A 223,821-nucleotide genomic window follows, 5' to 3' on the forward strand; every position below is an offset into this window, starting at 1 on the left:
CGCGTCGGCGCGGACCCAGACCGGGACCACCCGGGTGCCGCGCAGGGCCGGCGGGGCGCCGCCCGCCACCAGGGACGCGAAGGCGCCGCCCGTGCGCACGGCGTCCAGGGCGGCCGCGCCGAGGACGGCGCCGTCCAGGGCGCCCGCCACGCCGCCCGGGACCAGGGCGCGGACGGCCTCGCCGAGGCGGGGCGCGTCGGCCGGGACGAAGAGCGCGGCGCCCAGGTCCCGTACCAGCGGCTCGTCGGCCGGGCGGGCCGTCGCCACCACCCGCAGCCCGCGCGCCGCGGCGAGCTGCACCGCGTACCCGCCGACCGCCCCGGCCGCGCCCGTGACCAGCAGCGTCTCCCCGTCCGGCAGGGCGAGCGCGTCCAGGGCCTGGAGGGCGGTGAGCCCGGCGAGCGGGAGGGTCGCGGCGGCGGCCGGGGCGAGTCCGGCGGGGGCCGGCGCCACCGCGTGGGCGTCCAGGACGACCTGCTCGGCCTGGGTGCCGAGGGGCACGTCGAGGCGGTCGTTCATGCCGATGACCCGGTCCCCGGGCCGGACGGCGGTGACGCCGGGCCCGGTCTCCTCGACGACGCCGGCGACGTCCCAGCCGAGGCCGGTGCGCTCGCGCGGCGGCACGAGGCCGGCCTCGGCGAGCACTCCGGCGCGGGTGGCGAGGTCCACCGGGTGGACGGTGGCGGCCTCGACCCGGATCCGGACCTGCCCGGGGCCGGTGGCGGGGACGGGGACCTCGGCGATCCGCAGGACCTCGGGGCCGCCGGGGGAGTCGATGACGAGCGCGCGCATGGCCGGGCCTTCCTGGGGGAACGAAGGGGGGACCCCACGAACCTAGGGAGAGGTACTCTCCGTCAGGAAGTACGTACCCGAGAGTGCGTACCGCACCGGAAGGAGCGCACCCGTGCCGACCCGGACCGCCGCCGAGCGCCGCGCGGAGGCGCGCCGCGCCTATGACGCGTATCTCGCCGAGTGCCCCGCCCGGCAGCTCCTGGACCGGCTCTCCGACAAGTGGGTCACGCTGCTCCTGAACGCCCTCGCGGACGGCCCGCTCCGCTATGCCGAGCTGGGGCGCAAGGTCGCCGGGGTCAGCCAGAAGATGCTCACCCAGACCCTGCGGGGCCTGGAGCGGGACGGCCTGGTCAGCCGTACGGTGACGCCCTCCGTGCCGGTCCGGGTGGAGTACCGGCTGACCGCGCTGGGGGCCTCGCTGCTGCCGGTGGTGCGGGCCGTGAAGGAGTGGGCGGACGGACACATCGAGGAGGTCGCCGCGGCCCGCGAGGCCTACGACCGGGGCGCCGACGCGTTTTGACCCGCCCGGGGGAGCCCGGGTACGCTTCTGCTTTGTTATGCGTATTGGCTTCGTCGTTCTCACGCGACAGTGCCGCTGCGCAAGTTCCCTGGAGCAGTTACCAGTGGCTCGCATACGGGCGGAGTTCCCGGCAGTGTGTGCCCCAGCTGCATGATCGCTTCAGGTGTGTCTTGGACTCCATCCACTGAAGAAGCGAAGGCTACGAAGTGCGTACGTACAGCCCCAAGCCCGGCGATGTCACTCGCCAGTGGCACATCATCGACGCGCAGGACATCGTCCTGGGTCGTCTGGCGACCACGGCCGCGAACCTCCTGCGAGGCAAGCACAAGCCGGTGTACGCCCCCCACATGGACATGGGCGACTTCGTCATCATCATCAACGCCGACAAGGTCCACCTGTCCGGCAACAAGAAGACCCAGAAGATGGCCTACCGCCACTCCGGCTACCCGGGTGGTCTCCGCTCCGTCCGTTACGACGAGCTGCTGGAGAAGAACCCCGAGAAGGCCGTCGAGAAGGCCATCAAGGGCATGATCCCCAAGAACTCCCTGGGCCGTCAGATGCTCTCGAAGCTGAAGGTCTACGCGGGCGAGAACCACCCGCACGCTGCCCAGCAGCCGGTCCCGTTCGAGATCACCCAGGTCGCGCAGTAGTTCCGGCCACCCCCTAAGAACGAAAGAAATCTGAGGAGCATCGTGGCCGAGACCACCCCCGAGACCCCCGTCGACGAGTTCGAGGGCGTCGAGGAGTACACCACCGAGACCGAGATCGTCGAGGGTGACTACACCTCCGAGTCCCTCGCGTCCCGCTTCGGCGACCCGCAGCCGGCCGCCGGCCTGGGCCGTCGCAAGAACGCCATCGCCCGCGTCCGGATCGTCCCGGGCACCGGCAAGTGGAAGATCAACGGGCGCACGCTCGAGGACTACTTCCCGAACAAGGTTCACCAGCAGGAAGTCAACGAGCCCTTCAAGGTGCTCGAGCTGGACAACCGCTACGACGTCATCGCCCGCATCGCGGGTGGCGGCGTGTCCGGCCAGGCCGGCGCCCTGCGCCTCGGCGTGGCCCGCGCCCTCAACGAGGCGGACGTGGAGAACAACCGCGGCCCGCTGAAGAAGGCCGGCTTCCTCTCCCGCGACGACCGTGCGGTCGAGCGCAAGAAGGCCGGTCTCAAGAAGGCCCGCAAGGCCCCGCAGTACAGCAAGCGCTAATCGCCTGCCCTGTCTGCTTGGCCCGGACGCCCCGGTGGCACTGCCCGTGCTGCCGGGGCGTCCGGCATTTTCGGCGCCATGTTTACATCACCGCATTCATAGTCTTGGGCACAAACCCGGGCACAAACCCGGGCACTCCCTGACCGAAACGGGCACGGACCCGGATGGTTTCCGGCCACGAGCGGGCACCAGCCGGTCAGGGGATCGCATTCTCGGAGCACTTTCGGAGGACAGCTGTGGGACGACTCTTCGGCACGGACGGGGTACGCGGCGTGGCCAACGCCGACCTGACGGCAGAGCTGGCGCTCGGCCTGTCGGTGGCGGCCGCGCACGTGCTCGCCGAGACGGGCACCTTTGAGGGCCACCGGCCGACCGCCGTGGTGGGGCGCGACCCGCGCGCCTCGGGAGAGTTCCTGGAGGCCGCCGTCGTGGCCGGCCTGGCCAGCGCCGGCGTCGACGTGCTGCGCGTCGGCGTGCTGCCCACCCCGGCCGTGGCGTACCTCACCGGCGCGCTCGGCGCCGACCTCGGCGTGATGCTGTCCGCCTCGCACAACGCCATGCCCGACAACGGCATCAAGTTCTTCGCCCGCGGCGGCCACAAGCTCGCCGACGAGCTGGAGGACCGCATCGAGTCCGTCTACGAGGAGCACCGCACCGGCGCCCCCTGGAACCGTCCCACCGGCGCCGGCGTCGGCCGGGTCCGCGACTACGACGAGGGCTTCGACAAGTACGTCGCCCACCTCGTGGCCGTCCTGCCCAACCGCCTCGACGGCCTGAAGATCGTCCTCGACGAGGCCCACGGCGCCGCCGCCCGCGTCTCGCCCGAGGCCTTCTCCCGGGCCGGCGCCACCGTCGTCACCATCGGCGCCGAGCCCGACGGCCTCAACATCAACGACGGCTGCGGCTCCACCCACCTCGACCTGCTCAAGGCCGCCGTGGTCGAGCACAAGGCCGACTTCGGCATCGCCCACGACGGCGACGCCGACCGCTGCCTGGCCGTGGACCACACCGGCGCCGAGGTCGACGGCGACCAGATCCTCGCGATCCTCGCCCTCGCCATGCGCGAGGCCGGCACCCTGCGCGGCGACACCGTCGTCGGCACCGTCATGTCCAACCTCGGCTTCAAACTGGCGATGGAGCGCGAGGGCCTGTCCCTCGTGCAGACCGCGGTCGGCGACCGCTACGTCCTGGAGTCGATGAAGGAGCACGGCTACGCCCTCGGCGGCGAGCAGTCCGGCCACGTCATCGTCCTCGACCACGCCACCACCGGCGACGGCACCCTCACCGGTCTGATGCTGGCGGCCCGGGTCGCCGCCACCGGGCGCTCGCTCGCCGAGCTGGCCGGCGTCATGGAGCGCCTCCCGCAGGTCCTCGTCAACGTCCCGAACGTCGACAAGAGCCGGGTGCAGAGCTCCGCCGAGCTCGCCCACGCCGTCACCGAGGCCGAGCGCGAGCTGGGCACCACCGGCCGCGTGCTGCTCCGCCCCTCCGGCACCGAGCCGCTGGTGCGGGTCATGGTCGAGGCCGCCGACATCGAGCAGGCCCGCTCGGTGGCCGGCCGCCTCGCGGACGTGGTGAAGTCCGCGCTCGGCTAGTCCGTACGGCTCCGGGAGGAGCAGTCCGTACGGCTCCACGAGGAGTGGTCCGTACGGCTCCACGAGCAGGGCCCCGTTGCACCCGAGGTGCGGCGGGGCCCTTCCCGTACCGCACCGGACTCAGCCCCTGCGCAGCCGCCGCTTCAGCTTGCCGCGCGCGGTCCGCCACAGCGTCTTCTGCAGCTGGAGGGTCGCCGTTCCGGCCAGCACGAGGCCCAGCAGGTTGAGCAGCAGCTGCACGACCGACCCCCAGGCCTGGCCGACCTCCCCGTAGCTGAGGGCCACCGCCGCGTTGGCCGCCGCCGGCACCGTCGTCACCGAGATCGCCACGCCCACCAGGGCGCCCGCCTTGGACGAGGTCAGCGACAGGGTGCCGGCCGCGCCCGCGAGCAGCGCCACCACGAAGGAGAACATGTCCGGCTTCCAGATGAAGCTGGTCTGCGGCCGGGCGGCGTCGAGCCGCTCCCTGGTGAACAGCCCGAGCAGGTCCATGACCAGGCTGAAGAGGGACGTCGCCAGCATCGCCGCCAGGAAGCCGACGAGCAGGGCCATCAGCGCCCGGACCGCGAGCCGTGGCGCACGCTGCACGATCGCCGTGCACAACCCGGCGATCGGGCCGAACTCCGGGCCGACGGCCATCGCACCCACGATCAGGATCGCGTTGTCCAGGACCACACCGCAGGCCGCGATCATCGTCGCCAGGAGCATGAAGGCGAGATACGTGAAGGAGAGCGTCGAGTCCTTGTGGGTCTCGTCGGCCAACTGCTCCCAGATCACCGCGTCCGCGCCCTCGCCGGGAGCGTCGGCCTCGGCCCGGTCGGCCCGCTCCGACAACGACAGGTCGATGCTCTCGACCGCGATCGACCCGTCGTGATCGACGTTCATCAACCGCAGCCCGTGCAGGAGTTCGTCCCCCGCCTCGCGGGCCACGTCGCACATCACGAGGTCCCCGGCCGGGTCGCGGGCGGCGCCCGGCAGCACCACCAGGTGGGTGGCGCCGACGGTGCGCTCGATGAGCGAGACGGCCGCGTCCGTGCGGTCGGGAGGAACGATCAGGCGCAGGTGCAGCATCCCGCGAGTGTACGGAGCGTCAGAGCTTGCGCAGGCTCAGTCGCTGCACCTTGTGGTCCGCGCCCTTGCGCAGCACGAGGGTGGCCCGGCCGCGCGTCGGGGCCACGTTCTCCAGGAGGTTGACCTTGTTGACGGTCCGCCACATCGTGCGCGCGTACTCCAGGGCCTCCTCCTCGGAGACCTGGGTCCAGCGCCGGAAGTACGAGGACGGGTCCTGGAAGGCGGTCTCGCGCAGCTTGCGGAAGCGGTTGAGGTACCAGCCCTCGATGTCCTCGGCGCGCGCGTCCACGTACACCGAGAAGTCGAAGTAGTCGGCGAGGCCCACCCGGGTCCGCCCGTCCTTGCCGGGCAGGGCCGGCTGGAGGACGTTGAGCCCCTCGACGATGAGGATGTCGGGGCGGCGCACCACGAGCCGCTCGTCCGGCACCCGGTCGTAGATGAGGTGCGAGTAGACGGGCGCGGTGACCTCCTCCTTGCCCGCCTTGACGTCGGCGACGAAGCGGGTCAGGGCCCGCCGGTCGTACGACTCGGGGAAGCCCTTGCGGGACATCAGCCCGCGCGCCTTCAGCTCCTCCATCGGGTAGAGGAAGCCGTCGGTGGTGATCCGCTCCACGCGCGGGTGCTCGGGCCAGCGCGCCAGCAGCGCCTGGAGGAGCCGGGCCACGGTCGACTTCCCGACCGCCACGGATCCGGCGACCCCTATGACGAAGGGCGTGCCGCGCTGCTCGGCCTTCTCCCCGAGGAAGGTGTTGAGCGCCCCGCGCAGCCCGCTGGTGGCCTGCACGTACAGGTTGAGCAGCCGGGACAGCGGCAGGTAGACGTCCCGCACCTCGTCCAGGTCGATGACGTCACCGAGGCCCTGCAGCCGCTCGACCTCCTCGGCGGTGAGGGGCAGCGGCGTCTTGTCGCGCAGTGCGCTCCACTCGGCCCGCGTGAGGTCGACGTACGGCGTCGGCTCGGCGACCCGACGGGACCCGGCACCGTTGCCGTGGGGGCCGTGGGGGCCGTGGGGGTTCCCGCTGGGGTTTCCGCTGGAGCTTCGTGGCGGCGAAGTGATCACCGTGCCATTGTCGTGGCTCGGGGCCGGTCGTGGGCGACCGGGAGCCGTGGGGTGGGTCACGTGACGGACGACCCGATATGGGGGTGCGCGGGCCTGATCTTCGTACATAGGCTGCACGGGCTTCGCCGCGCACCGCCGCGCGGCATCCCGCGGAACCCGAGGAGAGAGTTCGCCCCATGAGAGCACGCAGCCTTCGTCACGCCGGTGCCGTCGCCGCGGTCACCACCCTCGCGCTCGCGCTCACCGCCTGCGCCGGCGAGGAGAAGAAGACGGAGGACACCGGCAAGGCGGACGCCTCCGCGTCCGCGTCCGCCGCGGCGACGCCCGACGTGAAGGCGCTGCCGGCGGCGGAGCTGGAGAAGCTGCTGGTCACGCAGGCGGACCTCAAGGGGTACCAGGTGCAGCCGGCCAAGCCGGGCGAGCGCGTCAACGCCGGGGACGTCAGCGCCGACAAGGCGGCGTGCGAGACGCTCGCCGAGGCCCTGTCCTGGGCGGCGCCCGGCACGCCCGGCGCCAGCGCGACCGTGAAGACGATCCAGGTCCCGGAGAAGAAGAAGGAGTCCTTCGAGGGCGCCATCGGCGCCCTGGTCGCGCCCGTCACCTCCGTGACCCTCGGCTCCTACGCCGGCGAGGGCGCCCAGGAGGCCTTCGCCTCCCTGAAGACGGCGGGCACCGAGTGCGCCGGCGGCTTCACCGTCCACGGCGGCGGCGTGACCACCAAGGTCCACAAGGTGGCCCCGGACACGGTCACCGCCGGCGACGAGGCCCTGGCCTGGACGGTCACCCGCGACATGGGCGGCGAGCCCTTCGTCACCAAGCTCGTCGTCCTCCGCAAGGGCAACACCCTGGCCGGCTTCTCGACCCTCAGCGTCAGCGGCGAGGTCAAGGAGCAGCCGAAGACCGTGATCGACGCGCAGGCGGCGAAGCTGGGCTGAGCCGGGGGGCGGGGGCCGCTCGGCTCCGGCCACTCGGGGCCCGCGGCGCGGCCCTTCGCGCGTGCCCCGGTGCTTCACCGGGGTTCCGGCGTAGCCTGCGTGCATGTGCGGAATCGTGGGGTACGTCGGCGGGCAGTCGGCGCTCGAAGTGGTGATCGCAGGGCTCAAGCGGCTCGAATACCGCGGCTACGACTCGGCCGGAGTGGCCGTGCTCTCCGACGGGGGGCTCGCCGCCGCCAAGAAGGCCGGGAAGCTCGTCAACCTGGAGAAGGAGCTGGTGGACCGGCCGCTGTCGAGCGGGTCCACCGGCATCGGGCACACCCGGTGGGCCACCCACGGCGGGCCCACCGACGCCAACGCGCACCCGCACCTCGACAACGCGGGCCGGGTCGCCGTCGTCCACAACGGCATCATCGAGAACTTCGCCGCGCTCCGCGCCGAGCTGGCGGACCGGGGCCACGACCTGGCGTCCGAGACGGACACCGAGGTCGTGTCCCATCTGCTGGCCGAGGAGTTCTCCTCCGTCGGCGACCTCGCCGAGGCCATGCGCCTGGTGTGCAAGCGGCTCGACGGCGCCTTCACCCTCGTCGCCGTGCACGCCGACCAGCCCGACGTGGTCGTCGGCGCCCGCCGCAACTCCCCGCTCGTCGTCGGCGTCGGCGAGGGCGAGAACTTCCTCGCCTCCGACGTCTCCGCCTTCATCGCCCACACCCGCTCCGCGATCGAACTCGGCCAGGACCAGGTCGTGGAGCTCACCCGCGAGGGCGTCACCGTCACCGACTTCGACGGCGCCCCCGCCGACGTCCGCGCCTTCCACGTCGACTGGGACGCCTCCGCCGCCGAGAAGGGCGGCTACGCCTCCTTCATGCTCAAGGAGATCGCCGAGCAGCCCCGGGCGGTCGCCGACACCCTCATCGGCCGCATCGGCGCCGACGGACGCCTCCGCCTCGACGAGGTGCGCATCCCCGACGCCGTCCTGCGCCAGGCCGACAAGATCGTCATCGTCGCCTGCGGCACCGCCTTCCACGCCGGACTCATCGCGAAGTACGCCATCGAACACTGGACCCGCATCCCCTGCGAGGTCGAGCTGGCCAGCGAGTTCCGCTACCGCGACCCCATCCTCGGACAGCGCACCCTGGTCATCGCCATCTCCCAGTCCGGCGAGACCATGGACACCCTGATGGCGCTGCGGCACGCCCGTGAGCAGGGCGCCAAGGTGCTCGCCGTCTGCAACACCAACGGCTCGACCATCCCGCGCGAGTCCGACGCCGTCCTCTACACCCACGCCGGGCCCGAGGTCGCCGTCGCCTCCACCAAGGCCTTCCTCACCCAGCTCGTCGCCTGCTACCTCCTCGCCCTCTACCTCGGACAGGTCCGCGGCACCAAGTGGGGCGACGAGATCCACGCCGTCGTCCGCGAACTGGCCCGGATCGCCGAGGAGGTCGAGCGGGTCCTGGAGACCATGGAGCCGGTGCGCGCCCTGGCCCGCTCGCTCGCCGGCCACGACACCGTCCTCTTCCTCGGCCGGCACGTCGGCTACCCGGTGGCCCTGGAGGGCGCGCTGAAGCTCAAGGAGCTCGCGTACATGCACGCCGAGGGCTTCGCCGCCGGCGAGCTCAAGCACGGCCCGATCGCCCTCGTCGAGGAGGGCCTCCCGGTCGTCGTGGTCGTCCCCTCGCCGCGCGGCCGGTCCGTCCTGCACGACAAGATCGTCTCCAACATCCAGGAGATCCGGGCCCGCGGAGCCCGCACGATCGTCATCGCCGAGGAGGGCGACGAGGCCGTCGTCCCGTACGCCGACCACCTCGTCCGGATCCCCGCGACGCCTACGCTGCTCCAGCCGCTGGTCGCGACCGTGCCGCTGCAGGTCTTCGCCTGCGAACTGGCCACGGCGCGGGGCAACGAGGTCGACCAGCCGCGCAACCTGGCCAAGTCCGTGACCGTGGAGTGAGTGAGGAACAGGGCAGATGATCATCGGGGTGGGGATCGACGTCGCGGAGATCGACCGGTTCGCCGCGTCGCTCGCGCGCACACCGGGGCTGCTCGGGCGCCTCTTCGTCGAGGGCGAGCTGCTGCTGCCGAGCGGGGAGCGGCGCGGCCCGGCCTCGCTGGCCGTGCGGTTCGCGGCGAAGGAGGCCCTCGCGAAGGCGCTCGGCGCGCCGGGGAACCTGCACTGGACGGACGCCGAGGTGTACGTCGAGGACAGCGGGCAGCCCCGGCTGCGGGTGCGCGGCACCGTCGCCGCGCGGGCGGCCGAGCTCGGCGTCCGGAACTGGCACGTCTCGCTCAGCCACGACGCGGGAGTGGCGTCGGCCGTGGTGATCGCGGAGGGTTGAGCCATGCGCACCGCTCACCGTGTGGAGACCGTACGGGCCGCCGAGGCCGCCCTGATGGCCCGGCTGCCGGAGGGCGCCCTGATGCAGCGGGCCGCGGCCGGACTCGCCGCCGCCTGCTGCTCGTTGCTGGGCAGGGGGCGGGTGTACGGGGCGAGGGTCGTGCTGCTCGTCGGCAGCGGCGACAACGGCGGCGACGCGCTGTACGCGGGCGCGCGGCTGGCCCGGCGCGGGGCCGGCGTGACCGCGGTGCTGCTCGGCGCGCGGGCGCACGAGGCCGGGCTCGCCGCGCTGCGGGCGGCCGGCGGCCGGGTGACCGGCCCGCACGACGACCCGTACGAGGCGCTGGCCGGCGCGGACCTGGTCCTGGACGGCATCACGGGGATCGGCGGCCGGGGCGGGCTGCGGCCGGACGCCGTGCCCGTGGCCCGCGCCGCCCGCGGCTCCGACGCGGTCGTGGTGGCCGTCGACCTGCCGAGCGGCGTCGACGCCGACACCGGCGAGGTCGCGGGGGAGGCGCTGCGCGCCGACGCGACGATCACCTTCGGCACGTACAAGCCGGGGCTCCTCGTCGACCCCGCGCGGGAGTACGCGGGCGCGCTGCGGCTCGTCGACATCGGCCTGGGCGCCACCCTGCCGTCGGTGCCCGACCTGGAGGCGCTCCAGCACGAGGACGTGGCCCGGCTGCTGCCGGTGCCGGCCGCGGAGTCGGACAAGTACCGGCGCGGGGTCGTCGGCCTGGTCGCCGGCTCCGCCCGCTACCCCGGCGCCGCCGTGCTCGCCGTCTCCGGCGCGCTGCGCGGCGGGGCGGGCGCCGTGCGGTACGTCGGGCCGGCCGGCGAGGCGGTGATCGCGGCGCACCCCGAGACGCTGGTCCACGCCGGGCCGCCGGACAAGGCGGGCCGCGTCCAGGCGTGGGTCGCCGGGCCCGGCCTGGGGGAGGGCCCGGGCGTCTCCCTGGCCCTCGACCAGCTCCTCGCCACCGACGTCCCGGTCCTGGTCGACGCGGACGGGCTGCGCGGCCTCACCCCGCAGGCGGTACGGGGCCGGTCGGCGCCCACCCTCCTCACCCCGCACGCGGGGGAGGCGGCGGCGCTGCTGGGCGTGGCCCGCGAGGAGGTCGAGGCGGGCCGCCTCGCCGCGGTCCGCGAGCTTGCCGCCCGGTACGGCGCGACGGTCCTCCTCAAGGGCTCCACCACCCTGATCTGCGCCCCCGACCCCGGAAGCCCGGTCCGGGTCAACCCCACCGGCACCTCCTGGCTCGCCACCGCCGGCACCGGCGACGTCCTCTCAGGCCTCGCCGGCTCCCTCCTCGCCGCCGGCCTCCCCCCTCTCGACGCCCTCTCCGCCGCCGCCTACCTCCACGGCCTGTCCGCCCGCCGCGCCTCGCAGGGCACCGCCCCGATCTCGGCCGCGGACGTGGCAGCGGGCCTGCCGGCCGCCTGGCGGGACGTGATGGGCTGAGGACGCGCGGGACTGTAGGGCCTGCGCGGCCCGTGGTGGCCCCGCGTGCGGCACGTGCCGCGCACCGGCGCGCGGTCCCGGGCCGTCGGCCCACCGCCCGGCGGCGGCTTCCCGCCGCGCGCGGGGCGCGGCCGGGCCGGGCCGGCGGCCCCCGGCCTCGCCCACCGGTCCTGCCCTCGGTGGCCCACCGGCCGGTGGCAGTCCGGCCCGCGCGCGGGCGCGGCGGGCGCGAGCAGCGGTGTCTGCGGCCGGCGGCCCACCGCCCGGCGGCGGCTTCCCGCCGCGCGCGAGGCCCGGCCGCGGCGGGCCGACGGTGCCCGGGCCCGCCCAGCCGCGGCACCCCCCGCACGCGCCGTGACGCGCGACGCGGCAGGGGAGCGTGGTCGTGGTGGGCGCACCTGAGAGACTGGGCGGGATGACTCAGACAGCAACGCCCCGCCGAGCCCGCGCCGAGATCGACCTCGGGGCGCTGCGTGCGAACGTCCGCACGCTGCGCGCCCGCGTCGCGCCCCACGTCCAGGTGATGGGCGTGGTCAAGGCGGACGCGTACGGGCACGGGGCCGTGCGGTGTGCGCGGGCCGCGCTGGAGGCGGGGGCGACCTGGCTGGGGACGGCCACTCCGCAGGAGGCGCTCGCGCTGCGGGCCGCGGGGATCGCCGAGGCGCGGATCATGTGCTGGCTGTGGACCCCGGGCGACCCGTGGGACCGGGGCATCGAGGCCGGTCTCGACATGTCCGTCAGCGGGATGTGGGCCCTGCGGGAGGTCACCCGGGCCGCCGAGGCCGTCGGGCGCCCCGCGCGGATCCAGCTCAAGGCCGACACCGGGCTCGGCCGCAACGGCTGCCAGCCCGCCGACTGGCCCGAGCTCGTCGGCGAGGCGCTCAAGGCCGAGGCGCAGGGCCTGGTGCGGATCACCGGGCTCTGGTCGCACTTCGCGTGCGCCGACGAGCCCGGCCACCCCTCGATCCCGGCCCAGCTGGACGTCTTCCGGTCGATGCTCGACTTCGCCGAGAAGGCCGGCGTCGAGCCCGAGGTGCGGCACATCGCCAACTCGCCCGCCACCCTCACGCTCCCCGAGGCGCACTTCGACCTGGTCCGCCCCGGCATCGCCATGTACGGCGTGTCGCCGGACCCGGCCGTCGGCACCTCCGCCGAGCTCGGTCTGCGCCCGGTGATGACCCTGAAGGCGAGCGTCGCCCTGGTGAAGCGGGTGCCGGGCGGGCACGGCGTCTCGTACGGGCACCACTACGTCACCCCCGGCGAGACCACCCTCGGCCTGATCCCGCTCGGTTACGCGGACGGCGTCCCCCGGCACGCCTCCGGGCGCGGCCCGGTCCTGGTCGGCGACCGGGTGCGGACGGTGGCCGGGCGGGTCGCCATGGACCAGTTCGTGGTCGACCTCGGGGGCGACGCGCCCGAGCCGGGCACGGAGGCCGTGCTGTTCGGCCCCGGCGACCGGGGCGAGCCGACGGCCCAGGACTGGGCGGAAGCCGCGGACACCATCGCGTACGAGATCGTCACCCGGATCGGCGCCCGCGTCCCGCGCGTCTACCTGGGCGCGTAGACGCGGGCCGGCGGACCCGTACGGGCAGAGCGGGCGAGCGGACCGTACGAACAGAGCGGACGAGGAGGCGCGCGCGTGGGCGACGACACCTGGCGGAGGGCCGGCTGGGCCGGGGCCGCGATAGGCGTGCTCGCCGCCGGCGCGGCGGCCGGGGTGGCGATCGAGCGGCTCACCGTGGGGCGTTCGGTACGGCAGAAGGCGCGGCTCGCGCTGGACGCCGAGGGCCCGTACGGCGCCCTGCGCGGCACCCCCGGCAAGGCCGCCGCCGACGACGGCACCGCGCTCTACTACGAGGTCGACGAGGCCGAACCGGACCCCTCCGCGCCCCGCCGGCGCCGGCTCTTCGGGCGCCGGGCCCCGGCCCCGGTCACCGTCGTCTTCAGCCACGGCTACTGCCTCAACCAGGACTCCTGGCACTTCCAGCGGGCCGCCCTGCGCGGCCTGGTCCGCACCGTCCACTGGGACCAGCGCAGCCACGGGCGCTCCGGGGCCGGTCTCGCCCAGCAGGGCCCGGACCGCGTGCCGGTCTCCATGGCGCAGCTGGGCCGTGACCTGAAGGCGGTGATCGACGCCGCCGCGCCGGAGGGCCCGCTGGTGCTCATCGGGCACTCGATGGGCGGCATGACGATCATGGAGCTCGCCGCGCAGTACCCGGAGCTGGTGCGCGACCGGGTGGTCGGCGTCGGCTTCGTCGGCACCTCGTCGGGGCGCCTCGACGAGGTCAGCTACGGCCTGCCGGTCGCCGGGGTCAACGCGGTGCGCCGGGTGCTGCCGGGCGTGCTGCGGGCGCTCGGCTCGCAGGCCGAGCTGGTGGAACGGGGCCGCCGGGCCACGGCCGACCTGTTCGCCGGGCTGATCAAGAAGTACTCGTTCTCCTCGAAGGACGTGGACCCGTCGGTGGCCCGGTTCGCCGAGCGGATGATCGAGTCGACCCCGATCGACGTCGTCGCCGCCTTCTACCCGGCCTTCGCCGAGCACGACGGGACGGCGGCGCTGGCCGCCTTCCGCGGGATTCCGGTGCTCGCCCTGGCGGGCGACCACGACCTCGTCACCCCCAGCGCGCACACCGAGGTCATCGCCGACCTGCTGCCGGACGCCGAGCTGGTGATCGTGCCCGACGCCGGGCACCTGGTGATGCTGGAGCACCCCGAGGCGGTCACCGACCGGATCGCCGACCTGCTGGCGCGGGCCGGAGCCGTCCCCGTACCGGGACACCCCTCCCCGGCCGCGTCTCCCGGCCCGACCACGTCTCCCTCCCCGACCACGTCCCGGGACGGCGACGGGGCTCGATAAGTTGGCGGGTATGGATACCCCGCACAACCAGGCCGCCCACCAGGGCCCGCTCAACCGGGCCGTCGTCGAGGTCGACTCGCCCGAGCGCATGCAGGAGCTCGGCCGCCGCCTCGCCAAGCTGCTGCGCCCCGGCGACCTCGTCATGCTCACCGGCGAGCTGGGCGCCGGCAAGACCACCCTGACCCGCGGGCTCGGCGAGGGCCTGGGGGTGCGCGGGGCGGTCACCTCGCCGACCTTCGTGATCGCCCGGGTCCACCCCTCGCTCGTGGACGGCCCGCCGCTGGTGCACGTCGACGCGTACCGGCTGGGCGGAGGGCTGGAGGAGATGGAGGACCTGGACCTCGACGTCTCGCTGCCCGACTCGGTCGTGGTGGTCGAGTGGGGCGACGGCAAGGTCGAGGAGCTGACGGACGACCGGCTGCACGTGCTGATCCACCGGGTGGTCGGCGACACCGACGACGACCGGCGGACCGTCGTCCTGCACGGGATCGGCACCCGTTGGGCCGACGAGGACCTGGCCCTGGCCTGAACGTACGCGTCCGAACGTACGTAGGTTCCGACAACGTGTCGGGAAAATGTTGCGCCGGTGCGCGCGGGCGTGGTCACATGGATGCACGAACTGGTTAGGTGTACCTAACCTACGGGAGGCAGGCATGGCGAGGCCCGAGCGCGAGGACCGCACCGCGGACACCGTCCCGGAGTCCGTCCCGATGAGAGAGCTGCTGGCGTCCTGCGCCGCGGCCAGCGCCGTCTCGACCCCGCCGCGCCGCCCCGCAGCACCGGAGCACGAGGAGCCCGCGCCGTCGGCGCCGCCCGTCGTCGACGACCGGGCCGCCTGAACCGGTACGGACAGACCGACCCCGAGCCGTACGGACAGGCAGGCCCTGAACCGTACGGGCCGACAGGCCCCGAGCCGTACGACAGACCGACCCCGAGCCGTACGGACGGGCAGGCGCTAGGAGACGACCACGACCTTCGCGCCGATCGACGCGAAGGTCCACATCGCGTCGCCGTCCGCGCGCTTCATGCGGATGCCGCCGGTCTTCTTCGACGGGTCGGGGCTCGGCGTCGAGCCGTCCACCGCCGCGCTGAAGCCGATCGACACGTCCTGCACCGTCGCGAACCGCACCACGTGCTCGATCTGCACCCCGTCCGAGCCGCGCACCGCGCCGGACCGGGAGGTCACCGCGTAGGTCCCGGGCGGCGGCGAGACCGTGCTCGGCATCACGGAGAAGGTCTGCGTCACCTGGTTCCGCGCGTCCACCAGCCACACCCGGTGGGCCTTCAGCCCGTACACCACGCGCTCGCCCGTGCCCGAGCCGGCCGGCAGCGCCAGCGGGTCCCGGGCCGGCCTCGGCTTGCCGCTCGCCGTGGCGGACGGCGCCGTGCTCGGCGTGCGGGGCTTCGCCGCGAGCTCGGCGGGCGACGGCGCGGAGGCCGAGGCCTGATAGGCGAGGAAGCCGACCACGGCGAGGGCCGCCGCCGTGAGCCCGGCCACGAATCCCGAGCTGCTCCGTGCCACCGTGCGCCCACCTTCTGTCGTACGTACGTATCGGTGTCTGATCGCCCCGACCGTAGCACCGCCCTCCCCCGACGGGCGGGGCACCATGTCCGGCGCTCCGGCGCCGTAGGCTGTTCGCGTGCTCTTGCTCGCCATGGATACCGCCACACCCGCCGTCACCGTCGCCCTGCACGACGGCGAGACCGTCGTCGCCCAGTCCTCGCAGGTGGACGCCCGCCGGCACGGGGAGCTGCTGCTGCCCGCCGTCGACCGGGTCCTGCACGAGGCCGGGCTGAAGCTCGACGCGGTGACCGGACTCGTGGTCGGCGTCGGCCCCGGCCCGTACACGGGACTGCGCGTCGGCCTGGTCACCGCCGCCGCCTTCGCCTCCGCGCTCGGCGTGCCGGTGCACGGACTGTGCACCCTCGACGGGCTCGCGTACGCCGCCGGGACCGAGGGCCTCGAAGGGCCCTTCGCCGTCGCCACGGACGCGCGGCGCAAGGAGGTCTACTGGGCGCGGTACGCGGACGCCCGCACGCGCGTGACGGAGCCGTCCGTCGACCGCCCCGCCGACATCGCCGAGCAGCTCGCCGGGCTGCCCGTGGTCGGCGCCGGCGCCCGCCTCTACCCCGAGGCCTTCCCGGACGCCCGCGAGCCCGAGCACCAGTCGGCCGCCGCGCTCGCCGCCCTCGCGGCCGAGCGGCTCGCGGCGGGCGACGAGGACGGCTTCCTGGAGCCGCTGCCGATGTACCTGCGCCGGCCCGACGCCCAGGTGCCGAAGAACTACAAGGTGGTCACCCCCCAGTGAGCGCCCAGGCGAACACCGTGCTCCGCGAGATGCGCTGGTGGGACCTGGAGCCCGTGCTCGCGCTGGAGGCCGAACTCTTCCCCGAGGACGCCTGGTCGGCGGGGATGTTCTGGTCGGAGCTCGCCCACGCCCGCGGGCCGCGCGCGACCCGGCACTACGTGGTGGCCGAGGACGCCGCCGGCCGGCTCGTCGGCTACGCCGGGCTCGCCGCGGCGGGCGGCCTCGGCGACGTCCAGACCATCGCGGTCGCCCGCGACCAGTGGGGCACCGGGCTCGGCGCCCGGCTCCTCACCGACCTCCTCCAGGCCGCCACCGCCTTCGAGTGCGAGGAGGTCCTCCTCGAAGTGCGGGTGGACAACACCCGGGCCCAGAAGCTGTACGAGCGCTTCGGCTTCGAGCCCATCGGCTTCCGCCGCGGCTACTACCAGCCCGGCAACGTGGACGCGCTCGTGATGCGACACACCGTTCAAGGAACAGAGACTGATTCAGATGGCTGCTGACGAACCGCTCGTACTCGGCATCGAGACCTCCTGCGACGAGACCGGAGTCGGCATCGTCCACGGCACGACCCTCCTCGCCGACGCCGTCGCCTCCAGCGTGGACACCCACGCCCGCTTCGGCGGCGTCGTGCCCGAGATCGCCTCCCGCGCGCACCTGGAGGCCATGGTCCCGACGATCGAGCGCGCCCTGAAGCAGGCCGGGGTGTCGCCGAAGGACCTCGACGGCATCGCCGTCACCGCCGGCCCGGGCCTCGCGGGCGCCCTGCTGGTCGGCGTGTCGGCCGCCAAGGCGTACGCGTACGCGCTCGGCAAGCCGCTCTACGGCGTCAACCACCTCGCCTCGCACATCTGCGTCGACCAGCTGGAGCACGGCCGGCTGCCCGAGCCGACCATGGCGCTCCTGGTCTCCGGCGGCCACTCCTCGCTGCTGCTGTCCTCGGACATCACCTCCGACGTGCGGCCCATGGGCGCCACCATCGACGACGCCGCCGGCGAGGCCTTCGACAAGATCGCCCGCGTCCTCGACCTCGGCTTCCCCGGCGGCCCGGTGATCGACCGGCTCGCCAAGGAGGGCGACCCGGCCGCGATCGCCTTCCCGCGCGGTCTGACCGGCGCCAAGGACCCGGCGTACGACTTCTCCTTCTCCGGTCTGAAGACCGCCGTGGCCCGCTGGATCGAGGCCAAGCGGAACGCGGGCGAGGAGGTGCCCGTACGGGACGTCGCCGCGTCCTTCCAGGAGGCGGTCGTCGACGTGCTCACCCGCAAGGCCGTCCGGGCCTGCAAGGACGAGGGCGTCGACCACCTGATGATCGGCGGCGGCGTGGCCGCCAACTCGCGGCTGCGCGCCCTCGCCGAGGAGCGCTGCGAGCGGGCCGGCATCCGGCTGCGGGTGCCGCGCCCGGGCCTGTGCACCGACAACGGCGCCATGGTGGCGGCGCTCGGCGCCGAGATGGTCGCGCGCGGCCGGGCGGCCTCGGACCTGGAGCTGTCGGCGGACTCCTCGCTGCCGGTGACCGAGTCGCACGTGCCGGGCAACCACGCCCACGGTCACGGCCACGTGCACGACCACGACCACGTGCACGAGGTCAGCAAGGAGAACCTGTACTCGTGACGGCCGCGACGACGGTGACCCTGATGTGGGAGGCGCGGGCGGCCGAGGGCCGGGGCGAGGAACTCCTCGCCTGGGCCCGCGCCCAGGAGCTCGCGGCCGAGCCGCTGCGCCGTGAGACCTTCCGCGCCCCGCGGGACCGCGTCCTGGTCCTCACCTGGTGGGAGACGGCGGACGGGCTCGACGCCGCACTGCCCGAGCTGCCGGAGCCGGACGGGGAGCTGATCACCCGTCCGGTGCACCGTTGGCGCTTCGAGTCAGTCGGATAGTCGTATCTAAGGCAACCTTTCGCCGGTTTCGGGCATCCCACAGCGCGTGAAGAAGACGATCGCGCTGTGGGCGGCGCTGACCGCCATCGCCCTGTTCGCGGCGACCGGCTGCACCACCGCGGACGCCGACGCCCCCGACCCGGCGGCGAGCACGGCGACCCCCGCGGCCGGCGACAAGGCCCCCGGGACCGCGCCGAAGGACCCGAACGCCCCGAAGGACCCGAACGCCGGGGCCCCCGATGCGGCGGCCGCGGTGGCCGCCGCGTACCGCAAGTGGGGCCTGAAGCCGCTGCCCGCGCCACCCGCCCCGCCCGCGAAGAAGCCGACCACGCGGGCCGCCGGCGGGCCCGTCCCCGTCATCAGCGACATCGAGACCGACCAGAAGGTCGTCTTCCTCACCATCGACGACGGGGCCGAGAAGGACCCGCGGTTCGTCGAGATGATGAAGGACCTCAAGGTGCCGGTGACGATGTTCCTCACCGACGCCGCCATCCGCGCGGACTACGGCTACTTCGAACCGCTGCTCTCCCAGGGCCACGGCCTCGCCAACCACACCCTCACCCACCCCAACCTGCGCACCCTCTCCGCGGACGCCCAGCGCCGGGAGATCTGCGGCCAGCAGGAGAGGCTGGCGAAGCGGTACGGCATCCGGCCCCGGCTCTTCCGCCCGCCGTACGGCAACTGGAACGAGGCCACCCGCGCCGCCGCCGGGCAGTGCGGCATCGACGCGATCGTGCTGTGGCGCGAGTCGATGCAGATCCAGAACATGCAGTACCAGCGCGGCGACAAGAAGCTGCATCCCGGCGACATCATCCTGGCCCACTTCCGCGGCCCGTCCGAGCTCAAGGGCCGCACGATGACCGAGATGACGGCCAACCTGCTGCGCCACATCGAGGAGCAGGGCTTCACGGTCGCGCGCCTGGAGGACTACGTCTAGGAGAAGTCCCCGGCGGAAAAAATCCCGCGCGGGGTGTCGATGCGGCCGGTTCCCGTTCGACGTATGAGTGGAAGGCGGGGAACGGCCCCGCCCCAGCGCACCCGAGGAGTCACCATGCCCCGCTACCTCTCCCTCGTCCGCATCGAGGAGAACACCATCGACATGGCGTCGGCGGACCCCGGCTTCGAGGAGCGCATGGGGGCGCTCTTCGAGGAGATCACCAAGGCGGGCGCCATGGTCGACACCGCCGGCCTGAAGCCCACCGCCGAGGCCACCCGGATCACCTGGGAGGACGGCAAGCTCTCCTACACCGACGGCCCCTTCACCGAGACCAAGGAGGTCGTCGGCGGCTACGCGATGCTCCAGTGCAAGGACATGGCCGAGGCCGTCGAGTGGGGGAAGCGCTTCCTGGAGGTCCACCCGCCGCACTGGAAGGTCGGCCTGGAGGTCCGCGAGGTCGAGGAGATGCCGGAGGGCTGAGCCGCCGCGCCGGGAGGCCGGTTGTGCTCTCATGTGACCCGTGACGGTGGAGAGCACGCTGGAGACGGTCTTCCGGATGGAGTCGGCGCGGATCATCGCCACGGTGACGCGGATCGTCCGGGACGTCGGCATCGCCGAGGAGCTCGCGCAGGACGCCCTGGTCGCGGCCCTGGAACAGTGGCCGCGGGAGGGCGTCCCGGACCGGCCGGGCGCCTGGCTCACGGCCGCCGCCCGGCACCGCGCCGTCGACCTCGTCCGGCGGCGCGAGACCTACGCCCGGAAGCTGGCCGAGGTCGGCCGGACGCTCACGGAGGAGTCGTACGACCCCGAGCCGTCCGGGCCCGGCGACATCGACGACGACGTGCTGCGGCTGGTCTTCACCACCTGCCACCCGGTGCTCTCCGCGGAGGCCCGGGCCGCGCTCACCCTGCGGCTCGTCGGCGGACTGCGCACCGACGAGATCGCCCGGGCCTTCCTCGTGCCCGAGCCGACCGTGGCGGCGCGGATCACCCGCGCCAAGCGGGCCCTGGCGAAGGCGGGCGTCGAGTTCGAGGTGCCGTACGGGGCGGACCGGGCGGCCCGCCTCGGCTCGGTCCTGGAGGTCATCTACCTGATCTTCAACGAGGGGTACGCGGCCACCGCGGGCGACGACCTGGTGCGGCCGGCGCTGTGCGAGGACGCGCTGCGGCTCGCCCGCGGCCTCGCCGTGCTGATGCCGGCGGAGAGCGAGGTGCACGGCCTGGCCGCGCTCCTGGAGATCCAGGCGTCCCGCACCGCCGCCCGCACCGGTCCGGACGGGGCGCCGGTGCTGCTCGCCGACCAGAACCGCCGGCGCTGGAACCGGCTGCTGATCCGGCGCGGCTACGCGGCCCTGGAGCGCGCCGTCGCGACGGGCGGCGCCCACGGCCCGTACGCCCTGCAGGCCGCCATCGCCGCCTGCCACGCCCGGGCGGCGGCCTACGAGGACACCGACTGGGCCACCATCGCCGCACTGTACGAGAGGCTCGCCGCCGTCGCGCCCTCCCCGGTCGTCGAGCTCAACCGGGCCGTCGCGGTGTCCATGGCCGAGGGCCCCGAGGCGGGCCTCGCCCTCGTCGACGCCCTCGCCACCGCCCCCGGCCTGGACCGCTACCACCTGCTGCCCAGCGTCCGCGGCGACCTCCTGGCCCGCCTCGGCCGCACGGCGGAGGCCCGCGCCGAATTCGCCCGCGCGGCGGACCTCACCCGCAACGAGCGGGAGCGCGAACTGCTGCGGGCCCGGGCGCGGGAGGTTCAGTAGCGCAGGATCTGCCCGGCCACGGTGCCGACGAGGACCGTGCCGTCGGGGGCCGCGTGCAGGGAGAGCTTCCCGTACGGGGGCAGGGGGCGCCGCTCCAGGACGGTGCCGTCGGCCGCGTCGCAGCTGACGAGGGTGTCGTCCTCGCACAGGGCGTGCACGACGCCGTCGCGCGCGTCGAGGGCGGCGACCACGGCGTCCAGCGGCCGGCGCCAGACCACCTCCCCGGCCGGGAAGGTCCGCCGGACGAGCCCGCCGCCGGTGTGCACGAGGCCGGGACCGGCGGCGTCGGAGACGTACACCGCCCGGTACAGCGCCTCGTCGGCCGTGAAGAGCCGCCGCTCGGCGCCGGAGCGGGGGTCGAGCGCGACGACGTCCCGGTGCCGCCGCCGGGTGAACAGCAGCTCGGGGCAGTGGCGGGCGTCGAGCGGGACGAGTTCGCCGAGGGCGGGTGCGTGCGCCGTGGCGAGCGGGGTGCCGTCGGGGGCGAAGATCCGGGTGCCGGGGGCGGGGGGCTCCTTGTCGTACGTGCGGTCGGCGCTGTCCCCGGCCGCCCACACCCCGTCCGCGCGCACCGACAGGGCGGCCGGGAAGGGCACCGAGCAGGTCTCCAGGACGGTGCCGTCGGCGAGGTCGACGAGCGGGAAATCGGTCCGGTCGCCGCGCCCGGGGCCGGGGACGGCGACCCGTGCGGTGCGTTCGCCGGCGGCGACCACGATCCGGGTGCCGGGCGACGGGGAGGGCGCGGGCACGCTCCACAGCAGCTCCCCGTCCGGGCTCCAGCACTCCAGCGCGGTGTCACGGCGGGTGGCGAGCACCCGCCCGTCCCGCAGCCCGGCCACGTCCCGCACCCCGCCCCGGCCGTCGTAGCGGCGGCCGACCCGCTCGGCGAGCGCCCGCAGGACGACCGGCGCGGGCTCGCGGTCGGGGTGGGGGAGCGGGGCGTCCGGGTCGAGCAGCGGCACGTCGACGGAGGGCAGGGCGAGCGCGTCGGGGGCGAGGCCGAGCCAGTCCTCGCGGACCAGGTCGACCGAGGCGCGCTCGATGGTGGAGCCGTCGTACATGGCGCAGAGGGTGAGTTCGAGGGTCCGGGGGTCCGTCCAGCGGAGCAGCTCGACTCCCCAGTCGGGGCTGGGCACGTCGACGCGGCGCCCGCTTCCGGGTTCGAGCAGGACGAGGCTGCCCTCGCGCATGTAGCCGTCGCCGTTGTCGAAGCCGACGGCGAGCAGCGGCAGGGTGGGGTGGAAGGCCATGGTGTCGGTCTCCATGGCGACGGTCGCGACCTGCGCGCAGGAGAGGTCGGCGGTGCGGTAGACCACGACCCGGCTCAGCTCGTGGAGGACCGAACTGACCGCGAGCCAGCGCCCGTCGGCACTGACGACCGCGTCGGTGGCGTTCCCGAACACCTCGGGGAACGGGTCGTCGTGGAAGGGCTTCTTGGGCTCGGTCATGCTGCTCCAGGAGGTGGCCGGTCTCGACTCCGGTGAGAACCCTAGGCCGTTAGGGTCGTGGACATGTCTGGTCGTACCGCTCCGTCCTCGTTGCCGCCGCCTCCGCCGCCCGTCGAGCTGCGGAGTTGGCCCGACCGGGAGGCGATGCTGGCCGACCGTGCGCTGGCGTCGGGGGTCCTCGTGCGGCGGTTGCTCGGGGGTGGGCGGCTCGCGGGGTTCCTGGCCTGGACGGCGCTGCTGGAGCTCGGGTGGGGGATGGTCGGGGTGCTGCTCATCGCGTTGAGCGAGGAGGCGGGCGATCCCCTCACGGTGTTCGTGGACCTGCTGGTCGCCTGCCTCGGCGCCGGCGTGCTCGTCCCCGCGGTCTGGCTCACCGCGCGCGGGGTGCGCCGGGACCGGGTGGTGCGCGAGCGGCTCGTGGCGTGGGCGGTGCTCGACCGGCACGGGCCGACGGACGCGCGGCTGCGGGCGCCGGGGCTCAGCGTGTGCTGGATGCTGCTGTCCGCCGTGCTGTGCGGCCTCGGCCTGGTGATCAGCTTCGCCGTCCCGGCCGGCACGACACGGGAGGACGGCGGCTACGGCTTCGTCGCGTACGGGATGGGGGCCGGGCTGATCCTCTGGATCAACGGCCTGATCGGCCTGCGCAAGGCCGTCACCCACTACCGCCTCGCGGTCCGGCTCCGCACCCCCGTCGCCGCCGCCGTCACCGCCCCGCCGGCCGCCCGATCAGCATCGTCGGCGCCCCCGCGACCCGAGTGAGCAGCACCGTCGCCGAGTTGGGGCCCTTCGGCTTCACCCTGCGGCGGATCTCCTCGGGTTCGACGGCCGAGCCGCGCTTCTTCACGGTCAGCGTGCCGACCTCGCGCTCGCGCAGCAGGGCCTTCAACTTCTTGAGGTTGAAGGGGAGTTCGTCGGTGATCTCGTAGGCGGCGGCGTACGGGGTGGGGCGCAGCTCGTCCGCCGTGACGTAGGCGATGGTCTCGTCGATCAGTCCCCCGCCGAGCCGCTCGGCCACCTCGGCCACCAGGTGCGCGCGGATCACGGCGCCGTCCGGCTCGTACAGATAGCGCCCGACCGGCCGGACCGCCGGGTCGGGCAGCCGGCCTCCCCCATGGCCCTCGGCACGGGAGGTACCCCCGGTGAGGGTGGCGCCGCCGGGCAGCAGGGTGGCGCGGCGGGCGCCGGGCTCGGTGCCGAACCAGAGCACCGCCTCCTTCACGTCCCCGCCGTCCGAGATCCACTCCGCCTCGGCCTCCTCGGGCACCGCCTCGTGCGGGACGCCGGGCGCGATCTTCAGGGCCGCGTGCGGGGCCTTGCGGGCGGCCTCGACCGCCCAGGACAGCGGCGGCGAGTAGGCCTCGGGGTCGAAGATCCTGCCCCGGCCGCCGCGCCGCGCCGGGTCGACGAACACGGCGTCGTACGGGCTCGTGTCGATCTCCGTCACGTCCGCGCAGCGCACCTCGATCAGGTCCGCGAGGCCGAGCGCCGCCGCGTTGGCACGGGCGGCCTCGGCGGTGAGCGGGTCGCGGTCGACGGCCAGGACGGAGATCCCGGCGCGGGCCAGCGCGATCGCGTCGCCGCCGATGCCGGAGCACAGGTCGGCGATGGAGCGGACGCCGAGGGCCTTCAGACGGGCCGCACGGTAGGCCCCGACCGTCGCCCGGGTGGACTGCTCGACGCCGTTCGGCGTGAAGTACATCCGGTACGCGTCCTCGGCGCCGAACTTCGCGACCGCCCGCTGCCGCAGCCGGGCCTGCCCGAGCGCGGCCGAGATCAGCTCGGCGGGGTGGTCACGGCGCAGCCGCGAGGCGACCGCCAGCTCCTGGGCGGGGTCGTGGTCGCGCAGGGCGGCGAGCAGGTCCTGGCCCTCGGGCGAGAGCAGGGCGGCGAAGGCGGCGAGGTCGGTCACCCCTCCCATTCTGCTAGGCCGCACCGCGTGCAGTGGGCCGCCCGGGGGACGGTGCGGGTCCGTCGGTGGTGTCGGGGGCCCGGAGGGGCGCGGCGCTGACAGGATGCGGCGCCATGCAGCTAGTACGACAAACGGAACAGAAGCGTGGATTCCGCCCCGTTCGGGCGGTCGGGGCCGCCCTCCTCGTCGCCGCCCTGGGCTCCGCCTGCGCCGCGCCCGCCGCCGAGGAGAAGCCCGCACCGGCCAAGCCGGCCGCCGGCCAGCAGCCCCGCGTCGAGGGCGCGGCCGGCGCGCTCAACGCCTACGTCGAGAGGGTCCGCAAGGCCCGCGCCGCCCGGGTCGCCGCCGCGAAGAAGTGGGGGCTCGCCCAGCCCCCGCTGGAGGCGCCCGAGCCGCCCGAGGTGAAGCCGAGGATCACCACCCGCAAGGGCTTCGAGACCGACGGGACGGGGCTGCCGCCGGTCTTCACCACGGTGCCGACCAAGGAGAAGGTCGTCTTCCTGACCATCGACGACGGCGCCGAGAAGGACCCCGCGCTGCTGCGCATGATGAGCGAGCTGAAGATCCCGTACAGCGCCTTCCTCAGCGACTACCTGGTGAAGAGCGACTACGGCTACTTCAAGAAGATGCAGTCCGAGGGCGTCTCCCTGCACAACCACACCCTCACCCACCCCTATCTGCCCGGCCTCGACTACGCCGACCAGAAGCGGCAGATCTGCGGGATGCAGGACGTCATCGAGAAGCGCTTCGGCAAACGGCCCCCGCTGTTCCGGCCGCCGTACGGCAACTACAACGAGGACACCCTGCGCGCCGCCAAGTCCTGCGGGGTCAAGGCGGTCCCGCTGTGGGCCTCGGAGGCCTTCCCCGACCACATGGAGTGGCGCGAGTGGGACCGGGACCTGCACCCCGGCGACATCATCCTCACCCACTTCCGGGGCCGGGAGGACTGGAAGGGCTCCATGCCGGACATGATCCGCCGGGTGATGAAGACGGTCACGGCCAAGGGGTACGCGGTGGCGAAGCTCGAGGACTACGTATGAGCCGGGCGCGCCGGCCCGTCGCCGTCCTCGTCCTCGCCGGCGCGCTGCTCGCCGCGCTCCCGGCCTGCGCCCCCTCGGTCGACCCCTTCGAGCGGCTGGGCCGCAAGGCGGCGGAGCGGGTGGGCCCGGGCCGCCACCACGCGGTCCGTCCCGAGGCGCCGGCGCCTCGGGAGGCACCGCACGCGGCGCCGCGACCGGGGCCGCGGGAAGGGGCGCGTCACGCCACGGGGTCGTGAATTGGCACTCCGCTTGACCGAGTGCTAATCGCGGTCATAGTCTCGGCTCTGGCACTCCCCGCAGGAGAGTGCCAACACAGCGACGGGCAGGTCCGGCACCCGCGACGACGGATCCACCTGGTCGCCACCTCAGACAGTCAACCCCGTGAGATCACCGAAGGGGGAGGTCGGATCGTGACGACCGCCAGCTCCAAGGTTGCCATCAAGCCGCTTGAGGACCGCATCGTGGTCCAGCCGCTCGACGCCGAGCAGACCACGGCCTCTGGCCTGGTCATCCCGGACACCGCGAAGGAGAAGCCCCAGGAGGGCGCCGTCCTCGCCGTGGGCCCGGGCCGCTTCGAGAACGGCGAGCGCCTGCCGCTCGACGTGAAGGTCGGCGACGTCGTGCTCTACAGCAAGTACGGCGGCACCGAGGTGAAGTACAACGGCGACGAGTACCTCGTCCTCTCGGCTCGCGACGTGCTCGCGATCATCGAGAAGTAAGTCACCAAGGCACCTGAGCCAGATGCTTTGAGCTGCGCCCCTGACCCCCTGGTTTCCCCGCGGGCGTCCAGGGGCGCAGTTTTCGTTCAACGATTTCCGAGAGGGCTGAACCGCTCCCATGGCGAAGATCCTGAAGTTCGACGAGGACGCCCGTCGCGCCCTTGAGCGCGGCGTCAACAAGCTGGCCGACACGGTGAAGGTGACGATCGGCCCCAAGGGCCGCAACGTCGTCATCGACAAGAAGTTCGGTGCGCCCACCATCACCAACGACGGTGTCACGATCGCCCGCGAGGTCGAGATCGAGGACCCGTACGAGAACCTCGGCGCCCAGCTCGTCAAGGAGGTGGCGACCAAGACCAACGACATCGCGGGTGACGGCACCACCACCGCCACCGTGCTCGCCCAGGCCCTGGTCCGCGAGGGTCTGCGCAACGTCGCCGCCGGCGCCTCCCCGTCCGCCCTGAAGAAGGGCATCGACGCCGCCGTCAAGGCCGTCTCGGACGAGCTGCTCGCCACCGCGCGCCCGATCGACGACAAGTCCGACATCGCCGCCGTCGCCGCGCTCTCCGCGCAGGACCAGCAGGTCGGCGAGCTCATCGCCGAGGCGATGGACAAGGTCGGCAAGGACGGTGTCATCACCGTCGAGGAGTCCAACACCTTCGGCCTGGAGCTCGACTTCACCGAGGGCATGGCCTTCGACAAGGGCTACCTGTCCCCGTACATGGTGTCCGACCAGGAGCGCATGGAGGCCGTCCTCGACGACCCGTACATCCTGATCAACCAGGGCAAGATCTCCTCCATCCAGGACCTCCTGCCGCTGCTCGAGAAGGTCATCCAGGCCGGTGGCTCCAAGCCGCTGCTGATCATCGCCGAGGACGTCGAGGGCGAGGCCCTCTCCACCCTCGTCGTCAACAAGATCCGCGGCACCTTCAACGCCGTCGCCGTCAAGGCGCCCGGCTTCGGTGACCGCCGCAAGGCGATGCTCCAGGACATGGCCACCCTCACCGGTGCCACCGTCATCTCCGAGGAGGTCGGCCTCAAGCTCGACCAGGCCGGTCTGGACGTGCTGGGCACCGCCCGCCGCGTGACCGTCACCAAGGACGACACCACGATCGTGGACGGCGCCGGCTCCTCCGAGGACGTCCTCGGCCGCGTCAACCAGATCAAGGCCGAGATCGAGGCCACGGACTCCGACTGGGACCGCGAGAAGCTCCAGGAGCGCCTCGCCAAGCTGGCCGGCGGCGTGTGCGTGATCAAGGTCGGCGCCGCCACCGAGGTGGAGCTGAAGGAGAAGAAGCACCGTCTGGAGGACGCCATCTCCGCGACCCGCGCCGCGGTCGAGGAGGGCATCGTCTCCGGTGGTGGCTCCGCGCTGGTCCACGCCGTCAAGGTGCTCGAGGGCAACCTCGGCAAGGACGGCGACGAGGCCACCGGTGTCGCCGTGGTCCGCCGCGCCGCCGTCGAGCCGCTGCGCTGGATCGCCGAGAACGCCGGCCTGGAGGGCTACGTCATCACCTCCAAGGTCGCCGAGCTCGACAAGGGCCAGGGCTTCAACGCCGCCACCGGCGAGTACGGCGACCTGGTCAAGGCCGGCGTCATCGACCCGGTGAAGGTCACCCGCTCCGCCCTGGAGAACGCCGCGTCCATCGCCTCCCTGCTCCTCACCACCGAGACCCTCGTGGTGGAGAAGAAGGAGGAGGAGCCGGCCGACGCCGGTCACGGCCACGGTCACGGCCACTCCCACTGAGGCCCGTTGGCCGGCGGTCGCCGGCTGACGGCTGAACACACTGAGGCCCGGTGCCCCCGTCGCGGGGGCACCGGGCCTCAGCGCGTGCGGCCGGGAAGCGGCTAGGCCTCGACGGCGCCGAGCTGTCCCATCAGGCCGAGCAGGTCGTACTGCCACCAGCCCTCGACGATCTTGCCGTCGTCCCGGCAGCGGTGGATGACGGTGCCGGTCATCGTCACCTCCATGCCGGTGGGCTGGAGGCCCATGAAGTCGCCGGTGTGGGTGCCCTGCCAGGTCCAGCGGGTGCAGACCCGGTCACCCTCGGCGATCTGGTCGTCGACGGTGAAGGAGAAGTCGAAGCCGCCCCGCCACATCTCCACCTCGCGCCGGACGGCGTCCATCCCGATGACGTCCTGCTCGTTGGTCGGATCGTGGTCGTGGTAGCCCTCGGCCAGCACCTCGTCGAGCAGCGCCAGCTCGGGTTCCTCGGCCAGCATGGCGAGCAGCCGCCGGGCGTTCGCCTTGTAGAGCGCCTCGTCGCGCACCACGTCGAGGTCGGTGAAGGTCGGCATCTCGTCGCAGAGCGCCACCATCTCCCGGAAGATCCGGTCGGTCTCCGGGAGCTGGGAGTTGCGCATGGCCACGTCGTACGAGGGGAATTCGACGATCTCCACCACGTGGGAGGCGTCGGAGCGGTCCTTGCCCACGATGCTGTGCGTCGCGGTGCGCCGGCCCTTGGTCTGCTCGACCCACTCGTCCATGAGCCGGTTGAGGTCGTCGATCCGGCTGGTCTTGCAGTCGATGATTTGTACGAAACTCATGACGCCTCCCGGAGACGTCGGCGGACCCGGTAGAGGACCCCTCCAGTCTAGGTCCGCCCCTCCGGGTCGGCCCCCTACGCCGAGCGCGTCAGGTCCGCGGCCCGCACCTCCTCGGCGAAGGGCTCGCCGGCGGCGTAGCGGGCCACCTCCGCGAGGGCGTGGTCGGCCATGCGGTGCAGCTCGTTGCCGAGGGAGCCGGCGACGTGCGGGGTGAGCAGGACGTTGGGGAGGCTGTAGAGCGGGGAGTCCGGCGGCGGGAGCTCGGGGTCGGTGACGTCGAGGACCGCGTGCAGCCGGCCCGACAGGAGGTGGGGCAGCAGCGCCTCCTCGTCGACCAGCGAGCCGCGGGCGGTGTTGATCAGGGTGGCGCCGTCGGGCATGGCGGCGAGCTGGCGGGCGCCGATCATGCGGTACGTGGCGGGGAGTTGGGGCGCGTGCACGGAGACGACCGTGGCGCGGGCGCACAGTTCGTCGAGGCCGACGAGTTCGGTGCCGGGCGGCGCCTCGGTGACGTACGGGTCGTGCAGCAGCACGTCGAGGTCGAAGGGGCGCAGCAGGTCGAGCACCCGGCGGCCGATGCGGGAGGCGCCGACGATGCCGACGGTCCTGCGGTAGTTGCCCCAGCCGGCGGACTCGGCGAGCCAGGCCTGGCCGGTGCGCAGCTCGGCGTACTGCTGGGCGGAGCGCAGCACCCGCTTCCCGGCGAAGAGGATGGCGGCGAGGGTGTACTCGGCGACCGGCAGGGCGTTGGCGGCGGCGGCCGAGCTGACCGTGATGCCGCGCTGCCAGCAGGCCTCGGTGATGTGGTGCTTGACCGAGCCCGCCGCGTGGACGACGGCCCGCAGGCGCGGGGCGCGGGCGAGCACCTCGGGGGTGAGCGGGGTGGCGCCCCAGCAGGTGAGGAGGAGTTCGGCCTCGGCGAGGGCCTCGGTGACCGGTCCCTCCGGTGCGGTGAGGTCGTGGGCGACGAGGCGCGGGTCGGTGCGGGTGAGCGCGGCGAGCCGGGTGCGGTGCTCCTCGGTGAGGAGGCGTTCGGCGGTGCCCGGGCCCATCGCGAGGAGGAGGGAGGGGCGGTTGTCGGTGGTCGGGTGCATCCTGGGACCTGTGCTCCTCAGAGGGCCTGTGGTGCTCGTCATTTGACGCTGCCCGCGGTCAGGCCCGCCTTCCAGTGGCGCTGCAGGGAGACGAAGGCGACCACGAGGGGGACGACGGCGAGCAGGGATCCGGTGACGACGAGGGGGTAGTAGTCGGGTTCGGCGTGGGCGTTGCTGTTCCACGCGTAGAGGCCGAGGCTCAGCGGGAAGAGCTTCTGGTCGGAGAGCATCACCAGGGGGAGGAAGAAGTTGTTCCAGATCGCGGTGAACTGGAAGAGGAAGACGGTCACGAAGCCGGGCATGACCATGCGCAGTCCGATCGACCAGAAGGTGCGCAGTTCGCCGGCCCCGTCGATACGGGCGGCTTCGAGGGCCTCGTTGGGGATGTAGCCGGCGCTGAACACCCGGGCGAGGTAGACGCCGAAGGGGTTCACGAGGACCGGGATCAGCACCGCCCAGCGGGTGTTGACGATGCCGACCTCGCTGGCCAGCAGGTACATGGGCAGGGCGAGCGCGGTGGTGGGGACGAGCACGCCGAGCAGGACGACGCCGAACAGCTTCTCCTTGCCCGCGAAGTCGTACTTGTCGAAGGCGTAGCCGGCGGCGACGCTGATCAGCGAGCAGGCGAGGGCGCCGACGCCCGCGTAGAGCAGGCTGTTGAGGTACCAGTGGAAGTAGACGCCGTCGTTGTAGGCGGCGAGCCGGCTGAGGTTGCCGCCGAGGTCGAAGCCCTCGAAGGAGAGGGCGTCGCCGGCGAGCAGTCCGCCGGTGTCCTTGGTGGCGGCGGTGAGCAGCCAGACCAGCGGGAAGAGCATGTAGCCGGCGGCGAGCAGCAGGGCGCCGTTGACGGCGGTCCTGGACAGCCAGACGGAGGGCCGGCGGCCGGTGGCGGTGCGGCTCATGCGCGCTTCCCCTTCCGTCCGGTCAGGCGGGTCACGGCGAAGGAGAGCAGGGCCGCGGTGAGGGCGAGCAGGACGGAGGCGGCCGCGGCGAGCCCGTAGTCGTTGCGGTCGAAGGCCGCGGTGTACGCGTACATGTTGGGCGTCCAGGTGGAGGTGACGGCGGAGCCGGTGCCCTTGTTGAGGATGAGCGGCTCGGTGAAGAGCTGGAGCGAGCCGATGACGGTGAACAGGGCCACCATGACCACGGAGGCCCGGATCAGCGGGAGTTTGATGGCGAGGGCGGTGCGCCAGGCGCCGGCGCCGTCGACGGTTGCGGCCTCCAGGACGGAGCGGTCGATGGCCTGGAGGGCCGCGTAGAAGATCACCACGTTGTAGCCGAGCCACTCCCACAGCGCGATGTTGACGACGGAGGGGAGGGTGCCCGCGGGGGAGAAGAAGTCGAAGCCGACGCCGCCGGCCTCCATGGCGCGGACGACCGGGCTGAGCTGGGGCGTGTAGAGGTAGACCCAGATCAGCGCGGCGATGATGCCGGGGACGGCGTGCGGCAGGAACAGCGCGAGCTGGAAGAAGCGGCGGGCGCGGGCCAGCGCGGAGTCGAGCAGCAGGGCGAGGCCGACGGCGCCGGCGAGCAGCAGCGGGATGTAGAAGAGGCAGTAGCCGAGCAGGACGCCGAAGCCCTCGCGGAAGGCCCGGTCACCCAGCGCCGCGGTGTAGTTGTCGAGTCCGCCGAAGACGGTCTCGGCGCCGCCGAAGCCGAGTCCCGACTGCTTCTCGGTGAAGAGGCTGAGCCAGAGCGCGTAGCCGATCGGCACCACCATCACCGCGGTGAAGAGCAGGAAGAACGGGGTCAGCAGGGTCGCCGCGGCGCGGGTGCGGGCCTTCACCGGATCAGCCCTCGACCTTCAGCCCGCGCTTGGTGAGCTCGGTGACGGTGGCGTCGTGGCCGGCCTTGACCGCGTCGGCGATGCTCGGGCCGCCGGGGGCGAGCTTGCCGAAGTGGTCCTTGATGGTGGTGTTGGTGGTGCCGGTGGTCGGCCCCCAGGCCCACGTGCCGGCGATGGAGGCGCCGGCCTCCTCGAAGAGGGCGTAGATGTCCTGGCCGCCGTAGTAGCCGGCGTCGAAGACGGACTTGGCGACCGGGCGCAGCGCGGTGGCGGCGGGGAAGGCGCTGGAGGTGCCGGAGGCGATGCGGGCCTTCACGCCCTGCTCGGTGGTGGACATCCACTCGGCGAACTCGACGGCCGCGGCCTTCTTCCCGCTGTCCTTGGTGACGGCGAAGGAGGTGCCGCCGAGCATGCCGCTGGCGGGGGTGCCCCAGTGCGGCATGGGGGCGACGGCCCACTTGCCGCTCTGCTCGGGCAGGGTGCCCTTGAGGACGCCGGCGCCCCAGGAGGCGCCGAGGTAGCCGATGGTGGTGCCGTTCTTGAGGGAGCCGGTCCACTCGGGGCTGAAGGAGGCGTCCTTGTGGACGAGGTCGGCGTCGAGCAGGCCCTGCCAGTAGTTCGCGACCTTGGTGGTGGCGGGGTCGGTGGTGTCGATCTTCCAGGTGTCGTTCTCGGCCTTGAACCACTGGGCGCCGGCCTGCCAGGCCATGGCCTCGAAGGTGGTCGGGTCGTCGGGGAAGAAGGTGGCGATCCGGGCCTTGGCGTCGGCCTTCTTGACCTTCTCGGCGGCGGCCTTGAACTCGTCCCAGGTCTTCGGCACCGTGACGCCGTACTTCGCGAAGAGGTCCTTGCGGTAGTAGAAGGCCTGTGGGGCGGCGTCGAAGGGCACCGCCCAGCTCTTGCCGCCGAGGGTGGTGAGCTCCACGGCCTGCGGCAGCAGCTTGCCGCGGTCCTGCTCGGTGAACTGGTCGCCGATGTCCTGGAGGGCGCCGGAGGAGACGAACTCGGGGAGCGAGGCGTACTCGATGGAGACGAGGTCGGGGGCGTTGCCGGCCTTCACGGCGTTGGAGATCTTGGCGTAGCCGCCGGCGGTGCCGGAGGGTATCTCCTCGAAGACCACCCGGATGTTCTTGTGGGAGGCGTTGAAGGCGTCGACCACGTCCTTGGAGCCCTTGGCCCAGCCCCAGAAGGTGATGCTGACGGGCTTGTCCGCGGTGCCCTTGCCCGCGTCGGCCCCGTCGGCGCCGCCCCCGCCGCAGGCGGTGAGCACGGCCAGGGCGGTGGCGGTACCGGCGATGACACGGGTGGTTCTGTTCCGACTGCTCCAAATGCGGCTCACGGCACGGCTCCTGACACGGCGGTGGGACGGGGTTGGCCGTGATCCTGGGACCGTTCCTGAGCGAAGTCAAGAGCGAAAGATTGATTGATCGAAAAAAGATCAGATCTTCTCGATCGGCCGCGCCCCGCACGAGGCCCGCACCCGCAGTCGCGGCAGCAGGCTCAGATGCCGCCGCACCGGCTCCTCCGCCGCGCCCGCGGCGGCCCCGGCGAGCCGCTCCACGAGCAGCTCCGCCGCGTGCCGGCCCACCTCGCGCTTGGGCGGGGCGACCGCGGTCAGCGGGGTGTCGGCGAGCGCGGCGACCTCGTCGTCGTACGCGATCAGGGCCAGGTCCTCCGGGACCCGCACCCCGAGCTCGGCGAGCCGCTGCACGATCTGGATCGCGTCCACGTCGTTGTGCACCAGTGCCGCGCTCGCCCGCCCCGAGGCCACCGCCGCGTGCAGCGCCCGCACCGCCTCCTCGAAGCCCGCCGGGTCGGTCTCGGCCGGTACGGAGTCGATCACCGGGTGCGGCGCGGCCAGGCCCAGGGCGGCCAGCGCCTCGGCGTACCCGGCGCGCACCGCGAGCGCCGTCGGGCTGTCCCCGCGGGCCACCAGGAGCGGGGTCGCGTGCCCGAGGCCGAGCAGGTGGCGCAGGGCGAGCAGCACCCCGTGGGCGTGGTCCGAGGACACCCGGTCCAGGCCGTCGAGCGCGGTGCCGGGCGCGGCCCGGCGCTCCAGGAGCACGGCCGGCACCGGCAGTTCGGCCGGCCAGTCGCCGTGCGCGAGCCGGTCCTCGGGCCCGCGCCAGCCCGGCGCGACCAGCAGGCCCTCGGCGCCCGCCGCGATCAGGCCCTCGGCGCGCGCCCGGTCCTCCTCGGGCCGGTAGTCGGAGATCCGCAGCACCAGGCGCGCCCCGGCCCGCGCGGCGGCCTCGTGCGCGCCCCGGATGACCTCGGCGAAGTAGTAGCCGGCGGACGGCGCGAGCAGCCCGAGCACCGGGCCGCCGGCCGCCGCGGGGCCGGCCGGGCCCTGCGCGGCGGGCCAGGACACCTGCCCGTGCACCCGGTCGAGCAGGCCCTTGCCGGCCAGCGCCTCGACGTCCCGGCGGGCGGTCACGGGGGAGACCCCGAGCAGCCCGGCCAGGTCGGAGACCCGGGCGGTGCCGCGCTCGCGCACCAGGGCCAGCAGTCGGTCGTGTCGTTCGGCAGCACTCTCGCGCACGGTGCGGTTCCCCCTTGCGGTGGTGGTGGTCACCCGACCTTAGACCAGGCCGAAGCAAAATGATCGAACGGAAGGAGTTTCGATCATTCGCTCCATCCCCCCTTGACGTTCGATCGAAGCGTCCTCAGGATTCCGGGCGACGCCGACGTCCCCAGCGAGTTCCAGGGAGCATCATGCCCACGCCGCCCGAGAACCGTGAGCCCGAGGACCGGGTGGTGCCCGAGGACCGTGAGCCCCGGCACCCGGTGGTGCCCGAGGACCGCGCACCGTCGGGTCCCCTGCCGGAGGACCGGGCGCTCAGCCCGTACACCGGCTGGACCCGCGCCCACTGGGAGGACGCCGCCGACCGGCTGCTGCGCGCCGTCCGCCCGCACGCCTCGCCGCGCGGCGCGTTGATCGCCCTGCCCGGCCCCCGCCCCAGCTGGTCCGGAGCACGCTCCGACGGACTGGAGGGCTACGCCCGCACCTTCCTGCTCGCCGCCCTCCTCGGCGACCCCGGCCACCTCGACCGCTACGCCGAGGGACTCGCCGCCGGCACCGAGCAGCCCGGCGGCGACGGCCCCGAGTCCTGGCCGCTCATGGCCGGCATCCGGCAGGCGGTCGTCGAGTCCGCCTCCGTCGCCCTCGCCCTGCGCCTCACCCGCACCCGGCTCTGGGACCGGCTCGACGCCCCCGTCCGCGAACGAGTCGTCGAATGGCTGCTGCCCGCCCTCGACCCCTCCCCGGTCGACAACAACTGGTGGCTCTTCGGCCTCACCGTCGCCGGCTTCCTCCAGGACGCCGGCATCGAGACCACCCGCGCCGCCGCCACCATCGACCGCTCCCTCGACCGGATCGAGCAGTGGTGGCTCGGCGACGGCTGGTACAGCGACGGCGCCAACCGCGCCTTCGACCACTACAACCCCTGGGCCCTGCACTTCTACCCGGTGCTGCACGCCCACCTGGCCGGCGACCGGGCCCTCCTCGACCGCTACGGCCCCCGGCTGCGCGCCCAGCTCGACGACCACGTCCACCTCTTCGACACGAGCGGTGCCCCCGTCCCGTACGGGCGGTCCCTGATCTACCGCTTCGCCGCCGCCGCGGCCCCCTGGCTCGGCGCCCTCACCGGCCACACCCCGCTCACCCCCGGCGCCACCCGCCGGCTCGCCTCCGGCTGCGTGCGCCACTTCCTCGACCGGGGCGCCACCGACGCCGAAGGACGGCTCACCCTCGGCTGGTACGGCCCCTACGCTCCCCTCGTCCAGTCCTACTCGGGCCCCGGCTCCCCCTACTGGGCGTCCAAGGGCTTCCTCGGCCTCCTCGCCCCCGCCGACCACCCGCTGTGGACCGCCCCCGAGGAACCGCTGCCCGCCGAACGCGCCGACACCGTCCGTCCCTTCGGCCCCACCGGGCTGCTCGTCCAGACCACCGCCGCCGACGGCCTGGTCCGCCTGCACAACCACGGCAGCAACCACGTCGGCAGCACCGAGTGGGGCACCGACGACGAGCCCGGCTACGCCCGCTTCGCCCACTCGACCCGTACGGGTCCCACCACCCGCCCCGACCCGGCCGACAACCACTTCGCGCTGCTCCGCCCCGACGGCACCGCCACCACCCGGGGCCCCGCCCACCCGCTCGGCAGCGGCCCCGACCGGGCCGTCTCCCTGCACCGCCCGCTGCCCGGCGTCCGCGTCGTGTCCGCCACCCTCGCCCACGGGCGCGCCGAACTCCGCGCCCACCTCGTCCTCGGCGCCCCGGAAGGGACCCCCGTACGGCAGACCGGCTGGAGCGTGCACCCCGACGGGCCCGTCTCCCAGCTCCACCCGGTGCACGGCTACGCCCCCGGCGTCGCCGAACTCCCCACCGGCGCCACCCTCCAGGGCCCCGGGCCCACCCGTACCCCCGCCCTCACCGGCACCACGAGCGGCCCCGAGTCCCTCTTCGTGGCCCTCGCCTCCCTCACGGGAGAACCCGGGCCGGCCCCCGTGGCCACCCTCGCAGACGTCCGGGTCACCGGCCCCCGCACGCTCACCGTGACCTGGCAACACGGCACCACCGCACAGCTCGCCCTCGACGTCCCCGACCCGGAGGACCAGTGATCCGACGCCGTACGTACGCCGCCCTCGCCGCCCTCGCACTGCCGCTGCTCGCCGGCGCCCCACCCGCCCAGGCCGCCGCCCCGCCCGGCGACCGCCACTACGTGGACTGCTCCCTCACCACCCCCGGGGACGGCACCGCCGCACACCCCTGGACGACCCTGGCCGAGGCCAACGCCCACCCCTACGGGCCCGGCGACCAGCTCCTGTTCCAGCGCGGCACCACCTGCACCGGCACCCTCCAGCCGCGCGGCGCCGGCTCCGCCGCCCACCCCTTCACCATCGCCGACTACGGCAGCGCCGCCGGCCGCGCGGTCATCGACGGAAACGGCGCCCACGACGCCGTGCTCCTCGCCGACACCTCCTACGTCCGCCTCACGCGCCTGGAGATCACCAACGCCGCCGCCCCCGGCAGCGAGCGCAACGGCGTCCGCCTCCGGCTCGCCGACCACGGCGCCGCCCGCGGCATCACCCTCGACCACCTCGCCATCCACGACGTGCGCGGCGGCGACCACAAGACCCTCACCGGCTCCAGCGCCATCCACGTCGCCGTCGAGGGCACCACCGTCCCCAGCTGGTACGAGGACCTGGAGATCCACCACAACGACATCAGGGATGTCGACCGCGAGGGCGTCTACTTCAAGTCCCGCTTCTCCAAGCGCGACCTGGTCGGCAACCAGCAGGACCCCAACGCCTACCCCGGACCCTGGACCCCGAGCCTCGGCGTCCGGATCCACCACAACACCCTGACCTCGATCGCCGGTGACGGCATCAAGCTCGACACCACCCGCGGCGCCCGCGTCGACCACAACCGCCTCGACGGCTTCCAGCTGCGCTCCCAGGCCGCCAACGCCGGCATCTGGACCTTCAACACCGACGACACGACCATCGAGCACAACGAGGTCTCGGGCGGCGGCAACACCAGGGACGGCATGTCCTTCGACGCCGACGGCGCCTCCCGGGGCACCGTCTTCCAGTACAACCTCAGCCACCACAACAAGGGCGGCTTCCTGCTGATCTGCCCGTACAGCGGTGCCCGGACCCTCGACACCGTCGTCCGCTACAACATCAGCGTGGACGACGGCGCGCGCCTGGTGCAGAACTGCTGGGGCCCCATCCTCAACACCCGCATCTACAACAACACCTTCGTCAACCGGACCACCGTCCCCGGCTACCTGGTCCAGGACGACGCGGGCAGCCCCGCCACCACCCGGCACGAACTCGCCTTCCGGAACAACCTCTTCGTCAACGAGGGCGCCCCGGGCGGCTACGCCTTCAAGAACCCGACCCCCGGGCTCTCCTTCGACCACAACCTCTTCCACGGGATCACGATGACCCGCCCCGACCCCGGCGGCCTCACCGCCGACCCGCTGCTCCGCCCCGACCTCAGGCTCGGCACCGGCTCCCCGGCCCTCTCCGCCGGCGTCCCGATCGAGGACAACGGCGGAAGGGACTGGTTCGGAAACCCCGTACCGGCGACGGCGGCCCCCAACATCGGGGCCTACGAGGGCCCGGGCACGGACTGACCCGTAGGGGACCCGAAGGCCCCTAGGGGCCCTGAGTCACCGGGGCCCGTACTTGCGGCCCGCCTTCGAGGACACCCCGCCGAGCAGCCCGCGCGGGGCCAGCTTCACCACGCCCATCAGCGCCTTGTACCGGGGATCGGGGACGGACAGCGTCCGTCCCCGGGCCAGGTCGGCCAGGGCCGCCGCCACCAGCTTGTCGGCGTCCAGCCACATCCAGCCCGGGATGTTGTCCGTCCCCATCCCCGCCCGCTGGTGGAACTCCGTCCGCACGAACCCGGGGCACAGCGCCATCAACCGCACCCCGCTGCCCGCGAGGTCGCGCGCCGCGCCCTGGGTGAACTGCACGACCCACGACTTCGACGCCCCGTAGGTGCCGCGCGGCACGAACGCGGCGACGGAGGCGACGTTGACGATCCCGCCCCGGCCCCGGGAGCGCATCGAGGCGGCCGCCGCGGACGTCAGCCGCAGCACCGCCTCGCAGTGCACCTTCAGCATGGTCAGCTCGTCCGCCATGGACACCTCCAGGAAGCGCCCCTTGTTGCCGAACCCCGCGTTGTTCACGAGGAGGTCGACCGGGCGCTTGGTGTCCGAGAGCCGCGCCTCGACCGCCGCGATCCCGTCCTCCGCGGACAGGTCGGCCGCGAGCACCTCGGCCTCGATCCCGTGCCGGTCGTGCAGTTCGGTCGCCTGCTCGCGCAGTCGCTTCACATCGCGCGCCACGAGAACCACGTCATGGCCGTCCGCGGCGAGCCGCCGCGCGAAGGCGGCGCCGATGCCGGCGGTGGCCCCCGTAATGAGTGCAGTCGTCATGTGCGGCACGTTAACCCGCGCCGTGTGAACGCCGTGTGCGGGAACGCGGCAGGTCCGGCCCGGGCGCGCGCCTCACGCCCGGGCGAGCGCCTCACCTCCGGGCGCCGCTCACCGCTCCGTCCCGCCGCCCGTCTCCCGCGCGGCGTACTTCTCCGTGTACGTACGGGCGAGTTCGAGCAGCCCCGACTCCATCCACTCGGCCGCCACCAGCGTCTCCGGCAGCAGCGAGCGGTCGCGGACCGCCGCGTGGTGCAGCCGGGCGACGGTGACGCCGTGCGCCGGCCGGTGCACGACCTCCATCGCGTCGCCGGCCCTGATCTCGCCCGGGACCAGCACCCGCAGCAGCGCCCCGGGTCCGGCCGCGGAGGCGTTGAAGCGGCGCACCCAGCCGGACTCCTCCAGGAAGCCGGCGAACGTACGGCACGGGATGCGGCCGCCGGTCACCTCCACCACCACCGTGTCGCCGATCCGCCAGCGCTCCCCGATCAGGGCCTCGTTGACGTCCAGGCCGCGGGTGGTGAGGTTCTCGCCGAACGAACCCGGCGCGAAGGTCCGGCCGAGCTCCCGCTCCCAGGCGTCCAGGTCCTCCCGCGCGAAGGCGTAGAGCGCCCGGTCGGGCCCGCCGTGGAAGCGCACGTCGCACACGTCGTCCCCGGCGACCCCGCTGGCCCCGCCCGGCTGCGGTGCCTCGACCCGTACGGGTCCGGCCACCGGCCGCTTGTCGATCCCCGACGTCCCGGAAGGGGCGTTGGTGTAGTCCACGGCCTTGGCCCGTCCCGCGTTCACGCTCAGCAGCTCCATGGGGCGAGCCTACGAGGGAGTGGTCCAGACCTCAAAGGAGTTTCTTGTGATTCGTGGTCCAGTCCAAGATTCGCTTATGCTCGACCCATGATCGAGGCCCGCCACCTCCGCGTCCTGCGCGCCGTCGCCGCCACCGGATCCTTCTCCGCCGCCGCGCGCGAACTCGGCTGCACCCAGCCCGCGGTGAGCCAGCAGATGAAGGCGCTCGAAGCCTCCGCCGGCACCCCGCTGCTCGTGCGCACCGGCCGCGAGATGCGGCTCACCCAGGCAGGCGAGGCGCTGGTCCGGCACGCCTCCGGGATCCTCGCCGGCCTGACCGCCGCCGAGGAGGAGGTCGCCGCGATCGCCGGGCTGCGGGCCGGCCGGGTGCGGCTGGTCTCCTTCCCCAGCGGCAGCTCCGCCCTGGTCCCCACCGCGCTCGCCGCGCTGCGCGCCGCCCACCCCGGCACCCGGGTCTCCCTGGTGGAGGCCGAGCCGCCGCGCTCGGTCGAGATGCTGCGCGAGGGCGACTGCGACGTGGCGCTGGCCTTCCGCTACGGGACCGGCGCGGTGAACGGCGCGGACGCCTGGGACGACCTGGTGGTCCGCCCGCTGCTCGCCGACCGCCTGGTCGGCCTGGTCCCCGAGGCGCACCGGCTGGCCGGGGCCGGCTCCGTCCCGATCGGCGACCTCGCCGAGGACCCCTGGATCGCGGGCTGCCCGCGCTGCCGCCGCCAACTGGTCGACGTGTGCGAGAGCGCCGGCTTCACCCCGCGGATCGATTTCGCCACCGACGACTACCCGGCCGTGGTGGGCCTGGTGGGCGCGGGCCTGGGCGTGGCGGTGCTGCCGGAGCTCGCGCTCGACTCCGTACGGCCGAGGGGCGCCGTCACCGTCACCGTGGAGCCGCCCGTCGAACGGGAGATCGTGGCCCTCACCCTTCCGGACCTGGCCCAGGTCCCGGCGGTCGCCGCCACGCTCGACGAGCTCACCCGCGCCGCGGCCCGCCTCGGGGCCGTCCCGGAGCCCGCCCGGGCGTGACCGTCCCGGGGCCGTTCGGGTGACGCCCGGGTGCGTCCGTACGGGTGGACCTGATCCCCGCCGTACGGGTGACGCACCCCGCTGCACCGGCCGAGCGCGAAGCCCCGTACGGGAGTGCGCCCCTGGCCCGTACGGGTGAGGGGTGCGGGCCGTACGGGTGGCCGGCCCGCGGCCGTCCGGGTGAGGGCCGTGGGGCCGCCCGGGGCATGAGGCCGCGACGGGTCGCCGCCGTCCGGGGCGCCCGGGTCGGGCCGTCCGGGTGACGGTCCGCGCCGCTCGGGCCCGTCCGGCGGGGCCGCTCGTCGCGCCGGGCGTCACACCGCCGTGAAAAAACGTTCCTTCAGAGCTGCGTCGTCAGACCGGCGGGACCGGCCGCCGGAGCACGGGCCGCCGCCGTCGCCGGCGTGGCCGCCGTGGTGACCAGGCGATTGCGCGCCCGGCCCATGAGTTCCTCGCGTTCGTCCTCGGTGAGGCCGCCCCAGACGCCGTAGGGCTCGCGTACGGCGAGCGCGTGTGCCGCGCACTCCGCGCGCACCGGGCACCGCATGCAGACCTCTTTCGCCGAGTTCTCGCGCGCACTCCGTGCCGCGCCGCGCTCTCCCTCGGGGTGGAAGAACAGGGAGCTGTCGACCCCGCGGCAGGCCGCGAGGAGCTGCCAGTCCCACAGATCGGCGTTGGGTCCGGGAAGGCGGGAGAAATCTGCCATTGCGCTTGTCCCCTTGAAACCGTTGAAACCGTTTCGAACGGATAGGTGGGCGGGTGGATGGCTGATCGAACGGGGGCCCTTCGCCCCCGCGTGGGTCTCGGGTACCCGCTCTCGCGGGTTCGATCCGACCGTACAACTACTGACTGAGTAGATGTAAATATGACTCATTGCGAATCTAGCCACAGACACCGCAAAAAGGGAAGAAAACCCGCTAAATGGGGCATAGCTTCCGGCGAAGGACGGATGACCTGCGACGCTCTCCTCCGCACACGGGCCCTCACGTAGAGTGCCGAAGGCGGCCGTCCGACCCGTAACTCTTTCGAGTGACCATCGTTGAGAGTGCGGAGGCGGTTGAAGGAACAGGCGCTCGGGCAGGTGTCCGAGGGCGTCAACCGCACAGGTGACCCGACGTACCAGCCCTGGAGGCTCAAGGTGACGCGCATCAGCTGCGAGAGCCGCGGAGGTCAGTCATGACATCCGTCCTCGTCTGCGACGACTCCCCGCTTGCCCGAGAGGCGCTTCGCCGCGCGGTCGCGACCGTGCCCGGCGTCGAGCGCGTGACCACCGCGGCCAACGGCGAGGAAGTCCTCCGCCGCTGGGGCGCGGACCGCTCGGACCTCATCCTGATGGACGTGCGCATGCCCGGCCTGGGCGGCGTGGAGACCGTCCGCCGGCTGCTGTCCGCGGACCCCGGCGCCCGCATCATCATGCTGACCGTCGCCGAGGACCTGGACGGCGTCGCCCTCGCGGTCGCCGCCGGTGCCCGTGGCTATCTGCACAAGGACGCCTCGCGCGCCGAGCTGCGGGCCACCGTCACCCAGGCGCTCGCCGACCCGACCTGGCGGCTCGCCCCGCGCCGGCTCCGCTCGGCCGAGATGGGCGCCGCGCCCACCCTCACCGCCCGCGAGATCCAGGTCCTGGAGGGCATGAGCCACGGCCGGTCCAACGCGGAGATCGGGCGCGAGCTCTTCCTCTCCGAGGACACGGTCAAGACCCACGCCCGGCGCCTCTTCAAGAAGCTGGGCGCCTCCGACCGGGCGCACGCCGTCGCGCTCGGATTCCGCTGGGGCCTGGTCCGCTGACCTGCGGCCACCGGCCGAGTCCCCGTCCGCATCCCCGTACGTCGAGGGGCGGACGGGGTGGGCTTGTGTCACTTCCCCGCGGAATGCCGCATCCTTGAAGACGTGGAGTTCCTCGGGGACGAGACGAACGAGCCGGTGGAGATCGAGCGGAAGGGGAGGGCGCAGGAGATGAGTCCCGGCGCACCTGCTCATAACGCTTCGGTGCACAACTACGGACGCGGTGCCACGAACCAGCGGGCGTCGGGGCACCATGGAGCGATGCGCGACGACGAGACCGTGGGTTCACCCGCGCCTGCCGGGCAGGGTGAGATCGGTGCACTGGTGCACCGGGCGGTCGACGGTGACGAGCAGGCCACCCATGACCTCCTCGCCCGCGTGCACCCGCTCGCCCTGCGCTACTGCCGCACCCGGCTCAACCGCCTGCCGGGTGACGCCCGGCACTTCGTCGAGGACCTCGCCCAGGAGGTCTGCGTCGCCGTCCTCATGGCCCTGCCGCGCTACAAGGACACCGGCAGGCCCTTCGAGGCCTTCGTCTTCGCCATCGCCGGCCACAAGGTCGCCGACCTCCAGCGGGCCGCCATGCGGCACCCCGGATCGACGGCCGTGCCCTCCGACGAGATGCCCGAGCGGCCCGACGACTCGCTCGGCCCCGAGGAGCGCGCGCTGCTCAGCGACGACGCCGAATGGGCCAAGAAGCTGCTCGCCAACCTCCCGGAGAACCAGCGCGAGCTGCTCGTGCTGCGGGTGGCCGTCGGGCTGACCGCCGAGGAGACCGGACAGATGCTCGGGATGTCCCCGGGCGCGGTCCGGGTCGCCCAGCACCGGGCGCTGAGCCGGCTGCGGGCACTCGCCGAGCAGTAGGGCTTCCCCCCGCCCGGTGTCCCTTTCGTACACGTAGGAACGTCCAAAGCTCCCAGGTGATCTTGATCGTGGAATGAGACACGGTCGTGGGCCGTTAGCATGGACATCCGCACCGATCAAGGCCATTGGGGAAGGTGTCATGACCAACGTCGACGGAGTGCCCGAAAAATTCGCGACACTCGGGCTGACCTACGACGATGTGCTGCTGCTGCCCGGAGCCTCCGACATGGCTCCGGACCAGATCGACACCTCCTCGTACATCTCGAAGAACGTGCGGGTGAACATCCCGCTGCTGTCCGCCGCGATGGACAAGGTCACCGAGTCCCGGATGGCCATCGCCATGGCCCGCCAGGGCGGCGTCGGCGTCCTGCACCGCAACCTGTCGATCGCCGACCAGGCCAACCAGGTCGACCTGGTCAAGCGCTCCGAGTCCGGCATGGTCACGGACCCGATCACCGTGCACCCCGAGGCCACCCTCGCCGAGGCCGACGCGATCTGTGCCAAGTTCCGCATCAGCGGCGTCCCGGTCACCGACCCGGCGGGCAAGCTCCTCGGCATCGTCACCAACCGCGACATGGCCTTCGAGTCGGACCGCAGCCGCCAGGTGCGCGAGGTCATGACCCCGATGCCGCTGGTCACGGGCCAGGTCGGCATCTCCGGCGTGGACGCCATGGAGCTGCTGCGCCGCCACAAGATCGAGAAGCTGCCGCTCGTCGACGACGCCGGCGTGCTCAAGGGCCTCATCACCGTCAAGGACTTCGTCAAGGCGGAGAAGTACCCGAACGCGGCGAAGGACGCCAACGGCCGGCTGCTCGTCGGCGCCGCCGTCGGCGTCGCCGGTGACGCCTTCGAGCGCGCCCAGGCGCTGATCGAGGCCGGCGTCGACTTCATCGTCGTCGACACCGCGCACGGGCACTCCCGGCTGGTCGGCGACATGATCGCCAAGATCAAGTCGAACTCCTCCGGCGTCGACGTCATCGGCGGCAACGTCGCCACCCGCGACGGCGCCCAGGCGCTCGTCGACGCCGGTGCCGACGGCATCAAGGTCGGCGTCGGCCCCGGCTCCATCTGCACCACCCGCGTCGTCGCGGGCGTCGGCGTCCCGCAGGTCACCGCCATCTACGAGGCCTCCCTCGCCGCCCGCGCGGCCGGCGTCCCGGTCATCGGCGACGGCGGCCTGCAGTACTCCGGCGACATCGCCAAGGCGCTCGTCGCGGGCGCCGACACGGTGATGCTGGGCTCGCTGCTCGCCGGCTGCGAGGAGTCCCCGGGCGAGCTGCTCTTCATCAACGGCAAGCAGTTCAAGTCGTACCGCGGCATGGGCTCGCTCGGCGCCATGCAGACCCGCGGCGACCGCAAGTCCTTCTCCAAGGACCGCTACTTCCAGGAGGGCGTCGCCTCCGACGAGCAGCTGATCCCCGAGGGCATCGAGGGCCAGGTGCCCTACCGCGGCCCGCTCGGCTCGGTCGTGCACCAGCTGGTCGGCGGTCTGCGCCAGTCGATGTTCTACGTCGGCGGCCGCACGGTCCCCGAGCTCCAGGAGAACGGGCGCTTCGTCCGGATCACCTCGGCGGGCCTCAAGGAGAGCCACCCGCACGACATCCAGATGACGGTCGAGGCGCCGAACTACAGCCGGAAGTAGCTCCGGTCACACAGCGCGACGGGAAGGGGCGGTTCCGGCATGTGGCCGGAGCCGCCCCTTCGGCGCGGGTCGGGGATACTGGTAGGCGCAGACACAGAGGGAAAGGCCACACAACGTGACTGAGATCGAGATCGGGCGCGGCAAGCGCGGCCGCAGGGCGTACGCGTTCGACGACATCGCCGTCGTACCGAGCCGGCGCACCCGGGACCCGAAGGAGGTCTCGATCGCCTGGCAGATCGACGCCTACCGCTTCGAGCTGCCCTTCCTGGCCGCCCCCATGGACTCCGTGGTCTCGCCGCAGACCGCCATCCGGATCGGCGAGCTCGGCGGCCTCGGCGTGCTGAACCTCGAGGGCCTGTGGACCCGCTACGAGGACCCGCAGCCGCTGCTCGACGAGATCGCCGAGCTCGACGAGGCCACCGCGACCCGCCGTCTGCAGGAGATCTACGCCGCCCCGATCAAGGAGGAGCTGATCGGGCAGCGCATCAAGGAGGTGCGCGACTCGGGTGTGGTCACCGCCGCCGCGCTCTCCCCGCAGCGCACCGCGCAGTTCTCCAAGGCCGTGGTCGACGCCGGCGTGGACATCTTCGTCATCCGCGGCACCACCGTCTCCGCCGAGCATGTCTCCGGCGCCGCCGAGCCGCTGAACCTCAAGCAGTTCATCTACGAGCTCGACGTCCCCGTGATCGTCGGCGGCTGCGCCACCTACACCGCCGCCCTGCACCTGATGCGCACCGGCGCCGCGGGCGTCCTGGTCGGCTTCGGCGGCGGCGCCGCGCACACCACGCGCAACGTGCTCGGCATCCAGGTCCCGATGGCCACCGCCGTCGCGGACGTGGCCGCGGCCCGCCGCGACTACATGGACGAGTCCGGCGGCCGCTACGTGCACGTCATCGCCGACGGCGGCGTGGGCTGGTCCGGCGACCTCCCGAAGGCGATCGCCTGCGGCGCCGACGCGGTCATGATGGGCTCCCCGCTGGCCCGCGCCACGGACGCGCCCGGCAAGGGCCACCACTGGGGCATGGAGGCCGTCCACGAGGACGTGCCGCGCGGCAAGCTGGTCGACCTCGGCATGGTCGGCACCACCGAGGAGATCCTCTCGGGCCCGTCGCACACCCCGGACGGCTCGATGAACATCTTCGGCGCCCTGCGCCGCGCGATGGCCACCACCGGCTACAGCGAGCTGAAGGAGTTCCAGCGCGTCGAGGTGACGGTCGCGGAGTCCGAGCACAAGCGCTGACCCGCCGTCGTCCGTACGGACGGAAGAGGGCCCCGCACCGGCCGGTGCGGGGCCCTCTTGCGTCCGTACGCGGGGTCCGGGCCCGGTCTCAGAGGCGGTGGGCCGCGCCCGCGGGGGTGGCGCCGCGGGTGTCGAGGAGGAGCTGGGCCTTCACCGCGAGGCCCTGGAGGTCGTAGGTGCGGTGGTGCTGGAGGAGGATCGTCAGGTCGGCGTGGGCGGCCGCCTCGTAGAGCGAGTCGGCGCGCGGCACCGGAAGCTCGCGGACGCGCCAGTCCGGGACGTACGGGTCGTGGTAGCTGACCGCCGCGCCGAGGTCCATCAGCCGGCGGGCGATCTCGTCGGCGGGGGAGCCCTCGCGGTCGGCCAGGTCGGGCTTGTAGGTGACGCCGAGGAGCAGGATCCGGGCGCCGCGGGCGGACTTGCCGTGCTCGTTGAGGAGCGTGGCGCTGCGCTGGACGACGTACTGCGGCATGCGCTCGTTGATCCGGCCGGCCAGCTCGACCAGCCGCAGCGGGCGGTGGCCGGCGACGGTGTCGAGCGGGACGCCGTGGCCGCCGACGCCGGGGCCGGGGCGGAAGGCCTGGAAGCCGTAGGGCTTGGTCTCGGCGCAGCGGATGACGTCCCAGAGGTCGATGCCGAGCTCGTGGCAGAGCACCGCCATCTCGTTGACGAGGGCGATGTTGACGTGCCGGAAGTTGGTCTCCAGGAGCTTGACCGTCTCCGCCTCGCGCGGGCCGCGGGCCCGCACCACCTTGTCGGTGAGGCGCCCGTAGAAGGCGGCGGCGGACTCGGTGCAGGCGGGGGTGAGGCCGCCGATCACCTTGGGCGCGGCGGCCGGGCCGCGGGCGGCGCCGTGCGCCCGGCCGCCGGGGTCGATCCGGCCGGGGGAGTAGGCGAGGTGGAAGTCGCGGCCGGCCCGCAGCCCCGAGCCGGTCTCCAGGAGCTCGCGCAGCGGGCCCTCGGTGGTGCCGGGCGGCACCGGGGACTCCACGAGCACGGTGGTGTGCGGGCGGAGTCGGGCGGCGAGCACGCGGGCGGCGGCGGTGACGGCGCCGAGGTCGAGCGTGCCGTCCGGGCCGGGCGGGGTGGGGGCGCAGATGACGGCGGTGCGGACCCGGCCGAGTTCGGCGGGGTCGGTGACGGGCCGGAAGCCGGCGGACAGCATCCGGCGGATCTCGGCGGCGGTGAGGGAGCCGTCCACGGGGGGACGTCCGGCGGCGAGTTCGGCGACGGCGTGCGGATCGGTGTCGTGGCCGAGGGTGTCGATGCCGGCCGAGGTGGCCGCCCGGGCGAGCGGGAGTCCGTGGTGGCCGAGGCCGATGACGGCGAGATCAGCGGGCATGGGGGTGGGCCGTCCTTCCCAGTAGCCGGAGGGGACGCGGTGCGCAAGCCCTGTGGACCGAAGGGGACGAACGCAATGTCAGACTAAGAGTAAATATGACCGATTTGTTGGATTGTGTGGCCGAAGGTCGCCGAGTGTTATCCACAGGGTGGCGCGGGGGCGGTGGCTGAAGTCGGAGGGCCGGGACAGAATCGGGACTGTGAGCCGGGCCACAGCGGCCCGGTCCGCGTGCCGGGAGCCGGGCACGTCCGGCAAGTCGGGGACGACGGGAGGCAGCCACCGTGAGGACAGCGACACTGGGACCCGCCGAGCGCACCGAGGCGCTCGCGGCGATGGCCGAGCGCGAACTGGACGTCCTGGTCGTGGGCGCCGGAGTGGTCGGCGCCGGCACCGCCCTGGACGCCGCCACCAGAGGCCTCGCCACCGGCCTCGTCGAGGCCCGCGACTGGGCCTCGGGCACCTCCAGCCGGTCGAGCAAGCTGATCCACGGCGGCCTGCGCTATCTGGAGATGCTCGACTTCGCCCTGGTCCGCGAGGCCCTCAAGGAGCGAGGCCTGCTGCTCGAACGGCTCGCACCCCATCTCGTGAAACCCGTCCCCTTCCTCTACCCCCTCCAGCACAAGGGCTGGGAGCGGCTGTACGCGGGCTCGGGCGTCGCGCTGTACGACGCGATGTCCCTCTCCTCCGGCCACGGCCGCGGCCTCCCCGTCCACCGCCACCTCAGCCGCCGCCACGCCCTGCGCGTCGCCCCCTGCCTGCGCAAGGACGCCCTGGTCGGCGCCCTGCAGTACTACGACGCCCAGATGGACGACGCCCGCTTCGTCACCACCCTGGTCCGCACCGCTGCGAGTTACGGGGCGAAGGTGGCCGGCCGGGCCCGGGTCGTCGGCTTCCTGCGGGAGGGCGAGCGGGTGGTCGGCGCCCGCGTGCGGGACGTCGAGACCGGCGGGGAGTACGAGATCAGGGCCCGTCAGATCGTCAACGCCACCGGGGTGTGGACCGACGACACCCAGGCCCTGATCGGTGAGCGCGGCCAGTTCCACGTGCGCGCCTCCAAGGGCATCCACCTCGTCGTGCCCAAGGACCGCATCCACTCCACCACCGGACTCATCCTGCGCACCGAGAAGTCCGTGCTCTTCGTCATCCCCTGGGGCCGGCACTGGATCATCGGCACCACCGACACCGACTGGGACCTCGACAAGGCCCACCCCGCCGCCTCCAGCGCCGACATCGACTACCTCCTGGAACACGTCAACGGCGTGCTCGCCACCCCGCTCACCCGCGACGACGTCCAGGGGGTGTACGCGGGCCTGCGGCCCCTGCTGGCCGGCGAGTCCGACGCCACCAGCAAGCTCTCCCGCGAACACACCGTCGCCCACCCGGTGCCCGGCCTGGTCGTGGTCGCCGGCGGCAAGTACACGACCTACCGGGTGATGGCCGAGGACGCCGTCGACGAGGCCGTCCACGGCCTCGACAAGCGGGTCGCCGCCTGCGTCACCGAGGACACCCCGCTGCTCGGCGCCGAGGGCTACCGCGCCCTGTGGAACGCGCGGGCGGGCATCGCCGCCCGCTCCGGACTCCACGTCGCCCGGGTCGAGCACCTGCTGGGCCGCTACGGCTCCCTGACGGAGGAGATCCTCGACCTGATCGCCGCCGACCCGGCGCTCGGTGCCCCGCTGCCCGCCGCCGAGGACTATCTGAAGGCCGAGATCGTCTACGCCGCCTCGCACGAGGGCGCCCGCCACCTCGACGACGTCCTCACCCGGCGCACCCGCATCTCCATCGAGACCTTCGACCGGGGCACCCGCAGCGCCCGCGAGTGCGCCGAACTCATGGCACCCGTCCTCGGCTGGGACGCCGGACAGATCGACAAGGAGGTCGAGCACTACGAGAAGCGGGTCGAGGCCGAGCGCGAGTCCCAGCGTCAGCCCGACGACCTGACGGCCGACGCGGCGCGCCTCGGGGCACCGGACATCGTGCCCATCTGACCCGATAGTGGCACTTCCCGGGGGTGGCGGGCGTTCTCGGAGTGCGGACCCGGGGGAGTCACCGGTCCCGGAGTGAGGGACAATGAGCTCTCTTCCAGGGCGGGTTGCCGCATCGCGCGGGAGCGCCGGACGCGGGCGAGAAACAGGGATCGCAGAGGGGACGCATGTCGGAGGCGGAGCAGTCGCGGGACACGGGGCAGGACCCCCGGCGGGACTCCGCCGCGGGCGCCGCCACCGACGGCGACCGGGGCGCGGTGCCGGCCGCGCGCAGGGCGGAGCGGGACGAGGACGCCACGGCGTCGAAGGACACCGGCGGCGCGGCGGACGGCGGGGCCGCGAGCGGCGGCGAGAACGCTGCCGCGAGCACCGCGGCCGCGGCGGGTACGGAGGCTGACGGCCCGACGGACGCGAAGCCGGCTACACCGGTCGGCCTGGCCAAGGCGGAGGACAAGCCCCGCGCCGAGGCGAAGGCGGCCGCGCCGGTCGGCCTGACGAAGGCCGGTGACAAGCCCCTCGCCGGGGCCGGTGCGTCCGCGGGCCCCCGGGCCGGCAGCGGGTCGACCGACGGGGTCGCCCCGGTGGCCGGCTTCGGCGCCGACGCGACCGGAACCGGCGCGCGGGCCGGGCGCGCTGACGCCGCGTCCGCCGAGGGACGCCTGCTCGCCGGGCGCTACCGGCTCGGCGTGGTCCTCGGCCGCGGCGGCATGGGCACGGTGTGGCGGGCGGTCGACGAGACCCTCGGCCGGACCGTCGCCGTCAAGGAACTGCGCTTCCCCAACAGCATCGACGAGGACGAGAAGCGCCGCCTCATCACCCGCACCCTGCGCGAGGCCAAGGCCATCGCCCGGATCCGCAACAACGGCGCCGTGACCGTCTACGACGTGGTCGACGAGGACGACCGCCCGTGGATCGTCATGGAGCTCATCGAGGGCAAGTCGCTGGCCGACGCGGTCCGCGAGGACGGCACGCTCACCCCGCGCCGCGCCGCCGAGGTCGGCCTCGCCATCCTCGACGTGCTGCGCTCCGCCCACCGCGAGGGCATCCTGCACCGGGACGTGAAGCCGTCCAACGTGCTGATCGCCGAGGACGGCCGGGTCGTCCTCACCGACTTCGGCATCGCCCAGGTCGAGGGCGACCCCTCGATCACCTCCACCGGCATGCTCGTCGGCGCCCCCTCGTACATCTCGCCCGAGCGGGCCCGCGGCCACAAGCCCGGCCCCGCCGCCGACCTCTGGTCGCTCGGCGGTCTGATCTACGCGGCCGTGGAAGGCAGCCCGCCCTACGACAAGGGCTCCGCCATCGCCACCCTCACCGCCGTGATGACCGAGCCGGTCGACCCGCCGAAGAACGCGGGACCCGAGCTCGAGAAGGTCATCTACGGACTGCTCGCCAAGGACCCCGATCAGCGGCTCGACGACGCCGGCGCGCGCGCCCTGCTGCGCGCCGTCCTCGACGCGCCCGAGGCACCGCCGAAGCCCTCGTCCGAGGCGACCCGCGTGGTGCCGCTGCCCCCGCTCCCGGAGCAGCCGCCGGCCGCCCCGGGGACGAAGCCGGCCGACGCGGTCTCCGACCGGATGCGCGGCGCCCTCGCGTCCGTGCGCAACGCCGCCGCGTCGAGCCGCACCGAGCCGCAGCGCCCGGCCACCGGCCCCGGCGCCCCGGACCGGCCCGCGGCCGCGCCCGCCCGGGCCTCGCTCACCGACGTCGTACCCCGCCGCACCCTGGTGATCATCGCCGCGGTCGTCGTCGCCGCACTGCTGGGCACGATCCTGTACGTCGCCCTCGGCGGCGGCAGCGAGGGCGCCGACCAGGGCAAGGGCGGCACCACCGGCGGCACCACCGCCTCGGCCGGGAGCACCTCGGCCGGCACCGACGGGCAGAACACGGACACCACGCCGAGCGACCCGAGCCAGCAGGGCAGCGGCGGCAAGCCGGCCGGCAGCGGTGGCGGCCAGAGCGGCACCACGCCCTCCGGGCAGCCCGGCGGTGGCCAGGACGGCGCCACCGGCGGCGGCAACGCGGCCAAGCTGCCCCCCGGCTACGTCATGGTCGCCAACGACCGCTTCCACTTCTCCATGGCGATGCCCGCCTCGTTCCGCATGACCGCCATAGCCGGCGAGAACTCCGGCGGCATCTTCAACGCCTCCAAGGGCTCCTTCCCGCGCGTCCAGGTCGACTTCAACGACAGCCCGAAGGACGACGCGGCCGCCGCCTGGCGCGCCGCGATGGCCGGCGTCGCCGCCAGCAGCAACGGCTACAAGCACATCGGCATAGGGCCGGTCTCCTACAAGGGCTATCCGACCGTCGCGGACTGGGAGTTCGAGCGCACCCAGGGCGGGCAGCGGATCCACGTCCTCAACCGCGGCTTCAAGGTCGACGCCGACCACGGCTACTCGATCATGATCAGCTGCCTCGCGGACGCCTGGAACCAGCCGGAGTGCACGACCCTGCGGGAGACCGCGTTCGCCACGTTCAGCCCCAAGGACTGAACGGCGCACGTATCGTGAGAGGCCCCGCCCGACACCGGGAGGGCGGGGCACGGGGGACAGCAGGCGCGTGGGGAGGCGTCGTGGACGACTACGCCGGAAGGGTGCTGGCGGACCGCTATCGCCTGCCCCTGCCACCGCCGGACGCGTACGAGCCCGCCGAGACCCGTGCCTTCGACACCTACAGCGGGCAGGAAGTGCGCATCCGTCAGGTGCCGCTGCCCGAGGTCGTCGACGCCGAACTCCTCGACGACCAGCCCTGGGCGGACCCCGGCCGGGCCACCCGCCGCCCCGCCGACCCGACCGTCCGGCGCGCCGTCGAGGCGGCCCAGGCCGCCGCCCGGATCCCCGACCACCCGCGCCTCGACCAGGTCTTCGACGTGTTCGCCGAGGCCGGTTCGCTGTGGATAGTGAGCGAGTTCGTCGCCGCCACCCCGCTCTCCGAACTCCTCGCCGAGGGACCGCTCGGCCCCTACCGCGCCGCCGAGATCGGCGCCGACCTGCTCACCGCCCTGCGCGCCCTGCACGCCCACGGCTGGACCCATCGCAACGTCACCGCGCGCACCGTCCTGGTCTGCGACGACGGCCGGGTCGTCCTCACCGGCCTCGCCGCCGGCGCCGCCGAGGAGGCCCTCTGCGGCTACGCCCCGGTGCCGGACGAGGCCGAGCCGGAGGCCTTCCCGGTCTACCCGGAGCCGTACGCGGACCACGCCGACACGGCGCTTCCCGACCCGGACGGCACGGACGGCCCCGAGGTGTACGAGACGGAGCCGTACGAGGCGGAGGCGTACGAGACGACGGAGGCGTACGAGACGGAGACGTACGGGCCCGAGGCGTACGAAGCCGACTCCCACGAGCCCGCGTCGTACGCGACCGAGGCCTACGAGGAGTACGAGGAGACCGGGGGCAGCGTCCTGCCCCCGGCCCGGCGGCCGGACGAGGCCCACGCCGGCGAGCCCTACCCCGACGAGACCTATCTCGCCGGCACCGCGCCCGACGAGGCCTACCTCGACCCGCCGGTCCCCACGGATTCCCAGGACCCCGACGACGAGGACCCCCAGGCCGAGGGCCCGGTCGGTCCCGGTCCGGCCGGCGCCCCCGGCTACGGCCCGCACGGCGGCACCCCGTACGGCACCGGGCGCACCGCCCGGCCCGAGCTGCCCGCTGCCTCCGTCGTGCCCGCGCCCGCCGTGCCGCCCGCGAGCGACCTGCGCCAGGCGCGGGCCGGGGCCATCGCCGCGTACCGCGCGGGAGCCCGCGCCGCCGCCCGGACCGGCGAGAACGCCGCACTCCCGGCCCAGCGCCCCGCCGAGCCTGCCGGACCGGCCGAGCCCCCGCCGTCCGGGCCGCCCGCGCCGCAGTGGTGGACCCGGCTCGGCGAGGACGACGACGATGACGGGGACGACGAGGAGACGGGCGGCACCTACGGGAGCACGCCGCCGCCCCGCGCGTATCTGAAGGGCAACTGGACCGACGGTCCGCACGCCTCCCGCGACGGCGGGGGCCCCGTCCCCGCCGGGGGAACCGGTGGCGGGCCGGCGCTGCCCGCGCTCCCCGCCGGGTACCGGGCGGCCACGCCCGAGCCCGTCGCCGTGCCCGCCGGGGCGCCGGAGCCGGGGCCCGCGGCCGACGCGTACCGCGGCCCGGTCACCCGGCTCGCCGCCGAGCGGGCCCGGCAGACCCGGATGGCCGTGGTCGGCGCCGTCACCGAGCGCTGGGCGCCCGAGCAGGCGGGCCCGGTCCACGAGCACTGGCGGCTCGCCCCGCCCATCGGCCCCGCCACCGACCTGTGGGCGCTGGGCGCCCTGCTCTACCGGGCCGTCCAGGGCCACGCCCCGTACCCCGAGGACAGCGCCGCCGAGCTGGTCCAGCTCGTGTGCGCCGAGCCGCCCGCCTTCGCCGAGGAATGCGGCCCGCTGCGGCCTGTCGTCGAGTCGCTGCTGCGCCAGGACCCCACCGAGCGGCCGGACGTCGAGGAGTTGAGCGGCTGGCTGCGCTCCCTGGTGCGTTCGGCCCCCGAGCCGGAGGCCGGCCTCGGCGTCGTCCCGCTGCCCCCGACCGGCGCCCCCCGGCTGCCGATCATCCGCCGCCGCGGCGAGCTGGTGCGCCGCCGGCGCGGCGGGACGGTGGGCGGGCGGCACCGCCACCGGCAGGCCAAGGGGCGCGCCGGGCGCGAAGCGGCGTACGAGAGCAGCCCGGCGTACGCCCCGCACCCTCCGTACGAGGAGACGGCGCACGCCGACCACGCGGTGCACGAGGAGATCCCCCAGCGCGCCGCCCGGGCCCCGCGCGACCCAGGGCGCCCCTCCGGCTCCCCGCGCGCCCTCGGCCGGACGCTGCTGCTCCTGATCCTGCTGCTGCTCGCCGGTGCCGTGGCCTACGCGGTGTGGTTCCTGCCCGGGGCGGGGGAGTCCGAGAAGGGTTCGGGCCGGCCCCCGGCGGCCTCCGGCGCCCCTTCGGGTCCCTCAGAGCCGTCCACCGGCACCGGCGCGCGACCCAGCGGCGGCGCCACCACCGCGCCCGCCCCGACGAAACCGGCCACCCGCACCCCGCCCGCCGTCGACCCCTCCGCGCCCTCCCTGCTCGCCGGTTACGAGCTGCGGAAGGACCCCGAGGGCTTCCAGGTCGGCGTGCCGCGCGGCTGGCGCCGCAGCCCGGTCAACGACGCCGGACAAGTGCGCTTCGGCAACGGGGACTTCACGCTGATCGTGGTGCCCGGCCGGGACTCCGTCGCGGCCAACGGCGCCGATCCGCTGGCGTACCAGCGGACCAGGGAGCGGGAGCTCCAGCCCTGGCGGGACTCGTCCTGGTCCAGCGCCGCCAATCTGCGCCGGGTCGACATCGGCCGCCAGTCCATGGCGGTCGGCCAGTTCACCTGGCAGGACAGCACCGGGCGCGAGGTGTTCGTGCGCAACCTCGCGCTGATCGAGGGCGGGAGCTATCACATCGTGCAGGTCATCGGCCCGGAGAACGAGCGGGACAAGGTCTCCGAGATCTACGACCAGGCGGTGAAGGCCTATCGCGCGACCCGCTGAGCGCGGTCGCCGCATGGCTTGAAACCGCCGCTGGTCACAGCTTGTTCCCAAAGCCAGCCCCGAGGTTCCGCGCGCCGTCCTCCCCTCCGTAATCTTGTGTCCGAAGCGACCAAGCGGGGGCACGTGGAACACTCTGAGAGCGCCGGCACCGGGCTGTTGCTGGCCGGGCGCTACCGGCTGGCCGAGTCCATCGGACGCGGCGGCATGGGCAAGGTCTGGCGCGCCCACGACGAGGTGCTGCACCGGGTCGTGGCCGTCAAGGAGTTGACGGCGGGCCGGTTCGTGGCCGAGGCCGACCGGCTGGTCCTGCACGCCCGCACCCAGAAGGAGGCCAGGGCGGCCGCCCGGATCACCCACCCGGGCGTCGTCACCGTGCACGACGTCCTGGAGCACGACGACCGCCCGTGGATCGTCATGCAGTACGTGGACGGCCCCTCGCTCGCCGACGCGACGAAGGAGTCCGGGCCGATCGTGCCGCGCGAGGCGGCCCGGATCGGTCTGCACGTCCTCGGCGCGCTGCGCGCCGCGCACGCCGCCGGGGTGCTGCACCGCGACGTGAAGCCGGGCAACGTGCTGCTCGCGCGCGACGGCCGGGTGCTCATCACCGACTTCGGCATCGCCGCCATCGAGGGCGACTCCTCGATCACCCGCACCGGCGAACTCGTGGGCTCCATCGACTACCTGGCGCCCGAGCGGGTGCGCGGCGGCGACCCGGGACCGGCCTCCGACCTGTGGTCGTTGGGCGCCACCCTGTACGCGGCGGTCGAGGGCAACTCGCCCTTCCGGCGCGGCTCGCCGATCAGCACCATGCAGGCCGTGGTGACGGAGGAGGCGCCGTTCCCGGAGCGGGCCGGCGCGCTCGCCCCGGTGATCGTCGCGCTGCTCCGCAAGGACCCCGCCGAGCGTCCGCGGGCCGACGAGGCCGAGCGGATGCTGCTCGACGCCATGGAGGGCCGCGCGCCGCAGTCCGCGCAGGCGTACGTGCCGACCCAGCGGATGGGGGCCGAGGAGCTCGCCGCGGCGGCGCCCGCGACGACGACCGCGCTGCCCGCCCCGTACGAGGAGCGCTCCGTCCCGTACGAGGAGCGCTCCGCCCCTGCCCCCGGCCACGCGGGCCCCGCCGGGTCCCCGGCGGCCGTCCCGGCGCCGCACCCCGCCCCGGCCGTCGTGCCGCCCGGCGCGACCGTCCCCGGCGGCGTGCCGGGGGTTGCCGGCCGCCCGGCCTCCGACGGAGGCCGCGGGCGCTGGCGCACCGCCGTGCTCGCCGCCACCCTCGCGAGCCTGCTCGCGGGCGGCGCCGTCTTCTTCGCCATGACGCGGCTCGGCGACAAGGGCGACCCGACCGGGCGGCACGCCACGCAGGACCCGACCGGGAACGCCTCGAAGGACCCCTTTGGCGACCCGACGGCGGGCAGCGTCCCGGCCGGCTGGCACCGGGTCCGCGACCCGAAGGGCTTCAGCCTGGTCGTCCCGGACGGCTGGAAGCGACAGACCGACGGCGACCAGGTCGACTACACCCCGGACAACGGCAAGCACCGCATCCGGATCAGCATCGACCCGTCGCCGGACTTCGAGAACCCCTACATGCACGTGCTCGACCTGGAGAAGACGCTCAAGAAGCGCCTCGACTACCAGCGCATCCGGCTGAACCAGAACACCTACCGCGACCAGGTCAAGTCGGCCCGGTGGGAGTTCAGCTGGACCGAGCGGCAGGAGTTCCCCGGCCCGCGGCACGCGATCGACCAGATCTACTACGGGGACGACGGCACCGAGTACGCCCTCTACATGGCCTCGCCGGAGGAGAGCTGGGAGACCACCCGGGAGCAGTTCGACGTCGTCACCCAGCACTGGCGGGCGCCGGGCGAGCAATCGGGCTGAGCGGACCGAAAATCGTCCGTCAGACCGAACAAGCCGCTGATCAGGGCTTATGTGCCAGCAATCGCTGGCGCGATGTGCGCAGTCGGTGAAAACGCGTTACCGACGGGTACCCAAAGCCCGGAATGCCGCCTACTCTCCCCCTCATGACGGAGACGCAGGCACCCAGCAGCACGGCCGCGGCCACCCCGGCCCAGGCGACCCCGGCGGTCCACGGCACCAACCCGGTCGCCCCGGCGCCGGCCGGCGCGCGCACCGCCGCCGACGTGGTCACGCCCGAACTGGTCGCCCGGCTCGTCCGCGGGGTCGCGGGATCCGGCCGCACCGCCAACCACACCCCCTTCACCGGGGCCAAGCTGGCCGACCTGCCCGAGGCGAGCCCCGAGGACGTCGCCGAGGCCTTCCGCCGGGCCCGGGCCGCCCAGTCCGCCTGGGCCGCGACCCCGGTCAAGGCCCGCGCCGCCGTCCTGCTGCGCTTCCACGACCTGATCCTCCAGCGCCAGTCCGAGGTCCTCGACCTCATCCAGCTGGAGACCGGCAAGGCCCGGCTGCACGCCCACGAGGAGATCCAGGCGGTGGCCGTCGCCGCCCGCCACTACGGCCGCAAGGCCCCCTCGTACCTGCGCCCCAAGCACCACACCGGCGTGGTGCCCACCCTCACCAAGGTCACCGAGCTGCGCCAGCCGCGCGGGGTCGTCGGCCAGATCGCGCCCTGGAACTACCCCCTGGAGCTGTCGGTCGGCGACGCCCTGCCCGCCTTCGTCTCCGGCAACGCCGTGGTCATGAAGCCGGACACCGAGACCGCGCTCACCGCCTTGTGGGCCCGTGACCTGCTGATCGAGGCCGGTCTCCCGGCCGAGGTCTTCCAGGTCGTGCTCGGCGAGGGCCCGGTCGTCGGCCCCGAGGTCGTCCGGCACGCCGACTACGTCTCCTTCACGGGCTCCACCCGCACCGGCCGCGAGGTCGCCCAGGGCGCCGCCGCCCGCCTGGTCGGCGTCAGCCTGGAGCTCGGCGGCAAGAACGCGATGCTCGTCCTCAAGGACGCCGACGTCGAGAAGGCGGCCGCCGGCGCCGTCCGCGCCTGCTTCTCCTCGGCCGGCCAGCTGTGCATCTCCATCGAGCGCCTGTACGTCCACGAGTCGATCGCCGACGACTTCGTCGCCCGCTTCGCCGCCCGCACCAAGGCCATGCGGCTCGGCACCTCCCTCGCGTACGGCGCAGAGATGGGCTCCCTCGTCGGCGAGCGGCAGCTGGAGACCGTCACCCGGCACGTCGAGGAGGCCGTCGCCAAGGGCGCCACCGTCGTCGCCGGCGGCGTCGCCCGGCCCGACATCGGCCCGTACTTCTTCGAGCCGACCATCCTCGACGGCGTCGACGCGCCGATGGCCGTCTGCGCCGAGGAGACCTTCGGCCCGGTCGTCTCGATCTACCGCTTCCGCGACGAGGACGAGGTGATCGAGCTCGCCAACGCCACCCCGTACGGCCTCAACTCCTCCGTCTGGACCACCGACTCCCGCCGCGGCCACGCGGTGGCGGCCCGGCTGCGCACCGGCACCGTCAACATCAACGAGGGCTACGCGCCGGCGTACGGCAGCGTGCAGTCCCCGATGGGCGGCATGAAGGACTCCGGCCTCGGCCGGCGGCACGGCTCCGAGGGCATCCTCAAGTACACCGAGGCCCAGACGGTGGCCCAGCAGCGGCTGCTCCCGCTCGCGCCGTCCTTCGGGATGGACGACGAGAAGTACGCGGCCTTCATGAGCACCTCCCTGAAGGTCATGAAGGCCCTGCGCCTGCGCTGAGGCCGGGCCCGGCACCGACTCCGTCCCCGTTTCGCCGTCCCCTTTCGCACGAGGAGAGCCATGACCGCGGTACCCCCTGCCCGGAACCAGGATCGGGATCCCGACGATGCGCGCGATGCGTACGACTACGACGTCGTGGTCGTCGGCTCCGGCTTCGGCGGCTCGGTCACCGCCCTCCGGCTCACCGAGAAGGGCTACCGCGTCGGCGTCCTGGAGGCCGGCCGCCGCTACACCCGCGAGAGCCTGCCGAAGAACTCCTGGGACCTGAAGAACTTCCTCTGGGCCCCCGCCCTCGGCCTCTACGGCATCCAGCGCATCCACCTGCTCGGCAACGTCATGGTGCTCGCGGGCGCCGGCGTCGGCGGCGGCTCGCTCAACTACGCCAACACCCTCTACGAGCCGCTCGCGCCGTTCTTCGACGACCCGCAGTGGAAGGACATCACCGACTGGCGCGAGGAGCTCGCCCCGTACTACGACCAGGCCAAGCGGATGCTCGGCGTCCGGCTCAACCCGACGATGACGCCGTCCGACGTGCACCTCAAGGCCACCGCCCAGGCCATGGGCATCGGCGACACCTTCCACATGGCCCCCGTCGGCGTCTTCTTCGGCGACGGCTCCGACGCGGACGGCACCGCCAAGGCGCGGCCCGGCGGCGAGGTCGCCGACCCGTACTTCGGCGGCGCGGGCCCCGCCCGCAAGGCCTGCACCGAGTGCGGCGAGTGCATGACCGGCTGCCGGCACGGCGCCAAGAACACCCTCAACGAGAACTACCTCTACCTCGCCGAGAAGGCCGGCGCGGTCGTCCACCCCATGACCACCGTCGTCGCGCTCACCGAGGACTCCCGAGGCGGCTACGCGGTCCGGACGCTGCCCACCGACAACCGCAAGAAGGGCGCGGGCCGCACCTTCACCGCCCGCCACGTGGTCGTCGCGGCCGGCACCTACGGCACCCAGACCCTGCTGCACCGGATGAAGGACACCGGGCTGCTCCCGCACATCTCCGGCCGGCTCGGCGAACTCACCCGCACCAACTCCGAGGCCCTCGTCGGCTCGCAGACCACCGACCGCCGCTACCGCAAGCGGCACGGCAAGGAGCGCGCCGACTTCACCCGGGGCGTCGCGATCACCTCGTCCATCCACCCCGACGAGAACACCCACATCGAGCCGGTCCGCTACGGCAAGGGCTCCAACTCCATGGGCGGCCTCACCGTCCTCCAGGTGCCCTACGGGGCGCACCGGGTCCGCAGATGGTTCCTGGAGGTGCTCAAGCACCCGGCGCTCGCGGTGCGCTCGCTGTCCAACCGCCGCTGGTCGGAGCGCACCATCATCGGCCTGGTCATGCAGTCCCTGGACAACTCGCTGACCACCTACCGCAAGCCCGGCGGCCTCGGCAAGGGACTGCTCACCGCCCGCCAGGGCCACGGTGCGCCCAATCCGACCCAGATCGAGGCCGCGACCCGGGCCGCCACCCTGATGGCCGAGGAGATCAACGGCTTCGCCGGCTCCAACATCGGCGAGCTGATGGGCACCCCGCTCACCGCCCACTTCCTGGGCGGCTGCCCGATCGGCGCGGACGCCGAGTCCGGCGTCATCGACCCGTACCACCGGCTCTACGGCCACCCGGGCATCTCGGTGGTCGACGGCGCGGCCGTCTCCGCCAACCTGGGCGTCAACCCCTCGCTGACGATCACGGCGCAGGCCGAGCGGGCCATGTCCTTCTGGCCCAACAAGGGCGAGGCCGACCCGAGGCCGCGACAGGGCGAGGCGTACGTGCGCGTGGCGGCGGTCGAGCCCAAGGCGCCGGCCGTCCCGGCCGAGGCCTTCGGCGCGCTGAAGCTCCCGTTCCTGGGCATCCCGGCGGTCCCGCCGAAGGAGAGCTGACCGGAAGCAGATCGGAGCCCGACCGGAGTCCGAGCGAAAGCCGGCCGACGGTCCGAGCGGAAGCCGACCCGAAGCCGGCCGGTGTCCCCGGGGATTCCGGAAAAGTGAAAGGGCGCTGCACCCCCCTCCGAGTGCAGCGCCCTTTCAGCTTTTGTGTGGTGCTGCATAGATGACCGGTGACCTGGGGGATTGGTTGTAGCCACCGGACGGGTTCTTCGTGTGACACGCGTCACGTGGATCGGGGGCGCGGCGGGCCGGACAGCGCAGGGGCCCCGCGGCGCGATTCCGGTCGCGCACGCGGGGCCCCTGGAACGGCACCGGCGTCAGGGCTGCGGCGGTGCCCGGGACACGGCGCCGGGGGGTGGAGCGCCGTGGTGGTGTCGGGTGTGGGGGAGACGTGGTGTGGGGAGACGGGACGGGGTGTCGGATCGGGTTCGGCCGGTTGCGGCCGGCCCCGGGCGTCCCCGGGACCGACCGCCCTTTCTGGGTGACCGGGCTGCTGTCCCCTGCCGTCCGGTCACGCGCGCTGGAGCGAGGTCCCACGACGCACCAGAGGTACGTCACACGCTCCAGCGAAGCCACGCGTGGTCTTTTTCGGGCCCGCCCCTGGCTGGCACGGACACCACGCCCAACGAAGCGGCGCCGGGCACGGTCACGCGCCGTACGGGTGAGAGCGGCACCGAACTCGGGTGCGGAGGCGCACCCCCGCGGCCCGGGGCCCGGGGTTCCGGGCTCGCCGGGTTCCCGGGTTCGCTGGGTTCCCCGGTCCCTTCGGCTCCTGGGGCTCCTTCGGCTCCTTCGGCTCCTGGGCTCAGATCCGGCCGCGGCACAGCTCCAGCATCGTCATGGCGAGCGCCGTGCCCGGCTTGCCCAGGGCGTCGCGGTAGTGGCCGAGCACCTCCATCTCGCGGGCGAGGTTCACCCGGCGGCCGCCGGAGGAGATCCGGGCCTCCTGGATGACGGCCGAGACGGCCATCCGTTCCTGGATCAGGCCGATGATCCGGTCGTCCAGCGCGTCGATGCGCTCGCGGGCGTCGCCGATCAGGGTCGCGGCCTCGTCGGTGCGGGCGCCGGTGCGCTCGGTGACGGTCTGGGTGCTCATGGCGGGTCTCCTCGTGGTGTCGGATGCGGAGCCCCGGGGCGGCACGGCCCGGAAACGGCGAGGCGCCCCGGGCCTTGTCGGCCCGGGGCGCCTCGGAAGTCGCTTGTCAGTTGCTCAAGCAGCACGACCATGGCAGCCGGTGGGCCGGTTGCCATAGGTAAAGACGAAGGTCGTGAGCTTGCGCATGGCGACAGTATGGACCCGGCCCGGTCATCGGGGGCAAGTCGGGCCCGGATCGTGAGACGAAGGCCACCCCGCCTCGGATGGTGAGACGAAATCCGGCCGCGCCGCGCCGGTAGAATCGACAAATAGCCCCCCTTCGGGGGAACCCCTCCTACCGCCGGAAGGCCGCCGTAGTGTCATCAGCGCCCCCCGCTGCCGCGCCCGACGTCACCAACCCGGACGTAGTCCTCGTTGTCGACTTCGGCGCCCAGTACGCCCAGCTCATCGCCCGTCGCGTCCGAGAGGCGCGGGTCTACAGCGAGATCGTCCCGTCCACCATGCCGGTGGCCGAGATGCTGGCCAAGAACCCGAAGGCGATCATCCTTTCCGGCGGTCCGTCCTCCGTGTACGCCGAGGGCGCCCCGCGCCTGGACCGCGAGATCTTCGAGGCCGGAGTCCCCGTCTTCGGCATGTGCTACGGCTTCCAGCTGATGGCCACCACGCTCGGCGGCACCGTCGACAACACCGGTGCCCGTGAGTACGGCCGCACGCCGCTGCACGTCACCAAGGCCGGCTCGACCCTCTTCGAGGGCACCCCGGTCGAGCAGTCCGTGTGGATGTCGCACGGCGACGCCTGCTCCGCCGCCCCCGAGGGCTTCACCGTCACCGCGTCCACCGACGTCGTGCCGGTCGCCGCCTTCGAGAACGACGAGAAGAAGCTGTACGGCGTCCAGTACCACCCCGAGGTGCTGCACTCCACGCACGGACAGCAGATCCTGGAGCACTTCCTCTACCGCGGCGCCGGCATCGAGCCCACCTGGACCACCGGCAACGTCATCGAGGAGCAGGTCGCGGCCATCCGCGCCCAGGTCGGCACCAAGCGCGCCATCTGCGGCCTGTCCGGCGGCGTCGACTCCGCCGTGGCCGCCGCGCTCGTGCAGAAGGCCATCGGCTCGCAGCTCACCTGCGTCTACGTCGACCACGGCCTGATGCGCAAGGGCGAGACCGAGCAGGTCGAGAAGGACTTCGTGGCCGCCACCGGCGTCCAGCTGAAGGTCGTCGACGCCCAGGAGCGCTTCCTCACCGCCCTCGCCGGCGTCTCCGACCCGGAGACCAAGCGCAAGATCATCGGCCGCGAGTTCATCCGCGTCTTCGAGCAGGCGCAGGCCGAGATCATCGCCGAGGGCGCCGCCGACGGCGAGGAGGTCGCCTTCCTCGTCCAGGGCACCCTGTACCCGGACATCGTCGAGTCCGGCGGCGGCACCGGCACCGCCAACATCAAGTCCCACCACAACGTGGGCGGCCTCCCCGAGGACCTGGAGTTCGAGCTCGTCGAGCCGCTGCGCCAGCTCTTCAAGGACGAGGTCCGCATGGTCGGCCAGGAGCTCGGCCTGCCGGAGGAGATCGTCCAGCGCCAGCCGTTCCCCGGCCCCGGCCTCGGCATCCGCATCGTCGGCGAGGTCACCAAGGAGCGCCTGGACCTGCTGCGCGAGGCCGACGCCATCGCCCGCGAGGAGCTGACCGCCGCCGGTCTCGACCGCGAGATCTGGCAGTGCCCGGTCGTGCTGCTCGCCGACGTGCGCTCCGTCGGCGTCCAGGGCGACGGCCGCACCTACGGTCACCCGATCGTGCTGCGCCCGGTGTCCTCCGAGGACGCCATGACCGCCGACTGGTCGCGCCTGCCCTACGAGGTGCTCGCCCGCATCTCGACCCGGATCACCAACGAGGTCGCCGACGTCAACCGCGTCGTCCTCGACGTGACCAGCAAGCCGCCGGGCACCATCGAGTGGGAGTGACCCCTCCCGTTCCCGAGCGAAGCCGCCGCCCCCGTCCCGCACGGGGGACGGCGGCTTCGCCGTTCCGCGGCCCGGTTCACGGGCCGTTCCCCGGCTCTTGCGCACGGACTCTGGTGGGTTGACCTTCCGGGCGTTACCTTCCCGCGCATGACCGAGATACCGGTGCCCGCTCCGGCCCCCGTTCCCGTCGACCGGCTCCACTTCGCCATGCCGCCCGTCCACGCGACGGCCGGCGAGGAGCGCGCGCACCGCAAGCAGCGGCTGGCCGCCGCGCTGCGGACCTTCGGACACCTCGGCTACGAGGAGGGCGTCTCCGGGCACATCACCGCCCGCGACCCCGAGCACCCCGACTGCTACTGGGTGAACCCCTTCGGCGCCCCCTTCGCCGACCTCACCGCGAGTGACCTGATCCTGGTCAACGGCGACGGGCAGGTCGTGTACGGCGCCCACCACGTCAACCAGGCCGCCTTCACCGTGCACGCCGAGGTGCACCGGGCCCGGCCCGACGTCGTCGCGGTCGCCCACACCCACTCCCCGCACGGCCGTGCACTCGCCGCCCTCGGCGAACTCCTCGACCCGATCACCCAGGAGTCCTGCGCCTTCTACCAGGACCACGCCCTCTACGACGCCTACACCGGCGTCACCGTCGACCCCGAGGAGGGCCGCCGGATCGCCGTCGCGCTCGGCACCCTCAAGGGCATCGTGCTGCGCAACCACGGCCTGCTCACCGTCGGCTCCTCGGTGGACGCGGCGGCCTGGTGGTTCATCGCCATGGAACGCTGCGCCCAGGTCCAGCTGACCGCCCGCGCCGCCGGCAAGCCGGTCCTCATCGACCACCGCGACGCCGTCGCCACCCGCGAGCAACTGGGCAACGACCTGGTGGCCTGGATCAACTACCAGCCGCTGTGGCGGCGGATCAGCCGCGCGGAGCCCGAACTCCTGTCGTAGGACACTCCTTTCCGTCAATGTGATGACTCTTCAATCACTCCCGCGCGAAGGGTGCCGGGCCGCGTGAACGGGCAGCGGGTGCGGCACAATTCCCAGGAATCAACAGCCAGTTGACCGACCGGGAAGGGGGCGGCGCCGTGGCGGTGCAGGAGGCGAGACAGGACGGGGCGTGCCTCGCGGAGGGCGGCGGCTGCCCGCACTGCGAGGACTCCGGTCACCGGCGGGCGGTGGCCGCCTTCCTCGCCCGGCGCGACGAGCTCGCCACCGGCCACGGCGTGCCCGCCGCCCTCGCCCACTCACCGGTCGCCTCCCGCCAGTGGGTCTCCGACGAACTCGCCCAGTCGGCCCGTACGGTCGCGGCCCACGGCCCCGCCGCGAGCCCCGCCCGGTCCGCCCGGGTCCACCGCGGCACCCTCGTCGCCGTGTGGGGCGCCGTCCTCGCCCTGCTGCTCGGACAGGCGCTCACCGCGCTCGGCACCGGCTGGACCGCCCCGCGCACCGCCACCCTCGGCGCCGCCGCACTGCTCGCCGCCGGCCTCACCGCGGCGGCCCGGCTCCACCGCGACCGGGGCGGTGTCCTCGCCCCGCTGATCGGCGAGGACAACCGGCTCTCCACCTCCCGCACCGTCGCCGCCTGCTGGCTCCTCCTCTCCGTCCTCGTCCTGCTCCAGCTCGCCCTGCTGCTCGCCGCCGGCACCCCCGCCGTGGACCTGGGCCTGCGCCGCGGCGCCGGACTACTCGCCGTGCTCGCCCTCACCGGCTGGACCGTGGTGACCTCCCGGCTCGTGGTCTCCCTCCGGGTCGCCGCCCGCCGCCTCCAGAAGGTCCGCGCCGACCGGCCCCGGCCCGCCGACCTGCTGTGCGACGACGACGGCCGGGCCGACCTCGCCGACGTGCAGTACGTCCTCGTCTCCACCTCCGTCCTCGCCGTCACCGCCGTCCGCCTCTGCCAGGCCCCCACCCGGCTGCCCGACCTCCCCTGGGCCCTGGTGCTCCTCCTCGCCGTCTCCGTGACCTGCTACCTGGCCGCCAAGTGCGCCCAGGGCGGCCGGCCGAAGATCTTCTCCGTGGTCCGCTCCCGCGAGGCGGGCGACCTCGACGCCCCGATCCGCACCGGGGACGACATCGAGATCCGCGGCAGCGGCTTCGTCCCGGCCGGCGCCGCCGCCCCCGAGCCGCTCACCCGCCTGGTCGTCCGGATCGGCCCCGTCCACGCCCACGTCCCGCTGGTCCCCGTCCCCGGCGGCTTCGCCAACCCGACCGACACCGTCCTCACCGTCCCCCTCCCGGCCGACGTGGAGCCGGGCCGGGTCGAGGTCTCGGTGGTCACCGCGGCCGGCGTCGAGACCAACCGGGTCACCATCGACGTCCTCGACTGACCCCCGCCGGCCACTCCCCGGACCCCGGCCGTGGCCCCGGCCGGCCCCGGGAATGCCCCCGCGCGGGGAAAGCGGCGAGAATCGTTCCCTGAACACAGGTGCGGGGCGGAGAGGTGGCCGGAGACATGGCGGGACGGACGGACCGAACGAACGAGGGCCCGGATTCCGGCGACCGGTCCGGAGGCTCCGCCCTCCTCACCGGCACGGGCGGCACCACCGGCTGGAGGACGCTCGCCACCCGCTACGCCCTCGTCCCCCTGCGGATCTTCCTCGGCATCACCTTCCTCTACGCCGGGCTCGACAAGCTGACCGATCCCTCCTTCCTCGCCGAGACCGGCCCCGAGTCCATCGGCGAGGTCATGCGGGGCGTCCGGGACACCTCCGCCCTGCCCGCCCTCGTCGACCTGGCCCTCAAGAGCCCCGTCGGCTTCGGCTATGCCATCGCCCTCGGCGAGCTCGCCGTCGGCATCGGCACCCTCTTCGGGCTCTTCGCCCGGGTCGCGGCCCTCGGCGGGGCGCTGATCTCGCTGAGCCTGTGGCTGACCGTCAGCTGGCAGGTGAACCCCTACTACCTCGGCAACGACCTCGCCTACCTCATGTCCTGGCTGCCCCTGCTGCTCGCCGGCGCCCCGGTGCTCTCGCTCGACGCGCTCCTCGCCGACCGCCGGCGTATGCGATAGGCCGTCCAGGACGTGAGGGCCGCGAGCCCGAGGCCCCCGCACAGCACCGGGATCACCACGTACCAGCCGACGGACCAGGAGTCCGTGGCGTCCCCCAGGAACAGCGCGGCGAGCGCGAGCGCCGCCAGCCCCAGGACCAGCCGCCCCGGCCGGAACTCATGAAGCAGCACGGGTGACCTCCACCTGTCCGAGGGCGACCTCCAGGAAGAGGTCGATCGTGCCGCCCGGGGCCACCCCCGGCGGCGGGACGAGGGTCCGGGTCTCGTCCAGGTCCGGCGCGATGTCGATGTCGTCCGCCGACGGCCGGGCCGCCTCGGCCGGTGCCGTCGGCGCGACCGGCGGCACCGGCGCCGGTATCGCGCTCGGCGACACCGACGGCCGCCCGGAGCCCGCCGGGGCCGACGGGGCGACGGGCGCGACCGGCGCGGCCGGGCGGCTCGGCTGGTCCGGCGGCAGCCGCAGATCGCCCAGGCCCACCTGGGCGCGCAGCGTCACCGTCGCGTTCCGCGGCACGATCACCTTCAGCTTGCCCGCGCCGACCTCCACCCGCGTCGACACCTTCGCCCCCGCCGGGACCGCGAGCCGTGACAGGTCGAGCGTGCCCACCCCGGTGCCCAGCTCGTACTGCGGCTGCACCCCGGCGACCGCGGCCGGGCGCCAGGTCTCCCGGGCCCACACGGTCGAGATCTCCTTCGGCAGCGCCGAGGCCACCGCGAGCAGACCGGCCGTCAGCACCATCAGGCACAGCGTCCCGAAGCCGGTGCGGCCGAGGAAGCTGCTGACCAGCAGCCCGAGGCCGATCACCCCGAGCGCCGCCGCCAGACCGATCTGCAGACTGGTGCCGAGCGGATGGCCCTCCCACGACAGACCGGTGCCCAGGCCGCCGGCCATCAGCGCCAGCAGGAACACCAGGCCGCCGATCGACAGCTGCTCGCCCTCGGCACGGGCCGAGGCCACCGGCCGGCCCGGCAGCGGTGTGCCCCACTGCCCGCCGGGCGTCGGCACCTCGCCGTTGACCTTGCCGTCCTTGTCGACGATCCCGTGCGGCCCCCAGAGATAACCGATGGCGACCTTGCCGGTCGACCCGTCCTTGACGATGGGGTCCCGCCACCAGGACGGGAACTCCACCAGCGGCGGTGCCTTCGTCTCCGGCGGCGCCTCGGCGACCGCGAGCGCGGCGGCCGGGTCTATCCGCCCGCCCTCCTCGGCGGTCGCGGCGACCGCGGGCCGCCGCTGCGACCACACCGCGGCCCCGCTCACCGCGAGCGAGAGGATCAGGGCGAAGGCCAGCGTCCCCCCGTTCCGCAGCATCGACAGGAAGACGCCGCAGCCCACGAGGGCCATCAGCACCGCGGTCAGCGAGGAGCCCGACACCCGGCCGGTCAGCAGTCGGCGGCCCTCGCTCTCCTCTTCTCCCGCGAGCGGGAGAAGCAGCCACGCGAAGCCGTAGAAGATCAGTCCGACCCCGCCGGTCACCGCGAGCACGCCCAGCGCGACGCGGAAGATCACCGGGTCCAGGTCGAAGTGCCGGCCGAGACCGCCGCACACGCCGGCCACGACCTTCTGCCCGCGCGACCGCCGCAACGGCGGCGCGGGCGGGGCCTCCGCCGGCGGCGGGGCCTCGTGGTGCGAAGGCATCGAACTCGTCATGCGTCCATGGTGACCGCCCGTGACCTTTGGCGGCACCGGGACCGACCCTGCCTTGACCCTGATCTTCCCGGCGGCCCGCACCCCGAGACGGTTCCGGGGCCGATATCCGGGCCGACCCTGATGTCCGAGGGGCGCCGAACGTGTGACGATCGGTGCATGTCCGCAACCGCTCGTGTCACCGAACTCGACGAACCGCCCGTGCGCAAGCTCTACCGCAGCGCCGACGGCCGGTGGCTCGGTGGTGTCGCGCGCGGTCTCGCCGGGCACCTCGGCCTGCCGGTGATCTGGGTGCGCGCGTTCTTCGTGGCCCTCATGCTCGCCGACGGCCTCGGCGCACTGCTCTACGCGGTGTTCTGGATCGTCGTCCCGCTCGGCGTCGGCGGGCGCTCCGCGCCCCGCCCGATGTTCGAGACCACCCCGGACGGCCGCAAACGGCTCCGCAAGCCCGACCGCGGCCAGGTCTTCGCGCTGATGGCGCTCGCCCTCGGCATCTCCGCCTTCGTCGGCAACCTCGACGTGGACCGGCAGGCCGGCCGCTACATCTGGCCCTCCCTGCTGATCGGCGTCGGCGTCGTCCTCGTCTGGCGGCAGGCCGACAACGCCCGCCGAGCCAGCTGGACCGATCCCGGCCGGCGCCGCCGGGCCTTCCAGCTCGCGCGCGGCCTCGTCGGCGTCGGCCTGGTCGGCACCGGCCTCGCCGTCTTCGTGGTGGTCCGCGGCTCCGCCGCCCAGCTCGGCACCGCCCTGACCGCCGCCGTCGCCGTGCTGACCGGCATAGCCCTGCTCGCCGGCCCCTGGCTGGTGCGCATGTCGCAGGACCTCAGCGAGGAGCGCACCCTGCGCATCCGCGCCCAGGAGCGGGCCGAGGTCGCCGCCCACGTCCACGACTCGGTGCTGCACACCCTCACCCTGATCCAGCGCAACGCCGAGGACCCGGGCGAGGTACGCCGGCTCGCCCGCGCCCAGGAGCGGGAGCTGCGGAACTGGCTGTACAAGCCGGAGGGCACCGGCAAGGACAAGGACGAGGGGCCCACGACCCTCGCCGAGGCGGTCAAGCGCGCGGCGGCCGAGGTGGAGGACAAGCACGGCGTGCCGCTGGAGGTCGTGGTCGTCGGCGACTGCCCGCTCGACGAGAAACTGGGCGCGCAGATGCAGGCCGCGCGCGAGGCGATGGTCAACGCCGCCAAGTACGGTGGCGAGGGCGGAGCGGTGCAGGTCTACGCGGAGGTGGAGGGCCGGACGGTCTTCGTCTCCGTGCGGGACCGCGGCCCCGGGTTCGACCTGGACGCGGTGCCGGACGACCGGATGGGCGTACGAGAATCGATCATCGGCCGGATGCAGCGCAACGGCGGATCGGCACGGCTGAGATCCGTGCCGGGCGGGGGCACCGAAGTGGAGCTGGAGATGGAGAGGGCGGACGGATGAGCGACGACGAGACCGTGACCGGGAACGGGGCGGCGGACGCGGGGCGCCGGGTGCGGGTCGTGCTCGTCGACGACCACCGGATGTTCCGCACCGGAGTGCAGGCCGAGATCGGCCGCACCGACGTGACGGGCGTCGAGGTGGTCGGCGAGGCCGCCGACGTCGACCAGGCGGTCACCGTGATCACCGCCACCCGTCCGGAGGTCGTCCTGCTCGACGTGCACCTGCCGGGCGGCGGCGGGGTCGAGGTGCTGCGCCGCTGCGCCGGCCTGATGGCGGCGGCCGAGGACCCGGTGCGCTTCCTCGCCCTGTCGGTGTCCGACGCGGCCGAGGACGTCATCGGGGTGATCCGGGGCGGCGCCCGCGGCTATGTCACCAAGACGATCACCGGCACCGACCTGGTCGACTCGATCTTCCGGGTGCAGGAGGGCGACGCGGTGTTCTCGCCGCGCCTCGCGGGATTCGTCCTGGACGCCTTCGCGTCGACCGACGCCCCGCCGGTGGACGAGGACCTCGACCGGCTCACCCAGCGGGAGCGCGAGGTGCTGCGTCTGATCGCCCGCGGCTATGCCTACAAGGAGATCGCCAAGCAGCTGTTCATCTCGGTGAAGACGGTCGAGTCCCACGTCTCGGCGGTGCTGCGCAAGCTCCAGCTGTCCAACCGCCACGAGCTGACCCGCTGGGCCACCGCCCGCCGGCTGGTCTGACCCGGCGGCGGGCGCCGGGCCGGGCCGGGATCAGCCCACGCGGGTCGCGCCGGCGAAGGGCATCTCGTCGATCGGGGCGATCCGCACCGGGGCGCCAGGGCGCGGGGCGTGGATCATCTGGCCGCCGCCGATGTAGAGGCCGACATGGCTGATGCCGGAGTAGAAGAACACCAGGTCGCCGGGGGCGAGCTCGGAGCGGGAGACCCGGCGGCCGGCGTTGATCTGGGTGTAGGTGGTGCGCGGCAGCGACACCCCGGCCGCCCGCCAGGCGGCCTGGGTCAGGCCCGAGCAATCGTAGGCGGACGGCCCGGTCGCGCCCCACACGTAGGGCTTGCCGAGCTGCGCCCGGGCGAAGGCGATCGCCTCCGCGGCACGGCCGGTCGGGGCGGTGATCGGTCCGCGCACGGTGCCCGCCCGGTCGGCGCGGTCCGCGGCGGCCGGGCCGGCGGAGGAGGCGCCCGCCGCGTCGTGGCTGCCGGCGGCGACGGCGGCCTCGTAGCGGGCGCGTTCCTCGGCGGTGAGCCGGGCGAGCAGGGTCCGGGCGGCGTCCAGCTTGCTCTGCACGGCCGCCTTCTGCCGCCGCAGCTCGGCCTCGTGGGCCTTCAGGTCCTTCAGCCGGTCCTCGGACCGGGCCCGCAGCTGGCGGACGGCGGTGAGCTCGCGCCGTACGGCCGTGATGGCGGCGGCCTGCCGGTCCCCGGCCTTCTCGGCGAGCGCGGCCCGCTCCAGGTACTGGTCCGGGTCGGAGGTCAGCGCGAGCTGGATCGCCGGGTCGAGCCCGCCGGAGCGGTACTGGGCGGCGGCGACGGCGCCGAGGGCGTCGCGGGAGCGGTTGAGCCGCTCGGTGCGGCGGGCGGCCTCGTCGCGCAGCCGGTCGAAGGCGGTCCGTGCCGCGTCGGCCTGCTCCTTGGCGCCGTTGTACTTCTCGGTCGCGGCCTCCGCCTCCTCGTAGAGCCGGTCGACCTCGGCCTTGACCTGGGCGGGGGTGGGGCGGGGGGCGGCCTGCCCGGAGCCCTCGAAGAGGGTCGCGCCGGCCGCCGAGGCCAGGGCCAGGGTGGCGGCGGTGCGGACGGCCGGGCCGCCGAACGGGGACTGCCGGGGCTTGCGGTGTGCTGCCACGAGGGCGGGTCACATCCTTTCCCTGTGGGGGACGCTGCCCGCCGGGGCCGGCGGCGGCCCGCACAGGGGAACGCGCCGCCGCCGGTTTTCTCGGCGGGGGCGGCCGGCAGCCGCCGGGTGCGGCGGTGGTGGGGAGCCGGCCACCTGGGGGAGGACGCTAAACCTGGCGCCGGCCCGAGGGCCCGGCGTTGACCGCTATTGGCGCGGGATGACGTTTCGGGACCGTTCCCGTCCGCCGGGGGTGATGCTCGGACGGCCCTTCCGGCAGCCCCCTGACCGATGCGCGGGACAAGGTGGACCCGCCCCGGAGCCGCTGCTAAGGCCCCGGTTAGGCTCCGCCCCATGGACGTCCTCATTCATGTCTTCGTCGCCCTGCACATCATCGGAATCGGCGCGCTGCTCGGCGGATTCCTCACCCAGATGAAGGCGATGGGCGCCGGCACGGCCCGCTTCACCCCGGCCATGCTGCACGGCGCGCTGACCATGCTCGTCACCGGCATCGCCCTGGTCGGCATACACCAGGCCGAGGACCACACGGTCAACAACATCAAGATCGGCGTGAAGCTCGCCATCCTGGTCGTCATCCTCGGCCTGGTCTACGTCAAGCGCGACGAGGAGAAGGTCGACAAGGTCCTCTTCGGCGCGGTCGGCGGCCTGACCATGGCGAACATCTTCATCGCCACCCTCTGGGTCTGACCCCGCTCGCGCTCAGGCCGGGCGCACGCTGCCGTAGATCGGCATGTAGTAGATCGACTCCTCGCGCACGTAGGCGCCCGGCTTCGGGGCGTGGATCATCTTGCCGTCGCCGATGTAGATGCCGACGTGGCTGATGTCGTCGTAGAAGAAGACGAGGTCGCCGGGGAGCAGGTCGGCGGTGGCGACCCGGGTGCCGACCTCCACCTGGTCCCAGGTGGTCCGGGGCAGGTCGACGCCGGCCGCGCGCCAGGCGGCCTGGGTGAGGCCGGAGCAGTCGTACGACTCGGGCCCGGTCGCGCCCCACACGTACGGCTTGCCGATCTGGGCCCGGGCGAAGGCCAGCGCCTCGGCGGCCTTGGCGGCGTACGTGGATCCGCCGGTCGACGGCGTCGTGGGCGTCGGCTCCGGGGCCGGGGTCGGGGTGGGAGTGGCCTCCTTGCGCGCCGCCTCCTCGGCCGCCGCCCGCGCGGCCGCCTCCGCACGGGCTTTGTCCTCGGCCTTGCGGCGCGCCTCGGCCTCCCGCCGGCGCTCCAGTTCCGCGAGCCGCGCCTTCTCCTCCGCGGTCAGCCTCGCGAGCAGCGTGCGCGCCTCGGCGAGCTTGCCCTGCACGGTCTGCTTGGTGCGCCGCAGCTTGTTCTGCGAGGCGGTGAGGGCGGCCAGGCTCCGGGTGGCCTCCTGCCGCTGCTTCGCGGCGGCGGCGCGCTGGGACTCGTACGTCCGGACGGCCTGGTGCTGCTGCTGCGACAGGCGGTCCATCAGGTGGGTCTGGTCGAAATAGTCCTGCGGGCTGTCCGCGAAGATCAGGGTGGCGGTCGGGCCCACCGCCCCGCCCCGGTACTGGGCCGCCGCGTACGCGCCGAGCTCGCGCCGCGAGGTGTTGATCTCCTCGGTGCGCCGGGCCACGTCGTCGAGCAGCCGGCCCAGCTCGCGCCGCTGCCGGTCGGTGGCCTCCTTGGCGCGGTCGTACTCCTGGGTGGCCACGCCGGCCTCCCGGTACAGCCGGTCGACCTTCTCCCGGACCTCCTCGACCGTGGGCTTCGGCGCGGGCGCCGCCGGAGCGGCGGGCGCCGCGGGCGCGGCCTGGGCGCTCTGCCCGGACAGCAGGGTCACCGAGGCGAGCGCGGCCGTCGTGACGCCGACGGCGGGGGAGTGGGGACGGGTGGTGCGCGGCTTGCGATGGGTCGCCAAGGCCGGCATCTCCTTCCGTGGACGCCGGCCCGCGACGGCCCGAGTGGCGTGGGGGAGGGCCGGGTACGGCGTGGGCCGCCCGCTCGGCGTGGTTCGCCGACGGTGGAGTGCGGTAGGGGACGGGCTGCTTGGGCGTGCACGCTAGCGAGCCGTGGGACGGGTGGGAAGCCCGGTGCGCCTTATGTCCGATACATTTTCGTGACCTGAACCGGACCGTCGCCCTCCGTGAGATCGCGGTCACGTTGGCGACCCCGTTCGAGGGACGGGGACCGGCTGTCAGTCCGGCGCCCTAGACTCGATAGGCGATGAGCAACAGCCTCTTTGACGACAGCTTCCTGGCGAGCCTCCAGAACCACGCGGAGGAGCCCCCGCCCCTGCCCGAGGACCACGGCGGCTACGACGAGCACGGCGCCCCCGCCGCGGAGGAGGTCCCGCACGACCTCTTCGGGGAGCACTTCGACGCGCCTCCGGCCCCCCGCGACGCCTACTACCGCGACGGCGCCCCCCGCCCCGTCGTGGACCCCGCCGCGCTCCTGGAGGGGCTCAACGAGCAGCAGGCGGCCGCCGTCGTCCACACCGGCTCGCCGCTGCTCATCGTCGCGGGCGCGGGCTCCGGCAAGACCCGCGTGCTCACCCACCGCATCGCCCACCTCCTGGGCACCCGGCACGTCCACCCGGGGCAGATACTCGCCATCACCTTCACCAACAAGGCCGCCGGCGAGATGAAGGAGCGCGTCGAGCAGCTCGTCGGCCCGCGGGCCAACGCGATGTGGGTCTCCACCTTCCACAGCGCGTGCGTGCGCATCCTGCGCCGGGAGAGCAAGAGGCTCGGCTTCACGTCCTCCTTCTCGATCTACGACGCCGCCGACTCCAAGCGCCTGATGGCCCTGGTCTGCCGCGACCTAGACCTCGACCCCAAGCGCTTCCCGCCGAAGTCCTTCAGCGCCAAGATCTCCAACCTCAAGAACGAGCTCATCGACGAGGAGACCTTCGCCGACCAGGCCGCCGACGGCTTCGAGAAGACCCTCGCCGAGGCCTACCGGATGTACCAGGCGCGGCTGCGCGAGGCCAACGCGCTGGACTTCGACGACATCATCATGACGACGGTCCACCTGCTCCAGGCGTTTCCGGACGTCGCCGAGCACTACCGCCGCCGCTTCCGCCACGTCCTCGTCGACGAGTACCAGGACACCAACCACGCCCAGTACACCCTCGTACGGGAGCTCGTCGGCACCGGCTACGAGGACCTCGGCCCGGCCGAGCTGTGCGTGGTCGGCGACGCCGACCAGTCGATCTACGCCTTCCGCGGCGCGACCATCCGCAACATCCTCCAGTTCGAGGAGGACTACCCGGACGCGACCACGATCCTCCTGGAGCAGAACTACCGCTCCACGCAGACGATCCTGTCCGCCGCCAACGCCGTCATCGAGCGCAACGAGTCCCGCCGCCCCAAGAACCTGTGGACCAACGCGGGCGCCGGCGCGCAGATCACCGGATACGTCGCCGACACCGAGCACGACGAGGCCCAGTTCGTCGCCGACGAGATCGACCGGCTCACCGACGCGGGCGAGGCGAAGGCCGGCGACGTCGCCGTCTTCTACCGCACCAACGCCCAGTCCCGCGTCTTCGAGGAGATCTTCATCCGCGTCGGCCTGCCCTACAAGGTCGTCGGCGGCGTGCGCTTCTACGAGCGCAAGGAGGTCCGCGACGTCCTCGCCTACCTGCGCGTCCTCGCCAACCCCGAGGACAACGTGCCGCTGCGCCGCATCCTCAACGTGCCCAAGCGCGGCATCGGCGAGCGCGCCGAGGCGATGATCGACGCCCTGGCGCTGCGCGAGAAGATCACCTTCCCGCAGGCCCTCAAGCGGGTCGACGAGGCCTACGGCATGGCGGCCCGCTCCGCCAACGCCGTCAAGCGCTTCAACACCCTCATGGAGGAACTGCGCACCATCGTCGACTCGGGCGCCGGACCGGCCGTGGTCCTGGAAGCCGTGCTCGAACGGACCGGTTATCTGGCCGAGTTGCAGGCGTCGACCGACCCGCAGGACGAGACCCGCATCGAGAACCTGCAAGAACTCGCGGCCGTGGCCCTGGAGTTCGAGCAGGAGCGGGGCGAGGAGGGCGGCTCGCTCGCCGAGTTCCTGGAGCAGGTCGCGCTCGTCGCCGACTCCGACCAGATCCCCGACGAGGACGAGGAGGGCTCGGGCGTCATCACCCTGATGACCCTGCACACCGCCAAGGGCCTCGAATTCCCGGTGGTCTTCCTCACCGGCATGGAGGACGGCGTCTTCCCGCACATGCGGGCCCTCGGCCAGACCAAGGAGCTGGAGGAGGAGCGCCGCCTGGCGTACGTGGGCATCACCCGCGCCCGCGAGCGCCTCTACCTGACCCGCTCCGCGATGCGCAGCGCGTGGGGCCAGCCCTCGTACAACCCGGCCTCGCGCTTCCTGGAGGAGATCCCGGCGGCGTATCTGGAGTGGAAGCGGACCGGCCCGATGGCCAAGCCCGCCGGTCCCACCTCCGGTATCACGTCCTCGCTGTCCTCCTCGCGCTCCCGCTCCGGCCCGTCCGGCTTCGCCACCCGTCGCACCAGCGACAAGCCGGTGATCACGCTCCAGGTCGGCGACCGGGTCACCCACGACCAGTTCGGCCTCGGCACGGTCATGGCCGTCCAGGGCGCGGGCGCCGACGCGCAGGCGACCATCGACTTCGGCGGCGAGAAGCCGAAGCGGCTGCTGCTGCGGTACGCGCCGGTCGAGAAGCTGTAGCGACGACCGCTCGCCCATGAGGAAGGGCCCCGCCGGTGATCGGCGGGGCCCTTCCTCATGACGGTGTCTACGGTGGGGCGCTCAGCTGGTCGGGTCGAGACCGTGCCGGAGCAGCCAGGGCAGCGGGTCGATCGCGGCGCCGCCGCCGGGTCGGACCTCGAAGTGGAGGTGCGGGCCGGTGGAGTTGCCGGAGTTGCCGGAGTACGCGATGACCTCGCCGGCCTTGACCTTGCCGGAGCGGATCTTGGTGCTGCTGAGGTGGCAGTACCAGGTCTCGGTGCCGTCCGGGGAGGTCACGATCGCCATGTTGCCGTAGGCGCTGTTCCACTGGGTGCGGACGGTGCCGTCGGTCGCGGCCATCACGGGCGTGCCGTACTGGACCGGGAAGTCGATGCCGGTGTGCAGCGACATCCAGTTGACGCCGGCCTGGCCGAAGCGGGCGCTGAGCTGGTGCAGCTTCACCGGGAGCATGAACTTCGGGCGCAGGGCCTCGCGGCGGGCGGCCTCCTCCTCGCGCTTCTTCTTCTCCGCCTCCTGGCGCAGCTTCAGGTCGATGCGCTCCTGGGTGCGGCTGGCGCGGTCGCCGAAGTCGCGGGCGTCGGCGCTGAGCGCGGCGAGCTGGGTGTCCAGCTTGCTGTTGGCGGCGACCTGCTGCACCGAGGCCGGGTCGGCGGCGGCGAGGGCGGTCGTGTCGTCCTTCTGGTCGGCGCCGGAGTCGGTGAGTCCGCTGACCGAGGCGGCGGCGATGCCGGCGACGCCCATCACGCAGGCGGAGGGGACGGCGACGGTGAGGAGCGCGGAACGCTTGGCGGGCGTACGGCGCCGGCCACGGCTGCCGCCGCCGGCGCGGCGCACCGGGCGGGCCGGCAGCTCGGCACCGGCCGCACCGGCCGCGGCCTGGGCGCCGGCGAGCTCGGCGGCGTCGATCTCCAGGGCGATCATGGTCTCGGCGTCGTGGAAGGCGTCGGCGGCGCCGCCGTCGGGGCCGGCACCCGGCTCGTCGTGCTCCCGCGCGGCCTCCGCCTCGGCCCCGCCCTCGTGGGCCGCCGGCGCGTAGTCCGCGTGCTCGGCCTGCTGCGCGCCGGTGTACTCGGCGTATTCGCTGTATTCGGTGTACGCGCCGTGCTCGGAGTGGACGGCGGTCTGCTCGGAGTACGCGGCGTAGCCGTAGCCCGAGTCGTACGCGGCGCCGTACTCGGGGGACGCGTACTCGGAGGTCGCGTACTCGGCGGCGGGAAATTCGGTGGCGGAGAACTCCGCGGTGTGATCGGGTGTGTACTGCTGGGGGACGACCGGCTCGGCCGCGACCTGGTTCCAGGCGGTGGCGTCGTAGGCGCCGGTCTCGTAGCCCGGGGTCGTCCACTGACCCGTGGTGTCGTACGAGGCGAAGGCGGCGGCCTCGTACGGGGCGGCCTGCTGGGCCTCGGTCCAGGCGGAGGCGTCCCACTGGCCGGTGGCCGGGTACGAGGCGTGGCCGCCGGTGTCCCACTGCCCGCTGTGGTCGGGGTGCGCGGCGTAGTCGGCGTAGCCGCTCTGCCCCGCCTCGTAGCCGTAGTCGTAGGCGTACTCGGTGCCGGTGGCACCGGTGCCGAAGAGGGGGTCGACGGCGAAGCTGCCCGTGGTCTGGGTGGCGTCCGTGACGTACCCGGCGTGGGGGTGCTGGTCGTTCACCAACTTCTCTCTCGCCTCGGCAGCAGGGGGTCAAGCAAGGGTCACGCAAGGGGTCAAGCAGTGGCGTGACTGTACCCGGCGGTACGCGCGGCGGACAATCTTCGAGGTGTTTCGAGCCGCCCGGAACCGGGCAATCGGCCGCCTTTCGGTGGGTAGTGGGGAGAGCTTTGGCTCTGTGTTCGAAGAACGTTCGAAGAACGGACATGTTCTGACGGGTCGTCAGCCGGATGCTGATCCTCCGGTCGACCGGCTCCGGGGGTGGGCGGCGGCGGCCGGCGGGGGTGGCCGCGGCCGTCAGGCCACCGAGGACGCTCCCGTCGCACCGTCCCGCGCGCCGGCCGCCGGGCCCTCCTCGTCCAGCGCGCGCAGGATCCCGCCCGCGACGGCCGGATGGACCGGCAGCGCCAGGTGTCCGATCCCGCTCACCCGCACGTTCTCCACGATCAGGTCCGGGTGGTCGAGCCGCGCCGTCTCCACCGGCACCATCACCTGGTCCAGATCGCTCCAGAAGCTCACGAATCGGGTGCGGCAGCCCGGCGCCGGGCCCGCGAGCTCGCGCAGCACCTCCGAACCCGGCCGCATCTGGCGCACCAGCGGATGCGCGTCCGCCACCGCCAGCGGCACGAACGTGGTGCCGGAGTGCGGGGTGCCCAGCATGACCAGGGTGCGCACCCGGGCGTCACCGCCCAGGCGCTGTACGTAATAACGGGCGATCAGTCCGCCCAGGCTGTGGCCCACCAGATCGACCTCGGTGTGCCCGGTGCGGGCCAGCAGTTCGGTCACCCGCCGGTCGAGCAGCTCGGCGGCGGCGCGCAGGTCGCAGGTGAGCGGGGAGTAGTTGAGTGACTCGACCCGGTCACGGCCGTGCCGGGCGAGGGCGCGGCGCAGCAGGACGAACACCGAACGGTTGTCGACGAAGCCGTGCAGCAGCACCACCGGACGGGAGGCCGGACCGGTCCTCGCGGGCGGGTCCGCGTCCGCGCCGGGGTCGGGGTCCGGGGCCGCGCGGCGTTCGCCGACGAGTCCCGAGGGGTAGAGGACCAGATGTCCCGCGAGGACGGCGAGCTCCAGGGCGGTGGCCTTCATCCGGTCGGCGAGCGCGGTGGGGAACAGCTCCATCGCCGACCTCCGTCCCGTACGGCGGTGCGCCGTACACCCGTGCCGTGCGGCCGACGGCACGGGTGTACGGCGACCCCGCTGCGGCTCCTCCGGGGAGCGATCCATGTCCCACGTGTGATTTCCCCCTCGCTGTCCACCGCGAAACGGGCGCGTGCGGGATGCTGGCGATAACGTTCGTTCACCTCCCCGGCAAAGAAGCGCGGGGGTCGCATGTGGAGGCAGTGATGGGTGTGACCGGTCCGATCCGCGTGGTGGTTGCCAAGCCGGGTCTCGACGGCCACGATCGCGGGGCCAAGGTGATCGCGCGGGCGCTGCGCGACGCCGGTATGGAGGTCATCTACACGGGCCTCCACCAGACGCCCGAGCAGATCGTCGACACCGCCATCCAGGAGGACGCCGACGCGATCGGCCTGTCCATCCTCTCGGGCGCGCACAACACGCTCTTCGTGAAGGTCCTGGAGCTGCTGAAGGAGCGCGACGCCGAGGACATCAAGGTCTTCGGCGGCGGCATCATCCCGGACGACGACATCGCGCCGCTCAAGGAGAAGGGCGTCGCCGAGATCTTCACCCCGGGCGCCACCACCGCCGCGATCGTGGAGTGGGTCAACGCCAACGTGCGCGTGGCCACCGCCTGACGGCCCGCCCGTCCCCCCGTCATGCCCGGGGTCCCCGGACCCCGGGCCGTGCCGCCCTCTCCTCCCGCGTCGGTTCGCCGGGGAGGGGCCCGGCCAGTTCGGCGTGCATCGCCGCCCGGAGCTCCAGGGTGGACACCAGCCGCTGGAAGGCCTCCGACCAGTAGCCCGCGGCGCCCGGTGAGGCGTCCTCCGGCTCCGCGGACAGGGCGGTGAGCGCCGCGAGCTGCGGCACCGTGTCCGGCGACAGGCACCGCTCGGCCAGCCCCATTACCCCGCTGAAGCTCCACGGATAGCTGCCGGCGTCCCGGGCGATGTCCAGGGCGTCCACGACCGCCCGGCCGAGCGGCGCCGCCCACGGCACCGTGCACACCCCGAGCAACTGGAACGCCTCCGACAGGCCGTGCGCCGCGATGAACGAGGCCACCCACTCGGCCCGTTCCGGCGCGGCCAGCGTCGACAGCAGCTGCGCCCGCTCCGCCAGCGAGGACGTGCCGGGCCCGGTGGCCTGCGGGGCCGCCGGGGAACCGAGCAGCGCCCGCGACCAGGCCGCGTCCCGCTGCCGGACGGCGGCCCGGCACCAGGCCGCGTGCAGCTCGGTCTGCCAGTCGTCCGCGACCGGCAGCGCCACGATCTCCTCCGGCGACCGCCCGCCGAACCGGGCCGGCCAGCAGTCCAGCGGCGCCGCCTCCACCAGCTGGCCCAGCCACCAGGAGCGCTCGCCCCGCCCGGTGGGCGGCGTCGGCACCACCCCGTCGTGCCGCATGCCCGCGTCGCACTCGTGCGGCGCCTCCACCACGATCGTCTCCGCGCCCCGCGTCCGGTCCAGGGACACGCACGACACGGCGCGCCCCGCCATCCGGCGGGCCAGCGCGGACGCGGGCAGTGCGGACAGCAGCTCGGCGGCCGTCGCCCGTACGTTACGGCTGCGGTCGGACAGGGCCGCCTCCAGGAACTTCTCGTCCGCCGGGCCGAGCCCCGCCCGCAGCGAGTCCAGGAACATCAGCCGGTCCTCGGCCCGCTCCGCCGCCCAGGTCGAGGCCAGCAACTCCCGGCCCCGCGCCGGGTCGTGGGCCCGCACGGCGGCAAGCAGCGCCACCCGCTCCGCGAACAGGCCCTCCTCCCACAGCGCGAGCACCGCCGCCCGGTCGGCCGGATCGGGCAGCGCCCCCGCGCCGGCCCCCGGCGTGCCGCGCAGCGCGAACTTCCACTCCGGGTTCAACCGGGCCAGCCACAGGCCCCGGGGCCCGGCGAACGCCAGCGCCTGGGGCCGCAGATCGGTCCGGGCCCGGGCCGCGTCCAGCAGCGCGGGCAGCGCGGCGGCCGGCGCGCGACAGCCCCGCTCGTTCGCCGCGGCCAGCCACTGCGGCAGCAGCTCGGCCAGGTCCGGTGCCGCCCCGCGCCGCCCCCCGGCCGGCGCGGGCGCGGCCCGGCCCGCGAGCAACTGCCCCAATCGCCGCCGGGCCGCAGCCGGCAGCGTCGGCCGGTCGTCCTCGGGCGCCGCCTCCAGCGGCGGCGCCGCCGGCCCGGGCCGCAGCCCCGCCCTGCGCCGTACGGTGTGCACCGCGGCGGCGTCGAGCAGCGCGACCGGCGCGGCGTCCCCGCCGCCCCCGCGCGCGAGCGGCTTCCGGTCGGTGCCCAGCAGCGCCGACGTGACGAGGTCTTCCCAGGCGTCCATGAACTCCTCCAGGGGTGGTCGGGGCGGGTGCGGTAGGCCAGGCCCGTGCCACGGCCCGGCCGGCGCGGGCGGCCTTCGCTACACCAGGGGCACCGTCTCCCCGGGGGCCTCCGGCGACCAGGCCGACAGGGGGGTGAAGCCCTGGTGGCCGATCTCGCCGAAGACGCGGACCGGGGCGCCGCCCGAGAGGGCGAGCAGGCGCCAGAGGCCGGGCTGCCGCTGGGCGGCGCGGGTCAGCGGTATCGCCTCGCGCTCCGGGGCCTCGCCCGAGGCCTCGCCCGGTGCCGGGCCGGGCGGCTCCGCGTCGGCGAGCTGCCAGCCGTACTCCGCGCGGGCCGGGACCACGGAGGCCAGGGTGACCGGCCAGGAGTCCAGCCAGGGGTCCTCGCCCAACGCGCGTCCGTACGCGTCGAGGGCGGCGCCCACCGGGGTGCCCTCCGGCGGCGGGCCGGTCGGGACGGGCGGGCCGAACCGCTCCACCAGCTCGGCGCGCACACCGCCGCCCGAGCCGTACGGGCGCAGCCCGGCGTCCAGGACGGCGCCGACCGGCAGGGCCAGCTCGGGCGCGCGGCCCGCAGCGCCGAACGAGAGCAGCAGGGCCGTGCGCCCGCTGTCGCGGCCGTGCAGCCAGATGCGACGGGTCGTCAGACGCCCGTCCGCCGTGTCGTACTGGGCGAGCACCAGCCAGTGGTCCCGCAGCGGCGGACCCTGGGGCGGGGCGGTCAGACCGACGCGGCTGCGGACCGTCGCGGCCAGTGGCGCGGGCAGCCGGTCCGCCGACAGCCAGGCCCGGTCGAGGAGATGGGTCAGCGCGCACTCCTCCAGGAGCCGCACCGGCCAGCCCGGTCCCGAGCCCGGTATCGCCCCCAACTCCCGGACACGCGCCGCGAGTCCGGGCGCCTGCGCGTCCACCATGCGCGCCGCGGTCTCCTCCCACGGCCCGTAGCCCGCCCGCTCCGCCGAGGCCAGCCCGCCGCGCAGCAGATCGGCGAGCCGCTGCTCCAACTCCTGGGCGCCCCCCGTGATCCGGGCCGCCCGGCGCTCCGCCCGGCGGCGCGCGGCCTCCGGGTCGGCGGGGCCCGCAGCCGGTCCGGTCCGGGCCGCCTCCGCACGCTCCCGCCGGGCCGCGAGCCAGCCCTCCGCCCAGTCCGGCACGCCGCCGGCCGCCGGGACCGCCGCCCCCTCGACGTCCCCCGCCCACAGCAGCAGCAGTCCCAGCGCGTGCTTGCACGGGAACTTGCGGCTCGGGCAACTGCACGAGGACGCCGGCCCTTCGGTGTCCACCACCGTGCGGTACGGCGTGCTCCCGCTGCCCCGGCACAGGCCCCAGACCGCCCGCCCGTCGCAGCCCGCACCGGACCACGGCCCCGGCGTGCCCAGCTTGCTTCCCGCCGTGCGCGACGCGGCGTCAGGAGCCAGTGCCAGCACCTGGTCCGCCGTCCAGCGCACCCCCTGCTCAGTCATGCGAACGACCGTACGGGCCACCACTGACAATCGCCCCCGCGCGCCTCCCACCTGCGGTTTCCCCCGGCCCGGGCCGATTGTCAGTGGCATGGTGCACCGTGGATTCCACAGCAGGTCGAACGATCTGGAGGGGGACCCATGACCCTGCCCGAAACCATCCCGACCACCACGGCCGAACGCGGCGGCGACAGCGCGAAGGACCGCGCGCTGCGCCCGCACGCCGAGGACGCCTTCGCCCACGAACTGGCCGCGCTCGCCGCCGCCGACGACCGACCGAGGCCCGCCCGCTGGAAGCTCTCGCCCTGGGCCGTCGCCACCTACCTCCTCGGCGGCACCCTCCCCGACGGCACGGTCGTCACGCCGAAGTACGTCGGCCCGCGCCGCATCGTCGAGGTCGCCGTCACCACGCTCGCCACCGACCGCGCCCTGCTCCTGCTCGGCGTCCCCGGCACCGCCAAGACCTGGGTCTCCGAGCACCTGGCCGCCGCCGTCAGCGGCGACTCCACCCTCCTCGTCCAGGGCACCGCCGGCACCCCCGAGGAAGCCGTCCGCTACGGCTGGAACTACGCACAGCTGCTCGCCCACGGCCCCAGCCGCGACGCCCTCGTGCCCAGCCCCGTCATGCGCGCCATGGAACGCGGCATGACCGCCCGCGTCGAGGAGCTCACCCGCATCCCGGCCGACGTGCAGGACAGCCTCATCACCATCCTCTCCGAGAAGACCCTGCCCGTCCCGGAACTCGGCGAGGAGGTGCAGGCCGTCGGCGGCTTCAACCTCATCGCCACCGCCAACGACCGCGACCGCGGGGTCAACGAGCTGTCCAGCGCGCTGCGCCGCCGCTTCAACACCGTCGTCCTGCCGCTGCCCGCCACCCCGGACGCCGAGGTGGACATCGTGTCCCGCCGGGTCGACCAGATCGGCCGCTCCCTCGACCTGCCGGCCGTGCCGGACGGCGCGGCCGAGATCCGCCGGGTCGTCACCGTCTTCCGCGAACTGCGCGACGGCGTCACCACCGACGGGCGCACCAAGGTCAAGTCGCCCTCCGGCACGCTCTCCACGGCCGAGGCGATCTCCGTCGTCACCGGCGGCCTCGCCCTCGCCGCCCACTTCGGCGACGGAGTGCTCCGCTCCGCCGACGTCGCCGCCGGAATCCTCGGCGCGGTCGTCCGCGACCCGGCCGCCGACCGGGTCGTCTGGCAGGAGTACCTGGAGACGGTGGTCCGCGAGAGAGACGGATGGAAGGACTTCTACCGCGCCTGCCGCGAGGTGAGCGCATGACCCGCCGCACCGGCGGCGCCCCCGCCGCCCCGCCCACCGCCCCCGCCGCGGGCCCCCTGGTCCTCGGCGTCCGGCACCACGGACCCGGCTCCGCACGGGCCGTGCTCGCCGCACTCGACGCCGGCCGGCCCAAGGCGGTCCTCGTCGAGGGCCCGCCCGAGGCCGACGCGCTGGTCGCGCTCGCCGCCGACGAGACCATGCGTCCCCCGGTCGCGCTGCTCGCCCACGCCGTGGACGACCCCGGCCGGGCCGCGTTCTGGCCCATGGCCGAGTTCTCGCCCGAGTGGGCCGCGATCCGCTGGGCCCTCGCGCACGGCGCCGAGGTCCGCTTCGTCGACCTGCCCGCCGCCCACACCCTCGCCGCCGCCGACCCCACCTGGGACGACAGCGAGGAGTACGCCCCCGGGCCGGACGGCCCCGACGAGGCCGGGGCCGCCGCGCGCGCCGCCCCCGGGCCCCGGCTGCGCGTCGACCCGCTCGCCGAACTCGCCCGCACCGCCGGATACGACGACCCGGAGCGCTGGTGGGAGGACGCCGTCGAACTGCGCGGCGCCACCGACCCGTTCGCCCCCTTCGAGGCCCTCGCCGAGGCCATGGGCGCGCTGCGCGAGGCGTACGGGCACGGCGGGCACCCCCGCGACCTGGTGCGCGAGGCCCACATGCGGATCCGGCTGCGGGCCGCGCAGAAGGAGTTCGGCGACGACGTCGCCGTCGTCTGCGGCGCCTGGCACGTGCCCGCGCTGCGCCGCCGCACCACCGTCACCGCCGACCGCGCCCTCCTTAAGGGCCTGCCCAAGGTGAAGACCGAGCTGACCTGGGTGCCCTGGACCCACCGGCGGCTCGCCCGCCGCTCCGGATACGGGGCCGGCATCGACGCCCCCGGCTGGTACGCGCACCTGTTCACCGCCCCCGACCGGCCCGTCGAGCGCTGGATGACCAAGGTCGCGGGCCTGCTCAGGGCCGAGGACCTGCCCGTCTCCTCCGCCCACGTCATCGAGGCCGTACGGCTCGCGGACACCCTCGCCGTGCTGCGCGGGCGGCCGCACCCCGGGCTCGGCGAGACCACCGACGCCATCCGCGCCGTCATGGGCGACGGCTCCGACACCGCCCTCGACCTGGTCCGCGACCGGCTGGTGGTCGGCGACGTCCTCGGCACCGTCCCGGCCGGCGCGCCCGCCGTCCCGCTCCAGCGCGACCTCGAACGGCTCCAGCGCACCCTGCGGCTCAAACCGGAGGCGCAGGAGCGGGAGCTCGACCTCGACCTGCGCAAGGAGACCGACGCCGCCCGCAGCCGGCTGCTGCACCGGCTCCGGCTGCTCGGCGTCGACTGGGGCAGCCCCGTCGCGGGCCGCGGCTCCACCGGCACCTTCCGGGAGAGCTGGCGGCTGCGCTGGGAGCCCGAGCTGCACGTCCAGGTCGCCGAGGCGGGCGTCTGGGGCACCACCGTCGAGTCCGCCGCGACCGCCCGGGCCGAGGCCCGGGCGGCCGCCGCCCGCGAGCTCGCCGCCATCACCGCGCTCGCCGAGCACTGCCTGCTCGCCGGCCTCACCGACGCCCTGCCCGCCGTGCTCCACGCGCTCGCCGACCGCGCCGCCCTCGACGCCGACGTCGCCCACCTCGCCCAGGCCCTCCCGGCCCTGGCCCGCTCCCTGCGCTACGGCGACGTCCGCGCCACCGACACCACCGCCCTCGGAGAGGTCGCCGCCGGCCTCGCCGCCCGCATCTGCGTGGGCCTCCCGCCCGCCTGCGCGGCGCTCGACGCGGACGCCGCCGCCGACATGCGCGAACGCCTCGACGGCGTCCACACGGCGATCGCCCTCCTGACGGACCGGGCAGCGGACCGCCCGGCCCCCGGCCCCGCTGCCCCCGACCCCACCGGCTCCACCGACGCCCCGCTCGCCGAGCGCTGGGCCGCGGTGCTGCGGAAGCTGGTCGGCCGCGACCGGGTGCCCGGGCTGCTGCGGGGAAGAGCCACGCGGCTGCTGCTGGACGAGGGACGCCTGGCCGTCGAGGAGGCCGCCCGGCTGATGGGGCTCGCCCTGTCCCGGGCCACGGCACCCGCCGAGGCCGCCGCCTGGATCGAGGGCTTCGTCGGCGGCACCTCCGGCGGCGGTCTGCTGCTCGTGCACGACGAGCGGCTGCTCGGCCTGGTCGACGACTGGCTCGGAGGGGTGAGCGCCGAGGCGTTCACCGACGTGCTGCCGCTGCTGCGGCGCACCTTCGCCGGTTATGAGCCGGGCGTCCGGCGCACCCTCGGCGAGCTGGTCGCCCGCGGCCCGGCCGGCCCCGGCGGCCCCACCGCGGCGGCGGTCGCCGTGCCCGGCTTCGGCCCCGCGCCCGACGAGCGCCGGGCCGACGCCGTACTGCCGCTGCTCCAGCTGATCCTCGGGACGGAGGCCGTCGCATGACCACCACCAGCACCACCAGCACCACCAGCACGCCTGCCACCAGCACACCTGCCACGGGCATCCCCGCCCCGGGGACGCCGGACGACGAGCGGCTGCGCCGCTGGCGGCTGGTGCTCGGCGGGGGAGAGGCGGACGGCACCGGGCGGGCGCTCGGCGGGGCCGACGCCGCGATGGACGGGACCCTCGGCGCGCTCTACGAGAAGGGCGCGCGCGGCGGGCTCGGGGGGTCCGCGCCCTCGGTGGCGCGGTGGCTCGGCGACATCCGGACGTACTTCCCCAGCTCCGTCGTGCAGGTCATGCAGCGCGACGCCATCGACCGGCTCGGGCTCGCCACGCTGCTCCTGGAGCCGGAGATGCTGGCCGCGGTCGAGCCGGACGTGCACCTGGTCGGCACCCTGCTGTCGCTCGGCAAGGCGATGCCCGAGACGACCCGGGAATCGGCCCGCGCCGTCGTCCGCACGGTCGTCGAAGAGCTGGAGAAGCGGCTCGCCACCCGCACCCGGGCCACCCTCACCGGGGCGCTCGACCGCTCGGCCCGGATCAGCCGGCCGCGCCACCGGGACATCGACTGGGACCGGACCGTCCGCGCCAACCTGAAGAACTACCTGCCCGATCACCGGACGGTCGTCCCCGAGCGCCTGATCGGCCACGGCCGGGCCTCCCGGGCGGTGCGGAAGGAGGTGGTGCTGTGCATCGACCAGTCCGGCTCCATGGCCGCCTCCGTCGTCTACGCCTCCGTCTTCGGTGCCGTCCTCGCCTCGATGCGCTCCCTCGCCACCCGGCTGGTCGTCTTCGACACCTCCGTCGTCGACCTCACCGAGCAGCTCGACGACCCGGTGGACGTGCTCTTCGGCACGCAGCTCGGCGGGGGCACCGACATCAACCGGGCGCTGGCCTACTGCCAGTCGCGGATCACCCGTCCCGCCGACACCGTCGTCGTCCTCGTCAGCGATCTCTACGAGGGCGGCATCCGCGACGAGATGCTCAAGCGGGTCGCCGCCATGAAGGCCTCCGGCGTGCAGTTCGTGACCCTGCTCGCGCTCTCCGACGAGGGCGCCCCCGCCTACGACCGGGAGCACGCCGCGGCCCTCGCCGCGCTCGGCGCCCCGGCCTTCGCCTGCACCCCCGACCTCTTCCCCGAGGTGATGGCCGCCGCCCTGGAGAAGCGCCCGCTGCCGATACCCGAAGGGTGACGGGAGCCGCCCGGACCGGAGGGTGACGAGGCGTGGGGGAAGGGTGGGGAAGGTGGGGGGAAGGGTGCGGAATCCGTCGCCCGGCGGCCACCCGGACGGGTGCCGCCGGCGGCACTGAGGTCCATATCACACGGGCGCCGCACCCGCCCTCACCCCGCGGGCCGGCGTGCCGTGAGCCGGCCAATCCCCGCTCCCCGCCTGCCACAAGGCCCCGCGGGCCCCCGACCGGGGCCGTTCCGGACCGCCCCCTCGCGCCTACGTTCTGTGACCCGTATCACCGCTCTCTTGTGATCTGCGATTTAGGGACCCACGGCCCACGGGGATAACCTGCGAGACGGACATGCCGCGTCCACGGACACCGTGTACGCCTCCCTTGTGACAGCGCAGTCACGTTGCCCTCCGCGGCACGCCCACGCAGACAACGAACCGCGATCATCTAGAAAAGGGACGCGCGTGGACCTGTTCGAGTACCAGGCGAGGGACCTCTTCGCCAAGCACGGTGTACCGGTGCTGGCCGGTGAAGTCATCGACACGCCTGAGGCGGCGCGCGAGGCCACCGAGCGGCTTGGCGGCAAGTCGGTCGTCAAGGCGCAGGTGAAGGTCGGCGGCCGCGGCAAGGCCGGCGGCGTCAAGCTGGCCGCCACCCCGGACGAGGCCGTCGCCCGCGCGACGGACATCCTGGGCATGGACATCAAGGGCCACACGGTCCACAAGGTGATGATCGCGGAGACCGCTCCGGAGATCGTCGAGGAGTACTACGTCTCGTACCTCCTCGACCGCACCAACCGCACCTTCCTCGCCATCGCCTCCGTCGCCGGCGGCATGGACATCGAGCAGGTCGCCGAGGAGACCCCGGAGAAGGTCGCCAAGGTCCCGGTGGACGCCAACCAGGGCGTCGACATCGAGAAGGCCCGCGAGATCGTCGCCGCGGCGCAGTTCCCGGCCGAGGTGGCCGAGAAGGTCGCCGACGTCCTCGTGACCCTGTGGAAGACCTTCGTCGCCGAGGACGCGCTCCTCGTCGAGGTCAACCCGCTGGCGAAGGTCGCCTCCGGCGACGTCATCGCGCTGGACGGCAAGGTCTCCCTGGACGACAACGCCGACTTCCGCCACGCCGACCACGAGGCCCTCCAGGACAAGGCAGCGGCCAACCCGCTCGAGGCCGCTGCCAAGGAGAAGGGCCTCAACTACGTCAAGCTCGACGGCGAGGTCGGCATCATCGGCAACGGCGCCGGCCTGGTCATGTCGACCCTGGACGTCGTCGCGTACGCCGGTGAGAACCACGGCGGCGTGAAGCCGGCCAACTTCCTCGACATCGGCGGCGGCGCCTCCGCCGAGGTCATGGCGAACGGCCTGGAGATCATCCTCGGCGACCCGGACGTCAAGTCCGTGTTCGTCAACGTCTTCGGCGGCATCACCGCCTGCGACGAGGTCGCCAACGGCATCGTGCAGGCCCTGGAGCTGCTCGCCTCGAAGGGCGAGGAAGTCACCAAGCCGCTGGTCGTGCGCCTCGACGGCAACAACGCGGAGCTGGGTCGCAAGATCCTGTCCGACGCCAACCACCCGCTCGTGCAGCGCGTGGACACCATGGACGGCGCGGCCGACAAGGCCGCCGAGCTCGCGGCTGCGAAGTAAGGGACGAGGGTCTAAACAGCCATGGCTATCTTCCTCAACAAGGACAGCAAGGTCATCGTCCAGGGCATGACCGGTGCCACGGGCATGAAGCACACCAAGCTCATGCTGGGTGACGGCACCAACATCGTCGGCGGTGTGAACCCGCGCAAGGCCGGCACCTCCGTCGACTTCGACGGCACCGAGATCCCGGTCTTCGGCACCGTCGCCGAGGCGATGGAGAAGACGGGCGCCAACGTCTCCGTCCTCTTCGTCCCGCCGGCCTTCGCCAAGGCCGCCGTGGTCGAGGCCATCGACGCCGAGATCCCGCTCGCCGTCGTCATCACCGAGGGCATCGCGGTCCACGACTCCGCCGCGTTCTACGCGTACGCCGTGGAGAAGGGCGGCAAGACCCGCCTCATCGGCCCGAACTGCCCCGGCCTCATCACCCCGGGCCAGTCGAACGCCGGCATCATCCCGGGCGACATCACCAAGCCGGGCCGCATCGGCCTGGTCTCGAAGTCCGGCACGCTGACGTACCAGATGATGTACGAGCTCCGTGACATCGGCTTCTCCTCCGCCGTCGGCATCGGTGGCGACCCGGTCATCGGCACCACGCACATCGACGCCCTCGCGGCCTTCGAGGCGGACCCCGACACCGACCTGATCGTCATGATCGGCGAGATCGGCGGCGACGCCGAGGAGCGTGCGGCCGACTTCATCAAGGCCAACGTCACCAAGCCGGTCGTCGGCTACGTCGCGGGCTTCACCGCGCCCGAGGGCAAGACCATGGGCCACGCCGGCGCCATCGTCTCCGGCTCCTCCGGCACCGCCCAGGCGAAGAAGGAGGCCCTGGAGGCCGCCGGTGTGAAGGTCGGCAAGACCCCGACCGAGACCGCCAAGCTGGCGCGCGCCATCCTCGCGGGCTGACGCGAGCGACCGCACAGGAGTGGGCCCCGCCCCCGCCCGGTTTCCCGGGTGGGGCGGGGCCCACTCGCATGCGCCGGGCCTGTCCGGCCTCGCGCTACTCGGCGGCCGGGACCAGCCGTTCCGGGCCCGGGTTCGGGGCCGTGCGCAGCTTGTCCCGCAGCTCCTTGTCCTCCGGGCGCAGCTTCTGCGGGCCGCCGCGGACCGGGACGCCCTCGACGACCTCACCCGGCGCGTTCACCGGGATGTAGCGGGTCGGCGCGGTCGCCGCGGTCAGGGCCGTGACGGCGATCAGCGCCGTCGTCACGCCGACCACGGCACGGGTCAGCATCCGCGTGCGGCGCTCGCTGCCGGTCCGCACCGCCCGCGCGGCGGGCAGGGTGGCGGTCGGCGCCTCCGCGACCAGCGCGGCCAGCCGCCGCTGCAGCGCCTCGGGCTCGGCGAGCTCGGGGATCCGCTGCCCGATGACCGTACGGGCGTGCAGCAGCCGGTTCCCGGCGGCCGGGGTGCTCGCCTCGGTCTCCGCGGCGGTCTCCGGCAGGTCCAGGCCGAGGCCGTCGTAGAGCAGCACGGTCCGGCGGTACGGGGCGGGCAGATCGAGCAGCGCGCCGAGCAGCGCCCGCCGGGCGGCCTCCGTCGGGGGCGCGTCCGGGTGGCGGTGGCGGCGCCGGAAGCGGTGCCAGGGCGAGAGCGCGTACTCGTACGCCACCGCCCGCACCCAGCCCACCGGGTCGCCGTCCGTGGCCACCTCGGGCCAGTGCTGCCAGGCATGGTGGAAGGCGTACTCGACGGACTCGCGGGACAGCCGGCGCCGCCCCGTCAGGAGATAGGTCTGGTGGACCAGGCCGGGCGCGGCGTGGTCGTACAACGCGTCGAAGGCCTCCTCCGGCGTGGGCCCCGGCACGACGGGCCCGGCCTCCGCGACGGCCGCAGCTTCCCCGGCCGTCGCGGAGGCCGGCTCCACCGCCGCCACCGGCTCCTCGACCGTCACCGGTGTCACCGTGCCCTCGGCCTCCGGCGCCTGGACCTCCGGCGCCCGGGCGGCCTCCGGGGCCGGTTTCAGGCGCTCCTCGGCCGTTCGGGTGACGGGACGGGCCGGGGCCGGCTTCTGGAGGGAGGGGCCGGGGGCGGCCGGGGACCTCGGCGGCCGCGCGGCGCCCTTGGCGGCCGGGCGGGGCCGGGTGGCCGCCGTGGAGGGGCGGGCGGGCTTCTCCGTACGCGGGGCGCTCGGCTCCTCGTGGACGCCGAGCAGCTTCGCGTACGCCTCGCGCTTGCGGCCCCGGGGGGCGCTGCGCCCGGTCTCCCAGGCGCGGACGGTGGCCCGGGTGACGCCCAGGGCCTCGGCGACCTGCTCCTCGCTGAGGGAGAGCGCCTCCCGCAGCCGGCGCCGCTCCTTGGGGGAGGGGAGCGAGACGGAGGGGCTCGTCGGACTCATCGGCGTCGACCTCCCACAGCGCGACTCCGGGCGGAAAAGTACATAAACGTATCTTGAGCGACACAACGGCCATTCGCCTGTTACGGGATGAAACCGCGTGTCGCTGGCAGCATGAGCCCCGTGACGCACGTGACCGAGCAGCGCCCGCCCGCGGCGCTCGACGCACAGGTCCAGGGCGGCCGGTCCGCCGCCCTGGCCACCGCCTTCGTGCGCGGCGGCCTGGCGGCGGGCCTCGGCCTCGGTGCGCTGGCCGTGCTCGTGACGGCCGCCTGGATCGCCTCCCCGTTCCCGGACGGCGGCCCCGCCGGCGCGCTGCACACGGCCGCCGGGCTGTGGCTGCTCGCGCACGGGGCCGACCTCCTCCGCACGGACACCGTCTCGGGCGTGCCCGCCCCGCTCGGCGTCACCCCGTTGCTGCTCACCGCCCTGCCGCTGTGGCTGGCGCACCGGGCGGCCCGGGACACCCTGGACCCGGACGAGGGGCGCCCCCGGCCCTCGACGACGGGCGCCGTCGCGGCGGTCACCGGGGGATATCTGCTGGTCGTGGCCGCGGTCGTGGTCTACACGGAGGCCGGCGTGCTGCCCGCCGAGCTGCTCACGACCGGCGCCTGGACGCCCGTCACCGTGCTCGCGGCGGCCGCCACCGGCGCCTGGACGGCCCACGGCCGACCGCTGCCGGACCGGGAACGTCACGCGGTCGCCCTGCGCGCCGCCGGACCGGCCCTGGCCGTGCTCGGCGGGGGCGGCACGCTGCTCCTCGCGGTCTCGCTGGGCCTGCACGCCGGCGAGGCCCGGGCCTCCTTCGAGGGCCTGACGGGGGAGTGGTCGGGCCGGGCCTCGCTCGCGCTCCTCACGCTCGCGCTGCTGCCGAACGCCGTGCTCTGGGCCCTCTCGTACGCGCTCGGCACCGGCTTCTCGCTCGGCACCGGCGCCCTGGTCACCCCGCTCGGCCTCACCGGCACCCCGGCCGTGCCCGACTTCCCGCTGCTCGCGGCGCTCCCCGGCGGGGGCCCGGGCCGCTGGCCGCACGCGGCCGTGCTCGCGGTCCCGGTGCTGGCGGCGCTGGTCGCCGGGCACCGGGTGGGACGGGCCGGGCGCGGTCTGACCGCCCGGGACACGGCGCTGACCGCGCTTGCCACCGCCGGGGTGTGCGGGACGGCCGTCGCCGTCCTGACCGCGGCGGCCGGCGGCCCGCTCGGTCCCGGCCGGCTGGCCGCCTTCGGGCCGGTGTGGTGGCAGACCGGCGCGGCGGCGGCGCTGTGGTGCGGGGCGGTCGGCGTGCCGACGGCCTTCGCGGTACGGGCCTGGGGCCGGCGTGCCGAGCGGCGCGCCGCGGCCCTCGTCTTCCCGCCGGTCCCGGGCCCGGCGCCCGTACCGGAGGCGGAACCGGCGGCCGAGGCGCGGCCCGCCGTACCGCCGCCGCCCGCTCCGGAGGCCGTCGGGGCCCTGGCCCGGCTCGACGCCCTGGAGGCGCTGGACGCCGAGGACGACGGGGTCGACGAGCGATACGGCTTCCTGCCGGCCGCCTGGGAGCCCTCCGCGCCGGCCCGCGCTCACGAACCGAACCCGAAACACGACCCGGAACCGAACCCGGAGCCGATCCCCGAGGCGGCCCCGGCCCCGGCCCCCGCCCCTCAGGGGGACGACTGACCGCCCGGCCCCCGCGCTGCCCCGGATACCCCGCTACTCCGGCTACTCCCGTACGCCCAGGGTGTCCTGGAGCGGCTTCGGCAGCAGGTCGTTGCAGGCCAGCTGGCTCTGCTTGGTCAGGGCGTCGGTCCGGCACTCGTAGAAGTCGCGGTAGACGAAGTGCACCAGGAAGCCGCTCGCGACGATCATCAGGGCGAGCGCCGAGGCCACCAGGCCGCTGATCGCCGCCGTCTGCTTGGCACGGTTCGCGGTCGCCGCGGCCGCGGTCTGCGCCGGCGACGGCGGGCCCTCCGGGGCCTTCGCCCGGGTGCGCAGCGCGCTGATCGCCCAGTAGGCGCCGAGCGCGCCGAGCAGCAGGGCCAGCTCCTGCACGAAGAAGGAGAAGAAGAAGGCCCACATGCCGGAGAGCACCGCGTACCGCGCGCGGCGCTGGGCCGGGTCCGTCGGGTCCCAGCGCAGCCCGGGGCCCTGGCCGCCGTCCGGCCCCCCGCCCTGACCGCCGCCCGAGGGGCGCTCGGGGCGGCTCCCGAACCCGTCGGAGGACCGGCCCGGCTGGCTGCTGCTCCAGCCCGGCCCTCCGGCCGGGCGCTCGTCGGAGCCCTCCGGGAGCCGCGGCTGCCACGGCTGGTCCGGCTGCCCCTCCGGCGGCGGGGCGAACGGGTTGTTGTCGTTCGTGGACTGGCGATCCGGCATGTGCTGGACGTCTTCCCTCTGTCTGTGTGCGCGGGTGTGATGTGGCGCGCGGCCCTGGTGTCGCAGGTCGTCGGACCCTGACGCTACCGCCCGGTCACGCCCCCGTCCCGTGGGGGTTGTCCGGAGTGCCGGTATCGTTGCTGACGGTCGGGCCCTTCGTAGGGTTCCCCGTATCGAGGGACGCGATTCGTTCGTACGACCGCACAAACACCACGGAAAGAGTGACCTCAGTGGCTGCCGCCCGCCTCGTCGTCCTGGTCTCCGGCTCCGGCACGAACCTCCAGGCCCTGCTGGACGCGATCGCCGCCGCCCCCGGGGGCCCCGAGGGCTACGGTGCCGAGATCGTCGCCGTCGGCGCGGACCGCACCGGCATCGCCGGTCTGGAGCGGGCCGAGCGCGCCGGGATCCCCACCTTCGTGTGCCGGGTCAAGGACCACGCGAGCCGCGAGGAGTGGGACCGAGCCCTGGCCGAGGCCACCGCCGCGTACGAGCCGGACCTCGTCGTCTCGGCCGGCTTCATGAAGATCGTCGGCAAGGAGTTCCTCGCCCGCTTCGGCGGCCGGGTCGTCAACACCCACCCGGCGCTGCTCCCCAGTTTTCCCGGCGCGCACGGTGTGCGCGACGCCCTCGCGTACGGCGCGAAGGTCACCGGGTGCACCGTCCACTTCGTCGACGACGGTGTCGACACCGGCCCGATCATCGCGCAGGGCGTGGTCGAGGTGCGGGACGAGGACGATGAAGCCGCGCTCCACGAGCGCATCAAGGAAGTCGAGCGATCTCTGCTCGTCGAGGTCGTGGGGCGTCTCGCCCGCAACGGCTACCGCATTGAGGGACGAAAGGTTCATGTCGGTGAGCACTGACACCGTTAAGCCCATCCGCCGCGCGCTGGTCAGCGTCTACGACAAGACGGGGCTCGAGGAGCTGGCCCGCGGTCTGCACGAGGCCGGCGTCGAGCTGGTCTCCACCGGCTCCACCGCGTCGAGGATCGCCGCGGCCGGCGTCCCGGTCACCAAGGTCGAGGAGCTGACCGGCTTCCCCGAGTGCCTCGACGGGCGCGTCAAGACGCTGCACCCGCGCGTGCACGCCGGCATCCTCGCCGACCTGCGCCTGGAGTCGCACCGCGCGCAGCTCGCCGAGCTGGGCGTGGAGCCCTTCGACCTGGTCGTCGTGAACCTCTACCCGTTCCGCGAGACCGTCGCCTCCGGCGCCACGGCCGACGAGTGCGTCGAGCAGATCGACATCGGCGGCCCGTCCATGGTCCGCGCCGCCGCCAAGAACCACCCCTCCGTGGCCATCGTCACCGACCCGGACGCCTACGCCGCGGTGCTCCAGGCGGTCAAGGAGGGCGGCTTCACGCTGGCCCAGCGCAAGCGCTTCGCCGCCCAGGCCTTCCAGCACACCGCCGCCTACGACGTGGCCGTGGCGTCCTGGTTCGCCGACGACTACGCGGCGGCCGACGACAGCGGCTTCCCCGACTTCCTCGGCCACACCTACGCGCGCAAGAACGTGCTGCGCTACGGCGAGAACCCGCACCAGGGCGCCGCGCTCTACGTCGACGGCACCGGCGGCCTCGCCGAGGCCGAGCAGCTGCACGGCAAGGAGATGTCCTACAACAACTACACGGACACCGACGCCGCGCGCCGGGCCGCGTACGACCACGCCGAGCCGTGCGTCGCGATCATCAAGCACGCCAACCCGTGCGGCATCGCGATCGGCGCGGACGTCGCCGAGGCGCACCGCAAGGCGCACGCCTGCGACCCGCTGTCCGCCTTCGGCGGCGTCATCGCCGTCAACCGCCCGGTGTCGGTCGAGATGGCCGAGCAGGTCGCCGAGATCTTCACCGAGGTCATCGTGGCCCCCGGCTACGAGGACGGCGCGGTCGAGATCCTCGCCAGGAAGAAGAACATCCGCGTGCTGCGCGCCGAGGGCGCCCCGGCCAACCCGGTCGAGGTCAAGCCGGTCGACGGCGGGGCGCTGCTCCAGGTCACCGACCGCCTCCAGGCCGACGGCGACGACCCGGCGAACTGGACCCTCGCGACCGGCGACGCCCTGTCGGCCGCGGAGCTCGCCGAGCTCGCCTTCGCCTGGAAGGCCTGCCGCGCGGTGAAGTCCAACGCGATCCTGCTCGCCAAGGACGGCGCCTCGGTCGGCGTCGGCATGGGCCAGGTCAACCGGGTCGACTCCGCCAAGCTCGCCGTCGAGCGGGCCGGCGAGGAGCGGGCGCGCGGCTCGTACGCCGCCTCGGACGCCTTCTTCCCCTTCCCGGACGGCCTGGAGATCCTGACCGCCGCCGGCGTGAAGGCCGTCGTCCAGCCGGGCGGGTCCGTCCGCGACGAGCTGGTGGTCGAGGCCGCGAAGAAGGCCGGCGTGACGATGTACTTCACCGGCACGCGCCACTTCTTCCACTGATCCACGGACGGTGCGGCAGGGGGCCCTCCTCCACGGGAGGGCCCCGGTGGGCGGATCGGCCGAACGGGTGGACTCTGGTCTAATGGGTTGCCCTTTTGTCGGCCGCCGTGAGTGGGGGACGTGGTGTTGGACGTACGGAACAAGCCCGCTGCGGATCCCGCCGACGCGCGCGGAACCGAGGGCGAGCCGCCGGCACCCGCCCCGCTCCGCCCGTACGCGATCGTCTCCGCCGTCCTCGGCGCGCTCTACTTCCTCTATTCCTGGGTGCAGTACGAGCGCTTCCGCACGCCCTCCTGGGACCTCGGGATCTTCGAGCAGTCCGTCCGGGCCTACGCCGAGCTGCGCGCCCCGATCGTCGACATCAAGGGGCCCGGCTTCCTCATACTCGGGGACCACTTCAGCCCGGTGACGGCGCTCCTCGCGCCGCTCTACTGGGTGTGGTCCTCCCCGCTCGCGCTGCTCTTCGCGCAGGCCGCGCTGTTCGCCGCCTCCGCCGCCGTGGTCGGCCGCACCGCCCAGCAGGTGCTGGGCAGCCGGGCCGCCGGGATCTCCCTCACCGTGGCGTACGGGCTGTCCTGGGGCCTCCAGGAGGCCGTGAAGTCCGACTTCCACGAGATCGCCTTCGCCGTCCCGCTGCTCGCCCTGACCTGCCGGGCGCTGCTCCTCGGGCGCTGGAACGCCGCCGTCGCCTGGTCGCTGCCGCTGGTCCTGGTCAAGGAGGACATGGGGCTGACGGTCGCGATGGTCGGCGCGGTGCTGTTCGTGAAGGGGCGGCGACGGCTCGGCGCGGCCGTGGCCGGCTTCGGCCCCGCCTTCTTCGCGCTCACCGTGCTGGTGCTCATCCCGGCCTTCAGCCGGGTCGGCCAGTACGACTACTGGGCCAAGATCGAGAAGGGCGGCGACGGCAGCGAGGTCTCGCTCCTCGACTCCCTCCTCGGTGCCTTCCAGCACGGCGAGAAGTGGGAGATGCTCCTCTTCCTCGTCGGCGTCACGGGCTTCCTCTGCCTGCGCTCGCCGCTCATGCTGCTCGTGCTGCCCACCCTCGGCTGGCGCTTCCTCTCGCACGACCCCAACCACTGGGGCATGTTCTGGCACTACAACGCCATCCTGATGCCGGTGGTGTTCCTCGCCCTGGTCGACGCGGTCCGCGCGGTGCGCACCTCGCCGCGGCCCTGGCTGGTGGCGTACGGGAAGGTGGCCGTGCCCGTCGTCACGGCGATCGCGCTCGTGCACGCCCTGGACATGCCGCTGCGCGAACTGACCCGCCCCGACACCTACCGCACCGACGCCCGCACCCTCGACGCGCGGCGCGCGGTGGCGGCGGTGCCGGCCGGGACCAGCGTCGAGACGAACGTGACGCTCATGGCCCACCTCACCGGTGACCACACCGTCTACTGGGTCGGCGGCGCGCCCTCCGTCCAGCCCGACTACCTCGCCCTCGACCTCTCCTCCGGCTGGTCCCAGCCGATCACCGACCCGGTGTCCCTCGCCTCCCAGCTCCACCCGGAGGCGCGGTACCGGGTGGTGGAGCAGGCGGGGCAGTTCGTGGTGCTGAAGCGGCAGTGACCGGGCCTCGCGGTCCGCACACGCGAAGGGGCCCCGTTCCGGATCGGAACGGGGCCCCTTCGCGTGACCGGCGCGGCCGGATCAGAAGCGCGGGCGGTTGAACCAGGCCGAGGCCTGCGGGCCCACCATGGAGGCGAGGATGATGCCGCCGAGGGCGAGGCTGATGACGCCGCCCGCCGCGCCGGTCGCCTGGCCGGAGGTGAAGTTGCCGATCGCGCCGAGGATCATCAGTGAGGCGTAGATGATCGTGAGCACGCGGATCGCGGTGCCGCCGGTGGAGAACTTCACCGCGAGGAAGATGCCCAGACCGGCGATGACCAGCAGGAGCACCACGACCGCGAAGCCGAGGCCCGCCAGCGCGCCGGCCGCGTCGGAGTCCGAGGCGCTGGACGCGGCACCGAGGGCGATGCCCGCGATGATCGCGATCAGGATCTGCAGGCCGGACAGGATGAACATGATCACGCGCGCCGCGGTCATCAGGCCCGGCATCTTCGCCGGACCCTGCGGGTAGCCGCCGTACGGCGAGACCGGCGGGGCGGCCGGGTAGCCGTAGCCCTGCTGCGGCGGGACGCCCTGCGGGGCCTGCTGGGGGTAGCCGTAACCGGGCTGGCCCTGGGGCTGGCCCTGGGGCTGGCCGTAACCGGGCTGGCCCTGCGGCGGCTGGCCGTAGGGGTTGTTCGGGTCGCCGAAGCTCATCGGGAGGTTCCTCCGTTGGTTCCTGTGCGGGGACGACGCGGCCCTGCTCGGAGGATGTGTCATGCGTGTCTCACGACGTATGAGCGGTTTTGCCCCCCGGCACTGCTCGCGGCACTGCGCAGATCATCGTCGTCAAAACGGCGAGGACTTGTCCAGTCGATACGCAGCGCAGTTGTGCAAGTGCAACCTCTGCTTCCGAATTGGAAACCGGCGGGGCCCATCCGGGAAGATGTCCGCATGAGCGCCCAGATTCTCGATGGCAAGGCCACCGCAGCCGCGATCAAGTCCGATCTGACCGTCCGTGTGGCGGCCCTCAAGGAGCGGGGCGTGACGCCCGGTCTCGGCACCGTCCTGGTCGGCGACGACCCGGGCAGCCAGAAGTACGTCGCCGGCAAGCACCGCGACTGCGCGCAGGTCGGCATCGCCTCCATCCAGCGCGAACTCCCCGGCACCGCCACGCAGGAGGAGATCGAGGCGGTCGTCCGCGAGCTCAACGAGGACCCGGCGTGCACCGGTTACATCGTGCAGCTGCCGCTGCCCAAGGGCATCGACGAGAACCGCATTCTGGAGCTCATGGACCCGGCGAAGGACGCCGACGGCCTGCACCCGATGAACCTCGGCCGGCTGGTCCTCAACGAGCCCGCCCCGCTGCCCTGCACGCCCAACGGCGTCATCACGCTGCTGCGCCGGTACGGCGTCGAGATCAACGGCGCGGAGGTCGTGGTCGTGGGCCGCGGCGTGACCATCGGGCGCCCGATGCCGCTGCTGCTCACCCGTCGCTCCGAGAACGCCACCGTGACGCAGTGTCACACCGGCACCAAGGACCTCGCGGCGCACCTGCGGCGCGCCGACATCATCGTCGCGGCGGCCGGGGTCGGGCACCTGATCAAGCCGGAGGACGTGAAGCCGGGCGCGGCCGTGCTCGATGTCGGCGTCTCCCGCGACGCCGACGGGAAGATCGTCGGCGACGTGCACCCCGGCGTGGCCGAGGTGGCCGGATGGATCTCCCCGAACCCGGGCGGCGTCGGCCCGATGACCCGCGCCCAGCTCCTGGTGAACGTCGTCGAGGCCGCCGAGCGCGCGGCCGGGGTCCGCTGACCGTGTCCTCCTCCGACGCGGACGCACCGCGGACCTCGGAGGAGCCACCGGCCGGCCCCGAGGACACGGAGACGGCCGCCGCCGGCGCCGCGGACCGCCGCCCCCGCCGCCACCCCCGGGCGAAGCTCACGACCACGACCGCCCGCCCCGAGGGCGGCGGCCGGGCGGCCCCCGGCGACGCGCCGGCGCCCGCCCGGCAGTGGCCGCTGCTCACGGTGCTGGGCCTGACCGCCCTCGGCCTGCTGATCGTCGGCACCGACCTGTTCGCGCAGTCCTTCCGGGTCGGCGCCCTGCTGGTCGGCGCGGCGCTCCTGACGGGTGCGGTGCTGCGCCGCGTCCTGCCCTCGGTGGGCATGCTGGCGGTGCGCTCGCGCTTCACCGACATGATCACGTACGGGGTGATGGGCGCCCTGATCGTGCTGCTCGCGCTCATGGTGCAGCCCGAGCCCTGGCTGCGGATCCCGTTCCTGGAGGACGTCCTCCATCTGACGGTGAGCTGAGCCGGCGCGGTGAGCTGACGCGCGTACGACGCGGGGCCCGTCCTCTCCCCCGTGGGAGGACGGGCCCCGCTGGCTTCCAGGGTCATGTACGTGCCAAGGGTGGATCAAGGTCCGCCGGAGCGTTGTGGCACGGAGGTGACGGAGGTGACGATTCCGGTACGTGGCTCGTTATCCCGGAGAAGCAGGGTGAGCCGCACCACAAGGGGGTGGGGGTGCGTACCGCCCCGGGTCCGATAGCCTGACCGCTGGATATCTCTTCACGTCGAGACATCGATCGATCAGGGGAGACGTCCAGCCTCAGGGCAAGGGAACCCCACCGCCAGCTGTCTTACGGAGATCGCCATGACCCGCACTCCCGTGAATGTCACCGTGACCGGCGCGGCCGGCCAGATCGGCTACGCACTGCTCTTCCGCATCGCCTCCGGCCACCTGCTCGGCGCGGACGTGCCGGTCAAGCTGCGCCTCCTCGAGATCCCGCAGGGCGTCAAGGCCGCCGAGGGCACCGCCATGGAGCTCGACGACTGCGCGTTCCCGCTACTCAAGGGCATCGACATCTTCGACGACCCGAACCAGGGCTTCGAGGGCGCCAACATCGCGCTGCTCGTCGGCGCCCGCCCGCGCACCAAGGGCATGGAGCGCGGCGACCTGCTCGCCGCCAACGGCGGCATCTTCAAGCCGCAGGGCGAGGCCATCGCCGCCCACGCCGCGGACGACATCAAGGTCCTCGTCGTCGGCAACCCGGCCAACACCAACGCCCTGATCGCCCAGTCCGCCGCCAAGGGCGTCCCGGCCGAGCGCTTCACCGCGATGACCCGCCTGGACCACAACCGCGCCCTGACGCAGCTGGCCCAGAAGACCGGCTCCTCGGTCGAGGACATCAAGCGCCTCACCATCTGGGGCAACCACTCCGCCACCCAGTACCCGGACATCTTCCACGCGGAGATCGCCGGCAAGAACGCGGCCGACGTCGTGAACGACGAGGCGTGGCTGGCCGACACCTTCATCCCGACCGTCGCCAAGCGCGGCGCCGCGATCATCGAGGCCCGTGGCGCGTCCTCCGCCGCCTCCGCCGCGAACGCCGCCATCGACCACGTCCACACCTGGGTCAACGGCACCGCCGAGGGCGACTGGACCTCCATGGGCGTCCCGTCCGACGGCTCCTACGGCGTCCCGGAGGGCCTGATCTCCTCCTTCCCGGTCACCTGCAAGGACGGCAAGTACGAGATCGTCCAGGGCCTGGACATCAACGAGTTCTCCCGCACCCGCATCGACGCCTCCGTCCAGGAGCTCGTCGAGGAGCGCGACGCCGTTCGCGAGCTCGGCCTCATCTGAGTCGGCCGGACGGAGTCCGGCGCAGCTCGCCGAAGCCCGTGAGGCCCTCCGGGGCCGAGCGGTGCGAGGGGAGCGTCGGGGACGGGGCCGCCGTTCGCGAGCTCGGCCTCATCTGAGTCGGCATGTGAGTCGACTTCCCGCTCGACCGCGTTCACGGCGCCCCCGGCCGGACCTCTCCGGCCGGGGGCACCGTGCGTCTCACGTCCCGCCCCGCAACTCCTCGGCGAGCGCGCCCACATGATCGAGCGTGCGGAGCAGCAGGCCCGGGCCGAAGGTGATCCGGGTGGCGCCCAGGCGGCCGAGTTCGGCGAAGGACGGATTCTCCCCGCGGGCCAGGAAGTTGAGCGGCAGCGTCCCGCCCACACCCGCCCGCAGGGCCGGCAGGTCGGTGGCCGGTGCGGCGATGGGGTAGACGCAGTCCGCGCCCGCCGCCGCGTACCGCAGGGACCGCTCCACGGCCGCCTGCACGGGCTCGGGCACCCCGCGGAGATAGACGTCCACGCGGGCGTTGACGAACAGCGCGTCCCCCGCCTCCGCCCGTACCGCCGCGAGCCAGTCGGCCTGCTCCCCGGCGTCCTTCAGGCCGCCCCGGCCGTCCGAGTCCTCCAGGTTCACGCCGGCCGCACCGGTCTCCAGGACCCGCGCCACGAACTCCTTCGGCGCGAGCCCGTACCCGCCCTCCAGGTCCGCCGACACCGGGACGGACACCGCGCGGACGATCCGCGCGACCTGGGCGAACATCTCCTCGGCGGGCGTGCTCCCGTCCTCGTACCCGAGCGAGCGGGCGATCCCCGCGCTCGGCGTGGCGAGGGCCGGGAAGCCGGCCTCCTCGAAGACGCGGGCGCTCGCCGCGTCCCACGGGCCGGGCAGCACCAGCGGGTCACCGGCCGCCCGGCCGGTGTGCAGCGCGCGGAGCGCGCGGGCCGGAGCGCTCACCGCTTGTACGCCCCGGGGGTGTAGTGGCCCGGGACCATCCGGGTGGTCACGGCGATCCGGTTCCAGGAGTTGATCACGACGATCGCGCCGATCAGGTGCGCCAGCTCGGCCTCCTCGAAGTGACGGGCGGCCTCCGCGTACACCTCGTCCGGCACGAAGCCGTCGGTGAGGACGGTGACGGCCTCGGTCAGCGCCAGCGCCGCCAGCTCCCGCTCGGTGTAGAAGTGCCGCGACTCGCGCCAGGCCGCGAGCTGCACGATCCGCTGGACGCTCTCGCCGGCCGCCAGCGCGTCCTTGGTGTGCATGTCCAGGCAGAAGGCGCAGTTGTTGATCTGCGAGGCGCGGATCTTGACCAGCTCGTAGAGGGTCGGGTCGACCTGCTTCGACGCGGCGACCTCCAGGCCGATCATGGCCTTGTAGAAGGTGGGGTGGAGCTCGGCGAAGGCCTGCCGGGCCGGGTGTTCGGGGGCGTACGGGGCGGGGGCGGCGTCGTGCGCGTGCTGCGTCGTGGTGGTGGTCATGGCCACCACCGTACGGAGCGGGTGGCTCCCGGGTATGGTCCATTTCCATGGCGAATGACTGGGCCACTTTCGGTGCCGACCTGCACCTCGAACCGCTCCGGCAGGGGCAGGGCCTGCGCGAGGGCCTGATGGACGCGCTGCGCGAGGCCGTGCGCGGCGGGCGCCTCCCGGCCGGCACCCGACTGCCGTCCTCGCGCTCGCTCGCCCTCGACCTGGGCGTGGCCCGCAACACCGTCGCCGACGCCTACGCCGAACTCGTCGCCGAGGGCTGGCTGACCGCCCGCCAGGGCTCCGGCACCCGGGTCGCCCGGCGCTCCGAGCCCCGCCCGGCGCCCCGGACCGCGCCCCGCCGCCCGGCCGGCGGCGGGTCCGTCACCGCGCCGCCCGCCGGCCGGCCCACGTACAACCTGCGCCCCGGCACCCCCGACCTCGCCTCCTTCCCGCGCGCCGCCTGGCTCAAGGCCGCCCGCAAGGCGCTCACGGCCGCGCCCGACGAGGCCTTCGGCTACGGCGACCCGCGCGGCCGGATCGAGCTGCGCACGGTCCTCGCCGAGTACCTGGCGCGGGCCCGCGGGGTGTACGCGCGACCCGAACGGATCGTGCTCTGCTCGGGGTTCGTGCACGGCCTGCTCCTGATGGGGCAGGTGCTGCGGGCCCGCGGGGTGCGGGAGGTCGCCGTCGAGTCGTACGGCCTCGACGTGCACTGGGAGCTGCTGGCCCGCGCCGGGCTGCGGATGCCGGCCCTGCCCTTCGACGAACGCGGCACGCGCACCGAGGAGTTGGGCGCCCCCGGGGCGACCGGCTCGGCCGGGGCCGTCCTGCTGACCCCCGCCCACCAGTTCCCGACCGGCGGCGCCCTCCAGCCGGACCGGCGCGCCGCGGCCGTCGACTGGGCGCGGTCCGCGGGCGGGCTGCTCCTGGAGGACGATTACGACGGCGAGTTCCGCTACGACCGGCAGCCGGTCGGCGCGCTCCAGGGCCTCGACCCGGAGCGGGTGGTCTACCTCGGCACCGCCAGCAAGTCCCTGGCCCCGGGCCTGCGGATCGCCTGGATGGTGCTGCCGGAGCAGCTCGTCGACGAGGTGGTCGCCGCCAAGGGCACCGTCGACTGGGTGTCCAGCGCGCCCGACCAGCTCACCTTCGCGGAGTTCCTCGCCTCCGGCGCGTACGACCGGCACGTGCGGGCCATGCGGCTGCGCTACCGGCGCCGCCGCGACCAGCTGGTGGCGGCGGTCGCCGCCCGCTCGCCCGGCACCCGGATCAGCGGCATCGCCGCCGGACTGCACGCCGTCCTCGAACTCCCCGAGGGCACCGAGGAGTCCGTGCTGCGCGCCGCCGCCTTCCAGGGCCTCGCCGTGCTCGGCATCAACCGCTTCCGGCACCCCACCACCCCGCGCACCCGCGACGCCCTCGTCGTCGGCTACGGCACCCCGTCCGACAGCGCCTGGTCGGGCGCGCTGGAGGCGCTGTGCCGGGTGCTGCCCTGAGAGTCCTGAGGGCCAGGCGAGCGCTGAGAGCCGTGCGGCAGGAGCCGAGCGGCCAGGAAGGCGAGGATCTCGTCCCGGGCGCGGACCGTCGGGTGCCCTGCCTCGTCCACGAAGTGCGCGGTGACGACGCTGTGCGGGCCGCCGACGACGTCGGCGAAGAAGGGCGGCGGCGCCGGGTTCGCGGCGCTGTCCGGCAGCACCCGCCCGTCGAAGGCCTCGCCGAGGAGCGCGCGGTACGCGGCGAAGCGCTGCCCCGTGCACCAGCGGTCGCCCTCGAAGCGGTAGGCGAGCACCGTCAGTCCGTCGCGCCTCAGGCGCTCGCGGACCGCACGCGCGTCGGCCGGGTCGAGCTCGATCCCGGCCGGGTCGTCCAGGGGCAGCGAGGGGTGGTTGACCACGGGGGCCAGGACGGCCGGCTCCAGGGCCATGGTGAGCGCGAAGTTCCCGGTGAAGCAGAGCCCCAGCGCGCCGACCCCGGGCCCGCCGCACTCGGCGTGCGCCCGGCGCGCGAGGCCGCGCAGCCAGTGGGTGACGGGGCTGGTGCCGCCCCCGGCGAAGGCGCGGAACTCGGCGCTGACGCAGGCCCGGCGGACCACCTCCTGGCCGCCCCCGGCGGTCGGGAAGGCGCCGTCGGTGCCGAAGAGCGAGGGCACGTGCACGGTGAAGCCGGCGTCCCGCACCCAGCGGGCGAGCCGCAGCACGTCCGGGCTGATGCCCGGCATCTCGGGCAGCACCACGACGGCGGGCCCGGTGCCCGCCACGTACACGGTCTTGGTCACCCCGTCGACGGTGACGTCACGGCGCAGGAAGTCCTCAAGGGGATCGTCGTTGTCCATGGACGCAAGGGTGGGCCGGGCCGCACGCTCCCGTTGAGGGGCCGGATCGCCAAGGCCGGGGGTAATCTCGCCGCCGAACGGCGGCGCGCGGGGCGCGCGGGGCGACGGGGAGGCCGGGCATGACGGGGGCGGAGGAACGGCGGACGGCCGGGGACCTGCGGGTCGGGGTGCTGGCGTATCCGGGGTGCTTCGCGTCCGAGGTCTTCGGGGTGCCCGACCTGCTGACGATGGCGGGGCACGTGGCCGGCCCGGACCGGCCCGGCTACCGGGTGACGGTCGTGTCGCCGCGCCGCCGGGTCGTCGCCTCGGGCGGCGCGAGCCTGGACGTGCGTCCGCTCGGCGAGGTGGACGTCCTCGTCGTCCCCGGCTTCGAGCTGCGGCTCGGCGCGGACCTGGACGCCCGGCTCGCCGGGCTCGGGCCCGAGACGGCCGCCGTCCGCGCGCAGGCGGCGGCCGGGCGCGCGGTGGTCTCGCTGTGCGTGGGCGCGTTCCTGCTCGGCGCGGCCGGGCTGCTCGACGGGCGCCGGGCCACCACCTCCTGGCTGCACGCGGGCGTGCTCGCCGCCCGGCACCCGGAGGCCGACGTGCGGCCCGAGCACCTGGTGGTCACCGACCGGGGCGTGACCACCACGGCCGCCTTCGGCGCGATGTACGACTTCGCGCTGGAGCTGATCCGCCACCACAGCGGCCCGCGGGTCGCCCGGACCACCGCCCGGCTCGCCCTCGTCGACGACGCCCGCACCTCCCAGACCCCGTACGTGGACCCGGCCCTGCTGCCGGAGCCCGGCAGCGAGTTCTCCCAGCAGGTCATGCGCCACCTCGACCAGAACCTCGCCGCCCGCTACGACCTGGCCGCCCTCGCCGCCGCCTTCGGAGTCAGCACCCGCACCCTGCTGCGCCGCTTCTCCGCCGAGACCGGCCGCACCCCGCTCGCCCACCTCCAGGCGGCCCGGGTCCGCCGCGCCCGCCACCTCCTGGAGACCACCGACCGCACCGTCGCCGCCGTCGCGGCCCAGGTCGGCTACCGCGACCCCGGCACCTTCGCCGCCCTCTTCGCCCGCCACACCGGCCACCGCCCCGGCGCCTACCGCGCGGCCTTCCGCCGCCGCGCCGCCACCGCCGACTAGGCCGCGCCCGGCCCCGGCCCCGCACCCGCCCCCTCGTCCTTCACGGCTTCCGCGTCCCCGCCGGGGTCCGTCGCGGTCGCCGTGGCCGGGGCCTCGCCGAAGCGGGCCAGGGTCAGGGAGCCCGCCACGGCCACCGCGAAGCCGAGCAGGGCCAGCCAGCCCAGGCCCTCGCGGGTGGTGTCGCCGAGCCAGGCGACGCCGACGACGGCGGGGCCGATGGTCTCGCCGAGGACCAGGCCGGCGGTGGCGGTGGTGACCGCGCCCCGGTGCAGCGCGGAGGTGTAGAGGAGGAAGGCGCTGCCGCCGCCGACCAGCAGGGCGTACAGCGCCGGGTCGGTCAGGTCGAAGGTGTCGAGCAGCCGGACCGCGATCTCGACCACGCCGAAGCCGAAGCCGCCCGCGAGGCCCAGGGTCAGGGCGCGCGCCCGGTCCGGCAGCCGGCCGGCCGCCGCGCCCGCCCCGAGGACGCCGAAGGAGGCCGCGAGCAGCCCCCAGGACAGCGCGCCCCCGCCGCCCTCGTGCCCCTCCCGCCCGGAGGACAGGGCCAGCAGCGCCAGGCCCAGGCAGACCACCGCGACCGCCGCCCACTCCGTACGGCTCAGCCGCACCCCGAGCAGCCGGGAGGCGATCACCGCCGTCACGGCGAGGCTCGCCGCGAGGGAGGCGCCGACCGCGTAGATCGGCAGCGTCCGCAGCGCCACGACCTGCAGGACGAAGCCGAGGCCGTCCATGCCGAGCCCGGCCACGTACCGCCACTGGCGCAGCGCCCGCCACAGCAGGGTCACGTCGACCCCGCCGCCCGTGCCGGGCTCGGCCGCGCGGGCGCCGAGCGCCTGGAAGACGGAGGCGGCGCCGAAGCAGACGGCCGAACCGAGCGCGCAGATCATCCCAAGGAGCACGAAAGGGACTCTAGTGCGACGGGGATCGGACGGGCGTTCACGCCGGGCCTACACTGTGCGGTCGCAACCGGGTGCGGCAGCCGCCACCGCCCGGGCCCACAGGGGAGGACGGGGACGGACATGCGCAGAGTGCGGTCGACGACGGTGGTCCTGGGCGGAGTGAGCCTGCTCGCCGCCACGCTGACGGCCTGCTCGTCCGAGCCCGACCGGCGCTGCATCGACCCGGTCACCTACAAGGAGCTCCCGGACTACGAGTGCGGTGGCGGCGACGGCAGCGGCTCCAACTCCGGCTCCGGCCACAGCGGGCGCTATTACTACGGCGGCTCCTCCCGCAACGGCACGGTCAGCGGCGGCAGCTTCGACAAGTCCGCGGTCTCCAGCGGCGGCTTCGGCGGCCACGGTTCCTCCTCCGGCGGCTGATCCCCCGTGCGGCGCCACACCATCGAACCCCGGCCCGGCTGGCAGCGGACCGTCGAGGAACAGGGCCTGATCTACCCCCTGACCCGCTACCCCGACGACTCCCTGCGCCCCTACTGGGACGAGAGCGCCTACTACTCCTTCAGCCTGCCCGAGGTGGAGGCCCTGGAGGAGGTCGTCGAGGAACTGCACGCGATGTGCCTGGCCGCGGCGGCGCACATCGTCGAGAAGGACCGTTTCGCCGAGCTCGGCATCACCGACCGGCGGCTCGCCTCCCGGGTCGCCGAGTCCTGGCGCCGCCGCGCCGAACTCCCCAGCATCTACGCCCGCTTCGACCTCCGCTACGACGGCACGGGGCCGGCGAAGATGCTGGAGTACAACGCCGACACCCCGACCTCCCTGGTGGAGGCCGCGAGCCCGCAGTGGTTCTGGATGGAGGAGCGCTTCCCCGGCGCCGACCAGTGGAACTCGCTCCACGAGCGCCTCGTCGACGCCTGGAAGCGGCAGGCGCACCTGCTGCCGCCCGGCAGCCCCGTGCACTTCGTGCACTCCGACGTCGACGAGCTCGGCGAGGACCTGATGACCGTCGCGTACCTCCGCGAGACCGCCCAGCAGGCCGGCCTCGCCACCGAGGCGCTGTCGGTCGAGCGGATCGGCTGGGACCGCATCTCCGGACGCTTCGTCGACGACCGGCTGCGCTTCATCCGCGCCTGCTTCAAGCTCTACCCGTGGGAGTGGCTGGTCACCGACCCCTTCGGGCCGCACGTCCTCGACACGCTCGACAACGGCGGCGGCAGCGGCACCACCTGCTGGATCGAGCCGGCCTGGAAGATGCTGCTCTCCAACAAGGCGCTCCTGGCGATCCTCTGGGAGCTCTACCCGGGCCACCCCAACCTGCTGCCCGCCTACCTCGACGGACCGCGCGAACTCGCCACCACCACCGGCTGGGTGGCCAAGCCGCTGCTCGGCCGCGAGGGCGCCGGCGTCACGGTCCACGAACCGGGCACCCCCGTGACCGGCGCCGGCCCCGACCCGGTCTGCTACCAGGAGCTCGCCCCGCTGCCCGACTTCGACGGCAACCGGGTCGTGCTCGGCGCGTGGACCGTCGGCGACGAGTCGGCGGGCCTCGGCATCCGCGAGTCGGCGGGCCTGATCACGGACGAGTACGCGCGCTTCATCCCGCACGTCATTCTGTGACGTAGTCGCGCAGCGGCGCCGGTCTCAGGCCGGCGGCGTCCGCCGCGTCCAGCACCCGCCTCAGGTCCTGCTCGACGGTCTCGTCTAAGTGCAGCAGCACGATGTCGCCCGGCGCGAGCGCGGGCGTCGGCGGGGTCCGGCCGCCCCAGGTCGTCATGTCGTGCGTCCAGGTCACCACGGCCTTCGCCCCGCAGGCGCGGGCCGTGATCCGGGTCGTGGCGTCGTAGGTGCCGTACGGCGGGCGCAACAGCCGCGGGCCGTCGCCGAACTCGGCCAGGTGCGCCTCGCGCGCCCCGCAGATCTGGGCCTTCTGCCCGGCGGCGTCGAGGGCGGTGAGGTCCGGGTGGTCGACCGTGTGGTTCTCGACGCGCGAGCGGCCGTGGTCGAGCAGCGTGCGGAAGTAGCCGGAGTCGTACGCGTAGGCGCCCGGCAGCAGGAACAGCGAGGCCGGCACCCGTCGGTCGAGCAGCAGCCGGGCGGCGGCGGGGTCGTGGTTCCAGCCGTCGTCCAGGGTGATGAAGACGACCGGGTCGGTCGTGTCGACGTGGTGCACGACCGGCACGGGGCCGGGCCAGGCGGCCGTGGCCGCCTCCGCGGGGGCTGCGGACGTCCCCAGGACGGCGAGGGGGAGGAGCGCGACGAGTGCGGCGAGCCGGTGGCGCGGGGCACGGCGCGGACGGGATCTCGGCATGGCGGCCATCATTGGCCTAGACCAACTGGGGTGTCAATGGGGCGCCTTGGGCGGGAAACGGACCTCGGCGGTCCAGCCCGAAGGGGGACCGCCGAGGTCCGGGCCCGGCCGGCCGGCGGAACCACACGGCCGCCGGCCGGCCCGGCCGCCGTCACTCCGCCAGCACGCCCCGCAGCTGCTCCAGCCCCCAGTCCAGGTCCTCCTTCGAGATCACCAGCGGCGGCGCGATCCGGATCGTCGAGCCGTGGGTGTCCTTCACCAGGACGCCCCGCTCCATCAGGCGCTCCGAGACCTGCCGGCCCGTGCCCTTCGCGGGCGTGATGTCCACGCCCGCCCACAGGCCCCGGCCGCGCACCGCCTCCACCGCGCCGCCGCCGACCAGCAGGCCCAGCTCCGCGTGCAGGTGCTCGCCCAGCTCGGCGGCCCGCTCCTGGTACTCGCCGGTGCGCAGCATCGCGATCACCTCCAGGGCGACCGCGCAGGCCAGCGGGTTGCCGCCGAAGGTCGAGCCGTGCTCGCCCGGGCGGAACACCCCGAGCACGTCCCGGTCCGCGACCACCGCCGACACCGGCACCACGCCGCCGCCCAGCGCCTTGCCGAGGACGTACACGTCCGGCACCACGCCCTCGTGCTCGCACGCGAACGTCCTCCCCGTGCGGCCCAGGCCCGACTGGATCTCGTCCGCCATGAACAGCACGTTCCGCCGGGCCGTCAGCTCCCGCACCCCGCGCAGATAGCCCGGCGGCGGGACCAGCACCCCCGCCTCGCCCTGGATGGGTTCGAGCAGCACCGCCACCGTGTTCTCGGTGACCGCCGCCTCCAGCGCCGTCAGGTCGCCGTACGGGACGATCTCGAAGCCCGGCGTGTACGGCCCGAAGTGGTCCCGGGCCTCGTGGTCCGTCGAGAAGGAGACGATCGTCGTCGTCCGGCCGTGGAAGTTGTTCCCGGCCACCACGATCTTCGCGTGCCCGTCCGGCACGCCCTTCACCTCGTACCCCCACTTGCGGGCCGTCTTCACCGCCGTCTCGACGGCCTCCGCCCCCGTGTTCATCGGCAGCACCGCCTCCTTGCCGCACAGCTCGGCCAGGCGCGCGCAGAACTCGCCGAACCGGTCGTGGTGGAAGGCCCGCGAGGTCAGCGTCACCCGGTCGAGCTGCGCCTTGGCGGCGTCGATCAGCCGGCGGTTGCCGTGGCCGAAGTTGAGCGCCGAGTACCCGGCGAGCATGTCGAGGAAGCGGCGCCCCTCGACATCGGTCATCCACGCGCCCTCGGCCGAGGCGACGACCACGGGCAGCGGGTGGTAGTTGTGGGCGCTGTGCGCGTCCGCGGCAGCGATCTCGTCCTGGGTCCTCGACGTACTCGACACGGGATCTCCGTTCGTCCTGCGGCAGGGGAGGATGTGGCTCCCTTTTCTTATCGTCGCTCGCATGCCGGACCGGGAAACCTCCGGCGACGACGCGCCCGCTACTGTGGAAACACGCACGGCGACTGGCGTACGGGGAACCGACCCCGGGGGAGCCGTGCGCGGCAGACCACACGAGGTGCCGCTCGCCTGGGCATCACGGGACGACCGACCGTCGAGTCCCGTGCGCCTCCCGCGCCGGGACCCAGCTGCCCGGAGGCACACGCCATGGACGCCGACAACGCCATGAACCTTCCCGCCCACCACCCCACGAACCTTCCCGCCCACCACCCCGCGGACCTTCCCGCCCACCACGCGGACCTTCCCGCCCACCACCCGGCGCTTTCGGCCGCCGACCCCGAGCTCGCCGCCCTCGTCGGCGCCGAGGAGCGGCTCCAGGCCGAGACCCTGCGCCTCATCCCCAGCGAGAACTACGTCTCCGCCGCCGTCCTCGAAGCCTCCGGCACCGTCCTCCAGAACAAGTACAGCGAGGGCTACCCCGGCCGCCGCTACTACGAGGGCCAGCAGAACATCGACCGGGTCGAGACCCTCGCCGTCGAGCGCGCCAAGGCCCTCTTCGGCGTCGACCACGCCAACGTCCAGCCCTACTCCGGCTCGCCCGCCAACCTCGCCGTCTACCTCGCCTTCGCCGAGCCCGGCGACACCGTCATGGGCATGGCCCTGCCCATGGGGGGCCACCTCACCCACGGCTGGGGCGTCTCCGCCACCGGCACCTGGTTCCGGGGCGTGCAGTACGGCGTGCGCCGGGACACCGGGCTCATCGACTACGACCAGGTCCGCGAGCTCGCCCTCGCCGAGCGCCCCAAGGTCATCTTCTGCGGCGGCACCGCGCTGCCCCGCACCATCGACTTCGCCGCCTTCGGGGAGATCGCCCGCGAGGCCGGCGCCGTGCTCGTCGCCGACGTCGCCCACATCGCCGGCCTGATCGCGGGCGGCGCCCACCCGTCCCCCGTCCCGCACGTCGACGTGGTGTCCACCACCACCCACAAGACCCTGCGCGGCCCGCGCGGCGCCATGCTGATGTCCCGCGCGGAGCACGCGAAGGCCCTCGACAAGGCCGTCTTCCCCGGCCTCCAGGGCGGCCCGCACAACCAGACCACCGCCGCCATCGCCGTCGCCCTGCACGAGGCCGCCCGGCCCGCCTTCCGGGACTACGCCCACGCCGTCGTCGCCAATGCCCGGGCGCTCGCCGAGGCGCTGCTCGCCCGCGGCTTCGACCTCGTCTCCGGCGGCACCGACAACCACCTGATCCTCATGGACCTCACCCCCAAGGAGGTCCCCGGCAAGATCGCCGCCAAGGCCCTCGACCGGGCCGGGATCGTCGTCAACTACAACACCGTCCCCTACGACCCCCGCAAGCCCTTCGACCCCTCCGGCGTCCGCATCGGCACCCCGTCCCTCACCTCCCGCGGCCTCACCACGGACCACATGCCGCGGGTCGCCGAGTGGATCGACCGCGGCGTCACCGCCGCCGGCAAGGGCGACGAGGCCGCGCTCGCCGCGGTCCGCGCCGAGGTCGCCGAGCTCATGGGCGCCTTCCCGGCCCCGGGCCTGCCCGTCTGACGCCCGCGCGACACAGACGCGGGACGTGTGTCCCGCGTCTCACCGGCCCGCGGTGGGCGGGCAGTCCGGGAACGCCCCGCGCACCTGAGAGAATGATGAGCATGGCCTCTGATCGACCTCGTGTGCTCTCCGGAATCCAGCCCACCGCAGGCTCGTTCCACCTCGGCAACTACCTCGGCGCCGTCCGGCAGTGGGTCGCGCTGCAGGAGTCCCACGACGCCTTCTACATGGTCGTGGACCTGCACGCGATCACGGTCCCGCAGGACCCCGCCGAGCTGCGCGCCAACACCCGGCTCGCCGCCGCCCAGCTGCTCGCCGCGGGCCTCGACCCGGAGCGCTGCACCCTCTTCGTCCAGAGCCACGTCCCCGAGCACGCCCAGCTCGGCTGGGTCATGAACTGCCTCACCGGCTTCGGCGAGGCCTCCCGCATGACCCAGTTCAAGGACAAGTCCGCGAAGCAGGGCGCCGACCGCGCGACCGTCGGCCTCTTCACGTACCCGATCCTCCAGGTCGCCGACATCCTGCTCTACCAGGCCCACCAGGTCCCGGTCGGCGAGGACCAGCGCCAGCACATCGAGCTGACCCGCGACCTCGCGGAGCGCTTCAACGGGCGCTTCGGCGAGACGTTCACGATCCCCGCGCCGTACATCCTCAAGGAGACGGCGAAGATCTACGACCTCCAGGACCCGGCGGTCAAGATGAGCAAGTCGGCGTCCACGCCGAAGGGCCTCATCAACCTGCTCGACGAGCCGAAGACCACGGCCAAGAAGGTCAAGAGCGCGGTCACCGACACCGACACCGTGATCCGCTTCGACCCGGAGCACAAGGCCGGCGTCTCCAACCTGCTCACCATCATGTCCGTGCTCACCGACACGTCGATCGCCGACCTGGAGAAGAGCTACGAGGGCAAGATGTACGGCGCCCTGAAGACCGACCTCGCCGAGGTCATGGTGGACTTCGTCACTCCGTTCCGGACCCGCACCCAGGAGTACCTGGACGACCCCGAGACGTTGGACTCGGTGCTGGCCAAGGGCGCGGAGAAGGCCCGGGCGGTCGCCGCCGAGACGCTGGCGCAGACCTACGAGAGGATCGGCTTCCTGCCCGCCAAGCACTGAGCCGCGGCGCGGGTCGAAGGACTCTGGCCGAAACGGTGGTGCAAGCCGCACACTGGCGGCTGCACCACCACACACATTTCCACGCACGACGGACGACGGACGACGGAGGAGAACGACGTGGGGACCGTAACGCTCGGCGTTTCGATCGCGGTCCCGGAGCCTCACGGCAGCCTGCTCCAGGAGCGGCGCGCGGGCTTCGGGGATCCCGCCGCGCACGGCATTCCGACCCACGTCACCCTGCTGCCGCCGACCGAGGTCGACGAGGAGCGGCTGCCGGAGATCAAGGCCCACCTGGCCTCGATCGCGGCGCTCAGCGAGCCCTTCGCGATGCGCCTGCGGGGCACCGGCAGTTTCCGGCCGCTGTCCCCGGTGGTCTTCGTGCAGCTCGTCGAGGGCGCGGCCGGCTGCGACCGGCTCCAGCAGCTGGTCCGCGACGAGGCCGGCCCGGTCCCGCGCGAGCTCCAGTTCCCGTACCACCCGCACGTCACCGTGGCGCACGGCATCTCCGAGGAGGCGATGGACCGGGCCTTCGAGGAGCTGTCCGGGTACGAGGCCTCCTGGACCTGCCGTTCCTTCGCGCTGTACGAGCAGGGCGCGGACGCGGTGTGGCGGAAGCTGTACGACTATGAGTTCGGCAGCGGCCGGACCATCGCCGCCGTCCCGGCGCAGGGCGGCAGCCCCGTCGACGCGCCGGCGGTCACCTCCTAGGCCCGGTCCCGACCCCGCCCCGGCCGCTACACCGGCAGCCGGCGGAACAGCGGCCGCGGCACGTGCCGCAGGGCCGACATCACCACGCGCAGCGCGCCCGGCACCCACACCGTCTCCGAGCGGCGCCGCAGCCCCAGCTCGATCGCCGTGGCGACCGCCTCCGGGGTGGTCGCGAGCGGCGCCTCCGCCAGTCCCGCGGTCATCCGGGTGCGGACGAAGCCGGGCCGCACCACCATCACGTGCACCCCGGTGCCGTGCATCGCGTCGCCGAGGCCCTGCGCGAAGGCGTCGAGCCCGGCCTTCGACGAGCCGTAGATGAAGTTCGCCCGCCGGGCGCGCTCGCCCGCCACCGAGGAGAGCACCACCAGCGAGCCGTGCCCCTGCGCCTGGAGCGCCTGGGCGCAGACCAGGCCGGCCGAGACGGCGCCGGTGTAGTTGGTCTGGGCGACCCGGACCGCCGAGAGCGGGTCGGACTCGTCGCGCACCTGGTCGCCGAGGACGCCGAAGGCGAGCAGGACGAGGTCGATGTCCCCCTCGGTGAAGATCTTCCCGAGCCGTTCCTCGTGGGACCCGGTGTCCAGCGCGTCGAAGGGCACGGTGTGCACGGTGGCGCCCAGGGCGCGCAGCGACTCCGCAGCGGCGGCGAGCGCGGGGGAGGGGCGGCCGGCCAGCCACACGGTCCGGGTGCGGCGGGCGATCAGCCGGCGGGCGGTGGCGAGGCCGATCTCGGAGGTGCCGCCGAGGATCAGCAGGGACTGGGGTGCGCCGAAGGCGTCCTTCATGACGTTCACGCTCCAGACGGGACACGGACAGGGACGGGCGGGGACGGGAGAGGCGGGGGACAGGGGGAGGGGGACGGCGGGGGACGGGGTCAGAGGCCGAGGCGGCGGGCCAGGTCGGAGACGAAGACCGCGCGCGGGTCCAGGGCGGCGCGCAGCTCGCGGAAGTCCCCGAGCCGGGGGTACATCGCGGCGAGCAGCTCGGGCCGCAGCCGCGAGTCCTTCGCCAGGTAGACCCGGCCGCCGGCCGCCACGACCTCCTCGTCCAGCTCGTCGAGGAAGGCGCCGAGGCCGCTGAGCGAGGCCGGGATGTCGAGCGCCAGGGTCCAGCCGGGCATCGGGAAGGACAGCCAGCCGGGGTCGGCCGCGCCGAAGCGCTTCAGGACGGCCAGGAAGGACGGGCAGCCGCGGGTGGCGATCCGGCGCACCACCCGGCGAAGGGTCTCCTCCCGCCCGTGGCCGACGACGAACTGGTACTGCACGAAGCCGCCGCGCCCGTAGACCCGGTTCCAGTGCGGGACGCCGTCGAGCGGGTGGAAGAAGGAGCCGAGGGACTGCAGCCGGCCGGTGGAGTGCCGGGGCGCCTTGCGGTACCAGAGTTCGTTGAAGAGGCCGACCGTGGTGCGGCCGAGCAGCCCCTCGGGGACGTGGGCGGGCGCGGCCGGCAGCCGTCCGGGCCGGAAGGCGAGCGGCGCCCGGCGGGCCCGGGCCGGCAGGGCCTCGTACGGGGCGTGGTCGCCCCGGGTCAGGACGGCCCGGCCGGTCGCCGCGCCGCGCGCGAGCAGGTCGATCCAGGCGACCGAGTAGCGGTAGCGGTGGTCGGTGGCGGTCAGCCGGGCCATCAGGTCGTCGAGGTCGGTGGCGCGTTCGGTGTCGACGCGCATCAGCGAGGTCTCGACGGGCAGCAGGCGCAGGGTCACGGAGAGGATCACCCCGGTCAGGCCCATCCCGCCGGCGGTGGCGTCGAAGAGCGGGGTGCCCGGGGCGACCGTGCGCACCTGCCCGTCGGCGGTGAGCAGGTCGAGCGAGACGACGTGCCGGGAGAAGGAGCCGGAGACGTGGTGGTTCTTGCCGTGGATGTCGGCGCCGACCGCGCCGCCGACGGTGACGTAGCGGGTGCCGGGGGTGACCGGCACGAACCAGCCGAGCGGCAGCAGCACCTCCATCAGGTGGTGCAGGCTCACCCCGGCGTCGCAGACCACGAGCCCGGCCTCGGCGTCGACGGCGCGGATCCGGGCCAGGCCGGTCATGTCGAGCACGGCGCCGCCGGCGTTCTGCGCCGCGTCCCCGTACGCCCGGCCGAGGCCCCGCGCGATCGACCCGCGGGCCCCGCAGGCGCGGACGGCCGCGGCGGCCTCCTCGTACGTCCGGGGGCGGATGACCCGGGCGTGGGTGGGGGCGGTGCGGCCCCAGCCGGTGAGGGTGTCGATGTCCGCGTCCGGGTCCGTGTCGGGTGCCATGCGCTGACCGTATAGCCGGGAGTGTCGCTTATGCCGGGATTGATGGCCGGTTCCGCGAAATGGGTGATTAAACGAGTGTCAGGAAAGCCTCCCGCCCTCCCGGACGCCTTCGCCCGTCAGAGTCGCCCGTGGCCGATGCGGACCGGACGCCGACACGGGGAGCCGAAGGAAACATGACGCGCACGACGGACCCGACCGCCCTCGCCCCTGCCCCCGCCCCCGCCCGGGTCCGCGCTCCCGCTCCCGCTCCCGCGCTGGACCGGCGGCTGCTCCGCGCGCTGCGCGCCACCGGCGCCCGCGGCGCGGTCGCGGGCGCGGCCCGCGGGCTGTCCCTCGCCGGCGAGCACGGCGCCCTCTGGCTGGCCGCCGGGCTGCTCGCCGCGGCCGCCGACCCGCCCCGCCGCACCGGCTGGCTGCGCGGCACCGCCCTCGTCGGCGGCGCGCACCTGGCCAGCATGGCGGTGAAGCGGGCGGTACGGCGCGCCCGGCCGCCCGCCGCCGAGTACGCGCCCCTGGTCCGCACCGCCGGACGGCACTCCTTCCCCAGCTCGCACGCCAGCTCGGCCGCGGCCGCCGCCGTCGCCTTCGCCGCCCTCCACCCGCCCGTGCGCCACCTGGTCCGGCCGGCCGCCGCCGCGATGTGCGTGGCCCGGCTCGTCGTCGGCGTCCACTACCCCAGCGACGTCGCCGCCGGCGCCCTGCTCGGCGCGGCCACCGCTGCGGCCGGCCGCCGCTGGCTCACCGGAGGCCCCCGTGCCTGAGCCGACCCGCACCACGACCGCCCTCCTGCCGCCGCGCCCGCCCGCGCCGGCGCCCGCCCGCCCGGCGCGGCCCCGTCGCCGTGCGGCCGCGCTGCTGTACGGGCTGCTGCGCACCGCCCGGCCCCGGCAGTGGGTCAAGAACCTCCTCGTGATCGCCGCGCCCGCCGCCGCCGGGCAGCTCGGCTCCTGGCACAACGCGGCCCGACTGGGCCTCGTCTTCGGCCTGTTCACGGCGGCCGCGGCGGCCGTGTACCTGGTCAACGACGCCCGCGACGCGCCCGCCGACCGGGCCCACCCGGTCAAACGGCACCGGCCGGTGGCCGCCGGAGTCGTGCCCGTACCCCTCGCCCACGCCACCGGCGCCGTGCTCGGCACCGGCGCCGCGGTCGGCGCGGCCCTCTGGTGCAACGCGATGACCGGCGTGGTGATCGCCGCCTACCTCGGCATGCAACTCGCCTACTGCGTACGCCTCAAGCACGTCCTCGTCGCCGATCTCGCCGTCGTCGCCGCCGGGTTCCTGCTGCGCGCCATGACGGGCGGGATCGCCCTCGGCATCCCGCTCTCCCGCTGGTTCCTCCTCACCACCGGCTTCGGCGCGCTCTTCATGGTCGCCGCCAAGCGCTACTCCGAGGCCGTCCAACTGGCCGACGCCCAGGGCGCGACCCGCGCCCTGCTCACCCAGTACACCCCCGGCTACCTGCGCTTCGTCTGGCAGTCCGCGGCGGCCGTCGCCGTCCTCGGCTACTGCCTGTGGGCGCTGGAGGGCGGCAGCGCGCACGGCGGGCTGCTGCCGTGGCGGCAGCTCTCCGTCGTCGCCTTCGTCCTCGCCGTGCTGCGCTACGCCGTCTTCGCCGACCGGGGCACCGCGGGCGAGCCCGAGGACGTGGTGCTGCGCGACCGGCCGCTCGCCGTCATCGGCCTGGTGTGGGCGGCGATGTACGGGATGGCGGTCGCCGGCCTGTGAGCCGCCCGCCCCGGCCGCGGGCCACCCGGCCCGCCGTCGCCCGCGGCCGTGTCGGGACCCGGGCTCGGCGGCATCCCGGCGTGGCTCTGCGATTCTGGGGAACCCGGACCTCCGCGTCCCGGAACACCGCCGCACCCCCGACCCCGGAGGCCCGCACGCCATGGACTGGCTGACCAAGCTCCCCGTCGTCGGACCCTGGGTCGTCCGGCTGACGCGGACGCACGCCTGGCACGCCTACGAGCGGCTCGACGAGGTCCACTGGCCACGCCTCGCCGCCGCCATCACCTTCCTCAGCTTCCTCGCGCTCTTCCCGCTGATCACCGTCGCCGCCGCGATCGGCGCCGCGCTGCTCTCCGCCGAACAGCTCGACCGGATCGAGGAGAAGATCGCCGACCAGGTCCCCGGCATCTCCGACCAGCTCGACATCGCCGGCCTCGTCGACAACGCCGGCACGATCGGTCTGGTCGCCGGCGCCGTGCTGCTCTTCACCGGCATCGGCTGGGTCGGCTCGATGCGCGAGTGCCTGCGGGCGGTGTGGGGCCTGGACGACGCCGACGAGGGCAACCCGGTGCTGCGCAAGGGCAAGGACGCGGTCGTGCTGCTCGGCCTCGGCGGCGTCATGATCTGCTCGCTCGCCGCGTCCTGGCTGGGCTCCACCGCCGTCGGCTGGAGCGCGGAGCGGATCGGCATCGCGGACACGGGCCCCGGCCGGATGCTCATCGAGGCCGCGGCGATCCTGGTCGCGGTCGTCGCCGACTTCCTGATCCTGTCGTACGTGCTGACGCTGTTGCCCGGCGTCGAGCCGCGCCGCCGCGACCTGGTGCTCGCCGCGCTGCTCGGCGCGGTCGGCTTCGAGCTGCTCAAGCTGCTGCTCGGCGGCTACATGAAGGGCGTCGCGGCGAAGTCGATGTACGGGGCGTTCGGCGTGCCGGTCGCCCTGCTGCTGTGGATCAACTTCACCGCGAAGCTGCTGCTGTTCTGCGCCGCGTGGACCGCCGTCGGGGTCAGGGGGCCGGGGTCGCCGGAGCCTCGTCCGGAGTCTCCGGAGTCTCCGCGGTCTGCTGAGCCGGGCCCAGAGGAGTCCGGTCCCGGTCGGCCCGGTCCCGGCGACGGGCGCCCGCCAGCGGCCAGCGCCGGTTGACCAGGAACACCCCGACCGCGAGCAGCACCAGCACCCCGCCCGCGACGGCCAGCGCGATGCCCATCCCGCCGGACCGCGACGCGGCGACCGAGGCGTGCCCGGCACCCTTCCCGGCGTCCTTCCCCGGGGCGTCCTTGCCCGGCGCGGGCTCGGCCCCGGCCGTGCCCGCGGTGCTCCCGGCCGTGCTCGTGCCCGGGGGCGTCCCCGCCGTGGCAGGCGGCACCAGCTCGCCGACCGGCTTCACCTTGCCGGCCGCCGCGAAGCCCCAGTCGAGCAGCCGCGCGGCCTCCTTGTAGACGGCGTGCTGCTCCTTCGAGGACGGGTTCATGACGGTGACGAGCAGCACCTTGCCGTTCCGCTCGGCGACCCCGGTGAAGGTCGCCCCGGCGTGCGTGGTGTTGCCGTTCTTCACCCCGGCGATGCCCTGGTACGGGGCGACGCCCAGGTCACCGGTGAGCAGCCGGTTGGTGTTCTGGATCTCGAAGGTCTCGCGCTTCTTGCCCGGCTTGGCCTCGCCCGGGAACTGCGCCCGCGGGGTGGCCGCGTACTCCCGGAAGTCCGGCTTCTGCATGCCGCTGCGGGCGATCAGGGTGAGGTCGTACGCGGAGGAGACCTGGCCCTGCTCGTCGTAGCCGTCCGGCGACTTGACGTGGGTGTCCAGGGCCTGGAGCTCCTCGGCGTGCGCCTGCATCTCCGCCACGGTCCGCTGCACGCCGTTGTTCATCGCGGAGAGCACGTGCACGGCGTCGTTGCCGGAGCGCAGGAAGACGCCCAGCCACAGGTCGTGGACGCTGTAGGTCTGCTTCTCCTTGATGCCCACCAGGCTGGAGCCCTCGCCCAGGCCCTGGAGGTCGGCCTGGGTGACCGTGTGGTTCTGCGTCCGCGGGAACTTCGGCAGCAGGGTGTCCGCGAAGAGCATCTTCAGCGTGGAGGCCGGCGCCAGCGGCCAGTGCGCGTTGTGCGCGGCGAGCACCTGGCCGCTTTCGGCGTCCGCCACGATCCACGAGCGCGCGCTCAGCTCCTTGGGCAGCACCGGCGCCCCCGCGCCCAGCTCCACCTGCGTCCCGGGCTGCGACAGCCGCACCCCGCCCACGCTCGACATCCGGGCCGGGGGCTGGGGCTGCGGCGCCTTGTCGTCCGCGTGCGCGGGAGCGGCGGCGAGGACGGGCAGCAGAACGGCGGCGGCGGTGGCCGCGAAAGCGGCCTTCGCGGTCATCTTCGAAGCGGACACGATCGAGAACGTACATCCCCGCAACCGCGTTCCGAACCCCGCGGGGCGGTTCGTCCCCGCTCGTCCACCCGTCCGCAGGGGCGGTGGGGCGGACGGTGATACTGGTGCCATGAAGCTCAGCCGCCCCGTCTCCTGGTTCCTGCTCGCGTTCGGAGTGTGGAGCTGGTTCATCTGGATCACTTTCGTCAAGAACCTCTGGAACGACGGGAGCGGACTCGCCTTCGACGACGCGGGCGATCCGACGGCCTACTTCTGGGTTCACCTGCTGCTGGCCATCACGTCCTTTGTTCTGGGGACGGTGGTCGGGGTGATCGGGTTGCGTGGGGTGCGCGCGCTGCGGCGCGAGCGCTGACCGGAGAGCGGAAGAGACGCGGAAGAGACAGGGGCGGGCGGGCGTGGGCGTGGTTCTCGTGGTGGTCGGACTGGTCGTGGTGCTGGGTCTGCTCGGCACCGTGCACTGGTACGTGTGGCGGCGCCTGGTGCGGGACCTGACCGCGCCCGGCGGCGCGGCCCGGCGGATCGGGACCGGGCTCGCGGTCCTGCTGCCGCTGCTGTCGGTCGGCGCGCTGGTGTCCGGCCGGGCGGGCGCGCCCTTCGTCCTGGAACAGGCGCTGGCCTGGCCCGGGTTCCTGTGGCTCGCGCTGCTGCTGTACGTGACGCTCGCGCTGCTCGCCACCGAGCCGCTGCGGCCGCTGCTGCGCCGCCTGCTCGCGCGCCGGGCCGGAACGCCGGCGGAGGTGCCGACCGAGGTGCTGGCCGGGGCGCCGGCGGCCGAGCTCCCCGTGACGGTGCCGGCCTCCGGGACCGAGCCCGCTCCCGTACCCGAGGCGCCGGCCGAGCCCGCCGGGGCGCCCGAGCCGGCCGGGATGTCCCGGCGGCTGTTCGTCAACCGGGTGGTCTCCGGGTCCGCCGCCGCGCTCGCGGTCGGGACCGTCGGCTACGGCACGTACGGCGTGCTGCGCGGCCCGCGGGTGAAGCGGGTCACCGTGCCGCTCGCCAAACTGCCGCGCGCGGCGCACGGTTACCGGATCGCGGTGGTCTCCGACATCCACCTGGGGCCGATCCTGGGACGGGCGCACACCCAGCGGATCGTCGACACCATCAACGCCACCCAGCCCGACCTGGTCGCCGTCGTGGGCGACCTCGTCGACGGCTCCGTGGCGGACCTCGGCCCGGCCGCCGAGCCGCTCGCCGGGCTCCGGTCCCGCGACGGCGCCTTCTTCGTGACCGGCAACCACGAGTACTTCTCCGGCGCCGACGCCTGGGTGGACCACGTCCGCGAGCTCGGGCTGCGCCCGCTGCGCAACGCCCGGGTCGAGATCGGCGCCGGCTTCGACCTCGCCGGCGTCGACGACGTGGCCGGCGAGCGCGAGGGCCAGGGGCCCGACTTCGCCAGGGCGCTGGGGGACCGCGACCGGGCCCGTACCGCCGTGCTCCTCGCGCACCAGCCGATCGTCATCGACGACGCCGTCCGGCACGGCGTCGACCTCCAGCTGTCCGGCCACACCCACGGCGGCCAGCTGTGGCCCGGCAACCTCGTCGCCGAGCTGGCCAATCCCACGGTCGCGGGCCTGGAGCGGTACGGCGACACCCAGCTCTACGTCTCGCGCGGAGCGGGCGCCTGGGGGCCGCCGGTCCGGGTCGGGGCACCCTCGGACATCACCGTCGTGGAGCTCGCTTCCCGCCAGGCGTAACGGAGCGCGTGGTGACCGATACGTACTGCTCAGTCGCCTGAAATCCCCTATCCCTGGACATATGCGTGCGGTGTGAAGGTTTACTCTTCCACCAGTGAAATTCGTGTGATGGGATGGCGCCATCGCGGCTGGCCGAATTCCGCCGCGCCAGGGGTGGGAACGCGAAAAAGGAAGCACGTCTCATGCGGTCGACGGTCCGTCTGCGCATATTGATCACTTGTGGAGTTCTGGTGGCGGCCGGAATCGGGGGCTGGCAGCTGCTGCCCTCCGACGAGGTACGGACCGATCCGATCACCGTCGGCACGACCGACGAGGTCACCTCGCTCGACCCGGCCGGTGCCTACGACGCCGGTTCCTGGGCGATCTACAGCAACATCTACCAGTCGCTGCTGACCTTCAAGCCGGGCTTCACCACGCCGGTCCCGGACGCCGCCGAGAGCTGCCGGTTCATCGGCAGCAAGCTCAGCTCCTACGAGTGCACCCTCCGCGACGACCTCACCTTCTCCAACGGGCGCAAGATCACCGGCGAGGACGTGCGCTATTCGTTCGAGCGGATGCTCGCGATCAAGGCCGACGTCGGCCCCGCGCCGCTCTTCCCGACCCTGAAGAAGGTGTCGGCCGCCGGCCAGAAGGTGACCTTCCAGCTCAGCGGCCGGGACGCCACCTTCCCCCTGAAGCTCGCCACCGGCGCCGGCTCGATCGTCGACCACACCACCTATCCGGCGAAGTCGCTGCGCGACGGCACTACGGTGGACGGCTCCGGGCCGTACGTCCTCAAGGAGTACGAGCCGGGCGTCAGGGCCCGCCTGGAGCCGAACCCGCACTACAAGGGCGCCGTCAGCAAGGCCGGCCGGCCGGTCGTGGTGAAGTACTTCAAGGAGTCCGAGGAGCTCGCGGCCGCCTGGAAGAACAAGCAGGTGGACGTGACCCACCGGCAGATGCCGCCGGACTTCCTCAACGCGCTCGGCGAGGCGTCCAAGGACGGCACCCGGGTCACCGAGGCGGCCAGCGCCGAGATCCGCAACCTCAACTTCAACACCCGGCCCGGCCGGGTGATGTCGAGCGTCGCGGTCCGCCGGGCCGTGGCCGCGGTCATCGACCGCCCGGCCATCGTCACCGGCGCCTACAAGGGCACCGTCGAGCCGCTCTACTCCCTCATCCCGCAGGGCTTCGTGGGCCACAGCACGGCCTTCTACGACGCCTACCCGGAGCCCAGCGCGGCCAAGGCCAAGCAGCTGCTGCGGGCCGCGGGCGTCGACACGCCGGTGAAGTTCACCCTCGGCCACCGCAAGGACGCCACCTACGCCGCCGAGGCCGCCGAGATCAAGAAGCAGCTGGAGGAGACCGGCCTGTTCGAGGTCACGGTCACCTCGGTGGAGTGGCAGAACTTCCAGAAGGACTACGCGGCGGGCAAGTTCGACGCCTACCCGATCGGCTGGTTCCCCGACTTCGCCGACTCCGACAACTTCACCGCCCCGCTCGTCGGCACCGGCAACGCGCTGCACAACGGCTACTCCAGCGGCAAGGTCGACTCGCTGATCGCCTCCACCCAGCAGTTCAGCGACCGCGGCCGCGCGGCCGGCGACTTCGAGTCCATCCAGGACGAGGTCGCCAAGGACGTGCCGCTGGTCCCGCTCTGGCAGAAGAAGGACTACGTGCTCTCCACGGAGGCCGTCGCCGGCTCCCAGTACCTGACGGACGGCACGGGCATCTGGCGCCTGTGGGAACTGAGCTGGATCTAGGCCGTTCCGGACCTCCGGACCGTGCGGACACCCGCGCGCCCTCAGGGCGTGCGGGTGTTCCGCTTCGGCTTGCCCGAGGCCGCCATGCCCGCCGCCGTCGGCATGAAGTCGGACAGCACGTCGTGCACGTCGGTGACCAGCGGGCGCAGGATGCGGAAGCGGGACAGCGAGATGGCCCGGGCGGTGACCGGGGCGAGCCGCTCCACCAGGCGGCGGCTGTTGGCGGCGCCCTCGGAGCGGTCGTACACCCAGAACAGCACCAGGCCCATCTGCTGGAGCCACAGCAGCCGCGGCAGCGGCTCGGCGAGCGCCGGGTCGACCTTCACCGAGGAGCCGCGGATGACCCGGCGGTGCACCTCGATGGCGGCCTCGCGCGGGCCCTCCGACTCGGGGGAGAAGGGGCTGAGCGGACTGTCCGGGTCGGCCGCGTTCTTGAAGAACTGGGCCGCGAACTCGTGGTACGGGGCGGCGATGTCCAGCCAGGCCAGGAGCACCCCGCGGATCCGGGCCGTCAGGTCCTTCTCGCCGCCCTCCAGGATCGGCTCGACGGCCGCCTGGTGCTCCTCGGCGATCCGGTCGTAGAAGCCCTGGACGAGGTGCTCCTTGGAGGAGAAGTAGTAGTAGGCGTTGCCGACGGAGACGCCGGCCTCCTGCGCGATGGCCCGCATGGTCGTCTTGTCGTAGCCGCGGTCCTTGAAGAGGCGGAGCGCGGTCTCCAGGATGAGCGCCCGGGTCTGCTCGCTCTTGGGCGCCCTGGCGGGCTTGCCGGCCTCGGAGGCCGCGGGGCCCCCGGGGGCACCGGAGGCCTGGGCGGGCTTCTCTTCCATCGCGTCCTTCACGGGACCGAGCCTAGTCGGCCGGGCGCTCCGCCCCGCACCGTGCTCCGGCGTGCGCCTCGCGCCACCGCGCGGCGGTGAGGACGGCGGCCCGGGCGAAGGGCCGGCCGGCCGGGGTGGCCAGCCAGTGCGCCCGGGGGCGGTGGGCGACCAGGGCCCAGAGGCAGACGATCCAGGCGTCGGTGGAGCGGTAGACCTGACCGCCGTCCCCGACGACGGTGATCTCCCGCAGGGTGGAGCCGTGGTCGAGCTCCGGGAAGCGCCGGCGCGCCTCGGGGGACCCGGCCGGCACGAGGTCCAGCGGCACCAGCTGCGCCTGCGAGAGGAGCCAGCGGCGCAGGTGGGCGCAGAGCGGGCAGTCCGCGTCGTAGAGGACGGTCAGGCGCCGCACGGGCGGGCACGGGTCCATGTCGTCGCGCCTCCGGCGTCAGGCGCCGGTGGCCGGGGTCGCCCACGGGCCGGCGCCGGGGCCCTGCGGGCGGCCGGCCGGCGGGGTCCAGCCGGTCGGGGGGACCGGCGGGGTCTGGCCGCGCTCCAGCATGCCCCGGCGGCGGATCCGGTTGAGGACGTAGACGTTGCCGAGGTGCATCACGCCCAGCACCAGCAGCACCACGCCGAGCTTGACCGACAGGGCTTCGAGCAGCTGCCGGGCGTCGGCGACGGCCTGCTCCCGGCTCAGGTGGAGGGCGACGAAGCCGAGGTTGACGAGGTAGAAGCCGACGACGAGCAGGTGGTTCACGGCGTCGGCGAGCTTCTCGTTGCCGTGCAGGACGTCGGCGAGGAAGACCCGCCCGTGGCGGCTGAGGGTGCGGGCGACCCAGATGGTGAGCCCGACGCTGACGAGCAGGTAGAGGACGTACGCGACGACAGTGAGGTCCATGCCCTCACGCTCCCTTGAACGCGTTCAAAGCTGACGTGGACGACTGTAGACCTCTCTTTGAACGCGTTCAAGCCCGGGCCGGCCCTCGGGGGAAACCCCTGGTGGCGAACGGTAAGGCCCTCTAGGGTCGGCGCATGACACTTGCTCACGACGTGGCCGGCGACGGCCCCGACACCGTTCTGCTGCTCCACTCCGGCGTCTGCGACCGCCGCATGTGGGACGGGCAGTTCCACGCCCTGGCCGACGCCGGCCGCCGCGTGGTGCGGTGCGACCTGCGCGGCTTCGGCGACACCCCGATCGACGCCCCGCACGTCCACGCGGACGACGTCCGCGACCTGCTGGACCACCTCGGCGTCGAGCGGGCCGCGCTCGTCGGCTCCTCCTTCGGCGGCGAGGTGGCCCTGGAGTTCACCGTCCGCCACCCCGGCCGCACGACCGCGCTCGCCCTGCTCTGCGCCGCCGCACCCGGCCACGAGGCGGGCCCCGAACTGCGCGCCTTCTTCGCCCGCGAGCGCGAGCTGCTGATCGCCGGCGACATCCCCGGTGCCGCCGCGCTCAACGTCGACCTCTGGCTCGGCCCGGACGCCGACGCCGCCGCCCGCGACCTGGTGCTGCGCATGCAGACCCGGGCCTTCGAGCTCCAGCTGCCCGCGCCCGACGCGTTCGCGCCCGGCGCGGTCGAGGTCACCGACAAGGACCTCGCGGGCATCGACGTCCCCGTACTGGTCGCCACCGGTGCCCACGACGTCCCGGACTTCGGCGTCATCGGCGACCGCCTCGCCGGTCTCCTCCCCGACGCCCGCCGGGTCGTCCTCGACTGGGCCGGTCACCTTCCGGCCCTCGAACGGCCGGCCGAGACCGCCCGGCTGCTCAGCGGGTTCCTGGCAGGCTGACCGCCTCCGCCCCGGCGGGGGCGACCGGGTCCGGGCCGCCGGTGAAGCGCCGGACCCCCGGCAGTAGGGCCGAGCCCAGGCAGCAGGCCGCCACCACGAGCGCCGCGACCGTCAGCGGCACCCCGGGGCCCCAGGTGGAGGCGGCGAGCGGCGCCAGCGCGTACCCCAGCGGCATCGCCGCGAAGGACAGCAGCCAGTCGTAGGAGGTCACGCGCGCCAGCGCGTGCTCCGGGACCGCGCGCTGCACCGCCGTCTCCCAGACCGGGGTGAGGAAGCCGAGACCGGCCTGCGCGAGGCCGTACGCCCCGATGACCACCACCGCCGGCGCCCCGGCCGCGAGCAGCAGCAGCGGCAGCGCGTACGTGGCGAGGCCGATGTTCGCGGTCAGGACCGGGCGGCGCGGGCTCACCCGGTCGGCCACGAGCGAGCCGAGCAGCAGTCCGATCGCGCCCGTCTGGAGCAGCGCCACCCAGGCGGCCCCGCCGCCCAGCCGGTGCACGGCGATCCCCGGGCCGAGGGTCATCAGGACCGCGGCGGCGCCGTTCCAGGCGCTGTGCCCGATCAGGCTGCTCCAGTACCAGTCACGGGTGCGCACCTCGCGCCAGCCCTCGCGCAGATCGGTGAGGACGGAGGGGCGCGCGCCCGGCGCGGGCCGCTCGACCCGCGCGATCCGCACGGCGCACAGCAGCGCCGCGCTCACCGCGAAGCTCGCCGCGTCCAGGACGAAGGCCCAGCCCGGGCCCACGGTGAAGATGAGGGCCCCGGCCAGCGCCGGTCCGCCGACCCGGCTCGCGCTGTGCGCCACCGCCATCGCCGCGTTCGCCCGCTGGAGCCCCGCCTCGGGGACGGTGCCCCGGACGAGCGGCGCGGCCGTGGGGGTGGCGAAGGCACCGGCGGCGCCGCCGATCACTTCCACGGACGCGATCACCGCGAGCGAGGGCGTGCCGCCCAGCAGCTGGACGCCGACGACGAGTTGGGTGACGCAGCGGACCAGGTCCATGGCGAGCGCGATGGTCCGCGCGTCGAAGCGGTCGCCCATGACGCCGCCCAGCGGCAGCAGGAGCAGCTTCGGCACCATCGAGCAGGCCAGCACGAGGGCCAGGGCCGCCGTGGAGCCGGTGGCCTCCTGGACGGCGAGGGCGAGGGCCGCGGGGATGGCGGCGTCGCCGAGCAGCGAGAGCGTCCGTCCGGCGAAGAGCAGCCGGAAGGGGCGGGTGCGCAGCGGATGGGGAGACGGGGGAGCGGGCGCGGGAGCGGATGCGGGAGCGGGCATGCCGAGGAGAGTATTTCGGTGCCGAATAATTCGTCAACGAAATACTTGTGCCGGGAAGGGGCGGCCCCGCCGACGTACGATCACCCCATGGCACCCACCCCGACCGAGGAACCGCGCGACTGGACCGACGACCACGTCGACCGCTGGCGCCCGGTGCTGCCCTCCCTCGACCCGGTCGTCGAGGGCGCCGTCACCCGTATGAAGAAGCTCTCCGTCTACTTCCGCCGGGTTCGCGAGCAGTCCCTCGTCGACTTCGACCTGGAGCGCCACGAGTTCGACACCCTCCATAAGCTCGCCGGCCGCGGCGGCAGCGCCGCGCCCTCCGAACTCGCCGAGGACCTCGACCTCGCCCCCGCCTCCGTCACCGGCCGCCTCGACGCCCTGGAGAAGCGCGGCCTGGTCCGGCGCACCCAGTCCACCACCGACCGCCGCCGGGTGGTCGTCGAACTCACCGCCGCCGGCCGCGAGACCTGGCTCGGCGCCATGGACGTCCTCGGCCACGAGGAACACCGGCTGCTCGGCGTGCTCAGCGCCGAGGAGCGCACCGTCCTGAACGACCTGCTGCGCCGGATCATGCGGGCGGCCGAGGAGGACGCCTCCGTACCGCACTGGCACGGCGGAGCACACGGCTGAGGGGGGCGTCCGCGCGGACGCCCCCCTCACGCCGGAGAAACCGACTCGCCGTCAGACGCTCAGCGAGCGGGCGTAGTTGAGCTGGCCCATCACCCACGCGAAGGTGTCCGGCCCGGTCGCCGGAATCATCGTCGAGTGGTGCCGGCCGGCGCTCGTCACGGTGACCTGGATGAAGCCGGTCGTCTTCTTCTCCTTCATCAGGAGGAAGAGCAGACCGAGCAGACAGAACAGGAAGAAGACGATCGCCAGGACCACCGCGACGGTCGGCATCTTCTCCTCGGTCCGCGACATGTCCGTCGCGTTCCACACCGCGCCGCGCAGCGGCATGCTGCCGGCCGGCGTGATGATCTGGTCGCCCACCACCGTGATGTCACCGAGGCTGACCAGCGGCGCCCCGCCGCCGGCCGGCGGCATGCCGGGCATCGGCGGCTGCTGCGCCGGCACCGGCACCCCGCCCGCGAGCGTCGGCTGGTAGGCGGGCGGCGGAGGCGTCTGCGGGTAGCCGTACCCCGGCGTCCCGGCCTGCCCGCCCGGCCCCCACTCGTAACTCCCCGAGTCCTCCGACTTGTAAGGGTTCGGCTCGCTCATCAGTCCCCGTCCTCCACACACGTCCGTGCGCACACGAAAAAGCCCGCTTCTGCACGTCGCAGCGTACAGAAGCGGGCTTCCCCGTAGGCAGGGGACCGTGGGTCAGAAGCGACGCGTGATCAGCGCGCGCTTCACTTCCTGGATCGCCTTGGTGATCTCGATGCCGCGCGGGCAGGCGTCCGTGCAGTTGAACGTCGTGCGGCAACGCCACACGCCGTCCTTGTCGTTGAGGATCTCCAGCCGCTGCTCGCCGGCCTCGTCACGCGAGTCGAAGATGAAGCGGTGGGCGTTCACGATCGCGGCCGGACCGAAGTACTGGCCGTCGTTCCAGAACACCGGGCAGGACGACGTGCACGCGGCGCACAGGATGCACTTGGTGGTGTCGTCGAAGCGCTCGCGGTCCTCGGCGGACTGCAGGCGCTCGCGGGTCGGCTCGTTGCCCTTGGTGACCAGGAACGGCATGACGTCCCGGTACGCCTGGAAGAAGGGCTCCATGTCGACGACGAGGTCCTTCATCACCGTGAGGCCCTTGATGGGCTCGACGGTGATCGGCTTCTCGGGGTTGATGTCCTTGATCAGCGTCTTGCAGGCGAGCCTGTTCTTGCCGTTGATCCGCATCGCGTCCGAGCCGCAGATGCCGTGCGCGCACGAGCGACGGAAGGTCAGCGTGCCGTCCAGGTCCCACTTGATCTTGTGGAGACCGTCGAGCACGCGCTCCTTCGGGTCGATCTCGACCTGGAAGTCCTCCCAGACCGCCGCGTCCGAGACCTCGGGGTTGAAGCGGCGGATCCGGAAGGTGACCGTGATGTACGGGGACGCGGCGGAGTCCTTCTCGACCTTGTCCAGAACGGGGGTGGCCATCAGTACTTACGCTCCATCGGCTGGTAGCGGGTCTGGACGACCGGCTTGTAGTCGAGACGCACGGTCTCGGAGCCGTCCTCGCCGACCTCGCGGTACGCCATCGTGTGGCGCATGAAGTTGACGTCGTCGCGGTTCGGGTAGTCCTCGCGGTAGTGACCGCCGCGGGACTCCTTGCGCGCCAGGGCCGAGATGGCCATGACCTCGGCCAGTTCGAGCAGGTTGCCCAGCTCGATGGCCTCCAGGAGGTCGGTGTTGAAGCGCTTGCCCTTGTCCTGGATGGACACGTTCTGGTAGCGCTCGCGCAGCTCGGCGATCTTCTCGACGGCCGTCTTGATGGTCTGCTCCGTGCGGAACACCATCACGTTGGCGTCCATCGTCTCCTGGAGCTCGCGGCGCAGGTCGGCGACCCGCTCGTTGCCCGTGGAGTTGCGGAGCTTCTCGATCTGCTCGACGACGAAGGCCTCCGGGTTCTCCGGGAGCTCGACGTAGTCGTGCTTGGCGGAGTACTCGGCGGCGGCGATGCCGGAGCGCTTGCCGAAGACGTTGATGTCGAGGAGCGAGTTGGTGCCGAGGCGGTTGGCGCCGTGCACGGAGACACAGGCGACCTCGCCGGCCGCGTACAGACCCGGGACGACGGTGGTGTTGTCCGAGAGGACCTCACCCTCGACGTTGGTCGGGATGCCGCCCATGGCGTAGTGCGCGGTGGGCTGGATCGGGATCGGGTCCGTGTAGGGCTCGATGCCGAGGTACGTACGGGCGAACTCGGTGATGTCCGGGAGCTTGGCGTCCAGCTGCTCCGGCGGGAGGTGCGTGAGGTCCAGGTAGACGTGGTCGCCCTCGGGACCGCAGCCGCGGCCCTCGCGGATCTCCGTGTAGATGGAGCGGGAGACGACGTCACGGGACGCGAGGTCCTTCATGACCGGCGCGTACTTCTCCATGAAGCGCTCGCCGTCCTTGTTGCGCAGGATGCCGCCCTCACCGCGGGCGCCCTCCGTGAGCAGGATGCCCATGCGCCAGATGCCCGTCGGGTGGAACTGGAAGAACTCCATGTCCTCCAGCGGCAGACCGCGGCGGAAGCAGGCGGCCTGGCCGTCACCGGTCAGGGTGTGGGCGTTGGACGTCACCTTGAAGAACTTGCCGGTGCCGCCGGACGCGTAGATCACGGCCTTCGCCTGGAAGACGTGGATCTCGCCGGTGGCCAGCTCGTAGGCGACCACACCGGCGGAGTGCTTGACCCCGTCGACCTCGGTGATCAGCTGGTCCAGGACGTAGAACTCGTTGAAGAACTCCACGCCCTCCTTGACGCAGTTCTGGTACAGCGTCTGGAGGATCATGTGGCCGGTGCGGTCCGCGGCGTAGCAGGACCGGCGGACCGGGGCCTCGCCGTGGTTGCGGGAGTGACCGCCGAAGCGGCGCTGGTCGATGGTGCCGTTCGGGGTGCGGTTGAACGGCAGGCCCATCTTCTCCAGGTCGAGGACGGCGTCGATGGCCTCCTTCGCCAGGATCTCGGCGGCGTCCTGGTCGACCAGGTAGTCACCGCCCTTGACCGTGTCGAAGGTGTGCCACTCCCAGTTGTCCTCCTCCACGTTGGCCAGCGCGGCGGCCATGCCGCCCTGCGCGGCGCCCGTGTGGGAGCGGGTGGGGTAGAGCTTCGTCAGCACGGCGGTGCGGCTGCGCTTCGTCGCCTCGATGGCGGCGCGCATGCCGGCGCCGCCGGCGCCGACGATGACGGTGTCGTACTTGTGGAACTTCATGACGTGGTTACCTCAGCCCCGTGCCTAGCGGATGTTCGGGTCGAAGGTGAAGATCACCAGCGTGCCCAGAAGGATGGTGAACACCGTGGCGGTGTACAGCAGGCCCTTGAGCCACAGGCGCGTGTTGGCACGCTCCGCGTAGTCGTTGATGACCGTGCGGAGGCCGTTGCAGCCGTGCAGCATCGCGAGCCACAGCATCAGCAGGTCCCAGACCTGCCAGAACGGGGACGCCCAGCGGCCGGCCACGAAGGCGAAGCCGATCTTGGAGACGCCGCCGTCCAGGAAGAGCTGGATCAGCAGGTGGCCGAGGACCAGGACCACGAGGACGATGCCCGAGAGGCGCATGAAGAGCCAGGCGGCCATCTCGAAGTTGCCGCGGGTCGCGCGCGGGGTCTTGCCCGTGCGCTTGCGGGGGGCCTCGATGTACGGGGCGGGGTTGTCCACGTCGTAGGACGCGCCCTCGACGGGGCCGATGGCCGACGTGGTGTCAGCGACGGTGTTGTTCGAAGACATGGGTGGCGTCAGCTCCCGAACAGTTCACGTGCGGCGTGGCCGAGGACGGGGTACAGCGAGCCCGCCATCAGGACCACCCAGATGCCCACGACGGTCCAGAGCATCTGCTTCTGGTAGCGCGGGCCCTTGGCCCAGAAGTCCACGGCGATGACACGGAGACCGTTCAGCGCGTGGAAGAGGATGGCGGCGACGAGGCCGTACTCCAGCAGAGCGACGATCGGCGTCTTGTACGTCGCGACCACTTCGTCGTAGGCCTCGGGGGAGACGCGGACGAGAGCGGTGTCCAGCACGTGTACGAACAGGAAGAAGAAGATGAGGACGCCGGTGACTCGGTGAGCCACCCAGGACCACATTCCTTCCCGGCCGCGGTACAGCGTTCCAGCCGGCACGGAAAAACCCTCCGGGAGCGGGGATCGGGGCCGGCCGGCTTCTCTGTCGGTCTGGCCCGGCCGGGTACGGTCCACCGGCCCCGGTCATCGTAGCCACCACTCGTGGGTTCGCTCGCGCGGGGTCCATAGGTGTGATCAAACAGGCACGGACGGCCTATCGTTCAACCCTGAATCGCCGCATTCCGGACGAAATCACGGTCCGGCGAGCGCCCGGGTGAGGCGGGTCCGGGCCAGCCGGCGCAGCTCCTCGGCCGCCACCACCCGTTCCTCCTCCCTTTCGTTGCCGAGACGTGACCGGATGCCCGCGAGGACCCGGTCGAGCCGCTCGCCCGCCGGGACCCCGTCCAGGCTGATCACGAAGGCGTGCCCGAAACGGGCCTCGTACGCGGCGAGGGCGGCGCCGAGCGCCGTGCGGGCGGCCGGCGGCGCGTCCGGGTGGGGCAGCGCGGCGGTCTCCCGGGCCAGCGCCTCGCCGAGGTCGGGCCCCGACAGGTCGTAGCCGGCCTCGTCGGCGGCGGCGAGCAGCGCGTCGAGGGTCGGGTACGGGCGGTGCGCGGCCACCCGTTCGGCCCAGCGGCGGCTGCCGCAGCAGGCGAGCAGCAGCTCCTCGGCGGAGGCGGGCGGGGCCGCGTTGAAGCGCACGAGACCGGTGAGGTGCCGGGTGCCGCCCTGCTGGGCAGGTATGGCGGGTGGGATCGGGGTCCGGCAGGGTGCGGCGTGGATGTCGCTGGTCAGCGGGGACTCCGGGAGCGAGACGTGAAGGTGTCGGGGGAGAGCGGTGGGGTGAGTGTGACGCCACGCTATCGGCGGGAAGGGGGAAGTGTCCGACGGGTGCGCGAATTTCACCTGGACGAGTGGGTTTCGTCCTGAGGGTGGACAAGAGGCCCGGGATGCCGGGCCTGGTGCGATGAGGGAGGATTCCGGGTGATGCGGTACTCCATACGGGGGCCCCGACGGGGTCCCGCGCTCCTGGCGGCCGCGGTGGCACTGGTCACCGTGGCGGCCTGTTCCGGCGGTTCCTCCGGTGCCCCGCCGGCCGGCACCGGTTCGGCGCCGTCCTCCGCCGCCTCGGCCCCGGCCCCCTCCGGCGCGTCCACCGGTGCGCCGCCGCCGAGTCCGACGCCGAGCAGGACCTACCCGCTGTCGGTCGCCCCGCAGGTGGTGCCCGCCGTCCGGGCCCACCAGGCGGCCCGCGGCCCTGGCTGGAAGCCCGGTCCGGGCACCGGCGTCGTGGTCGCCGCGAAGGACGAGGCCGCGCTCGGCGACGAGGCCGAGCTGATCGCGGGCGAGCTGCGGGTCCCGTACCGCGGCACCGCCGCCGCCCGCCCCGGCGACGTCACCCTCGCCCTCGGCGGGCAGGGCGCCGCCGAGTCGTACACCCTCACCGTCCGGGACGGCGGCGTCCGCATCACCGGGCCCGACCAGGCGGGGGTCTTCTACGGCACCCGGACGCTTCTGCAGTCCGTCAGGTCGACCGGTTCGATGCCCGAGGGCACCGTGACCGACGCCCCCGCCAAGCCGCAGCGCGGGCTGATGGTCGACATCGCCCGCAAGTACTTCACCGCCGACTGGATCGAGGGCCGGCTGCGCGAGATGGCCGACCTCAAGCTGAACCAGCTCGGTCTGCACTTCTCCGACGACCAGGGCTTCCGGATCGCCTCCGACAGCCACCCCGAGGTGGTCTCGGAGCGGCACCTCAGCAAGGCCGAGGTGCGCCGGATCGTGGCCCTCGCGCAGCGCCTGCACATCACGGTCGTCCCCGAGATCGACTCGCCGGGACACCTGGGCGCGGTCATCGCCGCCCACCCCGACCTCCAGCTGGTCAGCGCGACGGGGCGGCGGCCGGCGGGCACCGTGGACATCTCCGAGCCGGCCTCGGCGAAGATCGTCGACGAGCTGCTGCGCGAGTACGCGGATCTCTTCCCCGGCGCGTACTGGCACCTGGGCGGCGACGAGTACGTGGCCCTCATGGCGAAGAACCCGGAGGCCAGCTACCCGCAGCTGGCCCGCGCCGCGACCGCGAAGTACGGCCCGTCCGGCCGGATCCAGGACCTGGCGACCGACTGGCTCAACGCCCGCGCGGCGGTGGTCCGGCCGACCGGCAAGGCGCTGCGCGCCTGGAACGACGGCTTCTTCCGGGGCGGCGTCACCAGCGCCGACCGGGACCTCCAGGTCGCCTACTGGACCGGCAAGGAGATCGGCGCCCGCACCCCGACCTCGTACCTGAGCGCGGGCCGCAAGGTGATCAACTACAACGACCAGTACCTCTACTACGTGCTCGGCAAGCCGCAGCTCTTCCCCTACCCGACCGGCCGCCTCATCTACGAGCAGTGGACCCCGCTCGTCCTGCGCGGCACCACCCCCGTCCCGGCGCGCTACGACGCCCAGATCCTCGGCGGCAGCTTCGCCGTCTGGTGCGACCTGGCGAACTCCCAGACCCAGTCCCAGGTCGCCGACGGCATCCGGATGCCGCTCACGGCGACGGCCCAGAAGCTCTGGGACGCCCGCAAGCCGGCGCCGAGCTGGGCCGAGTTCCGGGCGCTGGCGCAGAGGGTGCGCGGCTGACCAGGACTTTTTTCATGGACACGACGGCAGTCGTGCCGTACGGTCCCGGCTCGGCGGCCGGTCGGCCGCCCGGCGCGCCCGGGGAGGGAGGCGCCGCTCCGTCCCTGGGGGGATCGCTTCACCGTGCTCCGCAATCCGAACGGCCTTTCGCATGCCGTCGTGGCCCTGCTGGCCGGCAACCTCGTCTTCGACGTCCTGCTCGCGCTGGTCGACATCGACGTCCTCGTCGACGGCGCCCCGTTCCTGGACGATGAGTCCCCGACCGGGGCGCTGAACGTGAACCTGCTCTACAGCATGGCGTTCACCCTGTTCGTGGTGACCGGGGTCGTCTTCATCGTCTGGTTCCGCCGGCTGCGGCACAACGCCGGGGTGTGGGCCGCCGACCAGCAGGACCGGGGGCCCGGCTGGGCCGTCGGCGGCTGGTTCGTGCCGATCGGCAACCTGTGGATCCCGCGGAACGTCGCTGCCGACATCTGGCGGGCCAGCCGGATGTCGCCGTACGCGCCGGACGGGCCCGGTGAGCTGGCGCTGCTCAACGGCTGGTGGGCCGCCTGGGTCGTGAGCATGGTGACGGACCGGATCGCCTCGCTGGCGTTCCGCCGGGCGGAGAGCGTCGACGCCCTGATCTCCGCGACCTGGTGGCAGCTCGCGTCCTACGGCACGGACGCCGTCGCCGCTGTCCTCGCGATCCTCTTCGTGCGCCGGCTGACCTCTATGCAGCACCTCAAGGCCACTGGCATGATTTCGGCCGCGCAGTGACGAAAAAGCGTCGGTTGGCGCAGTAGGGGAAGTACTGCGTCCGCATCGCTGGCGAGGAGGCGTCCATGACGTCCGTGACGAGCACGAGCCTGCAGGAACTGATCGACCGCGCCGACGCCCGCGCCCTCGCGGCCGCCGGGCTCGCCTGTCTCGACCGGTGCCTGCCGCTGCTCGCGCCGGACGGCGCGGACGTCCTGCGGCCGGTCTGGGCCGCGGTGGCCCGCGGCGACGGCGGCGCCTGGGGCGAGGCCGTCGCGAAGGCCCGCGTCGAGCTGCCCGGCGAGGCGCGGGACGCCGGAGCGGTGCGCGCCATGCTCGACGCGGCGCCCGCCGACTGGGCCGGGGAGCCGCTGCGCGCCTGGGCCCGGCAGTGCTCCGAGGCCGCGCTCACCGTGCACGCCGGCCTCGACGCCAACGGCCCCGGCCCCCTGCACGCCGGCGAACTGCGCCGCCAGCAGGCCGTCCTGGAAGCCGCCGCCCACGGCCCGACCGGCCTGCGCCGGGCCCGCGACCTGTCGACCGAGGGCGGGCGCGTCCTGCGCGCGGTCGTCTCGCGCAGGGCGCGCACCGCCTGAAACCCGGTCCCTCAGGCCTGCTCGTCCGGACCGGGGGCCGCGATCGACAGCGAGGCGATGGCCTCCGTGATCTCCCGCTCGGCCGTGGCCTTGTCGAGGCCGAGGCCCGCGAGGGTGCCCTTGCCGTCCTCGAACTCCAGGAGCGCGAGCAGGATGTGCTCGGTGCCCACGTAGGTGTGGCCGAGCCGCAGCGCCTCCCGGAAGGTGAGCTCCAGGACCTTCTTGGCGTCCGCGTCGTACGGGATGAGCGCGGGCACCTCCTCGGCGGCCGGCGGCAGGGTCGGCGTGACCGCCTCCCGCAGGCGCTCCGGGGTGACGCCCTTGCCGGTGATCCAGTGGCCCGCGAGGCCCTCGGGCTCGGCCAGCAGACCGAGCGTCAGGTGGGCCGGGACCGTCTTGTCGTTGCGGGCGGCGGAGGCCTCGTTCTGCGCGGCCATCACCACGTTCCGGGCCCGGGGCGTGAACCGGCTGAAGCCGGCGTTCGGGTCCATCTTCGCCGCGTCCGCCTCCTTGTCGTCCTTGGGGACGAAGCGCTTCTGGGCGGCCTGCCGGGTGACGCCCATGCTCCTGCCGATGTCGGTCCAGGAAGCGCCGGTCCGCCGGGCCTGGTCCACGAAGTGGCCGATCAGGTGGTCGGCGATGTCGCCGAGGTGGTCCGCCGCGATGACCGCGTCGGACAGCTGGTCGAGCGCGTCGTCCGGGTGGGTCTTCTTGATCGCCTCGATCAGGTCGTCGAGCCGCACCGGATTGTTCATGCCGAGGGGATTCGTCATGAGCGCAACCTTAGGTTGACAGTAGTGGGGTGTCAACGGGTGGTTGACAGTCGCCCTGGGGGGCAGCGGCGCCCGCGCCCGAGACCTGCCCCGACAAGCGGAAAGGCGCCTGGTCACAGGCGCCCGAAGCGATGCGGAAGACGTGCGGAAGAAGGACGGAAGACGCGCGGAAGCGGCCCGAAAAGGAAGACGACCGGGGCCGCCACCCCCCACAGGAGAGGCCCCGGTCGTCGTCCGCGGAGCCGCAGCACGGCCCCGTACTCCCTTCAGCGCCGCGCCTGCGTTTTCTGTCACACCCCCGTTTCCTTCCGGGCCGACGGGAAGTTGCGAGTTGCACAAAGAACCGGACCCGCGTGGACGCGGCGCCCGAAAAGGACGTAGCGTTCTGCTGCGCCCGTGCGGCGTGGCGGTGACGACCAGCCGCGATGAGCGCGACGACGAACAGGTGTGGGGAGTGCTGGGGGACGAGGCGGAGCTGACGGCCGCAGTGCTCGCCGCGCAGGACGGTGACGAGAACGCCTTCCGCACCGTGTACCGCGCGGTGCACCCGCGGCTCCTCGGCTACATACGCACCCTGGTCGGCGAGGCCGACGCCGAGGACGTGGCCTCCGAGAGCTGGCTCCAGATCGCCCGCGACCTCGACCGCTTCAGCGGCGACGCGGACCGCTTCCGCGGCTGGGCCGCCCGGATCGCCCGCAACCGCGCCCTCGACCACATCCGGATGCGCGGCCGCCGTCCCGCCGTCGGCGGCGACGAGACCGAACTCACCGACAAGCCCGCCGAGTCCGACACCGCGGACGAGGCCCTGGAAGCCCTGGCCACCGGCCGCACCATGCACCTCATCGCCCAGCTGCCGCAGGACCAGGCCGAGGCCGTCGTCCTGCGCGTGGTCGTCGGCCTGGACGCCAAGAGCGCCGCCGACACGCTCGGCAAGCGGCCCGGCGCGGTCCGCACCGCCGCCCACCGCGGTCTCAAGAAACTCGCCGAACTCCTCGGTACGACCGGGGCGGACGACCCGGCCGGCGCGCTGGACGGCGTCCCTCCGCAACGCGGGCGCCGGCCCGGCCCCGCCCGCCCCGGCGGTGTGACGCAATCGCGCCCGCGGACGCAGAAGGACATGTGATGGCCGACGAGTACCAGTGGCTCGACCAGGAGGCCGCGGAGCGGCTGCTGCGCGGCGAACCGGTCGACCCCGTCGGCACCTCGGCCCGCGCCGAGGCGGAGCTGCTCGCCCGCGCCCTCGACTCGGCCCGCACCCCCGCCGCCGGCCCGCTCGCCGGCCCGGACGGCGAACTCCCCGGCGAGGCCGCCGCCCTCGCCGCCTTCCGCAAGGCCGTCGCCGAGCGCGCCGCCGCCCCCGGACACGCGGGCCGGGCCGCCGCGGCCGACCTCGGCGCGGTCCGGGTCGCCCCGGTCCGCGTCGCCCGCGGCTGGGGCCGCTCCCTGCGCTACGGGATCGCCGCCGCGGTCGCCGCCGTCACGGTCGGCGGCGTCGCCGTCGCCGCGGGCACCGGCGTCCTGCCGCTCACCGCCGAACCCGACCACGGCGCCTCGGTCGTGGCCGTCGACCCCTCGTCCCCGGGCCCGTCCGGCTCGCCCACCGGCGGCCCGGACTCCGAGCAGCCCGGCGGCACCGGCGGCGGCAGCGGACAGCCCCGTACCCCCGGCGCCACCGACGGCACGGGCAGCGCCACCGCGGGCCCCGACGCCACCGCCGACGGCGGCGACCCGTCCCAGGGCACCGGCGCCGGCGGCACCGACGCCGGCACGCCCGAACAGGAACGGGCCAAGACCATCAAGGCCTGCCAGGACTTCCGCGCCGGCACCCTCGGCACCAGCGGCCGGCAGCGGCTCACCGACGCCCTGCGCAACGGCGAGACCGTGAAGCGCTACTGCGACCGCGTCCTCGCCGGCACGCCCGGCGGCGCCACCCCGTCCGCCACCGGCCGCACCTCCTCCGGCGGTACCGGCAAGGGCGGCACGCCCACCGGCGGCACCGGCGGCTCCGAGAGCGGCGGCACCTCCGAGGGCGGCTCCGACGGCGACGGCGCGGGCGACCGAGGCCGGGGCGACCGGGGCGACGACCGGGACCAGGACACCCACCGGGGCCGCGGACCGGCCACCGGCCCGGGCCGGGCACCCGGCAAGAAGAGCCAGGTCACGGGCGCGTCCGGCACCGTCACCGACAGCGCAGCGCCTGCCCCCGACCACACGCGTCCGCGGCACCGACCCGGGGTGTGACACTTTTCGACCCGGCGGCGCAGTACTGAGTGAGCCGACTGGTCATCGGCGAGCGCACGGAGCCGGGGTTCCCCCCGTACCTTCGGCTCGGCGCACCGGCGCGGGTGGGACACGTTCCCCCGGTCCCACCCGCGCCCTCTCTTCTCCCCCTCGCTCAGGCCCGCCGGGCCCGGCCCCCGCGGCTCACCAGTGCACGACGACCTTGTCGCCGACCTTCACCTGGTCGAAGAGCACCGCGAGCTTCGCCTTGTCCCGCACGTTGACGCAGCCGTGCGAGGCACCGGCGTAGCCACGGGCCGCGAAGTCCGCCGAGTAGTGCACCGCCTGGCCGCGGCTGAAGAACATCGAGTACGGCATCGGCGTGTGGTAGATCGTCGAGGTCCACTCACGGGCCTTCCACTCCACCTTGAACTCGCCCTCGCGGGTCGGCGTGTTCTCCGAGCCGAAGCGCACGTCGAAGGAGGAGACCACCTTGCCGTCGATCATCCAGGCGAGCGTCCGGCTCTCCTTGCTGATGCACATCACGCGCCCGGTCATGCACCGCGGGTCCGGCGTGTCCAGCTTGTTGGTGGTGGCCGGGCGCAGTTCGGCGGCGGTCGGCTTCCGGGTCATCCCGAGCAGCCGCTGCCAGGTCGTCTCGTCGACCGAACCGGTCTGCGGCAGCTCCCGCTTCTTCTGGAAGGCCGTCACCGCACCCGCGGTCATCGTCCCGTAGAAGCCGGTGGGCGCCCGGTCGAAGTAGCCGATCTGCCGCAGCCGCGCCTGGAGCTCGCGCACCTGCGCGTTCTCGTCGCCGTCCTTCATCAGGATCCGGCCCGCCGGCGCCCCGGTGGTGGCCGGTGCCGAGGGCGTGCCGGTCGCCGGTGCCGAGGGCGTGCCGGTCGACGGGCTCGCGGACGCGGACGGCTTGTCGTCGCCCGAGCCGCTGGTCGTCGGCGCCGGCGCGGCCGTGGTGGGCGCCGGGCTGACCGTGCCCGGGCCGCTGCCGCCGTCGGGCGTACAGGCGGCGGCCAGGGCCACCGCCGTGGCGGCGACGACGACTCTGCGTATGACGGACGAACGCTTCATTTCAGCCCCCCGGGAACGACGTGTGTCTCAAGGGATGCTTCCCACGCCCGGTCCGGTTGCGCACGTGACCGAAAAGAGACGTGCATGCTGGGAGGGCAGGCGAAGGACCGGACCGGCGCCCCCGCACCGGGCGGGAGCGCCGGACACGTCGTCGATCGGGAGGCACACGCCATGACGCGCGAGTCGGAGTCGGGGCTGCCCATCGAGCCCGTCTACGGGCCGGACGCCCTGGCGGGCTGGGATCCCGCCGAGAAGCTGGGCGAGCCCGGCGCGTACCCCTTCACCCGCGGGGTCTACCCCTCGATGTACACCGGCCGGCCGTGGACCATGCGCCAGTACGCGGGCTTCGGCACCGCCGTGGAGTCCAACGCCCGCTACAAGCAGCTGATCGCCAACGGCACCATGGGCCTGTCGGTCGCCTTCGACCTGCCGACCCAGATGGGCCACGACTCGGACGCGCCGATCGCGCACGGCGAGGTCGGCAAGGTCGGCGTCGCGATCGACTCGGTCGAGGACATGCGGGTGCTCTTCGACGGCATCCCGCTGGACCGGGTCTCCACCTCGATGACGATCAACGCGCCGGCCGCGCTGCTGCTCCTCATGTACCAGCTGGTCGCCGAGGAACAGGGCGTCCCGGCCGACCGGCTGACCGGCACGATCCAGAACGACGTGCTCAAGGAGTACATCGCCCGCGGCACGTACATCTTCCCGCCGCAGCCCTCGCTGCGGCTGGTCGCCGACGTGTTCCGCTACTGCCGGACCGAGATCCCCAGGTGGAACACGATCTCGATCTCCGGCTACCACATGGCCGAGGCCGGGGCCTCGCCCGCGCAGGAGATCGCCTTCACCCTCGCCGACGGCATCGAGTACGTCCGCACGGCGGTCGCGGCCGGCATGGACGTGGACGACTTCGCGCCCCGCCTCTCCTTCTTCTTCGTCGCCCGCACCACGATCCTGGAGGAGGTCGCGAAGTTCCGGGCGGCCCGCCGGATCTGGGCCCGGGTGATGCGGGAGGAGTTCGGCGCGAAGAACCCCAAGTCGCTGATGCTGCGCTTCCACACCCAGACCGCCGGCGTCCAGCTCACCGCCCAGCAGCCCGAGGTCAACCTGGTCCGGGTCGCCGTCCAGGGCCTCGCCGCCGTCCTCGGCGGCACCCAGTCCCTGCACACCAACGCCTTCGACGAGGCCATCGCGCTGCCCACCGACAAGTCCGCCCGGCTCGCCCTGCGCACCCAGCAGGTCCTCGCGTACGAGACCGACGTGACCGCCACCGTCGACCCCTTCGCCGGCAGCTACGCGGTCGAGCGGATGACCGACGACGTCGAGGCGGCCGCCCTGGAGCTGATGCGGAAGGTGGAGGACCTCGGCGGCGCCGTGCACGCCATCGAGCGCGGCTTCCAGAAGAACGAGATCGAGCGCAACGCCTACCGGATCGCCCAGGAGACCGACAGCGGCGAGCGGGTCGTCGTCGGCGTCAACCGCTACGCCGTCGACGTCGAGGAACCCTACGAACCGCTCCGCGTCGATCCCGCCATCGAGGTCCAGCAGGCCGAGCGCCTCGCCCGGCTGCGCGCCGGCCGCGACCAGCGGGCCGTCGACGCCGCCCTCGACGCCCTCCGCAAGGCGGCCGCGGGCACCGACAACGTGCTGTACCCGATGAAGGAGGCGCTCAGGGCGCGGGCCACGGTGGGGGAGGTGTGCGACGCGTTGCGCCAGGTCTGGGGCACGTACGTGCCGACCGACGCCTTCTGAGGACCGCCCCCGCCCGGCGGCGGTCCCGCCGGTTGAAACTTAAAGCGGATGATCTCGCCGGTGTGCGACACTCCGCTCCATGCTGGGTGTCACCGATCTGCCGACCTACCTCGCCGGGCTCGTCCTCATCATCCTCCTGCCCGGACCGAACTCGCTCTACGTGCTGTCCGTCGCCGCCCGCAAGGGCACCCGGACCGGCTACCAGGCCGCCGCCGGGGTCTTCACCGGCGACACGATCCTCATGACCCTGGCCGCCCTCGGCGCGGCCTCCCTGCTCCAGACCACCCCGCTGCTCTTCATGATCGTGAAGTACGCCGGCGCCGGCTACCTGGCCTGGATGGCCTACGGCATGCTGCGCGCCGCCCTGGCGACGTGGCGCACCCGGCACGAGGCCGCTCCCGAGGACACCACCGCACCGGACCCGGGCCGCTCCGAGCACCCGTACCGCCGCGCCCTCGTCATCAGCCTCTTCAACCCGAAGGCGATCCTCTTCCTGATCTCCTTCTTCGTGCAGTTCGTGGACCCCTCCTACGCCTACCCGGCGCTCTCCTTCCTGGTCCTCGGCACCCTGCTCCAGCTGGGCAGCTTCCTCTACCTCACCACCCTGATCTTCGGCGGCACCCGCCTCGCCGCCGCCTTCCGCCGCCGCAGGCGCCTCTCCGCCGGCGCCACCTCGGCGGCCGGCGCGCTCTTCCTCGGCTTCGCGGTGAAGCTCTCGCTGAGCAGCGCGGCTTGACCCTCACACCGTGTGAGGCCGTTGCCTGAACGACGTCATGTTCACCATCGGAGACTTCGCCCGGCACGGGCAGGTGTCGGTCCGCATGCTGCGTCACTACGACGCCATCGGACTGCTCCGCCCGGCCCACGTCGACCCGCACAGCGGCTACCGCTTCTACACCGCGGACCAGCTCGCGCGGCTCAACCGCGTCATCGCGCTCAAGGAGCTCGGCTTCACCCTGGAACAGGTGGGGGCCATCCTCGACGACGAGATCGGCGCGGACGAGCTGCGCGGGATGCTCAGGCTGCGCCAGGCCGAGCTGGAGACGGTGCTGGAGGAGGCGCGGGCCAGGCTCGCGCAGGTCGGGGCGCGGCTCCGTGCCATCGAGAGGGAGGGACGCATGTCCACCCAGGACGTCGTCGTCAAGAGGATCCCGCCCGTGCGGATCGCCGAGCTGAGCGGGACGGCCGGCAGCTTCGGGCCGGAGGACATCTCGCCGGTCATCGGGCCGCTGTACGAGGAGCTGTGCGGCCGCCTGGAGGCGGCGGGCGTCACCGGGTTCGGGCCCGGGGTCGCCTACTACGAGGACGCGGGCAGGGGCGACGGCTCGGTCGTCGTGCACGCGGGGATGACCGTGCCCGAGGGGACGGAGGCGGAGGGGGTCCGGGTGCACGTGCTGCCGGGCATCGAGGAGGCCGCCACGATCGTCCACCGCGGCTCCATGGACGGCATCCTGCCGACCGTGCAGACCCTGGCCTCCTGGATCGGCGCCAACGGCTACCGGTCCGCCGGGTACGCCAGGGAGCTGTACCTGGAGACCCCGGAGGACCCGGCCGGCTGGGTCGCCGAGATCCAGGAGCCGGTCAGCCGGGGCTGACCGTCCCCGCCCCGGGCGGCCTCACCGCCCGCCGAGGGCCCGCCGCTTCAGCCGCAGCGCGCGGCGGGCCAGCCGGCGCAGGCCGGGGTGGCGAGGGACGGGGAGGCCGCCGGGCAGGCCGAGCGAGGTGAGCCGGCGGCGGGTGAAGTGGTGCCGGGTGCCGGCCGCGAGCGGGCCGGACAGATGGCGTACGGCCGCCTCCCGCAGGTCCGGGCGGATCCTGGGCTGCATCGCGAAGCCCACCGCCGCGACCAGGCCGGTCAGTTCCGGCAGGGTGAGGGCCGGGCCCGCCGGCTCCTCCAGGTCCGGGACGAGGGAGTCCACCAGGACCAGCGGCACCCGGTTGCTGTTCTGGTACGGCGAGAGCCGGGCCAGCAGCGGCCGGGTGCCGACCTTCGCGGTCCCGATCCCGTAGAACGCGCTCGCGGTCAGCAGCGCCGTCGAGAAGCAGCCGACCACGAGCGCGGGCCGCAGCCGGAGGTAGAGCACCTCGGCGAGCAGCGGCCGGTCCTCGACGGTCAGTTCGGCGCCGAGCGCCGCCGCCTCCTCGGCCAGCGCCTTCGTCCAGGCGTCGGGGGCCGTGGGGTGCGGCTTGAAGACCAGTCGGCGGTGGCCGCGGGCGACGGCGCCGCGGACCATCTTCAGGTGCAGTTCGCCCTCCTCCTCGGGGGTGAGGAGGGAGAGCGCGGCCAGGTACTGCCCGAGCAGCAGCGCCGGGCCGTCCGGGCCGTCCGCCGCGCCGGGCGCGGCCGCCCCTGGGCCCGCCAGCTCCTCGATCACCTTGGTGAAGGCCTCGGTGGGCACGGTCTCGGCGACCGCCCCGAACTCGGCGAGCAGCAGCGGCGCGAGCCCCGGCACCAGGTCCAGGTGGAGCAGCCGCCGCACCCGCTCGCCGACCAGCGGGTCGATCTTGTTGCGGGTGGGGCCGTAGCTCATCAGCCCGTCCGCGTACACGTCGATCGACGCCTCCGGGAGCAGCTGGGCGATGGTGAGGGCGGGCGCGACCTGGAGGGACTCCACGACGAGTTCGAGCCGGTCGTCGCCGAGCCGCCACAGCCGGCGCAGGTGGCGCTGGAGCAGCGGCAGGTCGTCGGCGCGCGGGGTCCAGCCGCCGGGGTGCAGCGGCTCGATGACGGCGTTCCAGTCGAGGACCTCGTCGAATCGGCCGCGCAGCCGCTCGAAGCCGGGCATGCGGTCGAGCGGGGTGGTGGTCTCGGGGACGGCGGAGTTGGTGGAGACGAGCAGGATCCGCCGGTCGGCCGGGTCGAAGCAGCCGCTGTCGAGGGCGGCGGCCACGGTGGCGGCGCCGTAGAGGGTGGAGGCGTAGAAGATCTGGGTGGTGCGGCGGGCGGGGGCGGTGCGGTTCATGCGGCGTCGGTCTCCAGGGCGGCCCGGCCGGAGGCGGGGCCGTCGTTCGCGGGGGCGGGGGCGGGGCGGCGGCGCTTGAGCCGGCGCAGCGGGCCCGCGCGGTCCTCGCCCATGGCCGCGAGGGCCTCGGCGAGCACGTCCTGCGGCAGCCGGCGCAGTGCTCCGGAACTCATCGCGCGCAATTGCCGGCCGACCTCGGGTTCGAATTTGGCCATGTTTCCGATGTGGTGGGAAATCACCGCGCAATAGGTGCGGACGGCTTTCGGAAGGAGCCGGTCCGCGTCCGGGTCATTCTTCACCCCGTCGATCAGCAGATCGAATGCGCGAATGAAATCGAGCTGTCGTACGTCACCGATCTGGGTGAGCGAGGTCGCCACCCCGCGCCGGTAGAAGATGCCGAGTTCGCCGCTGACCGCGAAGGATTCCGCCTCCCGGTGCAGCCGCCAGATCCACGGCCGGTCCTCGGCGGTCCGCAGCCCGTCCGGGAAGTGCAGCAGGCCCCGGTCGAGCAGCCGCCGGTGGTACATCCCGGCCCAGGCGTACGGGTAGTCCACGGAGGTCGTGCGGTCGGCGGGCAGGATCGCGTCGCGCGGCCGCAGCGGCTCCCCGCGCCGGCCCACCGGCACCCGCCGCACCGAGCGCCCGCGCCCGGTCACCCGGACGTGGTCGGTGCGCAGGAAGTCGCAGTCCAGCGCGTCCATGGTGGCGACCAGGCGGGCGTAGAAGCCGGGGGAGAGCCAGTCGTCGCCGTCCAGGAAGGCCAGGTACTCGCCGCGGGCCGCGTCCAGGCCGGTGTTGCGGGCGGTCGCGAGGCCCTCGTTGCGCGCGTGCCGCAGCAGCCGTGCCCCCGGGATCTCGCGCTCGGCGCGTTCCAGGAGCTCCGGGGTCCCGTCCGTCGAACAGTCGTCGACCAGCAGGAACTCGAAGTCCTCGCGGGCGTTCGCGCGCAGGCTTCGAAGGGCGTCGGGGGCGTATGTCTGCACGTTGTAGAACGGCACGACGACGGAGAGCTTGACCACGCGGCCGACGCTAGGCGGCGCCCCGGCATTCGCCCTGACCGGAAAGGGGATGCCCGGTGAACACGAAGCGGCGAGCCCCTTAACCGCCCCGGACGCTCCCCCCTTTCTGTCCGTTTCCCGCCCGGCGTCATGGTGCTGTTAACCATTTGTTGTGGCCGAGTTGGGCTGTGAATCCCCGTGCCCTCCTAGCGTCCTGGACGTGCCATCACGTACCGATCGAGCGGTGCGCGTCGCCGTTCTCGCCGACTCCGACACCCGGTGGAAATGGGGCGTGCTCACCGCACGCAGAATCAGCGCCGAAAAAGCCCCCGCTCCCACGGGATTCGTGCTCCGCGGCCGCGCCACCCCCACCTCCCGCCAGCTCGCCGAGACCGCGGTGTCCGACACCGCGCCGCGCGAGGTGACGGGAGCGGAGTTCCTGCGTGAGGTGCGTGACGCCGCGGAACGCGGCGAGGGATACGACGTCGTGGTGCTCGCCCTCGTCGGCGGCACCGTGCGCGCCGTGCTCCAGGGCATCGCCGACCTCGGCCTGGAGCGCCGCCCGGTACTGGTGACCGGCTACGTCGGCGTGGTGTACGAGAAGCTCGCCGACGGGCTGCTGCTGCGCCACGGCGCCGACGTGGTGCTCGCCAACTCCCGCCACGACGCGGAGCGTTTCCGCGCCGTGTACGAGGGCGTCGGCGCCGACGCCGGTTCGGTCGTGGAGGCCGCGCTGCCGTTCCTCGGCGGCGCCCCGCACAAGCCCGAACCCGGCCGCGACACCCTGGTGTTCGCCGCCCAGCCCTCGGTGCCGGTCACCAAGGCCGAGCGCGCCTACGTGCTGCGCCGGCTCGTCGAGCACGCCCGGTTGCACCCGGACCGCGAGGTGCTCCTCAAGCTGCGCTCCCGGCCCGGCGAACACACCACGCACCTGGAGGAGTTCCCGTACCAGAAGCTGGTGCGCGACCTGCCGACCCCGCCCAACTTCCGTCTGGTGTACGGGCACATGGGCGAGGTCCTGGACCGCACCGACCTGCTGGTCACGGTCTCCTCGACGGCCGCCCTCGAAGCCCTGCACCGGCGCGTCCCCACCGCGGTCCTCACCGACCTCGGGGTGCGCGAGGCGCTCGGCAACCACCACTTCATCGGCTCCGGACTGCTCACCTCCTTCGACGCGCTCGACCGGGGCGCCGTCCCGGAGGCCGACGAGCGGTGGCTGGCCCGGCAGGGCGTCGGCGCGGAGGGGCTGCCCGGCGGCATCCCGTACGAGCGGGCCTTCGACGCCGCCCGCGAGCGGGTCGCCGAGCTGCTCGCCGGCCCGCCGCTGCCGCCGGTCGCCCCGTACTACACGCCCGCGACCGCCGGCGGCTACCTGCCCGGCATCCTCGCCCGCCACCGCCTCGACGTCGACGCGCCCGAGCCCCGTGAGAGCGGGGTGCGCCGGATCGTCCGCGAGGCGGCGCGCGGCGCCTACCGCCACGGCGTCCAGCGCGTGGCCCCCGTCATCCGCCGCCTGGGAGAACTCTGATGCCCACCGACACGCCGACCGTGCTCGCCGTCATCCCCGCACGGGGCGGCTCCAAGGGCGTCCCCGCCAAGAACCTCGCCCCGGTCGCCGGCGTTCCGCTGGTCGGCCGGGCCGTCCGGGCCTGCCTCGGCGCGCCCGCCGTCACCGACGTCGTGGTCTCCACCGACGACCCGGCGATCGCGGACGCCGCCCGCGCCTTCGGCGCCGAGGCCGTCCGCCGCCCCGACGAGCTCTCCGGCGACACGGCGAGCAGCGAGTCGGCCGTGCTGCACGCCATGGACGCCTTCGAGGCCACCCACGGCCGGGCCGCCGACGTGGTCCTGCTCGTGCAGTGCACCAGCCCCTTCCTCACCGCCACCGAGGTCGACGAGACCGCCCGCCGGATCACCGAGGGCGCCGCCGACACCGCCTTCACCGCCGCCCCCGCCCACGGCTTCCTGTGGCGGGACACCGAGGCCGGCGCCACCGGCGTCAACCACGACAAGGCCCACCGGCCGCGCCGCCAGGACCGCGAGCCCGAGTTCCTGGAGACCGGCGCCGTCTACGCGATGGCCGCCGACGGCTTCCGCACCCGCCGGCACCGCTTCTTCGGGCGCACCGAACTCGTCGTCACCGACCCGGCCCGGGTCCTGGAGGTCGACGACCCGCACGACCTGGCCCGCGCCCGGGCCCTCGCGCCGCTGCTCGACGAGCCGGTCACCCCGGTCCTCGCCGACGTGGACGCCGTCGTCCTCGACTTCGACGGCACCCAGACCGACGACCGGGTCCACATCGACGCCGACGGACGCGAGTTCGTCTCCGTGCACCGCGGCGACGGCCTCGGCATCGCCGCCCTGCGCCGGGCCGGCGTCCCGCTGCTGATCCTCTCCACCGAGCAGAACCCCGTCGTCGCCGCCCGCGCCCGCAAGCTCCGCATCCCCGTGCTGCACGGCGTGGACCGCAAGGACCTCGCCCTCAAGCAGTGGTGCGACGAGCAGGGCATCGACCCGCAGCGGGTGCTCTACGCCGGCAACGACGTCAACGACCTGCCCTGCTTCCACCTCGTCGGCTGGCCCGTCGCGGTGGGCAGCGCCCACGACTCCGTGCGGGCCGCCGCCCGCGCGGTCACCGACACCCCCGGCGGCTCCGGAGCGATCCGCGAGATCGCCGCCTGGCTCCTCGGACCCGAGCTCCACCTCCCCGAGCCCCGCACCCCCAACCCGTAAGGAACCACCATCATGAGCAACCGCCTGCGCACCCTCGGCAGCAAGACCGCCGGCCCGGGGCAGCCCGTCTACGTCACGGGCGAGATCGGCATCAACCACAACGGCGACCTGGACAACGCCTTCGCGCTCATCGACGTGGCCGCCGAGGCGGGCTGTGACGCCGTCAAGTTCCAGAAGCGCACCCCGGAGATCTGCACCCCGCGCGACCAGTGGGACATCGAGCGCGACACCCCCTGGGGCCGCATGACCTACATCGACTACCGCCACCGCGTCGAGTTCGGCGAGGACGAGTACCGCGCCATCGACGAGCACTGCAAGAAGCGCGGCATCGACTGGTTCGCCTCCCCGTGGGACACCGAGGCCGTCGCCTTCCTGGAGAAGTTCGACGTCCCCGCCCACAAGGTGGCCTCCGCCTCCCTCACCGACGACGAGCTGCTGCGCGAACTGCGCGCCACCGGCCGCACGGTGATCCTCTCCACCGGCATGTCCACCCCGAAGCAGATCCGCCACGCGGTCGAGGTCCTGGGCAGCGACAACATCCTGCTCTGCCACGCCACCTCCACCTACCCGGCCAAGGCCGAGGAGCTGAACCTGCGCGTGATCCAGACGCTGCAGGAGGAGTACCCGAACGTGCCGATCGGCTACTCCGGCCACGAGACCGGCCTCCAGACCACCCTCGCCGCGGTCGCCCTCGGCGCCACCTTCGTCGAGCGCCACATCACCCTCGACCGCGCCATGTGGGGCTCCGACCAGGCCGCCTCCGTCGAGCCGCAGGGCCTGCAGCGCCTGGTCCGCGACATCCGCACCATCGAGACCGCGCTCGGCGACGGCGTGAAGAAGGTCTACGAGTCGGAGCTCGGCCCGATGAAGAAGCTCCGCCGCGTCCCGGGACTCGTCGCCGCATGACCGGCCGGCTGGCGTTCGTCGAGAGCCCGGTCCAGCTGCTGAACGTCCTGGAATGGGCCCACGCCACCACCCTCCGGGACGCCCCGGACCGCCTCGGCGCGGTCCCGCCCCAGCCGGACCGGCGCCACGGTCAGGAGGACCCCGGGCCGGCCGCGCCGGCCGGGGCCCCGCTCGCGCACGCCGGCCTCACCGTGGTCGTCCTGTCGCCCACCGACCCGATGTCCCGCGGGCAGCTGCGCCGGATGGCGCAGCTCGCCCGGGACGAGGGCGTCGCCGTGAAGTGGCAGGACGCCCGGCAGGGCAGGGGCGCCCTCGTCGGCACCCTGCGCGAGCTCGCCGGCCCGCTGCGGGCCGCCGAGCGCGTGATCGTCGGGGACCCCTTCTCGCGCTACGTCCAGCTGCTGCTCACCCTGTACGGCCCCCGCCGGGTCACCGTCGTCGACGACGGCACCGCCACCATGGAGTTCGCCGCGCAGCTGGCGCGCGGCGAACGCCTGGTGCGCTGGCACCGGCGGGGCAGCCGGGGCCCGCGCGAACTGGTCCTCGCGCCGGTCACCTCGCTGGCCCGGCGCAAGCTCGCGCCCGGCCCGCACCGCACCGTGGAGATCTTCACCTCGCTGCCGGTCGAGCCGCCCGAGGGCACCACGGTCACCGCCAACGACTTCTCCTGGACCCGGTCCCGCTTCGGCCCGCCCCGGCTCACCCGCGGCGCCGACCTGGTCGGCACCTCGCTCGTGGAGACCGGGGTCGTGGACCCCGACGAATACCTGCGGGCCGTCACCGTGCTCGCCCGCACCCACGGCGCCACCCGCTACTTCGCGCACCGCCGCGAGAGCGCCGAGAAGCTGCACCGGATCGCCGTCGAGACCGGCCTCGGCGTGGTCCGCCCCGATCTGCCGCTGGAGCTGATCGCCCGCCGCGGTCCGGTCGGCCGCACCATCGTGAGCTTCCCGTCCACGGTCGTGCACACCCTGCCGCTGGCCCTGGCTGGCACCGGGGTGAAGGTCGCCGTCTGCGAGATCGCGCCCGAGTGGCTCCGCGCGAACGCCTCGCCGCGCGCCCAGGGCTTCCTGTCCGGCGTCGCCGGAACCGCGAGCCGCACCGAACGACTCGAATTCGGTTGAGCGTACCCACGGAGGGTGACGGTCATGCCCAGGGGATGAGATTTCTTTCCCCTAAGGGGCTGAAGTTTTCGTGATCACCGGGCAGTTGGTCTCCTCGGGGGCCTACCCTTCAAAAGGTGAACCACTTGAAGTCCCGTGAGCCCGGCCCCGGGGCGGCGCACTCCGCGCTGCCCGGAACGCTGTCCGAACCCCTGCGCGCCGAACTGATCGCGTTCCGCAGGGACTTGCACATGCACCCCGAGCTCGGCAACCAGGAGTTCCGCACCACCGCCGCCGTCCGGGCCCGGCTGGAGGCCGCCGGACTCCGCCCGCGCGTCCTGCCCGGCGGCACGGGACTCGTCTGCGACATCGGGACCCGGGTTCCCGGGCGCGGCATGCTGGCGCTCCGCGCCGACCTGGACGCGCTGCCGATCCCGGACGTGAAGACCGTCCCGTACCGCTCCACCGAGCCGAACCGCGCCCACGCCTGCGGCCACGACGTGCACACCACGACCGTCCTGGGTGCCGGGCTCGTGCTCGCCGAGCTGGACCGCCAGGGCCGGCTGCCCGGGGCCGTGCGGCTGCTGTTCCAGCCCGCCGAGGAGGTGCTGCCCGGCGGGGCCGCCGACGCCGTCGAGGCGGGCGTCCTGGACGGGGTGGGCCGGATCGTCGCCGTGCACTGCGACCCCAAGGTCGACGCCGGCCGGATCGGGCTGCGCGTCGGGCCCATCACCTCCGCCTGCGACCGCCTGGAGATCACCCTCGACGGCCCCGGCGGGCACACCGCGCGCCCGCACCTCACCACCGACCTGGTGACCGCCGCCGCCCGGGTCGCGGTCGACGTCCCGGCCGTGCTGGCCCGCCGGGTCGACGCCCGCTCGGGCCTCTCGGTCACCTGGGGCCGCATCGAGTCCGGGCACGCCCCCAACGTCATCCCGCAGCACGCCGCGCTCTCCGGCACCGTCCGCTGCCTCGACCTGCCCACCTGGCGCGAGGCCCCCGACCTGGTGCACGCGGCCGTCGACGAGATCGCCACGCTGCACCGCGCGAAGTCGACCGTGGACTACGTCCGCGGCGTCCCGCCGGTGGTCAACGACGCCGGCGTCACCGAACTGCTCCACGACGCCATGGCCGCCCGACGCGGCGCGGACGCGGTCGAGGACACCGAGCAGTCCCTCGGCGGCGAGGACTTCTCCTGGTACCTGGAGCACGTCCCCGGCGCCATGGCCCGCCTCGGCGTCCGCGTCCCCGGCGACACCCGGGTCCGCGACCTGCACGCCGGCGACTTCGACGTGGACGAGCGGGCCATCGCGGTGGGCGTGGAGCTCTTCACGGCGGCGGCGCTCCTGGACGGGATGCCGGGCCGCTGAGCCCCCTCCGGGCCCCCCGCCGGGCCGGCTCCCGCCGGACCCCCGCCGAACCCCTCGGAAGGCCCCTCGGAAGGCCCGCCGGGAGGCCGCCGCAAAGCCCGACGAAAACCGGCCAATAAGTACGACTTAATGGCCGGCCGGTCCGCGTTCAGCCGTCCGGCCCAGCCCCCGGCGTGTCGTCTGCGGGCCCGGCCCGAACGTCCGTACCAGCGTGTATGACGGGCGGTATCGGGCCGGACGCCCCGGGTGGACCCCCTGGCCGGTTCGCGTCGATCCGATAACGACTCATGAACGGGTCTTTAACTGACATCTACGCGCGTTACGATCGCCGCGAAACCAGCGCCGGAAGAGGCGCTTTCGGTCAGTCTTGAAGGGACCCTCCTCTTGCGCCGGATCACCAGGATCACCACCGTGGGCATCGCCTCCGCGGCGCTCGCCCTGTCCGCCACCGCGTGTGGCAAGTCGTCCAACGGCTCCGGTTCGAGCTCCAGCTCCTCCGCCGGTGCCACCAAGGCCGCCATCGCCTACGACATCGGCGGCCGCGGCGACCAGTCCTTCAACGACGCCGCCTACGAGGGCCTCAAGAAGGCCGAGGACGAGCTCGGCGTCAAGGGCGCCGAGGCCGAGCCGTCGGCCGGTGAGGGCGACGCCGACAAGGTGCAGCGCCTGACCGCGCTCGCCCGCGCCGGCAACAACCCGGTCATCGGTGTCGGCTTCGCCTACGCCCCGGCCATCGAGAAGGTCGCCAAGCAGTTCCCGAAGACCACCTTCGGCCTGATCGACGACACGTCGAAGACCGGTCCGAACATCGCCAACCTCGTCTTCAACGAGGAGCAGGGCTCCTACCTGGCCGGCGTCGCCGCCGCCAAGGCGTCCAAGACCGGCACGGTCGGCTTCATCGGCGGCGTCGAGGTCCCGCTGATCAAGAAGTTCGAGGCGGGCTTCGCCCAGGGCGTCAAGGACACCAACCCCAAGGCCAAGGTGCTCACCCAGTACCTGACCCAGCCCCCGAACTTCGACGGCTTCTCCAAGCCCGACCTGGGCAAGGCCGCCGCGCAGGGCCAGCTCGACAAGGGCGCCGACGTGATCTACGCCGCCGCCGGTCTCGCCGGCTCCGGCGCGATCGAGGCCACCGCCACGGCCGGCAAGTGGGCCATCGGCGTGGACTCGGACCAGTACAACCAGAAGGGTCTGGCCAAGTACAAGGACCACATCCTGACCTCGGTCACCAAGGACGTCTCGGACTCCGTCTACAACCTGATCAAGTCGGTCAAGGACGGCAAGCCGCAGTCCGGTGAGGTCCGCTACGGCCTCGCCACCGACGGCGTCGGCCTGGCCACGTCCAACCCGGCCTACTCCAGCATGACCGAGATGGTCGCCGCCGTGGACAAGGCGAAGAAGGACATCGTCGACGGCAAGATCACCGTCAAGACCGCGCCGTAACGGCACCCAGGTCCTGACCTGAGGCCGCGGGCCCGGCTCCAGTGACTCCCACTGGAACCGGGCCCCGGCCCCATTCCCGTACGGGTTTTCAATTTTCGGCAGTGCTACGCGTGTAGATGTCCCAGCGGCACGATAACTTCGCCCCGCCCTGCCCGTCCGCTCCCGCTCCTTCCGGCCAAGGAGAGTGCGCCATCAACGCGTCCAGCCCCCCTGCCGTAGAACTCCACGGCATCACCAAGCGCTTCCCCGGCGTCGTCGCCAACAAGGACATCGCGATCACCGTTCGCAAGGGCACCGTGCACGCCCTCATCGGTGAGAACGGTGCCGGCAAGTCGACCCTGATGAAGATCCTCTACGGCATGCAGAAGCCGGACGAGGGCACCATCGCCGTCGACGGCGAGCAGGTCACCTTCTCCAGCCCCGGTGACGCCATCGCCCGCGGCATCGGCATGGTGCACCAGCACTTCATGCTCGCCGACAACCTCACCGTCCTGGAGAACGTCGTCCTCGGCGGCGAGAAGCTCCACGGCATCGGCGCCAAGGCCCGCCGGAAGATCCAGGAGATCTCCGACGCGTACGGCCTCGGCGTCCGCCCCGACGCCCTCGTCGAGGACCTCGGCGTCGCCGACCGGCAGCGCGTGGAGATCCTCAAGGTCCTCTACCGCGGTGCCAAGATCCTCATCCTCGACGAGCCGACCGCCGTGCTCGTCCCGCAGGAGGTCGACGCGCTCTTCGACAACCTGCGCGAGCTCAAGTCCGAGGGCCTGACCGTCATCTTCATCTCGCACAAGCTGGGCGAGGTCCTGAAGGTCGCCGACGACATCACCGTCATCCGGCGCGGCACCACGGTCGGCACCGCCGACCCGAAGACCGCCACCACCAAGCAGCTCGCCGAGCTGATGGTCGGCACCGAGCTGCCCTCGCCGGAGACCCGCGAGTCCACGGTCACCGACGTGCCGATGCTCCAGGTCCAGGGCCTCACCCTGACCGAGGCCGGCGCCGCCGCGGCCGCCCCGCTCACCACCGCCGCCCCGCCGGACCCGTCCGGCGCGGTCGCCCTCCAGGAGGTCGGCGCGGGCCGCAAGCTCCTCGACGACATCTCGCTCACCATCCACAAGGGCGAGATCCTGGGCATCGCCGGCGTCGAGGGCAACGGCCAGACCGAGCTCATCGAGGCCCTGATGGGCATGAACAACCCCGACGCGGGCGTCATCACCCTCGACGGCCAGGACATCTCCAAGACCTCGGTGCGCAAGCGCCGCGAGGGCGGCATCGGCTACATCCCCGAGGACCGCCACCGCCACGGCCTGCTCCTGGAGGCCCCGCTCTGGGAGAACCGCATCCTCGGCCACGTCACCGAGGCGCCCAACTCCAAGCGCGGCATCCTCGACCCGAAGGCCGCCCGCAAGGACACCGAGCGGATCGTGCGCGAGTACGACGTGCGCACCCCCGGCATCGACGTCACCGCGGCCTCGCTCTCCGGCGGCAACCAGCAGAAGCTGATCGTCGGCCGCGAGATGAGCCACGCCCCGAAGTTCCTGATCGCCGCCCACCCCACCCGCGGTGTGGACGTCGGCGCCCAGGCGCAGATCTGGGACGCGATCCGCGACGCCCGCCGCGAGGGCCTGGCGGTGCTCCTGATCTCCGCCGACCTCGACGAGCTGATCGGCCTGTCCGACACCCTCAAGGTCATGTACCGCGGCCGGCTCGTCGCGGACGCCGACCCCGCCACCATCACGCCCGAGGAGCTGGGCTCCGCCATGACCGGCGCGGCCGGCGGCCACCTCGAAGGCACCCAGCAGTCCGAAGACGGTGACGCCCGATGATGAAATTCGACAAGGACAAGCTGATCATCGGGGCCGCCGGCCCGGTGCTCGCGCTCGTCTCCTCGTTCGTGCTCACCATGCTGGTGCTGCTCGCCACGGGTCTCGACCCGATCGAGCCGATCCAGCTGATGGTCGACAACGCAGGGTTCTCCGACATCCAGGTCCTGATCGTCAACCAGACCGGGATCTACTACCTGGCAGCCCTGGCCGTCGCCATCGGCTTCCGGATGAACCTCTTCAACATCGGCGTCGACGGGCAGTACCGGCTCGCCGCGATGGTCTCCGCCCTCATCGGCGCGTCCGTCGAGCTGCCCGGCCCGCTGCACATCCTGGTGATCGTGCTCACCGCGATGCTCACCGGTGCGATCTGGTCCGGCATCGCCGGCGTCCTCAAGACCACCCGCGGCGTCTCCGAGGTCGTCTCGACGATCATGCTCAACGCCATCGCGACCTCCCTGGTCGCCTGGCTGATCCTGCCCAAGAACTTCGGCGTCCAGCCGGCCGGCTCGAACAACCTCACCACCGGTGAGATCGCCGAGTCCGGCTGGTTCCCGGGCATCGACATGGGCGAGGGCAACGGCGTCATCTACGGCTTCACCTTCGTCGCGCTCGCGCTCGGCGTCGTCTACTGGTTCGTCCTCAACCGCACCAAGTTCGGCTTCGACCTGCGCGCCACCGGCGCCAGCGAGTCCGCCGCGCAGGCCAGCGGCGTCGACGCCAAGAAGATGATCCTCACCTCGATGCTGCTCTCCGGCGCCCTCGCCGGTCTGTCGGGCATGCCGACCCTGCTCGGCGAGACCCACACGTACAGCCTCGACTTCCCGGTCGGCGTCGGCTTCACCGCCATCACCATCGCGCTGCTCGGCCGCAACCACCCGGTCGGCATCCTCTTCGCCGCCCTGCTCTTCGCCTTCCTGGAGAAGGCCTCGTCGTCGCTCGACGTCGCGGGCTATCCGAAGGAGATCACCCAGATCATGCAGGGCATCATCGTGATCGCCGTGGTCGTCTCCTACGAGCTCGTCCGCCGTTACGGCCTCCGCCGCCAGCAGCAGAAGGTCGGCGAGCAGCTGGCCGCCGGCGGCGCCCTCAAGACCGACAAGGAGGTGGCGGCATGAGCACCGGCACCGTTGCCAAGCCGAGCGCCGCGCCCAAGAAGGCGGGCGGCCGCCGCAAGCTGACCTGGCCCTGGATCCTGCTGATCGTCGCGGCCGGTCTGCTCCTCTTCTCGATGGTCCGCGTCGTCTCCGGGGCCGACGACCTCACCTCCGTCGGCCAGGTCTCCGGCGCCCTGCAGCTCGCCGTGCCGATCGGCCTCGCCGGTCTCGGCGGCCTGTGGTCCGAGCGCGCGGGCGTCGTCAACATCGGCCTCGAGGGCATGATGGTGCTCGGCACCTGGTTCGGCGCCTGGGCCGGTTACCAGTGGGGCCCCTGGGTGGGCGTCCTCGTCGGTCTGCTCGGCGGCGCGCTGGGCGGCCTGCTGCACGCGATCATCACCGTCACGTTCAACGTGAACCACATCGTCTCCGGTGTGGCGATCAACATCCTGGCGGTCGGCTTCACCCAGTACCTGTCGAACTTCACGTTCGCCGAGGCCGAGGGCGGCTCCTCCAAGCAGTCCCCGCGCATCGACCCGATCACCGACATCACCATCCCGGGGCTCTCGGACTGGCTGCAGGACCTCCAGGCCAAGCACTGGTTCCTGATCTCCGACCTGGCCGGCATCGTCGGCGGCGTGGTCACCAACCTGTCGCTGCTGACCGTGGTCGCCATCCTGCTGATCCCGGCCACCTGGTGGGTGCTGTGGCGCACGGCCTTCGGCCTGCGGCTGCGCTCCTGCGGCGAGAACCCGGTCGCGGCCGAGTCGCTGGGCGTCAACGTCTACAAGTACAAGTACATCGCCGTGGCCGTCTCCGGCGCCCTCGCGGGCCTCGGCGGCGCCTTCCTGGCCATCGTCTCCACCGGCATCTACCAGGAGGGCCAGACCGGCGGCCGCGGCTACATCGGTCTCGCCGCCATGATCTTCGGCAACTGGATGCCGGGCGGCATGGCCATGGGCGCCGGCCTGTTCGGCTTCACCGACAGCCTCAAGATCCGCGGCGGCGCCGAGAACGTGCACGCGCTGCTGCTGCTGGTCGCCGTGCTGCTCGTGATCGCCTGCCTGTGGCAGCTGTACAGGAAGAAGTACGTGGCGGCCGTGCTCGCCGCCGTCTTCTCGGCCGGCTTCTTCCTCTGGTACGGCTTCACCGACGAGGTCCCGAGCCAGTTCGTCGACGCCGCCCCGTACATCACGACGCTGCTCGTGCTCGCCCTGTCGGCGCAGCGGCTGCGGATGCCGAAGGCGGACGGCCTGCCGTACCGGAAGGGCCAGGGCAAGTGACGACGCCCCCGCCCGGAGCCGACTGGGACCTGCTGCGGGAGACCGCCCGCGAGGCGATGGCGCACGCCTACGCGCCGTACTCCGGCTTCCCGGTCGGCGCGGCGGCGCTCGTCGACGACGGGCGGGTGGTCTCCGGCTGCAACGTGGAGAACGCCTCCTTCGGCCTCGGCCTGTGCGCCGAGTGCGGACTGGTCTCGCAGCTCCAGGCCACCGGCGGCGGACGGCTCACCCACTTCGTGTGCGTGGACGGCCGGGGCGAGTCCCTGGTGCCGTGCGGCCGGTGCCGGCAGCTCCTGTACGAGTTCGGGGGCCCCGAGCTCGTCCTGGAGACGCCCGCCGGGTTCCTCACCCTGGCGGAGATGCTGCCGCAGGCCTTCGGCCCGGACCACCTGGCGAAGTAGTACCTCGGAGCGGCCCTTCCGGCACGATGGGAAGGGCCGCTCCTCCTTTCCCCCTCTATGCGCGTAGAAAGAGGCACCACCACATGGACGTCATCTCCGTCATCCGCACGAAGCGGGACAAGGGCGAGCTGAGCCCCGAGCAGATCGACTGGGTCATCGACGCCTACACCCGCGGGGAGGTCGCCGACGAGCAGATGTCCGCGCTCGCCATGGCGATCCTGCTCAACGGCATGAACCGCGAGGAGATCGCCCGCTGGACCGCGGCGATGATCGCCAGCGGCGAGCGCATGAACTTCGACGCGCTCTCCCGCCCGACCGCCGACAAGCACTCCACCGGCGGCGTCGGCGACAAGATCACCCTGCCGCTCGCCCCGCTGGTCGCCGCCTGCGGCGCGGCCGTCCCGCAGCTCTCCGGCCGCGGCCTCGGCCACACCGGCGGCACCCTCGACAAGCTGGAGTCCATCCCCGGCTGGCGCGCGCTGCTGTCCAACGAGGAGATGCTGCACGTCCTCGACACCACCGGCGCGGTCATCTGCGCGGCGGGCGACGGGCTCGCCCCGGCGGACAAGAAGCTCTACGCGCTGCGCGACGTCACCGGAACGGTCGAGGCCATCCCGCTGATCGCCTCCTCCATCATGTCGAAGAAGATCGCCGAGGGCACCGGCTCGCTGGTCCTCGACGTCAAGGTCGGCACCGGCGCCTTCATGAAGAACATCGAGGACGCCCGCGAGCTCGCCTCCACCATGGTCGCGCTCGGCACCGACAGCGGCGTGAAGACGGTCGCGCTGCTCACCGACATGTCCACCCCGCTCGGCCTGACCGCGGGCAACGCCCTGGAGGTCCGCGAGTCCGTCGAGGTCCTCGCCGGCGGCGGCCCGGCGGACGTCGTCGAGCTGACGGTGGCCCTCGCCAAGGAGATGCTGGACGCGGCCGGCATCAAGGACGCCGACCCGGCGAAGGCGCTCGCCGACGGCTCCGCGATGGACGTCTGGCGCCGCATGATCGCCGCCCAGGGCGGCGACCCGGACGCCACCCTCCCGGTCGCCCGCGAGCAGCACGTCGTCACCGCCCCGTCCTCGGGCGTCCTGACCCGCCTGGACGCCTACGACATCGGCATCGCCGCCTGGCGCCTCGGCGCCGGCCGCGCCCGCAAGGAGGACCCGGTGCAGGCCGGCGCGGGCGTCGAGCTGCACGCCAAGCCGGGCGACACGGTGACCGCGGGCCAGCCGCTGCTGACCCTCCACACGGACACCCCGGAGAAGTTCGACTACGCCCTGAAGTCCCTGACGGACGCCTGGGACATCGCGGCCCCGGGCACGGCCTTCACCCCGAACCCGATCGTGCTGGACCGCATCGCGTAAGCACCCGGGCGACACGGCGGGGGCCGGTGGACGACTCGTCCACCGGCCCCCGCCGCGTCCGCCGATGAGTTCCGGGCACGCCGGCGGTCTCCCTGTCGTGGACACCTCTTCGACCCTTCACGTGCGGCTCTCCGGGCCGCCCGCGCCCGAGGACGTCGGCCGTCTCTGCGCGCTGCTGGAAGCGGCCGAGCCGGGGCTCGTCGTGTGCGAGATCGGCGGCCTCGGGCGCGGCGGGCTCGGCGCCGTGGACGCGCTGGCCCGGCTGCGGCTCGTGGCCCGGCGGCGCGGCCACCGGCTGGAGTTCCGCGGGGCCGGGCTCGAGCTGCGCGAGCTGCTCGGGCTCGTCGGTCTCCGCGAGCTGCTGTGAGGCTCACGAGCCGCCGTGAAGCTCAGGCGGGCAGCCGCTCCGGCAGGTCGAAGAGGGGGAACCAGCGCTTGGTGTCCAGGAAGAAGTCCATCCCGCCGATCTTGCCGTCGTGCAGCTGGAGCACGATCAGCGCCCACGGCGCGAAGCCGCCCTCCGGGTCCGGGTGGTAGTGCGCGAAGGCCGGCTGGCCGTTCGCCACGGTCGGGACCAGCTTCGAGCCCCGGCACACCTCGCCGACGCCCAGCATCCAGCCCACGATGTCCTCGTGGCCGCGCAGCCACAGGTCGTACGGCGGCATGGACATCGTCGCGTCCTCGTGGAGCAGCGCGGTCAGCGCCTGCATGTCGTACCCCTCGAAGGCGGCGACGTAGCGCTCCAGGAGCGCCTTCTGCTCCTCGTCCAGCGGGTCCGCCGCGTCCGCCGCGGCGGGGGCGTGCTCGGCGATGGTGGCGCGGGCCCGCTGCAGCGCGCTGTTGACCGAGGCGACGGTCAGACCGAGCAGCTCGGCGACCTCGGCCGCCTTCCAGGCGAGCACCTCGCGCAGGATCAGCACCGCCCGCTGCTTGGGCGGCAGGTGCTGGAGCGCGGCGACGAAGGCCAGCCGCACCGTCTCGCGGGAGACCGCGGTCTCGGCCGGGTCCGCCACCGAGGGCAGCACCCGCCCGTCCGGCACCGGCTCCAGCCAGGTGATCTCCGGGCGCTCGTTGAGCCGGGCCTGGGCGACCGGCGTCGGGTCCGTCAGGTCCATCGGGCGGGCCCGCCGGTTGCCCGCGCTGAGCGAGTCCAGGCACACGTTGGTGGCGATCCGGTAGAGCCAGGACCGCAGCGAGGAACGGCCCTCGAAGGAGTCGAGCGAGCGCCAGGCGCGGACCATGGTGTCCTGCACCGCGTCCTCCGCCTCGAAGGCGGATCCGAGCATCCGGTAGCAGTAACCGGTCAGCTCCGTGCGGTACTTCTCCAGCTGGTCGCTCATGCGGTCCACCCCACTCGCCCCTCGTCGGCGCCCGTTCGACGCCGATGAGGGGAAGCTACCGCAGACCACCGACAGTCCACCGGCGAACGGCGTCACGTCCCGGGCTTGCGCCCGTACACGAACACGTCGTCACCGTTCCTGAGCAGGTTCCAGAACGCCTTGGCGTCGGCCGGCCGCATGTTGACGCAGCCGCCCGAACCGGGCGGGTTCCACATGGACTTGGTGGTCGAGTGGAAGGCCTGCCCTCCGTCGAAGAACTGCGAGTAGGGCATCGACACGTGGTAGAGCGTCGACCAGTGGTTGATGTTGCGCCAGTAGATCTTCTTGGCGCCGGTACGGGTCTCCGTGCCGTCCTTGCCGGTGCGCACCGGCACCGGTCCGTACTTCAGCCGGGCGCCGTCCTGGATCCAGCTGAGCTGGCGGGTCAGGTCGACGCAGGCGATCCGGCCCTTGTTCGTCGGGCACCGGCCGTCCCGGTTGGGATTGGTCCCGGCCGCCCGCTGCGCGAGCATCGTCGACATGGTGCGCCAGGTGATCACCCCGGCGTACCCGGCGGTCGGGGTGATCCCGTGCTTGGCCTGGAAGGCCTGGATCGCCCGGCAGTCGGCGAGCGACTGGCGCCCGTCGACCGTCCGGCCGAGGAACTTCTCCACCTGCTTCTGGTACGGCCCGGTCGTCGTGTTGCAGTACGACGCGGCCTGGGCCGGGGCGGCGCCGAGGGCCACCGTCATCGGCACCACCAGGGACGTGACCGCGAGCCCGATGCCGGCCCGTCTCCGCCCCGTGCTTCCCATCGCCTTCATGATCGTCAACTCCCCCTAGAGTCCTGTCACTTAGGACGAACGGGGGAGCCCGACGGTTGCGCCGCGCGCGGCGGCCCGGCCGCGGCGGCCTCAGGCCGTCGCGAGCCGCTCGCGCCGCTCGGCGACCCGGGCGCTGTGCGTCCCGTACAGCGTGATCGACACGACGCCGAGCACCGCCACCAGACCGATCACGACCGTGCCGCCCCAGCCACCCGCGTGGAAGGCGACCGCGCCGAGCGTGCCGCCCGCGCTGCTGCCCAGGTAGTACGCGGACTGGTAGAGCGCCGAGGCCTGCGCGCGGCCCGTCTTCGCGGTGCGGCTCACCGAGGACGAGGCGACCGCGTGGCCCGCGAAGAAGCCCGCCGTGATGAGCACCAGGCCCGCCAGCACGGCCGGCAGCGCGTCCGCCAGGGAGAGCAGCAGACCGGCCGCCGTGGTCGACACGGCGAGGTACAGCGCCCCGCGCCGGCCGAGCCGCCCGACCAGCCGGCCGGCGGCGGCCGAGGAGACCGTGCCGACCAGGTAGACCAGGAAGACCGAGCCGACCACGCCCTGCGGCAGCGAGAACGGCGCCTCGACCAGCCGGTAGCCGATCACCGTGTAGACCGCGCCGAACACCGTCATGAACAGCGCGCCGATCGCGTACAGGCGCACGAGCAGCGGGTCCGCGAGGTGCCCGCGCACCGTCCGGGCCAGCGCCTTCGGGTTCAGCGTCCCGGGCGTGAAGTGCCGGGCCCTCGGCAGCAGCGCCCGGAAGGCGAGCGCGCAGGCCGCGGCCATCAGGCCGACCGCCGCGAGGCCGGCCCGCCAGCCCCACAGCTGGGCCGCCCAGCCGGTGACGATCCGGCCGCTCATGCCGCCGATCGAGTTGCCCGCCACGAACAGGCCGATCGCGGCGACCAGCGCCTTCGGCCGGACCTCCTCGGCCAGGAAGGCCATCGCCGAGGCCGGGACGCCGGCCAGCGCGGCGCCCTGCACGGCGCGCAGCGCGACCAGCGTCTCCAGGTTCGGCGCCAGCGGCACCAGCAGACCGACCGCGACCGCGACGGCGAGGGAGGCCGTCATCATCGAGCGGCGGCCGAAGCGCTCGGACAGCGCGCTCAGCGGGAGCACGCACAGGGCCAGCGCGCCGGTCGCGGCGGAGACCGTCCAGGAGGCCGCCGACGCGGTGGCGCCGAAGGCGGCCGAGACCGCGGGGAGCAGCGCCTGCGTGGAGTAGAGGAGGGCGAAGGTGGCCACTCCGGCGGCGAAGAGCGCGAGGCTCATCCGGCGGTAGCCGGGCCGGCCGGGGGAGAGGCGGGAGTCGTCGGTGGCGAGGCGGGGGTCGGCGACCGCGTGGAGGGCGGCCGCCCCGGTACTGGCGGAAGGCATGCCTCGAACGTAGGCCGCCCGCTTTCATGCGTCCAATGCACGGAACTGCTGTAATCGTTCCCATGGCGCATGAGTACAGGTCACAGCCCCGGCTGTCACCGAACAGTAACGAAGAAGACATGGGACTGCTGCTGGCGCCCCGGCTCGCCTACTTCGCCGCCGTCGCCCGCCACGAGCACGTGACCCGGGCCGCGGCCGAGATGGGCGTGCCGCAGTCCACGCTCTCGCGGGCCGTGGTCCGGCTCGAAGAGGACCTCGGCGTCGCGCTGTTCGCCCGCCGCGGGCGCACCGTCTCGCTCACCCCGGCCGGCCGCCGCTTCCTCACCGCCGCCGAGCGCGCCCTCGCCGAGGTCGAGCGGGCCGCCGACACCGTACGGGCCGACGCCGACCCGACGGCCGGCCGGGTCGCCTTCGGCTTCCTGCACACCATGGGCTCCGAGACCGTGCCCGGTCTGCTGCGGGCCTTCCGGGTCGACCACCCCAGGGTCCGCTTCACCCTGGTGCAGAACTACGGCGAGGCGATGATCGAACGGCTCCGGGCCGGCGACCTCGACCTCTGCCTCACCTCGCCGGTGCCCGACGCCCCCGACCTGGTCGCCCGCCGCCTGGACGAACAGCGGCTGCGGCTCGTCGTCCCCGACGACCACCGGCTCGCCGGCCGCAAGCGCATCCGGCTCGCCGAGGCCGCCGACGAGACCTTCGTGACCCTGGAACCCGGCTACGGCCTGCGCCGCATCACCGACGACCTGTGCGCCCAGGCCGGGTTCACGCCCCGGGTCGCCTTCGAGGGCGAGGAGGCCGAGACCCTGCGCGGCCTGGTCGCCGCGGGCCTCGGCGTCGCCCTGCTGCCGCCGCCCGCGGTCGCCCGCCCGGGCGTCGTCGAACTCGGCGTGACCTCCCCCCGGGCCGTCCGGGAGATCGGCGTGGCCTGGCTCGACGGCCACCCGGACACCCCGCCGGTGGCCGCCTTCAAGAAGTTCCTGCTGAGCAAGCGGGGCAACCTGCTCCCGGAGTGACCGCCGACCCCCAGGGGCGTCCCGCCGATCGCGCCGGCCTCTCGGCGCCCGGTGCCGTGCCTCGCCGCGTTGTCGTCGGTCGCCGATGGCCCCTCTGGGCTTGGCCCGGGGGCCGACGTCGCGTCCGCCCCATCGGCCTGGCGGCCGGGGAGGTGCCCCCTCCGCCTTGCGATCCTTCCCCTGGGCCGTGGCGGGCCCGGGGAGACCCCAACCCTGGGCCGTGGCGGGCCCGGGGAGACCCCAACCCTGGGCCCTGGCGGGCCTGGGGCCCCGACCCTGGGCCGTGCGGGCCTGGGGAGACCCCAACCCTGGGCCCTGGCGGGCCCGGGGAGACCCCACGCACCGGACGCCGCGGCCTGCCCGAGCCTGATCCGCCGGACAGGCCCTAGCGCGACGAGCCGCCGAAGCCCGCCGCCAGCGGCATGCGCAGGCCCAGCGGCGGCGGGGCCGCCATCGCGTCGGCGAGCGGGCGGCTCTGCGGGCGGGCGAACAGCGTCGACAGGACGAAGTCGGCGGCCAGCGCCCGTACTTCGTCCTGGTACTGGCGCAGCGCGTGCCCGTCCGTGTGCACCTCGAAGCGGCAGGTGTCGCGGTTGGACTTCTTGGCGCGCTCCGCGTAGCGGTACGACAGCTCCGGATCGGTCCGGGCGTCGTTCGTGCCGTGCACCACCAGCACCCGCCGCCCCACCAACTGGCGTACGGGCTCGGGCTCGGCCGCCCGGTCGTCCTCCGGCAGCCAGGGGGCGATCGCCAGGACCGCCGCCACCGCCGGGTGGCCGCCCGCGTGCAGGGCCGCCCGCGCGCCCATCCCGAGGCCCGCCAGACAGACCGGCACGTCGCCGTAGCGCCGCACCGCCTCCGCGACCGCCCACCGGGCGTCCGCCGCGAGCTGCGCGTCCGCGCCGTTCCAGCCGCGGCCGCGGTAGCGCACCACGTGCGCCACCAGGCCGTCCGCCCGCCCCGCCCGGGCGAGCCGCCGCGCCAGCGGCAGCGCCGCCGCGTGCGCCCTTACCGAGGCCCGCCGCCCGGACACGGTCTCCCCGTCCGGCAGCAGCAGCACCACCCCGCCCGCCTCGGTCACCGCTGCCGTCGCCGCGACGGGCCGACCCAGCCGGGGTGTCCGGTCGGCGGCCGGTCCCACAAGTGCGTTGTGCGCCATGGCAGAACAGTCTCAGAAGCCGAGGTGTACGCCAGTGGTACGCGCGGTCTCTGTTACGTATCGTCCGCTGAGCGAACACCCGCCGCGCGCCCGGCCGTTGCTACGCCCGTTCGAAGCAGTGCACTTCGCCCACCGCCACGAAACCGCGCCGCGCGTACCAGTGGCGCGGCCAGTCGTCGGCGAGGGCGGTCAGGAAGGTCGTGGTGGCGCCGGCGGTCGCCGCCAGGCGCAGGGCGGTGTCCAGGACGACCCCGGCGTGCCCCTGCCCGAGGTACGGCTCGGCCGTGACCAGGTCCTCGATCTGGGCCACCCCGGTCGCCGGGTCGACATAGAGGTCGGCCCAGGAGGCGACCTCGCCGAACTCGTCGTGCGAGGCCAGGAACCGCACGTCGGCCGCGCCCCGCAGGCGGGCCGCCCGCCGGTCCACCAGGGTCGCGACGACCTCGTCCGAGGCGTCCGGCAGGAAGCGCCGCCAGCTCTCGGCCACCGGGCCGCGCAGCGCCGGCAGGTCCACCTCGCGCGCCCCGCCGCGCTCTGGGACCGGTCCGGTGTGGCGCATCAGCAGCACGACGGCGCGGGTGTAGCCGGCCTCCCGCAGCGGACCGGCGCAGGCCCGGCCGACGGCCGCGTCCGGCACGTACACCGTGCGGTGGGGGAGATGGGCCAGGAGCTCGTCGACCACGCCGGGCAGCGCCGCCGGGTCGGGCGTGCCGTCCACCAGCACGTGGTTGTTGCCGTGGGACAGTGCGTAGGCGTCGTCGAGCGCGGCGAACCCGCCCGGGAAGTCCACCGTCCGCTCGGCCTGCCGCCGGGTGAACGCGGACAGGAAGCCGCGGATCCGCAGGAGTTCGGCGTCGGTGGCGGACGCGTCCGCTGGAAGGGTCATACGCGCAGGCTAGGCGGGCCCGCCCGCCGCCCGCACCGGAAATTCCCGGGGGCCGATCCGGCGCCGAAGGGGCGCGCTCTACGCGCGTAGGGGCTAGAGTGCGGCAATGACGAGCCAGATCCCCAGCACCCCCTCCGCGGACCAGATCCGCCGCGCCCCGAAGGTCCTGCTGCACGACCACCTCGACGGCGGGCTGCGCCCCGGCACGATCATCGAACTCGCCCGTGAGCAGGGCTACGACAGCCTTCCGGAGACCGAGCCCGACAAGCTCGGCATCTGGTTCCGGGAGGCCGCCGACTCCGGCTCCCTGGAGCGCTATCTGGAGACGTTCGCGCACACCTGCGCCGTCATGCAGACCCGCGAGGCCCTCGTCCGGGTCGCCGCCGAGTGCGCCGTCGACCTCGCCGAGGACGGCGTCGTCTACGCCGAGGTGCGCTACGCCCCCGAGCAGCACCTGGAGGGCGGCCTCAGCCTCGAAGAGGTCGTCGAGGCGGTCAACGAGGGCTTCCGTGAGGGCGAGCGGCAGGCCAGGGCGAACGGCCACCGGATCCGGGTCGGCGCGCTGCTCACCGCGATGCGGCACGCCGCCCGCGCCCTGGAGATCGCCGAACTCGCCAACCGCTACCGCGACTCCGGCGTGGTCGGCTTCGACATCGCGGGCGCCGAGGCCGGCTTCCCGCCCACCCGCCACCTCGACGCCTTCGAGTACCTGAAGCGGGAGAACAACCACTTCACCATCCACGCCGGCGAGGCCTTCGGCCTGCCGTCGATCTGGCAGGCCCTCCAGTGGTGCGGCGCCGACCGGCTCGGCCACGGCGTGCGGATCATCGACGACATCGAGGTCGCCGACGACGGCTCGGTCTCGCTGGGCCGGCTCGCCGCCTACGTCCGCGACAAGCGCATCCCGCTGGAGATGTGCCCCACCTCCAACCTGCAGACCGGCGCCGCCGCCTCCTACCGCGAGCACCCCATCGGCCTGCTGCGCAAGCTGCACTTCCGCGCCACCGTCAACACCGACAACCGTCTGATGAGCGGCACCAGCATGAGCCGGGAATTCGAATTCCTGGTCGAGGCATTCGGCTACACGCTCGACGACATGCAGTGGTTCACGGTCAATGCGATGAAATCAGCGTTCATTCCTTTCGATGAACGGCTCGCGATGATCAACGACGTCATCAAGCCCGGATATGCCGAGCTGAAGTCCGAATGGCTGTTCCAGCAGACCGCCACCACCAGCGAGTCTTCCGAGAAGAAGGCCTGATCGGCCCCTTCGGGAAACAGGACGGGGCGGCCGGGCGCACCACGCCCGGCCGCCTTTCGGTGTTTGCGGACCGGGCGCTCGCTGGCTAGTTTGCGTAGCCACTCTGCATTCCCGAGACTCCCCCTGCTCATGCGTGCTCCCGGCGCTTTCCCCCGTCGCGCCGGTACCGCCTCCGAGATTCCCTGAGGAAGATTTTCTGATGAAGCAGTCTGCCGCCAAGACGCTCGGTGTCGCCGCCCTCGGTGCCGCCTTCGCCGCCGTCGCCGCCGGTACGGCCTCCGCCGCCCCCGCCGCGCCCGCCGGCCTGGACGCACTCGGCCTGGTGACCAGCACCGTGCCGCTCGGCGACGACGTCACGACCCTCCCGGCCGGCGCGGGCGAGGCCCTGACCGGCGGCGAGACCGCCCTCGGCACCGGTGTCGAGCAGGGCGCCGCCACCCTCCCGGGCGCCGTCGAGCAGGCCCAGAACCTCCCCGGCGAGGTCCAGAAGCAGGCCGCCGACCTCCCGCTCCAGGGCGCCCAGTCCGGCCTCGCCGCCACCCCGCTGGGTGCCGCCACCGGCCTGCTCGGCGGCCTCCCCGTCGGCGGCCTCGGCGCCGGCCTGCCGCTGTAAGCGGCCCCGCGCACCCATGCCGAAGGGGCGCCCGTCCGTGATGGACGGGCGCCCCTTCGGCGTGCGGTACGAGCCTCGGCCCGGCCCTACCAGGCCGTGCTCGCGGTCTTCTCGCCCGGCAGCAGCACCCACAGCGCCAGGTAGAGCAGGAACTGCGGGCCGGGCAGCAGGCAGGAGGCGAGGAAGATCACGCGCATCGTCGTCGCCGAGATGCCGAAGCGCCGGGCCAGGGCCGCGCACACTCCGCCGAGCATGCGACCTTCGCGGGGGCGGACAACAGCGGCCATGGTGGGCTCCTTCTCTCCGGGTGCTTCCGGGTCTCGGTCGTTCCGATCGGGCCTTCCCGATGACTCCATCCTGCCGCCGCACCCCCGGACAAAGCGTCCCTCTACGGGGCGATCCCGACCCTGGGAATCGTCGGGGTCGGCCCCTGAGAAACCACCCTGGACGTCCTCCCCGAGGAGGACCCGCCTGGCCGGGACGCCCGCCCGCCGCGCGCCCCGCGCCGCAGCCGGGCCCGCGCCGCCGGCACGCACAACAGGTGCGCGAGCGCCACGCCCGCCGTGTTCAGGAGCACGGAGTCCACGTCCACTACCTGCCCGGGCACCGCCGTCTGCAACAGCTCGACCGCCAGCGACACCAGCGCACCGGCCGCCGTCGTCCGGGTCAGCGAGGCCCACGGGGAGACCGTGAGCCGCCCGTCCGCCATCGGCAGCAGCACCCCGAGCGGGGCCAGGAGCAGCAGCCCGCCGGCGATCCGCCGGGCCGCCTCGGCCGGACCGAGCGCCAGATCGCCGCGGATCCCGGCCAGCGGCGTCAGGTTCGGCGCCGTCACCCAGGCCACGTCGCGCGGGCGGAGCGTCACCCAGGCGACGAGCAGCAGATGCGCGAGGAGAAGCAGGAACCCCGCCACGCGTACGACCACGGCGACACTGCCGCCGGAACTGCCCGAACCGCCCGAACCTTGACGCTGCACGCCCCCCAAGACGCGCACCCCGGCGGAATCGGTTCCGCCGCGCCCGCCCGGGTGACGCAGCCGACAGCCGCGCCGCGCCTCAGGACGCCGAGGCCCCGTCCGCCGCCGGCGCCGAGGGCACCGCCGACTCCGGACGCTCCTTCAGCTCGCCCGTACAGCTGTAACGGCGCGGCTGGTACGGCCCCGGGCCGCCCAGGACCACCGAGTCGCCGCCCGAACCGCCGGGCGCCGACTCGCCGGCCGCGCTCTCCGCGAAGGTGCACACGATCTGCGCGAGCGCCGTCGGCGGCAGGTCCTCCGGCTGCCGGCTCAGCCGCAGCGTGCCCGCCGGATCGCCCTTGCGGCCCGCGCCCACCGTCAGCGGCCCCTTCACGGCCGTGCCGAACCCGGCCCGCCGCTCCTCCTCCGAGGGCTCGCCCGCGAGCAGCGCGAGCAGCGCCGAAGCGGTCCGCACCGGATCGCCCGCCGCCTTCTCCTCGGGCAGCGGCGAACGCCGCTCGACCGGCTCCAACTGCGCCCCGCACAGCAGGTACACGCGCAGCGGCAGCCCGCCCTGCCCCGCGGTCCCGGAGAACGCGCCCGGCACGCTGCACGGCACCCGCGAGGGCGCCGCCCCCGCGTCGACCGGCACCGAGGTGGTCCGGATGCCACAGCCCGCGAGCAGCACGGCGCCCAGGACCAGCAGCCCCGCGCCCCGGCCCGTACCCCGACGTCTCAACTCTCCTCCACCTCGCCCCGCGGAAGCCGCAGCACGAACACCGCGCCGTCCACCTTCCCGTCCGCGTCCGTGGAGTTGGCGGCCGTGATCGAACCGCCGTGGATCAGCGCGTTCTCCATGGCGATGGACAGGCCGAGACCGCTGCCGTCCGAACGCGGCCGGGAGGCGCTCGCCTTGTAGAAGCGGTCGAAGACGTGCGGCAGCACCTCCACCGGGATGCCCGGTCCGTGGTCCCGCACCGAGATCACCAGCTCCTCGCCGGCCTCGGCGGCCTCCGTCCGCACCGACACCCGCACCGGCGAACCGCCGTGCTTCAGCGCGTTGCCGATCAGATTGGCCAGGATCACGTCGAGGCGGCGCGGATCGAGCCGGGCCACGATCCCGCGCTCGGCGTCCAGGTCGACCGCGTCCAGCCAGGCCCGGGCGTCGATGCAGGCGGTGATCTGGTCGGCGATGTCCACGTCGTCCAGGACCAGCCGCGCGGTGCCCGCGTCGAAGCGGGTCACCTCCATCAGGTTCTCCACCAGGTCGTTGAGCCGCCGGGTCTCGCTCACCACCAGGGCGACCGCCGGCGCGATCATCGGGTCGAGGTCGTCCTGCTCGTCCTCCAGGACCTCGGTGACGGCGGTCAGCGCGGTCAGCGGGGTGCGCAGCTCGTGCGACATGTCGGCGACGAAGCGGCGGCTCGCCTCCTCCCGCGCGCTCATGTCCGCGACCTGCTTCTGCAGCGACTCGGCCGCGCTGTTGAACGTACGGGAGAGATCCGCCAGTTCGTCGGCGCCGGAGACCCGCAGCCGGGTGTCGAGCTTGCCCTCGCCGAGCTGCCGGGCCGCCTCGCCGAGCCGGTGCACCGGGCGCAGCACGGTGGTCGCCGCGACCTGCGCCAGCAGCACCGAGCCGATCACCGCGAGACCGGTGGCGATGCCCAGCGACCAGGCCAGCGAGTTCAGGTCGGCCTTCTCCGCGGCCAGCGACTTGAACATGTAGCCGGTCGGACCACCGCCGTCGATCTTCGTCCCGCCCACCAGGTACGGCGTCGAGCCGCGCCGGGTGCGCTGCCACACCAGGTGGTAGCGGTACGGGTTGGCGTCCGTCACCGGACGCTCGGTCGACACGGCGGTGCGCAGCGAGGCCGGCACGTCCGCGAGCGTGAAGCGGTCCGGGTCGGAGGCGCCGACGATCGGCTTGCCCGCCGCCCGCTCGCCGATCAGCAGCACGCTGTAGCCGGCGCTGCCCGCCGCCATCTGCTCGGCGGTGCGCCGCAGCTCCTCCTGCGTGGGCCGCAGCGGCAGCGTCGCCGCCCGGTTCTGCATCTCCTGCCGGAAGTCGTTCAGGGCCGCGTCCTGGGTGCGCTTGAGCACGGCCTCGCGGTTGAGCCAGTACGCGATGCCCGAGGCCGAGACGGCCGCGGTGAGCGCGACCAGGGCGAAGACGACGACGAGACGGAGCCGCAGGCTCGTGAAGCGGAGCGCCGAGATGATTCCCTTGCTCACGCAGGGACGTCCAGCCGGTAGCCCACGCCCCGTACGGTGCGGATCAGGGTCGGCGAGGACGGCACGTCCTCCACCTTGGCGCGCAGCCGCTGCACACAGGCGTCCACCAGCCGCGAGTCGCCCAGGTAGTCGTGCTCCCACACCAGCCGCAGCAGCTGCTGGCGCGACAGCGCCTGGCCGGGCCGCCGGCTCAGTTCCAGGAGCAGCCGCAGCTCGGTCGGCGTGAGCTGCAGGTCCTCCCCGTTCTTCGTCACCGTCATCGCGGAGCGGTCGATCACCAGCGAACCGAAGGTCGCCGAGTCGGTGGCCTCCCGCTCGCCGCGCCGCAGCACCGCGCGGATCCGGGCGTCGAGCACCCGGCCCTGCACGGGCTTGACCACGTAGTCGTCCGCGCCCGACTCCAGGCCCACGACCACGTCGATGTCGTCGCTGCGGGCGGTCAGCAGGATGATCGGCAACTGGTCCGTGCGCCGGATCCGGCGGCACACCTCGAAACCGTCGATGCCGGGCAGCATCACGTCCAGCACGACCAGGTCCGGCCGCTGTTCCTTCAGCAGCTTCAGGCCGTCCTCGCCCGTCGCCGCGGTGGCCACACGGTGGCCCTGGCGTGACAGGGAGAGTTCGAGGGCCGTGCGGATGGCGTCGTCGTCCTCGATCAGCAACAGGAAAGGCACGGCCTCATTCTGTCCCATGCGCCGTCCGAGATCGACCGTCCAGTCACGTCCCCGTACCGCCCCGCCCTGTGACACGCCTGTGACAGTCGGCGGACACCGCCATGAAGTGGGCCGGGCAAGCTTTTCGACATCAAGGACCTACGGATTCCGACCGACGGGGGGCGCGAGATGAACGCACTGCACAGCACCACCTCCAGCGCAGTTGTCACGCGTCTCCACGACGTCACGCGGAACACCGAGAAGTCCGGCGTCACGGGAGGACGGGGGTGCTCCCGGACCGTCGGGCGTCAGTACAAGGCGCCGTACATGGTCGCCGTGACTGACGGGGCAGCGGCGTACGGGGAGGCCACGGGGGAGCGTTCCTGTTCGGAGGCCGAGTTCACGGCCTACGTCCAGGAGCGCCGGGCCTCCCTGTACGCCACCGCCTACCACCTGACCGGTGACCGCTTCGAGGCCGAGGACCTGCTCCAGAGCGCGCTGTTCTCCACGTACCGCGCCTGGGACCGGATCAGCGACAAGGCCGCGGTCGGCGGCTACCTGCGCCGCACGATGACCAACCTGCACATCAGTGCCTGGCGCCGGCGCAAGCTCAACGAGTACCCGACCGAGGAGCTCCCGGAGACGGTGGGCGAGACGGACGCGATGCGCGGCACCGAGCTGCGCGCCGTCCTGTGGCAGGCCCTGGCCCGGCTGCCCGAGCTGCAGCGCACGATGCTGGTGCTGCGCTACTACGAGGGCCGGACCGATCCGGAGATCGCGGAGATCCTGGACATCAGTGTCGGCACGGTGAAGTCGAGCATCTGGCGCTCGCTGCGGCGACTGCGCGAGGACGAGGTGCTGAGCTTCGGCCGTGACGAGGAGGAGTCCTTCGGCGAGCTCGTCGCCTGAGGGCACACGGGGGAAAACGGGGGAACACGGGGGAACACCACGGGGGACCGTACGGGGGTACGGGGGAACAGGCGCGGTTCGGACAAGCGGGGGTCTTGTCCGAACCGCGCCTTCCGTGTGTGCGGCCCCGCGCCGTCAGCGGGCGACCGGCGTCCGGTGGCGGCCCGCGGCCGCGGCGGCGAGCCGGCCCAGTGCCTCGTCCTTCGCGCACGGGTGGGCGCCGAGCGCGGTCTGGCGGGCCACGATCGAACGCTCCGCGCGCATCAGGCGCCAGCCGCGGCGCAGCAGGAAGGGCACCGACTTGCGGCCCTCCCGCAGGTCCCGGAGCAGCCGGCGGCGGAAGGTCGTCGAGGGCCGGCCGCGCAGGCACAGCGCGTCGGCGAGCACGCCGAGCTCGCGGCAGCGCTCCACGATCTCGGCGGCGAAGATGCCCTCCGCCACGAACAGCGGCACCCGCTCGATGTCGAGGACCTCGTGGTCCACCCGCGAGCTGGTCGCGATGTCGTAGACGGGCACGTCGGTCCGTCCGGTGCGGCACAGCCGCACGATCGCGGCGACGGCCGCGTCCGCGTCCCAGGAGAGCGGGGAGTCCCAGTCGATGTCGGAGCTCTCCCCGACCAGTGGCAGGGAGGGGTCGTCGCCCTCCTTGTAGAAGTCGTCGAGGCGCAGGACCGGCAGGCCGGTGCGGGCGGCGAGGGACGACTTGCCGGAGCCGGAGGGGCCCGCGAGCAGGACGACCCGGGTCGGGATCGGTTGGGAACTCACGGGACACCAGTGTGAACCATTCCCCCCAACAGGGGACCCCTGAGGTGACCCGTTGGTATCGAGCATCACACCTCCACTACTGTCGGTGCCCGCCCGACCACCCTCCGGAAGGATCTTCACCCATGGCGAGTCACGCCGCTCCCCGCACCTCCCGCCGCAGCGCCCTGGTGAAGGCCGGGCTCACCGTCACGGCGGCCGGCGCCGCCCTGTTCGGCGCGGGCGCCGCGGCCCAGGCCGCCGAGGGGGTCGGCGTGCCGCTCCCGCTCGACACCCTGACCCAGACCGACGGCCAGGCCGCCCTGGAGGGCGTCGGCCAGGGCGTGAAGCCGCTGACCGAGCTCCAGCTCGACCCGCTGGCCAACACCGGCGTGGACCCGCTGGACAACGGCCTCGGCACCCAGGTCGCCGACTTCAAGCCGGTCGGCACGAACATGGCGACGGACCTGGTCACCAAGGGCGGCGCGCTCGCGGACCTGCCGGTGGCGGGCCCGCTGGCGACGGGGCTGCTGCCGTAGCGGTCGTCGTTGTCGTACGCGTACGAGGGCCCCGACCGCGCGGACGGTCGGGGCCCTGTGCCGTGTCCGCGCCGGCTAGTACGCGGAGCCGCTCGCGCCCAGCGAACCCGTCGGGTGCCAGACGGTCTTGGTCTCCAGGAAGGCCGTCATGCGGTCCGTGCCGGGGGAGGCGGCGAAGTCCTCGGCGCGCGGGCGCAGCACGCGCTTGAGGTTGTCCGCCGCGGCGATCTCCAGCTCGCGGGCCAGGTCGGCGTCCGCGCCGGTCAGGTCGATCGCGTTGACGTCGAGGTGGGCCGCGAGGTGCGGGCCCATCTCGGCGGCTTTGCCGGACAGGATGTTGACCACGCCGCCGGGCAGGTCGGAGGTGGCCAGCACCTCGCCGAGGGAGAGGGCCGGGAGCGGCGCCTTCTCGCTGGCGACGACCACGGCGGTGTTGCCGGTCGCGATGACCGGGGCGATCACCGACACCAGGCCCAGGAACGAGGACTCCTGGGGCGCGAGGACGGTGACGACGCCGGTCGGCTCCGGGGTGGACAGGTTGAAGTACGGGCCCGCCACCGGGTTGGCGCCGCCGACCACCTGCGCGATCTTGTCGGTCCAGCCCGCGTACCAGACCCAGCGGTCGATCGCGGCGTCGACGACCGCGGCGGCCTTCGACTTGCCCAGGCCCTCCGCCTCGGCGACCTCGCGCACGAACTGCTCGCGGCGGCCCTCCAGCATCTCGGCGACGCGGTAGAGGATCTGGCCGCGGTTGTACGCGGTGGCGCCCGCCCAGCCGCCGAAGGCCTTGCGGGCCGCCACCACGGCGTCACGCGCGTCCTTGCGGGACGCCAGCGGGGCGTTCGCCAGCCACTTGCCCTTCGTGTCGGTCACCTCGTACACCCGGCCGCTCTCGGAACGCGGGAACTTCCCGCCCACGTACAGCTTGTAGGTCTTGAAGACACTGAGGCGCGTCGCATCAGACATCGAGGTAGGCCTCCAGACCGTGACGGCCGCCCTCGCGGCCGAAGCCCGACTCCTTGTAGCCGCCGAACGGCGAGGTCGGGTCGAACTTGTTGAACGTGTTGGCCCACACGACGCCCGCGCGGAGCTTGTTGGCGACCGCGAGGATGCGGGAGCCCTTCTCCGTCCAGATGCCCGCCGACAGGCCGTACTGGCTGTTGTTGGCCTTGGCGACGGCCTCGTCCGGGGTGCGGAAGGTCAGCACGGACAGCACCGGGCCGAAGATCTCGTCGCGGGCGACGGTGTGCGCCTGGGTGACGTTGGTGAAGAGCGTCGGGGCGAACCAGTAGCCGGAGCTGGGGATCTCGCAGGCGGCGGACCAGCGCTCGGCGCCCTCCGCCTCGCCCTGCTCGACGAGCGCGGTGATCCGGGCCAGCTGCTCCTCGGAGTTGATGGCGCCGATGTCGGTGTTCTTGTCGAGCGGGTCGCCCAGGCGCAGCGTCGACAGGCGGCGCTTGAGCGAGTCGAGCAGCTCGTCGTGGACCGACTCCTGGACCAGCAGGCGCGAACCCGCGCAGCAGACCTGGCCCTGGTTGAAGAAGATGCCGTTGACGATGCCCTCGACGGCCTGGTCGATCGGGGCGTCGTCGAAGACGATGTTGGCGCCCTTGCCGCCCAGCTCCAGGGTGAGCTTCTTGTCCGTGCCCGCGACGGACTTCGCGATGGCGCGGCCCACGGCGGTCGAGCCGGTGAAGGCCACCTTGTTCACGTCCGGGTGCTCGACGAGCGCGGCGCCCGCGTCCCCGTACCCCGGGAGGATGTTGACGACGCCCTTGGGCAGCCCGGCCTGGCGGCAGATGTCCGCGAAGAACAGGGCGGAGAGCGGGGTGGTCTCGGCGGGCTTGAGGACCACGGTGTTGCCGGTGGCGAGCGCCGGGGCGATCTTCCAGGCCAGCATCAGCAGCGGGAAGTTCCACGGGATGACCTGGCCGGCCACGCCGAGCGGGCGCGGGTTCGCGCCGTAGCCGGCGTGGTCGAGCTTGTCGGCCCAGCCCGCGTAGTAGAAGAAGTGCGCGGCGACCAGCGGGAGGTCCGCGTCGCGGGTCTCCTTGATCGGCTTGCCGTTGTCCAGGGTCTCCAGGACGGCCAGCTCGCGGCTGCGCTCCTGGATGATCCGGGCGATCCGGAAGAGGTACTTGGCGCGCTCGGCGCCGGGCAGCGCCGACCACTTCTCGAAGGCCCTGCGGGCCGCCTTCACCGCGCGGTCCACGTCCTCGGTGCCCGCGCGGGCGACCTCGGAGAGCACCTCCTCGGTGGAGGGGGAGACGGTCTTGAAGACCTTGCCGTCGGCCGCGTCGGTGAACTCGCCGTCGATGAAGAGGCCGTAGTTCGGCGCGATGTCGACGACGGACCGGGACTCGGGCGCCGGTGCGTACTCGAATGCAGATGCCATGGTGATCAGTCCACCGTCACGTAGTCGGGGCCGGAGTAGTGGCCGGTCGCCAGCTTCTGACGCTGCATGAGCAGGTCGTTGAGCAGGCTGGAGGCGCCGAAGCGGAACCAGTGGTTGTCCAGCCAGTCCGGTCCGGCGGTCTCGTTGACCAGGACCAGGAACTTGATCGCTTCCTTGGTGTTGCGGATGCCACCGGCCGGCTTCACGCCGATCTGGACGCCGGTCTGGGCGCGGAAGTCGCGCACGGCCTCCAGCATGAGGAGCGTGTTGGCGGGGGTGGCGTTGACCGCGACCTTGCCGGTCGAGGTCTTGATGAAGTCCGCGCCGGCCATCATGCCGAGCCAGGAGGCGCGGCGGATGTTGTCGTACGTGGACAGCTCGCCGGTCTCGAAGATCACCTTGAGTCGGGCGCGGTCGCCGCACTCGGCCTTGATGGCGGCGATCTGCTCGTAGACCTCCAGGTAGCGGCCGGCGAGGAAGGCGCCACGGTCGATGACCATGTCGATCTCGTCGGCGCCGGCGGCGATGGCGTCGGCGGTGTCGGCCAGCTTCACGGGGAGCGCGGCACGGCCGGCGGGGAAGGCCGTGGCGACCGAGGCGACCTTGACGTCGGTGCCGGCGAGGGCGGCCTTGGCGGTGGCCACCATGTCCGGGTAGACGCAGACGGCGGCGGTCGTCGGGGTCGTGCGGTCGGTCGGATCGGGGTTGACGGCCTTGGCGGCGAGCGCCCGGACCTTGCCCGGGGTGTCCGCGCCTTCGAGCGTCGTCAGGTCGATCATCGAGATGGCCAGGTCGATGGCGTAGGCCTTGGCCGTGGTCTTGATCGAACGGGTGCCGAGGGACGCGGCGCGCGCCTCCAGGCCGACGGCGTCGACGCCGGGCAGCCCGTGGAGGAAGCGACGCAGCGTGCTCTCGGACGCGGTCACGTCGGCGAAAGCATGTGCTGCAGGTGCAGTGGTGGGCATGGTCACCAGTCGAGCATATCTACGCGCGTAGCGGCGTGTACAGGGCCCTGCTCGTCCGAGCGTGCGAAAGCGCGGGCGGGCGTGGGGGAATGGGGTGGCGCGTGAGTCCTGTCACAGCGGTACGGAGCCCCCGTGCCGCGGCCGGGGGCGGCGACATCGGCGTACGCGCCGACCTCGTCACGGCCCGGGCCTGAGGGCTGAGGCAGAATCGGGCCATGACCTCCGCCGAGCCGCCCGCGCCGCAGCCCTCCGAGCCGTCCGAGCCCGTCAAGGACCGGGTCTTCCGGTCGCCCCTCGGGATCGCGGGCGGGGTGTTCCTGCTCGTGCTCGCCGTGGTGCTCGGCGGGGACACGATCCTGCGCGGGGACGGGCGTGCGCCCTGGCTGGCGCTGGCCGCGCTCCTGCTGGTGATTCCGCTGATCGTCGCCTTCACCGTGCGGCCCGCCGTGTTCGCCGGGCCCGAGCGGCTGCGGATCCGCAACCCCTTCCGGACCATCACGCTGCCCTGGGGCTCCGTCGCCGACGTCCGGGCCAGCTACTCCAGCGAGGTGTTCACCCAGGAGGGCCGCAAGTACCAGCTGTGGGCCGTCCCCGTCTCGCTGCGCCAGCGCAAGCGCGCCGCCCGCCAGGCCGCCCGCGCCTCCCAGGACGACCCGCACGGGCGCACCTCGGTGACCGCCGACGTCCGGGACAAGGCCCGGGTCGCCCCCGCCGACCAGTCGGTGGCCGACCTGCGCGAGATGGCCGAGCGCCGCGGCACCCTCCCGGAGGCGCAGGGCGCCCCGCAGGTCCGCTGGGCCTACGAGGTCATCGCCCCGGCCGCGGCCGGCCTGGTGCTCCTCGTGGTCCTGGCCGCCACGGGCTGACCCGCACCGCCGCCGGGCCTCACGGCGGCCCGTACCAGACCAACAGCATGTAGGCCCCCAGCCAGGCCGAGGACAGCGCGGCCCCGCCCAGGACGACGGCGGCGGCCGGGATACGGGCGCGGGCGAGCGCCGTCGCCAGGGGGAGGAGCAGCGGGAAGGCCGGCAGCAGGAAGCGGGCGCGCGGGAAGTAGACCCCGCCACTGCCGAGCACCACCAGGAGCAGGACGCCCGTGAACACCAGCAGCGGCAGCGGCTGCCGGTCGGCCAGGCACAGCAGGTAGAGCGCGGCCGCCACCAGGAGCACCACGGACACCACCGCCAGGAAGAACTGCGGGTGCGCCGAGTAGAGCAGGTACTGGCGCAGCCGGTCCCGGGTGACCGCGCCGCCGTCCCACACGTTGCCCCACACCCGCTGCACCGCGAAGTAGCCGTCCCAGCGCCCCAGCCGGAGCCCCACCCAGCCCACGTACCCGAGCCAGCCCAGCGGCGCGACCACCGCCGCGAGCAGCGGCGCCCGGCCCTGCCGGCGGGCGGCGAGCAGGCCCGCCGCCGCGACGGCCGCCGCCACCGCGACCCCGGTCGGGCGGGTCAGCCCGGCGCCGACCGCCAGGCCCGCCGCCCACGCCCAGCGCCCGCTCAGCACCCCGTACAGCGCCCACGCGGCCAGCGCCGTGAACAGCGACTCCGTGTAGCCCATCCACTGCACCAGCGCGACCGGCGTCGCGCCCCACAGCACCGCCAGAACCGTCCCGGCCCGCCGCCCGCGCAGCCGGTCGCCGACCGCGAACACGCCCCACGCCGCGGCGAACGAGCACAGCACCGCGAGCACCAGGCCCGCCGAGGCCGCCGAGCCCGGCGTGACCGCCGCGACGGCCCGCACCAGGGCCGGGTACAGCGGGAAGAAGGCCAGGCTGCGCGGCGGATCGGTGGGCCGGTCGTGGAACTCGTGGGCGTAGCCGTGGTCCGCGATCGCCAGGTACCAGCGCGAGTCCCACGAGGTCGCGAGCGCCGGCCAGACCCCGTGCCCCTTCAGGTGCGCCCAGTGCGCGAGCACGAGCAGCCCGAGCAGCCGCACCACGAGATAGCCGAGCAGCGCCGGGGCCGCGTGCCGCAGCGCCGCCCGCCACCGGGGGCCGCCCGAAGCCGGTCCGGGCTCCCCCGGCGGCGCCGCGGGGAGCGGCACGCGGCGCAGGCGGGCGGTGCGGCGACGGGTCAGCTGCGAGGGCACGGGGGACACGTGGGCCACCCTGCCCCGACGGGCCGGAACCGCCCCGCACGTCGGGCTCGCCGCCGGACCCGAATCACCCGGACGGGCGAGCGGGCGGAGGCCGGCGGGGAGGGGCGTGCGCGGGCACGGGCGTACGGGACGTCCGGGTGCACGTGCCCGTGCCCGGACAAGGCGGGGGCCCGTACGGAGAGTTCCGTACGGGCCCCGAACGGCTCCGGTCCCGGCTCAGAGGCCGGCGGCCTCCGCCAGGTCCTTCTTGATCGCGCCGAGCACCGTGGTCGCCGTCGCGCGCGCCGCGGCGAGGCCGCTCGCGTCGGCGACCGGCACCACGACCTCCAGGTAGCACTTGAGCTTGGGCTCGGTGCCGGACGGGCGGACGATCACCCGGGCCTTGTAGTCGCCCTCCAGGTGGTAGCGCAGGCCGTCGGTCGGCGGCAGCGACTCCGTGCCCTTGGTCAGGTCCTCGGCCGAGACGACCGTCAGACCCGCCAGCTTCACCGGGGGCTTCTCGCGCAGCGCCGCCATCGCGCGGGCGATGATGCCGAGGTCCTCCACGCGCACCGACAGCTGGTCCGTGGCGTGCAGGCCGTGCGCCACCGCCAGGTCGTCGAGCAGGTCGGTCAGGGTGCGGTCGCGCTCCTTGAGTTCCGAGGCCAGCTCGGCGACGAGCAGCGCCGCCGTGATGCCGTCCTTGTCGCGGACGCCCTCCGGGTCGACGCAGTAGCCGAGCGCCTCCTCGTAGCCGTACCGCAGACCGTCCACCCGGGCGATCCACTTGAAGCCGGTCAGCGTCTCCTCGTAGCCGACGCCGGCGGCCTCGGCGATCCGGCCGAGGAGCGAGGACGACACGATCGACTCGGCGAACACGCCGGTGGCGCCCTTGTGCACCAGGTGCGCGGCGAGCAGCGCGCCCACCTCGTCGCCGCGGAGCATCCGCCAGCCGCCCTCGACGGAGGGGTCCGGCACGGCCACCGCGCAGCGGTCGGCGTCCGGGTCGTTGGCGATGACGATGTCGGGGTCCACGGCCCGGGCCGCCTCGAAGGCGAGGTCCATGGCGCCCGGCTCCTCCGGGTTCGGGAACGCGACGGTCGGGAACGCCGGGTCCGGGTCGGCCTGTTCGGCGACCAGCGCCGGCGGCGGGAAGCCGTGGCGGGCGAAGGCGGCCGTCAGGACGTCCTTGCCGACGCCGTGCATGGCCGTGTAGACGGTCCGCACGGTGCGCGGGGAACCGGGGGTGAGGACGGCGTCCGTACGGGCCAGATAGGCCTCCAGGACCTCGTCGCCGAGCACCTCCCAGCCCTCGGACGGGCGGGGCACGTCGTTCAGCGAGCGCACCGCGTCGATCTCGGCGGCGATCTCCGCGTCCGCGGGCGGCACGATCTGCGAGCCGTCGCCCAGGTAGACCTTGTAGCCGTTGTCGCGCGGCGGGTTGTGGCTCGCCGTCACCTCGACGCCGGCGACGGCGCCCAGGTGCCTTATGGCGTACGCGAGGACGGGCGTCGGCAGCGGGCGCGGCAGCAGCGCGGCGCGCAGTCCGGCGCCGGTCATCACGGCGGCGGTGTCGCGCGCGAAGTCGACCGACTTGTAGCGGGCGTCGTAGCCGATGACCACGAGTCCGCCGGTGTGGCCCTTGGCCTTGAGGTACGCGGCGAGGCCGGCGGCGGCGCGGATCACCACGGAGCGGTTCATCCGCATGGGCCCGGCGCCGATCTCGCCGCGCAGGCCGGCGGTGCCGAACTGCAGGGTGCCGCTGAAGCGGGCGGCGAGCTCGTCGGTGTCCTTGCGGTCGAGGAGCGCGGCGAGTTCGTCGCGGGTCTCCTGGTCGGGGTCCTCGGCGAGCCACGCCTGGGCCCGGGCGAGGAGGTCGTCCTGCGTCACGGTGGTGTGCCTTTCGGGAGGTACGGGCGGAAGGATGCGGGGCCCTGCGCCGGGCGGGCACGGGGCGGGGGCGGTGCGGGGGCGGGGCGGTGGGGTCGGGTGCGGGTCGGGTTCCGGTCGCGGGGGCCGGCGTGCGGGTCGGCGGGTGTGCCGCTGCGCGGAGCCTTTCCCCACCCCGCCCCTTCCCGTAACCGGTGGCTCCGCCCCCGGACCCCCGAGCGGCGAGCCCGGCAGGGGGGGGCAGCCCGCCCGCGGGGCGGAACGTTTCGGCCCGGCGGGGCCGGTGGACCCGGTGGGCCCGGGTGGACCCGGTGGACCCGGTGGGCCCGGGTGGACCCGGTCGGTTCGGCGGCCGGTTGGCAACGGCGGTTTGTGGGCCTGCCCGGCCCGGCCGCCGGTGGCGCGTAGCGGTCCGGTGGCCGGTTGCCCGGCAGCCCCCGGGCGGCGTGGCCCCGGCCGGCCGGACCGCCGGTCGTCAGACCGGTGCGGCGTGCCGCACCCGGCCCGGCGGCCGGTGCCCGGTTGGCAGCGGCGGTTTGTGGGCCTGCCCGGCCCGGAGGCCGGTGGCCCGTAGCGGTCCGGTGGCCGGTTGCCCGGCAGCGCCGGGGCCGCGTGGCCCGGGCCGGCCGGACCGCCGGTCGTCAGACCGGTGCGGCGTCCGCACCCGGCCCGGCGGCCGGTGGTCCGAGGCGGTCCGGTGGCGCCGGAAGCGCCACGCGTCCTGTCGGACCCCGGCGGCGCCGGAAGCGCCAGGAGCGGTCCGTAGCGCCAGGGGCTTCAGGGGGAGCAGGGGCTCCACGAGTTCCACGAGCCCTGTCGGACCCCGGCGCCCCCGGCGGCGCACCCTCAGATGCGGTCCAGCACCCGCGTCAGGAGTTCGCCCATGCGGGCGGCCGAGTCGCGGCCCGCCTGGAGGACCTCCTCGTGGTTCAGGGGCTCGCCCGAGAGGCCCGCCGCCAGGTTGGTGACCAGGGAGATGCCGAGGACCTCGGCGCCGGCCTCGCGGGCCGCGATGGCCTCCAGGACGGTGGACATGCCGACCAGGTCGCCGCCCAGCACGCGGACCATGTTGATCTCGGCCGGGGTCTCGTAGTGCGGGCCGGGGAACTGGACGTACACGCCCTCCTCCAGCGTCTCGTCGACCTCCTTGCACAGCGCGCGCAGCCGCGGCGAGTACAGGTCGGTGAGGTCCACGAAGTTCGCGCCGACGATCGGGGAGGCGGCCGTCAGGTTGATGTGGTCGCTGATGAGGACCGGCTGGCCGGGGCGCATGCCCTCGCGCAGACCGCCGCAGCCGTTGGTGAGGACGACCGTCTTGACGCCGGCGGCGACGGCGGTGCGCACGCCGTGGGCGACGGCGGCGACGCCGCGGCCCTCGTAGTAGTGGGTGCGGCCGAGGAAGACCAGGGCGCGCTTCTCGCCGATCTTGTACGAGCGGATCTTGCCGCCGTGGCCCTCGACGGCCGGCGGCGGGAAGCCGGGCAGCTCGGTGACCGGGAACTCGGCCTCGGGGGCGCCCAGCGCGTCCACGGCGGGGGCCCAGCCGGAGCCCATGACCAGGGCGACGTCGTGCGTCTCGACGCCGGTCAGCTCGCGCAGGCGCGCGGCGGCGGCCTCGGCGGCCTCGTACGGGGTGGCAGTAGCGTTCACTGACTCTCTCGCCTCGGGGAGGGGGGTCCGAGGAGGAGCCCCGGACGGATTTGATACGCGCAGAAGCCTAGCCCGAGAAACCCTACGCGCGTAGATGACGGCGCACACGGACCTGTGATCGTTGTCTTGTCGTTTCCGACGAAGAGATCCCGGAGCCCGCGGCCCGGGGGCGCGGAGCCCGGCGCTCCGCCTCAGCAGGGGCGCTTGCGCAGCTCCATCACGTAGTCGTGCGGGGCGCCCGCCGACTCCGCCGCGTCCGCGACCTCGCCCAGGTATCGGGCGGAGGGCAGCCCGCCCTCGTAGGCGTTGAGCACGTACACCCAGGCCGCTTCCTCGCCGTCCAGGGTGTGCACCCGCACCCGCATCCGCCGGTAGATGTCGAGGCCGACGCCCTCCCAGCGGTCCATCGACTCCTCGTCCATGGGCGCGATGTCGTACAGCGCCACGAAGACCTGGGAGCCCGGGTCCTCCACGAGGGTGGCGAGGGCGCCCTCCCAGCCCATCTGCTCGCCGCCGAAGGTCAGCCGCCAGCCGTTCAGCCAGCCGGTGCCGCGCAGCGGCGAGTGCGGGGCGCGGCGGGTCATCAGCCGCGCGTCGAGGTTGCCGGCGTACGCGGCGTAGAGCGACATGGGGTCGAGGGTACGGGAGCGCGCGGGGTGGATGGCGACGCCCCGGGTGACCCCGGGTGACGCAGTGACGGCGGCCGTGCGGCGGCCGTGCGGCAACCCTGCGGCGGCCGTACGGAGGGCTCGGCGGGCCCCGCCGCGTGGCTTCCCGGCGCGTGCGGGACAATGGGGTACGCACTTGAAGCGTGCGGGACAATGGCGTACGCACTGCAGCCCAGCGGGGGGGACTCCCCGGCAGAACGAGAGCGCGAGGCGTAGATCCCAGTGACCCGGATCGTGATCATCGGCGGTGGACCCGGCGGCTACGAGGCGGCCCTGGTGGGCGCCCAGCTCGGCGCGGAGGTGACCGTCGTCGACTGCGACGGCCTCGGCGGCGCGTCCGTCCTGACCGACTGTGTTCCCTCCAAGACCCTGATCGCCACCGCGGAGGTGATGACCACCTTCGACTCCTCCTACGAGGAGCTGGGCATCATCGTCGCGGACGACACCCCGCACATCGAGCAGGCCGCCCGGGTGGTCGGCGTCGACCTGGGCAAGGTCAACCGCCGGGTGAAGCGCCTCGCGCTCGCCCAGTCGCACGACATCACCGCCTCCGTCACCCGGGCCGGCGCCCGCGTGCTGCGCGGCCGCGGCCGGCTCGACGGCCGGCAGGCGATGGACGGCTCCCGCCAGGTGGTCGTCACCGCCGCCGACGGCAGCGAGGAGACGCTCACCGCGGACGCCGTCCTCATCGCCACCGGCGGGCACCCGCGCGAGCTGCCGGACGCCAAGCCGGACGGCGAGCGGATCCTCAACTGGACCCAGGTCTACGACCTCAAGGAGCTCCCGGAGGAGCTCATCGTGGTCGGTTCCGGCGTCACCGGCGCCGAGTTCGCCGGCGCCTACCAGGCGCTCGGCTCCCGGGTCACCCTGGTCTCCTCCCGCGACCGCGTGCTGCCGGGCGAGGACCCGGACGCCGCCGCGGTCCTGGAGGACGTCTTCCGCCGCCGCGGCATGAACGTGATGGCCCGCTCCCGCGCCGAGTCCGCCAAGCGGGTGGGCGACCGGGTCGAGGTCACCCTCTCCGACGGCCGGGTCATCTCCGGCACCCACTGCCTGATGGCCGTCGGCGCCATCCCCAACACGGCGGGCATGGGCCTGGAGGAGGCCGGCGTCCGACTGAAGGAATCCGGCCACATCTGGACCGACAAGGTCTCCCGCACCTCGGCCCCCGGCGTCTACGCGGCGGGTGACGTCACCGGCGTCTTCGCGCTCGCCTCGGTGGCCGCCATGCAGGGCCGCATCGCGATGTACCACTTCCTCGGCGACGCGGTGGCCCCGCTCAACCTGAAGACGGTCTCCTCCAACGTCTTCACCGACCCCGAGATCGCCACCGTCGGCTACACGCAGGCCGACGTGGACGCCGGCAAGATCGACGCCCGGGTCGTCAAGCTGCCGCTGCTTCGCAACCCGCGCGCCAAGATGCAGGGCATCCGGGACGGCTTCGTCAAGATCTTCTGCCGTCCGGGCACCGGCATCGTGGTCGGCGGCTGTGTCGTCGCGCCGCGCGCGAGCGAGCTGATCCACCCCATCTCGATCGCGGTCGACAACAATCTGACGGTCGAACAGATCGCAAATGCTTTCACCGTGTACCCCTCCCTGTCGGGCTCGATCGCGGAAGTGGCACGGCAGTTGCACACCCGAAAGACCGCGGGCGAGGCGTAGCACCGGCAGGACCGCCCGCGGGACGGGGCCTCCGGCCTGCGGGAACGGTTCGCCGACTCGGACAACCCCCGGCAAGGCGGGGCATAGCCGCGAGCCGGGGCGCGATGTCGACGGGGTCCCCCATATCACGTGGGGACCCCGTCTGTGTGCATCTTCTGCAATTCGGCCCAAAGTGCTGTGGGTCACGTTACTGTCGGTTTCGTGTTCGCTGCAGAACGTCGCCAGTTGATCCTCGAAATGGTGCGCGCCAATGGAGCCGTGTCGCTCCGCGAGCTCGCCCGCGTCGTCCAGACCTCAGAAGTGACCGTACGGCGAGACGTGCGGGCGCTGGAGGCAGAAGGACTCCTCGACCGCCGGCACGGCGGTGCGGTGCTGCCGGGCGGACTCACCCGCGAATCCGGCTTCCCGCAGAAATCCCATCTCGCCACCGCCGAGAAGACGGCCATCGCCGATGCCGCCGCGAACCTCGTCGAAGAGGGCGAGGCCATCGTCGTCGGCGCCGGCACCACCACCCAGGAGCTGGCCCGCCGGCTCGCCCGGGTGCCCGGGCTCACCGTCGTCACCAACTCGCTGCTGGTCGCCCAGGCCCTCGCCCACGCCAACCGGGTCGAGGTCGTGATGACCGGCGGCACCCTGCGCGGCTCCAACTACGCGCTGGTGGGCAGCGGGGCCGAGCAGTCGCTCCAGGGCCTGCGGGTCTCCAAGGCCTTCCTCTCCGGCAGCGGACTGACCGCCGAGCGCGGCCTGTCCACGTCCAACATGCTCTCCGCGAGCGTGGACCGGGCGCTCGTGCAGGCGGCGGCCGAGGTCGTGGTGCTCGCCGACCACACCAAGCTCGGCACCGACACCATGTTCCAGACGGTGCCCACCGACGTGATCACCCGCCTGGTCACCGACGAGCCCCCGGCGCACGACGAGCGCGCCGCCACCGAGCTCCAGGCCCTGGCCGACCAGGGCGTGCAGATCGCGGTGGCCGGCACCGGCGCCGCCCCGCACGGTGCGGAGCAGCACCCCCCGGGCGGCCGGCCGCGCCGTGACCTGCCGCTGCCGGGCCAGCGCGGCGGCCGGCTGCCGGGCGGTCAGTTCCGCGGCGGCCCGGGCGGTCCCGGCGGCCCGCTGGGCGCCGACGTGCTCGCCCCCGAGCGCTCGGCCGCCCGCGTCGCCGACCTGCGCCGCCGCTGACGGAGCGCACAGGGAAGCCGGTGCGGCGACCCGCTCCGTACGGAAGCGGTGCCGTACGGGACTCAGCCCGTGCGGTACGGGACGGGGGCGGCGGACACGTCGTCGCTCTCCGCGATCTCCGTCCGGCCCCGCTCGAAGTACCGGGCGAACTCGACGGGTTCGTCGAGCACCAGCGCCGTCACGGGCGCGTCGGCGTACGGCGGCAGCTCGGGGCCGATGCGATAGGCGGTGCGGATCACCTCGTCGTCCGGGCCGTGGTCGGTGACGGTGCCGAAGCCCCCGGAGTCCTCGGAGTCGGCCGGGTTCGGGGCCCAGGTGCCGTTGACGCGCAGCCGGTAGCGGAGTTCCAGGACGCCCGGCGCCGGGCAGCTCCAGTGGAACCGGCCCACGCTCAACTCCCCGCTCGCACTGGAGAACTCGCTCCAGCCCCGCCCGTCGGGCAGGAAGGCCAGGTCGCTGGTCTCCATCGCGCCCACGTCGAAGGCGCCGCTGTGCCAGTGGCCCACCAGGGCCTCGTCCCCACGGCTCACCGCGTGATCCCCCGGAGCGTCAGATCGAGCAGCCGGTCCGCCAACTCCGGGTCCTCCGGGGAGCGTTCGGCGGCCAGGGCGATGGCGTGCGCCAGCGTGGTCAGATCGCCGACGGTCACCCCGTCCCGCACCGCGCCCGCCGCACGGGCCCGGTCGAGCAGCGGCGCGCCCGCCGCCCGCAGCGGCTCGCCGCACTCGGCGACCGTCGAACTCCGCCCGGGCGCCCCGGACATGAGGGCCACCGACAGGCCCCGGTACTCGCGCGCGTGGGTGATCAGCGCGCGCAGCCACGCCACCAGGGCGGCACCCGGATCGGGTGCCCCGGCGAGCTCCGCCGCACGGTCGAGCAGCCCGTCCATCCCCTCCCGTACCACCGCGCCGAGCAGTGCCTCCCGGGTCGGGAAGTGCCGGTAGAGGGTGCCGATGCCCACCCCCGCGCGGCGGGCGATGTCCTCCAGGGCCGCGTCGGTGCCCTGCGCGGCGAAGGCGGCCCGCGCCTCGGCGAGCAGCCGGTCGTGGTTGCGGCGCGCGTCGGCACGCATGCGTACGCCCTCCTCCTCGTGGTCCCGGTACGGCGAAGGGCCCGCGGCGGCGATCCGCCCGCGGGCCCTTCGTACCGTACCGGTGCCGGACGTCAGTCCTTGATCTCGCAGATCGCCGCGCCGGAGGTGACCGAGGCGCCGACCTCGGCGCTCAGGCCCTTGACCGTGCCGGAGCGGTGCGCGTTGAGCGGCTGCTCCATCTTCATGGCCTCCAGGACGACGATCAGGTCGCCCTCCTTGACCTCCTGGCCCTCCTCGACCGCGACCTTGACGATGGTGCCCTGCATCGGGGACGCGAGGGTGTCGCCGGAGGCCGTCGGGCCGGACTTCTTGGCGGCGCGGCGCTTCGGCTTGGCGCCGGCGGCCAGGCCGGTGCGGGCCAGGGTCATGCCGAGCGAGGACGGCAGGGAGACCTCCAGGCGCTTGCCGCCGACCTCGACCACGATGGTCTCGCGGCCGGCCTCGTCCTCCTCGGCCTCGCCGCCCGCCGGGGCGAACGGCTTGATCTCGTTGACGAACTCGGTCTCGATCCACCGGGTGTGGACGCGGAACGGGTCGGCGGTGAACGCCGGGTCGACCACGACGGCCTGGTGGAACGGGATGGCGGTGGCCATGCCCTCGACCTTGAACTCCGCCAGCGCGCGGGCGGCGCGCTGCAGCGCCTGCTCACGGGTGGCGCCGGTGACGATCAGCTTGGCGAGCAGGGAGTCCCAGGCCGGGCCGATGACCGAGCCGGACTCGACGCCGGCGTCCAGACGGACGCCCGGGCCGGTCGGCGGGTTGAAGGTGGTGACGGTGCCGGGGGCCGGGAGGAAGTTGCGGCCCGGGTCCTCGCCGTTGATGCGGAACTCGAAGGAGTGGCCGCGGATCTCCGGGTCGCCGTAGCCGAGCTCCTCGCCGTCGGCGATGCGGAACATCTCGCGGACCAGGTCGATGCCGGTGACCTCCTCGGTGACCGGGTGCTCGACCTGGAGGCGGGTGTTGACCTCCAGGAAGGAGATCGTCCCGTCGACACCGACGAGGAACTCGACGGTGCCGGCGCCGACGTAGCCGGCCTCCTTGAGGATGGCCTTCGACGCGCGGTACAGCTCGGCGTTCTGCTCCTCCGTCAGGAACGGCGCCGGGGCCTCCTCGACCAGCTTCTGGTGGCGGCGCTGGAGCGAGCAGTCACGGGTGGAGACGACCACGACGTTGCCGTGCTGGTCGGCGAGGCACTGGGTCTCGACGTGCCGCGGCTTGTCGAGGTAGCGCTCGACGAAGCACTCGCCGCGGCCGAAGGCGGCGACGGCCTCGCGGACGGCGGAGTCGTAGAGCTCCGGGACCTCTTCGAGGGTGCGGGCGACCTTCAGACCGCGGCCGCCGCCGCCGAAGGCGGCCTTGATCGCGATCGGCAGGCCGTGCTCCTCGGCGAAGGCGACGACCTCGTCGGCGCCCGAGACCGGGTCCGGGGTGCCGGCGACCAGCGGGGCGCCGGCGCGCTGCGCGATGTGGCGGGCGGCGACCTTGTCGCCCAGGTCGCGGATGGCCTGCGGCGGCGGGCCGATCCAGATCAGACCGGCGTCCAGCACCGCCTGCGCGAACTCCGCGTTCTCGGAGAGGAAGCCGTAGCCCGGGTGGACCGCGTCGGCGCCCGAGTCGGCGGCGGCCTGGAGCACCTTGGCCATGTCCAGGTAACTGGTGGCCGGGGTGTCACCGCCCAGGGCGAACGCCTCGTCGGCCGCGCGGACGTGCAGGGCGTCCCGGTCCGGCTCGGCGTAGACGGCGACGCTGGCGATCCCGGCGTCCCGGCAGGCCCGGGCGACGCGGACAGCGATTTCGCCACGGTTGGCGATGAGCACCTTGCGCACGATGGCTCCCTCCTTGAAACAAGCTGAGTTTAGGGACTGCCGACACGGCCTTTCGACCCGTCCCCAATGGTGAGCTTGCCCACACGGAGCGTGAACGGAGGCTCGCTCGGGTCGTGAAATCCCTTGTCGCACCACGGTACGCAGGGATTCTTGACGGCACAGTAGCTCCGGGGTGTGGCGCAGGTCTCTGTTCTCGCGGCCAGTCGCCAAACGGGTTTCTTTGTGGAGTCCCTACGAATGGCTCAATGATTCTTTGCGCGCCCGCCGCCCACCCGGTCCGCGTTCGCCCGCCCGGCACGAACCCTTGTCCGGGGATTTACCGGCCAGTAGCCTTCGCCTCGTCGTCCGTACCGTAGGTAACTGTCGTATCCAAGGGGATCCAGGGGGTGGCCCAGGTGGCCCGCAGACCGATAGCACTCGTCACGGCGGCGGTCCTGCTGCTCGAAGCACCCGGCATCGTGGCGATCAACGCGGTCATGGCCCGCTTCGTGAAGGCCCAGTCGATGTCCCTCGACGGCATGGACCCCGAACTCATGTACACCGGCACCTGGGCCCTCGGCATCGGCTCCGGCGCACTCCTCCTGCTCTGCGCCCTGGTCCCGCTGCTCGCCGCGGTCCGCGACCGCCGCCCCGGCCGCCCGGGCCGCGCCCTGCTCATCGGCTGCGCGGTCGTGCACGGCGTGCTCGGCGCGGTGGCGGTCGGCCTGCTCGGCTGGGCGGCCTTCGCCTTCCTGATGGGCGTGGTCGCCCTGATCGTCCTCACCCTGGTGGCGTACGGGGAGGGCGCGGCCGACCGGGAGCCGGCCGCGACCGAGGCGGCGCGGACCGCTTAGACCCGGACGGCCCGGGCCCGTCGGCTCAGGCCCAGAGGTCGGTGATCGCGACGTCCAGCTTGCGCAGCAGGGTGCGCAGCAGCGGCAGCGAGAGGCCGATGACGTTGCCCGGGTCGCCGTCGATGCCCTCGATGAACGGCGCCGAGCGCCCGTCCAGGGTGAACGCGCCCGCCACGTGGAGCGGTTCGCCGCTGGCCACGTACGCCTCGATCTCGGCGTCCGTCGGGTCGCCGAAGCGGACCACGGTGGAGGCGGTGGCCGACTCGTAGCGCTTGGCCGCCGTGTCGTAGACGCAGTGGCCCGTCTGGAGGATGCCGACCCTGCCCCGCATCGCCTTCCAGCGGGCGGTGGCCTCGGCGGCGTCGGCGGGCTTGCCGAGCGCCTGCCGGTCCAGCTCCAGGACCGAGTCGCAGCCGATGACCAGGGCGCCGCTCACCTCCGGCCGGGCCGCGACGTGCGCGGCCTTGGCCTCGGCGAGGGCGAGCGCCAGCTCGGCGGGGGTCGGCGCGTGCACCTTGTCCTCGTCGACACCGCTGACGATCACCTCCGGCGCGAGGCCGGCCTGGCGGAGCAGTCCGAGCCGGGCGGGGGAGGCGGAAGCGAGCACGAGGCGGCGGCGATCAGCAGTCATGGGGGCAGCGTAGCGAGCCGCGGGCGGGTCCTCAGCCCGTCAGGCGTGCGCCGATCACGAGCATCCACACCACTAACGCCACGCCGATCAGGACACCCGCGCGCTGCAGCATCGCCTGCATCTCGCGCATGTCCTTCGGCGGCTCGTCTTCGGGGTCGGACCAGAGCATGTTCCGATCGTGGAGGGCGGGGCCGCCGGGGCGCCTGAGTACGGGTACTCAACCGCCCCGTGCCGAGGGGACTATTTCGTCTCCGGCGTCGTTTCAGGAGCCGTCTCAGGAGCCGTCTCCGGGTGGGACCCGCCGATGGACTCGGCGGCGGACTCGGCGACGGGCCCGGCGACGGACCCGGTGGCGGTGAACGCGCCGGCCGCCGCCGCGGCGAGGGCGGCGGTCACCGCGCGTTCGGCGTCCGCCGGTGCGAGCTCCTCGTGGGTCAGGGCGAAGCGGTAGTAGAGCGGGGCCGAGACGGCACGCAGGAGTTCGCGGCCGTCGGTGCCGGGCGGCAGTTCGCCGCGGGCCTCGGCGCGGGCGGCGACCGGCGCCCATTCGGCCAGCCGGGTGCGGTAGAAGCCGCGCAGCGCCGCCGCGCAGGTCTCGTCGCAGGCCGCCGCCGCGATCACCGCCCGGAACACGGCGCCCATCCGCGGGTCGGTGAGGGTCTCCCGTACGAGCGTGGCGTTGGCCCGCAGGTCGCCCGCGAGGGTGCCGGTGTCGGCGGCGGGCAGGGACTGCTCGGCCATGTCGTGCAGGAGGTCGGTGACCAGGCCGACGGGGGAGCCCCAGCGGCGGTAGACGGTGGTCTTGCCGACGCCCGCGGCGGCGGCGACCTGATCCATGTTCAGGGTGTGGAAGCCGCCGGTGGCGAGGGTCTCCTCGGTGGCGTCGAGGACCGCGCGGCGCACCTTGGCGGTGCGGCCTCCGGGGCGCTGGGTGCCGGGCACGGCCGACGGGCTCTCGCTCAAATGGGTCTCCTGTTCCGTTAAGGCTCTCGACTCTGCTACCGTCTGGGGCATCTTAACGGAACCAGTCTCCCATTAAGGGGTCCCGTCATGGCTGCGCCCGCTGCCGCCCCGGCCACCGCGCCGGTCGCCGCTCCCTCCGCCCCCGCCGCCCGCATGGACGGACGGATGCGGCTCGTCCTGGTCGTCCTCCTCGTCGCCCAGTTCATGCTGGCCGTCGACTTCTCGATCCTGAACGTCGCCCTGCCCGTCATCGGCGACGGACTCGGCTTCTCCCTCGGCGGCCTCCAGTGGATCGCCACCTCGTTCGCCCTCGCCGCCGCCGGCTTCACGCTCCTCTTCGGACGCATCGCCGACCTCGTCGGCCGCCGCCGGATCTTCCTCGGCGGCCTCGCCGTCCTCGGCGCCGCCTCCCTGGCCGGCGGCCTCGCCACCGGCCCCGGGACGCTGATGGCCGCCCGCGTCGTCCAGGGCCTCGCCACCGCCGCCGTCACCCCCGCCGGGCTCTCCCTGCTCACCTCCTCCTTCCCCGAGGGCCCGCTGCGCGACCGGGCGCTCGGCCTCAACGGGGCCCTGATGTCCGCCGGGTTCACCACCGGCGCGATCCTCGGCGGCGTCCTCACCGACCTGCTGTCCTGGCGCTGGGCCTTCTTCGTCAACGTGCCCGTCGCCCTCGCCGTGCTGCTCGTCGCCCCCGCCGTCCTCAAGGAGAGCCGCCCCGCCGAGCGCTCCCGGCTCGACGTCCCCGGCGCCGTCACCGTCACCGGCGGCCTGCTCGCCCTCGTCCACGGACTCACCACGGCCGGCGAGCACGGCTGGAGCGATCCCACCGCCCTCGTGGCCCTCGGCGTGGCCGCCGTGCTGCTCGCCGCCTTCCCGCTGGTGGAACGCCGCTCCGCGGCCCCGCTCGTCCCCGTCCGCGTCCTCCGGCGCCGCACCGTCGTCTGGGGCAACCTCGCCGGGCTCGTCGCCTTCGCCACCGAGACCTCGCTGGTCTTCCTGATGACCCTGCACCTCCAGGACGTGCTCGGCTTCTCCGCCCTCGCCGCCGGCCTGTCCTTCGGCGTCCTCGGCGCCGGCACCGTCCTCGGCGGCCTGCTCGCCCCGCGCTTCCTGGGCCGCTTCTCCGCCCGTACCGCGCTGATCGCCGGCGGCCTCCTCCAGGCCGCCGCCACCCTCGTCCTCGTCGAGCCGTCCTACGGCCTGCTGCTCGCCGCCACCTTCGCGGGCGGCGTCGGCAACATGCTCGCCATCGTCGGCTTCATGGTCACCGCCACCTCCGGGCTGCCCGACGCCGAGCAGGGCATGGCCACCGGCATCGCCACCATGACCCAGCAGATCGGCATCACGCTGGGCACCCCCGTGATGAGCGCCGTCCTCGTCACCACCGACGGCCTCCCGGACGGCATCTCCCGCGCGGTCCTGGTCAACGCGGCCCTGGTGCTGGCCGGCGCCCTCGCCTCGGCGCTCTTCCTGCGCCGCCGGTGAGGCGGGCGACCCGGGCGACCGGGCCGCCCCCCGCGCGGACACGCCGAAGGCCGGACCCCCCGCACACGGGATCCGGCCTTCGCGCCGTTCTTGCGGTGTCCTGAGTCCCGGGTCCTTCTCGCGGTGGCCCGGGCCTTCCGGTGGCTAGGCCGGCCAGTAGGACCGCGCCCAGGACCGCGGGCCCGGCCGGGGCCGGACGCTGCGGGCGATGCGGGCCGGGTCCGACCAGCCCTCGGGGAGCCCCGGGCCGGCGTCCGCGGCGGCCGCCGCCGCCGTGGCCGCGGCCCGGGCCTGGACCACCGCCAGGGCGGCGGCCAGCTCCTCGGGGGTCGGGTTGCCTCGTACGACCTTGATCACGACGGCTCCTTCGGGGTCTCGGTCCTACAGCGGGATGTTGCCGTGCTTCTTCGGAGGCAGGGATTCCCGCTTCGTCCGCAGCTGACGCAGCCCCTTCACGATCTGCGGGCGGGTCTCGGACGGCAGGATCACGCCGTCGATGTAGCCGCGCTCGGCCGCGATGTACGGGTTGAGCAGGGTGTCCTCGTACTCCTGGATGAGCCGGGTGCGCACCGCCTCGACGTCCTCGCCGTTCGCCTCCGCCTCGGCCAGCGTGCGCCGGTGCAGGATGTTGACCGCGCCCTGCGCGCCCATGACCGCGATCTGCGCGGTCGGCCAGGCCAGGTTGAGGTCGGCGCCCAGGTGCTTGGAGCCCATGACGTCGTAGGCGCCGCCGAAGGCCTTGCGGGTGATGACCGTGATGAGCGGGACGGTCGCCTCGGCGTACGCGTAGATCAGCTTCGCCCCGCGCCGGATGATGCCCTCGTGCTCCTGGCCGACGCCCGGCAGGAAGCCCGGCACGTCGACGAAGGTCAGCACGGGGATGTTGAAGGCGTCGCAGGTGCGGACGAAGCGCGCGGCCTTCTCGGAGGCGTCGATGTCCAGGCAACCGGCGAACTGCATCGGCTGGTTGGCGACCACGCCGACCGGGAAGCCCTCGACGCGGCCGAAGCCGGTCAGGATGTTCGGCGCGAACATCGCCTGGGTCTCCAGGAATTCGCCCTCGTCCAGGACGTGCTCGATCACCGTGTGCATGTCGTACGGCTGGTTCGCCGAGTCCGGGATCAGCGTGTCGAGCTCGCGGTCCTCGTCCGTCGCCTCGGTCTCGGCGACCTCCGGGAAGGCCGGCGGCTCGGACAGGTTGTTCGAAGGCAGGTACGACAGAAGGGACTTGACGTACTCGATGGCGTCCTTCTCGTCGCCCGCCATGTGGTGGGCCACGCCCGAGGTCGTGTTGTGGGTGCGCGCGCCGCCCAGTTCCTCGAAGCCCACGTCCTCGCCCGTCACCGTCTTGATGACGTCGGGACCGGTGATGAACATGTGCGAGGTCTGGTCCACCATCACCGTGAAGTCGGTGATCGCGGGGGAGTACACCGCGCCGCCCGCGCACGGGCCGACGACCAGCGAGATCTGCGGGATCACGCCGGAGGCGTGGGTGTTGCGGCGGAAGATCTCGCCGTACATGCCGAGCGCGCTCACGCCCTCCTGGATGCGGGCGCCGCCGGAGTCGTTGATGCCGACGACCGGGCAGCCGGTCTTCAGCGCGAAGTCCATCACCTTGATGATCTTCTGGCCGAAGACCTCGCCGAGGGCGCCGCCGAAGACCGTGAAGTCCTGCGAGAACACCGCGACCGGGCGCCCGTCCACGGTGCCGTAGCCGGTCACCACGCCGTCGCCGTACGGACGGTTCTTCTCCAGGCCGAAGTTGGTCGAGCGGTGCCGGGCCAGCTCGTCCAGCTCCACGAACGAACCTTCGTCGAGCAGCAGTGCGATCCGCTCCCGCGCGGTCAGCTTCCCCTTCGCGTGCTGCTTCTCCACCGCCCGCTCGGAACCGGCGTGGGTGGCCTCGCCGATCCGGCGCTGCAGGTCCGCGATCTTGCCCGCGGTCGTGTGAATGTCGATCTCGTTGTGCTCTGCCGGCTCGGACATCGGGATGCGGCTCCCTGCCTGGTCACGGGGGGTTCGTGGACGAAGAATGACTACGAATGGACTACTGCCCTGCTACTGCCCCGTAGCGTATCGGCGCCCCTACGGTTCGGCAGTGCGGCGTTTGCCACACCTAACCTGACTTGCATGACGTCCTCCCAAGGCTCAGCGGGACGCTGGTCCGACCTCGACCGCCCCCCGCTCAACGCTTCCGTCCTGCGCCGCGCGCTCGTGCTCCCCGACGGCCTGTGGACCTCCCTCGACGTCGTCGAGTCCACCGGCTCCACCAACTCGGACCTCACCGCCCGCGCCGACGAACTCCCCGAAGGCGCGGTGCTGGTCGCCGAGCGGCAGACCTCCGGCCGCGGCCGGCTCGACCGCAGCTGGACCGCCCCCGCCCGCTCCGGCCTCTTCGTCTCCGTGCTGCTCAAGCCCGCCGTACCGGTGCACCGCTGGGGCTGGCTGCCGCTGCTCACCGGAGTGGCCGCCGCGCGCGGCCTCTCCGAGGCCGCCGGCACCGAGCTTTCCCTCAAGTGGCCCAACGACCTCCTGGTGAAGGTCGGCGGCGAGGAGCGCAAGACCGGCGGCATCCTCGCCGAGCGGGCCGGCGCCGACGGCGTCGTGATCGGCCTCGGCGTCAACGTCACCCTCCGTGAGGACGAGCTCCCGGTGCCCGCCGCCGGCTCCCTCGCCCTCGCCGGCGCCGTCTCCACCGACCGCGACACGCTGCTGCGCGCCGTCCTGCGCTCCCTGGAGCGCTGGTACGGCGACTGGGTGCGGGCCGACGGCGATCCGGCCGCCTCCGGGCTCCAGGAGGCCTACACGGCCGGCTGCGCCACCCTGGGCCGCCGGGTCCGCGCCGACCTGCCCGGCGAGCGGATGCTCGAGGGCGAGGCGGTCGGCGTCGACGGCGACGGACGGCTCGTGGTGGCGACCGAGGGCGGCGGCACCGAGGCCGTCGCGGCCGGCGACATCGTCCACGTACGGGCCGCCGACTGACCGCGCTCCCGCGCACCGCGCGGGGAGGCGCCGGCCGCCTCCCCGCGCGGTTCACGCCCGCTCCGGGGTGGTTCGGGCGTGAGCCAGCACACACCTGTCGTATCGTGGACCGCGATCCATGCGACAGATCGGCAGGGCAAGTGGGCAGGGAACGGGCAGGAGGCGGCCGGTGACCGTCGACGACGCGCACAACGGCGCCGGGGCCGAGGAGCCACCCACCAACCCCACGTACCCCACGCCCCACCATGTCGTCGACCACACGGCCGAGCCGACCGACGACCCCCTGGCGATCCGCCTCGAACAGCTCATCCTCGGCGCCGACCGCCGCTACACCCCCTTCCAGGCCGCCCGCACCGCCGGCGTCTCCATGGAGCTGGCCTCCCGCTTCTGGCGCGCCATGGGCTTCGCCGACATCGGCCAGGCCAAGGCGCTCACCGAGGCCGACGTCCTCGCGCTGCGCCGGCTCGCCGGTCTCGTCGAGGCCGGACTGCTCAGCGAGCCGATGGCCGTGCAGGTCGCCCGCTCCACCGGACAGACCACCGCCCGGCTCGCCGAGTGGCAGATCGACTCCTTCCTGGAGGGCCTCACCGAGCCCCCCGAGCCCGGCATGACCCGCACCGAGGTCACGTACCCGCTGGTCGAACTGCTCCTGCCCGAGCTGGAGGAGTTCCTGATCTACGTGTGGCGGCGCCAGCTCGCCGCCGCCACCGGCCGGGTCGTGCAGGCCGCCGACGACGAGGAGATGGTCGACCGGCGCCTGGCGGTGGGCTTCGCCGACCTCGTCGGCTTCACCCGGCTCACCCGGCGCCTGGAGGAGGAGGAGCTCGGCGAGCTCGTCGAGGCCTTCGAGACCACCTGCGCCGACCTCGTCGCCGCGCACGGCGGCCGGCTCATCAAGACCCTCGGCGACGAGGTCCTGTACGCCGCCGACGACGCCGGCACCGCCGCCGAGATCGGGCTGCGCCTGATCGAGACCCTCGGCCACGACGAGACCATGCCCGCGCTCCGGGTCGGGCTCGCCTTCGGCACCGTCACGACCCGGATGGGCGACGTCTTCGGCACCACCGTCAACCTGGCCAGCCGGCTCACCTCGATAGCCCCCAAGGACGCCGTCCTGGTCGACAGCGCCTTCGCCGAGGAGCTGACCAGGGCGGGCGCGGCGCCCGTCTCCGAGACCGGCGCCGCCGAGGAGGCCGCCCGCGCCGAGAAGGAGGGCGAGCAGCCGCCCACGTACCGCTTCGCGCTCCAGCCGATGTGGCAGCGCCCGGTGCGCGGACTGGGCGTCGTGGAGCCCTGGCTGCTGAGCCGCCGTCCGACCTAGGCCGTCTCTTCCGGATCTTGCCGGGCTCTCGACGCCCTGCACCGCGCCTCGCCGCGTTGTCGTCGGTCGCCGATGCTCCGCATCGCTTCCCTCCTCCGCCTTGCGATGCACGGCACCGGACGCCGCTCGCTGATCCGGCCCGATCCGAAAGAAACGACCTAGGATCTCCGGTGAACACTCGTTAACCGGGAGGGCCTCCGCATGTCCGAGCAGCGTTTTGGTGAGTTCGTCGTGGTCCGCAAGGAGGGAGCCGGGCACGTCGCCGAGCTGGTGCTCGACCGGCCCAAGGCGATGAACGCCGTCTCCTCCGAGATGGCCCGCTCCATCGGCGCCGCCTGCGCCGCGCTCGCCGCCGACCCCGCCGTCCGGGTCACCGTGCTGACCTCCTCGAACGACCGGGCCTTCTGCGTCGGCGCCGACCTCAAGGAGCGCAACTCCTTCAGCGACGCCGAGCTGGTCCGGCAGCGACCGGTGGCCCGCGCCGCCTACACCGGCGTCCTGGAGCTGCCCATGCCGACCGTCGCGGCCGTGCACGGCTTCGCGCTCGGCGGCGGTTACGAGCTGGCGCTCTCGTGCGACGTGATCGTGGGCGACGCGAGCACCGTCGTGGGCCTGCCCGAGGTCTCGGTGGGCGTGATCCCCGGCGGTGGCGGCACCCAGCTGCTGCCGCGCCGGGTGGGCGCGGCGCGGGCCGCCGAGCTGGTCTTCACGGCCCGCCGGGTGGAGGCCGCCGAGGCCCGCGAGCTGGGTCTGGTGGACCTCCTGGAGGACGACGCCAGGACCGCCGCGATGGAGCTGGCCGGCCGGATCGCGGCGAACTCGCCGGTGGGCCTGCGCGCCGCGAAGAAGGCCATGCGGCTCGGCCAGGGCCTGGACCTGCGGGCCGGCCTGGAGGTCGAGGACGGGGCCTGGCGCTCGGTGGCCTTCTCCGGCGACCGGGCGGAGGGCGTGGCCGCCTTCAACGAGAAGCGGAAGCCGGAGTGGCCGGGGGAGTGAGCCGGGCTTCCGTCGAGGACCGGGGCGGCGAGGTCGGTGGGCGCGGTGGCGCTGCCCGGTGGTGTGGCGCCGCACGTGTGCAATTGCTCCCGATTTTCACTATATGTAACTTTCCGTGACGTCTCGGAAGGGAAAACGGATCAATCCTCCCTAAGCTGGAGGAATGGGTGAGGATGTGCGGCTGCGGGCCGTGGTGGCGCTGGCACAGGCGATGGCGGCGGCGCACACTCCGCGGGAGTTCTGGCGCGCCGCCGCGCTGGGCGCCTGCGCCGGGCTGGGCGGCAGCTTCGCCGCGCTCTCCGTCTGGGAACGGGACCACGGCCGGCTGAAGGTCCTGGTGAACGCCGGGGCGCGGGCGGTCGGGGAGGAGGAGTTCCCCGACGCCGAGACGTACCCGGTGCACCAGTTCCCGGAGATCACCGAGTTCCTGCACGAGCAGTGGGCGGGCGGCGGCGAGCCCGACGCCTGGGTGGAGACCGCCGACGACCGGGTGCCCACCGGCCGGGTCACCGGGCTTCGGCGGCGCGGCCGCGGCTGCTGCGTGGTCGCGCCGGTCGTGCTGCACGGGCGGGCCTGGGGCGAGCTGTACGTGGCGCGGCCGGCCGGGGCCGTGCCCTTCGACCGCGAGGACGCCGACTTCGCCACCGTGCTCGCGGCGGTCGTGGCGGCCGGGATCGCCCAGGCCGAGCGCCTGGAGGAGGTCCGCAAACTGGCCTTCACCGACCCGCTGACCGGCCTCGCCAACCGCCGGGCGGTCGACGCCCGGCTCGACGAGGCGATCGAGCGCTACCGCGAGGACGGCTCCGTGGTGAGCCTGCTCGTCTGCGACCTCAACGGCCTCAAGCGGGTCAACGACACCCACGGCCACGCGGTCGGCGACCGGCTCCTCGAACGCTTCGGCTCCGTGCTGTCCCGGTGCGGCGCGATGCTTCCCGGCGCGCTGGCGGCCCGCCTCGGCGGCGACGAGTTCTGCCTGCTCACGGTCGGCCCGACGGCCGACGAGGTGGTGGCCGTCGCCGAGGAGCTGTGCGTACGGGCCGCGGAGCTGGAGCTCGGCGAGGGCGTGGCCTGCGGGGTCGCGTCCACCGGCGACCCGATCGGCCCGCTGAAGTCGGCCCGCCGCCTCTTCCGCCTCGCCGACGCGGCCCAGTACCAGGCGAAGGCCGCCCGCTCGGCGAAACCGGTGGTCGCGGGCCGCGACGGCACGGTGATCCGCCTCGCCGACGCGCCGCCGGGGGCACGGGACCGCCGCCGGTTCCGGGACGCGCCGCCGAGGTAGGGCGGCGGGACTCGGGCGTAGCCGTGGTCGGCGTCGTGCCGTAGCGGGCGGCATGCCGGCTGCGTAGGGGCGATCGGGACGGATCGGAGGCCGTACGGCGCACCCGGCAGGGCCGGCGCACGCCCCCGCGGGCGTGCGCCTTCCGTGCGCCACGGGCGGCCGGGGCCCGGCCGGGGCGGTGTCGTGGTGGCCCCGCGGGGGCGAGCGGGCCGTGCGCCCGGGTGCGCCCGGCGGGGGCCGGGCGGAGGGGGCGGGGGGAGCGCGCGGCGGCTCCGGCCGTCCCACCGGGGCGCGGGGCCGGCCGGGCGGACGCCGTGCCGCCGGGTCCGTGCGCCCTTGCCGGCGCGCGCCCGGTCCCTAGTGTCATCCGGCACCGGGACCCCGCGTCCGCGGGGTCGGTGACGGTTGATCAGGGGGCTTCATGAAGAGTCGTCTCAGACGTTCGCTCGCCTTCGTGGGAGCGCTGGTCCTGCTGCCCGTCCTGGCGAACTCCGCCGGCGCGGAGTCGCCCGGGCCGCTGACCGCCGACAAGGTCGCGGCCCTGTCCCCGGAACGACAGGCCCGCGTGCTCGAACCGCTGCGGCTCGCCGCCGACGCCGCCGCCCAGGCCGGGCGGGGCGACTGGGCGGCGATCTACACCCAGGTCGAAATGGCCGCCGACTACCGCTCCGTCAACGTCTATCTGACCGACCCGGCGCAGGGCGGGAAGTTCCTGGCCGCCGCGCACCGGGCGAACCCGAAGGCGGACACCGGGCTGCTGCGGATCCGCCCCGCCAAGAAGTCCCTCCGCGACCTGAGGACGGAGATCGACGCCCTCACCTCCCGCGCGGACCTGCCCTTCTCCGTCTCGCTCGCCGCCGCCTCGGTGGACGGCGCCACCATCGAACTCGGCGTGGACAAGCCGGACGCGGCCCGCGTCTACTTCGCCTCGCCGTCCGTCGCCGTACAGCGCGCGGCCGCCGGGGCCACCCCGGTCCGGGTCCGGCAGGCACCGGCGGCGGTCCCGGTGAACCGCTGGAACGACACCTCGCCCTTCTACGCGGGCGCCGCGCTCGGCCCGGCGTACGGCGACAAGTCGTACTGCACCAGCGGCATCCCCGCCGTCAGCACCTGGGACGGCCGCCAGTGGCTGGTCACCGCCGGCCACTGCTACAACGTCAACGACAACGTGTGGGCGGCCGGCGGCAACTACATCGGCCAGGTCAAGTACAAGCGCACGGACCTGGACTCCGCCTTCATCGAGACCCCGACCTACCGCCGCACCTGGGACGGCACGGACGCGAACGGCTACAGCCGCTACCTGAACGGCGTCCGCAACGTCGCCGTCGGCGACTTCACCTGCCAGCTGGGCTACAACTCCAAGGTCGTCTGCAACATCCGCACCGTCTACGCGGGCAACGTCAGCTGGAACGTCAACGGCACGACCGTCTGGGGCAGTTACGGCGTCCCGCACTACGGCGGCATCGTCGTCCGCGGCGGCGACAGCGGCGGCCCGGTCATCTACATCAACGACCCGGACTCGCGTCAGCTCAACGGCATCGTGAGCGTGGGCTACGGCTGCAACGCGGTGAAGGAGTGCAGCACGGGCATCGGCTGGGTCGACGTCTGGTCCATCTTCAACGGCTTCGCGATCAAACTGAACCCGTCCTGACGACCACCTGAGAGCAGGGGGGGGGCAGGCGGCGCCGGGACCCGATCACCGGGCCCCGGCGCCGCCGGGTCCGCAGCCTCCGCTCCCCAGGCCGGCGCGGCCCGGGTACCGTCGACCTCCACCACGCAGTTGATGACCGCAGGCTGGAGTGTGCAGTGCAGGTCAAGGATGTGCTCTGTCAGATTTTCCGGGACCGGGTCTCCGAGTACTTCTCGATGTCGCCCGTCGGCTTCACTCCGGCGCCTGCTCTGTACGACCCGGCGCCAGCCTCTGCCCGAGCGGAGCTGGAGGAAAGACTGGGGGCGGTCTGGGACGATGGGTATCGGGAATTCCTCGAGGCCAGCGACGGGATGAATGGTTTCAACCTTGCTTTCCTCGGCGTCAAGGACTGGTCCCCCGGCGGGCTGGGCGAGGCCGCTTCGAGGCTCCTGGAAGACTTCCGGGACATCGGTCTTCCGGAGGACGAGGGGATCGATCCTGGCGTTGAGCTGGCACCGGTGGCGGTGAATTCCGACATCAGTGTCGCCGTCTTCATGGGCGACATGGGGGCTGGTTCCCGTTTTTGGCTGGTCGGGGAGGGGGACGGCTTCTTCCTCGAGAGCTTCGTCGACGTTCTCAGGTTCGTGGGCGGGGAAAGGCGGGTGGAGACCCGATGAAGGGCTGAGCTTCGTCTGGCTGCTGAAGTCCGTGCACTCTTCTCACGTGACGCTGCGGTCGGAAAGTCCGGAACTCCACCCGTTCCCGATGCATCCCGACCGCGGCGGCCTCGTTCCCGTCGGGCGTTCGTACGGCGAGAATCACCGGTGACCGGGGAACGGCGAAAGCGCCTGGCCGCTGCCGGGACTTCTTGGACCTCCTCGCGGGTACCCCCTGCGTCGCGGCGCCAACCGCCCTAGGCTGAGCCCCCGTTCGCAGCGCCAGGTGCGGGAGAGGCCTTCGGCGGGAGGGAGTGCGCGTGAGCGTGGGGCGGTGGGTGGTGGCCGGGGTGACGGGGGTCGTGGCCGTCGGGTTGGTGGTCGTCGTGCTCGTGGGGGATCTGGAGCAGGGCGAGAAGATCGCGAGCGTCGTCGGGGTCGTCGTGAGCGTGCTGCTCGGCGGGTTCACCGTCGTCAGCGCGCGGCCCGCCGCGGCGGGGCGGCGGGTGAGGGCCGGGCGGGGGGCCGTCGTGGTCGACGGGAGCGTCAGCGGGAGCGCGCTCGGGCGGGGGTCGAAGGTGACGGGTCCGCCGACCGCCGGGACGGCGGGCGCGGCGGGCGGCCCGCGTCCGGTGGTGGACGACGTGCGCGGCGGGCCGGACAGCACCGTGGTCCTCGGAGACGTGCGGGACTCCGCGCTCGGGGACGAGAGCGAGCGCGGGTGAGACGCCGGCGGCCGCGCGCGGAGCCGGGCGTCGAGGTCGGCGGCGACGTCGCGTACAGCGCGCTCGGCCCGTACAGCTCCGTCGTCGTGCACCAGGCGCCCGCCCCGGCGGCGGTCGAGTGGCCCGTCGAGGTCGGGGCCGTACCCGCGCTCGCCTCCGCGTTCCAGCCGCGCACCGGCCTGCGCGAGCGGATCGACGCGGTGCGGGCCGAGGGCGGCACGGCGGTGCTGACGCAGGTCCTGTCCGGCGGCGGCGGGGTCGGCAAGTCGCAGCTCGCCGCCTCGTACGCCGCCGGGGCCGTCGCCGAGGGCACCGAACTCGTGGTGTGGGTCCCGGCCGGCGAGCTCCAGCAGCTCGTCACCCTCTACGCGCGCGCCGCGCTGCGGGTCGCCGCGCCCGGCGCGACGGGGGAGGACCCGGAGGCCGACGCCCGCGCGTTCCTCGGCTGGCTCGCCACCACCGAGCGCCGCTGGCTGGTCGTCCTCGACGACATCGCCGACCCGGCCGCCGTCGACGGCTGGTGGCCGAGCAGCCGCACCGGCACCGGCTGGGTGCTCGCCACCACCCGCCTCCACGACGCCCGGCTCACCGGCGGCGGCCGCCGCCGGGTCCCCGTCGACGTGTACGAACCGGCCGAGGCGGTCGCCTATCTGCGCGCCCGGCTCGCCGAGGAACCGGGCCTCGCGGACGGGGCGGAGGAGGAGCTGGCCGAGGCACTCGGACACCTCCCGCTCGCGCTCGGGCACGCCGCCGCGTACATGCTCAACAACGGCCTCGGCTGCGCCGCCTACCTCGCCCTCTTCCGCCGCTCCTCCCTCGGCGACGCGCTGCCGCCCTCCGCCGACGCCGAGGGCTACGGCCGGGCCGTGGCCACCACCCTGCTGCTCTCCCTCGACGCCGCCGAGGCCGCCGACCCGGCCGGCCTCGCCCGCCCGGTCCTGCGCCTGGCCGCGCTTCTGGACCCGGCCGGGCACCCGGAGGCGCTGTGGGAGACGGAGGCGGTGCTCGACCAGCTCGACCCGCTCGGCGACCACGAGCCCGATGAGATCCGCGCGAGCCTGCGCGTCCTCCACCGCTACGCCCTGCTGACCTGCGACAGCGGTACGGGCCGGGTGCGGATGCACGCCCTGACGGCGCGGGCGGTGCGGGAGACGACCCCGGAGGAGGACATCGCCGGCCTGGCGGAGGCGGCGGCCGAGGCCCTGGAGTTCCTGTGGCCGGAGCCGGAGCGCCCTGACGGGGAGCTGGCGGCGCTGCTGCGGGCGAACGCGGACGGCCTCGCCGCCGCCGTGGGCCCGCTGATGTGGGAACTGGTCGACTGCCGGCAGCTGGTGTTCGTGGCCGGGGTCAGCCTGCTCCGGGAGGGCCGGCTCGACGCCGCGACGGCCCACTGGGGCGAGGTCGTCGCCTCCTGCACCGCCGTCCTGGGCCCCGAGCACCCCGACACCCTGCACGCCCTCGGGCGGCTGGCCGACGCGTACGGGCGGACGGGCCGGATCGCCGAGGCCATCGAGGTCGAGGAAGGGGTGCTGGCCGCCCGCGAGCGCACGGCGGGGCCCGACGACCACGACACCCTCGTCGCCGCCGCCAACCTCGCGACCTCCTATGCCCACGCCGGGCGGCTCCCGGAGGCCGTGACGCTGATGGAGCGGGTCCTCGCTGACCGGGAGCGGCTCTTCGGGCCCGGCGGCGCGGACACCGCCCAGGCCCGCGCCAACCTGGCGGCCTATCTGCAGCAGGTGGGCCGGCTCCCCGAGGCGGTCGTCCTGGCCGAGCGGGCCCTGGCGGAGATGGAGGCGGCGGTGGGCCCGTACCACCCCGAGCTCCTGGGCGTACGCAACAACCTCGCCACCGCCTATCACGCCTCGGGGCGGTTCGCCGAGTCGGCGGCGCTCAAGGAGCGCGCGCTCGCGGACGCCGAGCACCTGCTCGGGCCCGAGCACCACCAGACCGCCTTCCTGCGGGGCAACCTCGCCGTCAGCTACTGGGACCTGGGCCGCCACGAGGAGGCCGCCGCCCTGCTCGCCCGCGCGGTGGAGGAGCTGCGGAGCGCCCTCGGGCCCGGCCACCCCGAGGTCCTGGAGTACGCGGAGTCGCTGGAGCTGATGCGCCGCGAGCTCTTCGGCCGCACCGGGCGCGCGACCGTCCCCCTCTGGCGCCGTCTGCTGCGCCGCCGGCCGCCCCACGGGTCAGACTCGTAAGGACTTCGCAGGGGCCGCGCACGGCCCTCGCGAGCTCCTCGCACGGCCCTCGTAAGGGGTCCGTCCCCGCCGGACCGGTGACGAAGTCACCTAGTGACAGGTCGCTCTTCAATCCGTAAGGTTCTGAATATGGATATGCAGACTGTCGTCCTTGGGACGTCCGGCACCACCCCGCAGGACGTCATCGACGTCGCCCGCCACGGCGCGCGCGTCGAGCTGTCTCCCGAAGCCGTCCAGGCGCTCGCCGCCGCCCGCGCCACCGTGGACGCGCTCGCCGCCAAGCCCGAGCCGGTGTACGGCGTCTCCACCGGCTTCGGCGCCCTGGCCACCCGGCACATCGGGCATGACCTGCGCACCCAGCTCCAGCGCAACATCGTCCGCTCGCACGCCGCCGGCATGGGCCCGCGGGTCGAGCGCGAGGTCGTCCGCGCGCTGATGTTCCTGCGCCTCAAGACCGTCGCCTCCGGCTACACCGGCGTCCGCCCCGAGGTCGCCCAGACCATGGCCGACGTGCTGAACGCGGGCATCACCCCGGTCGTCCACGAGTACGGCTCCCTCGGCTGCTCCGGCGACCTCGCACCGCTCTCCCACTGCGCGCTCGCGCTCATGGGCGAGGGCGACGCCGAGGGCCCCGACGGCGCGGTGCGGCCGGCCGGCGAGCTGCTCGCCGCCGCCGGCATCCAGCCCGTCGAGCTGCGCGAGAAGGAGGGCCTCGCCCTCCTCAACGGCACCGACGGCATGCTCGGCATGCTGATCATGGCCCTCGCCGACCTCGACAACCTCTACAAGTCGGCCGACATCACCGCCGCCCTCTCCCTGGAGGCCCTGCTCGGCACCGAGAAGGTCCTGGAGCCCGAGCTGCACGACGTCCGCCCCCACCCCGGGCAGGGCGCCTCCGCCGCCAACATGCTCGCCGTCCTCAAGGGCTCCGAGCTCACCGGGCACTACCAGAGCGGCGAGGCCCCCCGGGTCCAGGACGCCTACTCGGTGCGCTGCGCCCCGCAGGTCGCCGGCGCCGGCCGCGACACCATGGCGCACGCCCGCCTGGTCGCCGAGCGCGAGCTCGCCGCCGCCGTCGACAACCCGATCGTGCTGCCCAGCGGCGAGGTCCGCTCCAACGGCAACTTCCACGGCGCCCCCGTCGCGTACGTCCTCGACTTCCTCGCCATCGCCGCCGCCGACCTCGGCTCGATCGCCGAGCGCCGCACCGACCGGCTGCTCGACAAGAACCGCTCGCACGGCCTGCCCGCCTTCCTGGCCGACGACGCCGGCGTGGACTCGGGCCTGATGATCGCCCAGTACACGCAGGCCGCCCTGGTCAGCGAGATGAAGCGGCTCGCCGTCCCGGCCTCCGCCGACTCCATCCCGTCCTCGGCGATGCAGGAGGACCACGTCTCCATGGGCTGGTCCGCCGCCCGCAAGCTGCGCACCGCGATCGACAACCTCACCCGGATCATCGCCGTCGAGCTCTACGCCGCCACCCGCGGCATCGAGCTGCGCCACGGCCTGAGCCCGGCACCCGCCTCGCAGGCCGCCATCGAGGCGCTGCGCGCCGCCGGTGTCGAGGGTCCCGGGCCGGATCGTTTCCTCGCCCCCGACCTGGCCGCCGCCGACGCCTTCGTACGGGCCGGCCGCCTGGTCGCCGCCGTCGAGCCGGTCACCGGCCCGCTGGCGTAACCCCGAGCAGCAGCACGAGAAGGGCCGCCCCCGACGGACGGGGGCGGCCCTTCTCGTACGTCCAGGAGCGCGTACGTCCGGATGCTCCGTACGTCCCGGGGCCCGGGCCCGCACGTCCCGGGTCCGTACGTCCAGGCGCTCAGGAGGCGCGGCCGCCGCGGCGCATCGCCAGCGTCACGAAGCCGGCCCCCACGCCCAGGAACAGCGTCCCGCCCAGCACGTACGGCGTGGTGCTCGGGCCGCCCGTCTCGGCGAGCCGGGTGGTGGCCCCGTCCGCGGTCCCCGCCTCCGTCGCGGCCGAGGCCGCGGCGCCGTCTCTGCCCTGCTCGCCGGTGGCGTTCGCGGACGGCACGAACCACAGCGCGCAGAGCAGCGTCCCGGCGGCGGTGGCGGTGAGCAGCGGGCGTCGAGCGACGGACACGGGTTTTCGATCCCCCTTGCGGAAACCGCGAATTGGTAGGTGCGCTGATGGTATTGAACTCAGCGGGTCGCGGGAAACCCGAGGAGCCCCGGCGTTCTACGCTCCGCCCATGAGCACTTCCGAGACATCACGCTATGTACGCCTTCGGGTCGATCTCGTCCTGGAGATCGACGGGCCCGCCGAGGTCACCGACGCCGCGCTCGGCCGGATCGACGCCGACACGTCCATGCCGGAGGAGGAGCGCACCCACGCCCGGGCCGCCGTCGCCGAGGACAGCGCGGAGGCCCTGGCGTACCTCGTCGAGCCCTTCGACGTGGTCGCCGGCGTGCCGGGCGTCGACCTCGTCCAGGCCTCCTGGAGCACCGAGGAGATCGACTACGACCCCGATGCGGAGGAGTGGGACCTCGACGACGAAGATGAGGGGTGGGACGACGACTCGGACGAGGGGGACCGGCCCGTCGGCGACTGACCGGCGCGCAGGCCTCCGAGGGCCCCGGGACGCCCGCGTCCCGGGGCCCTCGCGCGGGTAGGGGAGCCCCTCGGGGAACCGATCGCTCCGCGGAAGCGTGTGCATCGGTGGAGCAGTGGTGTTCCCCACAAACCCCCCGGTTGTGGAACCGGGCGGGTTCTCATGGGTGTTTCAGTGGGAAATGGCAGGTAGTCGGCGACGATGGAGAAGCGTGTGATGACGGACGGCAAGCGCCGCAAGGGCCTGGCGGCCGCAGCCGCGGTGCTCGGTGGCGTGCTGGTGCTCTCGGCGTGCAACGACGGCGACAAGGGCGGCAGCGCCGCCGACGCCTCGCAGAGCGGTCAGTCGCAGGCCCAGGTCGACGAGGCAGCCGCGCAGAAGACCTCCAAGGCGCAGATCACCATCACGCCCAAGAACGGCGCCCAGAACGCGTCGATCAACGACGACGCCAAGGTCACCGTCACCGACGGCAAGCTCACCGAGGTCACCATGACCTCCGCCGAGGGCAAGACCGTCGAGGGCGAGATAGCGGCCGACGGGCTGAGCTGGAAGCCCTCCGGCCAGCTGGAGCGCGGCACCGTCTACAAGATCTCCGCGACCGCGAAGGACGCCGAGGGCCTGGAGGCGCACGAGAACACCTCGTTCACCACCGTCAGCAAGGCCAACAGCTTCATCGGCAACTTCACGCCGGAGGACGGCTCGACGGTCGGCGTCGGCATGCCCGTCTCGATCAACTTCAACAAGGGGATCACCGACAAGAAGGCCGTCCAGAGCGGCATCAGCGTCACCTCCAGCTCCGGCCAGGAGGTCGTCGGCCACTGGTTCAACTCGACGCGGCTGGACTTCCGTCCGCAGAGCTACTGGACCGAGGGCTCCACGGTCACCCTGAAGCTCGACCTCGACGGCGTCGAGGGCGCCGACGGCGTCTACGGCGTCCAGAAGAAGACCGTCACCTTCAAGATCGGCCGCAACCAGGTCTCCACCGTCGACGTGAAGACCAAGACGATGACCGTCACCCGCGACGGCCGCACCGTCAAGACCATCCCGATCTCCGCCGGCTCCCCGGACAACACCACCTACAACGGCCAGATGGTGATCTCCGAGAAGTTCAAGGAGACCCGGATGAACGGCGCCACCGTCGGCTTCACCGACGACGACGGCAAGGGCGAGTACGACATCAAGGACGTGCCGCACGCCATGCGCCTGTCCACCTCCGGCACCTTCATCCACGGCAACTACTGGGGTGCCCGCTCCATCTTCGGCAGCGTGAACACCAGCCACGGCTGCGTGGGCCTCGCCGACGTCAAGGGCGCCGGCGACCCGAACCAGCAGGCCGCCTGGTTCTACGACAACTCGATCATCGGCGACGTCGTCATCGTGAAGAACTCCGCCGACAAGGTCATCGCCCCGGACAACGGCCTCAACGGCTGGAACATGAGCTGGGAGCAGTGGAAGGCCGGCTCCGCGGTCTGACCCGCCCGGACCCGCCGGAAAGCCCGGCACCCGTACGAGCACACGGCGGCGGCCCCCTCGACTCCCGGAGTCGAGGGGGTCGCCGCCGTACGGCTCCCGGTCCGCTACGGCTTCCCCGCGTCCACCGGCTCGTCCACGCCCCACTGCGCGAGCAGCCGCAGCGCGTCCGCCGACGGCGAGCCCGGCTCCGCGTGGTAGGTCACGAGCACCTGGTCCGGGTCGTCGCCCGAGACCTTCAACGACTCGTAGCCCAGCGTCATCTCGCCCACCAGCGGATGCCGCAGCCGCTTCAGACCGTGGCCCTTGTCCGTCACCGTGTGCGCCGCCCACAGGGAGCGGAACTCCTCGCTGCGCACCGACAACTCGCCGACCAGGGACAGCAGTTCCTGGTCGTCCGGGTGCAGCCCCGCGTACAGCCTGAGGACGCTCACCACCTCGACCGCCTTGCACTCCCAGTCCACGTACAGATCGCGCGCGTTCGGGTCGAGGAACACCATCCGCGCCATGTTCCGCTCACGCGGCTCCCAGGCCGGGAAGTCGCCCATGAGCGCCCGCGCCATCCGGTTCCACGCCAGGATGTCCAGCCGCCGTCCCACGACGAAGGCCGGCACCCCCTCCAGGGCCTCCAGCAGGTGCGCGACGCCCGGCCGGACCTGCTGCGGGCGGGCGGCGGCGCCGCGCTGCCGCTTCTTCGCCGTCGGCTTCGCCAGGTGCGTCAGATGCGCCCGCTCCGTGTCGCTCAGCCGCAGCGCCCGCGCGATCGAGTCGAGCACCTCCATGGACACGTTCCTGCCGTTGCCCTGTTCGAGCCGCGTGTAGTACGCCACCGAGACGCCGGCCAGCTGCGCCAGCTCCTCCCGGCGCAGCCCCGGCACCCGGCGGTGCCGCCCGAACTCCGGCAGCCCGACGTCCTGCGGCTTCAGCCGGGCCCGGCGGGTGCGGAGGAATTCGCTGAGTTCGGCGCTGAGGTCCATGCCTCCCCAGTATTCCCGCTCGCGCCCGGCCCCGGGCGTACGTTCCTGACCCTGCCAGTGGTAGGCACACCGGTCGTAGGCAGAGCAGTGGTCTGGGTGCGGCCGGAAGGCCGGGGCAGGCTGTACGCCATGACCACCCACGTTTCCGCCCTCGCGGCCCCCGCACCGAACGCCCCGCTCGTCCGCACCACCGTGCCGCGCCGGGCCGTCGGCGAGCACGACGTGCTCATCGAGATCAAGTACGCGGGCATCTGCCACTCCGACATCCACCAGGCGCACAACGGCTGGGGCGAGGGCATCTTCCCGATGGTCCCGGGCCACGAGATCGCCGGCATCGTCACCGAGGTCGGCCCGGGCGTGACCCAGCACAAGGTCGGCGACCGGGTCGGCGTCGGCTGCTTCGTCGACTCCTGCCGCACCTGCGCCTACTGCGAGCAGGGCCTGGAGCAGTACTGCGTCACCGGCGGCACCGGCACGTACAACGCCCTCGACAAGAACGGCGAGCCGACCTACGGCGGCTACTCCACCCACATCGTCGTGGACGAGAACTACACCCTGCGCATCCCCGAGGGCATCCCGCTCGACGCCGCGGCCCCGCTGCTGTGCGCCGGCATCACCCTCTACTCGCCGCTCGCCCACTGGCAGGCCGGCCCCGGCAAGAAGGTCGCCATCGTCGGTCTCGGCGGCCTCGGCCACATGGGCGTCAAGATCGCCCACGCGCTCGGCGCCGAGGTGACCGTGCTCAGCCAGTCCCTGAAGAAGCAGGAGGACGCCCTCCGGCTGGGCGCCGACCACTACTACGCCACCAGCGACCCGGAGACCTTCCGGGCCCTGCGCGGCACCTTCGACCTGGTGATCTCCACCGTGTCGGCGCCGCTGGACTTCAGCGCCTACCTGAGCCTGGTCAGGACCGACGGCGCCCTGGTGAACGTCGGCGCGCCCGAGGAGCCGGTCACGGTCAACCTCTTCTCGCTCATCGGCGGCCGCAAGACCCTGGCCGGCTCGATGATCGGCGGCATCCGGGAGACCCAGGAGATGCTGGACTTCTGCGCCGAGCACGGCCTCGGCGCCGAGATCGAGCTGATCGACGCCGACCAGGTCAACGAGGCCTACGCCCGGGTCGAGGCCTCCGACGTGCGCTACCGCTTCGTGATCGACGCGGCCACGATCTGACCGCCCCCTCGTGCGTGACCGCCGGGGCATGACCCGCGGGGTAATCGACCCCGTGCGGCATGCCCCGGCACGCTGGTCCCATGACCGCATACGCCATCGGAAACCTGCACCCGAAGCCCGTCCTCGACGAGGAGGTCTTCACCTACATGGAGCGCATCCAGGACACCCTGGACCCCTTCGGCGGGCGCTTCCTGGTCCACGGCGCGCCCGCCCGCGAGGTGCGCGAGGGCAGCTGGCCCGGCGCCGTCGTGATCATCGGCTTCCCGACGTACGAGGACGCCCGCGGCTGGTACGACTCCGCCGCCTACCAGGAGCTCGTCCCGCTGCGCACCCGTCACATGAGCGGCGACGTGCTGCTCGTCGACGGCGTCCCCGAGGGCTACGAGGCCGCCGCCACGGCGGCCCGGCTGCGGGCCGCCGCCCGCCCCTGAGCGGCCCCGCTCCCGAACGGGCCCCGGGGGCTCAAGGGGTGCGGGACCCGCGCTGCCGGCGGCGCTCCTCGCGCTGCCGCTCCTGCATCTCCGCGGCGACCTGCCAGCCGTCCCCGACCGGGCCCAGGTGGCCGAGCTTGTCGGGGTTGGTGATCGAGCGGACCGTGCCGATCCGCCCGTCGACCACGTCGAGGGCCCAGACGAACAGCACCCGGCCGTCCCGGTCCCGGAACACCGCGCCCGGGCCGCCGTTGACCTCCCGCGCCTCGCAGCTCGCGTCCACCAGCGACAGCCGGCCGACGTAGGCGGCGAGCAGCCGGGCCACCGGCTCCGCGCCGACCAGGGTCCGCGACAGCTGCGGGGCCTTGCCCCCGCCGTCCCCGACCAGCTGCACGTCGGCCGAGAGCAGTTCCCGCAGCCCGGCCACCTCGCCCGCCCGCAGGGCGTCGAAGAACCGGGCCGCCAGCTCGTCCCGCTCCACCCGGTCCGCCTCGAAGCGGGCCTGGCCGGCCGCCATGTGCCGGCGGGCCCGCACCGCGAGCTGCCGGCAGGCCGCCTCCGAGCGGTCCACCGCCTCGGCCACCTCCGGGAACCCGAAGCCGAACACCTCGCGCAGCACGAACACCGCCCGCTCCAGCGGGCTCAGCCGCTCCAGGAGCAGCAGCGCAGCCATCGACACCGAGTCGGCCAGCTCGGCCGCGCGCTCGGGGTCCTCGTACGGATCGGCGAGCAGCGGCTCCGGCAGCCAGTCCCCGACGTACTGCTCGCGCCGCACCCGGGCCGAGCGCAGCACGTCGATCGAGATCCGGGTGACCGTCGCGGACAGGAAGGCCTTGGGGGAGCGGGGCGGGTTCGGCGCGGTGGCGTAGCGCAGCCAGGTCTCCTGCACGGCGTCCTCGGCCTCTCCGACGCTGCCGAGGATGCGGTACGCGATGGAGAAGAGCAGCGGCCGCAGCTCCTCGAAGACCCGCACCTCCCCGGCCTGCGCCACCGGCTCCGGCTCCGGTGCCGCCACCGGCTCCGCACTCCCGCTCGCCCCGCTCATCCCGTCTCCTCCTCGCCCGCGCGCACCGTCCGTCCCACCCTCCCCCAGGGGAGACGAGACGGCCCGCCGATTCGTGACATCGGCGGGCCGTGACGGCGGGGGGCCAGGCGGCTACTCGGCCTTCGCCACGCCGATCGGGCAGGACACGCCCGTGCCGCCGATGCCGCAGTAGCCCGCCGGGTTCTTGTCCAGGTACTGCTGGTGGTAGGCCTCGGCCGGGTAGAAGGGGCGGCCCTCGGCCGGGAGGACGTGGGTGGTGATCTCGCCGTAGCCGGAGCCGGTCAGGACCCGCTGGTAGGCGGCGCGGGAGGCCTCGGCGACGGCCTGCTGCTCGGGAGAGTGGGTGTAGACGGCCGAGCGGTACTGGGTGCCGACGTCATTGCCCTGACGGAAGCCCTGGGTCGGGTCGTGCGACTCCCAGAACAGCTTCAGCAGGCGCTCGTACGACACCTTCGCCGGGTCGAAGACCACCCGGACGACCTCGGTGTGCCCGGTGAGGCCCGAGCAGACCTCCTCGTACAGCGGGTTCGGGGTGTGGCCGCCCTGGTAGCCGACGAGGGTCGTGTACACGCCCTCGGTCTGCCAGAACTTCCGCTCGGCTCCCCAGAAACAGCCCAGGGCGAAGTCGGCGACCTCCAAGCCCTCCGGGTAGGGGCCGAGCAGCGGGGTGCCGAGGACCGTGTGGCGCTCCGGCACGGCGAACGCGGGCTCGGGGCGGCCGCCCAGGGCCTGCTCCGGGGTGGGGAGGACGGGGGTGCGGGACAGGAACATGCGGCATCTCTCCTCGACGTCTGCGACAGGCACAACACGTCGGGGCCGGCGGGGATTCCCTCACCCACCGGCCCCGCCGCGCACGTCTGCCGCGCCCGCCCGGCACGTACCCCGGGCCGTCCGCCGGGGCCGCGCTCAGCCCGCCAGCGTCGCCGGGCTCCCGCCCTCCGACTCGTAGCCGGCCACCACCAGGTTGCGGTGCACCGTGTACGCGAGCGCCGGGTCCTCGTGGAGCGTCCACGGCAGCGCGCCCACATAGCCGTCCACGCGCACCAGCAGCCGCATCGCCTCGGCCCAGCGCTCCTGCCCCATCAGGAACTCCACGAGCAGGTGCCGCACGTGCGCCAGCATCGGGTCGTCGTGCCGCGCCGAGTGCACGGCGTACATCGCGCCCTCGACCGCCCTCGACACCACCGCCGTGCGGTAGAAGTCCACGCCGACCACGATCTCCGGCCGGTTCTCGAAGACCGCGAACAGCGGCAGCGCGGCGAGCAGCGAACCGCGCGGGGCGCGCGCCGCCGCCGTGGTCGCGAAGTGGTCCGCCTCCTCGCGGGAGCCGTGCCACTTCTCGCACCAGTAGTGCAGCGCCGCCAGGTGCGCCCCCATGTGCGCCGGTGCGCGGTCGATCACCTTGGCCCACAGCAGGTCGAACTCCTCGTGGGAGTAGCCCAGTCCACGGGCCACCGCGAGCTGCGAGATGTACGGCACGGGGTCGCCCGGGGCGAGCAGCGCCGCCTCCTCGCACGCCTTGCGCGCCTCCTCCAGGATGACCCGGAAGTCCTCGGTGCCGGCCGTCGAGGACCGCCACGCCTGCTGCACCAGGAACTCCGCGTACACCTGCGCGCCGCCCGGGTCCTTCGGCGCCTCCGCGTGCCAGGAGCGCAGCCACGCGCCGCCCACGCCCGGGCGCTCGGACAGCTCCAGGGACGCGGCGCCCGCGAAGGCCTGCACGCGCTGCCAGCGCAGCTCGCCCTCCTTCTCGGTGCCCTTCAGGAGCTGCGCGGCGGCCCGCCAGTCCTGGGTCTGCTGCACCACGTCGAGCACGTCCAGGAGATCCCGGTCCGGCCCCGGCAGCCGCACGTCCTGCTCCTCCTGGCGCAGGAAGCCGTACGCCGCCGGGTCGGCCGCGTCCGGTGATCCGGGCGCCACCTGCCGGATGCCGCCGCCGCGCCGGCGCAGCACGAAGGGGCCCAGCGCGGCGAAGATCAGACCGAGGGCGATCAGGAACCACAGAATCTCCATGGCCCCATTGTCCAGGACGCCCCGGGACGCCTGATGAGACGCCCCGTCTCATGAGGCGGCGACGGAGGCGTCACGGGACTACGCTCCTGCCTCATGAGCGACCTGCACTCCCACCAGAGCTTCGAGACCCGTGCCATCCACGCGGGCAACACCGCCGACCCGCTGACCGGCGCGGTCGTCCCGCCCATCTACCAGGTGTCCACCTACAAGCAGGACGGTGTGGGCGGGCTGCGCGGCGGCTACGAGTACAGCCGCAGCGCCAACCCCACCCGGACCGCGCTCGAGGAGAACCTCGCGGCCCTGGAGGGCGGCCGCCGCGGCCTCGCCTTCGCGTCCGGCCTCGCCGCCGAGGACTGCCTGCTGCGCACCCTCCTCGCCCCCGGCGACCACGTCGTCATCCCCAACGACGCCTACGGCGGCACCTTCCGCCTGTTCGCCAAGGTCGTCGAGCGCTGGGGCGTGGACTTCTCCGTGGCGAACACCTCCGACGTCGCCGAGGTGCGCGCCGCGATCAACGAGCGCACCAAGCTGATCTGGGTCGAGACCCCGTCCAACCCGCTGCTCGGCATCACCGACATCGAGGCCGTCGCGGGCGTGGCCCGCCAGGCCGGGGTGAAGCTGGTCGTCGACAACACCTTCGCCTCGCCCTACCTCCAGCAGCCGCTGTCGCTCGGCGCGGACGTCGTCGTGCACTCGCTCACCAAGTACATGGGCGGCCACTCCGACGTCGTCGGCGGCGCCCTGATCGCGGCCGACGCGGAGCTCGGCGAGGAGCTGGCGTACCACCAGAACGCGATGGGCGCCGTCGCCGGCCCCTTCGACTCCTGGATCGTGCTGCGCGGCATCAAGACCCTCGCGGTGCGCATGGACCGGCACAGCGAGAACGCCGGCAAGGTCGTCGACATGCTGACCCAGCACCCCAAGGTCACCCAGGTCCTCTACCCGGGCCTGCCGGAGCACGCCGGCCACGAGGTCGCGGCCAAGCAGATGCGCGCGTTCGGCGGCATGGTGTCCTTCCGCGTCGAGGGCGGCGAGGAGGCGGCCGTCGGCGTCTGCAACCGCGCCAAGCTCTTCACCCTGGGCGAGTCCCTCGGCGGCGTCGAGTCCCTGATCGAGCACCCGGGCCGGATGACCCACGCGAGCGTCGCGGGCTCCGCCCTGGAGGTCCCGGCCGACCTGGTCCGCCTGTCCGTCGGCATCGAGAACGCCGACGACCTGATCGCCGACCTGCGCGAGGCCCTCGGCTAGGCCACGGCGTACGCAGGACACGGGCCGGACCCCCGCCGGGGTCCGGCCTCGTGCGCTTCAGGTGCCCGGCAGCGGGTCCTTCAGGCTCTTGCGGACCTCCTCGCGGAACTCGGGGGTGTCCTGGTGCTCGTGGACCGAGACGGCGTGCTCGACGGCGGCCCGCAGGACCTCGTCCTCCTCGCCGGAGATGTAGAGCGAGCAGCCCGAGACGCTGGGCGTGTCCCGGCAGTCCGATGCTTTCCTGGCCATGTCGGCCTCCCGCCTTCCGCAGGGAACACCCCCTCCCTCAAGGCTAGGCCGGTGTTCACCAGCCTTCGAGCGGGGGCGTCACGTCCGTCGGCGGGACCTCCCAGGGGCGGGCCACCGAGGCCCAGACCAGGAAGGCGAGCACGGCCAGCGAGAGCAGCGTCCAGCCGGTGCGGCGCAGCGCGCGGTCCCGGCGGAGCAGCCGGGTCCCGCGGGCCACGGCCCGGGCGGCCAGGTCGGCGGGCACCTGCGGGTGGCCGGCCGAGAGCAGCCGGCGGACCTCGTCCTCCTTGCGCTCGTGCCGGTTCACGAGGCCGCCCGCAGGGCGCTCACGGAGCGGGAGCAGACGGCCCGCACCCGGTCCTCGGGGATGCCGAGCAGCGCGGCCGTCTGCTCCTCGGCGACGGCCTCGTACAGCCGCAGCACGACCACCAGGCGCTCCTGCGGGGTGAGCGCGGACAGCACCCCGCCGCGGCCCTTGTGGTGGCGCCAGGCGGTGCGGGCGAAGCGGGTGGCCAGCTCGGAGCGGGTGAACTCGTACGGATCCTCGCCGCGCAGCCGGTCCCAGTGGGCGTAGGTGTGCGCGAGGGCGGCGGTCAGCAGGGCCTGGGCGAGCGGATTGCGGCGTTCCGGCTCGGTGGTGAGCAGCGTCGCGGCATGCAGCAGCCGGCCCGACGCCCCGGCCGCGAACGCGTGGAACTCCCGGGTGCGGCGCGCGTGTTCTCCGGTCTGGCCGTCTGCGCTCTCTCGCACGCCCCCAGTTGAGACCGGCGCGCGGCCCCGGTCAAGCCCCGTGAACGGGGCGCGAGGTCACGACTTGGACGCGGTGGCGTCGGTGCCGGCCGGCAGGCCCGACTGGCGGGCCGAGAGGGCGGAGTTGAAGCGGGTGAGCAGGGCGCAGAAGGACGCGCGCTCGGCGGGCGTCCAGCCGTCGGTGACCTCGGCCATCAGCTCGCGGCGGGATGCCCGGACCTCCTCCAGGCGGGCCTGGCCGCGCGGGGACAGCTGGAGCACCACGGCGCGCCCGTCCTCGGGGTGCGACGTGCGCTTGACCAGTCCGGTGTCGACGAGCGGGGCGACCTGCCGGGTCACGGTCGAGGAGTCGATGCCCATGCCCGCGGCCAGCGCCTTCACGCCCATCGGGCCCTCCCGGTCGAGCCGGTTGAGCAGCAGGTAGGCGGCGCGGTCCATGGAGTTGCGGAGCTGTCCGGTGCCGCCGAGCCGGGTCTGTTCGGCACGTCGGGCGAAGACGGCCACCTGGTGCTGGAGGGCGTCGAGGAGACCGGGGTCAAGCTCAGTCGTCATGTCCTGAGATGTGGGCATGGCTGTGGGGCTCTCTCGTGCGGCGGGGCGGTTGGTGGGGGACAGAGTACGCGGCCCCGCCGGGGTCCGTACCGGCGCTGGGCAAACCCGTCCTGCGGCCCGCCCGCCGGGCGGCCGCGGGGCCCGTGACCTGGGAGACTGCTGTCATGAGCTTCGGTACGCCACGCCCCTTGCACCCGCTGATGCTCGACGACGTGCGAGGGGCGCAGAAGATGCTGGCCGGGGTGGCCCGGGTGACCGCGATGGAGGGCAGCCGGCACCTGTCGGCGCTGATCGGGGCGCCGGTCCACTTCAAGTGCGAGAACCTCCAGCGCACCGGTTCCTTCAAGCTGCGCGGCGCGTACGTGCGGATCGCCGGGCTCCGGCCCGAGCAGCGGGCGGCCGGGGTGGTCGCCGCGTCGGCCGGCAACCACGCGCAGGGCGTGGCGCTCGCCTCGGCCCTGCTGGGCGTGCACGCCACGGTCTTCATGCCGGTCGGCGCCCCGCTGCCGAAGGTGGCGGCGACCCGCGAGTACGGCGCGGACGTGCGGCTGCACGGCAGCGTGGTGGACGAGACGCTGGCGGCGGCGGAGGAGTACGCGCGGGAGACCGGCGCCGTGTTCATCCATCCCTTCGACCACCCCGACGTCATCGTCGGGCAGGGCACGGTGGGCCTGGAGATCCTGGAGCAGTGCCCCGAGGTGCGGACGATCGTGGTGGGCGTCGGCGGCGGCGGGCTCGCGGCCGGCATCGGCCTCGCGGTGAAGTCGCTGCGGCCCGACGTGCGGGTGGTCGGCGTGCAGGCGGAGGGCGCGGCGGCGTATCCGCCCTCGCTGGCGGCCGGGCACCCGGTGGCCGTGGAGTCGCCGGTCACGATGGCGGACGGGATCAAGGTGGGGCGGCCCGGCGACGTGCCGTTCGAGCTGGTCCGGGAGTACGTGGACGAGGTCGTCACGGTCTCCGAGGACGCCCTGTCCTCGGCGCTGCTGCTCTGTCTGGAGCGGGCCAAGCTGGTGGTGGAGCCGGCCGGGGCGAGCCCGGTGGCGGCGCTGCTCGCCGACCCGGAGGCGTTCCGGGGCCGCGGCCCGGTGGTGGCGGTGCTGTCCGGCGGCAACGTCGACCCGCTCCTGATGCAGCGGATCCTGCGGCACGGCATGGCCGCCGCGGGCCGCTACCTCAGCCTGCGCCTGAAGGTGACCGACCGGCCGGGCGCGCTGGCGACGCTGCTGGCGGTCCTGACGGTGGTGGACGCGAACGTCCTGGACGTGAGCCACGTCCGCACCGACCCCCGCCTCGGCCTGACGGAGGCCGAGGTCGAGCTGCACCTGGAGACCAAGGGCCCGGAGCACTGCGAGGAGGTCACGGAGGCGCTGCGGGAGGCGGGCTACACGGTCCTGGGGTGACACCGGCCTGCCAGGCGTAGGCCAACGGTTGTGTATCGCGATGTATCGCGTTAGCGTGTGTGACAGGTCACTCGGACGCAGGGCGCTGCCCGCTCGGCGTTCCTAGACTTGGACAGAACCTCTCAAAAGATCACGAATCACTGGGAGAACGCATGCCAGGCGCGATTCACGCCGAGGGTCTGGTGAAGACCTTCGGCGACGTACGAGCCCTGGACGGGGTGGACCTCGACGTACCCGAGGGCACCGTCCTGGGCCTGCTCGGCCCGAACGGCGCGGGGAAGACGACCACCGTGCGCGTGCTCACCACCCTCCTCAGGCCCGACAGCGGCCGCGCCGAGGTCGCCGGGATCGACGTGCTCGCGCACCCCAACGAGGTGCGCCGCTCGATCGGCCTCTCCGGCCAGTTCGCCGCCGTCGACGAGTACCTGACCGGCCGTGAGAACCTGCAGATGGTCGGCCGGCTCTACCAGATGACCGGCCGCGCGGCGAAGGCCCGGGCCGACGAACTGCTGGAACGCTTCCACCTCGCCGACGCCGCCGACCGCCCCGCCAAGACCTACTCCGGCGGCATGCGGCGCCGGCTCGACCTGGCCGCCGCCCTCGTGGTCTCACCACCCGTGATGTTCATGGACGAGCCCACCACCGGCCTCGACCCGCGCAACCGGCAGGCCCTGTGGGAGGTCATCCAGGAACTCGTCGCCGGCGGCACCACCCTGCTCCTCACCACGCAGTACCTGGAGGAGGCCGACCACCTGGCCCACGACATCTGCGTCGTCGACCACGGCCGGGTCATCGCCCGCGGCACCTCCGACCAGCTCAAGGCCCGGACCGGCGGCGAGCGCGTCGAGGTCGTGGTCCACGACCGCGCGACCATCCCGGCCGCCCGCGAGGTCCTCGCCCGCTACGGCGCGGCCGGCGTCGCCCGCGCCGACATCAGCGTCGAGGAGCACACCCGCAAGCTCACCGTCCCGGTCTCCGGCGGCGCCAGGCTCCTCGCCGAGGTCATCCGCGACCTCGACGCCGTCGGCGTCGAGATCGACGACATCGGGCTGCGCCGCCCCACCCTCGACGACGTCTTCCTCTCGCTGACCGGCCACGCCGCCGAGCAGGCGGACGAGGACGAGCCGCCCGCCGACGCCCGCGGCCGCCGCGCCAAGGCCCCCGACCAGGTGAAGGAGCCGGTCAAGTGACCACCCTGAACGACGCCGTCACGCGTGCGCCCAGGCCCCGGAGCGCCCTCGCCCAGTCCATCGGCGACTCGCTCGTCGTCACCAAGCGCAATCTGATCAGGATGCTGCGCATCCCGGAGATGATCATCTTCGGGATGATCCAGCCGGTCATGTTCGTCGTGCTGTTCAGCTACGTCTTCGGCGGCTCGATGCAGATCGGCACCTCCACCTCGCCCGAGGTGTACCGCGAGTTCCTGATGGCGGGCATCTTCGCCCAGACCGTCACCTTCGCCACGGCCGGCGCGGGCGCGGGCATCGCCGACGACATGCACAAGGGACTCATCGACCGCTTCCGCTCCTTGCCGATGGCCCGGGGCGCGGTCCTCACCGGCCGCACCCTCGCCGACCTCGTGCAGACCGCGCTGACCGTCGTGGTCCTGGTGATCGTCGCCCTCCTCGTGGGCTGGCGCATCCACGAGGGCGTTCCCAAGGCGCTCCTCGCCTTCGGACTGCTCCTCCTCCTCGGCTACGCCTTCTCCTGGATCGGCGCGCTCATCGGCCTCTCGGTCCGCACCCCGGAGGCGGCCACGTCCGGCGGCCTGATCTGGCTGTTCCCCGTCACGTTCATCTCCAACGCGTTCGTGGACTCCAGCAAGCTGCCCTCCTGGCTCCAGCCGATCGCCGAGTGGAACCCCTTCAGCGCCACCGTCCAGGCCTGCCGCGAGCTCTTCGGCAACCCCGGCGTCTCGCCCTCCGACGCCTGGCCGATGCAGCACCCGGTGTGGGCCTCGTTCCTCTGGTCGGTGCTGATCATCGCGGTGTTCCGCACCCTGTCCGTGCGCAAGTACCGCTCGGCCACGGCCTGAGCCGCCCCGGCCCCGGGCGCGCGGCGCAGCCCCTCAGGGCACATAGCCCGAGACGAGCACGTCGGCGAAGGGGAGGAAGAACGCCCCTCCGCTGACGAGCGCGTCGACCGAGGTCAGCCGCTTGTCGTCGATGTTCTGCGGCAGGTCGATCTCGAAGGTCCGCCCCCGGGAGTCCCGGCCCGAGGCCCCGAAGGAGTACATCTCCCGGCCGCCCGCGACCAGCAGCCGGTCGCCGGCGAAGTACACCCGCTCTGCCGCGGCGGGCACCTCCGCCCGCATCAGCTCGCGCCCGCTCGCCAGGTCGTAGGTGGTCACCTGCTTCCAGCTCTCGCCCGGGTCGCCGACCACGGCCACCGTCCCGCCGCCCCCGCCGTCCGTCTCGCGCAGGGCGGGACCGCCGGCGACCTCCAGGCCCGGGGCCAGCGTGCGCAGGGGCCGCAGCGTCCGGGCGTCGAGCACGGCCACGCCGCCCTCCGACTCCTCGCAGAGCACCACCCGCTTCCCCACGACGGGACGGAAACAGGACACGGCCTCCGGAGCCCGGGCCGTCTCCCGGCCGCTCGCGAGGTCGAGCGCGACCAGGCCCCTGCCGCCGACCACGTACACCCGGCCCGCGCCGACCACGGTCTCCTCGGGCACCTGGTCGAGTTCATGGCGCCAGAGCGTCCTGCCGCCGCCCCTGCCGTCCAGGCGGACGGCGGTGACGATCCCCGCCGCGTCGCCGCCCGGCAGGACGTGACTGGAGTAGAGGACCCCGTCGCGCAGGTCGGAGCTCTTCTGCGCCCAGCCGCCGGTCGGCGCCGGGATCCTGCCGCGCTCCTTGCCGTCCGCCAGGCCGTACGCGGTCACGCCCGCCCGCCCGGTGACGTACACGGTGTCACCGACCACGGCCGGATACCCCGGCGTCGCGAGGATCCCGAAGTCCTCGGGCCGGGTCCGGGGCGGCACCGCCCACAGCTTCGTGCCGTCCGAGGCGCGCAGCGCCACCGCCGAGCCGCCGCTCCCCGCGCACACCACGGCCCGCGGGGCCAGCGCGCAGGCGTCGACCTCCTGCCCGGTCTCCACGATGAAGGGCGACCAGCCCGCCGGGCGGTGCTCCCGGCCCGCCGTGTCCTTCCCGAAGTCGCCGGTGCGACCCTCCCCGCCGTACGGCAGCACCACCTGGCTCAGCGTGCGCGGGGCCCCGGGGCCGGACGCCGAGACGGAGGGCGCGCCCGAAGCCGTGGGGCCGCCGCCCGCCGCACCACCGCCCCCGCCCTGCCGGTTCAGCAGCACCACGCCCGCCGTCGCCACCACCGCCACCGCGAGCGCCGCGGCACCGATCCGCGCCCACCGCCGGCGCGCCCGCGGCTCCGGCACCTCAGGGCCGGCGGGACCGGGGCCGCCGGGCCGGGCGACCGCCGCCGTGGGGGAGTACGGCACCGCGACGACCGGCGCCATCGTCGGCAGCTCGGCCAGCCCCGCGCCCGAGGCCGCCGCCTCCCCGACCTCGCGCGCCGCCTCCCCGTACTCGGCGAGCAGCGACAGCACCCCGGCCGGCCACGGGAACACCCGGCCCGCGGAAGCGTCCCCGGCGCCCCCGGCGTCCTCCACGCCTGCCGCATCCCCCGCGTCCTCGGAACCCAGCAGCTCCACCAGCTCCGCCGCCGACGGGCGCTCCGCCGGGTCGAGCCGCAGACAGCGCTCCACCACCGGCCGCAACTCCGCGGGCACGCCCGACAGTTCGGCCTCGGCCCGGCTGATCCGGTAGATCACCGCCGCCATCTCGGCGTCCTGGAACGGCCCTTCGCCGCTCGCCGCGAACGCCAGCACCGCGCCCAGACAGAACACGTCCGAGGCCGGCACCACGGCCCGGCCGCCCACCAGGTGCTCCGGCGACATGAAGCCCGGCGAGCCGACCACCAGACCGGTCGAGGTCAGCGCCGTCGCCCCGAAGGCCTGCGCGATGCCGAAGTCGATCAGCTTGGGCCCGGCCGCGCCGAGCAGCACGTTCGCCGGCTTCAGGTCCCGGTGCAGCACCTGGGCCCCGTGCACCGCCGCCAGCGCCCGGGCCAGCGCGCCGCCCAGTTCCCGTACCGCCGCGGCCGGCAGCGCCCCGGCCCGGGCGACCGCCTCGGCGAGCGAGGGCCCCGGCACGTACTCGGTCGCCAGCCACGGCGCCGGCGCGTCGGCGTCCGCGTCCACGAGCCGCGCCGCCCAGGGGCTGTCCACTGCCCGCGCCGCCGTGATCTCGCGCCGGAAGCGCACCCGGAAGTCCTGGTCGAGCTCCAGCTCCTCGCGCACGGTCTTCACCGCGACCATGCGGTACGGGTCGGCCGTCGGCGCGTCCGCACGGCAGGCCAGATGGACCTCGCCCATGCCGCCCGCGCCCAGCCGGGCGAGCAGCCGGTAGGGGCCGACGAGCCGGGGCGGCCCGGCGGGGAGTGCTTCCAGCACGGTCGACGCGCCTTTCTGCCCGGGACGGGCTGTCGCCCGGACTACCGGGGGATTTCCACGGAGGCCACGACCCCCTGGTCGAACACGGCGTAGGCGATCCCGCCGACCGGCAGCACCTCCGGCGCCCGGATCATCAGGTCGTACGGCTCGCCGTCGGCCGGGTTCGGCGGATCCTCGTCCACCCGCGGACCGGGCGCCCCCCGCAGCGGGGTGCTGGTGAGCTTCGAGGGCCGGCCGTCCGGGCCGAGCCGCAGCGTGTGGAGCGCGGAGTAGTCGGCGAACACGATCCGGTCGCCGGCGAGCAGCGGCGCCGACCAGGCCTGCGCCAGACCGGCCGGGGTGGGCGTGCCCGGGAAGCGGCCCAGCTCCCGGCCGTCGCGCGGATCGCGGACGACCAGCGTGCCGTGCTCGTCG

205 protein-coding genes, 2 pseudogenes and 1 riboswitch (2 of these 208 cut by a window edge) are annotated in these 223,821 nt (G+C 73.7%); of the genes and pseudogenes, 120 read left to right on the forward strand and 87 right to left on the reverse strand.

What is annotated here, in order from left to right; translation table 11 throughout:
* Nucleotides 1-792 carry the 5' portion of an NADP-dependent oxidoreductase gene (locus ACIGW2_RS02590; protein WP_391653182.1) on the reverse strand. Its footprint begins 147 nt before the window's first position, so the window shows 792 of its 939 coding nt (coding positions 1-792); the start codon lies at nt 790-792; its stop codon lies off the left edge, out of view.
* A 112-nt stretch (nt 793-904) separates the two neighbouring features.
* On the opposite strand from ACIGW2_RS02590, the gene ACIGW2_RS02595 reads away from it, so the two are divergent.
* From ACIGW2_RS02595 to glmM, 4 genes are all read left to right on the forward strand, one after another.
* A complete protein-coding gene (locus tag ACIGW2_RS02595; protein ID WP_361575255.1) occupies nt 905-1,312 on the forward strand; it encodes a helix-turn-helix domain-containing protein in 408 nt (135 codons plus the stop codon).
* Between the two features lie 206 nt (nt 1,313-1,518).
* On the forward strand, nt 1,519-1,962 hold the full coding sequence (gene rplM / locus ACIGW2_RS02600; RefSeq protein ID WP_030494272.1) for a 50S ribosomal protein L13: 444 nt from the start codon (nt 1,519-1,521) through the stop codon (nt 1,960-1,962).
* Nucleotides 1,963-2,004: 42 nt separating this feature from the next.
* The gene (gene rpsI, locus ACIGW2_RS02605) at nt 2,005-2,517 is read left to right on the forward strand and encodes a 30S ribosomal protein S9 (RefSeq protein ID WP_128985116.1); all 513 of its coding nucleotides are present in this window, start codon (nt 2,005-2,007) and stop codon (nt 2,515-2,517) included.
* Nucleotides 2,518-2,753: 236 nt separating this feature from the next.
* Complete coding sequence (gene glmM, locus ACIGW2_RS02610) at nt 2,754-4,112, forward strand: phosphoglucosamine mutase (protein ID WP_391653181.1); 1,359 nt, start codon at nt 2,754-2,756, stop codon at nt 4,110-4,112.
* Nucleotides 4,113-4,232: 120 nt separating this feature from the next.
* Here the strand turns inward: glmM and ACIGW2_RS02615 are convergent, their stop codons facing one another.
* Both ACIGW2_RS02615 and coaA read right to left on the reverse strand, forming a co-directional pair.
* Nucleotides 4,233-5,183, reverse strand: a complete 951-nt coding sequence (locus tag ACIGW2_RS02615; protein WP_391653180.1) for a DUF389 domain-containing protein — start codon at nt 5,181-5,183, stop codon at nt 4,233-4,235.
* A gap of 19 nt (nt 5,184-5,202) precedes the next feature.
* The gene (coaA, locus tag ACIGW2_RS02620) at nt 5,203-6,243 is read right to left on the reverse strand and encodes a type I pantothenate kinase (protein ID WP_391653179.1); all 1,041 of its coding nucleotides are present in this window, start codon (nt 6,241-6,243) and stop codon (nt 5,203-5,205) included.
* A gap of 176 nt (nt 6,244-6,419) precedes the next feature.
* On the opposite strand from coaA, the gene ACIGW2_RS02625 reads away from it, so the two are divergent.
* The 8 genes from ACIGW2_RS02625 to ACIGW2_RS02660 all read left to right on the forward strand — a co-directional run bounded on the left by ACIGW2_RS02625 (nt 6,420) and on the right by ACIGW2_RS02660 (nt 14,671).
* Nucleotides 6,420-7,178 (forward strand): hypothetical protein, encoded by a 759-nt coding sequence (locus tag ACIGW2_RS02625; RefSeq protein ID WP_399840650.1) that lies wholly within the window; start codon nt 6,420-6,422, stop codon nt 7,176-7,178.
* Between the two features lie 103 nt (nt 7,179-7,281).
* Complete coding sequence (glmS, locus tag ACIGW2_RS02630; protein ID WP_399840652.1) at nt 7,282-9,129, forward strand: glutamine--fructose-6-phosphate transaminase (isomerizing); 1,848 nt, start codon at nt 7,282-7,284, stop codon at nt 9,127-9,129.
* Nucleotides 9,130-9,145: 16 nt separating this feature from the next.
* Nucleotides 9,146-9,514, forward strand: a complete 369-nt coding sequence (locus ACIGW2_RS02635) for a holo-ACP synthase (RefSeq protein WP_356063833.1) — start codon at nt 9,146-9,148, stop codon at nt 9,512-9,514.
* Between the two features lie 3 nt (nt 9,515-9,517).
* Nucleotides 9,518-10,975, forward strand: a complete 1,458-nt coding sequence (locus ACIGW2_RS02640; RefSeq protein ID WP_399840655.1) for an NAD(P)H-hydrate dehydratase — start codon at nt 9,518-9,520, stop codon at nt 10,973-10,975.
* A 415-nt stretch (nt 10,976-11,390) separates the two neighbouring features.
* Nucleotides 11,391-12,539: an alanine racemase gene (gene alr, locus ACIGW2_RS02645; protein WP_399840656.1), complete on the forward strand. Its 1,149-nt coding sequence runs from the start codon at nt 11,391-11,393 to the stop codon at nt 12,537-12,539.
* A 75-nt stretch (nt 12,540-12,614) separates the two neighbouring features.
* Nucleotides 12,615-13,832 carry an alpha/beta fold hydrolase gene (locus ACIGW2_RS02650; protein ID WP_399840658.1) on the forward strand — a complete coding sequence of 406 codons (1,218 nt, stop codon included), beginning with the start codon at nt 12,615-12,617 and terminating at the stop codon, nt 13,830-13,832.
* 10 nt (nt 13,833-13,842) lie between these two features.
* The gene (tsaE, locus tag ACIGW2_RS02655; RefSeq protein ID WP_391653171.1) at nt 13,843-14,361 is read left to right on the forward strand and encodes a tRNA (adenosine(37)-N6)-threonylcarbamoyltransferase complex ATPase subunit type 1 TsaE; all 519 of its coding nucleotides are present in this window, start codon (nt 13,843-13,845) and stop codon (nt 14,359-14,361) included.
* 124 nt (nt 14,362-14,485) lie between these two features.
* Nucleotides 14,486-14,671, forward strand: coding sequence for a hypothetical protein (locus ACIGW2_RS02660; RefSeq protein WP_361575287.1), 186 nt, complete (start codon nt 14,486-14,488; stop codon nt 14,669-14,671).
* Between the two features lie 116 nt (nt 14,672-14,787).
* On the opposite strand, the gene ACIGW2_RS02665 is transcribed toward ACIGW2_RS02660, so the two are convergent.
* Nucleotides 14,788-15,354, reverse strand: a complete 567-nt coding sequence (locus tag ACIGW2_RS02665; protein WP_391653170.1) for a L,D-transpeptidase — start codon at nt 15,352-15,354, stop codon at nt 14,788-14,790.
* A gap of 118 nt (nt 15,355-15,472) precedes the next feature.
* Between ACIGW2_RS02665 and tsaB the strand changes: the two genes are divergently transcribed.
* The 7 genes from tsaB (at nt 15,473) to ACIGW2_RS02700 (ending at nt 20,714) form a co-directional block, all read left to right on the forward strand.
* A complete protein-coding gene (gene tsaB / locus ACIGW2_RS02670) occupies nt 15,473-16,141 on the forward strand; it encodes a tRNA (adenosine(37)-N6)-threonylcarbamoyltransferase complex dimerization subunit type 1 TsaB (protein ID WP_399840660.1) in 669 nt (222 codons plus the stop codon).
* 29 nt (nt 16,142-16,170) lie between these two features.
* Nucleotides 16,171-16,641, forward strand: a complete 471-nt coding sequence (gene rimI, locus ACIGW2_RS02675; RefSeq protein ID WP_356063920.1) for a ribosomal protein S18-alanine N-acetyltransferase — start codon at nt 16,171-16,173, stop codon at nt 16,639-16,641.
* On the forward strand, nt 16,631-17,752 hold the full coding sequence (tsaD, locus tag ACIGW2_RS02680; protein WP_391653168.1) for a tRNA (adenosine(37)-N6)-threonylcarbamoyltransferase complex transferase subunit TsaD: 1,122 nt from the start codon (nt 16,631-16,633) through the stop codon (nt 17,750-17,752). The genes rimI and tsaD overlap by 11 nt, the downstream gene beginning before the upstream one ends.
* A gap of 23 nt (nt 17,753-17,775) precedes the next feature.
* Complete coding sequence (locus ACIGW2_RS02685) at nt 17,776-18,018, forward strand: hypothetical protein (protein WP_391653368.1); 243 nt, start codon at nt 17,776-17,778, stop codon at nt 18,016-18,018.
* 46 nt (nt 18,019-18,064) lie between these two features.
* Nucleotides 18,065-18,955, forward strand: coding sequence for a polysaccharide deacetylase family protein (locus ACIGW2_RS02690; protein WP_399840662.1), 891 nt, complete (start codon nt 18,065-18,067; stop codon nt 18,953-18,955).
* Between the two features lie 114 nt (nt 18,956-19,069).
* On the forward strand, nt 19,070-19,435 hold the full coding sequence (locus tag ACIGW2_RS02695) for a YciI family protein (RefSeq protein ID WP_356063854.1): 366 nt from the start codon (nt 19,070-19,072) through the stop codon (nt 19,433-19,435).
* 76 nt (nt 19,436-19,511) lie between these two features.
* The gene (locus ACIGW2_RS02700) at nt 19,512-20,714 is read left to right on the forward strand and encodes an RNA polymerase sigma factor (RefSeq protein ID WP_391653367.1); all 1,203 of its coding nucleotides are present in this window, start codon (nt 19,512-19,514) and stop codon (nt 20,712-20,714) included.
* Here the strand turns inward: ACIGW2_RS02700 and ACIGW2_RS02705 are convergent.
* Nucleotides 20,708-22,162, reverse strand: a complete 1,455-nt coding sequence (locus ACIGW2_RS02705; protein ID WP_399840664.1) for a hypothetical protein — start codon at nt 22,160-22,162, stop codon at nt 20,708-20,710. The two genes, ACIGW2_RS02700 and ACIGW2_RS02705, sit on opposite strands and share 7 nt — an antisense overlap.
* Before the next feature lie 63 nt (nt 22,163-22,225).
* Between ACIGW2_RS02705 and ACIGW2_RS02710 the strand changes: the two genes are divergently transcribed.
* Nucleotides 22,226-22,921 (forward strand): hypothetical protein, encoded by a 696-nt coding sequence (locus ACIGW2_RS02710; RefSeq protein WP_391653165.1) that lies wholly within the window; start codon nt 22,226-22,228, stop codon nt 22,919-22,921.
* Here ACIGW2_RS02710 and ACIGW2_RS02715 read toward each other — a convergent pair.
* A complete protein-coding gene (locus ACIGW2_RS02715; RefSeq protein WP_399840666.1) occupies nt 22,866-24,080 on the reverse strand; it encodes a methyltransferase domain-containing protein in 1,215 nt (404 codons plus the stop codon). The two genes, ACIGW2_RS02710 and ACIGW2_RS02715, sit on opposite strands and share 56 nt — an antisense overlap.
* Nucleotides 24,081-24,184: 104 nt before the next feature.
* Between ACIGW2_RS02715 and ACIGW2_RS02720 the strand changes: the two genes are divergently transcribed.
* The 4 genes from ACIGW2_RS02720 (at nt 24,185) to groL (ending at nt 27,577) form a co-directional block, all read left to right on the forward strand.
* Nucleotides 24,185-25,111 carry a polysaccharide deacetylase family protein gene (locus ACIGW2_RS02720; protein ID WP_391653163.1) on the forward strand — a complete coding sequence of 309 codons (927 nt, stop codon included), beginning with the start codon at nt 24,185-24,187 and terminating at the stop codon, nt 25,109-25,111.
* Nucleotides 25,108-25,347, forward strand: a complete 240-nt coding sequence (locus tag ACIGW2_RS02725) for a hypothetical protein (RefSeq protein WP_391653162.1) — start codon at nt 25,108-25,110, stop codon at nt 25,345-25,347. Before ACIGW2_RS02720 ends, ACIGW2_RS02725 begins: the two co-directional genes overlap by 4 nt.
* A gap of 174 nt (nt 25,348-25,521) precedes the next feature.
* Nucleotides 25,522-25,830: a co-chaperone GroES gene (gene groES / locus ACIGW2_RS02730; protein ID WP_004955293.1), complete on the forward strand. Its 309-nt coding sequence runs from the start codon at nt 25,522-25,524 to the stop codon at nt 25,828-25,830.
* Between the two features lie 118 nt (nt 25,831-25,948).
* Nucleotides 25,949-27,577, forward strand: coding sequence for a chaperonin GroEL (gene groL, locus ACIGW2_RS02735; protein WP_356063869.1), 1,629 nt, complete (start codon nt 25,949-25,951; stop codon nt 27,575-27,577).
* Nucleotides 27,578-27,678: 101 nt separating this feature from the next.
* On the opposite strand, the gene ACIGW2_RS02740 is transcribed toward groL, so the two are convergent.
* From ACIGW2_RS02740 to ACIGW2_RS02765, 6 genes are all read right to left on the reverse strand, one after another.
* Nucleotides 27,679-28,377, reverse strand: a complete 699-nt coding sequence (locus ACIGW2_RS02740; protein ID WP_361575322.1) for an ester cyclase — start codon at nt 28,375-28,377, stop codon at nt 27,679-27,681.
* Nucleotides 28,378-28,451: 74 nt separating this feature from the next.
* Nucleotides 28,452-29,471 carry a hydroxyacid dehydrogenase gene (locus tag ACIGW2_RS02745; protein WP_399840670.1) on the reverse strand — a complete coding sequence of 340 codons (1,020 nt, stop codon included), beginning with the start codon at nt 29,469-29,471 and terminating at the stop codon, nt 28,452-28,454.
* A 38-nt stretch (nt 29,472-29,509) separates the two neighbouring features.
* Entirely contained in the window at nt 29,510-30,373 is an 864-nt protein-coding gene (locus ACIGW2_RS02750) for a carbohydrate ABC transporter permease (RefSeq protein WP_391653160.1), read from the reverse strand.
* Entirely contained in the window at nt 30,370-31,257 is an 888-nt protein-coding gene (locus ACIGW2_RS02755; RefSeq protein WP_399840672.1) for a carbohydrate ABC transporter permease, read from the reverse strand. Before ACIGW2_RS02755 ends, ACIGW2_RS02750 begins: the two co-directional genes overlap by 4 nt.
* Before the next feature lie 4 nt (nt 31,258-31,261).
* Nucleotides 31,262-32,596 carry an ABC transporter substrate-binding protein gene (locus tag ACIGW2_RS02760; RefSeq protein WP_391653159.1) on the reverse strand — a complete coding sequence of 445 codons (1,335 nt, stop codon included), beginning with the start codon at nt 32,594-32,596 and terminating at the stop codon, nt 31,262-31,264.
* 99 nt (nt 32,597-32,695) lie between these two features.
* Nucleotides 32,696-33,799, reverse strand: a complete 1,104-nt coding sequence (locus ACIGW2_RS02765) for a substrate-binding domain-containing protein (protein WP_391653157.1) — start codon at nt 33,797-33,799, stop codon at nt 32,696-32,698.
* A gap of 173 nt (nt 33,800-33,972) precedes the next feature.
* Between ACIGW2_RS02765 and ACIGW2_RS02770 the strand changes: the two genes are divergently transcribed.
* Both ACIGW2_RS02770 and ACIGW2_RS02775 read left to right on the forward strand, forming a co-directional pair.
* Nucleotides 33,973-35,877, forward strand: a complete 1,905-nt coding sequence (locus ACIGW2_RS02770; RefSeq protein ID WP_399840675.1) for a DUF2264 domain-containing protein — start codon at nt 33,973-33,975, stop codon at nt 35,875-35,877.
* Nucleotides 35,874-37,400, forward strand: a complete 1,527-nt coding sequence (locus tag ACIGW2_RS02775) for a right-handed parallel beta-helix repeat-containing protein (protein ID WP_391653154.1) — start codon at nt 35,874-35,876, stop codon at nt 37,398-37,400. Before ACIGW2_RS02770 ends, ACIGW2_RS02775 begins: the two co-directional genes overlap by 4 nt.
* Nucleotides 37,401-37,436: 36 nt before the next feature.
* Here the strand turns inward: ACIGW2_RS02775 and ACIGW2_RS02780 are convergent, their stop codons facing one another.
* Nucleotides 37,437-38,210: an SDR family NAD(P)-dependent oxidoreductase gene (locus tag ACIGW2_RS02780; RefSeq protein WP_391653153.1), complete on the reverse strand. Its 774-nt coding sequence runs from the start codon at nt 38,208-38,210 to the stop codon at nt 37,437-37,439.
* 108 nt (nt 38,211-38,318) lie between these two features.
* On the reverse strand, nt 38,319-39,011 hold the full coding sequence (locus ACIGW2_RS02785) for an MOSC domain-containing protein (RefSeq protein WP_399840678.1): 693 nt from the start codon (nt 39,009-39,011) through the stop codon (nt 38,319-38,321).
* An 87-nt stretch (nt 39,012-39,098) separates the two neighbouring features.
* Between ACIGW2_RS02785 and ACIGW2_RS02790 the strand changes: the two genes are divergently transcribed.
* Complete coding sequence (locus ACIGW2_RS02790; RefSeq protein WP_399840680.1) at nt 39,099-40,031, forward strand: LysR family transcriptional regulator; 933 nt, start codon at nt 39,099-39,101, stop codon at nt 40,029-40,031.
* 340 nt (nt 40,032-40,371) lie between these two features.
* Here ACIGW2_RS02790 and ACIGW2_RS02795 read toward each other — a convergent pair whose 3' ends face one another.
* Nucleotides 40,372-40,737 carry a WhiB family transcriptional regulator gene (locus tag ACIGW2_RS02795; protein ID WP_361575347.1) on the reverse strand — a complete coding sequence of 122 codons (366 nt, stop codon included), beginning with the start codon at nt 40,735-40,737 and terminating at the stop codon, nt 40,372-40,374.
* Nucleotides 40,738-41,207: 470 nt separating this feature from the next.
* Between ACIGW2_RS02795 and ACIGW2_RS02800 the strand changes: the two genes are divergently transcribed.
* From ACIGW2_RS02800 to ACIGW2_RS02815, 4 genes are all read left to right on the forward strand, one after another.
* On the forward strand, nt 41,208-41,819 hold the full coding sequence (locus tag ACIGW2_RS02800) for a response regulator transcription factor (RefSeq protein WP_003948568.1): 612 nt from the start codon (nt 41,208-41,210) through the stop codon (nt 41,817-41,819).
* A 258-nt stretch (nt 41,820-42,077) separates the two neighbouring features.
* On the forward strand, nt 42,078-42,680 hold the full coding sequence (locus ACIGW2_RS02805; RefSeq protein WP_356063898.1) for a sigma-70 family RNA polymerase sigma factor: 603 nt from the start codon (nt 42,078-42,080) through the stop codon (nt 42,678-42,680).
* A 139-nt stretch (nt 42,681-42,819) separates the two neighbouring features.
* Nucleotides 42,820-44,322, forward strand: a complete 1,503-nt coding sequence (gene guaB, locus ACIGW2_RS02810) for an IMP dehydrogenase (protein ID WP_361575351.1) — start codon at nt 42,820-42,822, stop codon at nt 44,320-44,322.
* A gap of 115 nt (nt 44,323-44,437) precedes the next feature.
* On the forward strand, nt 44,438-45,562 hold the full coding sequence (locus ACIGW2_RS02815; RefSeq protein ID WP_356063902.1) for a GuaB3 family IMP dehydrogenase-related protein: 1,125 nt from the start codon (nt 44,438-44,440) through the stop codon (nt 45,560-45,562).
* A gap of 88 nt (nt 45,563-45,650) precedes the next feature.
* Here the strand turns inward: ACIGW2_RS02815 and ACIGW2_RS02820 are convergent, their stop codons facing one another.
* Entirely contained in the window at nt 45,651-46,904 is a 1,254-nt protein-coding gene (locus ACIGW2_RS02820; RefSeq protein ID WP_399840683.1) for a nucleotide sugar dehydrogenase, read from the reverse strand.
* Nucleotides 46,905-47,185: 281 nt separating this feature from the next.
* Here ACIGW2_RS02820 and ACIGW2_RS02825 point away from each other — a divergent pair, with 281 nt between their 5' ends.
* The 6 genes from ACIGW2_RS02825 to ACIGW2_RS02850 all read left to right on the forward strand — a co-directional run bounded on the left by ACIGW2_RS02825 (nt 47,186) and on the right by ACIGW2_RS02850 (nt 59,968).
* Nucleotides 47,186-48,892 carry a glycerol-3-phosphate dehydrogenase/oxidase gene (locus ACIGW2_RS02825; protein WP_399840684.1) on the forward strand — a complete coding sequence of 569 codons (1,707 nt, stop codon included), beginning with the start codon at nt 47,186-47,188 and terminating at the stop codon, nt 48,890-48,892.
* 164 nt (nt 48,893-49,056) lie between these two features.
* Nucleotides 49,057-51,381 carry a serine/threonine-protein kinase gene (locus ACIGW2_RS02830; protein WP_399840685.1) on the forward strand — a complete coding sequence of 775 codons (2,325 nt, stop codon included), beginning with the start codon at nt 49,057-49,059 and terminating at the stop codon, nt 51,379-51,381.
* A gap of 80 nt (nt 51,382-51,461) precedes the next feature.
* The gene (locus ACIGW2_RS02835) at nt 51,462-54,413 is read left to right on the forward strand and encodes a protein kinase (protein ID WP_399840687.1); all 2,952 of its coding nucleotides are present in this window, start codon (nt 51,462-51,464) and stop codon (nt 54,411-54,413) included.
* A gap of 123 nt (nt 54,414-54,536) precedes the next feature.
* A complete protein-coding gene (locus ACIGW2_RS02840) occupies nt 54,537-56,291 on the forward strand; it encodes a serine/threonine-protein kinase (protein WP_399840689.1) in 1,755 nt (584 codons plus the stop codon).
* A 143-nt stretch (nt 56,292-56,434) separates the two neighbouring features.
* Nucleotides 56,435-58,087: a succinic semialdehyde dehydrogenase gene (locus ACIGW2_RS02845; RefSeq protein WP_399840691.1), complete on the forward strand. Its 1,653-nt coding sequence runs from the start codon at nt 56,435-56,437 to the stop codon at nt 58,085-58,087.
* 60 nt (nt 58,088-58,147) lie between these two features.
* The gene (locus ACIGW2_RS02850) at nt 58,148-59,968 is read left to right on the forward strand and encodes a GMC oxidoreductase (RefSeq protein ID WP_399840692.1); all 1,821 of its coding nucleotides are present in this window, start codon (nt 58,148-58,150) and stop codon (nt 59,966-59,968) included.
* An 811-nt stretch (nt 59,969-60,779) separates the two neighbouring features.
* Here the strand turns inward: ACIGW2_RS02850 and ACIGW2_RS02855 are convergent.
* On the reverse strand, nt 60,780-61,070 hold the full coding sequence (locus tag ACIGW2_RS02855) for a chorismate mutase (RefSeq protein ID WP_356073967.1): 291 nt from the start codon (nt 61,068-61,070) through the stop codon (nt 60,780-60,782).
* A 356-nt stretch (nt 61,071-61,426) separates the two neighbouring features.
* Here ACIGW2_RS02855 and guaA point away from each other — a divergent pair, with 356 nt between their 5' ends.
* From guaA to ACIGW2_RS02875, 4 genes are all read left to right on the forward strand, one after another.
* A complete protein-coding gene (gene guaA / locus ACIGW2_RS02860) occupies nt 61,427-63,028 on the forward strand; it encodes a glutamine-hydrolyzing GMP synthase (protein ID WP_356073970.1) in 1,602 nt (533 codons plus the stop codon).
* A gap of 147 nt (nt 63,029-63,175) precedes the next feature.
* A complete protein-coding gene (locus ACIGW2_RS02865) occupies nt 63,176-63,976 on the forward strand; it encodes a class II aldolase/adducin family protein (RefSeq protein WP_391653142.1) in 801 nt (266 codons plus the stop codon).
* 137 nt (nt 63,977-64,113) lie between these two features.
* Nucleotides 64,114-65,355 carry a hypothetical protein gene (locus tag ACIGW2_RS02870; RefSeq protein ID WP_391653141.1) on the forward strand — a complete coding sequence of 414 codons (1,242 nt, stop codon included), beginning with the start codon at nt 64,114-64,116 and terminating at the stop codon, nt 65,353-65,355.
* A 125-nt stretch (nt 65,356-65,480) separates the two neighbouring features.
* Nucleotides 65,481-66,035, forward strand: coding sequence for a DoxX family protein (locus tag ACIGW2_RS02875; protein ID WP_391653140.1), 555 nt, complete (start codon nt 65,481-65,483; stop codon nt 66,033-66,035).
* 156 nt (nt 66,036-66,191) lie between these two features.
* Here the strand turns inward: ACIGW2_RS02875 and ACIGW2_RS02880 are convergent, their stop codons facing one another.
* Nucleotides 66,192-67,685, reverse strand: coding sequence for a PspC domain-containing protein (locus ACIGW2_RS02880; protein WP_391653139.1), 1,494 nt, complete (start codon nt 67,683-67,685; stop codon nt 66,192-66,194).
* A gap of 156 nt (nt 67,686-67,841) precedes the next feature.
* Here ACIGW2_RS02880 and ACIGW2_RS02885 point away from each other — a divergent pair, with 156 nt between their 5' ends.
* Both ACIGW2_RS02885 and ACIGW2_RS02890 read left to right on the forward strand, forming a co-directional pair.
* Complete coding sequence (locus ACIGW2_RS02885; protein ID WP_399840696.1) at nt 67,842-69,110, forward strand: PspC domain-containing protein; 1,269 nt, start codon at nt 67,842-67,844, stop codon at nt 69,108-69,110.
* Nucleotides 69,107-69,814: a response regulator transcription factor gene (locus ACIGW2_RS02890; RefSeq protein ID WP_361575384.1), complete on the forward strand. Its 708-nt coding sequence runs from the start codon at nt 69,107-69,109 to the stop codon at nt 69,812-69,814. The genes ACIGW2_RS02885 and ACIGW2_RS02890 overlap by 4 nt, the downstream gene beginning before the upstream one ends.
* A 30-nt stretch (nt 69,815-69,844) precedes the next feature.
* On the opposite strand, the gene ACIGW2_RS02895 is transcribed toward ACIGW2_RS02890, so the two are convergent.
* Nucleotides 69,845-70,933, reverse strand: coding sequence for an NlpC/P60 family protein (locus tag ACIGW2_RS02895; protein WP_391653137.1), 1,089 nt, complete (start codon nt 70,931-70,933; stop codon nt 69,845-69,847).
* Nucleotides 70,934-71,275: 342 nt separating this feature from the next.
* Between ACIGW2_RS02895 and ACIGW2_RS02900 the strand changes: the two genes are divergently transcribed.
* Complete coding sequence (locus ACIGW2_RS02900; protein WP_391653136.1) at nt 71,276-71,629, forward strand: hypothetical protein; 354 nt, start codon at nt 71,276-71,278, stop codon at nt 71,627-71,629.
* A gap of 12 nt (nt 71,630-71,641) precedes the next feature.
* On the opposite strand, the gene ACIGW2_RS02905 is transcribed toward ACIGW2_RS02900, so the two are convergent.
* Nucleotides 71,642-72,826, reverse strand: a complete 1,185-nt coding sequence (locus ACIGW2_RS02905; RefSeq protein ID WP_391653135.1) for an NlpC/P60 family protein — start codon at nt 72,824-72,826, stop codon at nt 71,642-71,644.
* A gap of 296 nt (nt 72,827-73,122) precedes the next feature.
* Between ACIGW2_RS02905 and pcrA the strand changes: the two genes are divergently transcribed.
* Entirely contained in the window at nt 73,123-75,585 is a 2,463-nt protein-coding gene (gene pcrA / locus ACIGW2_RS02910; protein WP_391653133.1) for a DNA helicase PcrA, read from the forward strand.
* A gap of 81 nt (nt 75,586-75,666) precedes the next feature.
* Here pcrA and ACIGW2_RS02915 read toward each other — a convergent pair whose 3' ends face one another.
* The gene (locus tag ACIGW2_RS02915; RefSeq protein ID WP_399840699.1) at nt 75,667-77,256 is read right to left on the reverse strand and encodes a peptidoglycan DD-metalloendopeptidase family protein; all 1,590 of its coding nucleotides are present in this window, start codon (nt 77,254-77,256) and stop codon (nt 75,667-75,669) included.
* 294 nt (nt 77,257-77,550) lie between these two features.
* Entirely contained in the window at nt 77,551-78,375 is an 825-nt protein-coding gene (locus tag ACIGW2_RS02920; protein WP_399840700.1) for an esterase/lipase family protein, read from the reverse strand.
* A gap of 224 nt (nt 78,376-78,599) precedes the next feature.
* Here ACIGW2_RS02920 and ACIGW2_RS02925 point away from each other — a divergent pair, with 224 nt between their 5' ends.
* Nucleotides 78,600-79,010 carry a cobalamin B12-binding domain-containing protein gene (locus ACIGW2_RS02925; RefSeq protein ID WP_356074004.1) on the forward strand — a complete coding sequence of 137 codons (411 nt, stop codon included), beginning with the start codon at nt 78,600-78,602 and terminating at the stop codon, nt 79,008-79,010.
* A gap of 19 nt (nt 79,011-79,029) precedes the next feature.
* On the opposite strand, the gene ACIGW2_RS02930 is transcribed toward ACIGW2_RS02925, so the two are convergent.
* Together ACIGW2_RS02930 and ACIGW2_RS02935 are read right to left on the reverse strand one after the other, a co-directional pair.
* Nucleotides 79,030-80,685: a DUF5691 domain-containing protein gene (locus tag ACIGW2_RS02930; protein ID WP_399840702.1), complete on the reverse strand. Its 1,656-nt coding sequence runs from the start codon at nt 80,683-80,685 to the stop codon at nt 79,030-79,032.
* Between the two features lie 78 nt (nt 80,686-80,763).
* Complete coding sequence (locus ACIGW2_RS02935; RefSeq protein ID WP_399840704.1) at nt 80,764-82,149, reverse strand: SWIM zinc finger family protein; 1,386 nt, start codon at nt 82,147-82,149, stop codon at nt 80,764-80,766.
* Between the two features lie 138 nt (nt 82,150-82,287).
* On the opposite strand from ACIGW2_RS02935, the gene ACIGW2_RS02940 reads away from it, so the two are divergent.
* The 5 genes from ACIGW2_RS02940 to sucD all read left to right on the forward strand — a co-directional run bounded on the left by ACIGW2_RS02940 (nt 82,288) and on the right by sucD (nt 89,566).
* Nucleotides 82,288-83,427: an AAA family ATPase gene (locus ACIGW2_RS02940; protein WP_391653128.1), complete on the forward strand. Its 1,140-nt coding sequence runs from the start codon at nt 82,288-82,290 to the stop codon at nt 83,425-83,427.
* Nucleotides 83,424-85,835: a DUF5682 family protein gene (locus ACIGW2_RS02945; protein WP_399840706.1), complete on the forward strand. Its 2,412-nt coding sequence runs from the start codon at nt 83,424-83,426 to the stop codon at nt 85,833-85,835. Before ACIGW2_RS02940 ends, ACIGW2_RS02945 begins: the two co-directional genes overlap by 4 nt.
* Entirely contained in the window at nt 85,832-87,028 is a 1,197-nt protein-coding gene (locus tag ACIGW2_RS02950) for a VWA domain-containing protein (protein WP_399840708.1), read from the forward strand. Before ACIGW2_RS02945 ends, ACIGW2_RS02950 begins: the two co-directional genes overlap by 4 nt.
* Before the next feature lie 453 nt (nt 87,029-87,481).
* Nucleotides 87,482-88,660, forward strand: a complete 1,179-nt coding sequence (gene sucC, locus ACIGW2_RS02955; protein WP_356072344.1) for an ADP-forming succinate--CoA ligase subunit beta — start codon at nt 87,482-87,484, stop codon at nt 88,658-88,660.
* 21 nt (nt 88,661-88,681) lie between these two features.
* Entirely contained in the window at nt 88,682-89,566 is an 885-nt protein-coding gene (sucD, locus tag ACIGW2_RS02960; RefSeq protein WP_356072341.1) for a succinate--CoA ligase subunit alpha, read from the forward strand.
* Nucleotides 89,567-89,660: 94 nt separating this feature from the next.
* On the opposite strand, the gene ACIGW2_RS02965 is transcribed toward sucD, so the two are convergent.
* The gene (locus ACIGW2_RS02965) at nt 89,661-90,998 is read right to left on the reverse strand and encodes a helix-turn-helix domain-containing protein (protein ID WP_399840710.1); all 1,338 of its coding nucleotides are present in this window, start codon (nt 90,996-90,998) and stop codon (nt 89,661-89,663) included.
* Nucleotides 90,999-91,109: 111 nt separating this feature from the next.
* Here ACIGW2_RS02965 and ACIGW2_RS02970 point away from each other — a divergent pair, with 111 nt between their 5' ends.
* A complete protein-coding gene (locus tag ACIGW2_RS02970; protein ID WP_399840711.1) occupies nt 91,110-92,648 on the forward strand; it encodes a DUF6350 family protein in 1,539 nt (512 codons plus the stop codon).
* 42 nt (nt 92,649-92,690) lie between these two features.
* On the opposite strand, the gene ACIGW2_RS02975 is transcribed toward ACIGW2_RS02970, so the two are convergent.
* Entirely contained in the window at nt 92,691-93,341 is a 651-nt protein-coding gene (locus ACIGW2_RS02975; RefSeq protein WP_399840713.1) for a hypothetical protein, read from the reverse strand.
* A 230-nt stretch (nt 93,342-93,571) separates the two neighbouring features.
* Between ACIGW2_RS02975 and purN the strand changes: the two genes are divergently transcribed.
* The 3 genes from purN (at nt 93,572) to ACIGW2_RS02990 (ending at nt 97,316) form a co-directional block, all read left to right on the forward strand.
* A complete protein-coding gene (purN, locus tag ACIGW2_RS02980; protein WP_356072363.1) occupies nt 93,572-94,201 on the forward strand; it encodes a phosphoribosylglycinamide formyltransferase in 630 nt (209 codons plus the stop codon).
* A complete protein-coding gene (gene purH, locus ACIGW2_RS02985; protein ID WP_399840715.1) occupies nt 94,185-95,750 on the forward strand; it encodes a bifunctional phosphoribosylaminoimidazolecarboxamide formyltransferase/IMP cyclohydrolase in 1,566 nt (521 codons plus the stop codon). The genes purN and purH overlap by 17 nt, the downstream gene beginning before the upstream one ends.
* Before the next feature lie 123 nt (nt 95,751-95,873).
* Nucleotides 95,874-97,316, forward strand: a complete 1,443-nt coding sequence (locus tag ACIGW2_RS02990; RefSeq protein WP_399840933.1) for a DUF2079 domain-containing protein — start codon at nt 95,874-95,876, stop codon at nt 97,314-97,316.
* A gap of 81 nt (nt 97,317-97,397) precedes the next feature.
* On the opposite strand, the gene ACIGW2_RS02995 is transcribed toward ACIGW2_RS02990, so the two are convergent.
* Entirely contained in the window at nt 97,398-98,012 is a 615-nt protein-coding gene (locus ACIGW2_RS02995) for a hypothetical protein (RefSeq protein WP_399840716.1), read from the reverse strand.
* Between the two features lie 237 nt (nt 98,013-98,249).
* Here ACIGW2_RS02995 and ACIGW2_RS03000 point away from each other — a divergent pair, with 237 nt between their 5' ends.
* The 3 genes from ACIGW2_RS03000 to ACIGW2_RS03010 all read left to right on the forward strand — a co-directional run bounded on the left by ACIGW2_RS03000 (nt 98,250) and on the right by ACIGW2_RS03010 (nt 100,942).
* On the forward strand, nt 98,250-99,110 hold the full coding sequence (locus ACIGW2_RS03000; protein ID WP_391653120.1) for a bifunctional methylenetetrahydrofolate dehydrogenase/methenyltetrahydrofolate cyclohydrolase: 861 nt from the start codon (nt 98,250-98,252) through the stop codon (nt 99,108-99,110).
* Nucleotides 99,111-99,112: 2 nt separating this feature from the next.
* A complete protein-coding gene (locus ACIGW2_RS03005) occupies nt 99,113-99,610 on the forward strand; it encodes a DUF3017 domain-containing protein (protein ID WP_399840718.1) in 498 nt (165 codons plus the stop codon).
* A 342-nt stretch (nt 99,611-99,952) separates the two neighbouring features.
* Nucleotides 99,953-100,942 (forward strand): malate dehydrogenase, encoded by a 990-nt coding sequence (locus ACIGW2_RS03010; protein WP_361575445.1) that lies wholly within the window; start codon nt 99,953-99,955, stop codon nt 100,940-100,942.
* 198 nt (nt 100,943-101,140) lie between these two features.
* Here ACIGW2_RS03010 and ACIGW2_RS03015 read toward each other — a convergent pair whose 3' ends face one another.
* Nucleotides 101,141-101,878: an isocitrate lyase/phosphoenolpyruvate mutase family protein gene (locus ACIGW2_RS03015; protein ID WP_399840721.1), complete on the reverse strand. Its 738-nt coding sequence runs from the start codon at nt 101,876-101,878 to the stop codon at nt 101,141-101,143.
* On the reverse strand, nt 101,875-102,399 hold the full coding sequence (locus tag ACIGW2_RS03020; protein WP_361575451.1) for a carboxymuconolactone decarboxylase family protein: 525 nt from the start codon (nt 102,397-102,399) through the stop codon (nt 101,875-101,877). The genes ACIGW2_RS03015 and ACIGW2_RS03020 overlap by 4 nt, the downstream gene beginning before the upstream one ends.
* Before the next feature lie 47 nt (nt 102,400-102,446).
* Between ACIGW2_RS03020 and ACIGW2_RS03025 the strand changes: the two genes are divergently transcribed.
* Nucleotides 102,447-103,886, forward strand: a complete 1,440-nt coding sequence (locus ACIGW2_RS03025; protein WP_399840724.1) for a PLP-dependent aminotransferase family protein — start codon at nt 102,447-102,449, stop codon at nt 103,884-103,886.
* Here the strand turns inward: ACIGW2_RS03025 and ACIGW2_RS03030 are convergent.
* Nucleotides 103,820-104,722, reverse strand: a complete 903-nt coding sequence (locus ACIGW2_RS03030) for a dienelactone hydrolase family protein (protein WP_399840726.1) — start codon at nt 104,720-104,722, stop codon at nt 103,820-103,822. The genes ACIGW2_RS03025 and ACIGW2_RS03030 overlap by 67 nt on opposite strands.
* A 119-nt stretch (nt 104,723-104,841) precedes the next feature.
* On the opposite strand from ACIGW2_RS03030, the gene ACIGW2_RS03035 reads away from it, so the two are divergent.
* Nucleotides 104,842-105,849 (forward strand): GlxA family transcriptional regulator, encoded by a 1,008-nt coding sequence (locus tag ACIGW2_RS03035; RefSeq protein WP_399840727.1) that lies wholly within the window; start codon nt 104,842-104,844, stop codon nt 105,847-105,849.
* On the opposite strand, the gene ACIGW2_RS03040 is transcribed toward ACIGW2_RS03035, so the two are convergent.
* Nucleotides 105,846-106,736 carry a hypothetical protein gene (locus ACIGW2_RS03040; protein ID WP_399840935.1) on the reverse strand — a complete coding sequence of 297 codons (891 nt, stop codon included), beginning with the start codon at nt 106,734-106,736 and terminating at the stop codon, nt 105,846-105,848. The genes ACIGW2_RS03035 and ACIGW2_RS03040 overlap by 4 nt on opposite strands.
* 132 nt (nt 106,737-106,868) lie before the next feature.
* Here ACIGW2_RS03040 and ACIGW2_RS03045 point away from each other — a divergent pair, with 132 nt between their 5' ends.
* Nucleotides 106,869-107,168, forward strand: coding sequence for a hypothetical protein (locus ACIGW2_RS03045; protein ID WP_361575469.1), 300 nt, complete (start codon nt 106,869-106,871; stop codon nt 107,166-107,168).
* Between the two features lie 6 nt (nt 107,169-107,174).
* Nucleotides 107,175-108,362 (forward strand): glutathionylspermidine synthase family protein, encoded by a 1,188-nt coding sequence (locus ACIGW2_RS03050; protein WP_391653113.1) that lies wholly within the window; start codon nt 107,175-107,177, stop codon nt 108,360-108,362.
* Here the strand turns inward: ACIGW2_RS03050 and ACIGW2_RS03055 are convergent.
* Both ACIGW2_RS03055 and rocD read right to left on the reverse strand, forming a co-directional pair.
* Entirely contained in the window at nt 108,352-109,053 is a 702-nt protein-coding gene (locus ACIGW2_RS03055; RefSeq protein WP_399840729.1) for a polysaccharide deacetylase family protein, read from the reverse strand. The genes ACIGW2_RS03050 and ACIGW2_RS03055 overlap by 11 nt on opposite strands.
* Nucleotides 109,054-109,204: 151 nt before the next feature.
* Nucleotides 109,205-110,419 (reverse strand): ornithine--oxo-acid transaminase, encoded by a 1,215-nt coding sequence (rocD, locus tag ACIGW2_RS03060; protein ID WP_391653111.1) that lies wholly within the window; start codon nt 110,417-110,419, stop codon nt 109,205-109,207.
* Between the two features lie 108 nt (nt 110,420-110,527).
* Nucleotides 110,528-110,618: riboswitch (ZMP/ZTP riboswitch) on the forward strand.
* Nucleotides 110,619-110,683: 65 nt separating this feature from the next.
* Between rocD and glyA the strand changes: the two genes are divergently transcribed.
* From glyA to ACIGW2_RS03075, 3 genes are all read left to right on the forward strand, one after another.
* Entirely contained in the window at nt 110,684-112,039 is a 1,356-nt protein-coding gene (gene glyA / locus ACIGW2_RS03065) for a serine hydroxymethyltransferase (protein ID WP_391653110.1), read from the forward strand.
* A gap of 101 nt (nt 112,040-112,140) precedes the next feature.
* The gene (gene trpS / locus ACIGW2_RS03070) at nt 112,141-113,154 is read left to right on the forward strand and encodes a tryptophan--tRNA ligase (protein ID WP_356072296.1); all 1,014 of its coding nucleotides are present in this window, start codon (nt 112,141-112,143) and stop codon (nt 113,152-113,154) included.
* Nucleotides 113,155-113,271: 117 nt separating this feature from the next.
* Nucleotides 113,272-113,862 (forward strand): 2'-5' RNA ligase family protein, encoded by a 591-nt coding sequence (locus ACIGW2_RS03075; protein WP_356072294.1) that lies wholly within the window; start codon nt 113,272-113,274, stop codon nt 113,860-113,862.
* A 26-nt stretch (nt 113,863-113,888) separates the two neighbouring features.
* Here the strand turns inward: ACIGW2_RS03075 and ACIGW2_RS03080 are convergent, their stop codons facing one another.
* Both ACIGW2_RS03080 and ACIGW2_RS03085 read right to left on the reverse strand, forming a co-directional pair.
* A complete protein-coding gene (locus ACIGW2_RS03080; RefSeq protein ID WP_391653364.1) occupies nt 113,889-114,644 on the reverse strand; it encodes a decaprenylphospho-beta-D-erythro-pentofuranosid-2-ulose 2-reductase in 756 nt (251 codons plus the stop codon).
* Nucleotides 114,645-114,733: 89 nt separating this feature from the next.
* On the reverse strand, nt 114,734-116,101 hold the full coding sequence (locus tag ACIGW2_RS03085) for an FAD-binding protein (RefSeq protein ID WP_391653108.1): 1,368 nt from the start codon (nt 116,099-116,101) through the stop codon (nt 114,734-114,736).
* Nucleotides 116,102-116,274: 173 nt separating this feature from the next.
* Here ACIGW2_RS03085 and ACIGW2_RS03090 point away from each other — a divergent pair, with 173 nt between their 5' ends.
* The 3 genes from ACIGW2_RS03090 to ACIGW2_RS03100 all read left to right on the forward strand — a co-directional run bounded on the left by ACIGW2_RS03090 (nt 116,275) and on the right by ACIGW2_RS03100 (nt 118,967).
* On the forward strand, nt 116,275-116,862 hold the full coding sequence (locus tag ACIGW2_RS03090) for a phosphatase PAP2 family protein (RefSeq protein WP_391653106.1): 588 nt from the start codon (nt 116,275-116,277) through the stop codon (nt 116,860-116,862).
* Entirely contained in the window at nt 116,855-117,826 is a 972-nt protein-coding gene (locus tag ACIGW2_RS03095; RefSeq protein WP_399840733.1) for a decaprenyl-phosphate phosphoribosyltransferase, read from the forward strand. The genes ACIGW2_RS03090 and ACIGW2_RS03095 overlap by 8 nt, the downstream gene beginning before the upstream one ends.
* Before the next feature lie 160 nt (nt 117,827-117,986).
* Nucleotides 117,987-118,967: a YihY/virulence factor BrkB family protein gene (locus ACIGW2_RS03100; RefSeq protein ID WP_391653103.1), complete on the forward strand. Its 981-nt coding sequence runs from the start codon at nt 117,987-117,989 to the stop codon at nt 118,965-118,967.
* 379 nt (nt 118,968-119,346) lie between these two features.
* On the opposite strand, the pseudogene ACIGW2_RS03105 reads toward ACIGW2_RS03100, so the two are convergent.
* A pseudogene (locus ACIGW2_RS03105) lies at nt 119,347-120,369 on the reverse strand (D-alanyl-D-alanine carboxypeptidase); the annotation flags it as partial.
* Here ACIGW2_RS03105 and ACIGW2_RS03110 point away from each other — a divergent pair.
* The 3 genes from ACIGW2_RS03110 to ACIGW2_RS03120 all read left to right on the forward strand — a co-directional run bounded on the left by ACIGW2_RS03110 (nt 120,308) and on the right by ACIGW2_RS03120 (nt 123,634).
* Nucleotides 120,308-120,550: an SCO4848 family membrane protein gene (locus ACIGW2_RS03110; protein WP_361575497.1), complete on the forward strand. Its 243-nt coding sequence runs from the start codon at nt 120,308-120,310 to the stop codon at nt 120,548-120,550. The pseudogene ACIGW2_RS03105 and the gene ACIGW2_RS03110 sit on opposite strands and share 62 nt — an antisense overlap.
* A gap of 49 nt (nt 120,551-120,599) precedes the next feature.
* The gene (locus ACIGW2_RS03115) at nt 120,600-121,892 is read left to right on the forward strand and encodes a metallophosphoesterase (RefSeq protein WP_399840938.1); all 1,293 of its coding nucleotides are present in this window, start codon (nt 120,600-120,602) and stop codon (nt 121,890-121,892) included.
* A gap of 182 nt (nt 121,893-122,074) precedes the next feature.
* Complete coding sequence (locus tag ACIGW2_RS03120) at nt 122,075-123,634, forward strand: ABC transporter substrate-binding protein (protein WP_391653102.1); 1,560 nt, start codon at nt 122,075-122,077, stop codon at nt 123,632-123,634.
* 41 nt (nt 123,635-123,675) lie between these two features.
* Here the strand turns inward: ACIGW2_RS03120 and ACIGW2_RS03125 are convergent, their stop codons facing one another.
* From ACIGW2_RS03125 to ACIGW2_RS03135, 3 genes are read right to left on the reverse strand one after another with little or no spacing between them, the layout of a single operon-like run.
* On the reverse strand, nt 123,676-124,461 hold the full coding sequence (locus ACIGW2_RS03125; RefSeq protein WP_361575780.1) for a TetR family transcriptional regulator: 786 nt from the start codon (nt 124,459-124,461) through the stop codon (nt 123,676-123,678).
* A gap of 22 nt (nt 124,462-124,483) precedes the next feature.
* Nucleotides 124,484-124,879, reverse strand: a complete 396-nt coding sequence (locus tag ACIGW2_RS03130; protein WP_399840735.1) for a thiol-disulfide oxidoreductase DCC family protein — start codon at nt 124,877-124,879, stop codon at nt 124,484-124,486.
* A gap of 18 nt (nt 124,880-124,897) precedes the next feature.
* Entirely contained in the window at nt 124,898-125,350 is a 453-nt protein-coding gene (locus ACIGW2_RS03135; protein WP_391653100.1) for a hypothetical protein, read from the reverse strand.
* 134 nt (nt 125,351-125,484) lie between these two features.
* Between ACIGW2_RS03135 and ACIGW2_RS03140 the strand changes: the two genes are divergently transcribed.
* Nucleotides 125,485-126,243, forward strand: a complete 759-nt coding sequence (locus ACIGW2_RS03140) for an alpha/beta fold hydrolase (RefSeq protein ID WP_399840737.1) — start codon at nt 125,485-125,487, stop codon at nt 126,241-126,243.
* Here ACIGW2_RS03140 and ACIGW2_RS03145 read toward each other — a convergent pair.
* Nucleotides 126,221-127,516 carry an MFS transporter gene (locus ACIGW2_RS03145; RefSeq protein WP_399840739.1) on the reverse strand — a complete coding sequence of 432 codons (1,296 nt, stop codon included), beginning with the start codon at nt 127,514-127,516 and terminating at the stop codon, nt 126,221-126,223. The genes ACIGW2_RS03140 and ACIGW2_RS03145 overlap by 23 nt on opposite strands.
* A gap of 87 nt (nt 127,517-127,603) precedes the next feature.
* Here ACIGW2_RS03145 and ACIGW2_RS03150 point away from each other — a divergent pair, with 87 nt between their 5' ends.
* Nucleotides 127,604-128,149 carry a MarR family transcriptional regulator gene (locus ACIGW2_RS03150; protein ID WP_356074629.1) on the forward strand — a complete coding sequence of 182 codons (546 nt, stop codon included), beginning with the start codon at nt 127,604-127,606 and terminating at the stop codon, nt 128,147-128,149.
* Nucleotides 128,150-128,200: 51 nt separating this feature from the next.
* Here the strand turns inward: ACIGW2_RS03150 and ACIGW2_RS03155 are convergent, their stop codons facing one another.
* The 6 genes from ACIGW2_RS03155 to ACIGW2_RS03180 all read right to left on the reverse strand — a co-directional run bounded on the left by ACIGW2_RS03155 (nt 128,201) and on the right by ACIGW2_RS03180 (nt 132,896).
* Nucleotides 128,201-128,737, reverse strand: a complete 537-nt coding sequence (locus ACIGW2_RS03155; RefSeq protein ID WP_356074626.1) for a hypothetical protein — start codon at nt 128,735-128,737, stop codon at nt 128,201-128,203.
* A gap of 102 nt (nt 128,738-128,839) precedes the next feature.
* Nucleotides 128,840-129,598 (reverse strand): succinate dehydrogenase iron-sulfur subunit, encoded by a 759-nt coding sequence (locus ACIGW2_RS03160; RefSeq protein WP_356074625.1) that lies wholly within the window; start codon nt 129,596-129,598, stop codon nt 128,840-128,842.
* Nucleotides 129,598-131,352 (reverse strand): succinate dehydrogenase flavoprotein subunit, encoded by a 1,755-nt coding sequence (gene sdhA, locus ACIGW2_RS03165; RefSeq protein ID WP_356074622.1) that lies wholly within the window; start codon nt 131,350-131,352, stop codon nt 129,598-129,600. The genes ACIGW2_RS03160 and sdhA overlap by 1 nt, the downstream gene beginning before the upstream one ends.
* Nucleotides 131,353-131,376: 24 nt before the next feature.
* A complete protein-coding gene (locus tag ACIGW2_RS03170) occupies nt 131,377-131,865 on the reverse strand; it encodes a succinate dehydrogenase hydrophobic membrane anchor subunit (protein WP_356074620.1) in 489 nt (162 codons plus the stop codon).
* Nucleotides 131,866-131,873: 8 nt separating this feature from the next.
* Nucleotides 131,874-132,254 (reverse strand): succinate dehydrogenase, cytochrome b556 subunit, encoded by a 381-nt coding sequence (gene sdhC / locus ACIGW2_RS03175; protein ID WP_128982417.1) that lies wholly within the window; start codon nt 132,252-132,254, stop codon nt 131,874-131,876.
* Nucleotides 132,255-132,446: 192 nt separating this feature from the next.
* Complete coding sequence (locus tag ACIGW2_RS03180) at nt 132,447-132,896, reverse strand: 2-oxo-4-hydroxy-4-carboxy-5-ureidoimidazoline decarboxylase (protein ID WP_391653097.1); 450 nt, start codon at nt 132,894-132,896, stop codon at nt 132,447-132,449.
* A 285-nt stretch (nt 132,897-133,181) separates the two neighbouring features.
* Here ACIGW2_RS03180 and ACIGW2_RS03185 point away from each other — a divergent pair, with 285 nt between their 5' ends.
* The 3 genes from ACIGW2_RS03185 (at nt 133,182) to ACIGW2_RS03195 (ending at nt 136,153) form a co-directional block, all read left to right on the forward strand.
* Nucleotides 133,182-134,819: a glycoside hydrolase family 20 protein gene (locus ACIGW2_RS03185; RefSeq protein WP_399840744.1), complete on the forward strand. Its 1,638-nt coding sequence runs from the start codon at nt 133,182-133,184 to the stop codon at nt 134,817-134,819.
* A 159-nt stretch (nt 134,820-134,978) separates the two neighbouring features.
* Nucleotides 134,979-135,578 carry a DUF4328 domain-containing protein gene (locus ACIGW2_RS03190; protein ID WP_399840746.1) on the forward strand — a complete coding sequence of 200 codons (600 nt, stop codon included), beginning with the start codon at nt 134,979-134,981 and terminating at the stop codon, nt 135,576-135,578.
* A 65-nt stretch (nt 135,579-135,643) separates the two neighbouring features.
* Entirely contained in the window at nt 135,644-136,153 is a 510-nt protein-coding gene (locus ACIGW2_RS03195) for a hypothetical protein (protein ID WP_399840748.1), read from the forward strand.
* A gap of 11 nt (nt 136,154-136,164) precedes the next feature.
* On the opposite strand, the gene ACIGW2_RS03200 is transcribed toward ACIGW2_RS03195, so the two are convergent.
* Entirely contained in the window at nt 136,165-136,926 is a 762-nt protein-coding gene (locus tag ACIGW2_RS03200) for a Clp protease N-terminal domain-containing protein (protein ID WP_399840750.1), read from the reverse strand.
* A 454-nt stretch (nt 136,927-137,380) separates the two neighbouring features.
* Between ACIGW2_RS03200 and ACIGW2_RS03205 the strand changes: the two genes are divergently transcribed.
* A complete protein-coding gene (locus ACIGW2_RS03205; protein ID WP_391653362.1) occupies nt 137,381-138,049 on the forward strand; it encodes an RNA polymerase sigma factor in 669 nt (222 codons plus the stop codon).
* Nucleotides 138,049-139,167, forward strand: coding sequence for a hypothetical protein (locus ACIGW2_RS03210; protein ID WP_399840752.1), 1,119 nt, complete (start codon nt 138,049-138,051; stop codon nt 139,165-139,167). Before ACIGW2_RS03205 ends, ACIGW2_RS03210 begins: the two co-directional genes overlap by 1 nt.
* Nucleotides 139,168-139,350: 183 nt before the next feature.
* On the opposite strand, the gene ACIGW2_RS03215 is transcribed toward ACIGW2_RS03210, so the two are convergent.
* Complete coding sequence (locus tag ACIGW2_RS03215) at nt 139,351-140,235, reverse strand: peptidoglycan-binding protein (protein ID WP_399840754.1); 885 nt, start codon at nt 140,233-140,235, stop codon at nt 139,351-139,353.
* A 171-nt stretch (nt 140,236-140,406) separates the two neighbouring features.
* Here ACIGW2_RS03215 and ACIGW2_RS03220 point away from each other — a divergent pair, with 171 nt between their 5' ends.
* From ACIGW2_RS03220 to ACIGW2_RS03230, 3 genes are all read left to right on the forward strand, one after another.
* Complete coding sequence (locus tag ACIGW2_RS03220; RefSeq protein WP_399840756.1) at nt 140,407-141,987, forward strand: methylmalonyl-CoA mutase; 1,581 nt, start codon at nt 140,407-140,409, stop codon at nt 141,985-141,987.
* Between the two features lie 79 nt (nt 141,988-142,066).
* On the forward strand, nt 142,067-142,723 hold the full coding sequence (leuE, locus tag ACIGW2_RS03225) for a leucine efflux protein LeuE (RefSeq protein ID WP_361575539.1): 657 nt from the start codon (nt 142,067-142,069) through the stop codon (nt 142,721-142,723).
* A 37-nt stretch (nt 142,724-142,760) separates the two neighbouring features.
* Nucleotides 142,761-143,582, forward strand: a complete 822-nt coding sequence (locus tag ACIGW2_RS03230; RefSeq protein WP_391653087.1) for a MerR family transcriptional regulator — start codon at nt 142,761-142,763, stop codon at nt 143,580-143,582.
* Nucleotides 143,583-143,603: 21 nt separating this feature from the next.
* On the opposite strand, the gene ACIGW2_RS03235 is transcribed toward ACIGW2_RS03230, so the two are convergent.
* Nucleotides 143,604-144,950 carry a polysialyltransferase family glycosyltransferase gene (locus tag ACIGW2_RS03235; RefSeq protein ID WP_399840758.1) on the reverse strand — a complete coding sequence of 449 codons (1,347 nt, stop codon included), beginning with the start codon at nt 144,948-144,950 and terminating at the stop codon, nt 143,604-143,606.
* Entirely contained in the window at nt 144,947-145,969 is a 1,023-nt protein-coding gene (locus ACIGW2_RS03240) for a glycosyltransferase family 2 protein (protein ID WP_391653085.1), read from the reverse strand. Before ACIGW2_RS03240 ends, ACIGW2_RS03235 begins: the two co-directional genes overlap by 4 nt.
* Nucleotides 145,970-146,168: 199 nt before the next feature.
* Between ACIGW2_RS03240 and ACIGW2_RS03245 the strand changes: the two genes are divergently transcribed.
* The 12 genes from ACIGW2_RS03245 (at nt 146,169) to ACIGW2_RS03300 (ending at nt 159,835) form a co-directional block, all read left to right on the forward strand.
* Nucleotides 146,169-147,476, forward strand: a complete 1,308-nt coding sequence (locus ACIGW2_RS03245; protein ID WP_391653084.1) for a DUF6716 putative glycosyltransferase — start codon at nt 146,169-146,171, stop codon at nt 147,474-147,476.
* Nucleotides 147,476-148,681: an acylneuraminate cytidylyltransferase gene (locus ACIGW2_RS03250; RefSeq protein ID WP_361575554.1), complete on the forward strand. Its 1,206-nt coding sequence runs from the start codon at nt 147,476-147,478 to the stop codon at nt 148,679-148,681. Before ACIGW2_RS03245 ends, ACIGW2_RS03250 begins: the two co-directional genes overlap by 1 nt.
* 12 nt (nt 148,682-148,693) lie before the next feature.
* The gene (locus ACIGW2_RS03255) at nt 148,694-149,587 is read left to right on the forward strand and encodes an N-acetylneuraminate synthase family protein (protein ID WP_356075993.1); all 894 of its coding nucleotides are present in this window, start codon (nt 148,694-148,696) and stop codon (nt 149,585-149,587) included.
* Complete coding sequence (locus tag ACIGW2_RS03260; protein ID WP_356075992.1) at nt 149,584-150,711, forward strand: hypothetical protein; 1,128 nt, start codon at nt 149,584-149,586, stop codon at nt 150,709-150,711. The genes ACIGW2_RS03255 and ACIGW2_RS03260 overlap by 4 nt, the downstream gene beginning before the upstream one ends.
* Nucleotides 150,712-150,827: 116 nt before the next feature.
* Nucleotides 150,828-152,060 (forward strand): amidohydrolase, encoded by a 1,233-nt coding sequence (locus ACIGW2_RS03265; protein WP_391653082.1) that lies wholly within the window; start codon nt 150,828-150,830, stop codon nt 152,058-152,060.
* 384 nt (nt 152,061-152,444) lie between these two features.
* Nucleotides 152,445-153,503, forward strand: a complete 1,059-nt coding sequence (locus tag ACIGW2_RS03270; RefSeq protein WP_391653081.1) for a BMP family protein — start codon at nt 152,445-152,447, stop codon at nt 153,501-153,503.
* 116 nt (nt 153,504-153,619) lie between these two features.
* Nucleotides 153,620-155,329, forward strand: a complete 1,710-nt coding sequence (locus tag ACIGW2_RS03275; RefSeq protein WP_356077037.1) for an ABC transporter ATP-binding protein — start codon at nt 153,620-153,622, stop codon at nt 155,327-155,329.
* Nucleotides 155,326-156,444 (forward strand): ABC transporter permease, encoded by a 1,119-nt coding sequence (locus ACIGW2_RS03280; protein WP_361575569.1) that lies wholly within the window; start codon nt 155,326-155,328, stop codon nt 156,442-156,444. The genes ACIGW2_RS03275 and ACIGW2_RS03280 overlap by 4 nt, the downstream gene beginning before the upstream one ends.
* A complete protein-coding gene (locus tag ACIGW2_RS03285; RefSeq protein WP_391653080.1) occupies nt 156,441-157,706 on the forward strand; it encodes an ABC transporter permease in 1,266 nt (421 codons plus the stop codon). Before ACIGW2_RS03280 ends, ACIGW2_RS03285 begins: the two co-directional genes overlap by 4 nt.
* Nucleotides 157,703-158,107 carry a cytidine deaminase gene (locus ACIGW2_RS03290; RefSeq protein ID WP_356077030.1) on the forward strand — a complete coding sequence of 135 codons (405 nt, stop codon included), beginning with the start codon at nt 157,703-157,705 and terminating at the stop codon, nt 158,105-158,107. The genes ACIGW2_RS03285 and ACIGW2_RS03290 overlap by 4 nt, the downstream gene beginning before the upstream one ends.
* An 83-nt stretch (nt 158,108-158,190) precedes the next feature.
* Complete coding sequence (locus ACIGW2_RS03295) at nt 158,191-159,468, forward strand: thymidine phosphorylase (RefSeq protein WP_361575575.1); 1,278 nt, start codon at nt 158,191-158,193, stop codon at nt 159,466-159,468.
* A 97-nt stretch (nt 159,469-159,565) separates the two neighbouring features.
* Nucleotides 159,566-159,835 (forward strand): STAS domain-containing protein, encoded by a 270-nt coding sequence (locus tag ACIGW2_RS03300; protein WP_399840764.1) that lies wholly within the window; start codon nt 159,566-159,568, stop codon nt 159,833-159,835.
* A 22-nt stretch (nt 159,836-159,857) separates the two neighbouring features.
* Here ACIGW2_RS03300 and ACIGW2_RS03305 read toward each other — a convergent pair whose 3' ends face one another.
* The 3 genes from ACIGW2_RS03305 to ACIGW2_RS03315 form a co-directional block, all read right to left on the reverse strand.
* Nucleotides 159,858-160,808 carry a sigma-70 family RNA polymerase sigma factor gene (locus tag ACIGW2_RS03305; protein ID WP_356076293.1) on the reverse strand — a complete coding sequence of 317 codons (951 nt, stop codon included), beginning with the start codon at nt 160,806-160,808 and terminating at the stop codon, nt 159,858-159,860.
* 92 nt (nt 160,809-160,900) lie between these two features.
* Entirely contained in the window at nt 160,901-161,539 is a 639-nt protein-coding gene (locus ACIGW2_RS03310; protein ID WP_399840940.1) for a L,D-transpeptidase, read from the reverse strand.
* A gap of 162 nt (nt 161,540-161,701) precedes the next feature.
* On the reverse strand, nt 161,702-162,982 hold the full coding sequence (locus ACIGW2_RS03315) for an MFS transporter (RefSeq protein WP_399840766.1): 1,281 nt from the start codon (nt 162,980-162,982) through the stop codon (nt 161,702-161,704).
* A gap of 62 nt (nt 162,983-163,044) precedes the next feature.
* Here ACIGW2_RS03315 and ACIGW2_RS03320 point away from each other — a divergent pair, with 62 nt between their 5' ends.
* Entirely contained in the window at nt 163,045-163,998 is a 954-nt protein-coding gene (locus ACIGW2_RS03320; RefSeq protein ID WP_391653077.1) for a LysR family transcriptional regulator, read from the forward strand.
* Nucleotides 163,999-164,383: 385 nt separating this feature from the next.
* Here the strand turns inward: ACIGW2_RS03320 and ACIGW2_RS03325 are convergent, their stop codons facing one another.
* A complete protein-coding gene (locus tag ACIGW2_RS03325) occupies nt 164,384-165,157 on the reverse strand; it encodes an alpha/beta hydrolase (RefSeq protein WP_399840769.1) in 774 nt (257 codons plus the stop codon).
* Between the two features lie 100 nt (nt 165,158-165,257).
* On the reverse strand, nt 165,258-166,043 hold the full coding sequence (locus ACIGW2_RS03330; RefSeq protein ID WP_391653075.1) for a GNAT family N-acetyltransferase: 786 nt from the start codon (nt 166,041-166,043) through the stop codon (nt 165,258-165,260).
* Nucleotides 166,044-166,149: 106 nt separating this feature from the next.
* On the opposite strand from ACIGW2_RS03330, the gene ACIGW2_RS03335 reads away from it, so the two are divergent.
* Nucleotides 166,150-167,304, forward strand: coding sequence for an adenosine deaminase (locus tag ACIGW2_RS03335; RefSeq protein WP_399840771.1), 1,155 nt, complete (start codon nt 166,150-166,152; stop codon nt 167,302-167,304).
* 199 nt (nt 167,305-167,503) lie between these two features.
* Nucleotides 167,504-167,917: a hypothetical protein gene (locus tag ACIGW2_RS03340; RefSeq protein WP_399840773.1), complete on the forward strand. Its 414-nt coding sequence runs from the start codon at nt 167,504-167,506 to the stop codon at nt 167,915-167,917.
* An 86-nt stretch (nt 167,918-168,003) separates the two neighbouring features.
* Here the strand turns inward: ACIGW2_RS03340 and ACIGW2_RS03345 are convergent, their stop codons facing one another.
* The 5 genes from ACIGW2_RS03345 to afsQ1 all read right to left on the reverse strand — a co-directional run bounded on the left by ACIGW2_RS03345 (nt 168,004) and on the right by afsQ1 (nt 171,778).
* Nucleotides 168,004-168,204, reverse strand: a complete 201-nt coding sequence (locus tag ACIGW2_RS03345; protein ID WP_361575608.1) for a PspC domain-containing protein — start codon at nt 168,202-168,204, stop codon at nt 168,004-168,006.
* Between the two features lie 101 nt (nt 168,205-168,305).
* Nucleotides 168,306-168,830, reverse strand: coding sequence for a VanZ family protein (locus ACIGW2_RS03350; RefSeq protein WP_361575611.1), 525 nt, complete (start codon nt 168,828-168,830; stop codon nt 168,306-168,308).
* Nucleotides 168,831-168,972: 142 nt separating this feature from the next.
* A complete protein-coding gene (locus ACIGW2_RS03355; protein WP_399840775.1) occupies nt 168,973-169,611 on the reverse strand; it encodes a hypothetical protein in 639 nt (212 codons plus the stop codon).
* Nucleotides 169,608-171,104 (reverse strand): HAMP domain-containing sensor histidine kinase, encoded by a 1,497-nt coding sequence (locus tag ACIGW2_RS03360; protein WP_361575616.1) that lies wholly within the window; start codon nt 171,102-171,104, stop codon nt 169,608-169,610. Before ACIGW2_RS03360 ends, ACIGW2_RS03355 begins: the two co-directional genes overlap by 4 nt.
* Complete coding sequence (gene afsQ1 / locus ACIGW2_RS03365; protein ID WP_265869013.1) at nt 171,101-171,778, reverse strand: two-component system response regulator AfsQ1; 678 nt, start codon at nt 171,776-171,778, stop codon at nt 171,101-171,103. Before afsQ1 ends, ACIGW2_RS03360 begins: the two co-directional genes overlap by 4 nt.
* Nucleotides 171,779-171,946: 168 nt before the next feature.
* Between afsQ1 and ACIGW2_RS03370 the strand changes: the two genes are divergently transcribed.
* On the forward strand, nt 171,947-172,666 hold the full coding sequence (locus ACIGW2_RS03370) for a SigE family RNA polymerase sigma factor (RefSeq protein WP_391653070.1): 720 nt from the start codon (nt 171,947-171,949) through the stop codon (nt 172,664-172,666).
* A gap of 135 nt (nt 172,667-172,801) precedes the next feature.
* Here ACIGW2_RS03370 and ACIGW2_RS03375 read toward each other — a convergent pair whose 3' ends face one another.
* Nucleotides 172,802-173,497: a uridine kinase gene (locus tag ACIGW2_RS03375; RefSeq protein WP_399840778.1), complete on the reverse strand. Its 696-nt coding sequence runs from the start codon at nt 173,495-173,497 to the stop codon at nt 172,802-172,804.
* Between the two features lie 56 nt (nt 173,498-173,553).
* On the opposite strand from ACIGW2_RS03375, the gene ACIGW2_RS03380 reads away from it, so the two are divergent.
* Complete coding sequence (locus tag ACIGW2_RS03380; protein ID WP_356077051.1) at nt 173,554-173,946, forward strand: hypothetical protein; 393 nt, start codon at nt 173,554-173,556, stop codon at nt 173,944-173,946.
* Between the two features lie 75 nt (nt 173,947-174,021).
* Here ACIGW2_RS03380 and ACIGW2_RS03385 read toward each other — a convergent pair whose 3' ends face one another.
* Genes ACIGW2_RS03385 through deoC form a run of 3 tightly spaced genes read right to left on the reverse strand, consistent with a single transcriptional unit; the run spans nt 174,022 to nt 177,306 of the window.
* A complete protein-coding gene (locus ACIGW2_RS03385; protein WP_399840781.1) occupies nt 174,022-174,912 on the reverse strand; it encodes an aldehyde dehydrogenase family protein in 891 nt (296 codons plus the stop codon).
* The gene (locus ACIGW2_RS03390; protein WP_361575628.1) at nt 174,905-176,341 is read right to left on the reverse strand and encodes an aldehyde dehydrogenase family protein; all 1,437 of its coding nucleotides are present in this window, start codon (nt 176,339-176,341) and stop codon (nt 174,905-174,907) included. The genes ACIGW2_RS03385 and ACIGW2_RS03390 overlap by 8 nt, the downstream gene beginning before the upstream one ends.
* 5 nt (nt 176,342-176,346) lie before the next feature.
* The gene (gene deoC / locus ACIGW2_RS03395) at nt 176,347-177,306 is read right to left on the reverse strand and encodes a deoxyribose-phosphate aldolase (protein ID WP_361575631.1); all 960 of its coding nucleotides are present in this window, start codon (nt 177,304-177,306) and stop codon (nt 176,347-176,349) included.
* Nucleotides 177,307-177,521: 215 nt separating this feature from the next.
* Between deoC and ACIGW2_RS03400 the strand changes: the two genes are divergently transcribed.
* The gene (locus ACIGW2_RS03400; protein ID WP_391653066.1) at nt 177,522-178,172 is read left to right on the forward strand and encodes a PH domain-containing protein; all 651 of its coding nucleotides are present in this window, start codon (nt 177,522-177,524) and stop codon (nt 178,170-178,172) included.
* 19 nt (nt 178,173-178,191) lie between these two features.
* Here the strand turns inward: ACIGW2_RS03400 and ACIGW2_RS03405 are convergent, their stop codons facing one another.
* From ACIGW2_RS03405 to ACIGW2_RS03420, 4 genes are all read right to left on the reverse strand, one after another.
* Nucleotides 178,192-179,409: a hypothetical protein gene (locus ACIGW2_RS03405; protein WP_399840783.1), complete on the reverse strand. Its 1,218-nt coding sequence runs from the start codon at nt 179,407-179,409 to the stop codon at nt 178,192-178,194.
* A gap of 216 nt (nt 179,410-179,625) precedes the next feature.
* Nucleotides 179,626-181,278, reverse strand: coding sequence for a phospho-sugar mutase (locus tag ACIGW2_RS03410; protein WP_399840785.1), 1,653 nt, complete (start codon nt 181,276-181,278; stop codon nt 179,626-179,628).
* A gap of 846 nt (nt 181,279-182,124) precedes the next feature.
* Nucleotides 182,125-182,928 (reverse strand): purine-nucleoside phosphorylase, encoded by an 804-nt coding sequence (locus ACIGW2_RS03415; RefSeq protein WP_391653063.1) that lies wholly within the window; start codon nt 182,926-182,928, stop codon nt 182,125-182,127.
* Nucleotides 182,929-183,119: 191 nt separating this feature from the next.
* Nucleotides 183,120-183,557 carry a gamma-glutamylcyclotransferase gene (locus ACIGW2_RS03420; RefSeq protein WP_361575646.1) on the reverse strand — a complete coding sequence of 146 codons (438 nt, stop codon included), beginning with the start codon at nt 183,555-183,557 and terminating at the stop codon, nt 183,120-183,122.
* Nucleotides 183,558-183,818: 261 nt separating this feature from the next.
* Between ACIGW2_RS03420 and ACIGW2_RS03425 the strand changes: the two genes are divergently transcribed.
* Both ACIGW2_RS03425 and ACIGW2_RS03430 read left to right on the forward strand, forming a co-directional pair.
* Nucleotides 183,819-185,258: an NAD(P)H-quinone dehydrogenase gene (locus ACIGW2_RS03425; RefSeq protein WP_391653062.1), complete on the forward strand. Its 1,440-nt coding sequence runs from the start codon at nt 183,819-183,821 to the stop codon at nt 185,256-185,258.
* 237 nt (nt 185,259-185,495) lie between these two features.
* A complete protein-coding gene (locus tag ACIGW2_RS03430) occupies nt 185,496-186,440 on the forward strand; it encodes a DeoR/GlpR family DNA-binding transcription regulator (protein WP_391653360.1) in 945 nt (314 codons plus the stop codon).
* A 62-nt stretch (nt 186,441-186,502) separates the two neighbouring features.
* Here ACIGW2_RS03430 and ACIGW2_RS03435 read toward each other — a convergent pair whose 3' ends face one another.
* The 3 genes from ACIGW2_RS03435 to ACIGW2_RS03445 all read right to left on the reverse strand — a co-directional run bounded on the left by ACIGW2_RS03435 (nt 186,503) and on the right by ACIGW2_RS03445 (nt 189,359).
* The gene (locus tag ACIGW2_RS03435) at nt 186,503-186,970 is read right to left on the reverse strand and encodes a hypothetical protein (protein WP_391653061.1); all 468 of its coding nucleotides are present in this window, start codon (nt 186,968-186,970) and stop codon (nt 186,503-186,505) included.
* Nucleotides 186,967-187,512: a TetR/AcrR family transcriptional regulator gene (locus ACIGW2_RS03440; protein WP_391653060.1), complete on the reverse strand. Its 546-nt coding sequence runs from the start codon at nt 187,510-187,512 to the stop codon at nt 186,967-186,969. Before ACIGW2_RS03440 ends, ACIGW2_RS03435 begins: the two co-directional genes overlap by 4 nt.
* A 92-nt stretch (nt 187,513-187,604) precedes the next feature.
* Entirely contained in the window at nt 187,605-189,359 is a 1,755-nt protein-coding gene (locus ACIGW2_RS03445; protein ID WP_361575661.1) for a biotin carboxylase N-terminal domain-containing protein, read from the reverse strand.
* A gap of 395 nt (nt 189,360-189,754) precedes the next feature.
* Here ACIGW2_RS03445 and ACIGW2_RS03450 point away from each other — a divergent pair, with 395 nt between their 5' ends.
* Complete coding sequence (locus ACIGW2_RS03450; protein ID WP_391653059.1) at nt 189,755-190,192, forward strand: hypothetical protein; 438 nt, start codon at nt 189,755-189,757, stop codon at nt 190,190-190,192.
* 25 nt (nt 190,193-190,217) lie between these two features.
* On the opposite strand, the gene ACIGW2_RS03455 is transcribed toward ACIGW2_RS03450, so the two are convergent.
* From ACIGW2_RS03455 to ACIGW2_RS03465, 3 genes and pseudogenes are all read right to left on the reverse strand, one after another.
* Nucleotides 190,218-190,823 (reverse strand): nucleoside triphosphate pyrophosphatase, encoded by a 606-nt coding sequence (locus tag ACIGW2_RS03455; protein WP_361575667.1) that lies wholly within the window; start codon nt 190,821-190,823, stop codon nt 190,218-190,220.
* A gap of 31 nt (nt 190,824-190,854) precedes the next feature.
* Nucleotides 190,855-190,992, reverse strand: a complete 138-nt coding sequence (mmpB, locus tag ACIGW2_RS03460) for a morphogenic membrane protein MmpB (RefSeq protein ID WP_356075606.1) — start codon at nt 190,990-190,992, stop codon at nt 190,855-190,857.
* Nucleotides 190,993-191,180: 188 nt separating this feature from the next.
* Nucleotides 191,181-191,837: pseudogene (locus tag ACIGW2_RS03465) on the reverse strand (TetR/AcrR family transcriptional regulator); the annotation flags it as partial.
* 36 nt (nt 191,838-191,873) lie between these two features.
* On the opposite strand from ACIGW2_RS03465, the gene ACIGW2_RS03470 reads away from it, so the two are divergent.
* Nucleotides 191,874-193,271, forward strand: a complete 1,398-nt coding sequence (locus ACIGW2_RS03470; protein ID WP_399840789.1) for an MFS transporter — start codon at nt 191,874-191,876, stop codon at nt 193,269-193,271.
* Between the two features lie 144 nt (nt 193,272-193,415).
* Here the strand turns inward: ACIGW2_RS03470 and ACIGW2_RS03475 are convergent, their stop codons facing one another.
* Nucleotides 193,416-193,628 carry an acyl-CoA carboxylase epsilon subunit gene (locus tag ACIGW2_RS03475; RefSeq protein ID WP_356075611.1) on the reverse strand — a complete coding sequence of 71 codons (213 nt, stop codon included), beginning with the start codon at nt 193,626-193,628 and terminating at the stop codon, nt 193,416-193,418.
* Between the two features lie 24 nt (nt 193,629-193,652).
* Nucleotides 193,653-195,257, reverse strand: coding sequence for an acyl-CoA carboxylase subunit beta (locus ACIGW2_RS03480; RefSeq protein ID WP_356075613.1), 1,605 nt, complete (start codon nt 195,255-195,257; stop codon nt 193,653-193,655).
* 144 nt (nt 195,258-195,401) lie between these two features.
* Between ACIGW2_RS03480 and ACIGW2_RS03485 the strand changes: the two genes are divergently transcribed.
* The 9 genes from ACIGW2_RS03485 (at nt 195,402) to hutH (ending at nt 206,738) form a co-directional block, all read left to right on the forward strand.
* Nucleotides 195,402-196,253, forward strand: coding sequence for a biotin--[acetyl-CoA-carboxylase] ligase (locus ACIGW2_RS03485; RefSeq protein WP_399840791.1), 852 nt, complete (start codon nt 195,402-195,404; stop codon nt 196,251-196,253).
* A gap of 169 nt (nt 196,254-196,422) precedes the next feature.
* A complete protein-coding gene (locus ACIGW2_RS03490; protein WP_356075619.1) occupies nt 196,423-197,574 on the forward strand; it encodes an adenylate/guanylate cyclase domain-containing protein in 1,152 nt (383 codons plus the stop codon).
* Nucleotides 197,575-197,775: 201 nt separating this feature from the next.
* The gene (locus ACIGW2_RS03495; protein ID WP_391653055.1) at nt 197,776-198,570 is read left to right on the forward strand and encodes an enoyl-CoA hydratase/isomerase family protein; all 795 of its coding nucleotides are present in this window, start codon (nt 197,776-197,778) and stop codon (nt 198,568-198,570) included.
* 163 nt (nt 198,571-198,733) lie between these two features.
* Complete coding sequence (locus ACIGW2_RS03500) at nt 198,734-199,849, forward strand: GGDEF domain-containing protein (RefSeq protein WP_361575689.1); 1,116 nt, start codon at nt 198,734-198,736, stop codon at nt 199,847-199,849.
* 421 nt (nt 199,850-200,270) lie between these two features.
* Complete coding sequence (locus ACIGW2_RS03505) at nt 200,271-201,500, forward strand: hypothetical protein (protein WP_391653054.1); 1,230 nt, start codon at nt 200,271-200,273, stop codon at nt 201,498-201,500.
* Nucleotides 201,501-201,655: 155 nt separating this feature from the next.
* The gene (locus ACIGW2_RS03510; protein ID WP_391653053.1) at nt 201,656-202,156 is read left to right on the forward strand and encodes a hypothetical protein; all 501 of its coding nucleotides are present in this window, start codon (nt 201,656-201,658) and stop codon (nt 202,154-202,156) included.
* 299 nt (nt 202,157-202,455) lie between these two features.
* A complete protein-coding gene (locus tag ACIGW2_RS03515; protein WP_391653052.1) occupies nt 202,456-202,860 on the forward strand; it encodes a hypothetical protein in 405 nt (134 codons plus the stop codon).
* Complete coding sequence (locus ACIGW2_RS03520) at nt 202,857-205,061, forward strand: tetratricopeptide repeat protein (RefSeq protein ID WP_399840795.1); 2,205 nt, start codon at nt 202,857-202,859, stop codon at nt 205,059-205,061. The genes ACIGW2_RS03515 and ACIGW2_RS03520 overlap by 4 nt, the downstream gene beginning before the upstream one ends.
* A 135-nt stretch (nt 205,062-205,196) precedes the next feature.
* On the forward strand, nt 205,197-206,738 hold the full coding sequence (gene hutH, locus ACIGW2_RS03525) for a histidine ammonia-lyase (protein WP_399840943.1): 1,542 nt from the start codon (nt 205,197-205,199) through the stop codon (nt 206,736-206,738).
* Nucleotides 206,739-206,877: 139 nt separating this feature from the next.
* Here the strand turns inward: hutH and ACIGW2_RS03530 are convergent, their stop codons facing one another.
* On the reverse strand, nt 206,878-207,159 hold the full coding sequence (locus ACIGW2_RS03530) for an LAETG motif-containing sortase-dependent surface protein (protein ID WP_361575707.1): 282 nt from the start codon (nt 207,157-207,159) through the stop codon (nt 206,878-206,880).
* A 109-nt stretch (nt 207,160-207,268) separates the two neighbouring features.
* On the opposite strand from ACIGW2_RS03530, the gene ACIGW2_RS03535 reads away from it, so the two are divergent.
* Nucleotides 207,269-207,628, forward strand: a complete 360-nt coding sequence (locus tag ACIGW2_RS03535; RefSeq protein ID WP_391653049.1) for a hypothetical protein — start codon at nt 207,269-207,271, stop codon at nt 207,626-207,628.
* 201 nt (nt 207,629-207,829) lie between these two features.
* Nucleotides 207,830-209,101 (forward strand): Ig-like domain-containing protein, encoded by a 1,272-nt coding sequence (locus ACIGW2_RS03540; RefSeq protein WP_356077153.1) that lies wholly within the window; start codon nt 207,830-207,832, stop codon nt 209,099-209,101.
* A gap of 104 nt (nt 209,102-209,205) precedes the next feature.
* On the opposite strand, the gene ACIGW2_RS03545 is transcribed toward ACIGW2_RS03540, so the two are convergent.
* Entirely contained in the window at nt 209,206-210,075 is an 870-nt protein-coding gene (locus tag ACIGW2_RS03545) for a helix-turn-helix domain-containing protein (RefSeq protein ID WP_391653048.1), read from the reverse strand.
* Nucleotides 210,076-210,204: 129 nt separating this feature from the next.
* Between ACIGW2_RS03545 and ACIGW2_RS03550 the strand changes: the two genes are divergently transcribed.
* Together ACIGW2_RS03550 and ACIGW2_RS03555 are read left to right on the forward strand one after the other, a co-directional pair.
* Nucleotides 210,205-211,248, forward strand: coding sequence for an NAD(P)-dependent alcohol dehydrogenase (locus ACIGW2_RS03550; protein ID WP_391653047.1), 1,044 nt, complete (start codon nt 210,205-210,207; stop codon nt 211,246-211,248).
* Nucleotides 211,249-211,328: 80 nt separating this feature from the next.
* A complete protein-coding gene (locus tag ACIGW2_RS03555) occupies nt 211,329-211,679 on the forward strand; it encodes a DUF1330 domain-containing protein (protein ID WP_391653046.1) in 351 nt (116 codons plus the stop codon).
* Between the two features lie 31 nt (nt 211,680-211,710).
* On the opposite strand, the gene ACIGW2_RS03560 is transcribed toward ACIGW2_RS03555, so the two are convergent.
* The 3 genes from ACIGW2_RS03560 to ACIGW2_RS03570 form a co-directional block, all read right to left on the reverse strand.
* On the reverse strand, nt 211,711-212,724 hold the full coding sequence (locus tag ACIGW2_RS03560; protein ID WP_391653044.1) for an RNA polymerase sigma-70 factor: 1,014 nt from the start codon (nt 212,722-212,724) through the stop codon (nt 211,711-211,713).
* A 111-nt stretch (nt 212,725-212,835) separates the two neighbouring features.
* The gene (gene msrA, locus ACIGW2_RS03565; RefSeq protein WP_391653043.1) at nt 212,836-213,495 is read right to left on the reverse strand and encodes a peptide-methionine (S)-S-oxide reductase MsrA; all 660 of its coding nucleotides are present in this window, start codon (nt 213,493-213,495) and stop codon (nt 212,836-212,838) included.
* Between the two features lie 135 nt (nt 213,496-213,630).
* Nucleotides 213,631-214,737 (reverse strand): hypothetical protein, encoded by a 1,107-nt coding sequence (locus tag ACIGW2_RS03570; protein WP_391653041.1) that lies wholly within the window; start codon nt 214,735-214,737, stop codon nt 213,631-213,633.
* Nucleotides 214,738-214,830: 93 nt separating this feature from the next.
* On the opposite strand from ACIGW2_RS03570, the gene ACIGW2_RS03575 reads away from it, so the two are divergent.
* Nucleotides 214,831-215,985, forward strand: coding sequence for a cystathionine gamma-synthase (locus ACIGW2_RS03575; protein ID WP_391653040.1), 1,155 nt, complete (start codon nt 214,831-214,833; stop codon nt 215,983-215,985).
* Between the two features lie 57 nt (nt 215,986-216,042).
* Here the strand turns inward: ACIGW2_RS03575 and ACIGW2_RS03580 are convergent, their stop codons facing one another.
* The 4 genes from ACIGW2_RS03580 to ACIGW2_RS03595 are packed head-to-tail and all read right to left on the reverse strand — an operon-like array spanning nt 216,043 to nt 217,554.
* A complete protein-coding gene (locus ACIGW2_RS03580) occupies nt 216,043-216,234 on the reverse strand; it encodes a DUF1059 domain-containing protein (protein ID WP_356071537.1) in 192 nt (63 codons plus the stop codon).
* 55 nt (nt 216,235-216,289) lie between these two features.
* Nucleotides 216,290-216,541 carry a hypothetical protein gene (locus ACIGW2_RS03585; RefSeq protein ID WP_361586420.1) on the reverse strand — a complete coding sequence of 84 codons (252 nt, stop codon included), beginning with the start codon at nt 216,539-216,541 and terminating at the stop codon, nt 216,290-216,292.
* Nucleotides 216,538-216,984: a sigma factor-like helix-turn-helix DNA-binding protein gene (locus ACIGW2_RS03590; protein ID WP_399840801.1), complete on the reverse strand. Its 447-nt coding sequence runs from the start codon at nt 216,982-216,984 to the stop codon at nt 216,538-216,540. The genes ACIGW2_RS03585 and ACIGW2_RS03590 overlap by 4 nt, the downstream gene beginning before the upstream one ends.
* Nucleotides 216,985-217,041: 57 nt before the next feature.
* Nucleotides 217,042-217,554, reverse strand: a complete 513-nt coding sequence (locus ACIGW2_RS03595; protein WP_361586426.1) for a MarR family transcriptional regulator — start codon at nt 217,552-217,554, stop codon at nt 217,042-217,044.
* Between the two features lie 146 nt (nt 217,555-217,700).
* Here ACIGW2_RS03595 and ilvA point away from each other — a divergent pair, with 146 nt between their 5' ends.
* The 3 genes from ilvA (at nt 217,701) to ACIGW2_RS03610 (ending at nt 220,971) form a co-directional block, all read left to right on the forward strand.
* A complete protein-coding gene (gene ilvA / locus ACIGW2_RS03600; RefSeq protein ID WP_391653039.1) occupies nt 217,701-218,936 on the forward strand; it encodes a threonine ammonia-lyase in 1,236 nt (411 codons plus the stop codon).
* A 152-nt stretch (nt 218,937-219,088) separates the two neighbouring features.
* Entirely contained in the window at nt 219,089-220,126 is a 1,038-nt protein-coding gene (locus tag ACIGW2_RS03605) for an ATP-binding cassette domain-containing protein (RefSeq protein ID WP_356071524.1), read from the forward strand.
* Entirely contained in the window at nt 220,123-220,971 is an 849-nt protein-coding gene (locus tag ACIGW2_RS03610) for an ABC transporter permease (RefSeq protein ID WP_391653037.1), read from the forward strand. The genes ACIGW2_RS03605 and ACIGW2_RS03610 overlap by 4 nt, the downstream gene beginning before the upstream one ends.
* A gap of 33 nt (nt 220,972-221,004) precedes the next feature.
* On the opposite strand, the gene ACIGW2_RS03615 is transcribed toward ACIGW2_RS03610, so the two are convergent.
* Nucleotides 221,005-223,407, reverse strand: a complete 2,403-nt coding sequence (locus ACIGW2_RS03615; RefSeq protein ID WP_399840803.1) for a protein kinase — start codon at nt 223,405-223,407, stop codon at nt 221,005-221,007.
* 41 nt (nt 223,408-223,448) lie between these two features.
* Nucleotides 223,449-223,821, reverse strand: partial view of a PQQ-binding-like beta-propeller repeat protein gene (locus ACIGW2_RS03620; RefSeq protein WP_399840804.1) — the end only. 2,021 nt of this gene lie beyond the right edge of the window; 373 of the gene's 2,394 nt are visible here — the last part of the coding sequence; the start codon falls outside the window, past its right edge; its stop codon occupies nt 223,449-223,451.

Source organism: Streptomyces sp. NPDC053541, assembly GCF_044544705.1.
GTDB lineage: Bacteria > Actinomycetota > Actinomycetes > Streptomycetales > Streptomycetaceae > Streptomyces.

Coding starts and splice junctions, on each gene's coding strand:
- ACIGW2_RS03090 (WP_391653106.1), top strand. CDS start 116,275: ATGACGCGCACGACGGACCCGACCGCCCTCGCCCCTGCCCCCGCCCCC.
- ACIGW2_RS03330 (WP_391653075.1), bottom strand. CDS start 166,043: ATGACCCTTCCAGCGGACGCGTCCGCCACCGACGCCGAACTCCTGCGG.
- ACIGW2_RS02695 (WP_356063854.1), top strand. CDS start 19,070: ATGCCCCGCTACCTCTCCCTCGTCCGCATCGAGGAGAACACCATCGAC.
- ilvA (WP_391653039.1), top strand. CDS start 217,701: ATGAGCTTCGGTACGCCACGCCCCTTGCACCCGCTGATGCTCGACGAC.
- ACIGW2_RS03335 (WP_399840771.1), top strand. CDS start 166,150: ATGACGAGCCAGATCCCCAGCACCCCCTCCGCGGACCAGATCCGCCGC.
- ACIGW2_RS03085 (WP_391653108.1), bottom strand. CDS start 116,101: ATGGCACCCGACACGGACCCGGACGCGGACATCGACACCCTCACCGGC.
- ACIGW2_RS03370 (WP_391653070.1), top strand. CDS start 171,947: ATGAACGCACTGCACAGCACCACCTCCAGCGCAGTTGTCACGCGTCTC.
- ACIGW2_RS02745 (WP_399840670.1), bottom strand. CDS start 29,471: ATGCACCCGACCACCGACAACCGCCCCTCCCTCCTCCTCGCGATGGGC.
- ACIGW2_RS02850 (WP_399840692.1), top strand. CDS start 58,148: ATGACCGCGGTACCCCCTGCCCGGAACCAGGATCGGGATCCCGACGAT.
- ACIGW2_RS03170 (WP_356074620.1), bottom strand. CDS start 131,865: ATGTCTTCGAACAACACCGTCGCTGACACCACGTCGGCCATCGGCCCC.
- ACIGW2_RS02750 (WP_391653160.1), bottom strand. CDS start 30,373: ATGAGCCGCACCGCCACCGGCCGCCGGCCCTCCGTCTGGCTGTCCAGG.
- purH (WP_399840715.1), top strand. CDS start 94,185: ATGTCGGTGAGCACTGACACCGTTAAGCCCATCCGCCGCGCGCTGGTC.
- ACIGW2_RS03545 (WP_391653048.1), bottom strand. CDS start 210,075: ATGGACCTCAGCGCCGAACTCAGCGAATTCCTCCGCACCCGCCGGGCC.
- ACIGW2_RS02885 (WP_399840696.1), top strand. CDS start 67,842: ATGTCCGCAACCGCTCGTGTCACCGAACTCGACGAACCGCCCGTGCGC.
- ACIGW2_RS02725 (WP_391653162.1), top strand. CDS start 25,108: ATGAGCCGGGCGCGCCGGCCCGTCGCCGTCCTCGTCCTCGCCGGCGCG.
- ACIGW2_RS03560 (WP_391653044.1), bottom strand. CDS start 212,724: ATGAGCGGGGCGAGCGGGAGTGCGGAGCCGGTGGCGGCACCGGAGCCG.
- ACIGW2_RS03020 (WP_361575451.1), bottom strand. CDS start 102,399: ATGACCACCACCACGACGCAGCACGCGCACGACGCCGCCCCCGCCCCG.
- ACIGW2_RS02660 (WP_361575287.1), top strand. CDS start 14,486: ATGGCGAGGCCCGAGCGCGAGGACCGCACCGCGGACACCGTCCCGGAG.
- ACIGW2_RS03125 (WP_361575780.1), bottom strand. CDS start 124,461: ATGGAAGAGAAGCCCGCCCAGGCCTCCGGTGCCCCCGGGGGCCCCGCG.
- ACIGW2_RS03250 (WP_361575554.1), top strand. CDS start 147,476: ATGCCCACCGACACGCCGACCGTGCTCGCCGTCATCCCCGCACGGGGC.
- ACIGW2_RS03440 (WP_391653060.1), bottom strand. CDS start 187,512: ATGCGTGCCGACGCGCGCCGCAACCACGACCGGCTGCTCGCCGAGGCG.
- ACIGW2_RS02785 (WP_399840678.1), bottom strand. CDS start 39,011: ATGGAGCTGCTGAGCGTGAACGCGGGACGGGCCAAGGCCGTGGACTAC.
- ACIGW2_RS03325 (WP_399840769.1), bottom strand. CDS start 165,157: ATGGCGCACAACGCACTTGTGGGACCGGCCGCCGACCGGACACCCCGG.
- ACIGW2_RS03010 (WP_361575445.1), top strand. CDS start 99,953: ATGACCCGCACTCCCGTGAATGTCACCGTGACCGGCGCGGCCGGCCAG.
- hutH (WP_399840943.1), top strand. CDS start 205,197: ATGCAGACTGTCGTCCTTGGGACGTCCGGCACCACCCCGCAGGACGTC.
- ACIGW2_RS02640 (WP_399840655.1), top strand. CDS start 9,518: ATGCGCACCGCTCACCGTGTGGAGACCGTACGGGCCGCCGAGGCCGCC.
- ACIGW2_RS03025 (WP_399840724.1), top strand. CDS start 102,447: ATGGCGAATGACTGGGCCACTTTCGGTGCCGACCTGCACCTCGAACCG.
- ACIGW2_RS02830 (WP_399840685.1), top strand. CDS start 49,057: ATGTCGGAGGCGGAGCAGTCGCGGGACACGGGGCAGGACCCCCGGCGG.
- ACIGW2_RS03550 (WP_391653047.1), top strand. CDS start 210,205: ATGACCACCCACGTTTCCGCCCTCGCGGCCCCCGCACCGAACGCCCCG.
- ACIGW2_RS02865 (WP_391653142.1), top strand. CDS start 63,176: ATGACCGAGATACCGGTGCCCGCTCCGGCCCCCGTTCCCGTCGACCGG.
- ACIGW2_RS02905 (WP_391653135.1), bottom strand. CDS start 72,826: ATGCCGGCCTTGGCGACCCATCGCAAGCCGCGCACCACCCGTCCCCAC.
- ACIGW2_RS03280 (WP_361575569.1), top strand. CDS start 155,326: ATGATGAAATTCGACAAGGACAAGCTGATCATCGGGGCCGCCGGCCCG.
- ACIGW2_RS03145 (WP_399840739.1), bottom strand. CDS start 127,516: ATGCCCGCTCCCGCATCCGCTCCCGCGCCCGCTCCCCCGTCTCCCCAT.
- ACIGW2_RS03380 (WP_356077051.1), top strand. CDS start 173,554: ATGGCGAGTCACGCCGCTCCCCGCACCTCCCGCCGCAGCGCCCTGGTG.
- ACIGW2_RS03160 (WP_356074625.1), bottom strand. CDS start 129,598: ATGGCCACCCCCGTTCTGGACAAGGTCGAGAAGGACTCCGCCGCGTCC.
- deoC (WP_361575631.1), bottom strand. CDS start 177,306: ATGCCCACCACTGCACCTGCAGCACATGCTTTCGCCGACGTGACCGCG.
- ACIGW2_RS02720 (WP_391653163.1), top strand. CDS start 24,185: ATGCAGCTAGTACGACAAACGGAACAGAAGCGTGGATTCCGCCCCGTT.
- ACIGW2_RS03555 (WP_391653046.1), top strand. CDS start 211,329: ATGACCGCATACGCCATCGGAAACCTGCACCCGAAGCCCGTCCTCGAC.
- guaB (WP_361575351.1), top strand. CDS start 42,820: ATGACCAACGTCGACGGAGTGCCCGAAAAATTCGCGACACTCGGGCTG.
- ACIGW2_RS03215 (WP_399840754.1), bottom strand. CDS start 140,235: ATGAAGCGTTCGTCCGTCATACGCAGAGTCGTCGTCGCCGCCACGGCG.
- ACIGW2_RS03055 (WP_399840729.1), bottom strand. CDS start 109,053: ATGCCGAGATCCCGTCCGCGCCGTGCCCCGCGCCACCGGCTCGCCGCA.
- ACIGW2_RS03230 (WP_391653087.1), top strand. CDS start 142,761: ATGTTCACCATCGGAGACTTCGCCCGGCACGGGCAGGTGTCGGTCCGC.
- ACIGW2_RS02855 (WP_356073967.1), bottom strand. CDS start 61,070: ATGAGCACCCAGACCGTCACCGAGCGCACCGGCGCCCGCACCGACGAG.
- ACIGW2_RS02615 (WP_391653180.1), bottom strand. CDS start 5,183: ATGCTGCACCTGCGCCTGATCGTTCCTCCCGACCGCACGGACGCGGCC.
- ACIGW2_RS03345 (WP_361575608.1), bottom strand. CDS start 168,204: ATGGCCGCTGTTGTCCGCCCCCGCGAAGGTCGCATGCTCGGCGGAGTG.
- ACIGW2_RS03320 (WP_391653077.1), top strand. CDS start 163,045: ATGGCGCATGAGTACAGGTCACAGCCCCGGCTGTCACCGAACAGTAAC.
- ACIGW2_RS03210 (WP_399840752.1), top strand. CDS start 138,049: ATGGCCGACGAGTACCAGTGGCTCGACCAGGAGGCCGCGGAGCGGCTG.
- ACIGW2_RS03000 (WP_391653120.1), top strand. CDS start 98,250: ATGAGCGCCCAGATTCTCGATGGCAAGGCCACCGCAGCCGCGATCAAG.
- ACIGW2_RS03285 (WP_391653080.1), top strand. CDS start 156,441: ATGAGCACCGGCACCGTTGCCAAGCCGAGCGCCGCGCCCAAGAAGGCG.
- ACIGW2_RS03500 (WP_361575689.1), top strand. CDS start 198,734: ATGGGTGAGGATGTGCGGCTGCGGGCCGTGGTGGCGCTGGCACAGGCG.
- ACIGW2_RS03480 (WP_356075613.1), bottom strand. CDS start 195,257: ATGTCCGAGCCGGCAGAGCACAACGAGATCGACATTCACACGACCGCG.
- glyA (WP_391653110.1), top strand. CDS start 110,684: ATGGACGCCGACAACGCCATGAACCTTCCCGCCCACCACCCCACGAAC.
- ACIGW2_RS03235 (WP_399840758.1), bottom strand. CDS start 144,950: ATGAACCGCACCGCCCCCGCCCGCCGCACCACCCAGATCTTCTACGCC.
- ACIGW2_RS03045 (WP_361575469.1), top strand. CDS start 106,869: ATGCGCAGAGTGCGGTCGACGACGGTGGTCCTGGGCGGAGTGAGCCTG.
- mmpB (WP_356075606.1), bottom strand. CDS start 190,992: ATGCTCTGGTCCGACCCCGAAGACGAGCCGCCGAAGGACATGCGCGAG.
- ACIGW2_RS03315 (WP_399840766.1), bottom strand. CDS start 162,982: ATGCCTTCCGCCAGTACCGGGGCGGCCGCCCTCCACGCGGTCGCCGAC.
- tsaE (WP_391653171.1), top strand. CDS start 13,843: ATGGATACCCCGCACAACCAGGCCGCCCACCAGGGCCCGCTCAACCGG.
- ACIGW2_RS03080 (WP_391653364.1), bottom strand. CDS start 114,644: ATGAAGGACGCCTTCGGCGCACCCCAGTCCCTGCTGATCCTCGGCGGC.
- ACIGW2_RS03155 (WP_356074626.1), bottom strand. CDS start 128,737: ATGAGCGAGCCGAACCCTTACAAGTCGGAGGACTCGGGGAGTTACGAG.
- ACIGW2_RS03385 (WP_399840781.1), bottom strand. CDS start 174,912: ATGTCTGATGCGACGCGCCTCAGTGTCTTCAAGACCTACAAGCTGTAC.
- ACIGW2_RS02685 (WP_391653368.1), top strand. CDS start 17,776: ATGTGGGAGGCGCGGGCGGCCGAGGGCCGGGGCGAGGAACTCCTCGCC.
- glmS (WP_399840652.1), top strand. CDS start 7,282: ATGTGCGGAATCGTGGGGTACGTCGGCGGGCAGTCGGCGCTCGAAGTG.
- ACIGW2_RS02820 (WP_399840683.1), bottom strand. CDS start 46,904: ATGCCCGCTGATCTCGCCGTCATCGGCCTCGGCCACCACGGACTCCCG.
- ACIGW2_RS03110 (WP_361575497.1), top strand. CDS start 120,308: ATGAAGCTCAGCCGCCCCGTCTCCTGGTTCCTGCTCGCGTTCGGAGTG.
- tsaD (WP_391653168.1), top strand. CDS start 16,631: ATGGCTGCTGACGAACCGCTCGTACTCGGCATCGAGACCTCCTGCGAC.
- ACIGW2_RS03120 (WP_391653102.1), top strand. CDS start 122,075: ATGCGGTCGACGGTCCGTCTGCGCATATTGATCACTTGTGGAGTTCTG.
- ACIGW2_RS03540 (WP_356077153.1), top strand. CDS start 207,830: ATGGAGAAGCGTGTGATGACGGACGGCAAGCGCCGCAAGGGCCTGGCG.
- ACIGW2_RS03580 (WP_356071537.1), bottom strand. CDS start 216,234: ATGGCCAGGAAAGCATCGGACTGCCGGGACACGCCCAGCGTCTCGGGC.
- ACIGW2_RS02715 (WP_399840666.1), bottom strand. CDS start 24,080: ATGGGAGGGGTGACCGACCTCGCCGCCTTCGCCGCCCTGCTCTCGCCC.
- ACIGW2_RS02925 (WP_356074004.1), top strand. CDS start 78,600: ATGGGTGTGACCGGTCCGATCCGCGTGGTGGTTGCCAAGCCGGGTCTC.
- trpS (WP_356072296.1), top strand. CDS start 112,141: ATGGCCTCTGATCGACCTCGTGTGCTCTCCGGAATCCAGCCCACCGCA.
- ACIGW2_RS02795 (WP_361575347.1), bottom strand. CDS start 40,737: ATGGCAGATTTCTCCCGCCTTCCCGGACCCAACGCCGATCTGTGGGAC.
- ACIGW2_RS03575 (WP_391653040.1), top strand. CDS start 214,831: ATGAGCGACCTGCACTCCCACCAGAGCTTCGAGACCCGTGCCATCCAC.
- ACIGW2_RS03470 (WP_399840789.1), top strand. CDS start 191,874: ATGGCTGCGCCCGCTGCCGCCCCGGCCACCGCGCCGGTCGCCGCTCCC.
- msrA (WP_391653043.1), bottom strand. CDS start 213,495: ATGTTCCTGTCCCGCACCCCCGTCCTCCCCACCCCGGAGCAGGCCCTG.
- ACIGW2_RS03030 (WP_399840726.1), bottom strand. CDS start 104,722: ATGGACAACGACGATCCCCTTGAGGACTTCCTGCGCCGTGACGTCACC.
- ACIGW2_RS03140 (WP_399840737.1), top strand. CDS start 125,485: ATGACACTTGCTCACGACGTGGCCGGCGACGGCCCCGACACCGTTCTG.
- ACIGW2_RS03605 (WP_356071524.1), top strand. CDS start 219,089: ATGCCAGGCGCGATTCACGCCGAGGGTCTGGTGAAGACCTTCGGCGAC.
- ACIGW2_RS02790 (WP_399840680.1), top strand. CDS start 39,099: ATGATCGAGGCCCGCCACCTCCGCGTCCTGCGCGCCGTCGCCGCCACC.
- ACIGW2_RS03200 (WP_399840750.1), bottom strand. CDS start 136,926: ATGACGAATCCCCTCGGCATGAACAATCCGGTGCGGCTCGACGACCTG.
- ACIGW2_RS03495 (WP_391653055.1), top strand. CDS start 197,776: ATGTCCGAGCAGCGTTTTGGTGAGTTCGTCGTGGTCCGCAAGGAGGGA.
- ACIGW2_RS02945 (WP_399840706.1), top strand. CDS start 83,424: ATGACCCGCCGCACCGGCGGCGCCCCCGCCGCCCCGCCCACCGCCCCC.
- ACIGW2_RS02995 (WP_399840716.1), bottom strand. CDS start 98,012: ATGAGCTTCGGCGACCCGAACAACCCCTACGGCCAGCCGCCGCAGGGC.
- ACIGW2_RS02780 (WP_391653153.1), bottom strand. CDS start 38,210: ATGACGACTGCACTCATTACGGGGGCCACCGCCGGCATCGGCGCCGCC.
- ACIGW2_RS02890 (WP_361575384.1), top strand. CDS start 69,107: ATGAGCGACGACGAGACCGTGACCGGGAACGGGGCGGCGGACGCGGGG.
- ACIGW2_RS02805 (WP_356063898.1), top strand. CDS start 42,078: ATGCGCGACGACGAGACCGTGGGTTCACCCGCGCCTGCCGGGCAGGGT.
- ACIGW2_RS02930 (WP_399840702.1), bottom strand. CDS start 80,685: ATGGACGCCTGGGAAGACCTCGTCACGTCGGCGCTGCTGGGCACCGAC.
- ACIGW2_RS03535 (WP_391653049.1), top strand. CDS start 207,269: ATGAGCACTTCCGAGACATCACGCTATGTACGCCTTCGGGTCGATCTC.
- ACIGW2_RS02875 (WP_391653140.1), top strand. CDS start 65,481: ATGGCGGGACGGACGGACCGAACGAACGAGGGCCCGGATTCCGGCGAC.
- sdhA (WP_356074622.1), bottom strand. CDS start 131,352: ATGAAGTTCCACAAGTACGACACCGTCATCGTCGGCGCCGGCGGCGCC.
- ACIGW2_RS03100 (WP_391653103.1), top strand. CDS start 117,987: ATGGACTGGCTGACCAAGCTCCCCGTCGTCGGACCCTGGGTCGTCCGG.
- ACIGW2_RS02705 (WP_399840664.1), bottom strand. CDS start 22,162: ATGACCGAGCCCAAGAAGCCCTTCCACGACGACCCGTTCCCCGAGGTG.
- ACIGW2_RS03195 (WP_399840748.1), top strand. CDS start 135,644: ATGACGTCCGTGACGAGCACGAGCCTGCAGGAACTGATCGACCGCGCC.
- ACIGW2_RS03420 (WP_361575646.1), bottom strand. CDS start 183,557: ATGTCGCTCTACGCCGCGTACGCCGGCAACCTCGACGCGCGGCTGATG.
- ACIGW2_RS03295 (WP_361575575.1), top strand. CDS start 158,191: ATGGACGTCATCTCCGTCATCCGCACGAAGCGGGACAAGGGCGAGCTG.
- rimI (WP_356063920.1), top strand. CDS start 16,171: ATGCGCTGGTGGGACCTGGAGCCCGTGCTCGCGCTGGAGGCCGAACTC.
- ACIGW2_RS02740 (WP_361575322.1), bottom strand. CDS start 28,377: ATGAGTTTCGTACAAATCATCGACTGCAAGACCAGCCGGATCGACGAC.
- ACIGW2_RS03305 (WP_356076293.1), bottom strand. CDS start 160,808: ATGAGCGACCAGCTGGAGAAGTACCGCACGGAGCTGACCGGTTACTGC.
- ACIGW2_RS03595 (WP_361586426.1), bottom strand. CDS start 217,554: ATGCCCACATCTCAGGACATGACGACTGAGCTTGACCCCGGTCTCCTC.
- ACIGW2_RS02970 (WP_399840711.1), top strand. CDS start 91,110: ATGAGCCCCGTGACGCACGTGACCGAGCAGCGCCCGCCCGCGGCGCTC.
- ACIGW2_RS02845 (WP_399840691.1), top strand. CDS start 56,435: ATGACGGAGACGCAGGCACCCAGCAGCACGGCCGCGGCCACCCCGGCC.
- ACIGW2_RS02710 (WP_391653165.1), top strand. CDS start 22,226: ATGTCTGGTCGTACCGCTCCGTCCTCGTTGCCGCCGCCTCCGCCGCCC.
- groL (WP_356063869.1), top strand. CDS start 25,949: ATGGCGAAGATCCTGAAGTTCGACGAGGACGCCCGTCGCGCCCTTGAG.
- ACIGW2_RS02920 (WP_399840700.1), bottom strand. CDS start 78,375: ATGGAGCTGTTCCCCACCGCGCTCGCCGACCGGATGAAGGCCACCGCC.
- ACIGW2_RS03430 (WP_391653360.1), top strand. CDS start 185,496: ATGGTGCGCGCCAATGGAGCCGTGTCGCTCCGCGAGCTCGCCCGCGTC.
- ACIGW2_RS03135 (WP_391653100.1), bottom strand. CDS start 125,350: ATGGACCTCACTGTCGTCGCGTACGTCCTCTACCTGCTCGTCAGCGTC.
- ACIGW2_RS03040 (WP_399840935.1), bottom strand. CDS start 106,736: ATGATCTGCGCGCTCGGTTCGGCCGTCTGCTTCGGCGCCGCCTCCGTC.
- ACIGW2_RS03310 (WP_399840940.1), bottom strand. CDS start 161,539: ATGACGGTGGCCCTCGGCGCCGCCCCGGCCCAGGCCGCGTCGTACTGC.
- ACIGW2_RS03275 (WP_356077037.1), top strand. CDS start 153,620: ATGTCCCAGCGGCACGATAACTTCGCCCCGCCCTGCCCGTCCGCTCCC.
- ACIGW2_RS03400 (WP_391653066.1), top strand. CDS start 177,522: ATGACCTCCGCCGAGCCGCCCGCGCCGCAGCCCTCCGAGCCGTCCGAG.
- ACIGW2_RS03570 (WP_391653041.1), bottom strand. CDS start 214,737: ATGGAGATTCTGTGGTTCCTGATCGCCCTCGGTCTGATCTTCGCCGCG.
- ACIGW2_RS03035 (WP_399840727.1), top strand. CDS start 104,842: ATGACGGGGGCGGAGGAACGGCGGACGGCCGGGGACCTGCGGGTCGGG.
- ACIGW2_RS02975 (WP_399840713.1), bottom strand. CDS start 93,341: ATGCCGGATCGCCAGTCCACGAACGACAACAACCCGTTCGCCCCGCCG.
- ACIGW2_RS02700 (WP_391653367.1), top strand. CDS start 19,512: ATGGAGTCGGCGCGGATCATCGCCACGGTGACGCGGATCGTCCGGGAC.
- ACIGW2_RS03375 (WP_399840778.1), bottom strand. CDS start 173,497: ATGCTCGATACCAACGGGTCACCTCAGGGGTCCCCTGTTGGGGGGAAT.
- ACIGW2_RS02800 (WP_003948568.1), top strand. CDS start 41,208: ATGACATCCGTCCTCGTCTGCGACGACTCCCCGCTTGCCCGAGAGGCG.
- ACIGW2_RS03130 (WP_399840735.1), bottom strand. CDS start 124,879: ATGGACCCGTGCCCGCCCGTGCGGCGCCTGACCGTCCTCTACGACGCG.
- ACIGW2_RS03390 (WP_361575628.1), bottom strand. CDS start 176,341: ATGGCATCTGCATTCGAGTACGCACCGGCGCCCGAGTCCCGGTCCGTC.
- ACIGW2_RS02900 (WP_391653136.1), top strand. CDS start 71,276: ATGGACGTCCTCATTCATGTCTTCGTCGCCCTGCACATCATCGGAATC.
- ACIGW2_RS02935 (WP_399840704.1), bottom strand. CDS start 82,149: ATGACTGAGCAGGGGGTGCGCTGGACGGCGGACCAGGTGCTGGCACTG.
- ACIGW2_RS03255 (WP_356075993.1), top strand. CDS start 148,694: ATGAGCAACCGCCTGCGCACCCTCGGCAGCAAGACCGCCGGCCCGGGG.
- ACIGW2_RS03340 (WP_399840773.1), top strand. CDS start 167,504: ATGAAGCAGTCTGCCGCCAAGACGCTCGGTGTCGCCGCCCTCGGTGCC.
- ACIGW2_RS03485 (WP_399840791.1), top strand. CDS start 195,402: ATGACGTCCTCCCAAGGCTCAGCGGGACGCTGGTCCGACCTCGACCGC.
- ACIGW2_RS02880 (WP_391653139.1), bottom strand. CDS start 67,685: ATGACGAGTTCGATGCCTTCGCACCACGAGGCCCCGCCGCCGGCGGAG.
- ACIGW2_RS02940 (WP_391653128.1), top strand. CDS start 82,288: ATGACCCTGCCCGAAACCATCCCGACCACCACGGCCGAACGCGGCGGC.
- ACIGW2_RS02625 (WP_399840650.1), top strand. CDS start 6,420: ATGAGAGCACGCAGCCTTCGTCACGCCGGTGCCGTCGCCGCGGTCACC.
- ACIGW2_RS03150 (WP_356074629.1), top strand. CDS start 127,604: ATGGCACCCACCCCGACCGAGGAACCGCGCGACTGGACCGACGACCAC.
- ACIGW2_RS03220 (WP_399840756.1), top strand. CDS start 140,407: ATGACGCGCGAGTCGGAGTCGGGGCTGCCCATCGAGCCCGTCTACGGG.
- leuE (WP_361575539.1), top strand. CDS start 142,067: ATGCTGGGTGTCACCGATCTGCCGACCTACCTCGCCGGGCTCGTCCTC.
- sucD (WP_356072341.1), top strand. CDS start 88,682: ATGGCTATCTTCCTCAACAAGGACAGCAAGGTCATCGTCCAGGGCATG.
- ACIGW2_RS03185 (WP_399840744.1), top strand. CDS start 133,182: ATGCGGTACTCCATACGGGGGCCCCGACGGGGTCCCGCGCTCCTGGCG.
- ACIGW2_RS03455 (WP_361575667.1), bottom strand. CDS start 190,823: ATGACTGCTGATCGCCGCCGCCTCGTGCTCGCTTCCGCCTCCCCCGCC.
- ACIGW2_RS02965 (WP_399840710.1), bottom strand. CDS start 90,998: ATGAGTCCGACGAGCCCCTCCGTCTCGCTCCCCTCCCCCAAGGAGCGG.
- ACIGW2_RS02770 (WP_399840675.1), top strand. CDS start 33,973: ATGCCCACGCCGCCCGAGAACCGTGAGCCCGAGGACCGGGTGGTGCCC.
- ACIGW2_RS03505 (WP_391653054.1), top strand. CDS start 200,271: ATGAAGAGTCGTCTCAGACGTTCGCTCGCCTTCGTGGGAGCGCTGGTC.
- ACIGW2_RS02635 (WP_356063833.1), top strand. CDS start 9,146: ATGATCATCGGGGTGGGGATCGACGTCGCGGAGATCGACCGGTTCGCC.
- ACIGW2_RS03260 (WP_356075992.1), top strand. CDS start 149,584: ATGACCGGCCGGCTGGCGTTCGTCGAGAGCCCGGTCCAGCTGCTGAAC.
- ACIGW2_RS02950 (WP_399840708.1), top strand. CDS start 85,832: ATGACCACCACCAGCACCACCAGCACCACCAGCACGCCTGCCACCAGC.
- alr (WP_399840656.1), top strand. CDS start 11,391: ATGACTCAGACAGCAACGCCCCGCCGAGCCCGCGCCGAGATCGACCTC.
- pcrA (WP_391653133.1), top strand. CDS start 73,123: ATGAGCAACAGCCTCTTTGACGACAGCTTCCTGGCGAGCCTCCAGAAC.